The 230,686-nt window shown below is 41.7% G+C and carries 196 protein-coding genes, 1 pseudogene and 2 riboswitches (2 of these 199 only partly in view); of the genes and pseudogenes, 104 read left to right on the top strand and 93 right to left on the bottom strand.

The features are described from left to right. A protein-coding gene (gene gpmM / locus H5164_RS15355; protein WP_182757005.1) for a 2,3-bisphosphoglycerate-independent phosphoglycerate mutase crosses the window boundary here: on the bottom strand, positions 1 to 754 show its beginning. The gene continues 791 nt to the left of window position 1, outside the view; the window shows 754 of its 1,545 coding nt (coding positions 1-754); its start codon is at positions 752 to 754; its stop codon lies beyond the left edge, outside the window. A 247-nt stretch (positions 755 to 1,001) separates the two neighbouring features. Between gpmM and H5164_RS15350 the strand changes: the two genes are divergently transcribed. From H5164_RS15350 to H5164_RS15295, 12 genes are all read left to right on the top strand, one after another. Further along, positions 1,002 to 1,436, top strand: a complete 435-nt coding sequence (locus tag H5164_RS15350; protein WP_124016626.1) for a rhodanese-like domain-containing protein — start codon at positions 1,002 to 1,004, stop codon at positions 1,434 to 1,436. Positions 1,437 to 1,644: 208 nt separating this feature from the next. Then, positions 1,645 to 2,118 carry a protein-export chaperone SecB gene (gene secB, locus H5164_RS15345; protein WP_124016627.1) on the top strand — a complete coding sequence of 158 codons (474 nt, stop codon included), beginning with the start codon at positions 1,645 to 1,647 and terminating at the stop codon, positions 2,116 to 2,118. A gap of 3 nt (positions 2,119 to 2,121) precedes the next feature. Next, the gene (gene gpsA, locus H5164_RS15340; RefSeq protein WP_124016628.1) at positions 2,122 to 3,138 is read left to right on the top strand and encodes an NAD(P)H-dependent glycerol-3-phosphate dehydrogenase; all 1,017 of its coding nucleotides are present in this window, start codon (positions 2,122 to 2,124) and stop codon (positions 3,136 to 3,138) included. A gap of 126 nt (positions 3,139 to 3,264) precedes the next feature. Then, positions 3,265 to 4,446 (top strand): NAD(P)/FAD-dependent oxidoreductase, encoded by a 1,182-nt coding sequence (locus tag H5164_RS15335; RefSeq protein WP_182756986.1) that lies wholly within the window; start codon positions 3,265 to 3,267, stop codon positions 4,444 to 4,446. 232 nt (positions 4,447 to 4,678) lie between these two features. After that, complete coding sequence (locus tag H5164_RS15330) at positions 4,679 to 5,491, top strand: metalloregulator ArsR/SmtB family transcription factor (RefSeq protein ID WP_182756983.1); 813 nt, start codon at positions 4,679 to 4,681, stop codon at positions 5,489 to 5,491. Positions 5,492 to 5,550: 59 nt separating this feature from the next. Further along, complete coding sequence (gene arsB, locus H5164_RS15325; protein WP_182756981.1) at positions 5,551 to 6,570, top strand: ACR3 family arsenite efflux transporter; 1,020 nt, start codon at positions 5,551 to 5,553, stop codon at positions 6,568 to 6,570. Positions 6,571 to 6,644: 74 nt separating this feature from the next. After that, on the top strand, positions 6,645 to 7,139 hold the full coding sequence (locus H5164_RS15320; protein ID WP_182756979.1) for a tyrosine-protein phosphatase: 495 nt from the start codon (positions 6,645 to 6,647) through the stop codon (positions 7,137 to 7,139). 61 nt (positions 7,140 to 7,200) lie between these two features. Further along, the gene (locus H5164_RS15315) at positions 7,201 to 8,211 is read left to right on the top strand and encodes an ArsJ-associated glyceraldehyde-3-phosphate dehydrogenase (RefSeq protein WP_124016633.1); all 1,011 of its coding nucleotides are present in this window, start codon (positions 7,201 to 7,203) and stop codon (positions 8,209 to 8,211) included. Positions 8,212 to 8,217: 6 nt separating this feature from the next. Next, positions 8,218 to 9,435 carry an organoarsenical effux MFS transporter ArsJ gene (gene arsJ, locus H5164_RS15310; RefSeq protein WP_124016634.1) on the top strand — a complete coding sequence of 406 codons (1,218 nt, stop codon included), beginning with the start codon at positions 8,218 to 8,220 and terminating at the stop codon, positions 9,433 to 9,435. Positions 9,436 to 9,765: 330 nt separating this feature from the next. Further along, positions 9,766 to 9,942: a DUF1328 family protein gene (locus tag H5164_RS15305; RefSeq protein WP_124016635.1), complete on the top strand. Its 177-nt coding sequence runs from the start codon at positions 9,766 to 9,768 to the stop codon at positions 9,940 to 9,942. Between the two features lie 80 nt (positions 9,943 to 10,022). Beyond that, positions 10,023 to 10,217, top strand: coding sequence for a hypothetical protein (locus tag H5164_RS15300; protein WP_124016636.1), 195 nt, complete (start codon positions 10,023 to 10,025; stop codon positions 10,215 to 10,217). 213 nt (positions 10,218 to 10,430) lie between these two features. After that, a complete protein-coding gene (locus tag H5164_RS15295; protein ID WP_124016637.1) occupies positions 10,431 to 12,083 on the top strand; it encodes a diacylglycerol kinase family protein in 1,653 nt (550 codons plus the stop codon). Positions 12,084 to 12,098: 15 nt separating this feature from the next. Here the strand turns inward: H5164_RS15295 and H5164_RS15290 are convergent, their stop codons facing one another. Next, complete coding sequence (locus H5164_RS15290; RefSeq protein ID WP_124016638.1) at positions 12,099 to 13,463, bottom strand: sigma-54-dependent Fis family transcriptional regulator; 1,365 nt, start codon at positions 13,461 to 13,463, stop codon at positions 12,099 to 12,101. 266 nt (positions 13,464 to 13,729) lie between these two features. Here H5164_RS15290 and H5164_RS15285 point away from each other — a divergent pair, with 266 nt between their 5' ends. The 5 genes from H5164_RS15285 to H5164_RS15265 all read left to right on the top strand — a co-directional run bounded on the left by H5164_RS15285 (position 13,730) and on the right by H5164_RS15265 (position 17,597). After that, the gene (locus H5164_RS15285; RefSeq protein WP_124016639.1) at positions 13,730 to 14,206 is read left to right on the top strand and encodes a hypothetical protein; all 477 of its coding nucleotides are present in this window, start codon (positions 13,730 to 13,732) and stop codon (positions 14,204 to 14,206) included. Positions 14,207 to 14,480: 274 nt separating this feature from the next. Next, positions 14,481 to 15,032 (top strand): BON domain-containing protein, encoded by a 552-nt coding sequence (locus tag H5164_RS15280; RefSeq protein ID WP_182698188.1) that lies wholly within the window; start codon positions 14,481 to 14,483, stop codon positions 15,030 to 15,032. Between the two features lie 143 nt (positions 15,033 to 15,175). Continuing rightward, on the top strand, positions 15,176 to 15,760 hold the full coding sequence (locus H5164_RS15275) for a TetR/AcrR family transcriptional regulator (protein ID WP_124016641.1): 585 nt from the start codon (positions 15,176 to 15,178) through the stop codon (positions 15,758 to 15,760). Between the two features lie 91 nt (positions 15,761 to 15,851). Beyond that, a complete protein-coding gene (locus H5164_RS15270; RefSeq protein ID WP_124016642.1) occupies positions 15,852 to 16,412 on the top strand; it encodes a C40 family peptidase in 561 nt (186 codons plus the stop codon). Positions 16,413 to 16,565: 153 nt separating this feature from the next. Next, positions 16,566 to 17,597: a LacI family DNA-binding transcriptional regulator gene (locus H5164_RS15265; RefSeq protein ID WP_124016643.1), complete on the top strand. Its 1,032-nt coding sequence runs from the start codon at positions 16,566 to 16,568 to the stop codon at positions 17,595 to 17,597. A gap of 101 nt (positions 17,598 to 17,698) precedes the next feature. Here the strand turns inward: H5164_RS15265 and gtfA are convergent, their stop codons facing one another. After that, positions 17,699 to 19,180 carry a sucrose phosphorylase gene (gene gtfA / locus H5164_RS15260; RefSeq protein ID WP_182756977.1) on the bottom strand — a complete coding sequence of 494 codons (1,482 nt, stop codon included), beginning with the start codon at positions 19,178 to 19,180 and terminating at the stop codon, positions 17,699 to 17,701. Between the two features lie 187 nt (positions 19,181 to 19,367). Between gtfA and H5164_RS15255 the strand changes: the two genes are divergently transcribed. The 3 genes from H5164_RS15255 (at position 19,368) to H5164_RS15245 (ending at position 24,315) form a co-directional block, all read left to right on the top strand. Further along, positions 19,368 to 20,588, top strand: a complete 1,221-nt coding sequence (locus tag H5164_RS15255; RefSeq protein WP_182723139.1) for a sugar MFS transporter — start codon at positions 19,368 to 19,370, stop codon at positions 20,586 to 20,588. Positions 20,589 to 20,857: 269 nt separating this feature from the next. Further along, positions 20,858 to 23,254: a TonB-dependent receptor domain-containing protein gene (locus H5164_RS15250; protein ID WP_124016646.1), complete on the top strand. Its 2,397-nt coding sequence runs from the start codon at positions 20,858 to 20,860 to the stop codon at positions 23,252 to 23,254. 104 nt (positions 23,255 to 23,358) lie between these two features. After that, entirely contained in the window at positions 23,359 to 24,315 is a 957-nt protein-coding gene (locus tag H5164_RS15245) for a carbohydrate kinase (protein WP_182756975.1), read from the top strand. Between the two features lie 93 nt (positions 24,316 to 24,408). On the opposite strand, the gene H5164_RS15240 is transcribed toward H5164_RS15245, so the two are convergent. Further along, positions 24,409 to 27,573 (bottom strand): efflux RND transporter permease subunit, encoded by a 3,165-nt coding sequence (locus H5164_RS15240; protein ID WP_404948433.1) that lies wholly within the window; start codon positions 27,571 to 27,573, stop codon positions 24,409 to 24,411. A gap of 9 nt (positions 27,574 to 27,582) precedes the next feature. Next, positions 27,583 to 28,815, bottom strand: a complete 1,233-nt coding sequence (locus H5164_RS15235) for an efflux RND transporter periplasmic adaptor subunit (RefSeq protein ID WP_124016649.1) — start codon at positions 28,813 to 28,815, stop codon at positions 27,583 to 27,585. Between the two features lie 408 nt (positions 28,816 to 29,223). Between H5164_RS15235 and H5164_RS15230 the strand changes: the two genes are divergently transcribed. From H5164_RS15230 to H5164_RS15220, 3 genes are all read left to right on the top strand, one after another. After that, positions 29,224 to 29,847, top strand: a complete 624-nt coding sequence (locus H5164_RS15230; RefSeq protein ID WP_124016650.1) for a TetR/AcrR family transcriptional regulator — start codon at positions 29,224 to 29,226, stop codon at positions 29,845 to 29,847. Between the two features lie 533 nt (positions 29,848 to 30,380). Continuing rightward, positions 30,381 to 30,914 carry a molybdopterin adenylyltransferase gene (gene mog, locus H5164_RS15225; protein ID WP_182698193.1) on the top strand — a complete coding sequence of 178 codons (534 nt, stop codon included), beginning with the start codon at positions 30,381 to 30,383 and terminating at the stop codon, positions 30,912 to 30,914. A 219-nt stretch (positions 30,915 to 31,133) separates the two neighbouring features. Continuing rightward, complete coding sequence (locus H5164_RS15220) at positions 31,134 to 32,696, top strand: diguanylate cyclase (protein WP_182756970.1); 1,563 nt, start codon at positions 31,134 to 31,136, stop codon at positions 32,694 to 32,696. A gap of 52 nt (positions 32,697 to 32,748) precedes the next feature. Here H5164_RS15220 and H5164_RS15215 read toward each other — a convergent pair whose 3' ends face one another. The 4 genes from H5164_RS15215 to H5164_RS15200 all read right to left on the bottom strand — a co-directional run bounded on the left by H5164_RS15215 (position 32,749) and on the right by H5164_RS15200 (position 36,582). Beyond that, positions 32,749 to 32,973, bottom strand: a complete 225-nt coding sequence (locus H5164_RS15215) for a hypothetical protein (protein WP_124016654.1) — start codon at positions 32,971 to 32,973, stop codon at positions 32,749 to 32,751. A 140-nt stretch (positions 32,974 to 33,113) separates the two neighbouring features. Continuing rightward, positions 33,114 to 34,247, bottom strand: a complete 1,134-nt coding sequence (locus tag H5164_RS15210; protein WP_124016655.1) for an ABC transporter permease — start codon at positions 34,245 to 34,247, stop codon at positions 33,114 to 33,116. Continuing rightward, a complete protein-coding gene (locus H5164_RS15205) occupies positions 34,247 to 34,981 on the bottom strand; it encodes an ATP-binding cassette domain-containing protein (protein WP_124016656.1) in 735 nt (244 codons plus the stop codon). The genes H5164_RS15210 and H5164_RS15205 overlap by 1 nt, the downstream gene beginning before the upstream one ends. 2 nt (positions 34,982 to 34,983) lie before the next feature. Further along, entirely contained in the window at positions 34,984 to 36,582 is a 1,599-nt protein-coding gene (locus tag H5164_RS15200) for an alpha/beta hydrolase (RefSeq protein ID WP_124016657.1), read from the bottom strand. A 94-nt stretch (positions 36,583 to 36,676) separates the two neighbouring features. Here H5164_RS15200 and H5164_RS15195 point away from each other — a divergent pair, with 94 nt between their 5' ends. From H5164_RS15195 to H5164_RS15165, 7 genes are all read left to right on the top strand, one after another. Continuing rightward, positions 36,677 to 37,054: a GntR family transcriptional regulator gene (locus tag H5164_RS15195; RefSeq protein WP_124016658.1), complete on the top strand. Its 378-nt coding sequence runs from the start codon at positions 36,677 to 36,679 to the stop codon at positions 37,052 to 37,054. A 54-nt stretch (positions 37,055 to 37,108) separates the two neighbouring features. Beyond that, the gene (locus H5164_RS15190) at positions 37,109 to 37,978 is read left to right on the top strand and encodes an ABC transporter ATP-binding protein (protein WP_182756968.1); all 870 of its coding nucleotides are present in this window, start codon (positions 37,109 to 37,111) and stop codon (positions 37,976 to 37,978) included. Continuing rightward, positions 37,975 to 39,267, top strand: a complete 1,293-nt coding sequence (locus H5164_RS15185) for an ABC transporter permease (protein WP_182756966.1) — start codon at positions 37,975 to 37,977, stop codon at positions 39,265 to 39,267. The genes H5164_RS15190 and H5164_RS15185 overlap by 4 nt, the downstream gene beginning before the upstream one ends. A 129-nt stretch (positions 39,268 to 39,396) precedes the next feature. Then, a complete protein-coding gene (locus H5164_RS15180) occupies positions 39,397 to 41,190 on the top strand; it encodes a long-chain fatty acid--CoA ligase (protein ID WP_182756965.1) in 1,794 nt (597 codons plus the stop codon). A 125-nt stretch (positions 41,191 to 41,315) separates the two neighbouring features. Further along, positions 41,316 to 42,266: a hypothetical protein gene (locus H5164_RS15175; RefSeq protein ID WP_124016662.1), complete on the top strand. Its 951-nt coding sequence runs from the start codon at positions 41,316 to 41,318 to the stop codon at positions 42,264 to 42,266. Further along, positions 42,263 to 42,781 (top strand): hypothetical protein, encoded by a 519-nt coding sequence (locus H5164_RS15170; protein ID WP_182756963.1) that lies wholly within the window; start codon positions 42,263 to 42,265, stop codon positions 42,779 to 42,781. Before H5164_RS15175 ends, H5164_RS15170 begins: the two co-directional genes overlap by 4 nt. Before the next feature lie 190 nt (positions 42,782 to 42,971). After that, a complete protein-coding gene (locus tag H5164_RS15165) occupies positions 42,972 to 43,358 on the top strand; it encodes an acyl-CoA thioesterase (RefSeq protein WP_371698145.1) in 387 nt (128 codons plus the stop codon). Between the two features lie 40 nt (positions 43,359 to 43,398). On the opposite strand, the gene H5164_RS15160 is transcribed toward H5164_RS15165, so the two are convergent. Together H5164_RS15160 and H5164_RS15155 are read right to left on the bottom strand one after the other, a co-directional pair. Beyond that, entirely contained in the window at positions 43,399 to 43,656 is a 258-nt protein-coding gene (locus H5164_RS15160) for a GNAT family N-acetyltransferase (RefSeq protein WP_182756961.1), read from the bottom strand. 79 nt (positions 43,657 to 43,735) lie between these two features. After that, positions 43,736 to 44,158, bottom strand: a complete 423-nt coding sequence (locus H5164_RS15155; protein ID WP_124016666.1) for a thioesterase family protein — start codon at positions 44,156 to 44,158, stop codon at positions 43,736 to 43,738. 137 nt (positions 44,159 to 44,295) lie between these two features. On the opposite strand from H5164_RS15155, the gene H5164_RS15150 reads away from it, so the two are divergent. Then, positions 44,296 to 45,327 (top strand): hypothetical protein, encoded by a 1,032-nt coding sequence (locus tag H5164_RS15150; protein WP_182756959.1) that lies wholly within the window; start codon positions 44,296 to 44,298, stop codon positions 45,325 to 45,327. A 59-nt stretch (positions 45,328 to 45,386) separates the two neighbouring features. Here H5164_RS15150 and mtnC read toward each other — a convergent pair whose 3' ends face one another. After that, positions 45,387 to 46,067 (bottom strand): acireductone synthase, encoded by a 681-nt coding sequence (gene mtnC, locus H5164_RS15145; RefSeq protein ID WP_182756957.1) that lies wholly within the window; start codon positions 46,065 to 46,067, stop codon positions 45,387 to 45,389. Between the two features lie 185 nt (positions 46,068 to 46,252). Between mtnC and H5164_RS15140 the strand changes: the two genes are divergently transcribed. Further along, the gene (locus tag H5164_RS15140; protein ID WP_259396830.1) at positions 46,253 to 47,473 is read left to right on the top strand and encodes an alpha/beta hydrolase-fold protein; all 1,221 of its coding nucleotides are present in this window, start codon (positions 46,253 to 46,255) and stop codon (positions 47,471 to 47,473) included. A gap of 74 nt (positions 47,474 to 47,547) precedes the next feature. Here the strand turns inward: H5164_RS15140 and H5164_RS15135 are convergent, their stop codons facing one another. Next, the gene (locus H5164_RS15135; RefSeq protein WP_182756955.1) at positions 47,548 to 49,413 is read right to left on the bottom strand and encodes a DUF885 family protein; all 1,866 of its coding nucleotides are present in this window, start codon (positions 49,411 to 49,413) and stop codon (positions 47,548 to 47,550) included. Positions 49,414 to 49,593: 180 nt separating this feature from the next. Between H5164_RS15135 and H5164_RS15130 the strand changes: the two genes are divergently transcribed. Both H5164_RS15130 and H5164_RS15125 read left to right on the top strand, forming a co-directional pair. Further along, the gene (locus H5164_RS15130; protein ID WP_124016670.1) at positions 49,594 to 49,833 is read left to right on the top strand and encodes a YdcH family protein; all 240 of its coding nucleotides are present in this window, start codon (positions 49,594 to 49,596) and stop codon (positions 49,831 to 49,833) included. Positions 49,834 to 50,160: 327 nt separating this feature from the next. After that, complete coding sequence (locus tag H5164_RS15125; protein ID WP_182756953.1) at positions 50,161 to 50,406, top strand: hypothetical protein; 246 nt, start codon at positions 50,161 to 50,163, stop codon at positions 50,404 to 50,406. A gap of 295 nt (positions 50,407 to 50,701) precedes the next feature. Here the strand turns inward: H5164_RS15125 and H5164_RS15120 are convergent, their stop codons facing one another. Beyond that, positions 50,702 to 52,363: an amidohydrolase gene (locus H5164_RS15120; protein WP_182756951.1), complete on the bottom strand. Its 1,662-nt coding sequence runs from the start codon at positions 52,361 to 52,363 to the stop codon at positions 50,702 to 50,704. A 218-nt stretch (positions 52,364 to 52,581) separates the two neighbouring features. Next, positions 52,582 to 53,814: an imidazolonepropionase gene (gene hutI / locus H5164_RS15115; RefSeq protein ID WP_182756949.1), complete on the bottom strand. Its 1,233-nt coding sequence runs from the start codon at positions 53,812 to 53,814 to the stop codon at positions 52,582 to 52,584. 134 nt (positions 53,815 to 53,948) lie between these two features. Here hutI and hutC point away from each other — a divergent pair, with 134 nt between their 5' ends. From hutC to H5164_RS15095, 4 genes are all read left to right on the top strand, one after another. Next, on the top strand, positions 53,949 to 54,656 hold the full coding sequence (hutC, locus tag H5164_RS15110; protein WP_182756947.1) for a histidine utilization repressor: 708 nt from the start codon (positions 53,949 to 53,951) through the stop codon (positions 54,654 to 54,656). 94 nt (positions 54,657 to 54,750) lie between these two features. After that, positions 54,751 to 56,421, top strand: coding sequence for a urocanate hydratase (gene hutU / locus H5164_RS15105; RefSeq protein WP_182756945.1), 1,671 nt, complete (start codon positions 54,751 to 54,753; stop codon positions 56,419 to 56,421). A gap of 3 nt (positions 56,422 to 56,424) precedes the next feature. After that, the gene (gene hutH, locus H5164_RS15100) at positions 56,425 to 57,963 is read left to right on the top strand and encodes a histidine ammonia-lyase (protein ID WP_182742492.1); all 1,539 of its coding nucleotides are present in this window, start codon (positions 56,425 to 56,427) and stop codon (positions 57,961 to 57,963) included. A 353-nt stretch (positions 57,964 to 58,316) separates the two neighbouring features. Continuing rightward, on the top strand, positions 58,317 to 59,561 hold the full coding sequence (locus H5164_RS15095) for a mechanosensitive ion channel domain-containing protein (protein WP_220487642.1): 1,245 nt from the start codon (positions 58,317 to 58,319) through the stop codon (positions 59,559 to 59,561). A gap of 247 nt (positions 59,562 to 59,808) precedes the next feature. Here H5164_RS15095 and H5164_RS15090 read toward each other — a convergent pair whose 3' ends face one another. The 5 genes from H5164_RS15090 to H5164_RS15070 all read right to left on the bottom strand — a co-directional run bounded on the left by H5164_RS15090 (position 59,809) and on the right by H5164_RS15070 (position 63,993). Beyond that, complete coding sequence (locus H5164_RS15090) at positions 59,809 to 60,363, bottom strand: 1-acyl-sn-glycerol-3-phosphate acyltransferase (RefSeq protein ID WP_124016677.1); 555 nt, start codon at positions 60,361 to 60,363, stop codon at positions 59,809 to 59,811. Between the two features lie 339 nt (positions 60,364 to 60,702). Next, positions 60,703 to 61,170: a DUF2489 domain-containing protein gene (locus H5164_RS15085; protein WP_124016678.1), complete on the bottom strand. Its 468-nt coding sequence runs from the start codon at positions 61,168 to 61,170 to the stop codon at positions 60,703 to 60,705. Between the two features lie 95 nt (positions 61,171 to 61,265). Next, complete coding sequence (yihI, locus tag H5164_RS15080; protein ID WP_124016679.1) at positions 61,266 to 61,814, bottom strand: Der GTPase-activating protein YihI; 549 nt, start codon at positions 61,812 to 61,814, stop codon at positions 61,266 to 61,268. Between the two features lie 55 nt (positions 61,815 to 61,869). Then, complete coding sequence (locus tag H5164_RS15075) at positions 61,870 to 62,532, bottom strand: methyltransferase domain-containing protein (RefSeq protein WP_124016680.1); 663 nt, start codon at positions 62,530 to 62,532, stop codon at positions 61,870 to 61,872. A gap of 837 nt (positions 62,533 to 63,369) precedes the next feature. After that, positions 63,370 to 63,993: a cytochrome c gene (locus H5164_RS15070; RefSeq protein WP_182698217.1), complete on the bottom strand. Its 624-nt coding sequence runs from the start codon at positions 63,991 to 63,993 to the stop codon at positions 63,370 to 63,372. 263 nt (positions 63,994 to 64,256) lie between these two features. On the opposite strand from H5164_RS15070, the gene yihA reads away from it, so the two are divergent. After that, entirely contained in the window at positions 64,257 to 64,919 is a 663-nt protein-coding gene (yihA, locus tag H5164_RS15065; RefSeq protein ID WP_124016682.1) for a ribosome biogenesis GTP-binding protein YihA/YsxC, read from the top strand. 684 nt (positions 64,920 to 65,603) lie between these two features. Here the strand turns inward: yihA and polA are convergent. Continuing rightward, positions 65,604 to 68,363, bottom strand: coding sequence for a DNA polymerase I (polA, locus tag H5164_RS15060; RefSeq protein ID WP_182756943.1), 2,760 nt, complete (start codon positions 68,361 to 68,363; stop codon positions 65,604 to 65,606). Between the two features lie 530 nt (positions 68,364 to 68,893). Here polA and elbB point away from each other — a divergent pair. Continuing rightward, positions 68,894 to 69,547: an isoprenoid biosynthesis glyoxalase ElbB gene (gene elbB, locus H5164_RS15055; RefSeq protein ID WP_182723160.1), complete on the top strand. Its 654-nt coding sequence runs from the start codon at positions 68,894 to 68,896 to the stop codon at positions 69,545 to 69,547. A gap of 87 nt (positions 69,548 to 69,634) precedes the next feature. Here elbB and glpG read toward each other — a convergent pair whose 3' ends face one another. The 5 genes from glpG to H5164_RS15030 form a co-directional block, all read right to left on the bottom strand. Continuing rightward, entirely contained in the window at positions 69,635 to 70,486 is an 852-nt protein-coding gene (gene glpG / locus H5164_RS15050) for a rhomboid family intramembrane serine protease GlpG (protein WP_182756941.1), read from the bottom strand. Continuing rightward, the gene (glpE, locus tag H5164_RS15045) at positions 70,483 to 70,791 is read right to left on the bottom strand and encodes a thiosulfate sulfurtransferase GlpE (protein WP_124016686.1); all 309 of its coding nucleotides are present in this window, start codon (positions 70,789 to 70,791) and stop codon (positions 70,483 to 70,485) included. The genes glpG and glpE overlap by 4 nt, the downstream gene beginning before the upstream one ends. Before the next feature lie 111 nt (positions 70,792 to 70,902). Beyond that, on the bottom strand, positions 70,903 to 71,928 hold the full coding sequence (tdh, locus tag H5164_RS15040) for an L-threonine 3-dehydrogenase (RefSeq protein ID WP_182756939.1): 1,026 nt from the start codon (positions 71,926 to 71,928) through the stop codon (positions 70,903 to 70,905). Between the two features lie 24 nt (positions 71,929 to 71,952). Next, a complete protein-coding gene (locus H5164_RS15035) occupies positions 71,953 to 73,146 on the bottom strand; it encodes a glycine C-acetyltransferase (RefSeq protein ID WP_182756936.1) in 1,194 nt (397 codons plus the stop codon). A 334-nt stretch (positions 73,147 to 73,480) separates the two neighbouring features. Next, a complete protein-coding gene (locus tag H5164_RS15030; protein ID WP_124016689.1) occupies positions 73,481 to 74,137 on the bottom strand; it encodes a TetR/AcrR family transcriptional regulator in 657 nt (218 codons plus the stop codon). Between the two features lie 117 nt (positions 74,138 to 74,254). Here H5164_RS15030 and waaA point away from each other — a divergent pair, with 117 nt between their 5' ends. Next, positions 74,255 to 75,517, top strand: coding sequence for a lipid IV(A) 3-deoxy-D-manno-octulosonic acid transferase (waaA, locus tag H5164_RS15025; protein WP_182756934.1), 1,263 nt, complete (start codon positions 74,255 to 74,257; stop codon positions 75,515 to 75,517). A 44-nt stretch (positions 75,518 to 75,561) separates the two neighbouring features. On the opposite strand, the gene H5164_RS15020 is transcribed toward waaA, so the two are convergent. Further along, positions 75,562 to 76,290 carry a 3-deoxy-D-manno-octulosonic acid kinase gene (locus H5164_RS15020; protein WP_182756932.1) on the bottom strand — a complete coding sequence of 243 codons (729 nt, stop codon included), beginning with the start codon at positions 76,288 to 76,290 and terminating at the stop codon, positions 75,562 to 75,564. Between the two features lie 110 nt (positions 76,291 to 76,400). On the opposite strand from H5164_RS15020, the gene H5164_RS15015 reads away from it, so the two are divergent. Together H5164_RS15015 and H5164_RS15010 are read left to right on the top strand one after the other, a co-directional pair. Further along, positions 76,401 to 77,462, top strand: coding sequence for a glycosyltransferase family 9 protein (locus tag H5164_RS15015; protein WP_182756930.1), 1,062 nt, complete (start codon positions 76,401 to 76,403; stop codon positions 77,460 to 77,462). Positions 77,463 to 77,515: 53 nt separating this feature from the next. Then, positions 77,516 to 78,511, top strand: a complete 996-nt coding sequence (locus H5164_RS15010) for a glycosyltransferase family 4 protein (protein WP_124016693.1) — start codon at positions 77,516 to 77,518, stop codon at positions 78,509 to 78,511. 66 nt (positions 78,512 to 78,577) lie between these two features. On the opposite strand, the gene H5164_RS20165 is transcribed toward H5164_RS15010, so the two are convergent. From H5164_RS20165 to H5164_RS14985, 5 genes are all read right to left on the bottom strand, one after another. Beyond that, a complete protein-coding gene (locus H5164_RS20165) occupies positions 78,578 to 79,717 on the bottom strand; it encodes a glycosyltransferase family 9 protein (protein ID WP_182756928.1) in 1,140 nt (379 codons plus the stop codon). A 1-nt stretch (position 79,718) separates the two neighbouring features. Next, positions 79,719 to 80,501: a glycosyltransferase family 25 protein gene (locus tag H5164_RS15000; RefSeq protein WP_182698226.1), complete on the bottom strand. Its 783-nt coding sequence runs from the start codon at positions 80,499 to 80,501 to the stop codon at positions 79,719 to 79,721. Between the two features lie 92 nt (positions 80,502 to 80,593). Next, complete coding sequence (locus H5164_RS14995; RefSeq protein ID WP_124016696.1) at positions 80,594 to 81,439, bottom strand: glycosyltransferase; 846 nt, start codon at positions 81,437 to 81,439, stop codon at positions 80,594 to 80,596. A 46-nt stretch (positions 81,440 to 81,485) separates the two neighbouring features. Next, positions 81,486 to 82,439, bottom strand: a complete 954-nt coding sequence (rfaD, locus tag H5164_RS14990) for an ADP-glyceromanno-heptose 6-epimerase (RefSeq protein WP_182756925.1) — start codon at positions 82,437 to 82,439, stop codon at positions 81,486 to 81,488. Positions 82,440 to 82,491: 52 nt separating this feature from the next. Next, positions 82,492 to 83,493 (bottom strand): glycosyltransferase family 9 protein, encoded by a 1,002-nt coding sequence (locus H5164_RS14985; RefSeq protein ID WP_182756923.1) that lies wholly within the window; start codon positions 83,491 to 83,493, stop codon positions 82,492 to 82,494. Between the two features lie 506 nt (positions 83,494 to 83,999). Between H5164_RS14985 and H5164_RS14980 the strand changes: the two genes are divergently transcribed. The 3 genes from H5164_RS14980 (at position 84,000) to H5164_RS14970 (ending at position 86,870) form a co-directional block, all read left to right on the top strand. Continuing rightward, the gene (locus H5164_RS14980) at positions 84,000 to 84,755 is read left to right on the top strand and encodes a glycosyltransferase family 25 protein (RefSeq protein WP_182756921.1); all 756 of its coding nucleotides are present in this window, start codon (positions 84,000 to 84,002) and stop codon (positions 84,753 to 84,755) included. Between the two features lie 104 nt (positions 84,756 to 84,859). Further along, on the top strand, positions 84,860 to 85,366 hold the full coding sequence (gene coaD, locus H5164_RS14975) for a pantetheine-phosphate adenylyltransferase (protein WP_124016700.1): 507 nt from the start codon (positions 84,860 to 84,862) through the stop codon (positions 85,364 to 85,366). 4 nt (positions 85,367 to 85,370) lie between these two features. Further along, complete coding sequence (locus H5164_RS14970; protein ID WP_182756919.1) at positions 85,371 to 86,870, top strand: capsule assembly Wzi family protein; 1,500 nt, start codon at positions 85,371 to 85,373, stop codon at positions 86,868 to 86,870. Between the two features lie 96 nt (positions 86,871 to 86,966). On the opposite strand, the gene mutM is transcribed toward H5164_RS14970, so the two are convergent. The 7 genes from mutM to H5164_RS14935 all read right to left on the bottom strand — a co-directional run bounded on the left by mutM (position 86,967) and on the right by H5164_RS14935 (position 93,154). After that, positions 86,967 to 87,782, bottom strand: coding sequence for a bifunctional DNA-formamidopyrimidine glycosylase/DNA-(apurinic or apyrimidinic site) lyase (gene mutM, locus H5164_RS14965; protein WP_182756917.1), 816 nt, complete (start codon positions 87,780 to 87,782; stop codon positions 86,967 to 86,969). An 8-nt stretch (positions 87,783 to 87,790) separates the two neighbouring features. Next, on the bottom strand, positions 87,791 to 88,249 hold the full coding sequence (locus tag H5164_RS14960) for a hypothetical protein (RefSeq protein ID WP_182741151.1): 459 nt from the start codon (positions 88,247 to 88,249) through the stop codon (positions 87,791 to 87,793). Positions 88,250 to 88,525: 276 nt separating this feature from the next. Then, positions 88,526 to 90,343: a bifunctional molybdopterin-guanine dinucleotide biosynthesis adaptor protein MobB/molybdopterin molybdotransferase MoeA gene (locus H5164_RS14955; protein WP_182756915.1), complete on the bottom strand. Its 1,818-nt coding sequence runs from the start codon at positions 90,341 to 90,343 to the stop codon at positions 88,526 to 88,528. 17 nt (positions 90,344 to 90,360) lie between these two features. Further along, entirely contained in the window at positions 90,361 to 90,951 is a 591-nt protein-coding gene (gene mobA / locus H5164_RS14950; RefSeq protein WP_182756913.1) for a molybdenum cofactor guanylyltransferase MobA, read from the bottom strand. Continuing rightward, positions 90,935 to 91,627: an energy-coupling factor ABC transporter ATP-binding protein gene (locus H5164_RS14945; RefSeq protein ID WP_404948432.1), complete on the bottom strand. Its 693-nt coding sequence runs from the start codon at positions 91,625 to 91,627 to the stop codon at positions 90,935 to 90,937. Before H5164_RS14945 ends, mobA begins: the two co-directional genes overlap by 17 nt. 58 nt (positions 91,628 to 91,685) lie before the next feature. Continuing rightward, complete coding sequence (locus tag H5164_RS14940) at positions 91,686 to 92,393, bottom strand: ABC transporter permease (protein WP_124016707.1); 708 nt, start codon at positions 92,391 to 92,393, stop codon at positions 91,686 to 91,688. Further along, a complete protein-coding gene (locus tag H5164_RS14935; RefSeq protein WP_371697349.1) occupies positions 92,390 to 93,154 on the bottom strand; it encodes a substrate-binding domain-containing protein in 765 nt (254 codons plus the stop codon). The genes H5164_RS14940 and H5164_RS14935 overlap by 4 nt, the downstream gene beginning before the upstream one ends. A gap of 644 nt (positions 93,155 to 93,798) precedes the next feature. On the opposite strand from H5164_RS14935, the gene H5164_RS14930 reads away from it, so the two are divergent. Both H5164_RS14930 and H5164_RS14925 read left to right on the top strand, forming a co-directional pair. After that, positions 93,799 to 95,187, top strand: coding sequence for a sigma-54 dependent transcriptional regulator (locus H5164_RS14930; protein WP_124016709.1), 1,389 nt, complete (start codon positions 93,799 to 93,801; stop codon positions 95,185 to 95,187). A gap of 56 nt (positions 95,188 to 95,243) precedes the next feature. Continuing rightward, positions 95,244 to 97,334, top strand: coding sequence for a HAMP domain-containing sensor histidine kinase (locus H5164_RS14925; RefSeq protein ID WP_182757003.1), 2,091 nt, complete (start codon positions 95,244 to 95,246; stop codon positions 97,332 to 97,334). A gap of 541 nt (positions 97,335 to 97,875) precedes the next feature. On the opposite strand, the gene H5164_RS14920 is transcribed toward H5164_RS14925, so the two are convergent. Continuing rightward, on the bottom strand, positions 97,876 to 98,556 hold the full coding sequence (locus H5164_RS14920; RefSeq protein WP_124016710.1) for a 7-cyano-7-deazaguanine/7-aminomethyl-7-deazaguanine transporter: 681 nt from the start codon (positions 98,554 to 98,556) through the stop codon (positions 97,876 to 97,878). 304 nt (positions 98,557 to 98,860) lie between these two features. Next, positions 98,861 to 100,219: an isochorismate synthase MenF gene (locus H5164_RS14915; RefSeq protein ID WP_371697336.1), complete on the bottom strand. Its 1,359-nt coding sequence runs from the start codon at positions 100,217 to 100,219 to the stop codon at positions 98,861 to 98,863. Positions 100,220 to 100,573: 354 nt separating this feature from the next. Here H5164_RS14915 and H5164_RS14910 point away from each other — a divergent pair, with 354 nt between their 5' ends. Then, on the top strand, positions 100,574 to 101,767 hold the full coding sequence (locus H5164_RS14910; protein WP_182756909.1) for an HD-GYP domain-containing protein: 1,194 nt from the start codon (positions 100,574 to 100,576) through the stop codon (positions 101,765 to 101,767). A gap of 34 nt (positions 101,768 to 101,801) precedes the next feature. On the opposite strand, the gene H5164_RS14905 is transcribed toward H5164_RS14910, so the two are convergent. From H5164_RS14905 to H5164_RS14890, 4 genes are read right to left on the bottom strand one after another with little or no spacing between them, the layout of a single operon-like run. Continuing rightward, entirely contained in the window at positions 101,802 to 102,233 is a 432-nt protein-coding gene (locus H5164_RS14905; protein WP_124016713.1) for a group 1 truncated hemoglobin, read from the bottom strand. Further along, entirely contained in the window at positions 102,233 to 103,075 is an 843-nt protein-coding gene (locus tag H5164_RS14900) for a DUF3034 family protein (RefSeq protein ID WP_124016714.1), read from the bottom strand. The genes H5164_RS14905 and H5164_RS14900 overlap by 1 nt, the downstream gene beginning before the upstream one ends. Before the next feature lie 18 nt (positions 103,076 to 103,093). Further along, positions 103,094 to 105,403, bottom strand: coding sequence for a bifunctional diguanylate cyclase/phosphodiesterase (locus tag H5164_RS14895; RefSeq protein ID WP_182756907.1), 2,310 nt, complete (start codon positions 105,401 to 105,403; stop codon positions 103,094 to 103,096). After that, positions 105,393 to 106,088, bottom strand: coding sequence for a methylamine utilization protein (locus H5164_RS14890; protein ID WP_259396827.1), 696 nt, complete (start codon positions 106,086 to 106,088; stop codon positions 105,393 to 105,395). Before H5164_RS14890 ends, H5164_RS14895 begins: the two co-directional genes overlap by 11 nt. A 160-nt stretch (positions 106,089 to 106,248) precedes the next feature. Here H5164_RS14890 and H5164_RS14885 point away from each other — a divergent pair, with 160 nt between their 5' ends. The 3 genes from H5164_RS14885 (at position 106,249) to ccoG (ending at position 110,182) form a co-directional block, all read left to right on the top strand. Further along, positions 106,249 to 106,899 carry a paraquat-inducible protein A gene (locus H5164_RS14885; RefSeq protein WP_182756903.1) on the top strand — a complete coding sequence of 217 codons (651 nt, stop codon included), beginning with the start codon at positions 106,249 to 106,251 and terminating at the stop codon, positions 106,897 to 106,899. A 204-nt stretch (positions 106,900 to 107,103) separates the two neighbouring features. Further along, on the top strand, positions 107,104 to 108,546 hold the full coding sequence (locus H5164_RS14880; protein WP_182756901.1) for a sigma-54-dependent Fis family transcriptional regulator: 1,443 nt from the start codon (positions 107,104 to 107,106) through the stop codon (positions 108,544 to 108,546). A gap of 172 nt (positions 108,547 to 108,718) precedes the next feature. Then, positions 108,719 to 110,182 (top strand): cytochrome c oxidase accessory protein CcoG, encoded by a 1,464-nt coding sequence (gene ccoG / locus H5164_RS14875; protein WP_182756899.1) that lies wholly within the window; start codon positions 108,719 to 108,721, stop codon positions 110,180 to 110,182. A gap of 156 nt (positions 110,183 to 110,338) precedes the next feature. On the opposite strand, the gene H5164_RS14870 is transcribed toward ccoG, so the two are convergent. Further along, complete coding sequence (locus tag H5164_RS14870; protein WP_259395664.1) at positions 110,339 to 110,851, bottom strand: malate synthase; 513 nt, start codon at positions 110,849 to 110,851, stop codon at positions 110,339 to 110,341. Positions 110,852 to 111,003: 152 nt separating this feature from the next. Between H5164_RS14870 and H5164_RS14865 the strand changes: the two genes are divergently transcribed. Further along, on the top strand, positions 111,004 to 112,539 hold the full coding sequence (locus tag H5164_RS14865; protein ID WP_124016721.1) for a DUF3612 domain-containing protein: 1,536 nt from the start codon (positions 111,004 to 111,006) through the stop codon (positions 112,537 to 112,539). A gap of 63 nt (positions 112,540 to 112,602) precedes the next feature. Here the strand turns inward: H5164_RS14865 and H5164_RS14860 are convergent, their stop codons facing one another. From H5164_RS14860 to H5164_RS14845, 4 genes are read right to left on the bottom strand one after another with little or no spacing between them, the layout of a single operon-like run. Beyond that, entirely contained in the window at positions 112,603 to 113,943 is a 1,341-nt protein-coding gene (locus tag H5164_RS14860; protein ID WP_182756897.1) for a HAMP domain-containing sensor histidine kinase, read from the bottom strand. Continuing rightward, positions 113,907 to 114,584 carry a response regulator transcription factor gene (locus tag H5164_RS14855; protein WP_124016723.1) on the bottom strand — a complete coding sequence of 226 codons (678 nt, stop codon included), beginning with the start codon at positions 114,582 to 114,584 and terminating at the stop codon, positions 113,907 to 113,909. The genes H5164_RS14860 and H5164_RS14855 overlap by 37 nt, the downstream gene beginning before the upstream one ends. A gap of 43 nt (positions 114,585 to 114,627) precedes the next feature. Continuing rightward, positions 114,628 to 115,386, bottom strand: a complete 759-nt coding sequence (locus tag H5164_RS14850; protein ID WP_124016724.1) for a hypothetical protein — start codon at positions 115,384 to 115,386, stop codon at positions 114,628 to 114,630. A 25-nt stretch (positions 115,387 to 115,411) separates the two neighbouring features. Continuing rightward, on the bottom strand, positions 115,412 to 116,215 hold the full coding sequence (locus H5164_RS14845) for a hypothetical protein (RefSeq protein ID WP_259396826.1): 804 nt from the start codon (positions 116,213 to 116,215) through the stop codon (positions 115,412 to 115,414). Positions 116,216 to 116,505: 290 nt separating this feature from the next. Between H5164_RS14845 and H5164_RS14840 the strand changes: the two genes are divergently transcribed. The 3 genes from H5164_RS14840 (at position 116,506) to H5164_RS14830 (ending at position 120,053) form a co-directional block, all read left to right on the top strand. Then, the gene (locus tag H5164_RS14840; RefSeq protein WP_182756895.1) at positions 116,506 to 118,026 is read left to right on the top strand and encodes a flavocytochrome c; all 1,521 of its coding nucleotides are present in this window, start codon (positions 116,506 to 116,508) and stop codon (positions 118,024 to 118,026) included. Between the two features lie 28 nt (positions 118,027 to 118,054). After that, positions 118,055 to 118,408, top strand: a complete 354-nt coding sequence (locus H5164_RS14835; RefSeq protein WP_124016726.1) for a cytochrome c3 family protein — start codon at positions 118,055 to 118,057, stop codon at positions 118,406 to 118,408. A 343-nt stretch (positions 118,409 to 118,751) separates the two neighbouring features. Next, the gene (locus H5164_RS14830; protein WP_182756893.1) at positions 118,752 to 120,053 is read left to right on the top strand and encodes an anaerobic C4-dicarboxylate transporter; all 1,302 of its coding nucleotides are present in this window, start codon (positions 118,752 to 118,754) and stop codon (positions 120,051 to 120,053) included. 33 nt (positions 120,054 to 120,086) lie between these two features. Here H5164_RS14830 and H5164_RS14825 read toward each other — a convergent pair whose 3' ends face one another. Continuing rightward, positions 120,087 to 120,953 carry a LysR family transcriptional regulator gene (locus H5164_RS14825; RefSeq protein ID WP_124016730.1) on the bottom strand — a complete coding sequence of 289 codons (867 nt, stop codon included), beginning with the start codon at positions 120,951 to 120,953 and terminating at the stop codon, positions 120,087 to 120,089. A 121-nt stretch (positions 120,954 to 121,074) separates the two neighbouring features. On the opposite strand from H5164_RS14825, the gene H5164_RS14820 reads away from it, so the two are divergent. The 6 genes from H5164_RS14820 (at position 121,075) to H5164_RS14795 (ending at position 127,178) form a co-directional block, all read left to right on the top strand. Next, on the top strand, positions 121,075 to 121,707 hold the full coding sequence (locus tag H5164_RS14820; RefSeq protein WP_182698257.1) for a TetR/AcrR family transcriptional regulator: 633 nt from the start codon (positions 121,075 to 121,077) through the stop codon (positions 121,705 to 121,707). Positions 121,708 to 122,131: 424 nt separating this feature from the next. Then, a riboswitch (cyclic di-GMP riboswitch) is annotated at positions 122,132 to 122,230 on the top strand. Between the two features lie 130 nt (positions 122,231 to 122,360). After that, positions 122,361 to 123,806, top strand: coding sequence for an N-acetylglucosamine-binding protein GbpA (gene gbpA, locus H5164_RS14815; RefSeq protein WP_182756891.1), 1,446 nt, complete (start codon positions 122,361 to 122,363; stop codon positions 123,804 to 123,806). 438 nt (positions 123,807 to 124,244) lie between these two features. After that, entirely contained in the window at positions 124,245 to 124,781 is a 537-nt protein-coding gene (locus H5164_RS14810; protein WP_109401571.1) for a toll/interleukin-1 receptor domain-containing protein, read from the top strand. Positions 124,782 to 124,871: 90 nt separating this feature from the next. Further along, on the top strand, positions 124,872 to 125,360 hold the full coding sequence (locus H5164_RS14805; RefSeq protein ID WP_109401572.1) for a TIR domain-containing protein: 489 nt from the start codon (positions 124,872 to 124,874) through the stop codon (positions 125,358 to 125,360). 1 nt (position 125,361) lies between these two features. After that, positions 125,362 to 126,525, top strand: a complete 1,164-nt coding sequence (locus H5164_RS14800; RefSeq protein ID WP_220492716.1) for a toll/interleukin-1 receptor domain-containing protein — start codon at positions 125,362 to 125,364, stop codon at positions 126,523 to 126,525. A 2-nt stretch (positions 126,526 to 126,527) separates the two neighbouring features. Next, positions 126,528 to 127,178: a hypothetical protein gene (locus tag H5164_RS14795; protein ID WP_109401574.1), complete on the top strand. Its 651-nt coding sequence runs from the start codon at positions 126,528 to 126,530 to the stop codon at positions 127,176 to 127,178. A 106-nt stretch (positions 127,179 to 127,284) separates the two neighbouring features. Here the strand turns inward: H5164_RS14795 and H5164_RS14790 are convergent, their stop codons facing one another. The 13 genes from H5164_RS14790 to H5164_RS14730 all read right to left on the bottom strand — a co-directional run bounded on the left by H5164_RS14790 (position 127,285) and on the right by H5164_RS14730 (position 142,740). Beyond that, positions 127,285 to 128,460, bottom strand: coding sequence for a TIR domain-containing protein (locus H5164_RS14790; RefSeq protein WP_259396825.1), 1,176 nt, complete (start codon positions 128,458 to 128,460; stop codon positions 127,285 to 127,287). A gap of 188 nt (positions 128,461 to 128,648) precedes the next feature. Next, the gene (locus H5164_RS14785) at positions 128,649 to 128,909 is read right to left on the bottom strand and encodes a hypothetical protein (RefSeq protein WP_182756889.1); all 261 of its coding nucleotides are present in this window, start codon (positions 128,907 to 128,909) and stop codon (positions 128,649 to 128,651) included. Between the two features lie 114 nt (positions 128,910 to 129,023). After that, positions 129,024 to 129,464, bottom strand: coding sequence for a hypothetical protein (locus H5164_RS14780; protein ID WP_182756887.1), 441 nt, complete (start codon positions 129,462 to 129,464; stop codon positions 129,024 to 129,026). Continuing rightward, on the bottom strand, positions 129,461 to 131,584 hold the full coding sequence (locus H5164_RS14775; RefSeq protein ID WP_182756886.1) for a hypothetical protein: 2,124 nt from the start codon (positions 131,582 to 131,584) through the stop codon (positions 129,461 to 129,463). The genes H5164_RS14780 and H5164_RS14775 overlap by 4 nt, the downstream gene beginning before the upstream one ends. A gap of 7 nt (positions 131,585 to 131,591) precedes the next feature. After that, positions 131,592 to 133,334, bottom strand: coding sequence for a hypothetical protein (locus H5164_RS14770; RefSeq protein ID WP_182756884.1), 1,743 nt, complete (start codon positions 133,332 to 133,334; stop codon positions 131,592 to 131,594). Further along, positions 133,297 to 134,664 (bottom strand): tyrosine recombinase XerC, encoded by a 1,368-nt coding sequence (gene xerC, locus H5164_RS14765; RefSeq protein WP_182756882.1) that lies wholly within the window; start codon positions 134,662 to 134,664, stop codon positions 133,297 to 133,299. The genes H5164_RS14770 and xerC overlap by 38 nt, the downstream gene beginning before the upstream one ends. Positions 134,665 to 135,101: 437 nt before the next feature. Beyond that, complete coding sequence (qatD, locus tag H5164_RS14760) at positions 135,102 to 135,839, bottom strand: Qat anti-phage system TatD family nuclease QatD (protein WP_182756880.1); 738 nt, start codon at positions 135,837 to 135,839, stop codon at positions 135,102 to 135,104. Further along, on the bottom strand, positions 135,836 to 137,170 hold the full coding sequence (gene qatC, locus H5164_RS14755) for a Qat anti-phage system QueC-like protein QatC (RefSeq protein ID WP_175233959.1): 1,335 nt from the start codon (positions 137,168 to 137,170) through the stop codon (positions 135,836 to 135,838). The genes qatD and qatC overlap by 4 nt, the downstream gene beginning before the upstream one ends. Next, positions 137,163 to 138,050, bottom strand: coding sequence for a hypothetical protein (locus tag H5164_RS14750; protein ID WP_072068796.1), 888 nt, complete (start codon positions 138,048 to 138,050; stop codon positions 137,163 to 137,165). Before H5164_RS14750 ends, qatC begins: the two co-directional genes overlap by 8 nt. Further along, complete coding sequence (locus H5164_RS14745; protein WP_072068797.1) at positions 138,050 to 139,810, bottom strand: P-loop NTPase fold protein; 1,761 nt, start codon at positions 139,808 to 139,810, stop codon at positions 138,050 to 138,052. Before H5164_RS14745 ends, H5164_RS14750 begins: the two co-directional genes overlap by 1 nt. Positions 139,811 to 140,039: 229 nt before the next feature. Beyond that, complete coding sequence (gene gorA, locus H5164_RS14740; protein ID WP_182756878.1) at positions 140,040 to 141,398, bottom strand: glutathione-disulfide reductase; 1,359 nt, start codon at positions 141,396 to 141,398, stop codon at positions 140,040 to 140,042. 88 nt (positions 141,399 to 141,486) lie between these two features. Next, entirely contained in the window at positions 141,487 to 142,008 is a 522-nt protein-coding gene (locus H5164_RS14735; RefSeq protein WP_182756877.1) for a hypothetical protein, read from the bottom strand. A gap of 72 nt (positions 142,009 to 142,080) precedes the next feature. Next, entirely contained in the window at positions 142,081 to 142,740 is a 660-nt protein-coding gene (locus H5164_RS14730; protein WP_259396823.1) for a hypothetical protein, read from the bottom strand. 470 nt (positions 142,741 to 143,210) lie between these two features. Between H5164_RS14730 and prlC the strand changes: the two genes are divergently transcribed. Next, entirely contained in the window at positions 143,211 to 145,250 is a 2,040-nt protein-coding gene (gene prlC / locus H5164_RS14725) for an oligopeptidase A (RefSeq protein ID WP_182741130.1), read from the top strand. Positions 145,251 to 145,466: 216 nt separating this feature from the next. Continuing rightward, positions 145,467 to 146,129 carry a PilZ domain-containing protein gene (locus H5164_RS14720; RefSeq protein WP_259396822.1) on the top strand — a complete coding sequence of 221 codons (663 nt, stop codon included), beginning with the start codon at positions 145,467 to 145,469 and terminating at the stop codon, positions 146,127 to 146,129. Between the two features lie 101 nt (positions 146,130 to 146,230). Here H5164_RS14720 and H5164_RS14715 read toward each other — a convergent pair whose 3' ends face one another. The 6 genes from H5164_RS14715 to ribB all read right to left on the bottom strand — a co-directional run bounded on the left by H5164_RS14715 (position 146,231) and on the right by ribB (position 149,210). Next, complete coding sequence (locus tag H5164_RS14715; RefSeq protein ID WP_182756873.1) at positions 146,231 to 146,611, bottom strand: carboxymuconolactone decarboxylase family protein; 381 nt, start codon at positions 146,609 to 146,611, stop codon at positions 146,231 to 146,233. 58 nt (positions 146,612 to 146,669) lie between these two features. Further along, positions 146,670 to 147,029, bottom strand: coding sequence for a MerR family transcriptional regulator (locus H5164_RS14710; RefSeq protein ID WP_259396821.1), 360 nt, complete (start codon positions 147,027 to 147,029; stop codon positions 146,670 to 146,672). 37 nt (positions 147,030 to 147,066) lie between these two features. Further along, the gene (locus H5164_RS14705) at positions 147,067 to 147,453 is read right to left on the bottom strand and encodes a VOC family protein (protein WP_182698264.1); all 387 of its coding nucleotides are present in this window, start codon (positions 147,451 to 147,453) and stop codon (positions 147,067 to 147,069) included. Between the two features lie 102 nt (positions 147,454 to 147,555). Next, a complete protein-coding gene (locus H5164_RS14700; RefSeq protein ID WP_124016738.1) occupies positions 147,556 to 147,942 on the bottom strand; it encodes a DUF3703 domain-containing protein in 387 nt (128 codons plus the stop codon). Further along, positions 147,935 to 148,207 (bottom strand): hypothetical protein, encoded by a 273-nt coding sequence (locus H5164_RS14695; RefSeq protein WP_182756871.1) that lies wholly within the window; start codon positions 148,205 to 148,207, stop codon positions 147,935 to 147,937. The genes H5164_RS14700 and H5164_RS14695 overlap by 8 nt, the downstream gene beginning before the upstream one ends. Positions 148,208 to 148,553: 346 nt before the next feature. Beyond that, positions 148,554 to 149,210: a 3,4-dihydroxy-2-butanone-4-phosphate synthase gene (gene ribB, locus H5164_RS14690; protein ID WP_182756869.1), complete on the bottom strand. Its 657-nt coding sequence runs from the start codon at positions 149,208 to 149,210 to the stop codon at positions 148,554 to 148,556. Positions 149,211 to 149,303: 93 nt separating this feature from the next. Continuing rightward, positions 149,304 to 149,474: riboswitch (FMN riboswitch) on the bottom strand. Between the two features lie 270 nt (positions 149,475 to 149,744). Here ribB and H5164_RS14685 point away from each other — a divergent pair. Beyond that, the gene (locus H5164_RS14685; protein WP_182756867.1) at positions 149,745 to 150,275 is read left to right on the top strand and encodes a thioesterase family protein; all 531 of its coding nucleotides are present in this window, start codon (positions 149,745 to 149,747) and stop codon (positions 150,273 to 150,275) included. A 100-nt stretch (positions 150,276 to 150,375) separates the two neighbouring features. Further along, positions 150,376 to 151,065 carry a DNA-3-methyladenine glycosylase I gene (locus tag H5164_RS14680; RefSeq protein ID WP_124016740.1) on the top strand — a complete coding sequence of 230 codons (690 nt, stop codon included), beginning with the start codon at positions 150,376 to 150,378 and terminating at the stop codon, positions 151,063 to 151,065. Between the two features lie 24 nt (positions 151,066 to 151,089). Here the strand turns inward: H5164_RS14680 and H5164_RS14675 are convergent, their stop codons facing one another. Beyond that, positions 151,090 to 151,707 carry a TetR/AcrR family transcriptional regulator C-terminal domain-containing protein gene (locus tag H5164_RS14675; RefSeq protein WP_124016741.1) on the bottom strand — a complete coding sequence of 206 codons (618 nt, stop codon included), beginning with the start codon at positions 151,705 to 151,707 and terminating at the stop codon, positions 151,090 to 151,092. 972 nt (positions 151,708 to 152,679) lie between these two features. Here H5164_RS14675 and H5164_RS14670 point away from each other — a divergent pair. The 5 genes and pseudogenes from H5164_RS14670 to H5164_RS14650 all read left to right on the top strand — a co-directional run bounded on the left by H5164_RS14670 (position 152,680) and on the right by H5164_RS14650 (position 160,387). Beyond that, on the top strand, positions 152,680 to 153,828 hold the full coding sequence (locus tag H5164_RS14670; RefSeq protein ID WP_124016742.1) for an efflux RND transporter periplasmic adaptor subunit: 1,149 nt from the start codon (positions 152,680 to 152,682) through the stop codon (positions 153,826 to 153,828). Between the two features lie 9 nt (positions 153,829 to 153,837). Continuing rightward, entirely contained in the window at positions 153,838 to 156,993 is a 3,156-nt protein-coding gene (locus H5164_RS14665) for an efflux RND transporter permease subunit (RefSeq protein ID WP_182741125.1), read from the top strand. A 419-nt stretch (positions 156,994 to 157,412) separates the two neighbouring features. Beyond that, a complete protein-coding gene (locus tag H5164_RS14660; protein WP_124016744.1) occupies positions 157,413 to 157,952 on the top strand; it encodes a hypothetical protein in 540 nt (179 codons plus the stop codon). A 361-nt stretch (positions 157,953 to 158,313) separates the two neighbouring features. Then, positions 158,314 to 158,937 (top strand): annotated as a pseudogene (locus H5164_RS14655) (lytic transglycosylase domain-containing protein); the annotation flags it as partial. Positions 158,938 to 159,028: 91 nt separating this feature from the next. After that, a complete protein-coding gene (locus H5164_RS14650; protein WP_404948431.1) occupies positions 159,029 to 160,387 on the top strand; it encodes a M28 family peptidase in 1,359 nt (452 codons plus the stop codon). Positions 160,388 to 160,648: 261 nt separating this feature from the next. Here H5164_RS14650 and H5164_RS14645 read toward each other — a convergent pair whose 3' ends face one another. Next, a complete protein-coding gene (locus tag H5164_RS14645) occupies positions 160,649 to 161,494 on the bottom strand; it encodes a 23S rRNA (adenine(2030)-N(6))-methyltransferase RlmJ (protein WP_124016746.1) in 846 nt (281 codons plus the stop codon). A 130-nt stretch (positions 161,495 to 161,624) separates the two neighbouring features. On the opposite strand from H5164_RS14645, the gene H5164_RS14640 reads away from it, so the two are divergent. From H5164_RS14640 to H5164_RS14625, 4 genes are all read left to right on the top strand, one after another. Further along, complete coding sequence (locus H5164_RS14640; RefSeq protein ID WP_182698301.1) at positions 161,625 to 162,407, top strand: class I SAM-dependent methyltransferase; 783 nt, start codon at positions 161,625 to 161,627, stop codon at positions 162,405 to 162,407. Positions 162,408 to 162,739: 332 nt separating this feature from the next. Next, on the top strand, positions 162,740 to 163,273 hold the full coding sequence (locus H5164_RS14635) for a TnsA endonuclease N-terminal domain-containing protein (RefSeq protein ID WP_259396819.1): 534 nt from the start codon (positions 162,740 to 162,742) through the stop codon (positions 163,271 to 163,273). Further along, positions 163,270 to 165,123 carry a Mu transposase C-terminal domain-containing protein gene (locus H5164_RS14630; protein WP_182756862.1) on the top strand — a complete coding sequence of 618 codons (1,854 nt, stop codon included), beginning with the start codon at positions 163,270 to 163,272 and terminating at the stop codon, positions 165,121 to 165,123. Before H5164_RS14635 ends, H5164_RS14630 begins: the two co-directional genes overlap by 4 nt. Next, entirely contained in the window at positions 165,120 to 166,157 is a 1,038-nt protein-coding gene (locus tag H5164_RS14625; RefSeq protein ID WP_182756859.1) for a TniB family NTP-binding protein, read from the top strand. Before H5164_RS14630 ends, H5164_RS14625 begins: the two co-directional genes overlap by 4 nt. 11 nt (positions 166,158 to 166,168) lie before the next feature. On the opposite strand, the gene H5164_RS14620 is transcribed toward H5164_RS14625, so the two are convergent. Next, positions 166,169 to 166,705, bottom strand: coding sequence for a hypothetical protein (locus tag H5164_RS14620; RefSeq protein ID WP_182756857.1), 537 nt, complete (start codon positions 166,703 to 166,705; stop codon positions 166,169 to 166,171). 221 nt (positions 166,706 to 166,926) lie between these two features. Between H5164_RS14620 and H5164_RS14615 the strand changes: the two genes are divergently transcribed. Continuing rightward, positions 166,927 to 167,250 carry a helix-turn-helix domain-containing protein gene (locus H5164_RS14615; RefSeq protein ID WP_182756855.1) on the top strand — a complete coding sequence of 108 codons (324 nt, stop codon included), beginning with the start codon at positions 166,927 to 166,929 and terminating at the stop codon, positions 167,248 to 167,250. Here H5164_RS14615 and H5164_RS14610 read toward each other — a convergent pair. The 5 genes from H5164_RS14610 to H5164_RS14590 form a co-directional block, all read right to left on the bottom strand. Next, positions 167,247 to 168,227, bottom strand: coding sequence for a restriction endonuclease (locus H5164_RS14610; RefSeq protein ID WP_182756852.1), 981 nt, complete (start codon positions 168,225 to 168,227; stop codon positions 167,247 to 167,249). The genes H5164_RS14615 and H5164_RS14610 overlap by 4 nt on opposite strands. Before the next feature lie 64 nt (positions 168,228 to 168,291). Continuing rightward, complete coding sequence (locus H5164_RS19955; RefSeq protein ID WP_220492714.1) at positions 168,292 to 169,839, bottom strand: hypothetical protein; 1,548 nt, start codon at positions 169,837 to 169,839, stop codon at positions 168,292 to 168,294. Next, entirely contained in the window at positions 169,840 to 172,401 is a 2,562-nt protein-coding gene (hsdR, locus tag H5164_RS14600; protein WP_182756850.1) for an EcoAI/FtnUII family type I restriction enzme subunit R, read from the bottom strand. A gap of 47 nt (positions 172,402 to 172,448) precedes the next feature. Beyond that, on the bottom strand, positions 172,449 to 173,690 hold the full coding sequence (locus H5164_RS14595; protein WP_182756849.1) for a restriction endonuclease subunit S: 1,242 nt from the start codon (positions 173,688 to 173,690) through the stop codon (positions 172,449 to 172,451). Then, positions 173,687 to 175,153, bottom strand: a complete 1,467-nt coding sequence (locus tag H5164_RS14590; RefSeq protein WP_182756847.1) for an N-6 DNA methylase — start codon at positions 175,151 to 175,153, stop codon at positions 173,687 to 173,689. Before H5164_RS14590 ends, H5164_RS14595 begins: the two co-directional genes overlap by 4 nt. Positions 175,154 to 175,548: 395 nt before the next feature. On the opposite strand from H5164_RS14590, the gene H5164_RS14585 reads away from it, so the two are divergent. From H5164_RS14585 to cas6f, 4 genes are all read left to right on the top strand, one after another. Continuing rightward, positions 175,549 to 176,775 (top strand): TniQ family protein, encoded by a 1,227-nt coding sequence (locus H5164_RS14585; protein ID WP_182756844.1) that lies wholly within the window; start codon positions 175,549 to 175,551, stop codon positions 176,773 to 176,775. Between the two features lie 158 nt (positions 176,776 to 176,933). Continuing rightward, positions 176,934 to 178,871 (top strand): type I-F CRISPR-associated protein Csy2, encoded by a 1,938-nt coding sequence (locus H5164_RS14580; RefSeq protein WP_310736189.1) that lies wholly within the window; start codon positions 176,934 to 176,936, stop codon positions 178,869 to 178,871. 10 nt (positions 178,872 to 178,881) lie between these two features. After that, entirely contained in the window at positions 178,882 to 179,904 is a 1,023-nt protein-coding gene (locus H5164_RS14575; RefSeq protein ID WP_182756996.1) for a type I-F CRISPR-associated protein Cas7f/Csy3, read from the top strand. A 13-nt stretch (positions 179,905 to 179,917) separates the two neighbouring features. Then, positions 179,918 to 180,529, top strand: coding sequence for a type I-F CRISPR-associated endoribonuclease Cas6/Csy4 (gene cas6f, locus H5164_RS14570; protein WP_182756841.1), 612 nt, complete (start codon positions 179,918 to 179,920; stop codon positions 180,527 to 180,529). Positions 180,530 to 180,872: 343 nt separating this feature from the next. Here cas6f and H5164_RS20085 read toward each other — a convergent pair whose 3' ends face one another. Both H5164_RS20085 and H5164_RS14565 read right to left on the bottom strand, forming a co-directional pair. After that, positions 180,873 to 181,001 (bottom strand): hypothetical protein, encoded by a 129-nt coding sequence (locus tag H5164_RS20085; RefSeq protein ID WP_259396818.1) that lies wholly within the window; start codon positions 180,999 to 181,001, stop codon positions 180,873 to 180,875. 95 nt (positions 181,002 to 181,096) lie between these two features. Further along, entirely contained in the window at positions 181,097 to 182,008 is a 912-nt protein-coding gene (locus tag H5164_RS14565) for a WYL domain-containing protein (RefSeq protein WP_182756839.1), read from the bottom strand. A 361-nt stretch (positions 182,009 to 182,369) separates the two neighbouring features. Between H5164_RS14565 and H5164_RS14560 the strand changes: the two genes are divergently transcribed. The 9 genes from H5164_RS14560 (at position 182,370) to H5164_RS14520 (ending at position 190,576) form a co-directional block, all read left to right on the top strand. Further along, complete coding sequence (locus H5164_RS14560) at positions 182,370 to 183,509, top strand: multiubiquitin domain-containing protein (RefSeq protein ID WP_182756837.1); 1,140 nt, start codon at positions 182,370 to 182,372, stop codon at positions 183,507 to 183,509. An 8-nt stretch (positions 183,510 to 183,517) separates the two neighbouring features. Beyond that, positions 183,518 to 184,924: a ThiF family adenylyltransferase gene (locus tag H5164_RS14555; RefSeq protein WP_182756835.1), complete on the top strand. Its 1,407-nt coding sequence runs from the start codon at positions 183,518 to 183,520 to the stop codon at positions 184,922 to 184,924. Then, positions 184,921 to 185,256, top strand: a complete 336-nt coding sequence (locus H5164_RS14550) for a DUF6527 family protein (protein ID WP_182756833.1) — start codon at positions 184,921 to 184,923, stop codon at positions 185,254 to 185,256. Before H5164_RS14555 ends, H5164_RS14550 begins: the two co-directional genes overlap by 4 nt. 201 nt (positions 185,257 to 185,457) lie before the next feature. Beyond that, positions 185,458 to 185,829 carry a hypothetical protein gene (locus tag H5164_RS14545; RefSeq protein ID WP_182756831.1) on the top strand — a complete coding sequence of 124 codons (372 nt, stop codon included), beginning with the start codon at positions 185,458 to 185,460 and terminating at the stop codon, positions 185,827 to 185,829. Positions 185,830 to 185,897: 68 nt separating this feature from the next. Further along, positions 185,898 to 186,815, top strand: a complete 918-nt coding sequence (locus H5164_RS14540; protein ID WP_182756829.1) for a zinc dependent phospholipase C family protein — start codon at positions 185,898 to 185,900, stop codon at positions 186,813 to 186,815. Positions 186,816 to 186,818: 3 nt separating this feature from the next. After that, positions 186,819 to 187,217, top strand: coding sequence for a hypothetical protein (locus H5164_RS14535; RefSeq protein ID WP_182756827.1), 399 nt, complete (start codon positions 186,819 to 186,821; stop codon positions 187,215 to 187,217). A gap of 83 nt (positions 187,218 to 187,300) precedes the next feature. Then, on the top strand, positions 187,301 to 187,867 hold the full coding sequence (locus H5164_RS14530; protein ID WP_182756825.1) for a hypothetical protein: 567 nt from the start codon (positions 187,301 to 187,303) through the stop codon (positions 187,865 to 187,867). Positions 187,868 to 188,702: 835 nt separating this feature from the next. Next, the gene (locus H5164_RS14525) at positions 188,703 to 189,764 is read left to right on the top strand and encodes a hypothetical protein (RefSeq protein WP_182756823.1); all 1,062 of its coding nucleotides are present in this window, start codon (positions 188,703 to 188,705) and stop codon (positions 189,762 to 189,764) included. Between the two features lie 14 nt (positions 189,765 to 189,778). After that, a complete protein-coding gene (locus H5164_RS14520) occupies positions 189,779 to 190,576 on the top strand; it encodes a hypothetical protein (RefSeq protein WP_182756821.1) in 798 nt (265 codons plus the stop codon). 529 nt (positions 190,577 to 191,105) lie between these two features. Here H5164_RS14520 and H5164_RS14515 read toward each other — a convergent pair. The 5 genes from H5164_RS14515 to cynR form a co-directional block, all read right to left on the bottom strand. Beyond that, entirely contained in the window at positions 191,106 to 192,977 is a 1,872-nt protein-coding gene (locus tag H5164_RS14515) for a methyl-accepting chemotaxis protein (protein WP_182756819.1), read from the bottom strand. Positions 192,978 to 193,406: 429 nt separating this feature from the next. Beyond that, positions 193,407 to 194,378 (bottom strand): GGDEF domain-containing protein, encoded by a 972-nt coding sequence (locus H5164_RS14510; RefSeq protein WP_182756817.1) that lies wholly within the window; start codon positions 194,376 to 194,378, stop codon positions 193,407 to 193,409. A gap of 634 nt (positions 194,379 to 195,012) precedes the next feature. Then, on the bottom strand, positions 195,013 to 196,902 hold the full coding sequence (locus tag H5164_RS14505) for a S8 family peptidase (protein ID WP_182756815.1): 1,890 nt from the start codon (positions 196,900 to 196,902) through the stop codon (positions 195,013 to 195,015). Positions 196,903 to 197,535: 633 nt separating this feature from the next. Next, positions 197,536 to 198,828 (bottom strand): aerolysin family beta-barrel pore-forming toxin, encoded by a 1,293-nt coding sequence (locus H5164_RS14500; RefSeq protein ID WP_182756813.1) that lies wholly within the window; start codon positions 198,826 to 198,828, stop codon positions 197,536 to 197,538. A 687-nt stretch (positions 198,829 to 199,515) separates the two neighbouring features. Beyond that, entirely contained in the window at positions 199,516 to 200,427 is a 912-nt protein-coding gene (cynR, locus tag H5164_RS14495) for a transcriptional regulator CynR (RefSeq protein ID WP_182756811.1), read from the bottom strand. 107 nt (positions 200,428 to 200,534) lie between these two features. On the opposite strand from cynR, the gene H5164_RS14490 reads away from it, so the two are divergent. The 4 genes from H5164_RS14490 (at position 200,535) to H5164_RS14475 (ending at position 203,177) form a co-directional block, all read left to right on the top strand. Next, entirely contained in the window at positions 200,535 to 201,197 is a 663-nt protein-coding gene (locus H5164_RS14490; protein WP_273698276.1) for a carbonic anhydrase, read from the top strand. Between the two features lie 24 nt (positions 201,198 to 201,221). Further along, on the top strand, positions 201,222 to 201,692 hold the full coding sequence (cynS, locus tag H5164_RS14485; RefSeq protein WP_182698273.1) for a cyanase: 471 nt from the start codon (positions 201,222 to 201,224) through the stop codon (positions 201,690 to 201,692). 72 nt (positions 201,693 to 201,764) lie between these two features. Further along, the gene (locus tag H5164_RS14480; RefSeq protein WP_182698274.1) at positions 201,765 to 202,973 is read left to right on the top strand and encodes a CynX/NimT family MFS transporter; all 1,209 of its coding nucleotides are present in this window, start codon (positions 201,765 to 201,767) and stop codon (positions 202,971 to 202,973) included. A 36-nt stretch (positions 202,974 to 203,009) separates the two neighbouring features. Continuing rightward, complete coding sequence (locus H5164_RS14475) at positions 203,010 to 203,177, top strand: hypothetical protein (RefSeq protein WP_182756809.1); 168 nt, start codon at positions 203,010 to 203,012, stop codon at positions 203,175 to 203,177. A gap of 56 nt (positions 203,178 to 203,233) precedes the next feature. Here H5164_RS14475 and H5164_RS14470 read toward each other — a convergent pair whose 3' ends face one another. Next, entirely contained in the window at positions 203,234 to 204,433 is a 1,200-nt protein-coding gene (locus H5164_RS14470; RefSeq protein WP_273058066.1) for an MFS transporter, read from the bottom strand. A gap of 117 nt (positions 204,434 to 204,550) precedes the next feature. Between H5164_RS14470 and H5164_RS14465 the strand changes: the two genes are divergently transcribed. Beyond that, a complete protein-coding gene (locus H5164_RS14465; protein ID WP_182698277.1) occupies positions 204,551 to 205,339 on the top strand; it encodes a helix-turn-helix domain-containing protein in 789 nt (262 codons plus the stop codon). 190 nt (positions 205,340 to 205,529) lie between these two features. Here H5164_RS14465 and H5164_RS14460 read toward each other — a convergent pair whose 3' ends face one another. Further along, positions 205,530 to 207,662, bottom strand: coding sequence for a TonB-dependent siderophore receptor (locus H5164_RS14460; protein WP_182756805.1), 2,133 nt, complete (start codon positions 207,660 to 207,662; stop codon positions 205,530 to 205,532). Between the two features lie 16 nt (positions 207,663 to 207,678). Then, the gene (locus tag H5164_RS14455; protein WP_182756995.1) at positions 207,679 to 208,449 is read right to left on the bottom strand and encodes an HpcH/HpaI aldolase/citrate lyase family protein; all 771 of its coding nucleotides are present in this window, start codon (positions 208,447 to 208,449) and stop codon (positions 207,679 to 207,681) included. A gap of 321 nt (positions 208,450 to 208,770) precedes the next feature. On the opposite strand from H5164_RS14455, the gene H5164_RS14450 reads away from it, so the two are divergent. From H5164_RS14450 to H5164_RS14430, 5 genes are read left to right on the top strand one after another with little or no spacing between them, the layout of a single operon-like run. Continuing rightward, positions 208,771 to 209,958, top strand: a complete 1,188-nt coding sequence (locus tag H5164_RS14450) for an acetyl-CoA carboxylase biotin carboxylase subunit family protein (protein ID WP_182756803.1) — start codon at positions 208,771 to 208,773, stop codon at positions 209,956 to 209,958. Beyond that, positions 209,958 to 211,787, top strand: coding sequence for an IucA/IucC family protein (locus H5164_RS14445; protein ID WP_182756801.1), 1,830 nt, complete (start codon positions 209,958 to 209,960; stop codon positions 211,785 to 211,787). The genes H5164_RS14450 and H5164_RS14445 overlap by 1 nt, the downstream gene beginning before the upstream one ends. Continuing rightward, complete coding sequence (locus H5164_RS14440; RefSeq protein WP_182756799.1) at positions 211,784 to 212,953, top strand: MFS transporter; 1,170 nt, start codon at positions 211,784 to 211,786, stop codon at positions 212,951 to 212,953. Before H5164_RS14445 ends, H5164_RS14440 begins: the two co-directional genes overlap by 4 nt. After that, positions 212,931 to 214,868, top strand: coding sequence for an IucA/IucC family siderophore biosynthesis protein (locus H5164_RS14435; protein ID WP_182756797.1), 1,938 nt, complete (start codon positions 212,931 to 212,933; stop codon positions 214,866 to 214,868). The genes H5164_RS14440 and H5164_RS14435 overlap by 23 nt, the downstream gene beginning before the upstream one ends. Continuing rightward, positions 214,861 to 216,111: a type III PLP-dependent enzyme gene (locus H5164_RS14430; RefSeq protein WP_207891321.1), complete on the top strand. Its 1,251-nt coding sequence runs from the start codon at positions 214,861 to 214,863 to the stop codon at positions 216,109 to 216,111. The genes H5164_RS14435 and H5164_RS14430 overlap by 8 nt, the downstream gene beginning before the upstream one ends. A 95-nt stretch (positions 216,112 to 216,206) precedes the next feature. Here H5164_RS14430 and H5164_RS14425 read toward each other — a convergent pair whose 3' ends face one another. From H5164_RS14425 to H5164_RS14410, 4 genes are all read right to left on the bottom strand, one after another. After that, positions 216,207 to 217,184 carry a lipase chaperone family protein gene (locus tag H5164_RS14425; RefSeq protein ID WP_182756795.1) on the bottom strand — a complete coding sequence of 326 codons (978 nt, stop codon included), beginning with the start codon at positions 217,182 to 217,184 and terminating at the stop codon, positions 216,207 to 216,209. Between the two features lie 5 nt (positions 217,185 to 217,189). Next, positions 217,190 to 218,161, bottom strand: a complete 972-nt coding sequence (locus H5164_RS14420) for a triacylglycerol lipase (RefSeq protein WP_182698284.1) — start codon at positions 218,159 to 218,161, stop codon at positions 217,190 to 217,192. 493 nt (positions 218,162 to 218,654) lie between these two features. After that, positions 218,655 to 220,289, bottom strand: coding sequence for an endonuclease (locus H5164_RS14415; protein ID WP_124016763.1), 1,635 nt, complete (start codon positions 220,287 to 220,289; stop codon positions 218,655 to 218,657). A gap of 330 nt (positions 220,290 to 220,619) precedes the next feature. After that, on the bottom strand, positions 220,620 to 221,384 hold the full coding sequence (locus H5164_RS14410; protein ID WP_182723205.1) for an ABC transporter substrate-binding protein: 765 nt from the start codon (positions 221,382 to 221,384) through the stop codon (positions 220,620 to 220,622). Positions 221,385 to 221,757: 373 nt separating this feature from the next. On the opposite strand from H5164_RS14410, the gene H5164_RS14405 reads away from it, so the two are divergent. The 3 genes from H5164_RS14405 (at position 221,758) to H5164_RS14395 (ending at position 227,326) form a co-directional block, all read left to right on the top strand. Continuing rightward, a complete protein-coding gene (locus H5164_RS14405) occupies positions 221,758 to 223,437 on the top strand; it encodes a glucan biosynthesis protein G (protein WP_182756793.1) in 1,680 nt (559 codons plus the stop codon). A gap of 11 nt (positions 223,438 to 223,448) precedes the next feature. Beyond that, the gene (mdoH, locus tag H5164_RS14400; RefSeq protein WP_404948430.1) at positions 223,449 to 225,632 is read left to right on the top strand and encodes a glucans biosynthesis glucosyltransferase MdoH; all 2,184 of its coding nucleotides are present in this window, start codon (positions 223,449 to 223,451) and stop codon (positions 225,630 to 225,632) included. 263 nt (positions 225,633 to 225,895) lie between these two features. Further along, a complete protein-coding gene (locus tag H5164_RS14395; RefSeq protein ID WP_182756792.1) occupies positions 225,896 to 227,326 on the top strand; it encodes an MFS transporter in 1,431 nt (476 codons plus the stop codon). Between the two features lie 85 nt (positions 227,327 to 227,411). Here the strand turns inward: H5164_RS14395 and H5164_RS14390 are convergent, their stop codons facing one another. Beyond that, on the bottom strand, positions 227,412 to 228,164 hold the full coding sequence (locus H5164_RS14390; protein ID WP_182756790.1) for a sulfotransferase family protein: 753 nt from the start codon (positions 228,162 to 228,164) through the stop codon (positions 227,412 to 227,414). A 233-nt stretch (positions 228,165 to 228,397) separates the two neighbouring features. Between H5164_RS14390 and H5164_RS14385 the strand changes: the two genes are divergently transcribed. Both H5164_RS14385 and H5164_RS14380 read left to right on the top strand, forming a co-directional pair. Further along, the gene (locus H5164_RS14385) at positions 228,398 to 229,504 is read left to right on the top strand and encodes a Fic family protein (protein ID WP_182756788.1); all 1,107 of its coding nucleotides are present in this window, start codon (positions 228,398 to 228,400) and stop codon (positions 229,502 to 229,504) included. Positions 229,505 to 229,619: 115 nt separating this feature from the next. Further along, on the top strand, positions 229,620 to 230,686 hold the 5' end (the start) of the coding sequence (locus tag H5164_RS14380; RefSeq protein WP_182756786.1) for a DUF3427 domain-containing protein. It continues 2,089 nt past the right edge of the window; only the first 1,067 of its 3,156 coding nucleotides appear in the window; it begins with the start codon at positions 229,620 to 229,622; the stop codon falls past the right edge of the window.

Below are 230,686 nucleotides of genomic sequence, written 5' to 3'. Positions count from 1 at the left end.
TAAGTTCAGCAGCCTCGCCTTGAGCATCAACAATCACAGATGCAGCAACAAACTCATCATTTTCGTCACGAGCATAGGCCGCTTCAAGTGCTTCAGGCGCAGAAGCATAGGTAAACTTGCCTTTACCTTCAGTGATTAACTCGTAGGCTTGCGATACTCGATCCCAACGGTTGTCGCGATCCATCGCAAAGTAGCGACCAATAAGCGATGCGGTACGGCCATGACCTAATTCAGAAAATAGTTCATCAAAATGAACTAAGCTATTTTTAGCACTACGAGGCGGTGTATCTCGGCCATCTAAAAAGGCATGCAAGTACACTTTAGTCGCGCCGCGTTCAATAGCCATGCGACACATTGCTTCAATGTGTTCTTCATGGCTGTGTACACCACCGGCAGACAACAGCCCCATAATGTGCACCGCACCATTTGCGGCAATGGCTTGGTCTACTGCATTGCTAAGTGCAGGATTTTGTTCAAACTCATGGTCGGCAATCGCTTTGCTGATGCGAGTGAGTTCTTGATACACGATGCGGCCTGAGCCGATATTGATATGGCCAACTTCAGAGTTACCCATTTGACCATCAGGCAAGCCGACGTCGATACCAGAACCCGAAATAAGACTGTGAGCATATTGTGCATTGAGCTTATCTAAAACAGGAGTCTTAGCATGAAAAACCGCGTTATCTTGCGTGTTTTCACTATAACCCCAGCCATCAAGGATAAGTAATGCGAGTGGACGTTTCTTTGTCATTATGCAAATACCTTTAAGTTGGAAATAGAAGAGTTAGAAAATTTCAATTGTATGAATATTACTACTTATCGATAGTGTGCAAAAGGCATATAGGTTTGAAGATATAACCAAAGCTGCTGATAACGAGGGGCGAGTCACGAATAACTCAGCGTAAAGCGTTTATTTTCGGTGTTTCTTTAATGAAAACTGCCGAGCAAAACGATATACTCGGGCCATCTCATCTTAGTCATCGTCAGAGAAATCAGTAATTATGCAAGAATATATGGAATTTTTTAAAGCGAACCCAATGTTAAGTTTAGCGTGGGTCGGCTTGTTTGTAGCGCTTGTTGTTAGTGTCATTAAATCTGGTACATCAAAAGTGAAGCACGTTAGCCATCAAGAGCTAACACTCATGGTAAATAAGCAAGATGCTAAAGTTGTTGATGTGCGTGGAAAAGAAGAATTTAAAAAAGGTCATATTGTTGATGCGCTTAATGTGACCTTGTCTGAAATAAAAAATAATCAAGTCACTAGCCTTGAAAAGTTCAAAACCAGCCCCATTATATTAGTATGTAACTCAGGTATGACATCGTCACAAGCCGCTCAACTTCTTACTAAACAAGGATTTGAGAATGTGTTTAACCTTAAGGGTGGCATGGGTGAATGGCAGGGTGCTAATTTACCCGTAGTTAAAAGCAAGCGTTAATATGGTTGCTTAATTGTATTCAGTGTTAATGCATTTGGGTATGAGTTAACACTGTTTATTATCAAGATCTTGCTCGATATGATTTATCGAGCTGGATCAACTTTACGGGATAGCACTAATGTTAGATTAATTCTTTATACATTAAGTGTGACAGCCCAACACAATTAGCTTCACAGAAAAGCTAAATAACATTGATAGGTAGGAAATTATGGCTGAAGTAGCAAACAACGAAGCACAAGCACCACAGTTCAACATTCAGCGTATTTATACAAAGGATTTGTCTTTTGAAACGCCAAATAGCCCTGCTGTTTTCCAGAAAGAATGGAACCCAGAAGTAAAATTGGATTTAGATACTCGTAGCAACAAGCTGTCAGATGACACATTTGAAGTTATCTTATCGTTAACTGTTACTGCTAAAAATGGCGAAGATACTGCCTTTTTATGTGAAGTTCAGCAAGCGGGTATTTTCTCAATCGTTGGCTTAACTGAACAACAACTTGCCCATTCTTTAGGCGCATATTGCCCTAACGTATTATTCCCGTACGCACGTGAATTAGTCGGTAACTTAGTTGGTCGTGGTACTTTCCCACAACTGAATCTTGCTCCAGTTAACTTTGATGCACTATTTGCTCAGTACGTTCAACAGCGTCAAGCTGCTGCAACTGAAGCAGCAACTGCATAATTTATGAATAATGCTGCCGAAATTACGGTATTAGGGGCGGGGTCTTATGGCACCGCCCTTGCTATTTCTTTAGCCAGTAACGGTCATAAGACATTGCTTTGGGGTCACGATCCTAAGAGCATGCAAGTGTTAGCTGACAGTCGCTGTAACGAGCGTTTTCTTCCTGGTATTCAGTTCCCCGATTCTTTAGCAATCGAACCGGATTTAGGCAAAGCACTCGCGGCAAGCAAAAATATCTTAGTGGTTGTGCCCAGCCATGTGTTTGGTGATGTACTCAAACAAGCAAAGCCATTACTGCGAAAAGATGCACGGATTGTATGGGCAACCAAAGGCTTAGAGCCTGAAACTGGTCGTTTATTGCAAGATGTTGCTCGTGAGCAATTAGGTGAACAATATCCATTAGCGGTATTGTCAGGGCCTACCTTTGCTAAAGAGTTAGCCGCAGGCTTACCGACAGCCATTTCTGTAGCGGGTACTTGCCCCGAGTTTACTCATGATTTGGTCGAACTACTTCATAGCCCTAAACGTCTGCGCGTATACGCGAATGATGATTTTACAGGTATACAATTAGGTGGTGCGGTTAAAAACGTCATTGCTATTGGTGCTGGCATGTCAGATGGTATTGGCTTTGGTGCTAATGCTCGTACAGCATTAATTACCCGCGGTTTAGTCGAACTTAGCCGTTTAGGTGTTGCGCTCGGCGCAGATGCCTCAACCTTTATCGGCATGGCGGGTTTAGGTGATTTGGTATTAACTTGTACCGATAATCAATCGCGTAACCGTCGTTTTGGCTTAGCTTTAGGTCAGGGCAAAGATGTGATCACCGCGCAAGAAGAAATTGGACAAGTGGTTGAAGGCTATCGCAATACCAAAGAAGTGTTTACCTTGGCTAAACGCCTTGGGGTAGAAATGCCGATTACCGAGCAAATCTATCAGGTGCTTTATCAAGGTAAAGCGCCAATTGAAGCTGCTAAAGAGTTACTTAGCCGTGAAAAAACGTCTGAAACACTCAAAAAATAGTGTCACACAGAAGCTAAGTTAATCGTGAGTAGTAACAAAAAAGGATGCTAAAATAGCATCCTTTTTTGCATTTGATGTTTATCAGTTAACTATTAAACAACCAATTGAAACAGTGTGGAGTAAAACGTGAAACATCATGACGTAATCATTATCGGTGCGGGTGCGGCAGGACTAATGTGTGCTGCGACAGCGGGCTATAGAGGTCGTGATGTGTTGGTGTTAGATAACGCCAAACAAGCTGGTAAAAAAATTCTTATCAGTGGTGGCGGGCGTTGCAATTTCACTAACCAAAAAGTGGAGCCGCACCAGTTCATCTGTGACAATCCGCACTTTGTTAAATCGGCATTAGCGCGCTATCGATCAAGTGACTTTATTGATTTGGTTGAACGTCATGGCATTGAATACCATGAACGTGATCATGGTCAATTATTTTGTAATGACTCCGCTAAAGACATAGTCACCATGTTAATGACAGAGTGCGAATGGGCTGGGGTCAAGGTTCAGCTACGTACTGAGATTTTATCGGTCAACAAAACTGATACCGGCTTTACCTTAAGCACCTCTAATGGCGACTTTAGCTGCGGATCACTGGTTATTGCCACTGGTGGCTTATCCATGCCCAAATTAGGTGCTACGCCTTATGGTTACAAGCTTGCTGAGCAATTTGGTTTAAAGGTTCTGCCGACCAGTGCTGGTTTGGTTCCTTTTACTTGGCATGCCGAACAAAAAGTCCGCTTTGAGCCGTTATCGGGTATTGCTGTACCAACCACAATTACCGCGCAAGATGGCACCCAGTTTAGCGAAGCCTTATTATTTACTCATCGCGGCTTATCAGGCCCCGCGGTACTGCAAATTTCAAACTACTGGCAGCCAGGTGAAGCCATTTCTATCAATTTATTACCGGGTGAAAACGCCTTAGACAAAATTGAATTTGCACTGAAACATCATCCGAAACAAAGCTTGCGTAATACCCTGAGCCAATGGTTACCTAAACGCTTGGTCGATGCGCGGTTTGAAGAGTCGCTATTAGATAAAGCGCTAAATCAACTGGGGCACGGCGAGCGTGAAAAGTTAGCAAACGAATTAAATAACTGGTCAATTATCATGAATGGCACAGAAGGTTACCGCACTGCAGAAGTGACTTTAGGTGGTGTTGATTCTAATGAGCTGTCATCTAAAACCATGCAAGCTAACAAAGTACCAGGATTGTATTTTATTGGTGAAGTAATGGATGTAAGTGGTTGGTTAGGCGGGTTTAATTTTCAATGGGCCTGGTCATCCGGTGTCGCGGCAGGGTTGGCGGTTTAGATGTGTGTAGAGACAATAAAGTTTGCCCGTAGTGGTTTTTGACACAATGTTTTTTCTGGGTGGAATATATCTGCATATGTTTTAAATAATTGTTAACGATAACAATAGCCGCATTTTTTGCTAAACCGATTCATTGAACTGGATCGGTTTTTTTATAACTCAAGCTTGTATATGTAAATAATCATATATACACTCAGGTGTATATTTTGTATTGCGTGTTAGTGAGTCAACAATGAAAAATAAAACGGTGTTGTTTCTCTGTACTGGCAATTCGGCGCGCTCGCAAATGGCTGAAGCCTTACTAAGAAGTAGAGCTGCGGATCTATTTGATGTATTTAGTGCTGGCACGCAGCCTGAAGATATTGACCAAAGGGCCATTGACGCTATAGCTCGCTTTGGCGCTGACACTCGGGGTTTAGTGTCTAAAAAGCTACAAACCTTTGCGGGTAAAACATTTGATTACGTGATTACCCTTTGTGACAAAGCCAATAACGAATGTCGTAGTTATCCTGGCGCGGGTAAGCAACTGGCGTGGGACTTTCCTGATCCTAAAAATCGCGCAGGTGAACAAGCATTTTTGACCACCTTAAATGACATCAACAACCGCCTGACGATGTTTTTGTCAGTGGAGCAACCAACTACAGAGCCAATGTCGCTAGAGACTCAGTCTGCATTGAATGCCGCTGAATTCTCCAGTATTGATCCCCTCGCGTTTTATAAATGCCTTACCGATGACATTCGCTTAAAAAGCTTAATGTTGACCCATTACCACGGTGAATTGTGTGTGTGTGAGCTAATGGCAGCGCTGAATGAAGATAGCCAACCTAAGGTGTCGCGTAATTTAGCCTTGTTAAAAAAGGCTGCGATTATTAGCGACAGAAAAAATGGTCAATGGGTGTTTTATCGCATTAATCCTAACTTACCTCTATGGGCCAAATCAGTAATAGCACAAACCACCGAAAACAACCTTGGGTTGATTATGTCGTCATTACAACGATTAGACATTATGCAAAATAGGCCTAATAAGGTGAGCTTTTGTCGCTAGTCTGATGTTGTCATTTTAAGAATACGTTGTGGTATACCTCGTTGTTTGGAGTCATTTGTATGGGAACGTTCGAACGGTTTTTATCGGTATGGGTTGGCTTAAGCATGTTGGCCGGAGTGTTGTTAGGTTTATGGCAGCCCGAGGTCTTTCAGGCTATCGCTAATCTTGAAATCGCCCACGTTAACTTGGTTGTTGCGGTGTTTATTTGGGTGATGATTTATCCAATGATGGTGCAAATTGATTTTTCGGCAATGAAAGATGTAGGTAAAAACCCTAAGGGATTATTACTCACCATTGTCATTAATTGGTTAATTAAACCCTTTACCATGGCAGCATTGGGCTGGTTGTTTTTTAAGGTGCTGTTTGCCGATTTGGTCGACCCTGCATCTGCGCAAGAGTATATCGCAGGGATGATTTTATTAGGCGTTGCACCTTGTACCGCAATGGTGTTCGTGTGGTCGCAATTAACTAAAGGTGATGCGAACTACACATTAGTGCAAGTGTCAGTTAATGACGTAATTATGGTTTTTGCCTTTGCGCCAATTACTGCATTATTACTGGGTGTAAGCGATATTCAGGTGCCATGGGAAACCTTGCTTATATCGGTATTACTGTATGTGTTGTTGCCATTATTGGCTGGTGTAACAACGCGTTACTTGCTTAATCGTCGCCATGGCTTAGCCGCTGTTAACTCATTTTTAGCCAATTTAAAACCATGGTCGATTATCGGTTTACTGGCCACAGTGGTGTTGCTGTTCGGTTTTCAAGCTGAAGTGATTGTGTCAGATCCGCAAACCATTGGCTTAATTGCCATACCACTAGTTATTCAAACGTACGGTATTTTTATTATTGGGTACATAGCAGCTAAATGGCTGAAATTAGCCCATAACATTGCCGCCCCAGCTTGTTTAATTGGTACATCTAACTTTTTCGAGCTAGCTGTCGCTGTGGCGATATCGTTGTTTGGGCTGCACTCAGGAGCCGCGTTGGCTACGGTTGTAGGGGTATTAGTTGAAGTGCCGGTGATGTTATCGCTGGTGGCCATTATCAATCGGACTCAACATTGGTTTAACCATTAATTAAGTCAGTTTGTGAATTCGGCTTTGTGAATCAATTTATGAACATATTTTGAAGTTACTTTTTGGAGTTAACCATGCAAGCTCATCCTTATGATGTTTTAGCGTTAGATAATGGCGCCAAGCTGATTTTTACCCCGTGTCCTGGTACCAAAGATGAAGCATTAGCTGCGTCAGTTGCCACATTAAAGGCGGCGGGTGCAAAAATGCTAATCACTTTGATGTTTGATGACGAAATAGTGCGTAATAAAGCGGAGGATTTACCCGCAGAATGTGCCTCACAAGCCATTACTTGGGTGCAATTGCCCATTGCTGATGATGCTGCGCCAGGGCAAGAGTTTGAAACTCAGTGGTTAGCCCATAAACTCCAGATTATTGAATTGCTGAATAACCGAAGCGCTATCGCAGTGCATTGTAAAGGCGGTTCGGGCCGCACGGGATTAGTCATTGGTCTGATATTAGTAAGCTTAGGCTGGCCTAAAGATAAAGTGATTAATGCAGTGCAAACTCTGCGACCCAAGGCGCTGACTCATCCGGTTCAGCGTGAATATTTTGATGCATTTAATGGTTAGCATGTAGTGACTAACCTTTAACATTACCACTTAAAAATGAGCGCAAGCTTAGGACACCATTATGACAATAAAAATAGGCATTAACGGTTTTGGCCGTATGGGACGTTTATCAATGCGTGCGGCGTATGATTGGGACGATGTTGAAATTGTGCACATTAATGATCCCGCTGGCGATGCTGCTACCCTGGCGCACTTAATGACCTTTGATTCAGTTCATGGTCGTTGGCATCATGAAGCGACACATGATGGTGATGCCATAGTGATTAAGGGTAAAGCTATTCCTTGCAGTCGTAATGTGGCCACCCAAGACACTGATTGGTCAAAATGCGATGTAGTGATTGAAGCCTCCGGCAAGATAAAAACCAAAGCCTTGCTACAAGCTTACTTAGATCAAGGGGTTAAAAGAGTTGTAGTAACCGCGCCAGTAAAAGAAGACGGCGTGCTCAATATTGTGATGGGCGTAAATGAGCATTTATACGATAAAGCGATTCATCCAATCGTAACGGCAGCTTCTTGTACCACCAATTGTTTAGCGCCTGTGGTAAAAGTGATCCACGAAAAAATAGGCATTAAACATGGCTCGATGACCACTATTCATGACATAACTAACACCCAAACGATTTTAGATGCACCGCATCAAGATTTACGCCGCGCCCGTGCGTGTGGCATCAGTTTAATTCCAACCACCACCGGCTCTGCTACTGCTATTACCCATATTTTTCCTGAATTGAAAGGCAAGTTAAATGGCCATGCGATTCGGGTGCCGCTAGCCAATGCATCGCTTACCGATTGTGTGTTTGAAGTGGCCCGTGGCACAACGGCAGAAGAAGTAAACCAGCTTTTGAAGCAAGCTGCTGATAGCGAACTTAAGGGGATTATGGGTTATGAAGAGCGCCCATTAGTGTCGGTCGATTATAAAACCGATCCACGCTCAAGTATTATCGATGCCTTATCGACTATGGTGGTTAATGATACCCAAGTTAAGCTGTATGTGTGGTACGACAATGAGTGGGGTTACGCTAATCGCACCGCTGAGCTTGCGCGCAAAGTAGGTTTGGCGGACAAGGAATAAGCTAACATGGGGCTGTTAACTTTCAGTACATTGCCATCTCACATTAAGCAATATCTAATAATCACTGGTAATTATTGGGCATTTACCTTAACCGATGGTGCACTGCGTATGCTGGTGGTGCTGTATTTTCATCAGCTAGGTTACAGCCCGTTCAATATCGCGATGTTGTTTTTGTTTTATGAGATTTTTGGCGTAGTCACTAATCTTGTAGGTGGTTGGCTAGGGGCAAGGCTTGGCTTAAATAACACCATGAATATTGGTCTCTGCCTACAAATAGTTGCGCTAGCTATGTTGGCCGTACCAGCGGACATGTTGACCATAATGTATGTCATGGTTGCGCAAGCCTTGTCGGGTATTGCTAAAGACCTCAATAAAATGAGCGCCAAGAGTGCGATTAAAATGTTGGTGCCTAGTGATGCGCAGAGCAAGTTGTATCAATGGGTGGCCATTCTTACTGGCTCTAAAAATGCGTTAAAAGGACTGGGGTTCTTTTTAGGTGGCATTTTGCTCACGCTATTTGAATTTCGCGGTGCAGTGCTGTTGATGGCAGCCTTATTAGCTTGTGTGTGGGTGATGAGTCTATTGAGCTTAAAAGCGGATTTAGGCAAAGCGAAAAACAAACCTAAATTTATCGATATTTTTTCCAAAAGTCCGGCGATTAATTTGTTGTCGGCAGCGCGAATGTTTTTGTTTGGTGCTCGAGATGTATGGTTTGTGGTGGCGTTACCAGTGTTTCTAGCGGTGACATTTGAATGGGATCATTGGTGGGTGGGCGGTTTTATGGCGAGTTGGGTGATTGGCTACGGCATCGTCCAGTCATTTGCGCCTTATGTTACTGGTAAAAAACACGGCAAAGTACCAACAGGACGCGCAGCCTTTGTATGGGCTGGCTACTTATTACTTATTCCTGCTGCTATTGCTCTTGCGTTGCACTTTAACTTTTATATCCACGTGACATTAATTGCCGGATTAATGCTATTTGGCGCTGTGTTTGCCATTAACTCGTCACTGCACAGTTATCTGATTGTTAGTTATGCAGGGCATGATGGCGTGTCACTTGATGTGGGATTTTATTACATGGCCAACGCCATGGGACGTCTTATCGGCACCGTTCTTTCGGGGTTGGTGTATCAAATATACGGTTTAGAAGCTTGTTTGTGGATATCGAGTGGCTTTATAGCGCTAGCAACATTAATATCATTTAAGCTGCCGTATACGTTGTAATGCTTGGTGTTATTCTGGCGGCGCTTATGTTGACTCCTTTTCATTGCTCCTTTCGATACTGGTTCGCTAGTATCTGAAACTCTTACCGGAAACATCGGTAAAAAGTGCCTACAAGTCTGTGGCTCTTCCATCGCTCATTTTTCGATATTAAATTAAATCCTTTATAATCATGGCTTTAATTTTTTATTTACTGTTGGCACGATGTTGGCATTAGTAAAAACATAGTCGTTGTGTAAATGGTTAATTCTCAGATGGTTAGGTATGAGGTCGATATCAAAAGGATTAGCACATCACGCACCATACTGTAAATCGTACACCAAGGAGGTTTTTATGTTGGGCTGGACATTAATGTTTTTAGTTATAGCCGTTATAGCAGGACTATTGGGTTTTACTGGTATTGCTGGAGCCGCAGCAGGGATCGCCAAAATTATTTTCTTTATCTTTATTGTATTACTGGTGATTTCATTATTATCCAGTGCGATTAGAGGTAAAGGTCCCCGAGCATAGTAGGTAACCTGAGCTCTGAAGCCGAGTTAAGGTTAGCGACAAAACGTTATTCGATTACAACCATCATCTAGGAGATGAATATGAAATTATTAAAATTACTGACAATGGCAAGTTTAATGGTGTTTTTAACGGCTGGTTTATCAGCATGTTCAGACAATAAAGCTGAGAATGCTGGTGAGAAAGTGGATGAAATGATCCAAGATGCTGGTAATGCTGTTGAAGATGCATGTGAAGATGTAAAAGAAGGCATGAAGTCAGAAGATCCAGACTGTTAAATACAGTGCAATCTGATTAACTATTTAATCCGTTCAGAGCCGTTAGGTTATTAACGTAAAGTACATTGATGTCAAAGGTCACGACTTGTTTAGACTCATATAAGTCAATGTAAAATCTTAAGAGCGTGGCGCGAAGTGATTAGATAGTTATAGTGATAAGTATTGTCTTAAGCAGCACTCATGTGCTGCTTTTTTTAAAAAAGGAGGACCACAATGCTCACCCGTATCCATATTAAATATTATTATACCCTTGGTACGTTATTGGCTGCGTGCTTATGTGTGGCGCTTCCTTATGTGTTACTTAAGCTTGTTTTTGCGTGGCTTGCATTATCTTTAGGCTTGGTGAGTTCGGCGTATTGGTTTAATAGTGCAGGTATTTTCCGTAAACGCCAAGATGGCAGTATTCCTTGGTATATAGGTTGGAGCTTTATTCCGTTTTTATTGGGTTGCCAGCTATATAACGCCTGGGCGAGAAAAAATGACAAAGTTCCTGCAATACAAAAAATTGATAAGCAGCTGTATTTAGCCTGCCGGTTGTTTTCTGGCGATATTGACCGACTAAAGCATGAGAAAATTGATGCTATTTTAGATGTTACTGCAGAATTTGACGCATTAGAGTGGACTCTGGTTGATGAAAATATTGCCTATTTAAATATTCCGGTATTGGATCACAGCGTACCTAGCGTCGCACAGTTAAATCAAGCGATTAATTGGTTACATAACCAAGTCAGTAATGGCAAAAATGTCGTAGTACATTGTGCATTAGGTCGAGGGCGTTCGGTGTTAGTGCTAGCCGCTTACTTAGTGTGCCGTGAGCAAAATCGTAATGTTAATGATGTGCTGAAATCTATCAGTAGTATTCGTCAAACCGCGCGGTTAAATAAATGGCAGTTAGCAGCCGTCGAAAAAATGCATCGCCTGAATCAAATTCATATCCATAAACGCGCTTGGTTGATAGTGAACCCAGTGTCAGGTGGCGGTAAGTGGCATGATGAAGCCGATCATATAACTCAAACCTTGAGCGATTATTTTCAGCTTGAAGTCTTATATACCACTAAAGACAAGTCTGCGGTGCAACTAACCGAACATGCCAAAAAACAGGGTGCTGATATTATTGTTGCTTGTGGTGGAGATGGCACAGTTAACGAGGTGGCATCGGTGATTGTCGACAGTGATATTTATCTAGGTATTATTCCTATGGGCACCACTAATGCACTTAGTCACACCTTGTTTGGTATCACCAGTAAGTTAGTACCGGTATCGCAAGCGCTTGATATTTTGATTCAAGGTTATTCTCAGCGCATAGATACTGCCATGTGTAATGAGCAATTGATGTTGTTGCTAGCGGGCTTGGGCTTTGAGCGGAAAATGATACAGAAAGCCGATCGCGACCGAAAAAATGAGCTCGGACAGTTGGCTTACCTTAATGGTTTGTGGGAGGCGATAGATGAAAATCAGCCTTTGTCGATGAAATTACAGCTTGATAGTGGTGACATTCAAATGATTAACACCACGAGTTTAGTGATTGCCAATGCGGCGCCATTCACCAGTGTATTAGCCCAAGGAAATGGTGAACCCAATATTACCGATGGTTTGTTAGACATTACTTGGATTGAGTCCAGTGAGACATCACCACAACAATTATTGAGTATGACCGAGCTATTATTTGCCGGATTAACAGGCGAGCGTGAAGATGATCAGCAGAGTGGAATTCATCATGAGCAAGCTAAGACGATTCAGTTGAGCACGGACTCGTTGTGCAAATATGTTATTGATGGTGAGTTATTTGAGTCTGAAGATTTATGCATCAAGGTTAAACCTAAGTCATTAAATGTGTTGCTGCCTCAAGCGAGCAAACACATTTAATCACTTAGCACGCTGTTAAGGTTCGTCAGGACTCGTTTGGTCTTGGTATTTACTTAACTTGTTATAAAGGGTTTTAACGCTGATACCTAATTGTTTTGCAGTTTCATTTTTATTGCCCATCGATTCATCAAGGGCCTGATAAATTGCAGCTTTTTCTAGTTCGTCGAGGCGCATGCCCACAGGTATTTGTACGCCGTCAGTTAACGGCTCTGTTGAAGGTTCTAGCGATGACACCATGATATGGCTCGGTAAAATTTCGTTTTCTGCCAGAATATATGCACGTTCAATAGCGTGTTTCAATTCGCGGACATTACCAGGCCATTTTTGTTGTTGGATCAGGTTAAGAGCATCATCTGAAAACATTTTTGTGAGTTTTTCAGCTGTGTTTCGATATGCCAAAAAGTGCTGTGCGAGTCCACTTATGTCGTTGTTACGGTTGCGTAATGGTGGCACTTGGATGGGAAAATGCGCTAAACGAAAATATAAGTCTTCGCGAAAATGACCCGCATCAATAGCGTCGGCTAGATCGCGGTTAGTGGCGGCAATAATACGAACATTGGCTTTTTTAAGATGTTGTGAGCCTACCGAGCGATATTCATTATTTTCGAGTACGCGTAGTAATTTTACTTGGTGTTCTAACGGCATTTCGGTTACTTCATCAAGAAATAAGGTGCCGCCTTCTGCCTGCTCAAATACACCACGGTGATCTCGATGGGCACCAGTAAAAGCGCCTTTTACATGGCCAAACAGTTCGCTGTCGACCAGTTCAGGGCTTAATGCACCACAGTTAATTGCGATAAAGGGTTCGTCGACTCTATGACTAGCCAAATGAATAGTATTGGCAACGAGCTCTTTACCTGCACCGCTTTCACCAACGATGAGCACGTTGCTCTCGGTGACAGCGACTTTACGAATAGTGCGATATAACTTGTGCATCGCACGCGATGAACCAACCAATAAACCATATTGGTCTAGTTCACTCGAAAAAGGCTGTTTTTGCTTAGTCGATTGCGATTTGAAGTCTCGGGCAAAGTCTTCTAGCGTGTCGTTAATCACATCAGCATCGTAAGGCTGGCGAAAATGATAACCAGCCGTTTTTGACATTAAATGATCTAAGTTGGGGTTTGGCTTACCTTCGGTTAAGAAGATGAGCTCAATATCAGACATTATCGAACTGTCAGTTAGCTCAGCGTATTCTTGTTGGCTTAATTGTGACAGTTCAATGATAGCAACGTCTATTGAGTTACTCTTCAGTTGGTCTAACCAGGACTGGTCAACTGAGCTGGCAATCTTATTAAAGTGCTGGCTACTTGGTAAAGCAAGTAGACGAGCTTCACCTTCTTGACGGTGTAAATGGTAAAAAAGTGTTGGACGTGGCATGCCGATTCACTCCCTGTGGTATGTAGTCCAATGTTTGTCTCGGGTGTCGTGTGACAACTAAAGACAATCATTCAGTGTTGTTAGGCCATTAACGTGTAACAAAATATTATAATAACACTAATAATCAGATGGTTAATTAAATTTTGTCCATGTGCAGACGTGCTTATGTTTAGGCTTTGCTTACATAATATGTGCTGGATCTCTATAGGTTATACAACCTATAGAGCAAAGTACTAGTTAAATTATCGAATACAGGAGGATTTGCGTTGAAATCATATACTCGAGACGAACAAGTTGAGTCCGATGTGTGGCTTTTGCATGAAGCGATTGATTTATGCCAAGAGGGCGAGCAATTTTATGCCCAAGCAATACTAGGGGCCGACGATTACAACATTAAGCGGGTTTTTATCCATATGGCTGACATTAGAAAATGCATGCTAACGCGTTTAACACCATTATTTACGTTGATGCGATCCAGCCAAGCAAGACCTATGGACAGTAAAACCTTTCACCAACAATCTTCATATAAACACTATGCTAAGGCCGAACACCTGATACAGGATAAACCATTACCGCAGGTGATTGCAGTATTGGTTGAAACTGAGCAACAAGTATTAACTCAATTAAAGTACGCCGCTAAAAAAACTAAAAATAAGCGTGTCGCAGGGCAACTTGCCGAAGGCATTGCTTGGCTACAGATGAGTTTTGATACCATGAAACACCTTTCCGTTGCAGGTAATTAGTCTGCGGGTAATAAAAACGCCTGATAATGTTGATTCTCAGGCGTTTTTTGTTGATGTTCGCTTCGTCACCTTTTAAGTCTAGTCGAGGTTAAGCCACTCTTGATTGCCATGAGGAAAAATTTACCTAGTATCGGTAAAAAAGTCCGATAACATTACTATTAAAAGTCATCATAGCAATGAAGAAATTTAATTAGTTGTTATTTTACATGTGGTTATAATTATTGGCATGATTCGCGCATTATAATCCTTGATATTAACAACGGAGGAAATCTTTATGAAAAAGACCACATTATCTGTAGTAATGAGCATCATGTTAGGTTCAATGGCATTCGGTGCAAGTGCAGCACAAGATTGGCAAGATGATGCAAAAGATGCGTGGATCGATGGTAAAGCTGAAACCACACTTTTGTTAAATACTAATTTGAATTCATTCGATATTAATACTGACGTACATGATGGCAATGTGACCCTAACAGGTAAAGTTAACAGTAGTGTTGATAAGGCACTTGCCGGAGAATTAGTGAAAAGCTTAGATGGCGTTAAAGACGTCAATAATGAATTGTCGGTAATGAAGCCTGATAGCGATAAAGACACTAATGATCTCGCTAAAACCCTCACCGATTCAAAAGTCGCTACCGTAGTCAAAACGCGACTATTATTCTCAGCCGACGTATCTGGTACCGATATTGACGTTGAGGTAAAAAATAGCGTGGTAACATTAAAAGGTTCGGTATCGAGTGATGCTGAACGTGATTTAGCTTTAATGATTGCCAAAAATACTGATGACGTAAAAGATGTTGTTAATAAGTTACGTGTCACTCAGTAATCTATTGATAATCTTTAAACCAGCCTTTGGGCTGGTTTTTTTATGCCTAAAATAGGCAATAAGTCACTATATTTTGATTATTAGCAACTAAAGTTAGCCGACTGGTCTATTCTTGTTTATCCTGTCATTGAAATGGAGGCTCAATGAACAAAAGTGCAGCAAGTAGACAATCAATATGCGCCGTAGGCGAAAAGCTTTTTGCGTTACACGGTTATAGTGGCGTGGGCATTAAATTAATTCTCGACGAGGTCGGTATTCCTAAAGGGTCTTTTTACCATTACTTTGCCAGTAAAGAGGCGTTTGCGGCAGCCGTTGCCGAACATTATTTTCAATTACGTATTCAACCTATTGCTATCGATTCAAGCGTAAATTTTAAAACTAATTTATCAACAATGCTTAATGGGTATCATCAACTCATTGATGAGCTGTTTAGTGGCAGTGAGCCTCGTGGCTGTTTAATGGGTAACTTAATGGTTGAAGTCAGTAGCAAAGCGCCTTTATTGCATCAAACCTTAAACCACCTTTATGATCAATGGTTGGGCTTATTGAGTGCGCTTATCGAGCAGGGGCAGCAGCAAGGCCATATCCGTACAGACTTGCCAGCATTAACACTAGCGAGTGTTTTTTGGGCGAACTGGCAAGGAACTATGCTACGCTGCCAAATTAAAGTCGATAAAATGACTGCTAAGCGAGCTTTAGTGCAGTGTATGCAGATGATGACTCGATAGATTCAAGTGCTGCAGCAGTGATTTTGAGCGTGTATTGTGGAAAAAATATTGCTACATAGAGCGGTTTTTTCGGTGTTTGGAGTAGGGTTAATTGGCTAAAAGATTATTACTTAGTTGTTTGGTTTTACTGCTGTCGGCATGTGCGTCTAGTCCGCAAGTGGTTATCGCACCTAAGCCTGTGGTAGTTCCACCCATGCTTAAGCAAGCAGCGCCCAAGTGGAGCGAGTCAAGCCTGTTAAGTTTTCATAATCAATGGAAAGGTACGCCATATCGTTTAGGTGGCCTGAGCCGAAATGGCGTAGATTGTTCAGGGTTTGTGTATTTGGCCTACCTGAACATTGTCGGCGACAAACTACCTCGTACAGTGAATTCACAGGGGACTTTGGGTAAAGACGTGCCGCGCAGCCAGTTACAAACCGGCGATTTAGTTTTTTTTAAAACCACTAGGACGGTTCATCATGTCGGTATTTACATGGGCAATGATCGTTTTTTACATGCCTCGACTAAAAAAGGGGTAAAAATTTCGAGTTTGAATAATATCTATTGGAAGCCTCGTTTCTGGTTTGCAAAACGCATAGACAATCCAACGTTTGAACAAAACATGTCGATAGCCAGTTTGGTCGAACATGTTCAACAGCAAGACCATTTATAATTTAGCAGCAGTTTAACAGCTGGTGCCGTTTATTTGCTTCAACCCTAGGCCTGCATTTGAAGTATTGCTTGGGTTGTTTTCACCGCTTAGCATCGATATATTCATGTTATAAATAGCTGTTTAGGCTAAAACCACGACGTAAACGGACCCGTTATGCCAGACTCCAAGCATTGGACCTTAAAAAGTATTGCCAAAGAATTAGGTGTGTCGAATGCGACGGTATCTAATGCGTTTAATCGTCCAGATCAGTTGTCGGAAAAACGCCGCACAGACATTCTCGCTGCCTGCAACGAGCTAGGATATTTTGGACCTAATAAAGCCGCGCAATCTTTAAGGCGTGGTAAATTTGATACGGTCGCATTGGTGTTGTCGGACAGTATTGAATACATGGTATCAGATCCTGTGGCCAGTAAATTTATGAAAGGTGTTGCGGCCGTTTTCGAGCAACATAAAATTAATTTACTGTTGTTTTCTGGTAGCTCTGACAATGTGAATGGCGTCAATGATTTTGTCGATGGCTTTATTTGTTATGGTCGCCCCCGTAACCGTTTATTGGCAGAGCAATTGAAAAAAATCCGTAAAAAAGTGGTAACGGTCGACTTTAATATTCACCGTAGTGCTTCGGTGAGTATCGATAATAAAGCCGGTGCCTATGAAGTGGCTAAGTTGGCAATTCAATCTGAGCAAGATCAGGTCGCAATTCTTGGATTACGCTTGCTTGATACCCATTTAACCTGCCGCGTGTATGATATTCATTCTATGGAAATTGACACGTCTGTAGCGCATCAGCGTTTGCAAGGTTATTTGGATGCCATTGGTGATACTGGGGTTAAGCTTGGTGATGACCGCATATGGAATATCCCTGAAAGTAATGCCGACTTTGCAACCATAGCTGCCAAAGAGGCGCTTAATTGTGTACCGCGTCCGAATGTATTTTTGTGCATGAGTGATTTAATTGCTTTGAGTTTAATGCGCGAGGCAATCCAACAAGGTTTACGTATCCCACAAGATGTTCGAGTGGTGGGTTTTGATGGTATTGACGAAGGTACTCGGGCGATCCCGCCGCTGACGACTGTGTTCCAGTATTCAGAACAAAAAGGCCGTAAAGCCGCTGAAATGTTTATTGCTGATGCCCATCATGCTGAAGTGTTAGGTTATGAATTGTCACGTGGTGGCAGTTGTTGATGTAATATTGATGACCGGACGATCTCGATACAAATATGTTGATACAAATAAGGCGCCTAATAGGCGCCTTATTTACGTTTGAGCTTAAATTACCCGTCAGATTATCTGCTATGTTTGGCCAATAAATCGGCCAGCACAATGTGGGTCGATTGTTGGGCTGCAACTATGTTGATATGGGTTTCTTTAGTGGCAAAGTTCACGCTTAACTTGGCTGAACTGTCGCCATGCACCCAAGAAAGTGTTAACTGATTAGCTTGGTTTGTCATGGTGAACTCACCATTAAAGGCATCGACATTATTGCGAAGAGTGATCAGCTCACATAGCGTTTTAACAACTGGTTTTTGCATCGCGGTTTGAATGTCGCTTACCTGTAGATAAGGGCGGTTAATGTCACGACCTACCTGAGTTTGATTCAGCAATTCCATGGCATTAGGCACAGCCAATAAACCTGTGTAATACACCTGCGGAATACCTGGAGCAAAAAATTGTACGCTTCGAGCGATTAAATAATCAATGTCATTTTGGCCAAGCGCATCGTAGTAGGTGCAATTAACTTGATATAGATCGACATTGCTGGCTGCCGCGCCCGTTGCTTGTAAGCTTTCACCTTTGCTATTGCTGTGGATGCGGTTAACTAGGTTATCAATTTCTGCAGCGGTTAATAAACCTGCTTTATTGCCGACAGGGCCTGCGTCGATAATACCAATACCGTCATGCGTGTCTAATACTGTGACACAGTTGCGTGGTGCAATTGATAGCCAATGGCTTAATGCACTGACATCTTGGCTAAATAGGCTGTGAAGGATCAATGGCGGTAGCGCAAAGTCGTACACCATGTCTACCCGCTTAGCGATATCGAGTTGGGTCATGTAGTGCGAGTGAATTTCGGCAAGGGTGGTCATGCCTAGGCTGTTGGCTTTTTTGGCTAACTCATCGACAAATTCAAATGACTCTTCAATCATAAAGCAGCTAGTACCCGGCTTTTTAATCGCATAGCCAGCAGCGTCAAGACGAATAAGAGCGACTTTGCTTTCATGAAAACGCGTTAGCACCTTGTTTAAATGCGCCTGACCTGCAGCGGTATGCACATTAATATCAATTTGGTTTGAGGTAAAAGTCGTCCAAAACTCGGCTTCTGTCCCGTCGGCAAGTTTATAGGTAGTGAAGCAACTCCCTGGGCGTGGACGATAAATTTTAGCTTGGTTTTCTGCGCTCAACCCGTCAGGAAATACGCTCTCTTTAGTTAAAAATAAATCCCAGTAAACAGAACTTTTACCGTTGGCAAGTACGTCTTGAAACTCGGTAGACTCCGCTGACATGTGGTTAACGATTAAGTCGGCCATGATGTCGTATTGCTGGCCAATCTGCTTTACGTCATTCCAATCACCAAGACGTTCATCTACTTTTGCATGGTCTATAGGGTCAAAGCCAGCATCGCTGCCGTCAATTGGATAGTAAAAAGGTAACAGATGTACGCCACCAAAGAGATTATGAAGTTCTGTGTCGAGAACCTGTTTGAGTCCTTTTAAGTCTGAGTGCGCTATACGATCTACGTAAGTGATCAGCTGAACATTATTTTTCATTTTGGTGACTCTTAAAGTAAGTATTTAAAAAAACTTAATCGATTAAGTTGTATATTTAACCAATATGAAACATTATTCAAGGGCTTTGTTTAAATATTGAATTCGTTTTCTGTGGGAGAAGACGAATGTGTCGCCATAAATAGACAGTGTGACCACAAAGAAAACATATAACAATAAGGTGAGAAGTATGGTTAACCATATGAAAGAGCTAGATAATTGCGGTAACTCTAGGATAAGAATACTAACGTATTTAATGTTTTTTATGTTTGCCATGACCTCTGATGCAGTGGGAGTGATTATTCCTGAGTTGATTAACACATTTGACTTATCGATGTCACAAGCGAGCGCATTTCATTACATGCCAATGCTTTTTATTGCATTAAGTGGGCTGTTTTTAGGCTTTCTGGCAGATAAGTTAGGCCGGAAAGTAACGATTTTAATTGGCTTACTGTTGTTTGCGCTGGCCAGTTTTATGTTCGCTTTAGGTGAGTCATTTTATTATTTTCTATGTTTGTTGGCACTAGTGGGTATTGCTATTGGGGTATTCAAAACTGGCGCGCTAGGGTTAATTGGTGATATTTCAACTAACTCAAAACAACATTCAAGTACTATGAATACCGTTGAAGGCTTTTTTGGTGTGGGTGCTATGGTTGGTCCGGCGATTGTCAGTTATTTATTGATAACAGGCGTGTCGTGGAAGTATCTGTATTTTGGTGCTGGGGCGTTTTGTTTAATATTATGTTGGTTAGCTTATAAGGCTGAATACCCGCAACTTAAGCGCTCATCTACTCAAAATATTAATCTCGCCAGTACGTTTAGCATGATGAAAAACCCTTATGCATTAGGCTACTCTTTAGCGATTGGGCTTTATGTTGCTACTGAAGTGGCTATTTATGTTTGGATGCCGACGTTATTACTCAACTATGAAGGCGAGTTGGCATTAATCGCAACGTATGCGTTAACTATCTTTTTCACATTGCGGGCATTGGGACGTTTTCTGGGGGGGTGGATCCTCAATCAATTCAGTTGGCAACAGGTGATGTTTTGGTTCAGTCTGGCAATTAGCTTATGTTATTTAGGCGCTATGGTGTATGGCATTTCGGCTGCGGTTATTTTATTGCCTTTATCAGGTTTGTTTATGTCTATGATGTATCCGACATTAAATTCTAAAGGGATCAGCTGTTTCCCGGTTGATCAACATGGTTCGGTTGCTGGGGTCATTTTATTCTTTACTGCACTTTCTGCTGCATTAGGTCCCTTGTTAATGGGACTAGTAGGCGACATATTTGGTCATGTTAAATACGGGTTTTATTTAGCCACCGGCTTTGCATTTATGTTGTGCGTTTTGGCAGCATACAATCTGTTTCGTGACCCCTCAGGGCATTTGTTAACCGCTGACGCTAAATAATCAACAACTACTATTATAAATATTTAATTTATTAAACATCTACTTAGGCGATTTTTTAATCCAGTTAACGATAATTGAACATAAATTGTACTTGCAATTTACTATTTAGTTGCTAACTTGTAACTTAATCGATTAAGTAAAAGGTTTAAGTTTAGCGCCTTGATTAGCTATTGAGATAGTTTGGGGCTTAGTTCGATTGATGAATATATTACTGATGTTGTTATGGGGAGATAAGACAACATCAATACACTCTATGTGGGGACATAAAAATGATAAAAAGCACATCTAAAAAATTTGTATTGAGTACGCTAGCTGTGATGGTCAGTTCAAGCTTGTGGGCTGCTGACACTGACACGGTGGAAACTAAAAAAGACGCCATTGGTCTTGAGCGCATTGTGGTAACGGGTGTTGCACGTGGTACACGTGTAATGGACTCGAGCGTGTCAGTGAGCAGTGTGTCACCAGAAGATTTAGCAATTAGCTCACCTCGTTCATCAGCCGAAGCGTTCCGTATTATTCCGGGCATGAAGGTTGAATCGACTGGTGGTGAAGGTAACGCCAACATTGCGGTACGTGGTTTACCGGTTGCCTCTGGTGGAGCTAAATTCTTGCAAATTCAAGAAGATGGTTTACCTATTTTACAGTTTGGTGATATTGCATTTGGTAATGCGGATATTTTCTTACGTATTGATTCTACAACACAAACTATTGAATCAATCCGTGGTGGTTCAGCCTCAACAGCTGCCAGTAACGCACCAGGCGGTATTATTAACGTCATTAGTAAAACGGGCACCAGTGATGCTGGCAGTATTTCGTCTACTGTGGGTCTTGATTACGATACTTTGCGTACTGATTTTGAATATGGCGCAAGCATTAATGACTCAATGCGTTTTCATATTGGTGGCTTCGTGCGTACCGGTGATGGTCCGCGTGATCCTGGTTACACCGCGAACAAGGGTGGCCAAATTAAAGCTAACTTAACCAAAGAATTTGATTCTGGTTATGTACGTTTGTATGTAAAGCACTTAAATGATAAGAGCATTGGTTATTTGCCGATGCCAATGTATTCAGATGGCAGTTCAATACCTGGATTTGATGCCCAATCTGATACGGTTCATTCGGCTAACATGTTATCAACCCTGCGCTTAGATGCTGACGGCAATATCAGCCGTGGTGATATGCGTGATGGTATGAATCCGATTGTGAATTCAGTTGGACTAGAAGCTTCATTTGATTTAGGCGATGACTGGTTAGTTGAAAACCGTTTCCGCATCTCGGATGTTAGCGGTAATTTTATGTCGTTAATGCCTGCCGAAGTGGCTAACAGCTCGAGTATTGCTGACAGTATTGGTGGCAGCGGATCATCACTGATTTATGCTAATGGTGCCAAAGCGGGTCAAGCATTTGATAGTGATTTAGCTATGCGCGTACACAGTTTTGATGTGACCATGAATGACTTTGGTTCTATCGTCAATGACATGAAATTAACCAAGACGTTTGATGATTCTAATGTCACTTTTGGTTTTTATACGGCCACGCAAAATATCAATATGACTTGGATGTGGAACTCTTATTTGATGGAAGTGCAAGGCGATAATGCCGCGCTTTTAGATGTGGTCGGTGCCGATGGCACTGAGTACTCAGATAATGGTTTATACGCTTATGGCGTGCCTTACTGGGGCAATTGCTGTCAACGTAACTATGATTCAGACTACACTATTAAAGCACCGTATATTGCTGCGTCATCTAAGTTCGGCGATTTATCATTAGACGGTAGCGTGCGCTATGACTCTGGCGATGCCAGTGGTTACTATGCGGGTAATGTGCAATCACAAGTGGATATGAACCGTGATGGGGTGATTTCTCAGCCTGAGCTAAGTGTGTCGTCAATTGATAATGCTAACCCACAACTAGTGAATTATGACTGGGGTTACCTGTCATATTCATTAGGTGCTAACTATCAAGTATCTGAAGATTTAGCCGCATTTGGTCGTATCAGTCATGGTGGTCGTGCCAATGCTGACCGTTTGTTGTTTGGTAAAGTGAATGCTGATGGTTCAGTTTCTGACGAAGACTCTGTGGATGAAGTAGACCAGTACGAAGTGGGTGTGAAGTATCGTTACGATAGCGTGTCGCTATTTGCCACGGCGTTTTACTCTGAAACAGAAGAGCAAAACTTTGAAGCCACTAGCCAAATATTCTTTGACCGTAAATATGAAGCCAAAGGGATTGAGTTAGAAGGTGCTTATTATGTTGGTGATTTCGACTTTCGCGGTAACGTAACCTGGACCGATGCTGAAATTGTTAAAGATGCCCTTAATCCAAGTGTAATTGGCAACACACCTCGTCGCCAAGCTGATTTTATTTACTCGCTAATGGGCCGTTATAACTTTGATAAAGGCTCTGTTGGGGTCAATTTGATTGGTACCACTGAGTCTTATGCTCAAGATAATAATGACCTAAGTTTTGATGGTTATACTCAAGTCAATGCGTTTGCATCTTACCAGTTAACCAATGCGTTATCAGTCGCGCTTAACGTCAATAACTTGTTTGATACTGTGGGTATTACCGAAGCTGAAGAAGGTTCGGTACCCGATAACAATATCATTCGTGCCAGAACCATTAACGGTCGTACAACCAGCGCAACGGTTAAGTACGAGTTTTAATCTTTTATTGTCATAACCTTAGTTGTAATAGTATTAGTTGTATTAGTTTTTAGAAATCCCTGTTAACAAGCCCATGCAAATGGGCTTTTTTTTGGACGTTTTATATGAGTACATTATTGAGTTTTGGTGAAGTATTAATTGATTTACTTCCGGTGGGCCATTCTGGTTTGGTTCACGAGCCTATCCCTGGCGGCGCGCCTGCCAATGTCGCTGTGGGTTACGCTAAATTAGGTGGTAAGAGTCTTTTTGCTGGTGGCATTAGTGCTGACGATCATGGCCAGTTGTTAACAAATACACTGGTAGAACAAGGTGTTGATGTTAGTTGTTTAGCATTAATACCAGATGCTGCTACTGCCACAGTGTTAGTTAGTTTGGATGCGCAGGGGGAGCGGTCGTTTAGCTTTAATCGGCAGAACACTGCTGACATGCTATACCGTGAAGCTGATTTTGATGCTATCGACTGGTCAAAAATTGATATTTTTCATCTTTGTTCTAATACCTTTACTGAAAAGGCTATTTTCAATGCCAGTCTTTATGGTGCTAAAAAAGCGCATAAGGAACAAGCATTAGTCAGTTTTGATGTTAATTTACGCTTGTCATTATGGCAAGACACTCGGTTGTTATCAGCCCGTGTGGAGCAATGCTTTCGTTATACTCACGTGCTTAAAATGAGTAAAGAGGAAGCATTGTATTTGGCTCAGGAGCGTGGGGCATCATTTGACGAATATTTAGCATTCTGTATTGGACAAGGGGTGAGGTTAATTTTGGTCACCAATGGCCCAGAGTCCATTTTATGTCACAGCGCTGAATTTTCCTTTGAGTTGCCGGTGCCTAAAATTGTCGCCACAGATACTACAGCCGCCGGAGATAGTTTTGTTGCGGGGTTCTTATATGAACTTGGCAGTGATGAAGGATATTTAGCGCCAGAGCTTTTAGTGCAAAAATTGCTTAATCGAGTGAAGGTTCAAACTGCTGCTGAGTTTGCGATTAAGTGTGGTGCGATAACGTGTGGGAAAAAAGGCGCATTTCCTGCGTTGCCCGTTTGGTCACAAGTGCAATAATGGATCAAGTGGGTGTAGAGTAGCGTTATTAGTCATAAAAAGAGGTCACCCTAAGGTGACCTCTTTTTGGTTATCATTGAATCAATAACGTGGTTAATCTTGGGTTATGCTTGATTCAGCTAATTCGGTTTTATTTTTGCCACGTTTTGCGAGGGCATAATAAAACAGTGGCGTTAAAATAAGACCAAAAATAGTTACCCCAATCATGCCAGAGAATACCGCAACACCCATTGCTTGACGCATTTCTGAACCTGGTCCGCTAGAAAGCACCATAGGTACCACACCCATAATGAAGGCTATCGAGGTCATTAAAATAGGTCGTAATCGTAAGCGGCCGGCTTCAAGTATGGCCTCTAATGGTTCCATGCCATCATCTTGTAACTCTTTGGCAAACTCAACAATGAGAATGGCATTTTTGGTTGCTAGCCCCACCAGGACAATTAACCCAATCTGGGTAAAGATATTGTTATCTCCACCGTAGATAAGAACCCCTGTTAATGCCGACAATAGCGTCATTGGAATAATCAGAATAATGGCTATAGGTAAGCTTAGGCTTTCATATTGCGCCGCTAAAACCATAAACACTAACAAGATAATTAATGGATAAATATACGCGCCCGCATTACCTGCCAGGATCTGTTGGTAGGTGAGTTCAGTCCACTCGTACGTCATGCCATTAGGTAAGGTTTCAGCTAAAATCTTTTCAATGGCAGCTTGCGCCTCACCGCTACTAAAGCCAGGTGCAGCACCACCATTGAGTTCGGCTGTGGTAAACCCGTTGTAATGCATCACTCGGTCTGGACCAGATGAATTGGTGACATTAATAAATGAACCAATCGGCACCATTTCACCTTGGTTGTTACGTACTTTTAGTTGGGCGATTTGTTCAGGCGTTTGTCTAAACTGCTCATCTGCTTGTACGTTAACTTGATAAGTGCGACCAAATTGGTTGAAGTCGTTGGCGTAAACCGAACCCATGTATCCCTGCAGGGTGGAGAACAATTCGTCTAACGACACCGATTGCTGTTTGGCTTTGGTGCGATCAATATTCACTTCAAGTTGTGGCACATTGACTTGATAACTCGAGAATACTCCTGCTAACTCAGGCGTTGCCCATGCTTTTTGCATCACTTGCATGGTCACTTTATACAACTCTTCGTAACCGTAATTAGCACGATCTTGAATTTGTAATCTAAAGCCACCAATGGTGCCTAAGCCTTGCACTGGCGGTGGCGGGAAAATCGCAATAAATGCGCCGTTAATCGCGGCGAATTTTTGATTTAACGCCGCAGCAATAGCACCTGCCGATAATGATGGATCTGTGCGATCGGCAAAGTCATCCAGCGGGGTAAACAAAATGGCGCTGTTAGTGCTATTGGTAAAGCCATTAATGCTTAAACCTGGAAAGGCGACAGCATGGGCAACACCTGGTTGATCTAGTGCAATACGCGACATTTCTTTCACGATAGCTTCGGTGCGATCTAATGATGCTGCGTCAGGTAACTGAGCAAAGGCGATAAGATATTGTTTATCTTGCCCAGGTACATAACCTGTTGGAGTGCTTGAGAATTGTAAGCCAGTTAAGCCGACTAAACCGATATACAAAATACCAATGACAGCCCCAAAACGAATGATTTTCTTCACTAACCAGCCGTAACCGTCAGACATACGCGCAAACATGCGGTTAAACGGTTTAAATAACCAGCCGCCTAGCAGTTTATCCATACCACGGGTCAGCAGATCTTTTTTCTCGTGATGACCTTTAAGCAATAATGCCGATAAAGCAGGGCTAAGGGTTAACGAGTTAATTGCCGAAATAAAAGTGGATATGGTAATGGTTAGCGCGAACTGCTTATAAAACTGCCCAGTTAAGCCTGACATAAACGCAGTAGGAATGAATACTGCTGCCAATACCAATGTGGTGGCAATAATTGGACCGGTAACTTCTTTCATTGCCTTTTGGGTGGCAGCAACGGGTGATAATCCGTCAGAGATATTTCGCTCAACGTTTTCAACTACCACAATTGCATCATCGACCACGATACCAATCGCCAGCACTAAGCCAAACAGTGATAAGGCATTCAATGAGAAGCCCATTAGGTGCATAAAGGCGAATGTACCCACAAGTGATACCGGAACCGCCACTAATGGAATAATGGATGCGCGCCAGGTTTGTAAAAACAGTACTACGACTAATACAACCAGCAATAATGCTTCGACCAGTGTCTGTACTACAGCTTTAATTGAGCCACGCACGAACACGGTTGGATCGTAGACGATGTCGTAGGCTAAGCCTTCTGGGAATGACTTAGACAGTTCTGCCATTTTAGAACGAACATCATCAGATATTTGAATTGCGTTAGAGCCTGATGCTTGGAACACTGGTAATGCAGCCGCGTCTTTATTATCTAGCATTGAGCGCAGGGCATAAGTCGATGCACCTAATTCCACCCGGGCAACATCTTTTAAACGAGTGATCTGACCTTGATCGCCCACTTTAACAATAATGTCCTCGAACTCTTCAACATTGGATAAACGACCTTTGACGTTAATCAGTAATTGGAAATCACTGTCGCCACTTGGTTGTGCACCTAAACTGCCAGCGGCTGCTTGTTGGTTTTGCTCACGAATAGCAGCAACAATATTACTCGGTGACAAGCTTAAGGCGGCCACTTTATTAGGGTCTAGCCACACGCGCATGCTGTAATCGCCGGCGCCAAACACGCGCACAGCTCCTACACCGGTAATACGGGCTAATTCATCTTTGACTTTCAATACCGCATAGTTAGACAGGTATAACATGTCATAACGGTCATCGGGTGAGGTTAAATGCACCACCATGGTTAAGCTTGGTGATGATTTTTCAGTGACTATGCCTAAGCGTTGTACTTCTTCTGGTAGCCGTGGTTTTGCTCGCTCAACACGACTTTGTACTTGAGTTTGAGCTAAATCAACATCAGTACCAATTGCAAAGGTGATGGTTAGCGTCATGCGGCCATCAGACGTGGCTTGAGAAGACATGTACAACATGTTTTCGACGCCGTTAATCTCTTGCTCTAGCGGGGATGCAACTGTTTCAGCAATGATTTTAGGGTTCGCACCTGGGTAGTTTGCCGTAACAACCACGGTAGGTGGTACCACTTCTGGGTATTCGGTAATGGGTAATTGCCATACTGCTAGTGCGCCTGAAATAAAGAACAGCAGCGACAAAACAGCGGCAAAAATTGGTCTTTTAATAAAGAATTGAGACAACATTATGTAGTTTCCTTAACCCTGACTTGCGTCATCAGCAACACGTGCTGTTAATGGCTGGTTATCGAGGAGGCGTTGTGCTTGATGTAATGCTTCTAATTTTTCGCTATCAGCCATGTCGGTTAGGTTTGGCTCAATAGTGACATTAGGGCGCACTTTCTGCAGACTGTTTACCACTATGGTGTCGTTAGGTGATAAGCCAGCAGTAATAATACGTAAGCCATGAAGTTTTTCACCTAGACTAACACTTCGATATTCAAGGGTGTTTTTGTCATTTACCAGCAGAACAAACTTGTTATTTAAGTCGGTAAAAATGGCTTTGTCGTCAATTAAAATACTGTCGTATGACTCACTACCTGCAATGCTGATACGGGCAAATAAGCCGGGTAATAATTGATTTTCTTGGTTGGCAAAGTTAGCTCGAACCCGAATAGTACCAGTTTGTTGATCAACGGTATTATCGACAAAGTCGATCACACCTTGATGATTAAAGCTGGTTTCATTTGCCAGAGCCATAACCACAGCGTTGTTACCTAAACGTGGATTTTGACGTTTGTTCTCAAACGATAACGCGGCATATTTTAAATACGTTTGCTCATCGATATCGAAATAAGCATACATATGCGATGTAGAGACTAAACTGGTGAGGTGCGTTTGACCCGCAGTGACATAGTTGCCTGCCGTTTCATTAGCATATGACACTCGACCAGTAATAGGTGCGGTAACCTGGGTATATTCAACGTTAAGTTGGGCGCTAGTTAATGCAGCTTTAACTGACGCAACCGCTGCTGCAGTTTGATGCATGTTAGAGCGGCGAGTATCAATCAGCTCTTCTGAAACCGCTTTTTGATGAAACAGTTTATTGGCTCGCTCATAATCATTTTCAGCAAGTTGATTAGCTGATATTGCACTGGTTAATTCTGCTTTAAGACGCTCATATTCAGCAGTAAAAACCCTCGAGTCGATGGTAAATAACACATCACCTTTTTGAACCAGTGCGCCTTCTTTAAAGTTAATCGATTCAATATAGCCTGATACTCTAGGGACTAAGGTCACTTTTTCAGGAGCTTGTAAGCGTCCGGTAAATTGATCCCACTCGGTAATGCGCTCATAAAGCACGTTAGCTACGTCTACTTTAGGCGCTGCAGGTGTATTCGCCTGTTGTGCAGGTTGTTCTCCACACGCCACTAATAGCAATGCCGTTAGGCTAACTAGTAAAGTGATTTTAATTGATTTTAACGTCTTCATGGTGCGGTCCTTTAATCAATAGCATTTACGTTTTTTCAGCAGGCTGTAAGGTGCGTTATATTGGTATACGAGTTTATTTTATACCGATAGGTATAAAATGTTCTGTACCGAACGGTAATATATAGATTAAAATAACCCTGTCAATGACTTTTGTACCGATAGGTATTAAATTATTTTGACAAGAGGTTCAATAAGCGGGAAAATAAAGTAACATCACTATTTGTAAGGTGATTTGTTGCGATGAAATAGCGTTAATCAATACTTGTTAAATTGTTATAGTTGCGACTAATCTGCATAATATTAACCCTGATGTGGCTTAATATTATGCTAAAGTATGCGGGTTGTTTGTCATAAAAGTTAGTTAAGCTTTTGATAAATAAAGCTCCGTTAATATAAGAGGTACTATTTATGACAATAACCAAAGCAGCTTGTGTTGGTCGCCCTCGTGGGTTCGATATCGACTTGGCATTAGAGCAAGCGCTTAATATTTTCTGGCGTCATGGATATGAAGGAACTTCTTTAAACGAGCTGACCGAGGCGATGGGGATCAAGAAGCCTAGCTTGTATGCCGCATTTGGTAATAAAGAGCAGCTATTTTTAAAAGCTATCGATTTATATGAAAACCGTCCAGATTCATTATTTAATACAGCTTTTAAACATCAACACATTGCTGATGTGGTTCGCGGTCTATTGCTTGGTGCTGCAGCCAAATTTACTGACTGTAGCCATCCTCAAGGTTGCGCATTAATTAACAGCACCCTGTCCTGTAGTGAAGCGAGCGAATCAATTAAGCAAGCCGTTTTAGAGCGCAAAGCACGGCATAAGCTCCAATTAGTCGCTCGATTTGAGCAAGCTAAGCAGCAAGGTGAGTTAAATGCAGATTGTCAGCCTGCAGTGTTAGCTCAATTGATTACGACCTTGTTTCAGGGGATGTCGATTCAGGCATCTGAAGGGGCAAGCATTGAAGAGTTACTGCAAATTGCCAACATGGCCGTAGATGGCATTTTGATTTTGTACATTAATCCTAAGTAACCTAGTCACTCATTCTCAAAATTAACCCGTAAATCAATTGATACTGTACTTTTTGGCAGTATCAATCTTGTTTAAACATCCACTATTCTCTAGACATCTTCTCTATTTGTTGCTTGTTATTAAGCTCCAACAGTCGCTATGGTAATACTATAAAATATTGCTTTAACCACAACAGATAAGTTTACCGAATAAGCTGATCTATAGCTCCCAGTGTTATCGTATCTTTTTGTAATATAGATGGTTATCCAATCCGAGCAATCAAAAGGTCTGGTTAGCATTTACATCGACTGTGGGCTCATCGCAACTGACTCAATAGGAAGAATCCCTACTATTAATTATATGCATAACTCTTGTGGGTGTCGGCAGTTAAACCCAGTACACAGATAATCATCCTATCAATAGCCCCTAAGGTTATGCCATTGTGTTAAGAGGGCTCTGTTTATCAACTTGAGATTTTGTGAACCCACATTTATTTGGTAGATTACTCTCCTATAAATGCATTACTGATTTAACCTCATAAGGGAAAAATAACCATGAGCAAAGCTAAAATCGGCATCGTGACTGTGAGTGATCGTGCCAGCGCTGGCGTGTACGAAGATTTGTCTGGTAAAGCCATTATTGAAGTATTGAATGCTTATTTAACGTCTGAATGGGAACCTGTTTACAAGGTGATACCTGATGAGCGTGACGTTATTGAAGCGACATTGATTGATTTAGCCGATAATCAAGATTGCTGTTTAATTGTCACCACTGGTGGCACGGGCCCAGCAAAACGCGACGTAACGCCAGAGGCCACCGAAGCTGTGTGCGACAGAATGATGCCTGGTTTTGGTGAGCTAATGCGCACCGAATCATTAAAGTTTGTGCCAACAGCTATTTTGTCTCGTCAAACTGCGGGTCTTCGTGCCAACTCGTTAATTGTTAATTTACCTGGTAAACCTAAGTCAATCCGCGAATGTTTGGATGCTGTATTTCCCGCAATACCTTATTGTATCGACTTAATGGACGGACCGTTTTTAGTCTGTGACGAAGCCGTGATAAAACCGTTTAGACCGAAAGCTAAGTAGTATTAATAAGCTGGCTCTGTATTAGTTTGCTGTTGTTGCAGGCCAATACAGAGCTAATGACCATTGCGATTATTCATTAATATTTGCTTGATAACCGGGTTCATTTTCTGTGATAGATCAATAAAAGTCTGCAAGCTTTGATTGATCACTTTGTTAAAAGTACTTTGAGTCATATTTAGTACTACACTAGCAATATATCTTCAGTAGGGCTGGTTCATTATGACATTAAAACGTTTTTCGCTTTTATTGTTGTCTTCACTATTACTTGCAATAACCATGTTATTGGTGAGTATTTACTATTTTTTCTACCTTCCTGGAATAAAAACTGAAATTTTAGATCAACAACAACAAGAATATAATTTGTTGTATTCTGCATTATCGTTATCAAAAAACAGCTTAACGACCTTATGTTACGATTACGCCGTGTGGGATGAGTTAGTTGAATATATTGGTAACCCGACTGATGATTTTGTTCAACGCAGTATGCCTGACAATGCATTTAAAGCTGCAAATATTGATGCTGTTTTTGTCAGTGACATTAATAATGAGTTGGTTTGGGATTATCAGGATTACTCATTAACATCATCCAGATTGTCACTCGTTGATTTAATTCATCAGCAAAATATACCATCTTTTGCTATTTTGCCGACAACAGCAGAAATTGCATCACAAACAGTGTCTAGCCGCAGTGGTTATATCGTTTTTGGCGGGGCGCTAATTTACTTTAGTAATACCACTATTTTACCATCGACTGGTCACGGTGAAATCGTTGGTAGTTTAACTATGGTTCGTTTAGTGGATAAAGCGTTAATTAAAGATATCAGTCAGTTTTCTTTAGTGAATTTTTCAATTGCTGATGTACAAACATCAACCAAAAGCATGCAAGAGTTTTTTAGTTTAAAACCGATTGAAAACATTGCGCCATCACACAGTTGGCTAATTCGTAATACATTTGATAACCAAGCAATACAGATGACTTTACACCATAAAAAAGTGTCGTTACCCCAATTGAATTGGGTCTCGGCCATAACGATATTGTTGTCAATAGTGTTGATTGTTTCTCTCTCGTTAATAGCATTATCAAGACTGCTTATTAAGCCGCTTATTCGTTTTAACAAAAGCATTAATGACTCATCAGATAATAATTTTATGAGCAAAATGGCTTCCAATCATTTTATCGATGAAATCGAAAATGTGTCTTACTCATTTAATCAATTACTGCTTAAGTTTAACGCTCAACAAAATTACTTAGAGACCTTAGCGGTTCAAGATTCACTCACAGGCATTACTAACCGGAGAGGACTAGAATCATTTTCAAAGCGAATTATTTCACGTTGGCATCTGGAAAATATTGGTTTCAGTGTGATGATGATTGATGTCGATAATTTTAAGTATTTTAATGATCAACAAGGTCATCTTAATGGCGATGATGCATTAGTTGCCGTCGCGACCTGTCTGGTAAAGGTCATGGCTCCATATGATGCGCTTGCTTCTCGATATGGTGGTGAGGAGTTTTGTATAATTTTGGCCGATAATCATTATCAAAATATATTGAAAGTCGCAGAAGAAATTCGTGAGTCTATCGAGCAATTGCAGATCCCCAATAAAATAGATGGCCGAAATTGGGTCACCGTTAGTATTGGTGTTGTTGTGGTTAATGATAAATTAGCCGGCGTACAAAAATACAACTTTAGCGATGTACTACAACATGCAGATGAGCAACTTTATTTGGCCAAACAAACGGGGCGTAATACCGTCATCGTGGCGAGGTTTAGCAACTAAATATGCCGAATACCGATGAGTTAACTCGATATTTGGCACTTTAGCGCAAGCACTATAACTTTTTAAATTGCTGCTTAAGCTCAAAATCGCTGTCAGTTACCAGTTTTTCTAACACTTGTATCCGTTCGATTAATGCTTGGTTTTGGGCTTTTATATCGGCGACACCATCGGCGTCAGCTTTTTGTTTATGCTTTAAATAATGTTTAAACATTTCGGATGCCGTGGTGCCGACAATAACAATAAATACTAACGCTATGATCGCAATATCGTTGTCCATAATATGCTCCTTGTTAATGCTCTTTGCTATATTAATTCGTGTAAATCATTTTTAAATCAAAAAGTTGTAAATCTACCAGCCTTACTCTAAACCCTTAAGGCTGGCGTCACACCGTTATCAATAAACGCTGATAACAGTAGTTATAAGCCAAAGACCACTTTTTCACTCTTAAGGGACTTCTCTAAGCCTGCAGCTAATCCAATGGCTATTACTAATGTGGCCACAGACGACACGATTAATTGCATCATTGGAATTTCACGGCCCTTAATAAAGTCCATTAAGGCTTGTTGCTGGCCCGACACAGGTAGCCACTGCAATACGTCTGGAGCTATGTTGTAACTAGCGGCCATAGAAAGTGCCAAGGGGACAAATAACACCATGGTTAAGTATGATTGTGCCTCTTTGAAGGTTTTAGCCATAAACGACACATACAGTTGCAAGGTTGCAGCCATTAACGCGACGGGAATACCAACTAAGAACATTAAGCCCATAAAATCTTGAGTGATATTGACGGTAAAGCCAATTTCTTGCCACGGAACAAAAGGGTAAGCCACTTTAGATACCAGTAAAATCAAGATTAACCCCAGTAAAGCAAAACAGGTTACGGCAATAATTTTACCTATCACTAACTGGCGGGTACTCATGGGATGGCTAAGCAATAACGCTAACGAATTACGTTCGCGCTCACCAGCACTGGTGTCGATAGCGAGGTTCATACCAGAGATAAACACTGAATACATCATGGTGAAAATGGCGATACCCAAAATCATTCCACCTTTAGAGTCCGGTGTGGCTTGATCTTCAATATTTATTTTGAGTGGTTGGGTAATGCGTGGATTAATTCCACGGGCAATTAAACGTATGCTGCCCATTTCTGCACTATATGTTTGCAGCTGACGTTCAAGTCGACGAATCGACTTTTGTAGCTTCTCATCTGAATTATCAGCAATCAATAATACTTCTGCCGGTTTGGCTTTAGCCATGTTAGCGGCATATTCATCGCTAATGGTTAAGATGATTTTTTTAGCTTGTTCATCTTCACCATGGTTTATGCCGTTATTACTTAAGTAGCGCACTAAATCTGGCGCCTTGTCGGCATTGTGGATGTTGATGTTTAAATCTTCAGGGCTAGATAACTGGCCAATTAACACCATAAACATGGCGCACATGATCAACGGTGTACCGATGGCATAGTAAAGACCAGCCATTACCGATCGTTTGTCGCGTGCGGCGTCGACGAGTTCTTTACGCACCATTGCGAGTATCATTTTCATTATGCTGCAATCCCTTCGTCTGTTCCGATAAGTTCGATAAATGCATCTTCAAGCGAGTCTTTACCTGTTTGCTGACACAGTTCATCTGGGCTACCAATGGCAACAACTTTGCCGTTAGCCATTACGATGACGCGATCACACAAGGCGGCGACTTCTTGCATTACATGGCTTGAAAACAGCACGCAATGACCTTCAGCTTTGAGTTGCAATAAAATATCGCGCAGTAAGCGAGTGCTCATGACATCGAGTCCGCGAGTGGGCTCATCTAAAATGATGTTACTTGGCTTGTGTACTATGGCTTGTGCTAAGGCCGTTTTCATTCGTTGGCCTTGGGAAAAACCTTTGCAACGACGGTCGCTAATGTCTTCAAGCTTCAGTTGTGCAATCACATCGGCGGTGGCTTGCTTGGCTTGTTTACGTGACATGCCACTGAGCTCGGCAAAGAAGCTAATGTATTCACGCGGCGTAAGGCGCTCATACAAACCAAAAGGGTCGGGGAATAAACCTAGCTGCTTTTTAGCGCCAATAGGATCGATAGCGACATCAATATCATTGACGGTCGCGGTTCCTGAGTCAGGCTTAAGTAAGCCAAATAAGGTGCGTAAACAGGTGGTTTTACCGGCACCATTTGGGCCAAGTAATCCAGTGATTTGACCATTTTCAGCGCTAAAACTTAAATCATCTAACGCCTGCACATCGCCAATCTTTTTGGTTAAGTTTGCAACAGTAATCATGATTATTCCTTATCTGCAGCAGTATTCGCTGGCGCTGTTGTTTCTATGTCTGTGGGCGTTTTGACAACTGGCAATGCTTCTACAGTATTCGCGTTGAGGTAAAAACTGCGACGAACATCTTTTTGCAAACATTCGCCATTGATGTCTTTTACCGAGCCTTGTTCAACTAACTGGGCGACTAGGTCATTGCCACAGCTTTGTCCTGCTACACCATGGGTAGCATAAGGCGCAATAAAATGTTTTGAGTGGGTGAGTTTCTCTTGCGCTAGCGCGCCCCAGTTAGGTGGCGTAGCCGGGTCTAGCTCGCCAGATAATAGTAGGGTCGGTATGTCACTGTGGATTGGTTCGCTGAAATTCTCACTCTCAGATGGCATTGGCCAAGCTTGGCAAGTTTTTTCTAGCCCCTCTAGCATGTTGCCACTGATGTAGGAGTCTTTAGCATCTTTGCGCATTTGTGAAGTAATGCGATGAATGTCTTCGCCGCAAACCACAGAGGCATGCATACCGATAGCAATACCTGTACTGTCAGCGGTTAAGGTGTAAATACCTAATATGGGTTGATAATTACCCTGTGCAGCTTGGTGAATCGCATGGGGGATCAGTGCGCGTATGTTTGGCATGTACATCGCCATGCGGATTGCGCCGCTAAACTTACCGCGTGTGAGTAAAAAGTCACTGAGTTCGTCGGTAAGCGGATCACGTACTTGCTGACTAATGGGGGCTTTCGCGAGTAGCATATCGACTTTATTGAACTCGTCAGCTAATTCAGGAAATTGCTGTTGGCAAGCTGGAGTACTTTTACAGTCGCGCCATAATACATTTAAGCCACGTTCTATTGAGCTACCAATGGCGACAACACTTTGTTGCATGGGCACCACGCCATCTAATGTCACTGTCAATAGTGCTTCTGGATAGTGGCGCATATAAAGCTGTGCCATCCGTGTACCATAAGAAATGCCGTATAAATGCAGTTTTTGATAACCTAAAAATTTGCGTACCGCTTCAAAGTCTTTTAATGCTGAGTTGCTACCGTATTGTGTGATGTCGGCATCAATGTGGGCGAGGCATTTTTCGGTCATGGCAATCACATCGATATCGTCATCATTCATGCTGAGTAATTCAGTGGTGTCATCGTCACAAGATAGAATATTCGATTGGCCCGTGCCGCGTTGATCGATGAGTAAAATGTCGCGTTGCTGACGAACCTTTGACAACATTCGATTAAAACCAGCTGCATTTTCAATCGCTGATTGGCCAGGACCACCTGCGATGGCCAGTAAGGCTTCACCAGGATGAGTGTTTTTAATCGCGGGTAAAATAGCAAAATGAATGTCGATTCTCTTGCCATCAGTGAGCTTAGGATTTTCTAACACGCTGATTTTACCGCATTGAAGCTGCTCGTCTAAACCGTCTAAGTAACAAGCACTGGTTTTAGCAGCCGCTGCGAGATTAACCTCTGGTGTGTCGGCATAGCTATAATTGGCGAGTAAAATACTTATAGCAGCAATAAACCAGCGGCTCGTAAGCGTTAGCGAATGGCATAAACCAGGGCGGTTAATTCGCTCTGCTAAGGCTGTGTTGACAAACTTCCTGTTGATCATCGGAACGTTTCCTTTTTGCATTTCATGACGATTATGATACCTTAGCATCTAGTGTATGAGTGTATCAATGTATTAATACAGTTCCTAAAGGCTAATGTTAGAATTATTAAATGTCAACCCCAGCAGTGGTGAACCCATTTATCGACAGTTACACGATCAAATCGTGCGCTTAATTGTTGGCGGACAATTGCACCCTGAAGATGTGCTGCCTTCGGTACGTCAACTTGCTGAGCATTTAGCTGTAAACCCAATGACAGTGTCGCGGGCTATGCAGCAACTTGTCGACCAAGGTTGGGTTGAACGTCGTCGTGGCCAGCCATCACGTGTGGCAGCAAGAACGTCAGCCAATAGTGCTTCTGGTAGTAGTTTACTGGCACCGCAATTATCTGAGTTAGTTGAGCAAGCGCGCCAGTTAGGAGTCGATTATGACCAATTACAGCGTTTGCTGGCGCAATATTGGGATAAAGAATAGCAGCAACACAGTTCATTCATTTTATCGTTAAGGATATTATCTAGGAAGTCGACAATGGAATCCGAACAACAACCCATTTTACGTTTTAATCATGTGAGCAAAACTTTTGCCGCCAAAGATAAATCGGCAGCAGGACATACAGTATTATCCGATCTATCGATAACACTTTATCCTGGGATGGTGGTCGGATTATTAGGCCAAAATGGTGCCGGTAAGTCGACACTAATGCGCTGTGCGTTAGGTATTATTGATATTGATCAAGGGGATATTTTAACCTTAGGCGAAACGCCTGCCGCGTTATCTATTCAGGCAAAAGAACGTATTGGTTATGTACCACAGCAGCCTTTTGGTTATGAAGGTTTTACCATTGATAAAGCATTAGAATTGCATCGAAGCTTCTACCCAAGCTGGGATATGACACTTGAACAAGATTGGTTAGAGCGGTTCGATTTAGATGTCACCCAAGCGGTGCAAAAACTCTCGGTTGGGCAGCGTCAATCATTGGCCTTGATCATGGCCATGGCATATCGCCCAAGTTTGTTATTACTCGATGAGCCCGTCGCCAGCCTTGACCCTATCGCCAGACGCAAGTTTATGAGCGACTTATTTGATCTCGCGCTTGATTCGGGTTCTGCTGTATTATTTTCATCGCATATCACCTCTGACTTAGAACGCGTTGCCAGTCATGTTGCCCTGATTAAAAAAGGTCAACTAGTGCTGTTTAAAGAGATTGATGCCCTGCGAGAAGAGGTTAAATTACTCAGCATAAATGACGGTGCCACTTTACCATCAAGCTACAAAATTTTGAGTCAAAGCGGGCTAAATATGCTGGTGGACACGCAAGGCGATTCGACCGTCATCACGGGAGTGCAGAGTGCCAAGGCCGTTAATTTAGAACAGTTATTTATGGAGCTGCATCGATGAGTTTGCAGCAGTTTAACAGTGGCAATAGCTTATGGCGTAAACCTTATCGTGGCATGCTGCGTTTATGGTTATATGACTTAGGCAGTGTCAGTTTTATTGCCACTGCAGGATTAGGCTTAGTGTTAGGACTGTTGTGCTTTATCAGCGGTAAAACTGAAGTTGTTAGCCTGGTTTTTTCAATGGCTACTGTGTCTACAGCAGCAGCAATCGCGTGGCAGCTAAATCGGTTATCAGCAACCGAGTTGACCGGTCTAATACCTGGTTATCAACAGCATCTACTCATACAAGCAGCGAGCATCGCGGCGGGCATGTTATTGATACAGCTATTAATCTGTATTAGTTTTTCTGCTTATGATGTCATCCCCAAATTACTCCTCGCCATTGTGGTCGGTTTACTGTTTGTGTGGGCTTGTTTATGGCGCAGTAACAGTTTTCATTTATCATTTTTGTTATTCATAGCGGTACCCTTATTAGATCGATTAGTACTCACCATACCGACGTGGATAATGCTGATTATGGTTGCGATACTGTCTTATTATGTTATTGACTTGTGTCGGCGCTTACGCTGGAACAGAGAATCGCGTGTGGTGTACCTCAACGCCGTGCAAATGGGCTGGATGTGGTTGCCAAGCATAAAAGGTTTTACTTGGATTACCCGCTTTGAACGTTTTTTCCACCCGATGAATTTTTTCATTGGTCCTGTGCTGGCGGTAATGATGTTGTGCTTGCCAATTATCGCTCTTGGATTGATGTTGTTATCGTGGTTGTTTGAGATTAATTTGCCAACATTATTTTTATTGGCACAATTTTCGGTGCTCAGTTGCTCCATCGTTCATTGGAGCCGAATTCAACGTTGGCGCGCGGCAGAAACCTTGTTTTTACTACCTTGTTATAGTGGCCTGAACGGATTGCGTGATGCATTTTATCGAAGCCAATATCGTTTTATTGTGGTGTTGGTGATGATGGTCAGTGCGCTAGGGCTAGTAAAATGGCTTATTGATCCACAAATAACTCTGCCGTTTGTGGCTCATTTAGGATTAAGTACCTTTTGGGGCAGTGCCATTATGCTCGGTGCTGGCTCGGCTTGTCGTAACAGCTATCAAGCGACTGCGGCAATGCTGATTGTATTGATACACTCCATTCTGGTGTCACTGAGCTTTGCCGCCTTAAGGGACGGCGACAGCTTGACGATGTGGCTGCTTATTGATATTCCGCTAGTGGTCATCGGTATACTTGCACTAGTGTGGGGTAAGAGTCAGTTATGGAAAAATGGCATTAGTGCAGCTTAACAGCAGGTCTAATTTTAGTCCGAACGTGACGTTAAGCTCAAAAATAGAGCAAAAGCTCTTATGGTTTGTGGCCGCTTAATGTAGAATGCGAAAAGCGGAACACCTGTAAGCTAAAAAGGCCACAGCCATATGTCATTAGATCAATACCACGTAGTCCAACTTCTGCAGCAACAAGGTCAGTCACTAGGTCATAATATCGCCCTTGAAGGCTTTGATATGCCGGCCCCTTGGCACACTGTCTCTTGGAGTGCATTCAATACAATCACCGACTCAGTCGCACAGTTGTTAATTGAATTTGGCTTACAAGTACAAGACAAGGTGGTTATTTTAGCCCAAAACTGCCCACAGTGGACTTGTGCTGATATTGGCGCCCTAAAAGCGCGCAATGTGGTCGTGCCTGTGTATCCCACCAGTACTATCGATCAAGCGGTGTTTATTGTTAATGATGCTCAAGCTAAATTAATTTTTGCCGGTAACCAACAGCAATACGACATGGCATGTACCATTGCTGCTCAAGCAGACTGCGTAGAGCATATTGTGGTGTTTGATGCGAATGTGACCCTGAATGCCGATAATCATGTGCACTTCGATCAGGTATTAGCGGCGCAATTTAATCCGCTGATTAACGCAGAACTCAATACCAGGCTTTCCAATAGCAACCTAGATGACTTATTCACGCTGATTTATACCTCTGGCACCACAGGTAATCCTAAAGGTGTGATGTTGGACTACCGTAATTTTGCCTCAATGATCAATCAACATGACAGTAAGTTACCTTTTACAGCGGGTGATGTGTCGTTGGCATTTTTACCGCTGAGCCATGTATTTGAACGCGGTTGGAGCATGTATGTATTGTGTCGCGGCGGCCACAATGTCTATCTAAACGACACGAATCGAATTAAAGAAGCCCTCGTTGCGGTAAAACCTCATACCTTGTGTGTTGTGCCGCGATTTTTAGAAAAAATATACAGCGCAGTACACGATAAAGTCGGCCAAGCCTCTAAACCAAGGCAAGCTCTGTTTGCCTGGGCGATGAGAGTAGGCAAACGTCAATTTGACGTTAGCCAAGGCCGTGCTGCAGGAAGTTTGTGGTTAAGTGCACAGTGGCAGCTGGCTAACAAGCTGGTTTACAGTAAGCTACAGCAAGTATTGGGTGGCAGGTTAAAGTTTATGCCTGTTGGCGGTGCAGCTCTCGATGTTAATGTGGGCAGCTTTTTTCACAGCATTGATGTGCCGGTATTGTGTGGTTATGGTATGACAGAGACCAGCGCCACAGTAACTTGTAACACCTTAGATAATCGCGTATCGGGATCGAACGGCAAGCCACTCGATGCCATGCAAATTAAGCTAGGCAAAGACGACGAAATTTTGGTACGTGGCGACACCGTGATGCGTGGTTATTACAATCGACCACAAGATACAGCTGAAGCCTTTGAAGATGGTTGGTTAAAAACCGGTGATGCAGGGCGTATTGATGAGCAAGGTAACTTATATATTACCGATCGCATTAAAGAATTAATGAAAACCTCGAACGGTAAATACATAGCACCGCAGCGAGTTGAAGGTAAGGTGGCTTGTTGTCCGTTTATCGAACAAGTCGCCATTGTTGCCGATGCGCGAAATTATGTTTCTGCCCTCATTGTGCCAGCATTTGAAGCATTAAATACTTGGGCTAAAGCCCAAGGTATTCATGTTGAAAACCCAATTGAGTTATTACGTCACTCACAAGTGGTGGCTCATTTCGAGCAGCGATTAATTGAGTTGCAGCATGAGCTAGCTGGGTTTGAAAAAATCAAAAAATTCACTTTATTACATGAAGCATTTTCAATGGAGTCTGGACTCATTACGCCAACATTAAAGCTGCGTCGTAAAATGATTTACAGCAAATATCATAGTGAAATTAATGCCATGTACGGGCAGTAATTAATTATCAATAATAATCCTAAAGGACGCACTAGCGTCCTTTTTTGTAATACTTAGTGATAATTGCCAGTATTTTCAGTAGAGGTACAATGCCATTCTTAAAATGAGGCAACATAGAGGGAACTATGGAAATTATCACGGTAAATGGAAAGCCTGTTTTTAGGTCTAGCACTCAGTCTTTTTATGGCAATCAATTTAGCCAGAAAGTGTTAGCTAATATCGATACAAAAACGCTGTTCAAAAAAATTGACGCTATACCAGGGCTTGCGGGCGCAGGAATCGTTTATATTGATAGCAAGTACAACATTATTGAATTAAGAAAATTCGAACCTGTTTGCCAACTAAATCCGATTAAAATCGTTCTAAGGGAGCCGCCTCAATTAATGAGTCAGGCTGAGTTTGCCTCCCATTTAAAAGGTAGCCAAGGTAATATCCGTGAATCTAAATTAGTTGGTGAATTGGGAAATGCTGCTTGGAGTTGTGGGACTGCAATGGTTGGTTGGTTTGTAATTGCAACTAGTACCGTATCGATTCCCTTAACTGGTGGATTAAGCACTGCAATTACTTACCTTGCTTCAGCGGCTACAATTGCTGGTACCTTACAATGTATTAATGGTGTTGTTAGGGGCACAAATGAATTTATTGCACCTGAAAGAAATGATTATTTAGATAATCAAGAATGGTATGAAAACGCAACAATGGCAGTAGATTTAGTGTCGTTAGCGGGTGCTTCTGCTTCTGCTTTTGTAACAATCAAAACAATTAAGATTATGCAGGCAAATAGTGGAAGATCGACTTTAGATATGCTTAAGAGTTTGTCAAGACCAGAGCAAAGAAGGTTGAATAACGAAATAATTAGAGCCAATATACCAGGAGTATCCAACAAAATTTTGAAAAGTATAAGAAAAAGACCCGGATATAAATCCTATTCAACAAAACACATAACAGCATCTTTCCGGCTTCAGATAGTCGATGCTGTAGGTGCTTCTATGAGCTTTACTGGTAGTGTTTCATCCGGAACATTAAGATCTTTAGCAGTAGCCGTAGGTATTTATGAGGAGTTTCCTCCAGAATGAGTAATGATATTACAAAGGATGAATCTGTTGGTCTTTTCTCTTATGCCAAAGGAATGATCATTTTTCTCATGGCGTCTTTATTAATGACAGTTTCAATTGCTTTGATTCTATCATTTTCTATTCACGAGTATTTTTCACTAAGTCCTGAAATAATGCTCGTTATATTATGTTTTGCAACAATATACTTTTTTGTTGTCAATTTTCGAGTTGTGAGAGGTTCATTCCGAGCTGTGAAGATATTAAAATATACATTATATATTTTAATTTTTTTCTTTTTACCTTCCATGTTTATGCGCAGTTTTGAGATTACTTCCATTGCTGTAAACTTTATGTGTTTAACTTTTCCAATACTATCAATATGGATTATACAAAGTAGTATATATCTCGCTTTTGTTAAAAAGCAGCATGATGCAGTCCAAAATTGGAAGAATATACAGGCCGAGGCTGATATTGTCGTTGCACAACAGCGAAAATCTGCAGAGGTTATCGACGCCAGTAAGGATTCTATAAACTAAAATAATATAGTGGTCTGTCCCCCGGTACTTTCCTTGCATTCCCCATAATTCCTTCGCAATACAGACTTTTTTAATGACCTCGAGTGAGATGTGTCGTTAGAATGGGCTAATGACATTTGTTCAACGAACAAAACGTCAATGGACTCAAAATAATAATAAAGGATTCTTTGTGACAGACACTCAATTTAGCATGACCCTCAAACCGCGCTTTTGTGAAACCGACGCATTAGGACACATTAACAACACGGTTATTCCTGTGTGGTTTGAAGCGGCTCGTGAGCCCATTTTTGAAATCGTAAATCCAGGCCAAGATTTAACTAAGTGGAACATGATCATTGCTGGTTTTACCGTCGCCTTTACCGCACCAACATATTATGGCGCAGAAGTTGTGGTTAAAACGCATATTAGCCGTTTAGGCAATAGCAGCTTCGATATATTACAAAGCTGTTGGCAGCAAGGTAAAAAAACTGCTGAAGCGACCACTACTATGGTGCATTATAATTACCAAACTGAAAAAAGTGAGCCACTCGCTGAGTGTGTCCGTCAGCAATTGGCAGCGTTAACGGGTCCGGTTTAAGGCGTTAATGATCCATAATAGCTTTAGGTAACATAAGGGCTTAACGTATAAATTTGACCACATAGCTGCAGCTGGTATTGATGTTAAAATTTTCCGTTTTAGCCCACGCCAGCCCAGTACGAACTAATTTTTCGGCAATAGCTTGGCCGCGTAAAGCGGGTGGGACAAAGGTGCGTTGGAAATCGATACTTTGACCATCTAAGTGGTATTCGAGCACGGCTTCAGCCCCTTGAGTGACGACTACAAAACGATGTCGATCGACTTGATGTTGCACTGTTACAGCTTCTTGGTTGCTCATGGCTTATTCTCTATTGTTATTGATTGCTGCATTGTTTAAACAAAATTAATCTTTTTATTCATGCGGTTATAAAAGATCGTTATTCATGCAGCTTCAATGCGGCAAGTAATTCTGGAGTTAATTTGGCTTTTTGGTTTGTTTTGAAGTTAAACATCACCACTTTTGCCCAGCCGATAGTCGTAACAGCTTGCTGTGCTTTACTGAACACGGTGTAATGCATCACAAAGCGGTCTTGAGTGATGTCACTTATTTTTACGCCAACAATGATAGCGTCAGGAAAGGTCAGTGGGCGCTTAAAGCGGGCATTGGTTTCGCTTAATACTGGGCCTACTCCAGTGGTTTTTATATCGCCTAGTAGGTTAATTTGATTAAAGAAATCGAGACGCGCGGTTTCAAAGTACTTAAAATATACTGAGTTATTAACGTGTTGTAGAGCATCCATTTCACCCCATGCTACTTGAATGTCTGTGCTGATAGAATGTTGAGCTAAAAAGTCATTCATGGCGGTTCTCTGTTGTGGATTAATAAATTAAACGCTTGTTTAAATTTCAACTGTTAATCTAACAGTCCGGACGATGAACAACAAGGGACAGTGGCTATTACAGTAAGTATATCCAGTGAACTTATAAGGATTTCACCTTGCGAAAAGAGACTTATCTAACAACATCGAGTTTATGGATATCGTCATGTTGGGCAGTGTTTACTGCACGATTTGCTAAGCTGCAAACTCAACTTAGTGCGCCGCAAAAGCTCTACCTCGTCGCGATAGTGTTGTTGTTTTGTACTGACTCCGTTGTGTGGGTGGCGATTATCAGCGTCATGGCGATGTCGATTGAGTTCTGGCATTTATTTGAACGCATGTGGCACAGTTTGGCTGGTAAAGCGGTGTTGTTATTGTTCTACGCCATCGTAGCTAATTTTGCCTTGGCAAGCTCAAGTTCAGTGGTTAACGATGTGGTTGGTGTGGCTGCTAGTAGTTTTAATTATACTCATAACTTTGCCATATTATTGTATATCCCAGCATGGAGTGTGGTGATGAGCTGTATAGTATTGTTAGTACTGCAGCTTATTTTCCCGCTGATGTTTGCCGTGTCTTTTTTACTCCGTCCTTTTGGTGTAACCAATTTTCGCTTGATTAGTCATCAACATTTTCATCGTACTACTTTTTGGGTGCGGGTGATTTTAGCTGCTGTTGTGCTGTATCACCTTGCCATGCTGATGGATCTGGGTGGGCAGATTGAGAAAGCCTTAGATGATCCACAAGTTGTGCAATTAGTTGAAGCCAAAACAGAAGATGAAATAATCGCAGATGATGGCACCCCTTTAGTTGTAAAACAACAAGGTGAGCAGCAAGAGGTTGCAGAGCCTCCGTTGATTAAAAGTGCTGATGAATTGGTGCATGATCAAGAACGTGACGTGATCGATGAGATTGCGAAGCGGCCATATAACCATTTACGCAGCCAGTATTTTACCAGTGTGCGCAAAGCCATTGCCTTGTTTGCTTTTCAGTTAGAGGCTAATGCTAAATCGCGCTGCCATAAGCTGCCACTGTCGCATGTAGTTGAACTTAATGATTATGAAATACTTGAGATAACGCCAGATATCAATGCTGTGTATGGTTATCATTTTGAAGTTAAAAAATGCATCTCACCGGCATTTCCTAGCAGCTAATAAGTAGCACATATAAAAAAACGACCCAAGAGGCGTTTTTTATATGTGCTGCTAAAGTCTTAATCGAAGGTTAGCTCACTAAAGCTAGTTACTTTTTTACACTTAGCTTGACGTTGATCGGCAAAACGGATCATTTGGCAAGTCGTCATCCCCGCAGCTTCTGCAGCAACAAGTTCTTCTGCTACGTCTGACACAAATAAGATCTGCTTTGGCTTCAAGCTGATGGTATTGCAAATATTGCAGTAGGCTTGTTTGTCTAACTTATTGCCTGTTCGGGTATCAAAGTGACCATTGAACGAACTGGTTAAATCGCCTGCTTCGGTGTGGCTGAATAACAGTTTTTGTGCTTCGACAGAGCCAGAAGAGAAGCTGTAAATACGAATGCCCTTCTCTTTAATGCGCTCAATGCTCTCGATAAAGTCTGGATAAATATGGCCAGTAAACTCAACGCGGTTATAACCCTGTTTCCAGATTAATCCCTGCAGGGTTTTCAGTGGCGTAAGTTTGCGATCTTCGTCGATCCATTGCTGTAAAATCTCGATGACTCGTTCAAGTGACGCATCGGGTTCTAAGGCGATATCTTTAACATCGCTAATACAATAATCAACGACTACGTTATGTTGGTTTTGCTCAAGAAAATCAGCCATAGCCTTTCTTGAGTAAGGAAATAACACATCCTGAATAAAGTTAAGATCGGTAGTGGTACCGGCGGTATCAACGATAATAGCTCTAATGCTCATAAGACTTGTTACTCCAAAACAATAATTAACTTAATGATGATCCTATGCTTTATTGGGGATTAAGGCTAGTGCTATTCATCACTTTGCCCCTGTATTCGCTGATTTTGAGTGCAAGGTGTGAGCTAAGTTTAGATAACGCTAAATTGCCTTGAGTGATGCGGTCTGGTAGCTTCAGGGATAACTTTATGCTCGAGTTTTACAAGGAAGGCACCATGCTTGCAACAGGGACAAAACGTTATTTCAAATGGCCACTCATTTGGATTAACCGTATAACGAGATACACTCTATTACTGAGTTTTTTCTCCATAGGCGCGGTGTCTGCCACTGAGGTATGGCCGCAACTTAACACTGAAACCCTGAGTGTCAGTTCCACTCTATTTAGTGACCCAGCTGACTTTGTGGTGACCTTGCCAAACGGTTATACCAAGCAAACCGATAAGCGTTATGTGGTGTTATTTGACTTACACCCACGTAGCCATTTGTATTTGTCGGGAATGCACGATTGGATGAGCCATAATGGCGGATGGCCGTGGTTAGAGACTATCATTGTCACCGCGCCTGATGGTCATCAAGGGCTAGGTAAGTTGAAAAAGCAGGCCATTGAACAACGAGGCGACCAAGCTTTACTGGATTTTTTTGAGCAAGACTTATTGCCAGCGATAGATAAACGTTATCGTACCAATGGCTTTCGTATTTTTAATGGTTTTACTGGCAATGCGGGTTTAGTGCTATATAGCCTCATCAATCGTCCTAGTCTGTTTAATGCGTATATTGCTGCCAGTCCGGTACTTTCTAAAGAGTTTGCCTACGTGTTAAACGATGCGCCTAAAAAGCTGCAAAGCATAAAAAACCAGGCACGATTTTTATTCGTGAGCACTAGCGACAGCGATTTTGAGCAAAGGCAGCTCGACTCGTTTGCGACGCTTGAAAATATTATTCAGACCCATGCCAATAGCAAATTGAATTATCAAATAAAGCGCTTTGATGGCAGCTATTATATGACTCAACCTATTTTGGCGACGGCATTGGGTATTGAGATGATATTTAATGATGTGCATACCGTATTAGCGGCAGACTCTGAGGTGTCACAACAAGGAACTAAGGCCATTCTAGCCTATTACAAGCACCTTTCAGATGACGTTTATGGCTTTGATGTACCTGCGATTGATTCACTGCTAGCGTTGGCTGATAGTTTACCTCCAGAGCAAGCCATTAGTGTATATCAAGATACGATTAACGCTTACCCAAAAGCTGACTCCGCTTATCATTCGTTAGCCAGTGTTTATGCAGCAGCAGGTGACATTGACCAAGCAATCGCTTTTGAAAAACAAGCGCTCGCCAATACTGATCATCCGTTTTATCAAAGTAAATACACTCAGCAATTAGCTGAATATCAAGCGCAGTAAAATTAACTCTGGTGAGTTTATTACAGTAAAATACGGGGCGAGATTTCGCCCCGTATTTTTGATTGCGTTATTGTTTACGCAGCAGTTTCAAGCCACTGATTGATTTTCTGCTCCATTAAATCCAACGGTAATGCACCATTTTCTAAAAGACGATCATGAAACACTTTAATATCGAACTTATCACCTAAAACTTGTTTGGCTTTTTCGCGAAGTTCGATAATTTTTAGCTCACCTAGTTTATAACCCAGTGCTTGCCCCGGCCATACTGTGTAACGTTCAATCTCAGCTGTCGCTTCAGATTGATGAATACCTTCAGTCGCTACCGCGTAATCAATGGCTTTTTCACGGCTCCAACCTTTGGCGTGCATGCCCGTATCAACCACTAAACGTACTGCACGATGTAGTTCAGATTGTAAGCGACCAATATTATCAATTGGGTCATTAGCATAAATACCCATTTCGGCAGCTAGGCGTTCAGCGTACAAGGCCCAGCCTTCACCAGCCGCATTGGAGTAAAATACGGTACTCAACAGGGGCAATTCATCAGACAAGCCAATAATGGTTTGTAAATGATGACCTGGATTGGTTTCGTGGTAGGTCAAGGTTTGTAATGAATATGATGGCAGTGATGCTGTATCATACAAGCTGATCCAGAACGTGCCTTTGCGTGAACCATCTTGCGATGGGGCATCATAAAATGCACCGCTAGTTGAAGCCGCACGACTATCTGGTACCGCTTCAATGGCCACATCTTGGTCAGGTAAACGGCCAAACCAGTCTGGTAATTTGGCATCAACTAAGGCTAAGTCGGCATCAATATCGGCCATTAGTTGTTGCTTACCTTCTGGCGTATTTGGGTAAAGATATTGTGGGTCGTTGAGCAATACTTGCATGCGCTCACCTACAGTACCGTCAACATAACCCACCTCTTTAAGTAGTCCGTCCATTTCGAGAGTAATCCGTGCCACTTCGGCCAAACCGAGTTGATGAATGTCATCGGCGGTTTTAGTTGAGTTACCTAAATGTTGGATAAGTGTCTGATATAGCTTAGCCCCTTGAGGCAAACGACCAATGCCAGCTTCATGGGTTGCTTTTGGACGCACGGCTTCTAACGCATTGATTAGTTGGCGAGTTGCGGCATAGTATTTAGTTTCAACCAGTTCAGCGGCAGAGCTCATTAACGCATCACTACCCGCAACCTTTGCAGTATTAAGTTTAGCGCCAAAACTGGTGACTAAAGGATGCATGTTAGCCGGGCTGCTGATTTGTGCCTGTAACCCTCGTAAGGTGTTATCAATAACAAAATCGGGTGGAATGACGCCTATATCGGCATCATGGTTAAGCTTATCGACAAGCGTTCCCATTGCTGCAGGGTACATGCTTAAACGGTTTAAATAGGCGTTCGCTTCATCGGTATTGGTTACGGCAAATTTGTCTTCCATATAACCCGGAAATTCAATTTGTAAACCCGATAGGTGGTTGACGGAGTAGGGTAAAAACCACACACCATATTCGCCTAATACCGTGCCATAATTCACTGTTTGAGCCGGCAGCAATGCGCCTTTTACTTCCGATTTTATCGCGCTCAAGCTTATTTTCTCTGAATCGCTAAGGCTTGAGGCATCAATACTGTTCAGTTGACTCAGTATTGCCTTAAGGCCTTTTCGACGGTGAGTTTCACCAGATGGGCTGTAGTCGGTGAGTTTAGACATCACTTTGGCGTTGATACTGGCATCGCTCACGCCATAGTAAGTGGCAATTTCTGGTCTAAGTAGAAAGTAATCTCTCGTGATCGACTCTACTTGTTGTTTAAGGCTTAGCTTGGTCGCTGAGTTACCTGTTTGGTCGCTGGCTGTTTTTGAGTTGTTATTAGATGTGCTGGGATCAGAACAAGCGGTGGCAAGCAGACTTATAATAATGGCAGGGATAATTTTTTTCATTGATTACTCATTACGTTAATAGTGGCATTCAAGTACGAATATGAACATATCCTAACAGTTATGAGGCTTAAGCTGTTGCAGTTTTATGTGCGACCTATTGAAAAATAACGCTGTCAGTTTGACGATGAGGTATAAATATGGTCTAACATTATTGAACATTGACATGAAATGGAGAAGGATATGTTAGGTGAAAGCCATGCGTTATTAGTTGATTTTCCTGAGTATCAAGACAAGATTTTGATGTTAACCGCCACTGATACTGAGTTTGCAGAAGATGCAAAGCAGTATCATAATTTAGATACTGAAATTCGTAAGCTGGAGTTACGCAACTCTCCAACAAGTGATGACTTTATGCATCAAGCAAAACTTGACCGAACCGTGCTCAAAGACAAGCTTTACCAGCAGTTTACGCAAGCTTAATTCGTTTATTCGGCATTTTTGGCTATGTCACCATTTAGGTTGTGATGACATGGTCAATTCTTGCTGCCATACCAGACAATTAAATTTGGCATAACATTGCTGGTTATTGTTCGATTCTTATCATGTTAGGTTGCCATTCTGTACCGTTGTAGCGGCGTTAAAACGCCATAGGAGTCGATTGAACTCACTTATAGAGACATTGATAGCATTGAGTTGTATAGCTTAAAACCTGAGGTTCTTTCTTCTTGGGAAGAGCTTGGACGACTATTATTGGCTGATGAATTTTTAGAAACTCCAAGTACAGGTGCGCCTTAAGATAAGTCACATGTGTCGAGTCGTATTCTAGATGAAGTATTGCCTATTTTTACTCAACAAGATTATCAAATTCGAATGCTGGTAGAAGGCTTGGCTCAGTTAATCTATAAAGCAACGATTAAAGGGCCAAATGACCTAGCTGTATCTTATTTTGTACCTTATTCGACTTGGAAGTTGAGTGGTCAAACTTGGCAAATGTTATTTCATCAAGGTACTTCATGTGAACCTTTTGACGTTTTCAGTAACAATGTGCAGTAGCTAAGTTGAGTTAGCTACTGTTTTAGAACCTTTCAAATATGATCTTACCTTCGGACAACCATGAGGTTAAATCGAAGTAACTAGAATCGCAGGTGCAGATGAGTCAGCGAGTATCCAAAACAGGGATGTTTTGGCTAAGCCCACACGGATGTGCTTGCGGCGTCTCGCTTAATCATCTGCACTGAGCCTGCGGCTGGCAATTAGTCACAGTGAAGTGACGATTCAAGTTAAGCCAAGCCAGTACCAAGTCGTTTAGGCGCAGTAACTTACTACGCTAAACGGCGTCCCAAATCATTTACTCTTGTACAAATACCTGATGGCCGTTGACCCAGGTGGCGATGACGTTGTTTTGCCAAATCTGTTGTGGGTCAATTTTAAAATAATCATCTTCGACTAAGATAAAGTCAGCTTTTTTACCGGGTTCTAATGAACCTAATAATTGTTCTTGGTGGCCCGCGTAGGCGGCGTCGATGGTGAAGCTTTTGAGTGCTTCGATGCGTGATAGTTTTTCGCTAGAGAGCCAGCCGTCGAGTGGCTGGTTAACATGATCTTGGCGGGTAACTGATGCATGTAATCCAAAAAATGGGTTAGGTGACTCGATGGGAAAGTCTGAACCGTTGGCGATAACGGCATTGGCGTTTAACAGTTTTCGCCATGCATAAGCGCCGGCTAGACGGGCTTTACCTAAACGATTTTCGGCCATGTTTTTATCGCTGGTGGCGTGGGTTGCTTGAATTGAGGCGATAACCCCAAGTTGGGCAAAGCGCGGTATATCGGCTAAATCGAGAATTTGTGCGTGTTCAATGCGGTGGCGTAATGCTTTAGAGTCTGTAGCTGCAATCGCGGTTTGGTATTTATCGAGTACGACTTGATTGGCATTATCGCCAATGGCGTGGGTGTTGACCTGAAATCCCGCTTTCATCGACTGTAAAATTAGTTTGCCTAATTGCTCGTCTGAGTAAAGCATTAAGCCTTTATGGCCAGGTTGATCTGAGTATTCTTTGATTAACGCAGCGCCGCGACTGCCCAGTGCACCATCGGCTGAGATTTTAACGCTGTCGACTTTAAACATATCGTCAGCCGTGGTGATGAATCCTTGTTTTAATATGGTGTCAAAGCGTGGGTCTTCTACCGACAGCATGCCATTGACTCGAATGCTCATGGCTTTTTTATCGGCTAATTGCTGATAGGCTTTGATGTTAGCAATGCTAATGCCAGCATCGTGAACGCTGGTGAGTCCGTAAGAGGCAAGGCTGTTCATCGCTAGCGTTAAAGTGGATTCAAGTTGCTGCTGGTTAAGGTCTGGAATGATGTTAAACACTAAGTTCATTGCATTGTCGATAAGTACGCCAGTTGGATTACCTTGCTCATCTTTAACAATTTCCCCGCCTTCTGGCGCGACTGTGTTAGCGGAAATACCGGCTAGGGCTAGGGCTTTGCTATTCACCCAAATAGCATGGCCATCTACCCGACCAAATGACACTGGGTTAGCGCTAAAGGCTTTATCTAGGCTTTCTTTGCTGGGAAACTGCTTACTGTCCCATAATTCTTGGTTCCAACCGCGACCCATCAACCAGCCATCGGTGGGATTTTTTTTACTGAATGCTTGAGCTCGCGCAACAGCATCTTGCTCGCTACTGGTATTGGTCAAATCAGCGGTGAGCAGACTCAAGCCGTAATTCAGTACATGACCATGGGCGTCGATTAATCCAGGCAGTAGCGTTTTACCTTGTCCATCAATTAAGGTGATATCAGTCGCCGTGGGTAAGGTTTGATTTTGGTTAAATAACTGATCAATTTTATCATCGGTAAATTGAATCGCATTAAAGGTTTGCAGTTTGCCGTCAACGAGAGTGTAGCCATTAACGTGATGCACCAGTGTGGTTTGCGCCATGCTGTTAGCGCTAAAACCTGCAAAACCCAATGCTATCGATAGCGCTAAATACCCTTTTTTCATCTTGTTATCCCTTGTCATACGACCATTTAATCAGTACCCATTAAATGTTAATTAATCGTTAATGGCAAGAGGCGTAATGGGATGTCGATTAGCGTTTTATGTGTTTAACTCCTTTGTCTAAGGATTTGTAAATTAGCTTAACGGCCAATTCTGATTAGACGTTAAGCTGTTGTCATGGCGGATGACTAAATCACAGTAACTGACTGGTTACTGCACGATTAATGCGGTAGGGCAATTATCTGACCTTTTTTGACCACGGTTTTGCACGGATTAACCCCGTATGCGTAAGCCAATTGTGCTGGTGTGGTGATATCCCACAAGCAGAAGTCAGCTTGTTTGCCGACTGCGATACTGCCAAGGTGATTGTCGATGCCTAAGGATTTTGCTGCATTAATGGTCACACCTTGTAAGGCTTCTTCTGGGGTTAATCTAAATAGCGTACAGGCCATATTGAGCATTAATAAGGTTGAGCAAATAGGCGATGACCCCGGATTAAAATCGCTGGCAATCACCATAGGTACCTTGTATTGGCGCAATAATTCAATTGGCGGTAATTGGGTTTCGCGTAAAAAGTAAAATGCCCCTGGTAACAAGGTTGCGCAGGTACCGCTTTCACTAATGGCTTTAACGCCAGCTTCGTCTAAAAACTCAATATGATCGACTGATTTAGCCCCAAGCTTGGCGGCTAAGGCGCTACCGCCCATGTTGGTTAATTGCTCGGCATGCAGTTTTATCTGTAATCCTGCTTGTTTAGCTGCGGTTAATACTCGCTCCGTTTGCTCAAGACTAAAGGCGATATTTTCACAAAAGACATCCACAGCATCAGCAAGGTTTTCAGCGATTACCGCGGGGAGCATGTCATTGATGACGAGGTCGATGTACGCATCGGCATTATCTTTATATTCTGGCGGGATAGCATGGGCGCCTAAAAAGGTGGTGCAGACGTCAATATGATGATGCTCGCCGAGTTCACGCGCTACGCGAAGTAATTTAAGTTCGGTTTCGGTGTTCAAGCCATAGCCTGATTTAATTTCAACTGTGGTGACGCCTTCTCTGGCTAGGGCGTTTAAGCGTTGTCGGCCCAGTTCAAAGAGTTCGGCTTCATCGGCATCACGACACGCATTAACCGTTGAGATAATACCGCCACCTGCGCGAGCGATTTCGGCGTAAGTCGCACCTTGTAAACGCTGTTCAAATTCGTGGGCACGATTACCGGCAAAGACTAAGTGGGTGTGTGCATCAATGAGCCCCGGCGTGATCCAGCCGCCTTTGCCTCTGTAAACAGGTGTTGCCAGTACATCAAACTCAGGTAGTTCACTGCGCGGGCCAACCCAAGCAATTTTACCGTCTTTTACTGCAATGGCCGCTTGATGTATTACGCCGTAAGCCCCTTGGATATTGGTATCCATGGTGGCCACGTTTACATCAATCCACACTTGATCCCACGACATAACATCCCCTCAAAATCGGTTTATAACTGTTTGCTAAACAATACTTGTTTTAGCTTGTATATACAAGGTAGGATGAGTGATGTGTTTTTAAACAGCAATGGCATTATTGTCTAAAAAACCTGAGAGCTGCTGATATGGTCCAAGCAAAGTTTGCCCAAATAAAACAATTCATTTTGAGCCGTATTGAAACGGGCGAATGGCAAGAAAACGATCGAGTGCCGTCTGAAAATCAGTTAACTGAATTGTTTGCCTGTAGCCGCATGACAGCAAGGCGGGCGTTAACTGAGCTGGTGGACTCGGGCGTGTTAGAGCGCACTCAAGGGGTAGGCACGTTTGTGGCAGGATTAAAGTCGCAATCGTCACTGTTGGCTATTCGTAATATTGCTGACGAGATAAAAGATCGCGGCCATGGCTATAGCGTTCAACAGCTGGAACTAAAACAAATCGATGCCTCAACAGCGGTGGCGAATGCGTTAGGACTTGAAGTCGGCAACCCAGTATTTTATTCAGTATTAGTGCATTGCGAGCAAGGCTTACCACTGCAAGTTGAAGAGCGGTATGTGAATCCACTACTTGTACCTAATTACCTACAACAAGATTTTAACTTACATACACCCCATGAATATTTATCGGCGGTGGCGCCACTGACAGAGGCTAAACATACCGTTGAAGCCATTATGGCTAATGAGCTGTTGCAGCAACGTTTAGCTATTACGGCGAGTGAACCCTGTTTACAAATTTTACGTCGTACTTGGTCACGCCAAGGTGTGGTCAGTTTTGCTCGCTTAGTTCACCCGGGCAGCAAGTTTAAACTGGGTGGTCATTTAACGTTTGCGCGTTAAATAGTGATATCGAAAATGAAAACCTTAAGACATTAATCATAAACAACAAGACCAATAAAAAACCAAACCGAATTAATCGGTTGAAGAGGATAATATGGACAAACGACATGATCCAAGCCGTCGCATTATTGCCCCGCACGGTACTCAATTACAGTGTAAAAGCTGGTTAACTGAAGCGGCAATGCGGATGTTAATGAATAACCTCCACCCAGATGTAGCCGAGCGCCCAGAAGACCTAGTGGTTTATGGCGGTATTGGCCGTGCTGCGCGTGACTGGCAAAGTTACGACAAGATTATTGAGGTGCTAAAACGCCTTGAAGACGATGAAACCTTATTAGTGCAGTCTGGTAAACCTGTTGGGGTGTTTACCACTCATGCCAATGCGCCCCGCGTGATTATTGCTAATTCAAACCTAGTACCACATTGGGCTAACTGGGAGCACTTTAATGAACTGGATAAAAAAGGTTTGGCTATGTATGGCCAAATGACCGCTGGTTCGTGGATTTATATTGGTTCCCAAGGCATTGTTCAAGGCACCTACGAAACCTTTGTCGCCATGGCAAAACAGCACTTTAATGGCTCGTCAGCAGGCAAGTGGATTTTAACTGGCGGTTTAGGCGGCATGGGCGGCGCGCAACCATTGGCTGGTACTATGGCGGGTTATTCAGTATTAACCTGTGAAGTCGATGAAAGCCGTATCGATTTTCGCATGCGCACCGGTTACGTAGACAAAAAAGCCACTTCATTAGATCAAGCATTAGCGATGATTTATGAAGCAAACCAAAGCGGCAAGCCTGTTTCGGTAGGTTTATTAGCGAATGCCGCCGATGTGTTTACTGAGTTAGTGACTCGCGGCATTGTGCCTGATGTGGTCACTGACCAAACCTCAGCCCACGATCCATTAAACGGCTATTTACCTCAAGGCTGGACCTTAGAGCACGCAGCGCAAATGCGTAAAACTGATGAAGCGGCAGTGGTTAAAGCGGCTAAGCAGTCAATGGCCGTTCAAGTTAAAGCTATGTTGGCATTACAAGCTGCCGGTGCGGCAACCACGGATTACGGTAATAATATTCGTCAAATGGCCTTTGAAGAAGGTGTGACGAATGCGTTCGACTTCCCAGGGTTTGTGCCTGCGTATGTGCGGCCATTATTTTGTGAAGGCATTGGACCATTCCGTTGGGTCGCCTTGTCTGGCGATCCGCAAGATATCTATAAGACAGATGCCAAAGTCAAAGAGCTGATCCCTGATAATCCGCAGTTACACAATTGGCTCGACATGGCGCGTGAGCGTATTGCATTTCAAGGTCTGCCGGCACGTATCTGTTGGGTTGGCTTAAAAGATCGCGCTCGTTTAGCGTTAGCCTTTAATGAAATGGTCAAAAATGGTGAGTTATCCGCACCGATTGTCATTGGTCGTGATCACTTAGATTCTGGCTCAGTTGCCAGTCCAAACCGTGAAACTGAAGCCATGCTCGACGGTTCTGATGCGGTATCGGATTGGCCATTAATGAATGCTTTACTCAATACGGCCAGTGGTGCGACTTGGGTATCATTACATCATGGCGGCGGCGTAGGCATGGGTTTTAGTCAGCACTCAGGGGTGGTGATTGTTGCCGATGGTACCGATGAGGCTGCGGTGAGATTAGGCCGAGTATTATGGAACGACCCCGCTACTGGGGTAATGCGTCATGCAGATGCTGGCTATGACATTGCAAAAAACTGCGCCAAAGAGCAAGGCTTAGACCTGCCAATGTTAGGAGCATAACCCATGTCGACTTATTCATTTGAACTTATTCCAGGTACGCTAACCCTGGCACAAACCCGTGCGATCAGCCGCAATGATGTCAAGCTGACTCTTGCTACTGCAGCGATTGAAGACATTAAGCAAAGTGCTGAAATTGTTCAGCAGGTGCTCCGCGAAGGCCGAACTGTTTACGGCATCAATACAGGCTTTGGTTTATTAGCCAATACTAAAATTGCCCCTGAAGACCTGCAATTACTGCAACGCTCTATTGTGCTATCTCATGCCGCAGGTATTGGCAAATACATGCAAGATGCCACTGTGCGCCTAATGATGGTATTGAAAATTAACTCATTAAGTCGCGGCTTTTCGGGCATTCGTTTAGAAGTGATCGAGTTTTTAATCCAGCTAATCAATGCCGGTGTGTATCCATGTGTGCCTGAAAAGGGCTCGGTTGGTGCATCAGGTGATTTAGCGCCACTCGCACACATGTGTTTGCCGTTATTAGGCGAAGGCGAAATGAGTTATCAAGGCCAGATCATTAGCGCTAAAGAAGGCTTAGACATCGCCGGATTACACCCCATAGAATTAGCCGCTAAAGAAGGTTTAGCGCTTCTCAATGGTACTCAAGCATCGACAGCGCTAGCGCTTGAAGGGTTATTTAATGCCGAAGACTTGTTTGCTGCCAGTTCAGTGATTGGTGCTATGAGTGTTGAAGCGGCTATGGGCAGTCGTAGCCCATTTGATATACGCATTCATGCTGCGCGTGGTCAAAAAGGCCAAATTGATTCGGCCGCTATTTTCCGTCATCTGTTAAGCAATGAGTCAGAAATTAGCTTAAGCCATACCAATTGCGAAAAAGTACAAGATCCCTATTCACTGCGTTGTCAGCCGCAAGTGTTAGGTGCCTGTTTAACCCAAATACGTCAAGCTGCAGAAGTGCTTGGGGCTGAAGCTAACGGTGTTACCGACAATCCACTGGTGTTCCAAGACACTGGCGATATTATTTCGGGCGGTAATTTTCATGCGGAACCTGTAGCAATGGCGGCAGATAATCTTGCAATTGCGATTGCTGAAATGGGTTCAATTTCCGAGCGTAGAATGGCTTTACTCATTGATTCTAGCTTATCTAAGTTGCCGCCATTTTTAGTGGATAACGGCGGGGTGAATTCTGGTTTTATGATTGCTCAGGTGACTGCGGCAGCGTTAGCGTCTGAGAACAAAACCTATGCTCACCCAGCCTCAGTAGACAGCTTACCCACATCGGCTAACCAAGAAGATCATGTGTCGATGGCCACCTTTGCTGCACGGCGCTTACGCTACATGAGCGAAAATACCCGTGGTGTATTAGCCATTGAATTGTTAGCTGCTGCACAAGGACTCGACTTTAGAACGCCTTTGCAACCAAGTACAGCAGTGGCAATGGCCAAAGCCGAACTGCGTGACATCGTCACGTTTTATGATAAAGACCGGTATTTTTCACCTGATATCGAGAACTCGGTCGATTTGTTATCGAGTGCAAGCTTTAACAGGCTGCTGCCACAGGGTATGTTACCGAGCTTTTAGTGATGCCACTGATCATTAGCATAAGATATTGATCAATAATCCGATAAAGGGCCGTAAGGTCCTTTTTTATTGCCTTTCTTGTTCAAGGCTAAGCTAATTTTTGTTTAATCTTTCATAGGTATACTGGCACTATTTATCACTGCTAACATAGCAGTGACTTACATTTATATTGAGCGTGTTACTGATCTTGTCGAGGTTTCGTTAACGTTCTGCATCAACACAATGCATAATGTCATATTGATAAGCCTGTGAATGCTTTATCATTTTTTACGCGATTTAATTTAAGTCTCTTTATTGAGTAAAGAAAACGTCTTGCTAAGGATTTTTTTGTGAATATAGATGTACGAGTTGAAATGGCGGCCTGGTTAACCCGCTTAGGTATTAATAGCCAACCATCGGATGGTGTTGCCACATCAATATTAGTTCTTGCTTGTTTGCTAGTGGCAGGTATCAGTTACTACATTACCCACAGATTTGTGGTTCATGGTGTGAATGCCGTGATCCGTCGCTCCTCGGTGACTTGGGACGATATTTTTATGCGCTTTTTTGTATTTGAGCGCCTCGCTATTCTGGTACCGATTTTAATCCTCGATTTATTAATGCCTATTTTAGTGACTGAGCACCCGTTAATCAGTGCCATTATCGACCGTTCTCTTAGCGCTTTGTTGGTGTTCTTTATTATTCGCGCAATATATAGCGGCCTAAATGCCATCGATGAAATTGCTGATGTTAATCATGTGAATCGCCGTTTACCGGTAAAAAGCTTTGTTCAGCTAACCAAATTATTCCTGTTCTTTATTGGGTTAATTGTCGCATTTGCCATTTTAGCCGACCAGTCGCCTATTTATTTTTTTAGTGGCTTAGGTGTGGCAACTGGTTTGGTAATGCTAGTGTTTCGCGACACTATTTTGGGTTTTGTTGCCGGAATTCAGTTAGCGGCTAATCGCATGGTGAGTAAAGGCGATTGGATCCAAATGGATAAGTATGCTGCAGACGGCGCAGTTGAAGACGTCACATTAACCACAGTCAAAGTCCGCAACTGGGACAATACCATTACCATGATCCCAGCCTATGCATTAGTGTCTGATGCATTTAAAAACTGGCGCGGCATGTCTGAGTCTGGTGGTCGACGGATTAAGCGTTCAATCAACATCGATGTAAATAGTATTCAATTTTTAACTGATGAAGAACGTCTACGCCTAGGTAAGGTGAATTATTTAAAAGAATACTTACCACAAATATTTACTGAAATCAGTGTCGCTAATGCTAACGTAAGTGATATTGAAATGAAGGTGAACGGTCGTCATCTAACCAATATCGGAACATTCAGAGCATACTTACAAGAATATTTGCGCCGTCATGAAAAAATACATAAAGACATGACATTGATGGTTAGGCAGCTTGCGCCAACGACTGAAGGCTTACCCATCGAGTTGTATATTTTTACCAATGACATTCGATGGACCTATTACGAAGCCATTCAGGCCGATATTTTTGACCACATTTTTGCCGTGTTACCCGAGTTTGGTTTACGTGCGTTTCAAAATCCGACAGGAACCGATATTCGCAGCATAAAGCAACACACCGAACAAGATTGATAAGTGGTCAGATAATGGATCTCTGAGTCGTTAAATCACCGATACGACTCTTTATATCAGGGCTGTGCCCGTGCAAGCCAGTTGGTTAAATAATCTCAATAGGCAAGTTCGGGCAATAAGTCACCACAGCCATAGTGTGTCGACAGGTCTGAGCATAGTGATAGGCAGGGTTAAGTGACTCAGCGTATAAACAAGGACTGTGAGTTAAAGGTTATTTCTTCATTGGCTAAGCAGTAGCATATCGCCGCTATTTTTGTTGATAGTCAGGAATTACTTTTGGGTGCACACCCTTGATTGAACGATAGAAGTCCATTAACTGGTTTATTTCCGCTTCAATCTCTCCGCTCGGCTTTAAGGGCTTGGCAATCACAATGGCCTTTCGGCCAAAATCTAATCCTATTGGCACAATATCAACATTGGCTTTGGCTGCTATATGATAAAAACCACTTTTCCAACGTGTTACAGGGCTGCGGGTACCTTCTGGTGCTAAGGCTAGTTTATAAAGCGGATCTTGTTGGAATAACAGTACGACGCCATCAACTAAATTATTGTATTTGCTTCTATTGACTGGACTGCCGCCCATGGCGCGAAACATCCACCCCCAAGGTGGAATAAACAGCTGATGCTTGCCCAAAAAGTGGATTTTAGTGCCTAACGCACTGCGAGCGATAATACCGATAATGAAATCCCAGTTACTCGTATGTGGGCCAACAATGATGACGCACGGCCTGGTTTTATCCAGTTGGCCATCTATTTTCCAACCAAGTATTGTGAGTAATCCAGAGCAAAGTGAGCTGAACATGGCGTCATTCCAATCATTGAGCTTTATTAAGCTTTTTGTTTTATGGTATTGACTCATCAAAGCCTGTGCCGAGAATCGGAGTCAAACATGTTTTCTAGCTATTGCGACGTGTCAGTGTATCTGATCTCATATCAGCATAGTCGATCATCATGGTCATTTGATGCTTGAATCTGACTTAAAATAATCGCTGGCATGAGACTATGTTAGGCATGGGCTGAAATGCTCATCAGGAAAATTTGTGCCTCAAGAGTGTGCTTATTCGCCCTAGTGAAATATCGCTTAGCAGAGCACATCGGCATGCTAAGCGTGTAGCATCAACTTATTCTTAAGCGGGATGTGTTAGTGAGTGCTTGGTTTGCTAAATTCTGCAATGCGTTTTGCCTCGTCTAGGATGGCTTGTTCTAATTCTGCTTCTGACTTCATCCGTTCCAAATCTAATTTCATCCGCTGTTGCTTTGGTAAAGCAGTGCGAGCTTCCATAATAGGGTGGTTTCTAATCAGCTCATAATGGCTAAACAGCTTAGGGAAGTCGGCGACAACTTGTTCCGACATGGATAAGGCATCAAATAATTTGCCAATGCGCATAACGCCTTCAGACAACTCACAGCGATCTTCTAACATTGCTGCAGCAATATAGCGGATATCGGTCAGTATCTGCTGTCTGCGCTCTTCGGCTTTAGCCTTACGCTCTGACTGTGCGAGTTGATTAGCTTGGGTGCGACGCTTAAGCGTTATCAGTAAGTATGTTGCGTAAGTTGCAAGGGCAATAATGATGAGTAATGCAATAACGATGGCGGTTGTAGACACAATTTATCCTTTTCTGAATACAAAACTGGCGCCATATGCGCCAGTTTTCTGATATCAAACCAAGAAATAGCTTGGTATTACTTTCATCGAGCAGACTAGTCTTTCTGCTGATAATCTTTAAGCAGATCCGCACCTGATTCAAAACGATTCAATAGGTCATCGTCGCTCAGTTGCTTTTTAGGGCTTTCCATTGGCGTATCATCACCATCAGTAAGACCTAAACTTAACATCAGTTGCTCAATTCTGTCTAATTGAGCGTCCAACCACTTTTGATCTGCGTCAGATAAATCACGACCTTCTTCAAGTTGGTCGAGTAACTGATTTAATCTTGGATCGTCTTCGAGTTTCAATAACTTTTGCTCGTCAGTTAGCTTAGGCTGTTTAGGCTTAACCACTAAAGGCTTGGTAATTGATGTTGGTAATATTAATGCGACCGGCTTTTTACTGCCATGGCGTGCATCTTTATTTTTAACCGTTGCATTATCCGCAGCTTGTTTAAGCAACGTTTCATTATGACGGCTGCCTGATTTACGGCCGGTTTCTGACTTTTTACCATCGACCGCATTGCGATCGACTTTTTTTACTCTTGGGGCAAACTTAGCGCCGTTTTCGCCGCCTTTGCGAGTTTTTTTACTGCGAGCCATGATGTTCTCGTTAGGTTTTCTAAACACGTCCTTGCAGATCAATTTCTACAAGACACTAAATAAGGATGCGCTTTATATCAGATTTTGATGATTTTTGCATCAAAACCAGATCTTTCAATGCAAATAATAGCTCAAAATCACTATTCAATGCTAAATATTCAAATGTAGAGTGCTGATAAAAGCTTACATGAGTTGGATTGTTTTTGTAATGCCATTTGGCAAAATGGTCTTTATCAGTCAGTAAGGGAGTGCTTATTGCTAACCAGCCACCCGGTTTAATCAATTGATTGAGTAAGAGCCATTCTCGGTGAGGATGACGAAAGTGTTCAAAGACTCGATAACAGCACACAAAATCATAACGCTGTTGCAGCACTGACTGATCAGCAGCAAAAAAAGGATCGTACTCATTAACAATATGGCCGGCATCAGCGATAGATTGTCTACTGTGCTCGTCAAGTAAGCGGCCAAAATTGAGGCCTGTTAATGTACCGGTTTGTTGCTGAGATATTTGATCTAACAGTGGCAGAATAAATTGCGATAATGGCTTCTGTTTCGATGACTTTTGCGATCGACCATAGCGCTGCTTCTCAAGATCGGGCATCAGATGAGATTTTGGGTTAGCAAAGACTAAACCACATTGTTCGCAGCTGTAGAACGCTCTTTTTTTGTCTTGAACAAAAAATTCAGCAATATGATTACAAAGCGGACATACATTCATCAAATACAGCAGCACCTAAGTATTGACTGGATAAACGATTATATAGCGAATGCGGTTAATTAAAAGTAAGTATTTGAAATCAAGTCGATATTAATGCTTTTTAGGCATAAAAAAAGGTGGCAGTATAAACTGCCACCTCGTAAAACAGTGCTTAACGCACTTTATTCTGATTCCAAGTATCCGTACTTGCTATGTGACTGTCCCGGTCAGATCTTTATTTATTCTGCTTTCCATGCCGTTTTTAGTTGTTATTGGTCATCAATGACGCTTTTTTATATTCTGTTGCCGTCCTGACTACAGCTTCCGTAGATGGTCTTCAATGACGCATCATTATCCTAATTGTCTTCAATGACATTAGTTAACCATCCTTGTTGCTTTGTACCTTCGAGCGATAAAGCTTCCAGTGTGCATCCTCAGCTATAAGCTTTGTCAGCTATTATTTGAATCTTCAAATAATACTCTGGGTTATCAGTCACTCTGTTGTGTAAGGCAGTGCTAAACAGCATATCGACCAATCGGTCTGTTCCTTACAAATTTTACGACCAGTATTTCAAGATGAAATATCGACTCATGTAGTTATTATTAGTGAGTGGTCTTAAATTATTATTATTATAAATTAGCTTTATTCTTATATCTTAAATGTATCAGTCCGAAACCTGCTTGATGTTATTAGATTTATATTACAAACAGCTGGGTTTACCTCGGTACGGGGTGTATTTAACGCTAAAACAACGAACACTGTCAAGTAAAAATCAGTGAAGTTGACGTAAACGTAAACTTTAGGCGGTAAAAAATGGGCTCAAAAGCCCATTCTTTATTAGTGAATATTCAGTGGTATTAATGCTTAATACTTGAAATATATTTAGATAATGCTTCGATATCAGCATCAGATAATTTTTTCGCTACATCTTGCATCATGCCATTTAAATCGTTGTGACGAAGTCCATCACGGAATTGTGTTAGCTGAATTTTGATATAGTTAGCATGTTGACCGCCAACCATAGGGAAACCTGCAGCAGAGGCGCCTTTACCTTCCGGTCCATGACAAGCAACACATGCGGTAATTCCACGAGCGGTATCACCGCCTTTATATAGTTTTTCACCAGCAGCAGGTACATCGGCAACATTTGAGGCCGCTTGTACTTGGCTAGAGAAGTATGCTGAAAGGTCTGCAATGTCTTCATCACTGAGTCCCATAGCAAAGCCGATCATAATTGGGTTCATACGACCCTCTGCACCGCCGGTTTTCGCAGCTAAACGAAATTCAGTCAATTGTTTTTCAAGGTATGCAGGATGTTGACCTGCTAATTTAGGATACATATCAATCATACTATTGCCGTCAGCACCGTGACAGGCAGAACATACGATTGCTTTAGTTTTGCCTACTTCAGCATTACCTTCAGCCATAACTGATGATGACATAGCGGCTACTACAGACAGCGCAAGAGCTAACTTTTTCATGGCGTTCCAACTTCTAGTTAATTTATTGTCCTGAGCTTACTAGGAAGACCCGCAAGCGTGGTAAAATGTTTTTCCAAGCGCTTTGATGTAGTTTACGATGCTCGTTAAGAGTGAGATCATTTTTGACTACATCACACATATCAGCTTTGCTTGGGTATATAATGTGATCTGCCTAATATTTTACACGAAAATGTGCAAAAGTAAGCAATTGTTAAAAATTTATGGTAACGCGTTTACTAGAAGTAATTTAATTGGAGTTAAGAGTGACAGAATCTCGTATCGATTTCCGTAGGGCTAAGTTTTTAATCAGTGCGCCTGATATTGCGCATTTAGATCAGTATCTTCCTGGGGATATCGGGGTTGAGATTGCGTTTGCTGGACGCTCTAATGCCGGTAAATCCAGTGCGTTAAACGCACTTACTGAACAAAAAAGTTTAGCTCGAACCAGTAAAACCCCTGGTCGTACCCAACTGATTAACGTGTTTCAGTTAGATGATGATCGTCGTTTAGTCGATTTACCGGGTTATGGTTTTGCCCAAGTTCCTTTAGCGTTAAAAAATAAATGGCAAGAGGCGCTTGGCGAGTATCTGCAAAAACGAGCTTGTTTAAGTGGCGTGGTGGTGTTGATGGATATTCGTCATCCATTGAAAGATCTTGATATGCAAATGATTGAGTGGGCCGTGATCAGTAATATTCCGGTGTTAGCATTGTTAACCAAATCGGATAAATTGACCCAAAGTGTCAAAATGAAAACAGTTAATGATGTCCGTGCTGCCTTAAAAGATTTTGGTGATAAAGTACAAGTGGAGACGCTGTCATCGCTAAAAGGCACGGGTAAACCTAAAGTGCTCAGTATTCTAAATGATTGGTGTCATCCCCAATGGTTAGCGGAACAGAAGGCCGAGCAAGCTTCAGAGTCTGAGTAACGATAGCATGATGTAATTGATTACCAACAGCACGAAAAGCCGACAACCAAGTCGGTTTTTTTATGTGTTTGATATGAGAATAGTGATTTTCAAGCAAAAAAAAACCGATAACCAAACGGTCATCGGTACAAAAAAATTAGCTCTTTTGGGGAGAAGCTAAATTCAACAAGACTCAAGTGCCATCAACTCAATTTGATGACTCTCAATAACCATACAATAACCTTTTTTTAACCAACATTAAAGTATTTACTCTAAATATTTTCGCGGTGAAAAAAAATCAAAAAAAAGCCCCAGCAACCTGAGTTGCTGGGGCGCCGAATTTGGCTAGTCACTACTGCTAGTGAAATAAAGGTTTGAAAGATTGAACATCTTAACCTCTGTACCCTACAGCGAATATAATACCGTATCCGCCTTAAAATGAAAAACTGTTTTTCATATAAAGATACAATAACTGTGAGTTTGGCAACAAATTAATGCAGCTTTGTTAACTGTGTCGACGAAAATGTTGTGTTTATTAGGTTGATTTGGGGTGTAGGTTATGCGCTCAAGGTCAACAGATGTTGAAAAGCGTAGCCGTTGAAACGTTTGGCCAATAAAAATGCCGTATTCCAATGAATACGGCATTTTATGCTTTAGCAACTTAGGTTATTTATCTTATGCAATGCAAACCTATCAAACTACGACTTAGTGGGCTTCATCCCAATTGTCGCCAATACCTGCCTCTGCTAACAAGGTCACATCTAATGATGCTGCTTGTGCCATTAAATCGCACACTTTGGTTTTGAGTGTTTCTGCTTGAGCTTCATCCACTTCAAACACTAATTCATCGTGTACTTGCATGATCAGGGTAATTTCACCTTGAGTATCTTGGTTAATCCACTGGTGGATAGCAATCATGGCTTTTTTGATTATGTCTGCTGCAGTCCCTTGCATGGGAGCATTAATCGCTGCTCGCTCTGCGGCTTGGCGGCGCATGGCATTGCGATCGTTGATTTCAGGTAAATATAAACGACGGCCAAATAAGGTCGAAACATAACCCAATTCAGCAGCAATGGCGCGGGTTTCTTCCATATACTTAAGCACACCAGGATAGCGAGCAAAATACGTGTCTATGTAGGTTTGTGCTTCGTTGCGTGGAATATCTAATTGCTTAGCTAAACCAAATGCAGACATGCCATAAATTAAACCAAAGTTAACCGCTTTGGCGCGGCGACGTTGCTCGGTCGTGACTTCTTCAAAGTGCACCCCAAATACTTCGGCTGCAGTGGCTTTATGAATATCTTTACCTTCAGCAAAAGCGGTCAGTAAGCCTTCATCTTGAGATAAATGAGCCATGATACGCAGTTCGATTTGTGAATAATCGGCCGCTAAAATTTTTCGACCCGCAGGAGCGATAAAGGCTTGGCGAATACGGCGGCCTTCTTCGGTACGGATAGGAATATTTTGTAAGTTTGGCTCACTTGATGACAAGCGGCCTGTTGCGGCATTCGCTTGATGATAGCTAGTGTGAACCCTGCCTGTTATGGCATTAACCATTAGCGGCAGTTTATCGGTATAAGTGCTTTTTAGTTTTGCTAGGCTGCGATGCTCGAGAATAACTTTAGGTAAAGGATAATCAAGTGCTAGCTCGACTAATACGTCTTCAGCAGTTGATGGTGCACCCTTAGGAGTCTTTTTCTTTATTGGGTAACCTAGTTTTTCAAAAAATAGTGTCTGTAGTTGCTTTGGTGAGGCTAAGTTAAACTTCTCTTCGGCTATTTCGTAGGCTTTGTTTTCTAAATCATCCAGTTTTTTGGCTAACTCACCACTTTGTTGGCTCAGTAACATTGAGTCGATAAGGACACCTTGGCGTTCAACGTCTGACAGTACTTGAATTAACGGTAGCTCTAACTCATCAAACACACTGGCCAGTTTGGGTTCTTTTTCCAGTCTTGGCCATAAGTGTTGATGTAAACGCAGGGTAATATCGGCATCTTCAGCGGCATATGGTCCAGCAATATCTAAATCAACTTGATTAAAAGTCAGTTGCTTTGCGCCTTTGCCTGCGACTTCTTCAAAACTGATATTTTTATGGCCAAGATATTTAAGCGCTAATCCGTCCATGTCATGACGTGATGCTATTGAGTTAAATACATAGGATTCGAGCATGGTGTCAAAGCGGACACCTTTTAGGGAAATACCAACATTGGCTAAAATACTCATGTCATATTTGAGATTTTGGCCTACTTTCTGCGGTGTATCGCTTTCAAGAATAGGACGCAGTTTTTCAAGTGCGCTGGTTTTATCAATTTGTTGCGGTGCATCAAGGTAATCATGTGCTAATGGTAAATAAGCTGCTTTACCTGCTTCAGTGGCAAATGATAAACCCACAAGTTCAGCTTCCATGTAATTGAGGCTAGTTGTTTCAGTATCAATTGCAATCAGTTCAGCGCTATTGAGCTGTTCGATCCATTTGTCGAGTGCTTCCATCGTCAGAATCGTTTCATATTCTGCTTCAATGGTCGGTGATACCGTGATGTCTTCATCGCTATCTTTGTCGCTAACTGTGCCGCGAGGTTGCTTGTTATCTAATACTTCTGCTAACCAACGCTTGAACTCCATTTCACCAAAGCATTTAATCAGTTCATCTCGATCTTGTGGCTTAACTGTGAGTTCATGCCAGTCTTGTTCAAGTTTGACATCAGTTTTGATGGTGGCCAACTCGTAAGACAGTCTTAGCATATCGGCATTGTCGATAATTTTAGTCGGCATGGTTTTTGAGCCTCTAAAGCCCACTTCAATGACGCTTTGTGGATCCGCTAAAATTTTCTCTACACTTCCCACGCCAAGCAGCATCGCCAGCGCGGTTTTCTCGCCGACGCCAGGTAAACCTGGAATGTTATCTGACTTGTCGCCCATGAGTGCTAAAAAGTCGATGATTCTATCTGGATGGACACCGTATTTAGCCTTGACCTCTTCCGGTCCCATAATGGTGTCTGTCATAGTATTGATTAACGTGACATGCTCATTGACGAGTTGCGCCATGTCTTTATCGCCGGTACTGATTAAGGTTGCTCGGCCTTCTTTACTCGCTTGCAGGGCGATGGTACCGATAACATCGTCGGCTTCGACACCAGAAATGCTGATCAGTGGTAAGCCCATCGCATGGATGATTTTGTGCAATGGTTCGATTTGAGTACGCAGATCATCAGGCATAGGTGGACGCTGGGCTTTATATTCGCCGTACATATCGTTGCGGAAGGTTTTGCCTTTGGCATCGAAAACCACCGCAATATGACTCGGACTATAGCGACTTAATAAACTGCGAAGCATATTAACGACGCCATAAACCGCACCAGTCGCTTCACCTTTTGAATTGGTTAAATGAGGCGGCGAATAATAAGCGCGATAAAGATAAGATGAGCCATCAACTAGGATGAGCGGGTTATTGGGAATCGTTGGCATAATTAATATTCGTGTTCATTATTTTGCGAGACTAATAGGATGACATTATACCCACAGCACCTCAAGATGCTTGTGAGATTGTCAGTTATTTATCCAAAATGACGCTAAATAATCTTGACGTATGACAAGTCGTGCATTTAGTGGGACTTTATCGGTGCAAATATCTCAGGAAGTAGAAAATCAGCCACGAAAAAAGCTCCCAGCCTGTGGATAAGTCTGTGAGTGGAATAGTCAACCTTGTTGGATAGATTTTCTTACGGCTTGAAATTAAATCGGTAACTAGTTGATTTTTTTAATTTATTTTTATTTTTGTGAGCTAAATATTAATTTTAATAAATATTACTATTTTGTGGACTTTTTTATTGATGTCAGTTAAGTCACTCGCAAATTTAGTGATGTTTTGTGACTAAAAAAAGCGCATCTACTAAATTCGACGCTCTAAGTTAGCACGATTTTTAATCAGATCAACCGTTTTGTTAGTTTTTTGTTGTATTTTTTGTATTGTCACTTAAAAGATGAAGGAGAGTGTCATGAAAAAGGTTGCTGTTTTACTGAGTGGCTGTGGGGTATTTGATGGAACTGAAATTCACGAAGCGGTATTAACGCTTCTGGCGATAACCCAAGCTGGGGCGACATATCAATGTTTTGCGCCAGATATTACTCAAATGCACGTAGTGAATCATTTAACCGGTGAGGTCAATAACGACGAAAGCCGTAATGTTTTGGTTGAGTCGGCGCGAATTGCCCGTGGTGAAGTGCTTAATGCTAATGCCTTAGAGGTCAGTCAATTTGATGCTTTGGTGATCCCTGGTGGCTTTGGTGCGGCTAAAAATTTATCAAACTTTGCCACCACGGGCAGTCATTGCCATATTCAGCCTATTGTAGAGAACTTTATTCGTGAATTCGCTTTAGCTCATAAACCGGTGGGTTTTGTGTGTGTTTCACCTGTGATGATCCCCAATATTTATGGCAAAGGAGCTGTCGGTACTATTGGAACTGATTCTGATACCGCGCATGCATTTAATGAAATGGGTGGTAAGCATAAAGATGCACAAGTGGAAGATATTGTGGTTGATGAGGCCAATAAAATCGTCAGTACGCCAGCCTATATGTTAGCAACCTCGATTTTAGAGGCGCACATAGGTATTGAGAAACTGGTTACAAAAGTGCTTGAAATGGCTTAACGATTAGGCGTGACATATATCTTACATGTGAGCGGATGAATAAAAAAGCCACCTTTGGTGGCATTTTTTATTCATCCTGCAAGAGTGTTAGTTCGTTTTCGCGGCTGGTGATTTTTTGCTATCAAATAATGCTTGAGCCAAACCAACACAAAGCCCTGCAATATGGGCACCATTTGCAATAGGCATTCCCAGCACATCCGTAAAGCCAAGAACGAGCCAAACCATCATAAACCCCATATAAGATTGCGGTAAATTAATACCACAAGTGGGTTTACGGATCCCCATTAACCAAGTGTAACCCACCACAGCATAAACGACGCCAGACAGCCCGCCAAAATTAGGCCCTGTCATGTAAAACTGCACAATATTGGGTAACGTACCCGCGACGATTAATAAAAATAATAATGGTCGAGTACCTAAATTGGTCTCAATTTTACCGCCTAAATACCACCACCAAAGTAAATTAAAGATAATATGCATAGCAGAAAAGTGCATTAGGCTAGGGGTGAAGACTCGCCATATTTGGCTTAAATCACTATCAGCTACGGCGCCGAAAAAAGATAATTTAGTAAAGGTATCATTAGCAAAACCAAGGTTCATAGCAGCAAAAACGGCCACACATGCAAAAAAACATACTAATGTGAGTGGGCCTGCACCTGTCATAAACTGTTGAATTAGGCCTTTAGCTCCCGGGCCGTAGTCAAATTTAGTATCGGTAGCGCCGTTATCCCAAGATGCCTGCAAATACTTGCTGTCGTGAGGGTTTTTAGCAAACTCAAGTAACTCGGCGCGGGCTTGAACTTCATCAGCAGGATTGGTGATCGCTAGGCCAACACCCTCAGCATGAGAAACAGCATGGCATTGAATATTTAACCCTTTAAGGTAGTCAATAAATGCTTGTGCTGCACGTGCATTAGGAAGTTGGCCAATTTCTATCATGAGTGAGCTAAGCTCCAAGCGCTGAAGCCGCCATCTAGGCTGTAAACATCATCAAAACCTTGCTCATTTAAGTAGTTGGCCGCACTTTGGCTACTCATGCCGTGATAGCACACTACGACCAAAGGTTTGTCCATATCAGCATCGGCAATAAAGGTTGCTAGATTTTCATTGGTTAGATTGGTTGAACCTTCAATGTGAGCAGCGGTAAAACTAGCAGCATCACGAATATCAACAACTTGTATGTCGTTAGATTCGGAGGACATATGGATAAGCTCATTAATCGACAGATGTTTAAAACCAGACATGTTATTACCTATAAAAATGTACGCATAGCGTTTGACTAGTATCAGTCTGCAACAAGGGGTTGTATAAATACAACCCCTTGCTAGTGTGGATATGCTAGATGTTAATAAAAATTAATCCCAGCTCAGGATAACCTTGCCAGACTGACCTGAGCGCATTGCATCAAAGCCTTTCTGGAAATCATCAATATTAAAGTGATGAGTAATGATCGGAGATAAATCTAAGCCAGATTGGATTAAACTGGCCATTTTATACCAAGTTTCGAACATTTCACGGCCATAAATACCTTTGATGATCAAACCTTTAAAAATGATTTTGCTCCAATCAATAGCCATTTCGCCACCAGGAATACCTAGCATGGCAATTTTACCACCATGGTTCATCGTGTCTAACATGGCATGGAATGCCGATGGCACACCTGACATTTCTAAACCGACGTCAAAACCTTCTGTCATGCCAAGCTCTTTCATCACATCTTTAAGACTTTCTGTGGCGACATTCACTGCGCGGGTTGCACCCATTTTACGAGCAAGATCAAGTCGGTATTCGTTTACATCAGTGATCACGACATGACGTGCTCCGACATGTTTACACACAGCAGCAGCCATAATACCAATAGGACCAGCGCCGGTAATTAATACGTCCTCACCGACTAAATCAAATGATAATGCGGTATGTACAGCGTTACCGAAAGGATCGAATATAGCCGCTAAATCATCTGGAATATCAGCCGGGATCTTGAAAGCGTTAAATGCAGGTAGCACTAAGTATTCGGCAAATGCACCGTCACGGTTCACACCCACACCTGAAGTGTTACGGCATAAGTGAGTACGGCCTGCACGACAGTTACGGCAATGGCCACAAGTAATATGACCTTCACCCGATACGCGATCGCCAATATTGAAACCGCGAACTTCCTGACCCATACTGACAACTTCACCGACATATTCATGGCCAGCAATCATAGGTACAGGAATGGTTTTTTGTGACCATTCATCCCAGTTGTAGATATGGACGTCAGTGCCACAAATAGCCGTTTTACGAATTTTAATCAGTAGGTCGTTGTGACCCATTTCTGGTTTTGGTGCATCGACCATCCAGATGCCTTCTTCAGGCTTTAACTTACTTAATGCTTTCATGTTAATGACCTATGTTGTCTGGAATTAGATAATGCCCATTTCTTTACCAATACGGGTAAAGGCACCAATTGCATGATCAAGTTGCTCGCGGGTGTGTGCCGCAGACATTTGGGTGCGAATACGCGCTTGGCCTTTAGGCACTACAGGAAACGAGAATCCAACCACGTAAATGTGTTCTTGCAACAAACGGTTTGAAAAGTCACCTGCCAATTTCGCATCGCCAATCATAACCGGAATAATGGCATGGTCTGCACCACCTAAGGTAAAACCTGCTGCTGACATTTGCTCACGGAAATAACGACTGTTTTCCCATACGGCTTCACGCAAGTCTTGACCGGTTTTTAGCATTTCAAGCACACAAATTGATGCACTAACAATAGAAGGCGCTAATGAGTTTGAAAACAGGTAAGGGCGCGAGCGTTGACGTAACCATTCAACCACTTCTTTCTTCGCTGCAGTAAAACCACCCGATGCACCACCTAAGGCTTTACCTAATGTACCGGTAATAATGTCGACACGATCCATAACATTACAGTATTCATGGGTTCCACGGCCATTTTGACCGATAAAGCCTACGGCATGAGAGTCATCGACCATCACCAATGCGCTATACTTATCGGCTAGATCACACACACCTTGAAGGTTAGCGATTACGCCATCCATTGAGAATACACCGTCAGTGGCGATCAAAATGTTGCGTGCACCAGCAGCTTGGGCGGCAATAAGCTGAGTTTCTAAGTCGGCCATATCGTTGTTGGCGTAACGAAAACGCTTAGCCTTACACAAACGCACGCCATCAATGATTGAAGCATGGTTAAGCGCATCAGATATAATCGCATCTTCTGCATCTAATAGGGTTTCAAATAAACCCGCGTTAGCATCGAAGCAAGATGAATATAAAATAGCGTCTTCCATGCCTAAAAATTCACTTAGGCTAGCTTCTAATTGCTTATGAATATCTTGAGTACCGCAAATGAATCGTACCGAAGCCATACCAAAACCATGACTGTCTAAACCTGCTTTTGCTGCTGCAATAAGATCGGGATGATTGGCTAGACCTAAATAGTTATTGGCGCAGAAGTTAATCACTTCTTCACTATTAACTTGGATGGCAGTTTGTTGAGCAGAAGCAATGACGCGTTCATTCTTGTATAAACCATCGGCTTTTACATCGATAATTTGCTGATTAATTCGGTCGTAAAAAGAGGTAGATGCCACCTGTGTTCTCCTAAATATGGTTATTATGCTTATCCAAATCACGCAGTAAACACCGCGATAAATGACAGGGTGTTCTGGAGTTGTTGGCATTCTAACCTTTATTTTTGCCGCTCTACAGCGTTTTTTTTAGTCGTCAGACCAACATGAGTTAGTTTAGGGCTACTGATATATTCACATTAAAAAAACTAATCATTAACATGATTGATTACGATGTTGGGGAAGTGGATGCATCCGTCCAACATCATCCGCAAGTAACCGACTCAATTGTAGTCGGTTACTTGCGGATTGGAAGGTATGTTATGGATATGAGATAAGCGAGAATGTCAGTATTTGGTTACGCAGCGTTATGGCGCTCTTGGCTGGCTATATCTAAATAATGTTGTTCTAAACGGCAAAATGTTGCACTTGACGTAGGCGTAGAATAAGCCTGAAAAATCATCAAAACTCGCAATAGTCCATCATACAGAGTGGCTTTAGTGATAGTTGATGTGCTGGATTGGGTTAATTGATAGCTGATCCAGAAGCTGACCATCATTTTAATGGTATCGGCAAGCGCAGTGACTTTATTATCATCGACATCGAGGAAACCGTCTTTTTTGAGTTTGCGAAGCACATCGCTTGAACGATTAAGCACTTGTTGTTGAGCATGTAAATAGCGTTTTTTAAGTGCTTCATCACGGCTTAAAATATCAGCTAGGTTGGCATACATAAACCTGAACTGCCATAAGGTGTAGAACATGGCATCAAAGTAACCCATTAATAACTCAATCGTAATAGGCACATCATCATAAGGCTTAAAGCCTGACTCTAAATGACTTTCATATAAACTAAAAATCGAATTGATAATGTCTTCTTTATTGCGGAAGTGATAATACAAATTACCCGGACTAATACTTAAGTGAGCGGCAATATGGTTAGTCGTAATGCTACGCTCACCATGTTCATTAAATAACTCTAAGCTGGCAAAAATAATTTTATCGCGGGTTTTCATTTGATTTCCATATTCATTATTAGCTTATTATCGGTCAAATAATTGCTTAAGCCGACTTAGTATGAGTATGTTAACATTGTGCTCATCTGACAAGCAAAAATCGATGACTCTTCTTCCATGAACCGTATTTTTTATTCTTTATTTCTGTATTTATTGTTTCCGCTGGTGGTGCTCTATCTTGCATTTCGGGCAATAAAAAGTGTCGATTACCGTCGTCGTTGGTCTGAACGTTTTGGCTTGGCGAAACTAGAGCAAACTGATGTATTGATCCACAGCGTGTCTATGGGGGAAACCCTGGCGGCGATTCCCTTGATTAAGCAGCTTATGGCTGCGCACCCAGATTATTTATTTACCGTCACCACTACTAGCCCAACAGGGTCTGCTGAGGTGGTAAAAGCATTTGGCGATAAGGTACAGCATTGTTATCTACCATTTGATTTTTCTTATGCTATTAAAAAATTTCTCCGCCAATTACAGCCCAAAGTATGCATTATCATGGAGACCGAGTTATGGCCTAACTTAGTCCACTTTGCCGCGCGGCAACAAGTGACTGTGATTTTAGCCAATGCACGTTTGTCGCAGAAATCAGCCGATAAATACGCTAAAAAGCGTCGTTTAGCAGTACCTATGTTAAATAAACTCAAGTTGATTACTGTTCAAACTCAGGCTGAAGCAGAGCGGTTTATTCATCTGGGAGTGGAAGCTGAACGCCTACAGGTGTGTGGCAGTTTGAAGTTTGATCTCACGATTGATCCCATTAAAAAACAGCAAGCCAATACGCTTCGAGATCAATGGCATCGTGTTAACTCACCCATTTGGGTAGCAGGAAGTGTTCATCCTGGCGAGTTTGAGGCAATGTTAAGTGCCCATAAGCAGCTACTGAGTTATTTTCCAGATGCATTATTGATCATGGCACCCCGACATCCTGAGCAATTCAACTTAGCCGCGATTACGATTACTCAGTCTGGATTGACCTTAGCTAGACGCAGTATGCATGATGAAGTGAATGGGCAAACTCAAGTGTTACTTGGTGACACTATGGGGGAACTGGTTATGCTATATGGTACAGCTGATCAGGCATTTGTTGGCGGGACACTGATTAATAATGGTGGTCATAACCCGCTTGAACCTGCTGCCATGGGGCTACCTGTGTATGTTGGTCCCAATCATTGGGATTTTGCTGAAATTACGCAATTACTCGCAGATGCCGGAGCATTAAGCTGCATTACTTCTGCAGAACAATTAGCCCAAGAGTTACAACATAAGTTCACAGATAACCCCCTATATCAATCGGCGTCTTTTGCCGCTCTTGCAGTGGTTGAGCAAAATCGTGGTGCGTTATTAAAGCAGTTTACATTGATCAATCAACTTATCGTTTAATCTTGAACGGTTAATCGTATGACAAGGCCAGACGATGACTTGGTTTAGATAGGATTAACGCTTTGATAACCGCTAAGTAATTGCTGCCAGTGCTGTTGATTAAATTGCAGCGTAGCGAGTTTGGCGAGTTCTTTTTTAAAAGAACGTAGTAACCGCTGCAGATTGGCTTGTTGCCAGCTGGCTTGTGGTTGACGTAATTCACCTCTATCAAAATCAATTAGATAGAATTTCCCTTGAGCCAGTAGGATATTTTTAGCATTTAGATCTGCGTGATACACCCCACGCAGATGAAATTTGGCAATGGTCTCACCGAGTAAATACCATTGTGCTTCTGTCATTGGCTTATGGCGTAAATGCGCCACTAAATCGTTTGATCCCGCGACATGTTCAATGATGATGTCGGCCCGATACCATAAACCAAAGCGCTCAACATTCGCTGCTATTGGACGTGGAACAGCAAAGCCTTCTTGATATAAGGTTTCCAGTATGGCTAATTCAGCCACAGCGCGAGTATGTTGTAGGCCAGTATAAAGATAGGCATCACGGCTCAACTTTTCCATCATCCCACCACGCCAGTAATGACGTAACACCCATGTTTGCGGCGAATCCGAGTTATCGGTTTTGACAAACCAGGTGGTATAACGCCCCTTAGATTGACCGACAATGGCATTTCTTTGTTGCCAAGCCTCTACGGCAAAGTCGTGAGGTTCCAGTTGTTGGGCTGTAGTTTCACACCAGGCAATATGGCCAAGTTGAGTGGTTTTTATTTGCATCTAATTATCAATAGCATTGGCGAGATTGTGGATCGAAATAACATTATACCTTAAGATCACTTACTTTCCTCCACCGTCTTACTTCTTCATTTAAGCATATTGGATAATCAATGAAAGCTGACTTTAGTGCGATACGTTCATTATGTTTACTGCGTTTATCTGCTATTGGTGATGTTTGCCACGCTGTAGCTATGGTACAGGCTATTCAAAAACAGTATCCCGATCTGAGTATCACTTGGGTTATTGGCAAGATCGAATATCAGTTACTTAAACACTTACCTGGCATTGAGTTTGTTATTTTCGATAAGTCTAAGGGCTGGCGTAGTTATGTTCAGTTACGTCGTGATTTACATGGTCAGCGTTTTGATGTGTTGCTGCACATGCAAGTTGCCTTGCGCGCAACCATAGCATCGTTAATGATTAAGGCCCGAGTGCGGGTCGGATTTGATAAAGCAAGAGCCAAAGAAGGTCAATGGTTGGTTACCAATCATGCCGTTGAGCCCTTGGCCACGCCGCATGTATTAGATGGTTTTATGGGCTTTGCTAATGCCATTGGCGTAGAAGACTTAACCCCAAGCTGGAATATTCCGGTACCGCAAGCCGATACTGATTTTGCTAAACGGCTCGTGGGTGATGATAAGGTGTTGGTGATTTGTGCTGCTGCCAGTAAAGCAGAGCGTAATTGGCTGCCAGAGCGTTACGCTGCCGTAGCCGATTACGCCATTGATCAAGGTTACCGAGTGATACTGTGTGGCGGCCCAAGCGCGCTAGAACAAACCTTAGCAGATGTGATTCAATCTCATAGTCAGCAGCCCTTTGATAATCAAGTGGGCAAGACATCGCTTACGCAACTGCTTGCGGTGTTAAAGCAAGCGACAATAGTGCTTGCACCAGATACCGGGCCATTACATATGGCGGTGACTCAAGGTACTCCGGTTATTGGTTTATATGCTCATTCTAATCCCGGGCGAACGGGTCCCTATTTTTCTCGCCAATACACTGTGAGTGTATACCCGCAAGTAATAGCAAAACAATTTGATGCACCAGTGAAGTGGGGCACGCGCGCTAAAGGCGAGCATTTAATGGCAATAATAGAGGTTGATGAGGTTATTGCCTCCTTCAAACAGTTTTGCGCAGAGCAATACACAGTTTCAGCTGCTGGTTTACGCTGATAGAAGATCAGCGATTATTCTGTTCGGTGACATATTCAATATGGAAAGGTTAAATGAAAATCTTACATGTACTACTTTGCCGAGGACCGTTTCCGGCGTTTAAGTTTGGCGGTACTGAGCGCGTGGTATGGTCATTGGCTACCGCTCAAAAACAGCAAGGTCACGAAGTTAAGTTTTTGATGCGCCCACATGATATTAGGCCTGAAGGAACCTTGTTGTACGATAAGAGAAAATCATTTAATCAACAGATTACTGATTGGCCTGATGTGGTGCATTTTCATTGCGCCTTTACTGGCGAATTAGATAAGCCGTTTGTGTGTACTGAACACGCCAATGCAGATAAAGCGAAACAATATGATCGCAACACTATTTTTATCTCCCAGCGCCATGCTAATAATCATCACAGTGATTGCTATGTTTACAATGGCCTAGATTGGTCTGAGTATGGCCAACCTAGCTTTGAATCTAACAGTAACTATGTTCACTTTTTGGGTAAAGCGACGGTTCGTCATAAAAACATGACTGGCGCCGCTAAGATTGCTAAAAAAGCGGGTCATAAATTAGCGGTATTGGGCGGTAAACGATTTGAGTTTGGTAAAAAAGGCTACTTTAACCTTGATATGAATATCGACTTTAAAGGCATGGTGGGTGGCGATGATAAATTTACGATTATTAAGCAATCACAAGCGTTATTATTTCCAGTGAGATGGCATGAACCCTTTGGCTTGGCGATAACCGAAAGCCTGTTTTTAGGTACGCCAGTTATTGGAACACCCTTTGGGTCTTTACCTGAGATTATCACCCAACCTGAAATGGGACTTCTAACGACAGATTACAATGAGATGGTGGATGCACTGAAGCACCTAGATCGTTTTGATCGTAAAGTGTGTCACCAAGTGGCAAGGGATGTGTTTAATGCCGATGTGATGGCGCAGCAATATCAAGCCATGTACGACAAGGTGCTTAACGGTGAATATTTAAATCAGGCTGCACCTTATGCTACCCAGAGTTTATTAGATTTACTGCCTGTTACCGAATTGATGTCATAACTCGCATCATTCACGGTTAACCGTTTCAATAAAAAAGGCCTATTCGGCCTTTTTTATTGACTCCAATTATAGCCGTTCAGCTAGCTTGGGCGTGCCACTATAATGTTGCTTTAGCTGTTGGGTGAATGCATCAACAATTTGCTGCGGTGTAATTGATTTCGCTTGGCCGCTACCGGTTAAAATAATACTGTCGCCCTGAGGTTGCCATAGGGTTAAATCATTCGACATTATGGTCACTTGTGGTTTATCCATGCATACAGCTAAGTGTGCCGTAGCGGTTTCAGTGCTAATGACGATATCGCTTTGTGCAATTAAGGCGGGCAATTGAAAGAAGTTTTGCTTGGCGGTAAATGTGGTAATCGCTAAATGGTTTAGCTCGCTATCTTCAGCAACTTGAGTGGTCACTTCATTCAATTTATCTGGCGGACAGTTGAAAATATACACCAGATTTTGATATTGAAGTTCGAGAGTTAAAATCACTTGTTTAAGTTGAGCAAAAGGATAATCACGTTTATCGGCGGTGGATAAATGGTTTACAAACACCACCAGTTTATTGGTGTCATTTGCGGTTAACTTGTTAATCAGTGTACAAGCTTGTTGTTGATAAATGGCATCAACATGAAACACTAACTGCTTTTGACCATCGACTAAATCGCCACAAGTAAGACCTAAAGCCCGCTCGAAACATTGGCCATATAAATCGGTAATATGTTGACTGCTCTTAACCATGTCATCGTAGCTGAAGTAGGCATTTATATTATTAAAATACAGCCATTTTGCTATCGGGTTACTCAATGGTTTACTTTTAGAGGCGACGACAAAGGCTGAAGTTGATATTTTTCGAGCAATTTTTGCGAACTGCTCACTGCGATTCTTACCAATAAATACAATTAAATCATAATTGAGCGATTGTGCTTGGCTGATATAGCCTTGTCTTTGGACGAGATCGCCAACAATGGGGTAAGTGTTATCGATAATACCCAATGAGTCTATCCATTCATTGAGGACTTTATTGCGGCCTGTTGCCCACGATTGTGGACGACTACGACAATCATCAAACCACACATCAATAACCAAATGTGGATACTTAGCTTTTAGGGCTTTTAACCAGACACTCTGGTAAACAAAATCACCAATGGCTAAGTGGGTCATATACAAAATACGCTGGGCATTTTGTAATTGTGTATGGCTAATTAATGAAGACACATTAATCCTTTTTTAACGCTTGAGTGAATTGACGAAATTGTTTTTCCAGCTGAGGTGTTGCGATAAATCGCATCAATGCCCGGCTCCAATTTAACATTAACTTTGTCACACGTCGTTGAGGTGCTCTTTCTAAGTTACCGTCAGGATTAATATCTGACGGACCTTCTATGTCGACAGAAATACAGTAAGGCAGCAAGCCAAAAGGCGTTATTCCTAGGCTCCACCAAGATTTTAAATGCCCATCAACTGGTTGAACAATATAAGGCATATGTTTAATCAGTGACTCTGCACCACGACGACTAATGGCTTGGGCCATTGCCCCAAGTGGAAATTTTTTATAGGTCACAAATTCAAATTCACCATAGTGCATCGACGACTGAATATTTTTACGACTTTTTCGTGTCAATGGATATAGCTTAATAAAGTCCCAATCCATGGTGGGCAGATTGAGGATCATGTTGATTGTATCGGCAAAGTTAGCCTCAAGGTGAATATCATCTTCAAATACAAAGGCTAAGTCTAAATCGTCGTCGATAATTTTTTGCCACGCTCGTTTGTGGCTTAAACTACAGCCGATTTCACCAGCACTGAGATCGCGATAATAATGTTGTCTGGCTATACGTGCGGGGGATACGGCTTCGATTTCTTCGCTTGATAGCAATTTACCTTCAACAGCGTCAATGCGTTCAAACGGAATGTTAACCGCCGCAAGTTGCGCTGCAATTTGTGCCAGCCGCTCTTGCGAACGAGCCAAATTAATAACAAACACTTTGTACTTTAACATGAATAATTAAGCCTTTTTCACGGAATACTTTGTTGCTAAACGGGTTAAATCTCAATGCCTATTACGCTAAGAATAGGGTCAATAACCCTTTATTAAATAGTGATAAAACGCTTTGCTATCGCATTGATAATCGGTTTGGGTAATTTATAGCGTTGTTGGGCTTTATTGATAAACAGATCCCAACCACTTTGTTTAATTTCATCTAATGTGTTGTCATCGATGTGACCTTTGAATAGCTCGCAAAAGTCATTTACAAATCTTACTTCTCGCTTGAGCGATGAATTACTGTAGCCTCGGCCAGCGTAGTGAATAAAACTGGCATCGCGATAATGCTCTGGCCCCATAAAGTCCATGCGATTAAATTTAGGCGAAATATTCTGATGCTTTAGACCGTCTCGGTGCAATAAGTAGTTTACATATGTTTGTTCGTAATACTTGATATGGTTACATAGCTGTTGCAGATCGTCGAGTTTAGCAATATCAAACAATCGGTTTTGCTTCGAAATAAGCATACAACCTAAGTTGTAATACACTGGGCGATTGTTGACCACAGGCCAGTTATCGACAGGCCCCATAATTGAGGTTATTTTATCAATTACACTTTGGCGCTCTAAGTGCTCGCCTTCATTAAACAAATAAACCGTGTTCAGGTCATCGTAAACCTCAAAGATATTCTCTGCATCGGGTTGAATAATAATGTCAGCATCGACATACAATACGCGATCATATTGTTTCAGAATTTCTTTAATATACAGTTTTTCAGTCCATGCAGGGCTGGCAGTATGTTGAGGATCTGTAATCGTGATTGGATAATGAAATTCTTTAGATACAATGAGATCCGCGCCAACTTTTTGTGCATATTGCTCAAAGCTGAGCAGTGCCGCTCGGTACATCGGATTTTCATCACCAATCGCAAGCGTGAAGATAGCTTTTTTCATTATTGTATCCAAGTAAAGTAAGAGTTAGCTTAACGGTTGCTCGTCATTATTGACCAATAAAGTGCTGGCTCTTAAGCCAATTTAAATACTCTGGTACCGCTTGTTCGACCGTTTTAAATTCGGTGTGATAACCGGCGGCTCTTAGTTGGGTTAAATCAGCCTGAGTGTAACTCTGATAGGCACCTTTAAGCTTATCAGGGAAAGGAATGTACTCAATGTGTCCTTTACCATGATACGCAATCACAGCATTAGCAACATCATTGAAGCTTTGTGCTTGGCCAGTACCACAGTTATAAATGCCCGATACTGATGGATTCTGCCAGAGCCATAAATTAACCTTAACGACATCCTCGACAAACACAAAGTCACGAAGTTGCTGGCCATTGTCATAACCATCCACACCTTCAAATAAACGACATACACCATTATGATTAATTTGGTTATTAAAGTGGAAAGCCACACTGGCCATACCGCCTTTATGTTGCTCACGCGGACCATAGACATTGAAATAACGTAAACCAGCTACCTGGCTGGTAAGTTTTTGTTGTCTTACATACTGGTCGAATAAAAATTTGGAGTAAGCGTAGACATTCAGCGGCTTCTCGAGTTCACGTTGCTCAATAAACTTTTCGCTGCCGCCATATACCGAGGCCGAAGAAGCATAGATAAATTGACAGTTATTGGCTTGGCTATAATGTAATAAAGTTTTTGAATACTCGTAGTTGTTAGCCATCATAAACTTGCCATCCCACTCTGTGGTCGATGAGCAAGCACCTTGATGGAAGATTACTTCGAGTGCGTTATCAAAATCACCTGCTTGAATTTGCTTGATGAAGTCATCTTTATCGAGATAGTCGGCGATTTCACAATCGGCTAAATTAAACATTTGGGTACCGTCGGTTAAATCGTCAACGGCAATAATGTCATTTCGTCCCATGGCATTAAGTTGTTTAACTAAATTACTACCAATAAACCCTGCTGCGCCTGTAACCACTATCATAATAATATTTCCAATATTTGTGCTCTAGATGAGCAGGCTGAACCTATTGCGATTAAGATAACTTATTCAAAAAATCTGCAATTTCTTGGGACACTTGATCAAAGTCAATTAGCGACATATTACGGCCAGTTTTCTTACCAATTGGCGGCGTATAAGTGAGTCGCTTACTCGGCTCGGTTAACGTTTGCCATCTAATATGTGGTGCTGATCGTCTACCGGCATAAAAACCGACAGTCGGTACATTATGTAAGCCGGCAATGTGCAATGGGCCTGTTGAACCGGCAATAAACATGTCTGCGGCAACTAGCGACTCGGCAAAATCACGTAAACTGCTTAATGGTTTCGCTAACGAAACGCGTATAGGTTGATCTGCAAGTAACGCTTGAATATTTTGGGCTAAAACCAATTCATCGCCATTATAGGTTAAAACAAAATGACAAGCTGTTTGGGTAAGGCGGTTGATTTGGCTGATCATTTTTGCCAGATCGACTTCTGCAACACTGCCCGAAGAACCACCGGTACCTGGATGAATAAAAATCAGCTTTTCATCACCTTGTTGGCCATAATATTGCTGCCATTTAGGTTTATATTCACTCATATCCCAATACTGCTTCGGTAAACTTGGGATAGGATAACCATGATGGTGTAAAAAATGTTCTATCAACATACAGCTGCCACGCCAACAACCTTCACCTTTTTTGTAATCTGTGTTTGCTCGATGTTTATACAGATACTGATACCAATTATGTTTCGGCACTAGCTTGTATGGAATATCAATGTTTTTTAAGAGCTTATACATTCTCATTTCAGAATGTGCCACGATGACAGCATCGTAATTTTGCTTGGCAATATGTTCTGCGATAGCCTTGTCATCACCAGAATCAGCAATAGCATTATCAATATAGGGACATGCTTCGGCAAAAGGTGTAATTACTTTGGCAACAAATACGTCAATTGTCGCATCTGGAATGGCTTGTTTGAGTAGATAGAATGCAGGCCATGTCAGTACAAAATCGCCAATTTTATCGTGTTTGATGACTAAGATTTTTTTCATATTAGTGTCTGAAAGATAAAAATATTAACTTAATTCCATCAGATGATGGGGCTCATTATAGTGTAACTTTTAACGATTCTATTAACCATCATGATGATTGAGGTATAACGCTTTTGCCAAGTATATCAACTCAAGACCGTTTGTTCATCGTTTTGCATTAGGAATTGTATTGAGGGTGAGTAAATATCGGTTGTTATTGTTAACTCATCTGGTGACAATGAAGAAGTTTTTTGACAACAAACTAAAGCGATAATATTAGTGATATACTCCCAAACCTCTCACTCTCAAAATAGTGAAATGTATGTGAGAGACAGGACGCAAATAACCACTAATTTAATAACGGTTATTTCAAGCTTATTCAACGGATTACATCAAATGTCACTGGCAAAAGTAACCTAACTGAAGCATCGACCATTTTATTCAGCAGATATCATCACGACTGAGTATTATTGGGTTAATCGTCAGTAGTTGAACATGATTAAAATAGGTGTTTGGGTTATTAGTATATGAAATTTAAAGTTTTTCTAATAAATTTAGATAGCAGTACAGAACGATTTACCTTCATGGATGATCAACTCAAACAGTTAGGTATCGAATATCAACGTATTTCTGCCGTATATGGTAAGGATTTACACGCTACCGACATTAGCAAAGTATATGATCCGCAAACAAACCTCCAAAAGTACGATAAAAAACTGAATTTAGGTGAAATTGGTTGTTACCTCAGTCATGTGCAATGTTGGCAAATGATTATTGATCAGCAATTAGATTATGCCTTAATTCTCGAAGATGATTCTGTCTTAGATCCCGCATTGATGACAGTGATACAGCATATCGATAATTTATCTACAGATTGGGATTACATCAAACTGTGTCATGGGCGTAAGCAGAAAGGCATTGTACAATCGATAGCGCTTGATGAGCGTTTTAGTTTATCGACGTGTTTGAAGCTGCCGTCTTCGACTCGCGGGCAGTGCGTGTCATTGGCTGGTGCTGAAAAATTATTAGCAACGGCCTATCCTATTGCACGTCCTGTGGATATTGATATTCAGTATTGGTATGAAAAACAATTACGCTGTTTTGTTGTTAGACCTTTCCCGGTGATCGCGACCGATTTAGACAGTGATATTAGCCGACAAGGGCGACGCAATAACGCCAAGCGTCATCATTTATTGCGTATTTGGCAAAAAGTGAAATATGAGCTGGAATTATTAAAATATAAACAACAATTGCCGCCATTGCCCAGAATACAAAAAGAGTAATTTAGCCATGTTACCTTGCTAATATGTAAACTTAATAGTGATTCATTCTGACCAAAAAAATAGATAAACTAGCGACTATAAAGATGATATAAAGGCTAAATATTATGCATAGAAGAGCAATTTACCCGGGTACCTTTGACCCAGTGACCAACGGTCATGCCGATTTAATCGAACGTGCTGCACGCCTATTTAAACACGTGATTATTGGTATCGCCTCAAATCCTTCTAAGCAACCTCGTTTCAGCCTCGAAGAGCGTGTCGCTCAAGTTAATTTGGTGACTGCACATTTAGACAATGTTGAAGTTGTCGGCTTTACAGGCTTGTTGGTTGATTTTGCCAAAGAACAGCATGCGAGCGTGTTGGTGCGTGGATTGCGTGCGGTATCCGATTTTGAATATGAGTTCCAATTGGCGAATATGAATCGCCGTTTAAGCCCCGATCTTGAAAGTGTTTTTTTGACACCAGCGGAAGAGAATTCATTTATTTCATCTACGCTAGTGAAAGAAGTTGCCTTGCACGGAGGGGATGTGAGCCAGTTTGTCCATCCACAGATTGCGTTACAATTAAAGCAGAAAGTTGCTCAAATTAAAGCTGAGAATAAGGGTAAGTAATTGCATGATAAAAGGATTTAGTTTAGCTAGTGTTGCCGCCGCATTGGGGTTGAGCGCTATGATGGTTTACACCAGTGCTCAAGCTGCGCCCTGGGTTGATACTTCAGATATCTATTTACGCGCAGATATCCAAGCTTTAGCCGATGCAGGTGTGATTAGCGCGCCGATTAATACGTTTCCATTGATGTGGGCGGGTATTGGAGCTGATCTTGCCAAAGTTGAGCCTTCGATATTAACCCCTGACTTAGTGGATGCTTTCGCACGGGTTAACTTTTACTACCAGAATGCTGTGGGTAATCGTGGTAACACCAGTATCAAAGTGGCTGCTGCATCTGATGAGGCGCGCTTTCAACATTTTGGCTCTGATTACCGTGAACAGGGCCAATTACAAGGCTCACACGAATACACAGGTGAGCGTTTCGCTTATAAGATTTCCACCTCTGCAAATTATAACCCTGCGGACGACGAAGAAATCCGTTTAGATGATTCTTATATTGCTGTGGTGTTAGGCAATTGGATTGTCACTGCTGGCAGTGTTGGCCAGTGGTGGGGACCAGGATTTGATTCCTCGCTGCATAAATCGAACAATGCCAGACCCATGCCATCGTTGATGGTCAGCCGTAATAATTCACAAGCATTCGACACGCCTTGGCTGTCATGGATGGGCGATTGGAGTTTAACTGGTGGTATAAGTGTTACAGAGAAAGATCGTTATGCTCCGCATACCCTATTGTGGAACCTCCGTGGTGCCATTAAGCCATTTAAACAGTTAGAAATAGGCTTGTCTTGGACTACGCAGTTTTGTGGTGAAGGCCAAGAGTGTAGTTTTAATACAGCGGTTAAATCCATTACTGGTCAGCGCGATTGTCGAGCAGATAATGTCGATGAATTTGGTTGTTCAAACTATGGTAACCAGATGGCGGGTTTTGATCTCCGTTATGCAGATACCTGGTTTAATGTGCCTGTTGGTTTGTATCTAGAACGCACTTGTGAAGATTCTAAAGGTGATCCATGGCAAATCGTTGACTGTGGCAAAATGGTCGGTGCTGACACGCGTTTCAATTTTGCCAAACAACAGTACAAATTGTTTATCGAATATACCGATACTATGGTGTATTGCGGTGAAGATAAAAACCAGTTTAACTGTTTTTACGAGCATTCAACTTACCAAAGTGGCTCACGTTATTATGGTCGTGCTTTTGGCAGTACCTATGACAGCGATGCCAATGTTTATGCTCTCGGGTTAATAGGTCAGTTCGACAATAGCCATGGTTTTACCTCAATTATTCGTTACGCTCAATTGAATAAAGATGGTGCTAATCGTGGCGGTGAATGGGCGCCGCAACCATTAAAAGAAGATATTATGATGCTCGAGTTGTCATATCGCTTGCCGGCGTTTAACGGTATGTTGACCTTAGGCGGCAGTGTGGCAAATTCCAAATTTGAAGTGCAAGCCAATGATAGTCAAGGGACTATTTTTTCAACTTACGAATATAAGTTTTAAGCGTTATGGTTGATTAACCGAGTTGAGGTTGATGATATAAGGGAGCCGAATGGCTCCCTTTTTTATTGGTTAATGCTAGGCGCAGTGGCTAGACATTTACCGTTGCTGACATAAACCACAAAATACTGTAGTACGCTGACCGAGTTTTATCTCGCTTAATAAGTTGCCACAGCTAGTACATGTTTCGCCGCCGCGGCCATAAACATGTAACTTTTGCGCAAAATATCCTGGCTTACCATCTGCATTAGTGAAATCTTTCAATGTTGTTCCACCTTGCTCAATAGCATGAGCCAAAATCTGTTTAACTTCCGCCACAAGAATGGTTAACCTTTCTAGGTCAATACTCCCAGCGGCAGCTTGTGGATGGATCCCTGCTGCAAATAGTGCTTCATTAGCATAAATATTACCTGCTCCCACTACGATATGATTATCCATTAGGCATAACTTAATGGCTTTTTTCTTGCCAGCCAGTGCAGCTTGCATTTGTAATGGTGTGAAATGCGGGCTTAATGGTTCTGGACCAAGCTTTGATAGCAATGGATGAGCCTCTTCTGGTAATTCGTACCATAGCCAGGCGCCAAAGCGTCGCGGGTCGTTAAATCGCAACATACGACCATTATCGAGGATTAAATCAATATGGTCGTGCTTTTCTACCGGGGTGTTACGCGGCAAAATACGTAAACTACCGGACATACCTAAATGCACTATGGTGATGCCCGCATCAGTGTCGATTAATAGATATTTGGCGCGGCGACGAACATTATTAATCCGTTGACCGACAATATTTTGGGCCACGTCAGGCACTGGCCAGCGTAATGATCCATTACGGACAATTAGCTCACTGACAGTTTGGTCTATGAGATAAGGACTGATCCCAAGGCGGGTTACTTCAACTTCCGGTAATTCAGGCATAAAAACTCTTATTTTGATTGAGAAGGAACGGCAAGAATAGGCTGTAAATCGGCGCGTAAACTGGGTGGTACTTGATACCAATTTTGGTTAGACGATTGTAATAGACCTTCATTTGGAAAATAACGCCATTGTTGTGCTGTGTGAACATGATTAATCGCGATCGTCAGCGTCTGCTCTGCAAGACTATGCTCTGGTTCGGTTTTTAATGGTGACACACTAATGTTTTGCCATGATTGGGCCCATTGCTGACAATTGAGTACTTGCTGGTGGCATTGCCATTGACCATCTTGTTGACTTAGCCATATATCATCGAGGTGTAATTGTTTTAAAGGCATTTGCGAGTCAAATAAAGCCACAGCATCAGCGGGAACGCTAGCCGTTTTATCATTGATGAAAGACAGTACGGCAATCATAAATACACTGGCTCCAATAATAATATAGTTCCAACTTTTACGAGAAAGCGCCATAGTCATTACCTTTAATCGGATGATGTTATTTATCTTAAAGCAGCATTGTGCCCTGTTGATTTTTGAGTGTATCACCCAGGAGATAAAAAACGAATCGGCTCAGGAGTCATCCGTAAGTTAATCTTTGTTGTAGTATTGATACGGTTGCGGATAGGGTTTTAGGTTAACGATGAGCAATGAATTATCTGCTTTACTGCATTCCCCGATAGTCATTACACTAATATCATGACGTCATGATATTAGTGTAATGACTATCGGGGACGTGTTTAGTTTCAGTTACAATAAATCGGCAAATGGCTGAATAAATACAGATCCACCAGTGGGTATGGTGTCATGGTCATCGCCAATGACGATAAGGCAATTGGCATTGACCATCGAACTGAGCATGCCTGAACCTTGCGCCCCCGTTGTACTGACATGAATTTTGCCATCAGGCCCAAGAGTATAAATACCGCGTAAAAACTCTGTGCGACCTGTTTTGCTTCGCAGTGGTTGGCTGGCAATGGCGGGAATAAATTGCGGTAGCCAGTTTGCTTCGCCTGCCATTTTACGAATAGCCGGCTGCACAAATTGTAGAAAAGCCACCATTACAGCCACTGGGTTACCCGGTAAGCCAAAAAAGAGACTTTGATTAATATTACCCACCGCAAGCGGTCTTCCTGGGCGCATATTAATCCGCCAAAAATGGGTATTGCCCACATTCGCGAGAGCCATTTTAATGTAATCGGCATTACCTACGGATACGCCGCCAGAACTGATCACAATATCTGCTTTGGTTCCGGCATCAATGAGGGTATTGGTCAGTGTCTGCTCGTTGTCATCTATGATACCGAGATCGATGACCTGACAGCCAAGCTTTTTCGCCATAGATAAAATCGTGTAGCGATTAGCGTCATAAATGCAGTTAGCTTTTAGTTGATCGCCGGGCTGACTTACTTCATCACCGGTAGAAAATACCGCCACAATCGGGCGTTTAAATACCGGTAATCTATGGAAACCGAGTGAGGCCATTAATCCCAGTTCTGCAGCGCCTAATCTTGTACCAGCAGCTAAAGCGACTTGACCTTGAGCTATATCCTCACCAGCAAGGCGAACATGTTGGCCTTTGATAATCTTGTCTGTTTCAAGCAGTATTAATTTTTGATTTTGCTCATTTGCCAGTTCGATTGCCTGAATCGTATCGGCGCCTTGTGGCACGGTAGCTCCAGTCATAATGCGCACTGCTTCACCGTCTTGTAAAATATTAGGATAGTGATGTCCTGCTAACACTTCAGCGACAACTTTGAGGGGGGCGTTAGCTATGCTATTGAAGGCAAATGCGTAACCGTCCATTGCGGAGTTCGTTTGCTGCGGCACATTGATTTCAGAAATAATATCTTGTGCTAACACATGGTTATCGATATCAATCAGGTCAACGACTTCGGGGTGATTCGTTGGTGTAATTTGTGCCAACACTGCAGCTACACCTTGCGATACACTAATACCGTTTTTATTGTTTGCGGTGTCGTCTATTTTCGCCGCTTTACTGGCATCAACCGGTAAATTGATGACTGTAGCTTGCCAGTTTTGTTGGTAGTGCTGAACAAAATCAGCAATTTGTGCCACATTGTTTAAATCTAAACGAGTTAAAGATGCAGGGACAGTCGTCTCATCACAGCAGGCGATAGCGACAATATTGTCATCATGGATATGGATCAATGGCTTATTATGTGCTGCACGATGTAGTTCAATTTTAGGTAATGCTAACTTTTTAAAGCCCTCTACCAAAACAATATCCACTTTATCGACTTCAATTTGACGCAATAAGTGTTGTAACTGGGGATCATCATCGAGCGGATCTTCGGTCATTAACGCCCAACGCATATTCGACGCCACTAAGACTTGTTTTGCTCCTGCTTTACGCATTTCGAAACTGTCTTTACCTGGAATATCGACATCAAAATTATGGTGAGCATGTTTTATGACTGCCAAACGTAAACCACGCTGATTCAATAACGGAATAAGTTGTTTCAGTAAGGTGGTTTTTCCCGTGCCGCTGTATGCACAAAAACCTAAAACGGGGATTGGCAATGGATTGGTAAATAATGTTGTCATGAAGTACCTCTACTGAATTACTTAGCGATTTTTTCTTCTACTTTATTTTTTTGTTCTAGCGTGTTGATATTAATGAATGCATTGGGTTGATCGGCAAAACTTTCTACTGCCACTTTATGCTGGCTGTACCATAAGAAAATTTTGCGATCGCCTCCATCTAAGAAAGCTTGCATCGATGTCGCCAGATGTGGTTTTAGCAATAACACTACGGGTTGTTCATACTCACCATCACTTGCAATAGCAAGGTCGGCTTGCTGTTGCTCTAAAGCCGCTAATAACCTTACGACTAAGTCATCAGGTAACATTGGGCAATCACAAGGCACGACCAGAAGATAATCTGCTTCAGTTTGCTTTAATGCGGTGACCATTCCAGCAAGCGGCCCTAGATAACCACTATCTTGGTCGCTAAAGACTTTGTAACCCCATTGTTCATACTGCTCTTGACTACGGTTAGCATTAATCATAATGCCATCGACTTGGCTTTTTAGCTTATCAATTGTATGGCAAATCATGGCTTGGCCATTAAGACTCACTAGGCCTTTGTCATTGCCACCCATGCGCCTAGCCATGCCGCCAGCTAAAATTACTGCGTCAATTTGTGGTGCCATAATGTAATTCCGTTGTATTAGCCTGATGCACTTCTTCTACTGTAGGAACATGCATGCTGGTATGAATGGTATGTTGTTTGATGTGCCAATATTGATGACATAACGCCGTCAGGCCACAGGTTTGATGGCTACTGATTAATAGTCCTGTGCCATCTTGTTTTAATTGATTAATCATCGCAAGCACTAAACTCTGCGAGTGTTTATCCATATTCGAAATCGGTTCATCGAGCATTAATAGTTTTGGTTGAGCGATCCAGGCTCTTGCGATGGCAAGGCGTTGTCGCTCTCCGCCAGATAAATCGCTGGCATGGTGGTTAAGCAAGTCAGTTAATTGAGACATATGAATCGCTTGGCTAATGCGTTTTTTTCGTTGTTCTGACGATAACGACCGTTGAGCTAAGGCATAAGTTAAGTTGTATTTGACAGACCCCTCAAACAGGTAAGGATGCTGATGCAAATAGACTGCTTTACCTAAAAGCGACTGAGTTCGCCACCAAGGTGTGGGCACAAAGCCATGACTCTCAATTTGGCCCTTAGTAGGGGATTGTAATCCAGCAAGTAGCTTCATCAAGGTTGATTTACCTGAGCCATTATCACCTTGCAGATAAATGACATCACCCTGACTAAAGCTAAGTCTATCAGCACAAAATAATATCTTTTGATTAAATTTAATCATGACATCTTTAGCTTCAATACTGACTGGGTATTTAACAGCGTTATTCGCTAACGACATTTTAATGGCTCCTTGGGACGGCTTTGCCTCGCAATGAACCCAAGATGAAATTTAACACTAAGGCTAATATGAGTAACACCAGTCCTAAGGCAATTGCTTGGGCAAAATCGCCTTTGCTCGTTTCGAGGGCGATAGCCGTAGGGATATTACGAGTGACATTCATAATATTGCCACCGACCATCATAGAGCAACCCACTTCAGTTAAAATTCGACTGAACCCAGCGATAATAGCGAGTAAGAGTGGCACCCGTAATTCACGGCATAAAGTCCACACTGCGCGTAACCAGGATGCTCCTAAGGTTCGTGATGTTTCCCAAGCTCGACGATCGACACTCGAAAATGCTGCTTGTGATAATGCTATCAATACCGGGGCGCAAATTAGCATTTGACCCAGAATCATGCCTTTTTGAGTAAATAGCCACTTTAAATCACCTAAAGCGCCATTACGGGTCAGCAATAAATAGACTAATAAACCGATTACAACGGTAGGAATGGATTGTAAAGTTTGCACTAAGTTAGTGACAATCCAACGACCTCTAAAGTGGCTAAAAGCAAGGATAAAACCTAAAATAATAGAGGGAATAATCGTGATCAATAGTGCAGCAAAAGACACTGAAAAAGAAATATTAATAATGGCCCAAACATGAGGGTCAAAAGAGAGCAGCAAGCTAAATGCTTGCTGCAATAGTACTAACCAGCCATCACTCATTTTTTATAGGTTGCCTTAAACAATTGCTCTCCTTGCACTTTATAATTGTTAATCATCGTTTGTGTTGCAGGACTAATAAACCAATCGCTCAATGCTCTGGCACCCTTATGATTTAAATCTGGGTATTTTGCTGGGTTAATTAACATGATCTGATAAGGGTTAGCTAATTTATCGCCACCTTCAAAGCTAATATTGAGATCGAGTTTAGCTTTATAAGCAATATACGTTCCACGATCGGTTAATGTATAAGCTTGTAATTCATCCGCCATTAATAACGTTTTACCCATGCCTTGGCCTACAGAGGTATAACCTGCAAAGTCTGGTGTAATGCCGGCATCTTTCCAAATGATTAATTCTTTCATGTGGGTACCAGAGTTATCGCCGCGAGAAACAAATTTACTGTTACTTTGGGCAATTTTACTGAAGGCTTCAGTGACTAATTTGCTAGACTTTACTGCCGCAGGATCATTTTTAGGTCCTAATACCACGAAATCATTTTCCATAATGCCGCGCGGTTCAATACCATCGCCATCGGCGATAAATTTCGCTTCAGCATCTGGGGCATGAGTCATCACAACGTCAACATCTCCTTGGCTGGCAAGTTTTAATGCTTTACCTGTACCCGTTGCAATAACTTGAACTGTATAACCTGATTCAGCTTCAAACTTAGGTAACAGTGCCCCCAGTAGGCCTGAGTTTTCAGTACTGGTTGTGGTTGCTAACTTAATCACTTCATTTGCCAGTGCAGTAGGGCTAAACATCGCTCCACTAAGTACCGATGCTGCTATCAGAATACTAATGCTTGCTTTGAGTTTTAACATTGCCGCTCCTTGATATATTAATCGTTATGATATTCATATTTTTGGTCTGTTGATCTTTGATGATCAAAATTTTTAAACGTAAACCGTGTCGCACCTTGTATCAAAATCGCAGAGCAAGTTATGACGCCTAGCCTGCTAAGCGAATAATTTGCAAAAAAGACTTCCACTTGCAAAGGCGTCACGCGCTTAAGTGGAACCCTTCGGGCAGCACTTGTAGCCACTTTCTATTACTTGACCGCTTGTTCATGTAGAATGATCACATGCTATAAGCTTCGCCTCGAAGAAATGGCTATAAACTGCGTAAAAATTCATCTCGAAAGATCAACAAGCCCTAACTAAAAAATTAAATGCATTAAGAAATAACTAATTCCCAACGTAATAAGCAAGTTAAATGCCAAAGTACTTTAATGCAAATACTGTTCACGCATAAAATCGAAACTGTGAACTTGCTCCCAAGCTATGGTTATTTATATTAGACAAATTGTCCCATGATCACCTTTCTATGGTTCATAGTGACCAAGTGATTTGAATTCAGTGATACAGTATTACAAAGCTTGCCAAAGCGTCCATATAAGAGTCCATTTATGAGTCCAAATGAACATGCCAGCCCAGTAGCAAAGACCACAATGTCAGTACTCATTGTTGATGATGAACCCGGTATGCGCAGTTTTTTGATGAAAGCCTTGGCTAAAAAGTTTGCCTTGGTTGAAACCGCTTCTTCAATTGCCCAAGCTGAAGAGTTACGCAGTCATGGTCATTTCGATTTATTGATTGTGGATATTCGCTTGCCTGATAGATCGGGTATTGAATGGCATGAAGCGCTTAATGATCCCGAGCACCAATCCGATATTATTTTTATGACTGGTTACGCCGATATGGATGTGGCAATCAAAGCATTACGTGCGGGTGCGTGTGACTTTATTATGAAACCGTTTCATTTAGAGCAGATGATCACTGCCGTTGATCGTTGTATCGAAAAACGTTTGCTTAAGCGTGAGAATTTTATGCTAAAGCGTGAATTATCGCACGGTCAATCATCGACTATTATCGGTAACAGTGAAGCTATTCGCGATGTTAAAGAAGTGATTGAACGCATCGCCCCGACGAATGCTGTGGTGTTAATTGAAGGCGAGTCTGGAACGGGTAAAGAGCTGGTGGCCAGACAGCTACATCTGCTTAGCGGTCGAAGTGGTGCATTTGTGCCGGTGAACTGTGGTGCAATAGCCCCAGATCTGTTGGCCAGTGAGTTGTTTGGCCATACTGCGGGCGCATTTACAGGGGCCAAAGGTAATCGTGAAGGCTTATTTAGTTATGCCTCGGGTGGCACAATATTCTTGGATGAAATTGGCGAAATGCCAATGAATATGCAAACGGCATTATTAAGAGTGCTTGAACAGCGTGCGATTCGTCCAGTTGGAAGCGAAAAAGAAGTGGATATTAATGTGCGCGTTATCGCGGCAACTAATCGTTTATTAATCGATGAGGTTGAGGCGGGACGTTTTAGGCGCGATCTATTTTACCGTTTGAATGTATTAAATATTGTTATTCCATCTTTGCGATCTCGCCCCGATGATGTTGCTGAACTTACCCATTATTTTACCTTACAATTGTCACAAGAATTGGGTATTAAAGACGTTATTTGGAGCCACGAAGATCTGCAAGTGCTGCAGCAACATGATTGGCCTGGCAACATTCGCGAGCTACGTAATATGATTGAACGGTGTATTTTATTAGGCAAACCCCCTGCTGAATATTGGAAAAAGCCTGCGTCAGTTATGGTCAACGATGCCATGGGTTACCCGCTTAACTGGCCATTGAAAGAAGTTGAAAAACAACATGTCACAAAGGTTGTTGATAATCATAACGGCAATAAATCTGCTGCTGCCCGCGATTTAGGTGTGTCGCGAAAAACATTAGATCGAAAATTTAAAGATTGGTTGAATCACGCCGAAGAAGGTCACGAGGACACATAAACGTGGCGAATTCGAAGGGTTTTTTTACACGAGTTTTCGGTATTAGTTGGCAGCAAATGCAAGCCAAAGTACGTTATCGGATCTTGTTTCTGACATCTCTGCCTATTGTATTAACCCTAGTTAGCTTAGTTTTTATAACCATATATTGGAATGTAATATACACGGGCAAACAATTGTTTATGAAGGTAAAGGCTGATTTAGTTGTCGCTAATAGTACCTTGATGCAAGTGCAGGAACGCCAACAAGACAGTTTAGAGTCGATCAGTAAATCATGGGATTTTCAACATGCATTTAGGTTACTACAACACAGTCAGCAGCAAGCTGATCCCAAGGTTATTAGTGCGCTAAATATACTATTAGAACAGCAGCAAAAAGCATCAGGATTAGACTTTCTAAGGTTAATTCGTGTCGCAGATGCTGCCGCGGATCCCGACTTACGTTTGATGTTGCACCAAACTCAACAGAAGGCTTTTTCTGGTTTGATGGTGCTGTCAGCTAAACGTCTCGAAAGAATTAATTCAAGTCTAGCAACCCAAGCTAACATTAGCTTAATTCCCACATTACATGCCAAACAGCCTCTACAAAATATTGAAACACGTGGTTTATTAAGCCGAACCTTATTACCGATAGCCGACCAGTCGGGTAATGTATTTTGGTATTTAGATGGTGGTATGTTGTTTAACCGCAATACTGCCATCGTCGATAATATTCGTGACTTAGTTTACGGCAAAGGCACATTACCAGAACGCTCAATCGGTACCGTGACCCTTTTTCTGGATAATATTCGGATTAGTACTAATGTGCCGATGGAGCAATTTCCCAAAGACCCGAATAAACCTAATAGAGCATTAGGTACGCTGGTGTCTAATGAAGTGTATCAACAAGTACTGGTTGAAGGGCAAACATGGATAAATCGTGCTTTTGTTCTCAATGATTGGTACATCTCTGGTTATTTACCTTTACAGGATGTGCGCGGTAAACGGATTGGGATGGTTTATGTGGGCTTTTCTGAGTCTCCTTTTCTGCATAATTATTTACTCAATATTATCGAGCTCGGTACCATTTTAGTGTTTGTGTTATTGATTTCAGGTCTTCTAGTGTACCGGGGAGCAAACAGCTTATTACAGCCAATTGAGTATATTCACCAAGTGGTTACTGCGGTGCAATCTGGGCGCAATATCAGGATCGGTAAATTAGACATCAATGGTGATAATGAACTGGCACATTTAGCCGAACAATTTGACAATATGTTGGATCAATTACAGCGACGTAATGCCCAAATTCAATCTGCTGCAGAGCAACTTGAAATTAAAGTTGAGCAGCGTACTCGTAGCTTGCAAGATAAAACGGAGGAGCTCGAGCGTAATGTGGCGTTATTGCATGCGACCAGACAACAGTTGGTCACCAATGAAAAACTTACCGCATTAGGAGAGCTCATCGCAGGTATCGCCCATGAAATTAATAATCCTACCGCGGTAATTTTGGGCAATATGGAACTGTTAAAATATGAACTTGGTGATAATGCTGCCGTAGTCGAAGAAGAAATCGAGTTAGTGCTCCAGCAAGTGGGCCGGATCACTACAATTATACGAAGCCTACTGCAATACAGCCGTCCAGGTGAGTTCAATGCCCCCATAACATCGCAACCAGTGACGCAAATTGTTGAAGAGATGCTGTTATTAGCCCGCCATTCCATTGAACAACAAGAGGTCACACTGATCAAAGATTTCACTGCCACAGGTGATGTTGAAGTCAATCGTCCCCAGCTGTTACAAGTTCTGATTAACTTAATGGTTAATGCCGCTCATGCGATTGAAAACAAAGGCCGAATTTGGCTACGAACATATGACTGGCTAGAAGATGGCAAAACGATTGGCGTTAAAATTGAAGTTGAAGACGAGGGAGTGGGGATTAATAAAGAAGATTTGAGTCGTATTTTTGACCCATTTTATACCACACGTAAAGATGGTACCGGTTTAGGTCTCTCGTTGAGCTATGGGATAATTAAACGGCTTGGTGGTACGATTGAAGTGAATTCGACAGTAGGTAAGGGCACCATATTTACCATTGGTCTTTACCACAAGGCAAAAGATGATCAACAACTTGGGCCTTATGAAGGCTTACATTTTGGTGAAAAAGCACAATAAGAAAACAGCTAAAAAAAAAGCCGGATGATGAATCCGGCCACAAAGAGTGTATGAGCAATGTCGTGCTTGCGAACTCTGAAAAGTGATTAAAGGTGATGAAGTCTTTAATCACTAAACCGAGTTTTGGAACGCAAGTTAATAATAATCATTCTCATTAGTGTTTGCAAGCATTTAAGGTAATATATCGAATCTTTACATTTAATTAAGCACATAAAATAATAAGCTATTGTTTTTATTAAAAATGTTTATGCTTTATTACTTGTGTGTAAATGTATTTTGTAAAATAAAACAGTTTGGCGCTTATTCTGGTATTAGAGGTTGGTGTTAGTCTGATTGTTATTGTTCACGCTTAGATGAACGTTACTGGAACGCGAGGCGCATCTTGCGATTAATGTGCTGATGATAATCTGTGGAATATTGTTTAGAACAACAATACTGTCATCGTATTTGATAAAAACTGCGCATATTAAATAAGTAAAGCATCGGCGGCACTGTAATTGAGCTGACGATGCTTTTGCTTATTCACCTATCCTAACAACGATTACTTTGATGCATGAATAATAATGTCGTCATCAGTCGTGATGTCATTTAATAAAATTTTATCTTGTAGTACCTTCAATAACACCCCATAAGCCGGTAAAAACAATCCTAAGCTCACGATCAATTTAAAGGCGTAATCAACGCTAGCAATTTCTGGCCAATGTGTGGCCATAAATACATCACTGGAAGCATAAAACGCGATACTGAAAAACACTAAGGTATCGACTAAGTTACCTACTAATGTTGATGCTGCGGGGGCAACCCACCAAGCTTTGGCCTGACGTAATTTAGCAAATACAGTGATGTCCATTAGCTGGCCAATCAAGTACGCCACAAAGCTGGCAAAGGCGATGCGAAACACAAAGCTGTTCCACTCGATTAATGCACCAAACGCTTGTAATTGACCTTGGTGAAACAATACCCCGACTAAATACGACACCACAAGTGACGGTATCATGGCTTTAAGAATAATGCCTCTAGCAGCTTGTTGGCCAAAAATTCTTACGGTTAGGTCGGTGGCGAGATAGACAAATGGAAAGCTAAATGCACCCCAAGTGGTGTGGTAGCTAAACAGCTGAAATGGTAGCTGAACAAGATAGTTGCTTGCGCAAATAATTAAGATATGGAAACTGACTAATAGCATCAGTGCTCGGCGATATTTCGCCTGGGTTAACGTCAACATATTGTGGCCTTTTTAATTGGGTTAGCGCGGGGTGAGGGAACCCGCTATTAATTAGTTAACAGTATTTACTGGTGTTAACGGGACTATATAGCCTGAGTTAAGCCGATAAGTTAATACCTGTTATAGAGAATATTATCATTATAGTTTATTGGTCGTGTTTGCTGATAAATACACCACTTGATTAACCTTTTTAAGCGAATTCATGGCGGTCAGCAATCATGGGGGCGGGATAATAGCATGGGTTTTGTACAAGCGAAAGGCCTAGTCATGGCGAGCAAGCATCGTTGGAGTCAGCTTAGAAATATTAAAAATCGATTAATATAGACAATACTGTCGCTAATTTGTTTTCCAGCTCTTGCCACTCAGCTTCAGGATTTGACCCCGCAACAATACCTGCTCCGGCAAACAAGTTGATTCTTCTGGGTTCAATTAAAGCGCTGCGGATCGCAACAGAAAACTCTGATTCATGGTGATTTAAATAACCACAAGCTCCAGCATACCAACCTCTAGCGTAACCTTCTCGCTGGCGAATAAAGTTTAATGCCGCCTCGCGAGGTAAACCTCCTACGGCAGGAGTAGGATGCAGCGCCCGTAATAATTCAAAATCACTAATGCCTGGTTTTAACTGTGCTCGAATAGCGCGATGTAAATGTTGAATATGATCAAGCTTAAATATTTTAGGCTGCTCGTCGGCGCCCACATATTGACTTAATGGTGTGAGTACATTGACAATATGCTCCCTGACTAACTGATTCTCATGGCTATTTTTAATATCATCTAATAGCGCTTGAGCCAGTAATGCATCCTCATCAGGATTAAGTCCTCGCACTGTTGTTCCGGCTAATGCTTCGGTAAACAGTTCCTGTTGGCGGCGTAAATATAACCGTTCGGGTGAACAAGATATAAATGCGCGTTCAGGGCTAAATTGAAAGCCAAATTGAAAGCTATTTGGATTACGCCCTTGCCAACAGGCTAAAACAGTCCAAGGGTCAATATGGTCATTTACATCAATTTGGCTGTGGCGTGATAAGACGACTTTGGGGGTCGATTTGATAAAATTAGCTTGGGTGACCTGTTCAACTAATTCCTTCCAACGGGCAAAATTAGGTAAATCACTTCGACCCATTAACATGAGTTTATTCGGTGGTGACAAGGGAGCAGGTTTTTGCACCATCGCGATAGTATCAAGTGCAGCTTGGATTTCGTCTTCAGCGTTTCCATTCTCAAAATTAAGGTTTACTAATATCCTAACCTTATGACCGCTTCGGCGTAATTCTATTCTAGGTAATATAAAGTGTGCACGGCCAAATTCAGGCCAACATTCTACCGTGCGATCGAACGCTAAACCGCCGTAATAGCGAATGTCTTGGTGATTGGTTTTGTTACGCTGTTGCTGATAGATTTGCGCTAAGGCATTGTCGTCGACTTGGTCGGCAAAATAAAATGCCTTACATGAACCTATAGCGGCGACATCTTCATTTCTATCACGGCCATGCCAATAAATTTTAGGGTATACGGTTTGGGCACTTAACCAAGAGATTAATGGTAATGCTGGAGCATCGACTGACAGTTGCACTATAGGGTCACAGATCGGTATGCTGCGAAGTTGTTCGAGCTTAGAGATCAACTCGCTAAATTGTGGTGAAAAAAAGTGACCTTTCAATCTGTGCCTCTCGTACATCAACATAAGCGTTAACGTTAATAAACAGATGAAAAAGTGTCAATTAGCAAGATTAAAGTGTGTGATCTGAATTGCTAATATAGCCATGAGATTTTGGTAATGCGTCTGTTAGGTAACCATGTTAAAGAATTCAGCTATTGGCTAGTGTTATTGGATCGTTATAGAATGAAAAAGCAATATCGAACATCTCGTTGAGCCAATGTTAAAGTGCCATCGATATTTGTGTGATGATCTGAAGTAAAAATTAGCTGAATTGAGTAAAGTAGTTCAAAATATAACTAGAAATTGCAAGTCAGATTTCGTTTTTTAGTTTTGTCTCCCGGAGTAATTTGTACAATGAATGATTCTGCCGAATCAAGCAATGTCATCAAAGTCCCTATCGATAAACTTGCTTTAGGCATGTTTGTTACAGCGATAGATCATCAGAACGGTAAAGTAGCCATCCGTAATCCCGGACAAATTAAATACCGTGATGCAATTGTCAAACTTAAAGCCAACAATATTGCATTGGTGTGGGTTGATATTGAACGCTCTTCAGACACCTGTGGATTAAAAAAAGCAGAAAGATCAAGCTCTGCTAGCAGCCTATTAATGCGTAAAGCGACGGTCACTCGAGATGGTCAGCGAGGGCAAGCTAAAAAGTTACTTGCTGAAGCCAAGGGGCTTATCAAAAAAGTAATGTCTGAAACCTTCGAAGGTAAAGCTATCGAAGTGGGTCAATTTGAAGATGTTGCTGATAAAATGATTGAGTCGGTTATGGATGATGCCGACGCATTTAAGTGTATCTCAGCACTGCGTAGCAAAGATGCTTACTTACTTGAACACTCTATCAATGTTGCCTTTTTGCTCGTCACCTTTGGCAAGCACCTTAAGCTTGACCGCGAATTGCTTAAGCAAATGGCGGTTGGGGGGATTTTACATGATATCGGCAAAATTAAAGTTGATAACGAAATATTACACAAACCAGGTAAGCTGACCCCAGAAGAATTTGAACACATGAAATTGCATCAATTTTATGCAATTGAAATCATGAATGAAACAACAGGGCTGTCACAAGTGAGTAAAGATGTGTGCTTAATGCATCATGAAAAGCTTGATGGCCGCGGTTATCCTAATGGCCTCAAAGATGAGCAACTTCCTCAGCATGGGCGAATGAGTTGTATTGTAGATATTTTCGATGCGTTAACTGCTGCTCGTTGTTACAAAGAAGCCATGAGCCCCGCGGCAGCATTTAAAATATTGATCAGCTTGACACCATTTCATCTTGATCAAAAACTGGTATATGAGTTCATCCGCTGCGTGGGTATTTACCCTGTCGGTTCATTAGTACAGCTATCGGACCTGCGTGTAGGAATTGTATGGGATGCTAAAGGTCGCGATGCCTTGCATCCTATCGTTAAGTGCTTTTATTCAATCAAGCATAAGCACTATACCGAAGTGACTATGGTGGATTTACTTAAATCTGAGTTAAATATTGAGCGAGGCGTATCGCCAAGTATGCTCGATGTCGATCCTAGCCCTTTTTACTAAATGCCAGTAAAGCCCTGTGAGTGAATAGCAATCACTAATGGCCAATAATCTGTTGGTACATGGGTGCTAACTTAGCTAGAAGCGCATTACGTGTTGCGATAGGAATATGCTGTTGTTTAAGGGCTTCAATCAAATGGCCCACTAAGGCATCAAAGTCGGCTTGGCTAATGTGCAGTCCGATATGGGCATCATACATAGATGCTCCTTGATAAAGACACTCACCGCCAGTGACAACACATAAATGCTCAATCAGCCGTTGACGAAAAACACTGATGTCGGTTTGTTCAAAGTGATGCAAGAGGCGTTTGTCTTGGGACAAATTAACCAGGAAATCGTCGGTGATCATACTGATGCCTTTGTTCCCCCCCAGCTGCTGGTAAAGGCTTGTTGGTTGGCTTGCGCAGCCAGTAGACAGTAATAACAGTGCGCCCAATACCAGTAGATGATGTTTAAAAGCATTCAGCATTACAGTGTTCCCTCTACGGATAAATACCACCCTTGTTGCTGCTTAAATCCGGCAATACTGCCTAAATCGACATATGCGCCGACAACCGAAAGGTGTTTATTAACAAACCAGGCGACAAAAATATCTTGCCAATCTTGCTCTTGCGCAAAACTCAACTCATCTGGTTTTTGTTTGTACTCATAACCCAGAGCAATATTATCAGTTAATAACACCGCAATAGAAGCTTCGGCTTGTAAGGTGTAATCGTTGTTGGTTGCAGTGCCAAATCCGAGTAAACCTGTTTGGTTTGCTTTGGTGGCTCTCAGGGTTAGGTTGGTCACAAGGTTACGGCCTGCAATGGCTTCAAAATAGACCTTGCTAGCGGCCAAATACACATCTAACCCCCAATCATCTCTTGCTCCCACCGCTTGTGGTAAGGCAAAGTCATCAACACGTTTGTACTGTAATCCTAAGCTGATTTGCGGCATTGCGGTATAGAGCACTTCACCAGCCAGTTTGTATTTTATACCTACAATATCTTGGCCTAGTTTGCCGCCCAGAGTGTCTAAATCAAAAGTTTGTTTGGCAATACTCAGTTCAAAGCGATTATCAATGCTTAACGATGCTCCCATAGAATGCAGGGTAAAGTCGTCAACATAAACGGCGGAGTTCATCGCGGTTAAAGACCATTGATCAGAGCTTGCATAACCATTAATTACCGCCCAAGGTACTATGCCACCTCCGGCACTACCTTCAATAGTGGTTGCGCCGCCAGTGGCGATAATTTTGCTCGTATCAGCTTGGGCCTGCGTCACGATTAGGCTTAATAGCCCGGATAATATAATGCATATGATTTGATACATTAGCGCACCGTATCTTCATTAGAATGGGACATTAGATTGATTGAATTGTTGAAACCATACAATAAAATCATCCGCTTTTAATGGCTTAGAATACACATAGCCTTGAATTATATCACAATTAAGCTTGCGCAAAATATCGATTCCTTCTGCGGATTCTACGCCTTCAGCCACTACGGATAAGTTAAGTCCCTTAATTAACCTAATGCTAGTATCGACGATCATTAAATCAGTGGCATCGGTATGAATATCTTTAATAAAACTGCGATCAATCTTCACTTCATTGACCGGTAATAATTTCAAATAGGCTAATGAAGAGTGTCCTGTGCCAAAGTCGTCGATGGCAATCGATATACCGATATTGCGAAATTGCTGTAAAACCGCAATCACCGTTTGCGCATCTTTCATCACCGCACCTTCAGTGACCTCTATCGATAAGGCGGTAATGGGTAAATTATTGCTAATGAGTAATTGTTCAATGTCCAGTGGTAGCTGAGGATTGGTTAAGTCGTGGGCGGATAAATTAATCGCGACCGTAAGTGAAATACCTTGTTGCTGCCATTTTGCTAGCTGTTTTATGGTGGTATTGAGCACCCACTCGCTAATAATCGAGATATTACCTGAGTTTTCAGCTAAGCGAATAAATTCGTCCGGTGGAATAAACCCTAATTCAGGGTGCAGCCAACGGATCAGGGTTTCTGCTCCATGGCAATGATTCGTCTGAATATCAACTTTGGGCTGAAACACTAAATGCAGTTGCCCTTGACTTAGGGCTATCGGTAAATCGCGGATAATCATTAATTCACGCAGATAGCGCTCATCTTCGCCTTGTTGATAAGTGGCAATACTTAATGATTCCATGCGCGCTTGGTTTAAGGCAATTTCAGCATGGCGAATCAAGGTATCGATATCATTACTGTCATAGCCTCGGGATAAATCTACCATCCCTACGCGAACGTTGACTGTGATTTTTGAGCCTTGAATGGCAAAGGGTTGAGTTAATAAGCGTAAATAATTATCAAGCTGTTGATCATCAATACCAGGTTGGAATAATAATAAAAACGAGTCGCCATCTAAGCGCGATATTAACTGTGCTGTTGGAGATAAGCTTTCTAAGCGACTCGCAAACAATACCAACAGATCATCGGCATTGGCAAAGCCAATAATGTTATTCAAATGACGAAAGTTTTTGATGTCTATCATCACTAAGTTGCCATGCATTTTGCTTAGTAGCTGACTAAGGAGCTGTTTAGCTGCTACGCGGTTATACAAGCCTGTGAGGTTATCGTGCTGTGACTGGTACACTAAGTCATTTTTGCGTGACTCAATATTTTCACGCATTATCGATAGGGTGTTGGCTAATACTTGTAACTCTGCGGGAGCACCTTTAATTGGCGGAGGATTTTCGCCTTGGCCCACTTTGCGGGCAAAATTAACCAATCCATAAATAGGTTTGGTTAAGCCGCCAGCAAACCAGGCAGCAATCATAAAGGCCAGTAAACAGGTTATCGCGAATACAAGTAACATGTTATTACGTAAAGCATCGTAATTTTGCTGCCACTTAATATTCGATTGGTGTAATACCGCTAATTGATTATCGCTATTGTTGTCTAATGCAATGGTGGTAGATAAATAGCCCAGTGGTACGTCGTCGCTGACCACATCGATAGTTTGGTCTAATCGATCCATCTGCGCTAGAACATCTTGTTGCTGAGCGGTTGGCAGGGTGGAGACTATTTCAACTCTGTCAGCTGACTGGTTAATGAAACTAATATCGATCCCGGTAATGGTTTTTGCTTGGTCGGCGACGTTTTTATCCATCGCAAAGCCCATACCAACCCAAGCGATTAATGTAGGTGCTTTAACTGGCTGCAAAACAAATTGGTAGCTACTGTGATCATAATTAAAAATTTCGAACGTGGTTGAGCGATTTTTTGTTAATGCAAATAACTCATCAATATTCGCTTTAGTCAGACCTTGTAAACTTGATGACAGCAGGGTTCCCTGTGGAGAGAGTAAAATAGCGGCATCGGCATTAATCCGACGGCCGTGGTTCGCTAAAACGGATGATATTGTATCTTGCTCGCCGGTCGCGACCGCGCGCTTAAAGCCAAAGTCAGCACTTAATAATGACAAACTTTGGTTAAGCTGCTTGTTGCGATTTGACAACATTTCGACAAAAACGTTAGAGCCAATTTTAAGATTTTGAGTTTGTTGTTGGCGGAAATCTCGTTGAGTTGCGCTTAACACAAACAAGGCAGTAGTTAACTGCATTAAAGTTAATATGAGTAAAAATGCAATGATCAATCTGCTGCGAAAACTATTTGGCATGTTGTCCCATCATATGGCTGGCATGATCAGAAGCACCAAATCCGCTAGGTGGCGATGATGGTTTATTTTGGTGTTCTATATCGACACTAAGCGCTAATTGATTAGCGCCATCATTAAGGATAATCGAAGATGATGCTGGTGCAACAATTTGCCAAGGATGCCAAATCTTAACTTGATATTCTCCTGGCGGTACATCCGTTAATTGTATTTTCCCCGACGCATCACTTACCGAGAAATAAGGACTTTTAGCAACGTAAATAAAGGCTTGCATATAGTCATGAATATTACAGCCGATAGCGACTAGACCCGCTTTATCAAAGTTAATCGGATCTGCGGTCGTGCCTACGTATAATTTTAGCTCAAATTGTTTGGCTTCAGAAAAGGAATAAACATGGTGTCGAGTACGATCTAAATTAGGAAAATCAACATTTGCCCCTTGTGGCACAGCTAATACAAAAGGGTAAAATACGCGATCTTGTTGACGCATTTCGTAATGGGCTGTAGCAGGCAGTGTTATTTCTGTTGTCGAAGTGGCTTCAAGTGGCGCAGTCGAGATAAGTTCTACCACGCTATCACTGAGCATATTACCTTGAGCATCGGTAACATCAACCGTTAAGGTTGCCGCAGTCACTGATGCTGAAATAATATAAGTTAACCAGAGTAAGCATGTCGTAAACCGGAACATTGGCATGTATTCGCCTCATTATTAGACAGTAGAGCGGGTTGCAACATAATGGCTAATCATATGAACAATATGACATCATAACCTAGCATACTCAAAATACATCATTATCACAGTAAAATACGACCATTTGTTTTGCTACAAATTATTAACCGAGGTGTTCATGAAAGTGTATTTATCGATTAGTTTAGTATTGATATCGTTAATATTACTCATTCCCGGTGTAACAGAGCCCATGTTAACGATGACAGGAACGATTGAAAAGTCACAGTTGCTTGATACGGGTAAAGACATGTTAACCCAAAAACTCACCGAAGATTCTCGTGCTAATACCCGTGGAATACTCGATGTTGCGGCCAGTCTGTTTGGCCTAGATACACTTGAGGGAGAGGTGGAGGTGTTTCGCAATAGTCGCAGTATCATTGATACCATAGTGGCGCTGTACCAGTCTCATAATCTAATCGTCGCCATGTTAGTGGGGTTATTTAGTATTGTGATCCCCGCAGTGAAGTTAATCACTATGCTGATATTACTGCTGCCAGTGCCCCAGCGAATCAAACAACAGCTTAACAGTATGATTGGCGCTATCGGCAAATGGTCTATGGCCGATGTTTTTGTGGTTGCTATTATCGTGACCTACATGGCAGGTAATGCGTCAGCCGGTATGGGCGATATGCTTAAGACTCAATCTCAGTTTGAAATCGGTTTCTATTATTTTCTAGGCTACTGTATTTTTTCAATCGCCAGCCAGATGATGATCGACATGACACAAACGCGAAAGTCACAGAGTACCTTTGTTAATATTGACGGCTGATGCTGCTAGGCTTTTGAGCTGACGACAATAATATTTTTTTTTAAAATAAAAAGAGCTTAAATCAGTTTCTTATTATCTTGATGAGTCGTGAATAACACGAAAATAAGTCATTATTGTTTTGGATATTCAAAGTCGTGATATTTCGCGACTTATGTTTTTCAATGGTTATAATGAGCATATGCATTGGTAACCTTAAGATTGACTATGACTGACTCTACAACCACTGACTATATTGGCTCTGATCATTTTCTACCCGAAAATACTCTATTGCTTAATGCCATGACAGAGGGCGTATATGGTTTTGATTTAGCCGGTAATGCAGTGTTTATCAACCCCGCGGCAGAACAAATGACCGGCTGGAAAAGTGCCGAATTAATTGGCAGAAATATTCATGACTGTCATCATCATAGTCATGCAGATGGCAGTCATTATCCTCAGCATGATTGCCCCATTTATCGCACCTTACATGATGCTATCCCTCGGCAAGTGACCGACGATGTATTTTGGCGTAAAGATGGCAGCAGCTTTCCAGTGTATTACAGTTCCACCCCAGTATATGATCAGCAACAACTCGTCGGTGTTATCGCGATATTTCGTGATGTAAGCATGCAAAAACATACCGAGCAATCATTGAGACAAGCATTGGCACAAGTGCAGGCTTTGTCAGAACGGTTAGCATCAGAAAATCAATACTTACTCACTGAGCTTCAAGGTCAGCAAGGCGCCTCAGGAATATCGGGTAACAGCCAACCTATCAATCAACTCATTCAACAGATCCACTTAGTCGCAAATACCGACAGTACGGTATTAATTTGTGGTGAAAACGGCACCGGCAAAGAGTTAGTTGCGCGTAACTTACATAGGCTAAGTCATCGTAAAGACCAGCCTATGGTAAGTGTTAACTGCGCTGCATTTTCGACGGCCTTGCTAGAAAGTGAGCTGTTTGGGCATGAAAAAGGTGCATTTACTGGCGCCACAGCGCGTCGCAAAGGCCGATTTGAATTGGCCAATAATGGCACCTTATTTTTAGATGAAATTGCCGAGCTAAGTTTATCGGCACAATCTAAATTGTTGCGAGTGATTCAAGAGCAAAGCTTCGAGCGTGTTGGCAGTAGTGAAACCATTAAGGTTAATATTCGCTTAGTTGCTGCCACCCATCACGATTTAGCCGCAAGAGTAGAACAGGGCTTGTTTCGCATGGACTTGTATTACCGCCTGAACGTATTTCCAATTACCGTGCCTCCTTTACGAGAGCGCCGTGAAGATATTCCACAATTGGTCAGTGATTTAGTCACATCACTGAGTAAAAAGCTTGGAAAAAAAATCACTAAAGTGAGTGCTAAAGGGCTGAAGAACTTACAGCAATATGCTTGGCCAGGTAACGTGCGAGAGTTACAAAACCTGATTGAGCGAGAAATGATTTTATCGCAAAGTGGCCATTTACTGTTTAATACTTTGCCCGCAGTGGTTGCCCCTCCGTTGGCAGCCAGCACGTTAACCATGGCACAAGCCGAAGCCGCGCATATTATTACAGTATTAAATGCTAGCCATTGGCGTATTTCTGGCCCGTTTGGTGCAGCTGCAATGCTAGATATGCCGGCGAGTACCTTGCGATCTCGGATGAAAAAGTTAGCCATTACGCGCTAATTTTTATTACTCACTTTATTAAGTCGCGATATATCGCGTAAAAGATGATATATCGTGATTTTTATTTATGGGGTTTTTGTTTTAGTTGTTTAAAATCATGCTGTTAAGGTGATTCTTGAGTTGGCTTAGTCTTTGCTATAACAGGGCAATATTGTGTTATAGGAATATCTTCATGCCTAAATTATCATCTCAAACACCGGCAGCGATTATGCCAGTCGATAACGCTGCCGTTTCACAACGGATCCCAGTGGTGCAAATTGCTACGCCGTCGACAAAAATTCATGTTCGAGAACAGAAGGGCGTTTTTCAACGACTGCGTCAGCACAGTAATACTTTACTGATTGCGATTTTTTTCCTGATCCCATTTATCAATTACCAAGGCCGGCAAGCCATTCTGTTTGATGTAACCGAACAGCAATTCTTTTTCTTCAATATCACCTTGTGGCCACAAGACTTTACCGTATTAGCATGGTTTTTTATGGCTGCTGCTTTTGGGCTGTTTTTTGTTACTGTTTACTGGGGGCGGGTGTGGTGTGGTTTTTTGTGTCCACAAACTGCGTGGACCTTTATTTACATGTGGGTTGAAGCCAAAGTAGAGGGTAATCATCATCATCGGGCGGCGTTAGATAAAGCCCCATGGTCGTTGAGTAAAGTACGTAAACGAGTGACTAAGCATGCGGTGTGGATGGTGTTTGCCTTGCTGACCGGCTGCGGATTTATTGGTTACTTTATGCCTGCTCGCGAGTTGTATGTTGATATTTTTAGCGCAAACAGTGGCTTTTGGACTGGCACATGGGTGTGGTTTTTTGCCATATGCACTTATTTAAATGCCGGCTGGATGCGTGAAATGATGTGTTTGCATTGCTGTCCTTACTCGCGTTTTCAAGCGGTGATGTTTGACGCCAATACTAAAACGGTTAGCTATGATGCTGCTAGAGGTGAGTCTCGTGGGCCACGTAAACGTTCACAAAAAACGGAGCTAGGTGACTGTGTAGACTGTAATTTGTGTGTTGATGTTTGCCCAACTGGGATTGATATTCGTAACGGCTTACAATACGAATGCATTAACTGTGGTGCCTGTGTTGATGCATGTAATCAGACCATGGAAAAATTTGGTTATGCCGCTAATTTAATCAGCTTTACCAGCGAGAATGCCTTAACAGGACAAGCAAAAGCCAGTTTGTGGTCACTAAAATCTCTCGGTTATGCCAGTGCACTATTGATTATGATTATTCTGATCATTAGCGATTTAAGCCACTTAAGCCATATACAGCTTAATGTGATCCGCGATCGCCAAACCTTGTATCGTCAAGTGGGCGTCGACCAGGTTGAAAACAGCTATCAGCTCAAAATTCGCAATAAAACGCAACAAATGGCTTTTTATCAAATCAGTATCCACAGTGACGATGCTCAAGAGCAAGTATTGCAAATCGTTACCGACAGCTTGATTGCGATAAAACCTGCAGAACAACTGGATTATCCGTTGACCGTCAGTGGCCGCTTAAGTAACCGAGCGAGTGATAGTCCGCAACAAACAGTGCAATTTAGGGTCACCCAAATTCAAAGCTTGGAAAATCCAACGCCAACGGAACCAGCGAACCAGACCTCGCAAACATCACGGTTCTTTTGGCCATAATCTCGTAATCTCTGTATCTCAGTATGACGACATAAAGACGTGCTGACCTTACTCGATGCAACACAGCAACATGGTTAAGTAACAAAAAGGCTTGTCGCATTATTAATGGGGCAAGCCTTTTTTGCTAAATGGTCGCAGTGTTATCGCGCTAACGTATTAACGCTGATGCAGTGCGTAGTCGCTGCCGTCTTTAGCGGTAAACACTTTACAGTTGCCTTCAGTTGGCTGACAGCCTGTGTGGATTAAGCTAATCCATTGTTTGTATGGCGTCGGCAAATTCTTAATTGGAATCGCAACCTGAATGTCTTCAATATTAGCTTGGTCTGTGGTGCCCATTTGTCCTTGGCGGTCGAAGCTAATCTCAACATGGGTATCATTATTCTTTAACACCACTGAAGTCGGTTCACTTTTATGACCCGTCAATGCCACAAATTGACATGGATTTTGTAAACCACACTGAGAACCATCTTTCAAAAATGCTAATAAGTGGGTGTAGTAAACAACATAGCTGCTGACATCTTGGTGTGAGCCTTCGGCTAATGGAAATTGTGCATCCAAAAAGTCTTTTGCATTTGTGCTGCGATCCTGTGGATTGGTCGTTGCCACAAATTGCTCACCAATGAAGCGGTTAAGGTTTTGGGTGGCTGTTGCGCTTGCTTGAGTAGACATATTCATCGCCTTATTCCTCTTCGTGTTGTTGTCGGTCAGAAACCTTTGTCATTATTGTTTATCATTAAGCTCTGTTAGCAGCTTGATTTTTAGTCTATGCTATTTTTACAAACAATTTCACAATAAAAATTTTACAGTGTGAATTATACAAAATGAGAAATGAAAAAAGCCTAATGCGAAAGACCCATTTTTTGGGCACAAAGATAAGAAACTTGCGTAAACGCAACAACTTAACCATGGAGGACTTGTCAGCTCGTTGTGTACGTGTTGATTCAGGTAATTCGCCATCTGTGTCATATTTGTCGATGATCGAACGCGGAAAGCGTGTTCCGAGTGCAGATATGTTGGCGGTAATTGCGGTCGTTTTTCAAAAAGAAGTGGAATGGTTTCTTGATGATGTGCCAGAAGATGAAGCCATTACGCCGGAAAAAGGCAACAAAGGTGGCATTAGTGGTATGCCGCTGGAGCCGAGTTTTTTGTTTTCTAATGACATTCTGCAAATTGCTATTCCTGAAATGTTGTCGCAAACCGGCACCAGTGGCCGCCAGTTTGCTCATTTACTCATCCGCGCGCACCAAGAGCATCATCAAAATCATTTTCCTGATTTAGAGCGCGCCGCCGAAGAGGTCGGCTTAAAACGCATGCCGCTTGCCACTGAAGATATTATCGATATCGCCAAAGGCATGGGCTTAAAAATTAAATGGATCGACCGGGTTCCACAAGAAGTGATCAACGAAATGGGTGTCAGTGCTAAGCAGTTAGTGACTTCATTTTTTGAGCCGCCGGGGACTATTTACATTAGTAATATGTTGAAAAACAGACCCAGTAGATTGCGCTATGATTTGGCCGTGCACATAGGTCATTGTGTATTACACAATAAAGATGGCTTAAAGAGTGTGATGATGTCGGGTCGCCGTGATGACTTTGATGATGCTCTTGTCCCTCAATCCAATACATTGAATGCACAAGATATTTTACATGCATGGCGCGATTTTGAATCAAGCTTCTTTGCCGGTGCTTTGTTGTGTCCAAAAGTGCCGTATCGACAGTTACTGGATCGTCATGGCTATGAGATTAGTGTGCATAAGCAATTGCAGGTGTCAGCTTCAGTGGCTATGCGCCGCATGACAGTGGTATCACCTTATCCCCATTGGCATTATTTTGATGCCTATGCACCGGGTAAGTTAAAAGCTGTGTATCGCGGTAATGGTATTCCTTTGCCTTGGGGCAACATGCGCCTAGTGGAAGATCCTTGTCAGCATTGGGCTGTATTTAGGATGCTTAACGAGCAAGTCGAGGGTACCTCTGCGCAAATATCGATTTTAAATGTTGGTAATGAACCACGTATTTATTGCTGTGAATCGATTAAAGTAGATGACTCGGCGGGCAATGCACATGTGTTATGTGCTGGAATAGATTTAAATCCGGCGATTGAAGCGCAAGGCAAAGACGCTCAGTCGATTGCTCATGATTTGAAACAGGCTTGTGCTACGGGCGGCGGCTCTATCGTTATTCCTAAACATATCCAAAAAGATCTCACTAGTGTGGCAAAAATTCTGAACATTAATTGGATTGAACGTGGGATTAAAAAAGATGCCCAGTTAATTTGTTCGCGTGGTGCGGTATGTCCGCGTCAGCCAAGTTGTTATGCCGCAGGGCGTAATTTATGTGAAGAAAACCAAGGTTAAGTCGTCCTTTATGTATGCCGCATCAACATAAGTTGATGCGGCTTCAAGCAACATCTGATGTACCTAAAGGGGAAACTTTACCGTCACGCAAAGCCCGCAGTTGTTTACAGGATCTGCTGGGGTTAAGCTAATTTTTGCATCCATCTGCTGCACAATACTCGCCACAATCGCTAAGCCTAAACCTGAGCCATATTCATTACTGCCTAATATGCGATAAAAAGGTTCAAACACTTTTTGAACTTCAGTATTTGCGATACCTGGGCCTGTATCCTTGATGGTCATCTCTATGCCTTGCTCGGTTTCAATAATACTCAAATCAACTCTACCGCCACTAGGTGTATAGCGGATAGCATTGTCGATCAGGTTGTGAATTAAGGTTTTTAAACGGACAGGGTTGGCGTTGAGCTGGGCGTCGCTATCTTGGCTAAAGCCCAAATCAATCTCTTTCGCTTCCACAAGTGGGTATAGCTCTTCAATCACCTCAGTGAATACTGTTTTTAGTGAGGTTCGTTGATGTTGTTGGATGCTGTTGTCTTGTTGACGCGCCATCGATAATAGTTGTTCTAGCAGATGGATACTGCGACTGATCCCAGCCTGTAATGCATTTAGTTTCTGACGCGCATCGTCGGTTAACTCTGTTTGCTGAAGACGTTGAGCCTGTAACGACAGCGCCGTGATAGGCGATCGGAGTTCATGGGCGGCATCGGCAATAAAGCGCTTTTGGCTAGTAATAACCTGGCTGTTTTTACTGAGTAAGCGATTAATCGCCTCAACAAAGGGCACAATTTCACTCGGCAATTGAGTAGTGGGAATTAACTGTAAATCGTGCTCAGTTTGACGGTCTACATCGTGGGCTAAAATGCTAATTGGACTCAGAATTTTACCTAGAATATAGCCGAGTAATAATAATAAAATCGGAATTAATACTAACAATGGCATTAGGGTATGCAGCGCGGTTTCAAAGGCGATGTTGTCACGAATGGCGGTCTCTTGGGCGACGGCTATTCGCTGCGAGGATGATAAGGTGCGCACAAATACTCGCCATGACTGTGTGGCTAAATTAACCGTGTGAAATCCATCAGTTAAATTGCTCGGCAAGGCTAGGATATTTTTCGCTATAGGATTGCTTGCTGGATTGTCACCCAATAACTGCACCGAAACTTGAAACTCCAACTGATCTTGGCTCAACGGGGTTAGTGTGCTGTCGTTTGGGGTCAGCGAGTAACGGTCAAATAGCACAGCCATTTGTTGCAATACATCATCTTGTAGCTCATGGGCTTCTTCAAAAGCACTGCTAAAAGTAAAGCTGGCAGCAATGATCGCAACAGACAAAATTGCAGCTGAAATCCAATAAGATAAGCGCGTTTTTAACGAGTTACGGGGGCATTTTTTGACACCATCCATCCTACACCTCTGACATTTTTAATGGTTTCTGTACCCAGTTTTTTACGCAAACAATGGATTAAAAACTCTACCGCATTGCTTTCTACTTCTTCACCCCAGGCATAAATACGTTCTTCTAAATCACTTTTTGAATGAATTGAACCGGGTCGGATAAGCAATGTTTGCAGTAAGGCGAACTCACGGTTAGACAGTAAGATATTATCTTGAGTGAGGGTTTTGGCTTCATGTGTGGCAGGGTTTAGCCACACAATATTATTGGTTAATTCAGGCGTATGCTGGTTGGCATTGCGCCTTGCTACTGCACGAATGCGAGCCTGTAGTTCGCTCATATCAAAGGGCTTAATGACATAATCATCGGCACCTAAATCGAGCCCTTTGACTCTGTCTTCTAAGCTGTCTCTGGCGGTAATAATGATCACCGCCAGAGCGGGGTGCTGAGCTCGAATATATTGCATCACTTGCAAGCCATCCAGCTTAGGTAAGCCAAGGTCGAGCAACACCACATCATATTGCTGGCAACGTAAACTGTGCAGCGCCGCTTCGCCATCGCATATCCAATCAACCGCATAGGCGACATCTTTTAAGGCACTTTGCATGGCATCACCAATCATTTTATCGTCTTCTACTAATAAAATACGCATAGCACCTCAATTGAGCACAATGACACAAAGTGGAAAGTCTTCATTAATGATTCTTTGTTGCAGCTTGCTGCTTAAATAGCATTAAACACAACACCATACCAAAGAGTAGTGCCGCCGATGCAGTAAAGCGACTAAATTCTAATCCACCATGGCTAATGGGTTTATCTAAAAAGTCACCGACTACAGCACCTAAAGGTCTGGTTAAAATAAAGCTAAGCCAAAACAACAGTGTGCGAGATATTGGGCTCCAAAGATAGGCGGCTAATAATACTAATAGCATACTACCAAAGATAAGTGCGCTGGCATCGTAACCTAAACCCGCGCTATCCACAGTCCAGTCGCCTAAAGCTGTACCTAGGGTTTGTGACAGTAAAATCGTGACCCAATAAAAGCATTCGGTTTTGGTATTGTTTATCGATTGATTAGACAGGCTACCGGCACTGACGTACCAAATTGAAAATGACATGCACAACAGGCTCACCAGTAACAATGTGCCCCCGGTATAGCCTATGCCTAATGAGCGGTCGGCAAAGTCTGCCATGGTAGTGCCTGCAGTAGTTGTGGCGATAATGGTGGCCCAATAAATACTCGAAGAATAATGTTTACTGCGAATTTGTATTGCTACCGCTATCGCGAATAAACCGATAAAAATAACTGAGCTCACTAAATAGCCGAGGTTAAGCGACATCGATAAAGCATCACCTGCCGTTTCGCCTAAGGTGGTCGCCAGTATTTTAACCAGCCAAAATATTAAGGTGACTTGTGGCACTTTAGCCCGCGCCTGCTGTTGTAGTGTTTCCATATCGATACTCACTTATGTTGATACATTATTGGCTTTTTTGCTGCTTGGCGCGCACTGAAAGGTAAGCTACAAGTGCAACAATAATTGCTAAAAAAACAATACTGGTGCTGGTGGTGCCAAACCCAAAGCCACCTTTACGAACCGGTTGTGACAATAAATCACCGATAGAGGCACCCAGTGGGCGGGTTAAGATATATGCCACCCAAAAGCACAATACTGCATTGGCTTTGAAGCGATAAAAAGCCACGCTAATGACGGTGATTAAACTACCAAATATCAAAGCCGAAAGGCCGTAGCCAACATTCATGTCTTCAGATACCCAATCACCGACCGCAGTGCCTAAAGCAAAGGTAATGAGAATGGCCAGCCAATAAAATAATTCACGTTTAAGAGTGACAATGGAATGAATCGATAAAGTGCGTTCTTTGCTAAACCAGTATGCAAATGTTGCCGCTAATAATAGGCTAAACACCGCAGTCGATACTGGCAAAGGCACATCAAGTTTGTCTGTGAGAATGTCGGTGACTAAGGTGCCAAAAATACTGATAAGTACCACTACACCCCAATAAGCATATGGGCGATAGCGAGTTTGCTTAAGCTGCACCAATAAGGCGACAAGTAATAATATCCCCATGATGATGCTGGTATTAATCATGCCTACATGAAGATGGAAGCTAAGATAATCTGCTGCGGTTTCTCCCACCGTGGTCGACATCATTTTTATTACCCAAAAGATCAGCGTGATTTCGGGCACTTTATTAAGCCAAGTATTTGGTGATAGGTCATTCGGCGTTGTGTGAATAGATGATGCTTTGGTTAAAGGTTTCATAAGGACTCCTGATCCAACAGTGAAACTGATTTAGCACTATCTTGCCGCGCAATACTTAGGCCAAACATAGGGCGGTGATATCAGCCATAAATATGTTAGCCAGATGAGTTCAACGTTTGGACTGCATTCCAATATCTCTGCTTGGTAACAGATCCCGCTAAAATTTCTACTCATAATTGATAAGTCGATATTTGTTGTTATTTTCACCAAACATTAACAATAGTTCCCGTTTTGGAATTGATTCCATCGATATGATGAAGCGTCAATAATATAAAAAGGGGTGATAACCTATGAGCAATATCGATCTATTAGGGCGCCGTAAGTTTATTGCAGGTCTAGGCATTGCTGCTGGTGCAGCGATGGTAGCACCAGCAATGGCAGTGTCTGAAAAGGCAGAAGGGGTTAAATGGGACAAAGAAGTTGAAATCGTCATTATTGGTTCTGGTTTTGCGGGGTTAGCTGCCGCAATCGAAGCCACCAAACATGGTGCAAAAGACGTCCATATATTTGAAAAAATGTCCTATTTTGGCGGTAACTCGGCAATTAACGGCGGGCTTTTCGCCGCACCAGGCACGCCGATGCAAAAGAAAGAAGGCGTTGAAGACTCAGTAGACAAAATGGTTCATGACCAATTATTGTCTGGCCGTGGCATTGCCGATGAAGGGTTATTACGCCATGTCGCATCTCATGCGGTTGAAGCGTTACAAATGACCTTAGATGCAGGGTCTGAATACCATCCTTACTTACAACAACTGGGCGGTCACTCGGTTGCACGTACTTACCAAACGACGGTAAGTTGCGGAGCCGGTATTACTCAGCCATTGTACAAAGAGTGCAAACGTATTGGTGTAAACACCCACAATCGTTCAAAATTTGAAGGATTCCTCGTCGGTAATAAAGGCGAAGTTGTTGGTGTTAAAATGCGTCAAAACTATCACTTTGGCGAAGACCAGCCTGGTAAGGTTCTCAATATTCGCGCCAAACGTGGTGTGATTATGGCTACTGGTGGCTTTGCGCAAAACGTTGATTTACGGATGGCGCAAGATCCAACCTTAACTGCAGATGTGGGTTGTACCAACGCACCAGGTGCAACAGGCGAGGGCATGTTCGAAATGTTCCGTTTAGGGGCTATTCCTGTGCATTTAGCTCACATTCAATCTGGTCCTTGGGCTTCACCTGATGAAGGTGGCTTTGGTTATGTGTCTAACTATTCAATTTTCAATTTACCTCACTCAATTGCCGTTAGCCGGACAACCGGTAAGCGTTTCATGAATGAAATTGCCGATCGCAAAACACGTGCTGATGCTGAATTAAGTAACCGTGATGAAAAAGGCAATCCTGTACCACCACTGTTGATTTCAAGCTTTAAAGATTCTAAAGCGCATCCAAATACCGAAAAAGTGATTAAGTACAATGTCGGCTGGAAGTTTGATTCAGTTGAAGAGTTGGCAACACACTTTGGTGTGCCTTTAGCGGGCTTAACAGCACAAATCGCTGAATACAATGGCTATGTAAAAACGGGTGAAGATAAGCAATTTGGTAAAGATATGACCTTGGCGAAAAATAAAATGATCGAAGCGCCATTTACTGTGGTTCGCTTGTGGCCAAAAGTGCATTACTGCCAAGGCGGTGTAAAAGTAAACACCAAAGCCGAAGTAACAGATAGTTTTACTGGTAAGTCTATTACTGGCCTTTATGCCGCTGGTGAAGTGTGTGGTGGTATTCATGGTGTTAGTCGTCTAGGGAGTTGTTCTATTCCAGAATGTATGGTGATGGGTATGACTGCAGCTAGAAGTCTCATGAAAGTTTAATTAGACCAGTGAACAAGAGGAATCATTAATGAAAAACTTTAATATTATACTTGGGCTGGTACTACTTGGATTAACCAGTTTATCAGTACAGTCAGCAGAGATCCGTGACTATCATAAAGAGGTTATCGGTAAAGACTGTAAAACCTGTCATGACAATGGCATCAAGCAGTTCCCATCTGATCAATCCTGTTTGCAGTGTCATGATGTTGATGACTTAGCAAAGAAAACCGCCCGAAGTGAAGAGGACAAGTGGCAGAACCCACACAATAACCTTCACTATGGCAAAGATGTACCTTGCCAAGAGTGTCATGGCGAACATACACCTAAAAAACCATTATGCAGTAACTGTCATACGTTTAAGTTTGATAAGCATAAAGGCTAAACTAATTTAAATTTAGATGAGTTCAGTAAGCCACATATTAAGTATTTAATGTGGCTTTATATTTTAATCGCTAGACAGCCTCGTTTCACTTTTATCCCCTCTTAAATGCCAATCATAGATTGGTTTTTTTCTATTTTTACCCACATTAACATCTAAGCGCAATCACACTTTTTTCAGTTAACTGACTAATAAACCTGCAGACAAAACACCTCTTTTGGATTGCTATGCAGTTAATTGATCCAGGTCTACATTCGGCCAAGCTCAACAGAGTAATATCGCGATCTTTAAAGTAGCAATCGCTGCTATTTCATTGACGTATTTTGGTTTGAATAGAGTTAACACTATGATGATAATAGAAATAATAATTGTGCTTGGGTCTATTTACCTTGGTGCAAGAATGGGCAGTATAGGGATAGGTTTTGCTGGCGGCGTTGGGGTATTAATTCTTACCGTCGGTTTAGGATTAACACCTGGTGCGATCCCTATCGACGTGATGCTGATTATTATGTCAGTGATCACCGCGATTGCTGCGATGCAAGAGGCAGGAGGGATGAAGTATTTGGTGTCAATAGCGGAAAAACTACTGCGTAAACACCCTAAGCACATCACATTTTTAGCGCCAATGGTAACGTATTTTATGACCTTATTTGCCGGAACGGGCCACACTGCATTCTCGACATTACCAGTTATAGCCGAAGTCGCCAAAGAGCAGGGCATACGACCATCACGGCCTCTATCTATCGCAGTTGTCGCCTCGCAAGTTGCCATCACGGCCTCTCCTATTTCTGCCGCAGTGGTGTTTTTCTCGGGTATTTTAGAACCGTTCGGGGTGGATTATTTAGTGCTATTAGCCGTATGCATCCCCTCAACCTTTATTGCTTGTTTAATTGGTGCTGCTGTTGCCTCGATGCTCGGTAAACCGTTAGCGCAAGACCCCATTTATCAACAGCGTTTAGCCAGCGGACTCGTCAATATTCGGGGTGAAACCCAAGTCACTTTGCAACCTGGCGCTAGAAGGTCGGTGGCTATTTTTCTAGTCGCGATAGTGGCGGTAATGTCTTACGCCACAGCCATTTCTGACAAAGTGGGCTTAATTGTGAACCCAGTGCTGTCGCGCGATGTGGCGATTATGTTGTTTATGCTCTCTGCCGCAGCGGCGATCACTTGGTTTTGCCGTTTAGATGCCAGCAAGATTTCTAATGCATCAACGTTTAAGTCGGGCATGTCAGCGTGTATTTGTGTGTTGGGCGTAGCTTGGTTGGGTGACACCTTTGTGTCTAATCATATTGACGAGATAAAAGCGGTTGCGGGAACCTTGCTTCAAAGTCAGCCATGGTTATTATCGGTGGCATTATTTTTTGCTTCTATGTTGCTCTATTCTCAAGGTGCGACCACTAAAGCGTTAATGCCAGCAGCATTGGCAATTGGGGTGAGTCCATTAACGGCAGTTGCTTCGTTTGCGGCGGTGAGTGCGTTATTTGTATTACCAACTTATCCGACGTTATTGGCGGCGGTAGAAATGGATGACACTGGCTCCACTCGCATTGGCAACGCGGTGTTTAACCACCCATTTTTAATCCCAGGCGTAGTGACCATAGTATCGAGTGTGTTATTGGCCTTTTTGTTTGGCAGCTTGATTCTGTAACCTCACAGTATGTGGCTTGGTATAGTAGTGATGTTAGTTGATTTGATAGCCTTTATGCTCAACATTGGCTTTTATTAAATTAATTAATTGCAAGGTCGCATAGGTTTGAGTATCTGGGTTGAGGTAAAGCGATTCGTTAAACATCGGCAGTGGCGGTAAGCCATGTTCAAGTGGATCTAAAATTTGCATTTTATCGTTTATTCTAAATTCGGCTACCGGTGCAATCACAAGATCATTTTCGACCGCCATCGATAACGCTTGTGGGGATGGTGTTGACAGTAATACCCTTATCGGACGCATAGACAATTGATGATTGGCGAATACTTGTGCTCGAATAGGGCAGTTTTCTGGGTATAAGCCCACGGGGATGGTTTTGTTTTTATGGGCGTTACCGTTAGCTGCTGCGGCCCAATGAAAGCGGCGCGTAAATAACAGTTCGCCGTTGACGGGGGCTTGCCAGTGAGTTGCGACTATCACGTCAAACTCGCCTTGATGGAGTCGTTTATATAAATTGCCACTTACATCGGTATCGATAACTAATTCTATATTGGTAAATTCACGAATAAACTCTAATAAGCAGCTGCTTAGGTAGCATTTGATAAAATCGGTTGGCACACCAAGGCGGATCACTTCGCGATTTTGACAATCTTTTAACTCATCAAGTGCCTGTAAGTTAAGTTGCATCATTTTATAGGCATAGCTCAGCAAGGTTTCACCTGACTCGGTCAAGGTGACGCCTTTGTTGTCCCTAATCAGCAAAGTTTGACCGACACTTTCTTCAAGCTTTTTAACTTGTAGGCTCAACGTTGATTGGGTTCGGCAAATTTTATCAGCCGCTTTTGACAAGTTGCCACATTCAGCAACAGCGATAAAACTTTCAAGTAAGTCAATTTTTAACATGGGCTATTGAGTAAGTTCATAGTGGTATAAGTATTACTCAATTTAGGCTATCCACAAAGCTTGCTATAGTGTAACTGTGAGGTGTTAATGGTTATTTAATTAAAATATCTTGGAGTAAGGAATGGGTAGCTGGGAGGATCGTGGGAACTACTTGATTGAAGTGTCGCAACGTTGTTTAAAAGGCCATAAAACCTTTGATTTGTGCCGATCGCATCTAGTTCAAGCCAGCCAGATATCCAAGGGCACTATTTATAATCACTTTACCTCAGAGGCCGATTTAATTGTGGCCGTAGCCAGTGCAGATTACCGTCATTGGTTAATTCAAGCCGAACAAGATACACAGCAATATAGTGATCCCTATTTACGGTTTATTTTTCATCATTGCCAACGTTTGTACCGTATTTTATCTGAACAATCATTTGTTATTGCTAGAGTGATCCCCAACGAGTCAATACTAATACAAGCCAGCGATTATTATCGCGCCCGTTTTGAGCGAGTACTTAAACAATATCAACAATGGAATGCACAAACCCTGACAGAGATTGGTGAGGTTGGTGGCTTTAATCGTGGTGAGTTGCTTTGTGACTATTTACGCGGTGCTATGATCAACAGTGACGATGCACAAAAGCATCCCGACGATGCTGAAATGTACTACCAGTTTAGTTTTGCCATGACCCAGCTTATGGGCCATTCACACAAACGCATGCCCACGATTAATACATTCTTGCAGTGGCTAGCCGGTAAACCCGCATAAATGATTTATCCTCGCTCTTGAACTCTAAATGCCATGCACGGCATGGATCCCTTAACTTCAGTTAACGGCTTGCTCTGGAACGCATTTGGCCAGCTTGGGATAATTATGAATCGCAGTCAATTAAGCGTTTTCTAAACTAAAATCGATGATGGCCCACCTACCTATCTACTCACACAATCGTGTTTTAGTACATCAGTAAAATATGGCGATGCTATGTTTACAACAGCATGAACCTGAGCTCCTAAATGCTAGAGAGTAGCAGATAAAAATCATGTCGCCTTGAGCCCACGCCAACACTGAATGTGCTTTTTAAGTGATTGTATTTTATTGTTTTTATATTTTTTGACACGGTTGATATTTGTTGTTAGGTTAGTCGTGTTAGTTGATACCTTGTTATAAATAGCGTTATCTCCAAGCTAACACTCATAGTATTTGGCAAACTAATTGAAAAGTTAGGACGCAAAGCTTCCGGTCTAAGGTGGTAAATTAATTTTTACGAAACTAAGATAGCGGAGTTGCCGCAGAGCTCAGGTTCTGCGTGAAACGAACAGCCGTTTTTTTAACGCTGTTGTTTGCCAAAATACCACTTTGATATTGATATCGAGGCCTATCACTTATTTTTAAGTAATAGGTAACCAATGGAGTGCATATAAGTGGCAAATCTTCCTGTTTTACCTCATGTTTCTAAGTTAAGCCTACTCGCAGCCTCACTCATGGCTGCAAATTCTTTCGTCAGTCTGTCTGTTGAAGCGCATGGTTATGTGCTATCGCCAGAGTCACGCTCATACGCTTGTAAAACTGGCAATAATGCAAGCTGTGGCGCCGTTCAGTGGGAGCCACAAAGTGTTGAAGGGCCTTCGGGATTCCCTGAATCAGGCCCTGAAGATGGTAAGTTAGCGAGCGCTGCAAATGGTGCCTTTTCTCCTCTAGATGTTCAGAGTCCGGTCCGTTGGTCTAAAACGGATATCAACGCCGGATGGCAGCAATTTACTTGGCAGTTTACCGCTAACCATGTCACCCGTAACTGGCGCTATTATATTACTCGCCAGGGTTGGGACCAAAACCAAGCCTTAAGCCGCGCGAGTTTCGATTTAGCGCCTTTTTGTGTGGTCGATGGTGGCATGGTTCAGCCACCTAAATTAGTTACTCATGACTGTTACGTGCCAGAGGGACTAAGTGGTTACCATGTTGTTTTAGCCGTATGGCAAGTCGGTGACACCAGCAATAGTTTCTATAATGCTATTGATGTCAATTTGAGTTCAGGCCCGGGAATCCCTAACGAGTGGCAAGATGTGGGTGACATTAATCCGTCACTGGATCTCAAGGCTGGTGACAAAGTGATGACCAGGGTATTTGATGCTAATGGCGAGCAGCTCTCTAAGCAAACCACGATTACAATTACCGATGCGACTCAAGGTGATAAACAGAATTGGCCTTTCCTTCTTGCCAGCACTATTAATGCGCAGCAATCACAACTCAATGCAGGACAAAAGAATGCCGCTGGCAGTATCATGCCGGTTTACGGTAAAAATGATATTTTTACCCTAACTGATTCAGGTATTGAGCGTGTCGAAGTCGAGTTTGATTTAGCTCCTGCCCCAGGGAATCAACTCGATGTGACCTCGCTTGCTGATGCAATTCAAATCAACGATGGTGCGGCTCAAGTGAGTTTTGATGTGACAACCAATTCCGCTATGCAAGTGTCAGCTTATTTATTTAATCATGATGGCGTTGCATCTGGATTTGTGAGTCAAGCGGTTAATAATACCAATGCGAGTTTAGTGCTGGAGGTTGTAGCACCTAAAGTTGGCCATTATCACTTACAAGTTAAAGGTGAACCTCAGCAAGGGGATGTCATCCAGCAGAACTTTGATGTGTTTTTAAAGGATGAGCTACCAGTACCAGAAGCCGACTTCGTGTTTCCAGCTGAAGTGACGCGTTATGTTACCGGCACTAAGGTTTTGCAACCTAAGACAGGTAAGGTTTATCAATGTAAACCTTTCCCATATGGCGGCTACTGTATGCAGTGGTCAGCTTCTGCTACCAGTTATGAGCCGGGCGTAGGAGCTTCTTGGGCGGTAGCATGGACTGAATTGTAAAATCGGAACATCATATTAAGAGATTCAAATAGGTTTAAAGCTCTTTTTTAGGTTTAAATAAAGATAAAAAAACCGTGAATATCGATTAAGGAATTCACGGTTTTTTATTGATTATCAGATAACTTATCTCATGGTACTGGCTTACTCCCACAAGTCGATTCTGAAATAAATCTTGAAAGCCTTGTGGGGTAAGATTTAGTAGCCTTTTCCAAGGAAATGGGGATTTTTCACTCCTTTTCCTAAAAATGTAGATCCTATAATACATTTTTCCAGAATCTCACGTGAGCAAATGCTTCTCATTTAAAGTGATGGATGCACCTTTCATCGCGTTCTTAGGGTCTTCTATTTGACCAGCATATAACCATACTGCATTATGTGCAGTTGGTTATGTCAGCTGTTAATATTTTCTTATTAAACAGTTCCCGTTAGAGGATAACAGTGGCTCTATTAAAAGAATCAGACTTAAGGTCTTACCTAAGCAAAAGTAGTCTTGCTTGTGAAAGTGCTTCTAATCGGAGCCTTGATCATGAAAAATTTGATGTCTTCTTATCCCATAGCTATCGAGATAAAGACTTGGTTTTTGCTGTTAAAAAATACTTGGAAGACCATGATTTATCTGTATATGTGGACTGGATTGATGAACAAGAGTTAGACCGTTCCTCGGTGGATGTTGAGACAGCTGAAACATTGCGAAAGCGTATGTCCCAGTGCCAGTCTTTACTTTTTTTAACATCATCGAACTCTACTATCAGCAAGTGGATGCCTTGGGAGTGCGGGTATTTCGATGGAATTAATGGGAGAATTGCTATATTTCCCATTGCAAAATCCGATGAAAGTTCTTTTGCTGGTCAAGAGTACTTAGGACTTTATCCATATATAGACGTAGTTGGTACTACTATTTGGGTTAATAGCGTTAAATCTGGATATTGTTCAATGAAAGACTGGTTAAATGGTAAATCACCTGATAGCTATTAGTGCGTAAATAAAGGTCTCACATTCCCATTTTAGTTAAAGTGGAATGACAGAATAGCACTTTTAACGTGATGATTGTTTTGGGAGTAATATATGGCTAGAAAAGTATTCTTTAGTTTTCATTACGAGCGTGATGTTAGGCGTGTTGTCCAGGTTCGGAACTCTTGGGTTGTCCGACCTGGAGGTGAGGCTCAACCTTTCTATGATAAAGCTGAGTTTGAAGAAGCAAAGAGGCGTTCAGGTGGCATAGAACAGTGGATTGAGGAGCAACTCAAGGGGACATCTGTTACAGTAGTTCTATTTGGCGCTGAGACTTATGATAGAAAGTGGGTACGTCATGAAATCAAACGTAGCTATGAACTAAAGAAAGGTATATTGGCAATAGACATTCATAGTGTTAAAGACCCACAAAAAGGCACTGATACCAAGGGTAAAAACCCTCTAGATTATTGGTACATCGAAAATAATGGTAATAAAACATATTTTTCAGAGATGTATGAAACCTATGATTGGGTAAATGATGATGGATATAAAAATATCGCTACTTGGATAGAGAAAGCAGCTAAAGCAGCAGGTCGATAATATGATGGGGATTTATGAGTTTGCTGTTTTAGGTAGTGTTACTCCTAAGCAAAGACAAAGTTTAATAAATTCAATTCAGCAGATGGCCTCTGAGTTTGAACTTGACATCGATAATCAAATCATAATCTATGATGCAGAGACTGTAAAACAAAGAAATAGATCTTCAGCTTTTGCTGCTGTTTATTTTGGAGGGCTACCTCAGGTTGATATAGACGCTGCAAACTCAATATTCACTGAAAGTGTTCCAATAATTCCTGTGGTTAATAGTTTGGAGCAGTTTTCAATATGTATTCCTGAATTTTTACAGCCCACAAATGGATTTTGTCTAAATGGACAAGATACAGAAATAAAAGAGCTTGCAACATTAATGATGGAGTGTGTAGGCTTACTGCGCCGTCAAAGGCGAATTTTTGTGAGTTATCGCAGGACTGAATCACGTGATGCTGCATTGCAGATACACGATCTTCTTATGAGAAAAGGATTTGATGTATTCCTTGATACGCATGATATACGTCCTGGAGAGCCTTTTCAGGACGTTCTTTGGCACAAGCTTTGTGACTCCGATGTGTTAATCATGCTAGATACACCTACTTATTTCGAAAGTAGATGGACTCGTGAAGAAATCGGTCGTGCCCGAGCTAAGGAGATTCATGTATTGCGCGTAGTTTGGCCTAACCATGAGCCAAATAAAATGGCAGATTTGTCAGAAACTATCTACTTAGACAATGAAGACTTAGAAAACTATAGTGGGCCGCTAACTATTGAAAAAATAGAAGAAATTTCTCTTAAGGTAGAAAGTGTTAGAAGTCGTAGTATAGCGGCTAGATATATGTCTATTACAGGCCGTCTTCGGGCTGATGTTGAACGTATTGGTGCTCGCTTCGAGGGTGTTGGTGCTCATAGAGCAATTGCCATTCGTTTAATTGATGATAGAAAACTCTGGTTATATCCTGTCGTAGGGATTCCAACCGCTGAGACTTTAAATGATATTGCAATTAAGGCTCGGTCAAATCCAGATAAAGGATTCCCAGTTCTTGTATATGACGATATAGGAATTAGAAAAGCTTGGTCTGATCATTTGCAATGGTTAGATGAGAATATCAAGTCTGTGCGAGGGTTGAAAATTACTCAGGCAGCTTGGTCGCTGGCTGGTTGGGAGTTTTGAAAATGGACGATTTTATTTTTTTATCTGCTAGTGTACCAGATCCTAAACGAGCTCCTGAGTTTGCAAATTCGTCTAATTCTGTAGCGATTACTTCAGCTGTTAGAGCATTAATTCATGTTACCTTGGGACGTAGAGTTTTGGTATGGGGAGGTCATCCAGCAATAACTCCAATGATAAAAATTGTAGCGGAGGAAATGGGTTTTGACTACGAGAGATGGGTAAAACTATATCAGTCCTTATATTTTAAAGATCAGTTCCCTCAAGATAATAAAAATTTTAAAAATGTAGTATATACAAAAAACATAGAAAACAATCTTGAGAAAAGCTTGCTTCACATGAGAGAGCGAATGTTCGCAGATAATAATTTCAAAGCTGCTGTTTTTATTGGTGGAATGGGTGGGGTTATTGATGAGTTTAACCTGTTTCAGAAACTTCAGCCAAATAAAGATATTGTGCCAGTTATCTCGACAGGCGGTGCTACATTAAAAGTTGCAGAGCTTATGAATGAACCACTAGATAGTGACCTTTATAATGATTTAGATTATGTCAGACTCTTCCATAATAGTTTAGGCATCTCAACAAAAGAAGAAAGATTTGCTAGTCCTGAGATTCAACCAGTCGAGATGGAAGATCGCTACTGGAAACCTGACTAAGGCTTATCGTTCTAATTTAAGAGAACAATTTGTAGTGCTGATGATTTTTAGATGCACTACAAATAAAGTTTAAGGTATAAGTTGACACATTATTTTGCGCGTATGATTAACTTTCATTTATCCAGTCTACCAACTTGTGCTGTTTACTTTTGTTAAATACAAGAATATTACCATCTATAATTCGTACTGCTGGATAGGTGTTGATTAATTCATTTGATTTACCATGTTCATTGTCTAAGTTTAGAACTGCGATTTTTTTTCCTAGTTTAGAAAAGTAATTAATTTCCCAAGTTACCCAACTAGATAAATCTGACTCCTTTGTCCGAATTAGAATCAGGTTTTGTGATTGTCTCATTCTAAGTTCTAGTATTGTTGGTGTATAATGACTAAATTTACTCCTATTTAAATCTTGCCTATCGCTTTTCCAGTCAACGAAAGCGACAAGCCCTAATGAATTTAACTTAAAAACAAATTCATCAACCATGTCTGCATTTGAAACTGCATGAGATATGAATACATCGAAATATTTTGCATGTTCTATGTAATCATTCTCATATAGCTCCTTCACAATATCTTCAGGAGTCCTTCCTATATCTTCCTTATAGTCGCAACCGAAATGCTTTACCAAGGTGTTGTATTTTTCTTGCGCCCCTTTTCCTTTTGGTGGAAGATATACAACTTCATCAAATCGTTGAAGTATCCTTAAGCAATAATTTCGTATAAACCAATCCTTTTCGCCACTCATCACCTGTCTAAAGAAAAAGATAGTACTTTCATTTTTGTACTTGCTGCATTCGATAACTATTAAAAGTCTACGCAATTTATTTTTTTCGTGCCAATATTTTTCAATAAGCAGACTAATATAGTTAGGAGTGACGAATTGTGTTGATATGTTGTTGTTTCTGTAATTTATTTTCTTTCTATTGCTATCTAATTGGGCTTCTACCAGAGCTTCTTTTTTCGCCATCTGAGCTTGGGAAAAATCAAAATCTCGCTCACAAATATCATTTAACTTGGGTTTAGCTAAACTATACAATAGCTCTGATGGGTTTGGAAAAAAAAGAGGCTTTCCTCTTCTCCGTCGTTTGTTTTTTTCTTGATAAAATCTAAAGTGTTTCTCCATGCTAATAATGTCATCAGGATATATTTCAGAGAACAACTTGATAAAATCGTTCTTTTTAATTCCCGGTGGCGTGAATGACAAAACAGTTCTTACCTTTTTTCTAAATTTTTTACGATACAACTCGAGATATTTGTTTGTTTTTCTTTGAACGCTTCCCATAATTGATATCCTTCTTCGGTAAAACTTAATTCCTATTATTTTTTACAGCCTTATGGTCACCGCTAAACTGGATATTAATACAATTCAGATGAGTTGTAATTATTCATGCTGGAGCCTTTGATTTCAGCTTGTTAATGTCATTCATAACATGATTGAATCTACTTGAAAAACTCACACATATAATATAATCACAATTTAACACCATGACTTAAGCCGTCTTGTAGTTCAATATGAAGGCGGATTTTTCCTCCGCCTGATTCAACAATTTGTTTCAACTGCTGTAGGCTATCGATAGTACAGCTATCAATTTGGTAACTTGCATCAGCACCGATACGCTTGAGTAGCTCCATCAGACGAAGCTGAATCAACTGCTTCGACGCTATCTCTTCGGCTGCGTAAACGACCTCTTGAGGCTGCTCTGCAATGATGTCTTCAAGTTTTCTACCCATCTTCTCTGCCTTTGAGGTTAAGCAGGAAAACTTTCACATGTGAAAGTTTTCCTGGCTCTGTTTGTTTGGCTAGTTTAGCCAGCAAAGGGCAGTAAAACTAGCTCAGGTATACAATCACTTGATTCTCACAATCTGGCTCTGTTTGAGCTCAACTATCTGAAGTTCAAGATCTTCAATACGTGAAAGTGCACTCCTTAGAGCATGACTTAGTTGATGATGTTCTGCGGCCATTGAAGTTAATCTTTGGGTCAATACAGCAACTTTTTCACGATACTGAATTTTTATCTTTCTTTCTTGGTTGCGCTTTTCTCTCAAAATCTCGACGTCGGCTTGAACTCCGGTGTCAGGCGTAAGGCACTTTAGTTTTTGTACTTCAGATTGAACTCTGAGCTTGAAATCTGGATAGTAATAACAACTGCCATTTCCCAATCCAGCTTCTTCCTCTACAGCACGAACCGATAATTTACGGTGATCGGGTATTCGTTTGGTTTTTCGTTCGATGATTCGCTGCAAAGCGGCTTCAAGTTTGAGAAGTGTATTTTCCGATTTCTTCATAAGTCGATAACCTGCAAGGGGTGCTGATATTTTTCAAATTTCAGTCCAAAATCATTCAACACTTTCTCGGCAGCTCGAATCTGTGTAATACAGTGAGCATACTCTGCATGGCTGACATCGGATTGCTGCTTCAGATAGTTACTCAATGCTTGATGTTTCTTTTGCCACCACGACGCTTTTCTATCATCCACGATGCTACCGCCGCCACGGCAATCAACGCAGAATGCGGCATTTATTACTCCATCCATGTCACATTCATAGCCATTTTTACAATAGCTATGTAGGGTGCCATGTAAAGTTAATCGTTTTTCTTTAACCAATCGATACAAGCTATCCCAGTTGCTATAGATCACAGGTTTGTCGTCACGCATGGCGACAATAGCCTTACCAAAGCTTCCCGTTAGCTTTTCATCACCATTGAACCATTTATCAAAGTGCGCCGTTGTTTGTTCAAGTTTTACTTCGTTGAGCAAGTTAATTAGCTCACTGTCTACCTTTATATCCTGTAGGCGGGATTCGATTGCGCCATTCCCATACCATTCGCTCATGCGAACATGGATATGTTTGAATTGCTGCTTAATGGATATAGGGTGGCCCAGTCCATTGCGGACGGCAAAACAGGCAAAAGTGCGTCGAAATTGGTGGGTGAGAAAAGGCCAAGGTTCTCCTAACTTAACTTTGCCCTCTATTGCTCCCCCATTTCTTGGATTAAGCTGACGACATTCAGACAATGCTTTTTCATCAACGATTGCACCAATACTTTTCGCGAAGTTTTTCAGCCGATCATTCCATTTGGCACGAGATATGAGAATTGGTAAGTTTTTCCTTTGCGCTTGGCTAAGCCACAAGTTACTTGATGTTTCCATTAGCTTATCTACTTGTCCAGGATCGTTACTATGCGCTGCAAGTTTTACCAGTTGTTCACGGGCACATGCGCTCAATGAAATTGCGAGCGATATGGCTTTTTCTACTATAGGGCTGGTGAGCCACTCTTCTTTTTTTCTACCAGCTGCAAGCTTATGTGTTGCCGCTGATACAGAGTGAAATAATTGTCCGTTGATAGTGTAAGTGCGAAAACTATCCTCATGGAGTTCAAACAGTTCGCTGACCCTCATTCCGCTGAATGCGCCGCAACATATAAAACAAGCGGCTTGAAGATTCGCTCTCCATGTAAATAACCAATTTCCGTCAACATTATGGTTGGGTAGTAAGCCTGTTCCCCTAAGATGTTGCGTGATTATCTCAGATTGAGAACGAGGAGTTGCTTTGTTGATTTCCTCAACGTATTTTTTGCTATTAAGCCTGCCTTCCACATCATAAAGCCACTTCCATCTACCGATGGCTAGCTTATAGTCTACAGCTGCACGGCCAATATCATAGTTTGATTGTAAATCACGTTCGAGTTGGGCGAGTTTTTCTCTATGTGGCCATGCTTTTTCCACGTAGCTGACAGCTTGCCCGTACAGTACGTTAACCAATGCTTGTGGTATAGCAAGTGATTGCTTATGTTCTAATTTTTCTTGATCTGCAAGCTTTTTTGCCAACTGTCTATAGTTGATGTTCGGTAATATTAACTGAAAAGGTAGCCACGGATTCAGCCTTTCAACTGATTGAATAGCTGTGAAAGCGAGTTCAAGAGTGCGTTTGCTTAATGACTCATTTTGCAAATCTATTTCAAATTTTTGCCAGACATCATGGTTGTTTAATTCACTAAAACTATTGGCTCCGTTATTTTTTAAGCTGACTAACGCTCTTTTTAAACCAATATTAAACCTAGATGTCAAAGTGGATAGTTTGCATTTTTGTCCAAAACAATGCCCTTGTTCGTATAGCCAGCCATAGGCTATAAGTTTTGCTTCAAGAAGCAAGTTAGGCGAGTCAACTAAATAAGAGAAATCAAATTCTCTTTGGTTTTTATCACTGCCTTTATCCGAGGCATATGGGCTACAATCCCAGCGATTTTGGCCGAAGTGTGCTCTTAATATTTGATGTTGATCTATGCATACAGGTACTTGGTTCAATTTGTCCCAGTTACGCTCTCTGACTAATCGTTCCACATCTTCGGTGTAAAGGTTGAGTGAACTAGGTGCTTCAATTGGCAAATGTAATAGTGGTTTCATTTCGTCCTCAGCTCATACTCATACTATCTACATCTATCCACAAAGGATGACGACCTTCATCTGCTAATTTTCTTCTAGCCTGCTGTACAATTTGGGGACTTAATTGTTTTAAGCGGAGGTCAATCTTTGCTAATGCTTCGCCAAAATTTTTCTGATAATGAGCATTATCTATATGCAGGCATGCCGATTCTTCAATGCATTCGCGAAAACTAAGAGCACACCATAAATCAGTTACCGATTCGACAAGCACTTGATGTCCGCAGCTCCAACATTTGATCAAATCGGCACATGCTAGATTTTCACTTTCAGTTATGAGCCCATGTGCTCGTGCTCTTGATGTAAACTTCTCAGCCATTACTCCCATCGGCTCTTTGCAATAACTGCCGTGAGCGCTACGAGTGGGAGGAGATGCTCGTCGGATGTATGCTTCATAGGCAAGTACTTCCACTTTTTGTGCTTCTCTAACCTTTTGTTTCGCTGACTCCACACTTTGTCTGTCACGCACGATCTGTTCTAAAGTTTGGCTTGTATCTCGGTTCATCAGATCGTTTTCATACTTGTTTCCACTTGAGTATGCATGAGCAACCGTCTGAGGAGTGTTATCCAGAAGAATTGCAGCTTCCAGTGTACCTTTTAGTGCCAAAGTTAAATGACTGCCTGTGGCGCGGAAGCGTCTTGGTACAGGCCATAGTATTTCTCCTTGTTCATCGGTCATCGGAAAGTACCTAGCTAACCATTTAGCTTTGAAGTCATTGAGCAGGCATCCACTCATCATCTGAACTTTTCTTTTTCGGTAGCTATAAGCCGGTAACAGCAAACCATCAGGTTTAGGATCGACCAGTTTTGAGACGGTCATTAACTGGTCAAAAAATTGGGTTGCATACTTAGGAATTTCTAGCTTGTTATGATCCCCTAGCTCTACAGTAATAGTTTTAAATGCCCTTCGTTTAAATGCAGGCATTTGATACCAATTACTTGATATGGCATTGGTTTTAGTTTGTGGACGTCTTAAGCTGTACAAAATGGTGCTATTGCTCCATGTGTAATAACTTAAGAGGAATGTGGCAGCATAAAAAATTTTTGATGCGCCACCGGCTACTGGGTAATCTTTTCCCTTCCAGGAGAATACCATTGTCTGAGCGTTGGAACTTGCTTGAATATGAAGCTCAGGATCGATAATAAATTGCTGATACAACTGCTTAAAAATACTTCTTAGCAAAGGAAGCAACTGCTTCAAATCTGCATCACTATATCCGCGAGTCGGCTCTGTTTGGGAGCATCTAGAACGTCGTAGTTTTAAAGGCTCGATATTTTTAACTGATAGATATTGCCACTGATATAAGGAAGATAAGTCAGAGCGCAGTCTGCTTTCAGTACTATCCTTTATTTCTCCTCGTCGCTGACGGATGGAGTTATATTCTAACTCTTTGACATATGCCATTTCCGATAGCGGCGAAAGTGGTGGCGTTTGTGAATCACAAAATGCAAAGTGCCTTCTCGCGGCTAGAAATATGTTGCCTTTAGTCGCTGGTGATGCATCTTCTCTGCCTGTAATGGCGATGAACATTCTCTGTGCTATATCATCACGGTCTAATAGCTGAACATTTCCCTGCTTTATTTCATGTGTTTTAGGAACCCCACGATACCTGAATCGATTAAAGTCTAAGAGAGTATGTGCGTTTGCCCCGTTTCGTATGGGAATACAAAGATGTTCAACCCAAGGTGCTATTAATTTCAACGTCTTGCTCATTAGCTTCCTCTAACGCTTGGTGCATAATGCTGTCTAGTACAGACATCTTCTCTTTTAACGCTTCTTTTCTTTTGAGGTACTGCAAGTACTTCCATGTTGTGGATTCATTCTTATGTCCCATCCACCCCATCAGTAAGCTCAGTGCATTCGCAGGCTCAATACCTGCTTCAAGTAGGCTATGTAGTCGGTAGGTTGCATAACTACATCTAAGATCATGAAACTTATGCTCAAATTGTATTCCTGACTTAATTATTGAGCGGCGAACTTCTCCAAAGCGCGAGCCTATTGTGTTTGGGTCGTATGGATTACCTTGTTGGCTAATAAATAATGGTTCGTATCGCTGGGCTGTGGTCAGGGCGTCGAGTTTTTCCTTTGAGAGATGAACAGAGTGGGATTTTTTTATGTCATTGATGCCTTTGTGTAACTCAATTCTGCTAAGAAGTTTGTCAAGTCGGCACATTCGTCGCTCACTAATGGCATAAGTTTTCAAATCTGATAAAAGACGACTTGTTATCTCAATAGTTCGAGTTTTATTGTATTTTGTAGGTACACCATTACCTGGTCCTATTGTTAACTCGAAATGAGTTATAGAACCTGAGCGTTGAACCGATTGCTCTAGTGCGGCCAAAGTCAACCCTGACGCTTCTTGGATACGAAAGCCGCATTGAGCTGCGAGCAAACAGATCAGCCTAAATTCGCAAGGCGCATTACGTAAATGCAAAGCTAAATGAGTGAGCGCAATTTGAGTTAAGGGCTTTAACCCCCGAATATTATTGCTGGTTGCATCCCTTGGCGTTCTGATGCGCAAATCTGTAGTTTGGACCAGAAATTTAGGCATCATATGAGCCAGCATGTCGCTTCTCTGTATTCTTACAAATTCGATTTCGAAGGGTTTGTGTTTCTCGCTGATGTGGTAATAACGTTCATGTGCTGCCCATAAGTAAAATTGGACGACATGAGTCATATACGTGTTGGCAGTTGAGTATGCGAGTTCACCAGATTTAACACTCTTGAGAAGTTTGTCATTTCTATATCGATATGTCGGCTTTAAACCTTTTGCTAAGGGGAAAACGTCCCAGGTTAACTTTTCTGATTCTAGGAAATTCCAATAATGCAAAAGCGCTCTTGCGTAGGAACTTAGATTTTCAAGCCGTTTGTTCGCTTTAAGATGAATGAACCAGTGGTTTACTGGTGCGACATATCCCCAGTTTTGGTCATAAATAGTAGGCAATGACCCTAGATTTCGGCCATTCAGAAACTCTATAGGGTCTGTTTCGGTGATGATTTCACCACCTATATGTACATCGTCTGATTTGATCAAGTAAGCCACAGGATGAATTTTGTAATAATCGTTGGTTCATCCAGTATCTGCTACTGCTATCAAGATCCTAAGGCCTGTAATGTACCAATTTGGGCAGTTTGAGCGCTTGCTGTGTGATTAGAGAACGCTGTTAGAACTTTCACATGTGAAAGTTTTTGGGATACTTGTAAGGTTCTGTCCTAGGCCTAATGGAGTAGCCCCTGTAGTGTTCAAGTAAAATTGGATTAAGCGGAGGGAGAGGTACAGTGCATCATGCGGGTTATCTTGACGATCCAATGAACACGTTTAGGGACATCCTCTAGTTAGATTTGTAATCTATAACTCGTCAGTTCTGGGTTTAAATTTGTATGGGGTCCTAGCTGCATGAACACCATTAATTTTCACTTAAAGCAGATACGCTATGCCAGTATTTAACACGCGGACTAGTAGTCATAAGTTTTACAATTCTATGTTATGCCACCATTCAACAATAACACCAGATTTCGTTTAAGTTGAACAACAGCATCCTCGGTGCTAACTTTCCACAACAAAGACAACTCATGAATAGCAAGTCTGGCTTGTGAGGGTAACAGTGCGGAATTATCCACTTTTGCAAATGGACCATCAGTTTCGAGTAATACACGATCTGGCGGTAACCACGACGCAACTTTCATTCCCCGATTTGAATTCAACATTGCCGGGCCGACAGAGAAAAAACAGCCGTGTTCGGTTGCTTCCTGTACTTGCTTTTTGGTTCCTAAAAACCAATGAAGTATTGGGGTTCCTGATAGAGGGTGTTTTTTCAAACAATCGATGACTTGTTCTGTAGCGTTTAGGCTATGAATAGATAGAATTTTGTCATTGAACTGAGAGCACTTTTCAAGAATATGGTTGAATACGTGGAGTTGATCCTCGATGTAGGGTAGGTAACCCTTTGAACCATCCAGACCAATCTCTCCTATGTATCTAGTTTCACCTATTAACTCATCGAAGATTGCTAGCTCATGCTTTCTCAAGTGGGCAAGCTGTGGGTGCAACCCTAAAGCAGTCTTACAACGGGCAATACCTTCAGTAAGTTTAACTGTGCCTCTCCAAGCGGATGGCACAGTTGTAACAGACAGCACATAGTAATTGCATTCTCTCAAGTCATTAAGTACCTTGCGGTGATCTGGGTACAAATCGACATGGCAATGCAGATCCATCATGCTAGTTTGACCGATTTCAAAAATGCTTCAATTTCTGCCAAACCTCTTTTCACTGTAGACTCCAGTTCTTCGCGTGTCTCTTTATTCTGTGGTAAGGGGCCAGACTGGCGTAACCAAGCCATGTAGTCAGGGCTCTTCTTTAATCGAATTATTGCAGTCTGTACTGCATGAACGTCGTCTCTTTTCTCTGATTCGTTCAATATACTTGTAAGTCGTGGAACCGCATAGTCAGCATCTTTTGTAAAGCCAGCATGAAATATGGAAGCTCGCCTGACTAGACATGGAAGGCAATAACCACATTGTATATGTTCTCTATGCCAGTGGCTGCAAGATACACTTAATGGTATCGCTTTTTTAACAGCGTCTTGATCAACGCACTCAGCTAGCATTTCGCCTTTGGTTTTAAACTGGTACGGGTTTATTAAGTGAATATTAAATCCAACATCGTTAAGCAATAATTCTAACTGAGATAGAAAATTTGGGTGAGTTGTTCGAGTGCTATGGCTTCCAATGCGCCTGCGAGTTAACGGCGGATTAATCGATATATATCCATTTTCAGGCACAATAATCTGAGAGATAGTATCATCGTTATTTGCTTTCCTAAGTGCCGTAATCCCTAATACAGCCATTGCTAAAAAATTAAAGCTTCTCCCCCTCATGCTGGTATCGTTAGCATGCTTAGCCTGACCTGATAATTGAGGGGCTATTGAATATGAAAACTCCCCAAATGGCTTTTTTAGCAGTTTTTTTATATCTTGCTGTTTCGCTCCATCAGCTCGATATGCGTGGCTTACAAGCATCGGACGGATTTCAGAGTGACCATTGAGAATATCAATCGCTCCAACTGCGCTATCTAACCCTCCAGAAAAAAGACAGACCGTATTCAATCCTTTTAATGAGTCCGCCGAAATCTTGGACTGCTTGCTATTTATTGGCTTAGGTATTCCTAACTCCGACTTGATAAAAGATAATTTCCATTGATCGCCAGTTAAAAAACCTAACAGTGATTCAAGTCTTTTTGCTACTGCTTCCCACTTATCTGGAGCCAATACCGGTATGTGGAGATTTAAGATTCGTGACCAAGAATTTGGCGCATTCTCTCTTGGCTCAAATGTCTCTGCCGAAGTAACTGCTGTTGCGATAGTTACCAAATCAAGTGCATCGGGATTAATCTCAACCCCAAGCTTTCTAATCTTGGTGAGCAACTCTTTCGATGCGTGACTGCATTTATACTTATTTAGTGGATGGCTATCAAAAATTTGCACCGGGTGGCATTTGCCTGAGTACTCAGGAAGCTTATCGGGGTCGTGATGGAAGTAAAAATCAGTCATTGAATTTCTCCCAATGGTCTACAGTTTTTGATATTGCCTCGATTTGAATTTTCTTGATGTTGTTCTTGGTGATATTACTTGGATTACCGTTTGTCGCTTTGTCCATTTCTTGTTGTGCTATCACTTTAATCAGCTCCCTTAACTCGCTTTCCATTTTGTGATGCTTAGTTGCTACCTCTGCTTTGAACCATGCTTCTCCCATTCCTGTGACTACATCTTGAAAAATTAAGTCAGTTAAATAACAGGAGATTGCTTCTTGGATTACCTCGTCAGTGAAACTTGCAGGATCGAAGTCTTGAGTGTCAGGAAGTGCTTCTTCTAAAGCGTAATTTAGAGCAATGCGCACCGAGTCAGAATCTGAGTTATCTGGTGCTAAATGAGAGGCAATGCGATCAATCGCTTGATCAGTAGTTAGACCTCGAAGGTCCTTAAGAGATAAGGACTGGTCACCAACAGTAACGCTGTCCCCTCGCATCATTCCTACGAGTCCAGCGCCTGCGGTTATACCACTGGCAAGTCTTCGACTTGTCCCTTTCCCGCCACCGGAAGAGTTTTTAGAGTAATGTTTTAGGGAGCGCCTAAGATCTGAACTTGTGCCACCTGTACCAGCATATTTACCGAATGCCTGTCTCGCACTTTTGTATCTGCTCGCAGGTGGTTGTGCTTGAGACGATGGACCAATTTCTTGCTGCACCGCATTGTTATCAACTTCTTGGCTATTGTCAGCACCATCTTTATCTTGGCCGCCACCATCACCGACGTTCACGTCTCCATCTGTATCAGTAGCTGGACTAATTGTTAATCCATTTCCACCTTCTGCCCATGGTGGTACGAGGGGATTTTTATCTTTAGGTCCCCTGGATGAGGCTGATGTTCCCATTATTTAGCTCCTTCTAATTCTTCTATTATTGGTTTCATCCAACGCTCTTGCGGTAGGTGCTTCATAAAATCCAAGAAAGTGGCTTTGCACCGAATATCTTTTTCAGCGAGCAATCGCGCCCCAAAAATACCGTCAGGACGTTTGCTCCAATCTGCAATTGGCCTCAGCTTTTCTAGCACCGCATCCATTGCAGGCATGTAGTCTTCTGGCGGAGTTTCTTCTATTGCTAAAGTACTTGCTTGGCTGATTCGTTGGGCCTGCTTCAATAATGCCACTACGAGTTTTTGAGCTGCTCCCGACATAACAGTTCCAAAAGCTCCCATAGGAACATTTTCTTTACTCAGGTACAGAGCTGGGGTCAGATCAATATCAGAGAATTTAGGCGGCAGTTTTGCCCATTTAGCCAGAAACTTTTTCTCTGACTGCCACTCTTCAGGCAGTTTTATGTCCTCGATGTTGGCTTCGGCAGCTTCAAGTTCAGCTAAAACCTTTGGTTTGCCGTTTTCGCTATCAATCATTTGGTAAAGCTTGTTACTGGCTCTTGTTCCAAGGCAGCGTTCAAAGATAACTAGTTTGGTTATCGTTTTCTCATCTAATTGCATGCCGCGCCGGAGCGCCGTCTTTCTTCTGATTCTCACTTGATTAAGAAGGCGCTTAACTATTCGCGGGTTACCATTTATGTTGGTTGATTCAGCTAATAGAGGTGCGAGTTGTTCTGCAACGACAAACTTATTCCTTAACTCAGGATCCCCCAGAATATTTTTCCCATCAAGCAAATCATCTATGGTTATTGCTTCCTCTTTCCAAGACATTTTCAGATTTTTTTCAAGGGCATCTCGTAGAGTCTCTAATTCATCGCCTTTGACACCGTGATCAAGTGCAACCAGCATTAACAAATAGGCCCTAATTTCTAAAGTACCAGGGCGTGGGACATGTATAGGTATTTGAATCAGTTTGTCTAAATAGTCAGTTTGATGCCGTTGAGATGAACCCTTGTGGTATTCACTGACTGCGAGACGAATCATGTCTTCATCGGCTGCTATTACAAATGCTGTATTGGGCAGAAACAAGAAAAGGCGAATGGCTTCTAGCGTTGAAATCGCGTTGTAAGGCGAGCAACGGTCTAAATTATCAACGTAGACAATTAATGGCTTATCAAACTCGGCAAGAAGATCTGAGTATGCTTGTCTGAACTCTTTGATTTCTTTGGGTGGAGAAAAATCCTTTTTCTTGCTAAGGAGGTCTTTGTTTTTGTCAGCAATCTCTTTAGCACCTTCGACCCCATCCTTAACATCATCGAAATCATATTCGCCGTCTTCTCCTCCACTGAACATTCCGAACAGCTTTTGGAACCCACCAAACGTTGGGACACCTGCTGCGAGACTGCCTGCATCCATCAGAAGTCCCATAAGTCTGATTTTGTTTACACGCCCAGCAAAATCTTTGGCCTTTTCGCTCAAGCTTTGATCTGCCTTGGCTTGTTTGACGAGTGTTTCCGCGATTGTCTCTAATAATGCAGCTTTGGCATCGTCGTAACCTTGGAACATCCAAGCATCGAAACTTACTTGGATATAATCGTCCTTGTCGCTTACAAGTGCAGACTTTGTTAGTTCTAAAACGGTGGACTTTCCAGCTCCCCAATCTCCAAACACACCAACACTTATTGGCATAAGATTTTTTTCAGTAATTAGATCTTTGATGGATTCGGCAGTTTCATTGAAATTCAGAAAATCAATATTTGATTCTTTATCAGACCACATCTTTATATCCCTATTTAGCGTCCCTTAGCGACTCTCAATCGTCATTATTTATATAGTCACTTTGTGGCATAACTAAAGTTTGGTCAATGAAGTTAGCCACACATTTTGCAAGGAGTTTTGAACTAGCAAGCTTGGGGGGAAGTATCGATGAGCCAGTAAAGGCCAGAGAACGATGCTCTGGCCTCTCAGCTTTTCTACAGTACGAAAGTGTGTAGGTGGGTTTTCGACATTAACCCCTCATAGTAACAAATTCTTCAGCACCCGTTGGGTGTATTGCTACTACTGAGTCAAAATCTGCTTTAGTCGCGCCCATTTTCATGGCCACGCCAAAGCCTTGTAGTATTTCGTCCATACCAAAGCCGATACCGTGAATACCAACGACGACTTCATTATCACCTGCACACACTAGCTTCATTTTACAGGCTTGGCGATGTGCGGTTACTGCAGAGTACATTGAAGTAAATGTTGAGGTATAAACCTTAATATTGTCTTGGCCATATTTTTCAGCCGCTTCAGGCTCTGTTAAGCCCATAGTACCTATGGGTGGATGGCTAAAGACTACAGTAGGAATTAAGCTGTAATCCATTTTTGCATCGGGCATGTTACCAAATAAACGCTCTGACAATAAACGACCCGCTTTAACGGCAACAGGGGTTAATTCAACACCACCTGCCATAATGTCGCCAACACAATAAATCCCTTTTGCGGTAGTATTTTGTTGTTCATCAGTAATGACGTAGCCTTTTGCATCTAACTGCACGTCGGTATTTTCTAGACCGATATTACCCGTTGATGGTGAGCGGCCAATGGCCCAAATTAAGCAATCAACTGTTAAGCTTTCGCCATTTTCTAATTCTAAGGTGACACTGCCATCGACATTCTTACTGACCGACTTAGGTACACTATGGGTGTGCAGCGTTGGACCATCAGCGGCCATAGCATCGACTAATGCATCCGCTAGAATAGGATCGAAGTTGCGAAGTGGAGCATGCTTACGCACCAATAAGTGAGTCTCGCTACCTAGGGCATGTAATACCCCGGCAACTTCAACCGCAATATAACCCGCACCTACCACAGCAACGCGTTTAGGTTGCTCGCGTAAAGCGAAGAAACCGTCTGAGTCGATACCGTATTCGGCGCCTGGAATATCAGGAATCGTCGGTGCACCACCAGTAGCAACCATAATATGGTCGGCTGTGTAATGCTCACCATTGACTTCAATGGTGTTGTTATTGACGAAGCGGCCATAGCCGTCTAATAAGGTCACGTTATTGTTGGCAAAACCACGGCCATAGGCATCATGAATGCGCCTAATATATGCTTCACGGCTATCAACTAGAGTGTTCCAATCGAATTTGTTGACGGTAACGTCAAAACCATAGTCTTTGGCGTAAAGGTTAAGTGCTTCGGCAATATGAGCGCCATACCACATGACTTTTTTGGGGACACAACCAAGGTTTACGCAAGTGCCGCCAACCTGATTTGCTTCAATAATTAATACTTTTGCACCACGCATTGCTGCACGGTTTGCAGAGGCAATACCACCACTGCCTGCGCCAAGCGCGATATAGTCAAAATGTTGAGCCATGATGATCTCCACTACGGTTAATGCGTCCATTGTAGGGGGGATTGTGTTTGCAATCTAGTCGTTAGCTCAATGCTTTATGCTAAATGAGTCAGCGTTTATGTTGGCACTCCCCTCGGTCAACGTCATTGGGACCGGTAGTTGCGCACTTAAGACAGGTCCATTCACTTTTTCTAATATCAATTTCATCTTGATAATGACTAAATTGACTGTTTTGATTTTGTCTTTGTTGTTTGGTTAAGTGCTTTATACGGTTATTTAGCCAACGACAGCTAGGATCGTCCACAACATTGATGCCAGCTTGGCGTGAGGTGGTATTAGTTTGTTGGTTGGCTTTAATAAGCTTTTGTAGGCTAGGTTTGAGGTAGATTTCATCGGCGCGATATTCTAATGCTGAGCGGGTGTCGCTGGGTAAGCTAATCGTATTACCTTGGCTATCACTGGCAGATTGCAGTGGTAAGTTTTTGGCATTGTCATTAGTGAGTGATACGGCTTTATTCGTCGATGCTTGAGTTAACTCACTGAGTTCTCCAGCACACAATATTGGAGCACTTAATAAGGTTATCCATTGTACGGCACATAAAGTGGCGAATTGCACTTGGCGGGTAAACATATGCGTTCCTTGCATAGCTTAATCTTGGTCATTAAGTGTAGTCGCAGATGATTAAATTGCGAGCCTAATGCTTCAAAACGTCCAGCCTATGTGCACACCTGTATAGGTTGTATCTAGACTGCCTTGATGATTTTCGGTACGGGCTTGCAGCTTGATGTCCTCTAGAGCAATAGTGCGGCTAAGTTGTGCTGAGACCGTTAGGTTAGCTGTTAATTGGTACAGTGCTTCTAAACCAAATTGCACATGGTTAGCGCCATTGTGTTGTTCGCTGCTGTACTGAAAATCAACGCCATGTACTAAATAGGGGGTTAATGTGAGCCGCTCGTTAATATCCCATGGACTGTGTAAACTGAGCTCCACAAAGTAGCCCGCCGCTTCAGTGGCAAACGTGTAGTTAATGGTTGGTACCAGCCAGCGAATACCGTTATAGGTTAATGAACTGAAAAATTCATTGTCAGATGTGCATTCAGCGCCATAACACTCTAGGCGCTGATAACCCAGGGAGAGATTAACTTCATCATGAAGTTGGAGGGTGTATTCTATACCTGCATTCCATTCAATATAGTGAACTTGAGTTGCGCGTCCAGCAATGGCGAAAGCGACTAAGTTATTTTGTGCAACACTGGCGACACCCCAAACAATCCCACCGTTGGCTAAGTTATTGCGTCCTTGGCTAATATAATGATCATTCCAGGCAACATCGAACGCCATTATTGGCTGGTCGTCTGCCATGGTAAGCGCGGATGTTAAGGGAAACGTTATTACAATAAAGAGAGCAACCCAAAAATAGCAGACACAATGCTTCTGACTTGGCAGGTAACAATCAAAGGGCATATTTATCTTGCTCATAGTTACAATGTTGCTAGAGAGATGTTGATGCCGCGTATGTTAGCCTTTTTAAAAATTAATTAAATGATAATAAGTCTTATTTGAGACTTCTGTTCAATATTAGATATTTTGCTCAAGTAGCAAATTAAAGTGGGAGCTTGGTCATTCTATTCTCTTGATAAATCGGTTAAGCAGAAAGCATATGCTGTAATGGATCTGCGAGAGTACCCTCGAAAATGGGCAATGGAAATATCATCGGGTGTATTAGAAATGCTGGTTATATTTGTTAGGATAAATTGCTCCAATGCTTGAAAATGGCATTATTTAACCCAATATAAGCTAAATACTCACGCGAAATATTTCGAGGAATCTTTATGAGCAATCCATTGCTAAGTGGCGCAGAATTACCAGAATTTTCAAAAATCAAACCTGAACACATTCAGCCTGCTGTTGAGCAAGCGATTGCCAAATGTCGTGAAACCATTGATGAGCTATTAGCTAAAAATAGCTCATACACTTGGGATAATCTAATTGCACCCCTTGAAGAAATCGATGATCAATTAAGTAAAGCATGGTCACCTGTGTCACACATGAACTCAGTGATCAGTAGTGATGAATTACGCGATGCACACGATGCTTGCTTGCCGCTTTTGTCTGATTACGGCACTTATGTTGGTCAACATCAGGGCTTGTACGAAGCGTACAAATCTATCCATCAATCTGCTGAATTTACTGCGTTAACCCAAGCGCAAAAAATGGTCATAGAGCAAAGCTTACTCGATTTTGAATTGTCTGGTATCGGCTTAGACGATAACCAAAAAGCACGTTATGGTGAGATTGTTAAACGTTTATCTGAGTTAACTAGTCACTTTTCTAATCAACTGTTAGATGCTACCGAAGCGTGGACCAAGTTGATTACTGACCAAGCCGATTTAGCCGGTTTACCGGAATCAGCGATTTCAGCTGCGAAAGCAATGGCGGATGCCAAAGAGCTAAAAGGTTGGTTATTCACACTTGATTTCCCGTCTTATTTACCTGTGATGACCTACAGCGAAAATCGTGAGTTACGTGAAGAATGTTACCGTGCATTTGTGACTCGTGCGTCTGATCAAGGCCCTAATGCTGGTGAGTTTGATAACACCAACAATATGAATGAAATCGTCGCACTGCGTCACGAGTTAGCTAATTTACTCGGCTTTGCTAGCTACGCTGATAAATCATTAGCCACTAAAATGGCAGAAAATCCAGCGCAAGTACTGGGCTTTTTAAATGAATTAGGCGAGCGTTCTAAAGATCAAGCTGCCACTGAATTAGCCGAGCTACGTGCGTTTGCTAAAGAGCATTATGACGTGAGCGAAATGGCATCATGGGACTTAAGTTTTTACGCTGAAAAACTGCAACAGCATAAATACCAAGTGTCACAAGAAATATTACGCCCGTACTTCCCTGAAGATAAAGTCTTGTCAGGTTTATTTTATACTGTAAACCGTTTATTCGGTTTAACTATTAGTGAGCAGAAAGGTGTCGACACTTGGCATAAAGACGTGCGTTTCTTTGATATTTTTGATGATCAAAAACACCACCGCGGTAGCTTCTACTTAGATTTATATGCTCGCAGCGGTAAGCGTGGCGGCGCATGGATGGATGATTGTCGCGGTCGCCGTATGACCTCTACGGGTTTGCAAAAACCGGTAGCGTATTTAACTTGTAACTTTAATGGCCCAGTGGATGGCAAACCGGCATTATTTACCCATGATGAAGTAACCACTTTGTTCCATGAGTTTGGCCACGGCATTCACCATATGCTCACCAAGGTAGATGTTGGTGGCGTGTCTGGTATCAATGGTGTGCCTTGGGATGCAGTAGAGTTACCAAGCCAGTTTATGGAGAACTGGTGCTGGCAAGAAGAGGCGTTAGCGGAAATTTCTGGTCATTATGAAACTGGTGAACCATTACCAAAAGCCTTGCTGGATAAAATGCTAGCAGCTAAAAACTTCCAGTCTGGCATGATGATGGTGCGCCAACTTGAGTTTTCATTATTTGACTTTAGAATGCATCACGAATTTGACCCAGCAAAAGGTGTCGATATTCAAGGCATTTTAGACCAAGTACGCAGCCAGATTGCGGTATTAACCCCACCGAGCTTTAATCGTTTTCAGCATGGTTTTGCTCATATTTTTGCTGGTGGTTATGCGGCAGGTTACTATAGTTATAAATGGGCCGAAGTACTCTCCGCTGATGCTTTTTCGCGTTTTGAAGCCGAAGGTATTTTTAATGCTGACACTGGTAGAAGCTTTTTAAACAACATTCTTGAGATGGGCGGCAGTGAAGAGCCGATGGCGTTATTTAAACGCTTTATGGGCCGCGAACCAAACACTGATGCGTTACTGCGTCACAGTGGTATTGCGGTGTAATTGGATGGATTCAAACATAAGAGGTACTTAACTCGTGCCTCTTATTAACTGACTAATTAATCTTTATTGAGTAACGAATATTCAATAAAGATTTAATTAATTTAATTTGGCGACATCTTTTTAGTTTTAAACTGTGTATAACTATTGTTTTGGTTTTATTCACAGCATACATTTACGGTTGTAAATTTATCATCAAACTCCCATGGATCCAGAACATTGACAACCACACCCAACGCTATATTTTTCGAGTTAACTCCCGGAAAAATTGTTGATTTACAGATCGACCATCCCGTTAAATTGCGTCTTAAAGCAATGTTGGTCGGGTACGATCTAGGTCAATATATTATCCTCAAGCATCCAGCTCCTCAGAATATGAGTAACTACAGTGATGTGCTTGTGGAAGGTAATGTTGTGGTGGTTCGTTATTTATTGGAGGGCCAGCAAGGCGAGTGTTATGCATTTCGATCGACCATTAGAAATATCACTAAAATCCCTGAAAAATTTATCTTCTTAAGTTATCCCGCTAAAATAGAAAACCGTCAGCTTCGCACTCATCAACGTTTTGTGACTCATATACCTGCATCTATTGTCACAAGAGACGATGATGATGTAAAAAAACTATCCCAATTAAAAGGCATTATTTCGGATATTTCTGCCAAAGGCTGTGGTTTTGTATTCAAAACTGATAACTCGAAAGTTAAAGTTAATCCGAAAGATATTTTCATCATTATGCGTTCACCCAACGATACTGAAATAACCATTCCCGCGAAGGTGTGCAATAGTCGCTTTGAGAACGGAAAAGTTAACGTAGGTATTCAATTTGCAGAGGATGATGAACAAGTTAGGGCCATATTGAACCAGCTTTCTATTGAGTTATAAGCTAGAGTCTTGGGCATAATCATTTCGTTAACGTCAGTGTTGGAGCATAAGCGGCTCTTAAGCTGGTCTTTGTTATGGACTCATAATTAATCGCAACTTGTTTATTCTGGTTTTCGCTCTTGAAGCACTTCTTTAAAGGCGAACATAGCGTTTAATGCCGCAGGAAAACCAGCATATACTGACATTTGTAATAATACTTCTTTTACTTCCTCTTCGCTGCAACCGACATTTAAAGCCGCACTCAGATGAACCTTGAGCTGAGGTTTACAATTACCTAATGCGGTCAGTGCGGCAACAGTGGCTATTTCTCGCGCCTTTACATCCAAACCGGGTCGGGTATATATATCGCCAAACGGATATTCAATGGTAAATCGGGCTAAGTCAGGGCAGATATCTTGCAGGCTTTCGATAACATTATGACCTGCTTCGCCGTCAATTTTTGACAACTGTTCCATGCCTAAAGTGAATCTTGAATTTGGCATTGATGTACTCCTATCGATAAGTAGAAGTCACACCTTACAAGTTAAAGTTAACTCTAAGTCAACTGACTTTATTGGCTTTATACAAACTAATTTTGTTTTCTAGCGCCAGTAAATGTTGTTGCTGGCGTTCAATGTGAGCTTGCAACTGGTCTTTGTGATGCTCAAGTAGTTGTTGGCGATCTAACACTGTACTTTGCCCTAATGCTCGCAATTGGGCGTATTCTTGAATTTTTACTAAAGGCATGCCAGTGTCTTTCAGGCGTTTGATAAACGTAATCCAGGCTAAATCTTTAGCTGTGTAGACTCGATGGCCACTGCTGTTTCGCTGAATCTTGTTGAGTAAACCGACTTTTTCATAATATCGCAGCGTATAAGAAGATAATCCGGCTAACGTCGAAAATGCTTTCATGTTCATCATTTATTTTTTACCCTGCAAATGGCAACATTCAGCATAATTATTGACCTAAAGGCGGTTGCCATAATTCGACTTTATTACCTTCAGGATCGATCACCCACGCAAACTTGCCAAATTCAGACTCATCTATCTTATCGAGGACGTTACAGCCTTCAGTTTTTAGGGCTGCGACGACAGCTTTGAGGTCTTCAACTCGGTAATTGATCATAAATGGGGCTTGGCTTGGGGAAAATTGGTCGCTTTTCTCTGAACTCACCGCCCAGATAGTCGTTCCACCTACGGGCTTGTTATTTGAGTCGCTCCAAGAGAAAGCCGTGCCGCCCCATTCCTGAACATCAATGCCGAGATGACGCTTGTACCAAGCTTGTAATGCAGGTGCATCTTTTGCTTTAAAAAATATGCCGCCGATACCTGTGACTCGTTTCATGTGAACCTCCCATGTACCATGTTTAGAGATGTCTTTGCGTTACCTGGTAATGTATTTAACATTCCATTATTGGCTTACAGTATGATGTAGCAAAGGCGTCTATTAATCTTTTTCGCTCGTTGAGTTATGTTGTTTTTTTACTTTCGCTATGATCTCGGCATGCTCTGGTTTAATGGGCATGACTTTTACGAGACTAACATTGCTACCGCCAGTGTTCCCCGTTGGTACGCCTTTTATTGCAGTGAATAAAACCGCCCCAATGATACGAATCATTTGACCTATGGCTTCATTCATATCACGCTGTTTTATTGCCCAACGCAGCATTAAATAATGCACTTTTACATGCCAATAGGTTGATTCCTGCCCAAGCACGTGAGCATTCTCAAGATAAACAAATGAATCTGCAACATTACCTAAACGGTCGGATTGGTCTGCTTTAGATAACTGCTCTTGCACGTAAGGAGTGATATTTTTGGTATAACTATTCAATGTTACCTCTCCAATTTATTATCCTCAGTTGAATTTTCGTCGTTATTTTTTGAACTTCAGAGTACAACCAGTTAAAAAGTTGAGCAAAAAAATAATAAAGCGCTGTCATTAGGGCGGCATAAATACCGATATCAACGATACGCGGTAAGTCAGATAACCCGGTAAAATTATCTTCCAACGAATATGTCACAAAACTGACTACACTAATTGAGCAGATTAGCGTTAAGTACAGCGAGAGTGTGCTAGTGGTATTCCATTTACTCATGAGCGTCCTTTATTTCATGTTGGCTAACTCTCAAGGATAGCCGTGAGCAATATCTGTTGAGGTTATTTATCCTGCTTTTTTCAGTCTGCAATGTAAAGTATTGCATAACTTAAACATACTCGTTGAGTTCAAATGAGAGTTATGCGGTGGTAGTCCTTGGGGTGAGGAGGAGAGGTTATGTATGGCAAATAACAAGTCATACAAGGATTAACTCATAAGGCCTTATTTTCTATAATCTTCATGATTTCAAGCATAAAAAAAGAGGTGCTTAGCACCTCTTAATCTTGTTATTTCATCTTCATTCACTGCAGATAAGTCTGCTTATGAATGACGTATTAGTAACATATTATGCCAGTTTTAAATCGTACTGGTTGCGGTACATCACCATGTCTTCGATGGTGAGTACAGGCATGTTGTGCTTAAGGCCAAAGGCGATAATTTCTGGTGTTTTGGCCATGCTGCCATCTTCGTTGGCCAGTTCGCATAATACGCCAGCTGGCATTAAGCCTGCCATTTGCATTAAGTCGACGGTGCCTTCGGTATGACCACGACGAGACATTACTCCGCCAGCGCGAGCACGTAATGGGAATACGTGTCCAGGATGAGCCAAGTCTGATGCTTTGGCATCGCGGTTTGCCGCAGTTTTAATGGTGGTAACACGATCTTGAGCGGAAACGCCAGTGGTCACTCCATGCTTTGCTTCAATGGAGATGGTAAACGCAGTTTGGTTGGCGCTGTTGTTATTGATAACCATTGGCGGCAATTGTAACTTGTTGGCGTGGTCGTCGGTTAAGCATAAACACACAATGCCGCTGCATTCGCGGATCATTAATGCCATTTGGGCTGTGGTTAAGTGCTCGACAGAATAAATAATGTCGCCTTCATTTTCGCGGTCTTCATCATCGAGTAGTAATACGCCTCGGCCTTCTCTAAGCGCTGCTAATGCATTTTCTACACGGGTGATTGGTTCGCCAAATTCGGCAAGTAGTGATAGCTGATTCATGGTTGTACTCCTAAAATGACCAGAATCAGGGCTTGTAAAGAGGGATCTAAATCCAAAACAAATTGCATCAATAGCCTAGGCTAATTGATGTATCTCTATTCTCTCTCATCCGGACTATAACCGTCGGCTCTGGACTGTTAGACATTACTCATGAGTAAATACCTAAGTCACCAGATCTGCTGACCTCGACGAATCGAGCGCTCGCGGGCTCACTTTTTCAAGTATACCGCCGGTGGGGAATTGCGCCCCGCCCTGAGAATTAAAAACAATATGTGTGTGTTAAACATCTAAGCTCAGACTGCTGGCTCAGCAAAACACGCAACTATGTTAATCAGTTAAGATTAAGATGAAAAGGGGTATCGGTCTCATTAATGTAATAAAGCATTACTAATGCTTATTTTACAGCGCAGCAATACCTAGGTTCAGTTATCTTAATCACTGGATGCAAATATCTATTGTTTACTGAGTTGAACGAGCTTGCTCACTGGTATGACCTTTGTTAGCCTGATGCGTTTATATCAGGAGTCACAGTTAATGAATTTGTATTTTCGTTTTATTTGGTTGTTTATATGGCGGATAAGGCATTGTAAACGCATCGGTTTTTTAGGTAATAGCCGGATTGATTATCGTGTGTTGCCTTTAGATTGTGACATCAATTTACACCTGACTAATTCCCGCTATCCAGCCTTTATGGATCTAGCCCGCACTTATTTGATAGCCGAAATGGGCTTGATGAAGGCATTTTTAAAAAACAGATGGTTACCCATTGTGAATGCTGCTGAGTTTACTTATATCCGCGATATTAAGCCATTTGAAAAATTTACCATAAACACCAAAATTGTCGGCTGGGATGAAAAGTATTTTTATATTGAGCATCGGATGCACACCGTGCGCGGCTTACATTGTATTGCTCATGTACGCGGTGTATTTATGTGTCGGGGTAAACAAGTGCCGATAGAAACCTTAATTGCGGCGGCCGGTTTCACTGGCGATGTGCCAGAGATGCCAGCGGAAGTGGTTAAGTGGAAACAGTTTTTACAGCTTAAAAAACAACGTAATATTTAATTATCACTATGTGAATAACATTCTAAAGTAAACTGGATGGTACAAGATTACGTACCAGTGATGAGTGTTTATATAATTGATATTGTAGTGAGGGTGAAGCGTGGCAAGGTTAGAAAAATTCAGCGATATTTGGGCTCGAGCCTGTGAGCGTAAAGGCGGACCTGCGGTAGTGAAGTCGATGTTACCGGATACTCTCGATATTGACGAAATCAGCCAATATACTGATGCTCAATTGCTGTCTGTGATGAGCAAGCGGGTGTTTCAAAGTGGATTTGTGTGGCGAGTGGTTGATAACAAATGGCCTGCCTATGAGAAAGCTTTTTTTGGTTTTGAGCCGATGAAGGTACTGATGCTTTCACCCGATCAAATTCAACAGCGTGCAACCGACCCTGAGCTTATTCGTCATCAAAAGAAAACACAGGCGATTGTTGATAATGCCTATATGATCCAACACATTAACCAAGAGCATGGAAGTTTTGCGGAGTTTATTGCTCATTGGCCAAGCGATGATATTACCGGTTTATGGCAAGTGCTTAAAAAGCGCGGCACTCGTTTAGGCGGTAATACTGGGCCCTATTTTTTACGGGCAATTGGTAAAGATACCTTTTTATTAAGCCAAGATGTTCAAGCCTATTTAACTGGCCATAACGTGGTTGATGCTGGCTTTACATCGCAAACTGCTTTACGCCAAACCCAAGCGGCTTTTAATCATTGGCAACAAGAGTCGGGCATGAGCTTGGCGCAAATTAGCCGGACGATTTCATTGGGCGTGGGCGATAATCGCGTTTAATTTTTCATGCTTTAAACGATGCGGTTAAACCTTATAACGACATAAAAACATGGCAGTAATATTGGCGGCAATCTGTTGTTTTTGTTCGTCGTTCAGTGGCTCTTCAACTTGAAAGATTAATGGCCAAAAACATTGGCCTTTTATCAAACTCTGCAATTCTGCTTGCGCTTGCTCGACATCTGTCACGCTTAATCGCTCATCTTGCGTGGCCGCTTTAATCCAACGTAAAATGGCATTCTCTTCTTTGATCACTTTTTGTAATTCTTGCTGCATTTCAGTGGTATAGAACAAATGACCAATTAACATACGCGACACTTCAATGTGTTCTTTTGATTGTAAGTAGTCCATATCGTCACGTACTAACTGCTGTAATTGTGCTTCTAAAGGTTGATGCGCGTCATACGCTACAGTGGGTTGAGATAATGCTTGCTCCCACAAATCAGTCATTAAAGTCATGACTAACGCTTCTTTAGTCGCAAAGTGATTATAGACTGTTCGTTTAGACACCCCAGCCACTTCGGCTAACTTATCCATACTGGTAGCCGTAACCCCTAATGATTTAAAGGTTGTTCTGGCGGCCTCTATAATCGCAGCACGTTTTAATTGGCTACGTGTTTGTTTTTCTGAGTTCATTGGTTTCATCTAAGCGATCTTATTGTAATATTTTACACTGAGCAGTTTACTTTTCAACAATGGATTATTAAACTACACTGTGTAGTTTACTTTTTGAAGCAATAGTTAAAAATAGTTGCAGATTTAAGGGTGATAAACACTATCATTATGTTCCTCAAACTTTTAATCAGACTGCTTTGAGCTATTGGTGGTGGCAGAGGATCATCTTAGTCAGCCACAAAGGGCATTGAAATTAAATCGCCTGATGGCATGTAAGGCTAATAGCACAAGATATTGTTTAACAGTGGCTATTTTAATGGCTTTTACAAATTGATGACTCTTTTTGGCTGTTTGACTCAGCATGTTTGCTATGGGCGCCTATAATAAATTACCACGCGATATCCAGATGTTGTCATTGCCATGCTCACAGACTCATATTGATGTTAATGCTAAGGTGATAAAGTCAGTAAAATAGCCAGTTTAATTTACCATTACATGATTGGTTTGAGTCTTTTGGGCGTATCAGTCAATTAACTAAATATAATATGAGCTTGCTGACTTTTAATGATGCTCAAATGGTTGGCTAATTCTCAAGCTGGCGAGTAATGCTGGCTATAGTATGCTTGCAGTATAAAAGATTGATGGTTTAAATAAGCTTGTCATCAACAACCACTAGGTTAGTGTATTACTGGTGAACATTGGTGCGGTTGTTAACCCACAAATTGATCCTGCTGAGATGTTAATAAATAGTGTTAAGAATGAAATAATTGATCGAGCTTGTTTTATTACTCACTCGAATAGCACAATTTTTTAACTTTTTAAGTATATATAACGTAAGCTTATTATTTATTTACAATTTATTCGCATCAGCTAAGTTGTTTGAATTTTATACCTATGCGATAAAGTACACAGAAAATTTTAAAGTTTAATATTAGCTATTTTCAAATCGGCTACTCAAGATCGAGTGGCGCACATTGAAAATAAATTGGAGTAGGAGCACTCATGCACAAAGCATTGAAAGTCGCCGCAGTTATTTCTGCTGCATTATGGATTACCGCTTGTGGTAAAGGGGATGAAAATGCCCAGTCACAACAACCGCGACCACCTACACCTGTTGGCGTGATGACCGTTGAAGCGATTTCGCAAGCGATTCAAGTTGAGCTACCTGGCCGCAGTCGTGCGTATTTAGAAGCCGAAGTACGACCGCAAGTCACAGGTATTATCACTAAACGTGCCTTTACTGAAGGGACTGAAGTTAAGCAAGGTCAATCACTGTATCAAATTGACGCCGCAACCTATAAAGCAGCACTGGTAAGTGCGCAAGCCGATCTTGCGAGTGCCAATGCTGGTTTAGCTTCCGCTAAAGCCAAAGCAGCGCGTTATGACAAGTTAGTTAAAACCAATGCGATCAGTAAGCAAGATTTTGACGAGACTGAAGCTGCATATAAAGAAGCACAAGCTGCGGTTGTGGTTGCTAAAGCCGCGATTAATACTGCGACAATTAACACTGAATATACTGAAGTTAAAGCACCGATTTCTGGTCGTATTGGCAAATCATCAGTGACTGCCGGCGCCTTGGTGACGGCAAACCAAAGCAATACGTTAGCGACAATTCAACAGCTTGATCCCATTAATATCGACATAGTGCAGTCAAGTGCGCAGCTGTTACGTTTAAAAGCTAACTTACGTTCTGGGCAGTTACTGGAAAGTGAAAATGCTAAAGTAACCTTAATCCTTGAAGATGGTAGCACCTACGAACAACAAGGCATTCTTCAATTTGCTGAAGTTAACGTTGATGAAACGACTGGCTCAGTAACCCTTCGCGCTGAGTTTCCTAACCCAGACGGAATACTGTTACCGGGTATGTATGTTCGTGCATTGCTCAATGCTGGCCAAGATCCACAAGCGATTTTAGTGCCACAACGTGCCATTACACGTAACTCTAAAGGTGAAGCTGTCGCAATGATAGTTAATCAAGACAGTAATGTTGAAATGCGCGTGGTAAAAACAGCTGAAGTGATTGGTAATCAATGGCGCATCGTTGATGGTTTGTCTGTTGGCGATAAATTAATTGTCGAAGGATTACAAAAAATTCGTCCTGGTGCACCTGTTTCAGCTCAGGCGTTAACGGCTGACCAACCACAAAAATAGGGAATCATTATGGCTCGCTTTTTTATTGATCGCCCTATTTTTGCTTGGGTGATTGCATTATTAATTATGCTCGCGGGTGTGTTAGCCATTAAAGGCTTGCCCATTGCACAGTATCCGAGTATTGCACCGCCAACAGTGGTGATCAGTGCTTTCTATCCAGGTGCTTCGGCTAAAACCATGGAAGACACGGTTACTCAGGTGATTGAGCAGCGCATGACCGGGCTGGATCACTTACGTTATATCTCATCGACCAGTGACAGTTTTGGTAATGCGAAGATTACCCTGACGTTTAATGCTGAGGCCGATCCTGATATTGCTCAAGTACAAGTTCAGAATAAGCTGCAAGCGGCTACTCCGTTATTACCCACTGAAGTTCAGCAACAAGGTGTACAAGTTAACAAGTCCAGCTCGGGCTTTTTAATGGTGCTTGGCTTTGTGTCTGCTGATGGTTCAATGGGGAAAAGCGATATTGCCGATTATGTTGCTGCCAACGTACAAGACCCAATGAGCCGTGTACCTGGTGTGGGTGAACTGACACTTTTTGGTGCGCAGTACGCAATGCGTATTTGGTTAGACCCGCTTAAGTTAACCCAATACAAACTAACCAGTATTGATGTCATTGCTGCAATACGTGAGCAAAATGCTCAGATATCAGCGGGTCAATTAGGTGGTGCGCCTTCGGTTGCGGGTCAAGAGCTTAACGCGACGGTATCAGCACAAAGCCGCTTACAAACACCAGAGCAGTTTAAGAAAATTATTGTTAAATCTGATTCGTCGGGCGCCAACGTTTTTCTAGCCGATGTTGCCAGAGTGGAATTAGGCGCAGAAAGCTACGCGGTAGACTCATATTATAATGGTAAACCCGCATCTGGTTTAGCGTTTAAATTAGCCACCGGTGCGAATGCGTTAGACACTGCAGAGGGTATTAAAGCCAAAGTTAATGAGATGAAAGAGTTTTTCCCTCAAGGGCTTGAGGTGGTTTATCCCTATGATACAACGCCGTTCGTTGAGCAATCAATCGAAGGTGTGGTGCATACATTGATAGAAGCCATAGTGTTGGTGTTCTTGATCATGTACCTGTTTTTACAAAATTTTAGAGCAACACTTATTCCAACAATCGCTGTACCTGTGGTGTTATTAGGAACATTTGCTGTGTTATCTGCAGCCGGTTTTACCATTAATACCTTAACCATGTTTGCTATGGTATTGGCGATTGGTTTACTAGTAGATGATGCGATTGTTGTGGTTGAAAACGTTGAACGCGTAATGTCTGAAGAAGGCTTAAGTCCGCTTGAGGCAACCCGAAAATCAATGGATCAAATTACCAGTGCCTTAGTCGGTATCGGTTTGACCTTGTCGGCGGTGTTCGTTCCAATGGCATTTATGTCTGGCTCTACCGGGGTCATTTATCGTCAGTTCTCTATTACTATTGTTTCAGCGATGGCTTTATCGGTGTTTGTCGCCATCGTGTTAACGCCGGCATTATGTGCCACCATGTTAAAACCGATCGAAAAAGGTCATTCCTACGCAGATACTGGTTTCTTTGGCTGGTTTAACCGTAAGTTTGATGCAATGACATCGCGTTATGAATCAAGTGTCGGCAGTATTCTTAAGCGTTCTTTTAGAGTTATGCTGATTTATGTTGGTTTAGTTATTGCTGTGGGTTGGATTTTCTTACGTATGCCAACGGCATTCTTACCCGATGAAGACCAAGGTATCTTGTTTACACAAGCGATTTTGCCAACTAACTCCACCCAAGAAAGCACGGTTAAGGTATTAAAAGACGTTTCTAATTATTATCTTACTGAAGAAAAAGACATTGTGAGATCAGTCTTTACTGTTTCAGGTTTCAGTTTTGCTGGTTCTGGGCAAAATATGGGACTTGCGTTTGTGGGTTTAAAAGATTGGTCTGAACGTGAAGCACCGGGTGAAGATGTTAAATCATTGGCAGGACGAGCCATGGGTCACTTTGCGCAAATTAAAGAGGCGTTAGTGTTTGCCTTTGTGCCGCCATCAGTGATTGAGCTTGGTACTGCAAATGGTTTTGATGTCTACCTGAAAGACCTAAATGGTCAAGGACACGCCAAGTTAATTGAAGCGCGTAATCAATTATTAGGCATGGCTTCACAAAACTCGAATCTTGTTGGGGTTCGTCCAAATGGTCAGGAAGATGCGCCGATATACAAAATTAATATTGATCACGCTAAATTGCGTGCTTTAGATATTGATATTAATAGCGTCAACAGCGTGCTGGGTACCGCATGGGGCGGGTCATATGTGAATGACTTTATTGACCGTGGCCGAGTTAAAAAGGTTTATGTTCAGGGGGACGCTAAATATCGTATGCAACCCGGTGATTTAGACTCTTGGTATGTACGTAACAATAATGGTGAAATGGTACCGTTTTCGGCATTTGCATCGGGTACTTGGGAATTTGGCTCACCACAATTACAGCGCTTTAACGGTGTCCCCGCAGTCAATATTCAAGGCTCAACAGCACCGGGTTATAGTACTGGTGACGCGATGGATGCATTAGAGGAGATGGCCAAGCAGCTTCCTCCAGGGTACGGCTTAGAGTGGAATGGTTTGTCGTACGAAGAACGTTTGTCGGGTAATCAAGCACCTAGTTTGTATGCTTTATCTATCCTAATTGTGTTCTTAGTATTGGCTGCTCTGTATGAAAGCTGGTCAGTGCCTTTATCGGTGATTTTAGTGGTACCACTAGGGATTATTGGGGCGCTATTGGCAATGAATGGTCGCGGTTTACCTAACGACGTATTCTTCCAAGTCGGTCTGTTAACCACGGTGGGCCTGGCGACTAAAAACGCCATTCTAATTGTCGAGTTTGCCAAGGAATATTACGAAAAAGGATCTGGGCTAATTGAGGCAACATTACATGCGGTACGTGTGCGTTTACGCCCAATTCTAATGACTTCATTAGCATTTGGTTTAGGTGTTGTGCCATTAGCGATTAGTTCTGGAGTTGGCTCTGGTAGTCAAAATGCCATCGGTACTGCGGTATTGGGCGGTATGATGACCTCCACCTTCTTAGGTATCTTCTTTGTGCCGTTATTCTTTGTGGTGGTTGAGCGCATTTTCAGTAAGCGTGAAAAACCAACGGAAGAGGAAGATGAACAAGTCGATAACGATAGAAAAAATATTTAATTTTTTACATTATTGATTGTAAAAAGCCCAGTTTAACTGGGCTTTTTTATGACTATTGTTTTTGAAAAGATACAGAGAGTGAAAGCTGACTCAAAAGGTATTAAGTCGGCATTATTAAACGGTATTTGGGTTTGTATTCAATAGAAAACTGAAAATATGTTTAAAAAACACTCTGGTTAAAATTATATTAGGTATCTGATAAAGTTAGCTATTTAATTTTAATCGGTGCAGTTTTAGGTCACATATGTACAGATTTGTTGTGTTATAGTCGAAATGTCAATTAAAACAGCTTATTAACATCTATTCGTGCTTTACTGATACTTTAATGGTTATTTTTTAGCTAAGCTATCATCGATAAAGATGAACTTTTGATTAAATTATGATTATGATAGTGAATAACAATAATAAAGGATGTCACCATGCAGGCGCTATTTATTAGCCTCACTTTAGCCGCTATTCTGGCTTATCTTTGGTATGCCAGTTTACTTAAAAAGCGCACTTCAGCCATTGAAGCGCTGAAAGTGATCGACGCAAAAATTGATAAAAGATTAATGTTGTTCACTGAACTGTGTCAGGAAAAAAAGTCGTATCAACACCCCCTAACTGATGATCAACAAGCTCAATTGTTGCAACTTAAACAAATGCAGCCCCAACATGATTGGGAACAACCCATAGAAGAATCAAACGTAGCGGGCGGCTCCTTGTCGGTATCTATTGCTGCGTGGCAACAGATTGATCAAGGTTTAGAGGCGTTATTATCAACGGTAAATAAAGACAAACTGTGTGCTGACCAGCTTGCCGAGTATTTACAGTTAGAACTCGATTTTGTCCATGCAGAGGATTTTTACCGCAAAGCCGTCGACGAGTTAAACAGCGGTGTTAAAATTTTTCCTGGATCTGCTGTGGCTAAATTTGCGCGTATCGCGCCGATGCCAATATTCGATCAAGTGCAGGACTAACCCAATGATATGGGGTAATCGACAGACGCTATTGGGTATCATGGGATTGTTGGCTTGCGCTGGTTTACACATGCAGGTGCAAGCCAAACAAGTGATTTATCCCGCCGTAGAAGAAGTTGACAAGCCACAACTCAAAGCTAAGTACTTGCCTGAACAAGCCGCAGTTAAAAAACAGTTATCGTTACAACCTACACAACCTGCACCCGTTGCAGAAAACACCGCTCCGGCATCAGAAATGGATAAGATGACGAGTCGAAGCAAGGTTGATTCAATCAAAGATCCATTGTCATTAACAGCAGGCTATGTCGATGAAAAACCGCAGCCGCGCACTTTAACGAATGACTACCCGTTAAAGCCGTCGGCCAGTGTACCGAGTAAGCAGCGCATTAAGGCGAGTTATTCCGACAATGGTATCGTGAGTGATTTAGGCGTTGAAAAACGTAAAATTTACCAATATAAGCAAACCAATGGCGTGATGGTATTTAGCGATGTACAACCGCAGGGTGATGACTACCAAGTGCTGTTGTATGAATGTTTTGCATGTCGTGTCGACTCGGTTATCGATTGGTATAAAATTCCATTATTTACTTCACCTTTTGCTGCCGATGTTGCTTTAGCAGCGCGCCAATATCAGCTGGATCCTGCACTTATTCGGGCCGTTATTCATGCTGAGTCGGCTTTCAAAATGGGTGCACTATCAAAAGCGGGTGCCAAAGGCTTGATGCAGTTAATGCCTGCGACCGCTAGCGATATGGGCGTTGATGATCCTTTTAATGCTCAGCAAAATATTCGCGGTGGCAGTCGTTATCTTGCACAGTTACTCAGCCAATTCAACGGCGACATTGATCTTGCGTGTGCAGCATACAATGCTGGCCCGACTACTGTGATGCAATACCGCGGCATACCGCCCTATCCTGAAACACAAGCTTATGTAAAGCGTGTAAAAATATTATTAAAACGCTATCAAAAGGCATTAGCCAGTTAATTTAAGGTAATTATTAATGAATCATTTACTTGATAAACTTCACTCCAAGCGTATCCCGTTCCGTCTCACTCAGGGCTATGGCCTTGCTAGTATGGCCGGATTACTGATATTGGGCGCTGTAGCTGTCCCCGCCGTTGCTGCCGATAAATCATCAGCTGCGCCATCGCAAGAAGATGTGCGTTTATACGACATCGCGACTGCACCACAAGCCCAGCGGATTGAGCAAGATATTCGCACTTTAGTCGGTTTCGGAACCCGCCATACCTTGTCTGATACTCAATCTGATACCCAGGGTATTGGTGCAGCAAGACGTTGGATTGAAGCTGAATTTAATCGTATATCTAAAGAGTGTGGCGGCTGTTTAGAAGTGGTGACTGTGGCTGATACCGTTCAAGGTAAACGAATTGCGAACCCAACCGAAGTGGTTAATGTTATTGCTATTCAACGTGGTCAAACAGATCCTAAGCGCGTAGTGATGATGAGCGGTGATATTGATTCACGTGTCAGTGATGTATTAGATGCCAGCTCAATTTCTCCTGGCGCTAATGACAATGCGTCGGGGGTTGCGGGAGCGCTAGAAGCTGCTCGCGTATTATCAAAATATCAATTTAACGGTACTATCGTTTATGCTGCGTTGTCGGGCGAAGAGCAAGGCCTGTATGGCGGTAATATTTTAGCTGACTATGCAAAAGCGCAAAATTGGCAGGTTCAAGCAGTATTAAATAATGACATGATTGGCAATATATCAGGCATTAATGGCGTGGTGAATAACAGTAGTGTGCGGGTGTTTTCTGAAGGTGTACGTATTGCCGAAACCGCAGATGAAGCCAAAGAACGCTATTTTAGTGGCGGCGAAAATGATTCTGCTTCACGTAATTTAGCCCGTAAAATTAAATCGTTAGCAGACCAGTACATGACTAATTTAGAGGTGATGCTAGTGTATCGCCTCGACCGTTTTGGTCGTGGTGGACATCATTTACCGTTTAATCAGGCTGGCTTGCCTGCCGTACGGATTATGGAAACCAACGAGAACTATAATCGTCAGCATCAAGATATTCGCGTTGAAGATGGCATTGCGTATGGTGATGTGATTAAAGGTGTCGATTTTGACTTTACAGCCAAATTGACTGCACTTAATGCACTGAGCTTAGCGTCTCAAGCGTGGGCACCAGCACCGCCAACCAAGGTTACCATTGCAGGGCAAGTATCACCGAGTACCACCTTAAGTTGGGCAAAAAGTGATGATAAAACTGTTGTTGGATATCGCGTCTATTGGCGTTTAACCACAGTGCCACAATGGACTCACAGTCGCTATGTCGGCAAGGTTAATCAGTTCACGTTGGATAATATGGTTATCGATAATTACTTATATGGCGTGGCCAGCGTTGCCGCGAATGGCAATGTCAGCCCAGTGGTGTTTCCGGGTGCAGCAGGTGCATTCTTTAAATAACGCTCAGTAACAGCTTTGAAGATAACCAACAAAAATGCCCAAACCGTTGCTGCGGTTTGGGCATTTTCTATTATCTACTATCAGTAATCATTCTTCACATTGCACTGCAACATAAAGCCTGCAGAGGCTAAATTATTCACCGACTTCCCACTTCACAGTCGTATGGCCATCGGCATGACCTAGATTTAATAACGGCGTTAAATAATTTTAGCTACTAAATCATTTACACGCTACAGCAACATAAACCCTGCAGAGGGTAAATTATTCACCGACTTCCCACTTCACAGTCGTATGGCCATCGGCATGACCTAATAATGGGGTTAAATAATCTAATGCTTCTTTAGCTAACACATCTAATTGCCAAGGTGGGTTAATGACCCATAAGCCAGCAGCTGTCATGCCAAACTCGTCACTGTCAGCGCTAACGGCTTGCTCAATACGCAACTGTTTTTTAATTCCGCTGTTTTTTAGCAAGGTTAACATAGCTTCTGTTTGCTCACGTTTTACCACTGGATACCATAAAACAAATGTTCCAGTTGCAAAACGTTTATGAGCTTTAATAATGGTTTCAGCCACATCCTGATAGTCAGTTTTCATTTCATAGCTGGGATCAATTAATATTACTCCACGGCGCTCTAATGGAGGAACCGCGGCAATTAATCCTTTTAAACCATCGCCTCGAATGACTTTTACTTGCTTGTCGTCAATGAAATAATTTTCCAGTAACTCGTGGTCAGTAACATGCAGTTCGTGCAATACCATACGATCTTGTGGACGCAGTTCGACATCGACAATCGCAGGTGAACCAGGGTAAACCGTTAATTCACCATCAAATTCAGCGTTAAAGTGCTTTACTGTCTCAACGTAATCAGCCAATGCCGTAGGTAAATTTGCGTGGTCCCATAATTTAGCCACGCCGTCTAAATACTCGCCCGTTTTCTGAGCAAACTCATCGGTCAATGAGTAGGCGCCGGCACCTGCATGAGTATCGATATACACATAAGGTTTATCTTTTTTCTGCATCGCTTTTAATACTTGAATAAGCATTGAGTGCTTAAGCACATCGGCATAATTGCCTGCATGATAACCGTGGCGATAACTGAGCATGGGCATTTCCATTTACTAAATGAGACAGCAAAAACTGTGTAATAACGACATTATAAGTTTTCTAGCGCGCGAGGTATAGGTGTTCACTGGTGATGGCTTTTGGCATAATGGCGTAGTTTCTTATATTGGCATGGTAATCATCTTGTTGCAGACACCTATCTTCTTTAATCAGCAGTATCCTTCATTAGTCGATATTGCCCAGCGCTGGCAGCTTGTGTGGGACCAGCATGCTGCTTTTGAATTGCGCTTTGAGCAAAACTGCCTAAGTTTGCATAAACGAGATGAGCCTAAACTAGACGGCATAAGTGTTGATTTTGTTTCTGGTGCGGTTGCTCATCGGCGCAAGTTTGGTGGCGGGCGAGGTCAATCTATCGCCAAAGCGGTTGGATTAAAACAAGGCTTAACGCCAACGGTTGTGGATGGAACTGCCGGCTTAGGCCGTGATGCATTTGTATTGGCCAGCCTAGGTTGTAAAGTCATTATGGTTGAACGAAACCCTGTAGTTGCCGCGCTACTCGAAGACGGTTTACGCCGCGCGTATGATGATGCTGAAATTGGCCAATGGATGCATGAGCGTATGAGCTTGTTCCATGGTTCTAGCCTGAATGCATTAGCCGATGCGGTGAAAACGAGCACTAACGTCAGCGAGATTGATGTGGTTTACCTTGATCCCATGTACCCACACCGTGAAAAGTCAGCGCTGGTAAAAAAAGAAATGCGAGTATTCCAAACCTTAGTTGGGGCTGATCTTGATGCCGATGGATTACTGGCACCTGCTATCGCATTAGCCACCAAACGTGTTGTTGTAAAACGCCCTGATTACGCTGAGGATTTAGACGGTGTAAAGCCGCATTCTGTGATTGAAACTAAAAAAAATCGCTTCGATTTATACATCAAATCCGCGATGAAATAGCATCAAGTCGAACATCGAATATTAGTGTTTTAGGTTGTCGCTGAACCCATACATTGACATAATGCACCCATAGTTTGACAAATTTAACCCATTCAATGACATAAAATGGTTTTTGTAATTATATTACAAAAACCATTTTCTTTAATATCAGTATCTTGAGCGATTAATAACCCATACATTGACAAATTTTTGCATATTAGTACACTAAACGTACTTTATTCGTGCGAATTTAACTCATGTATATAAGAAGCTTACGCAAACCATCACCGAACAAAAACGTATTTAAATTCGCTAGCGCAAAAGTTAGTGAAACGATAATGTGTGAGAGTTCATTGGAGTTTGATGCGTGCTTTCATCATGAATATAATGATTGTATAGATGTGTTTGGTAGCCAGCCTGAAGGGTTTTATTACGATTTTGAGGGCAAAAGATTGCCCTATACACCTGATGCGATAGTTCACTTTATCGATGGGACTGTAAAGTTCCATGAATACAAACCTTATAGCAAAACATTCGATCCAATCTTTAGATCTAAATTTGTAGCCAAGAAAGCGGCCGCTCAGACCTTGGGAGCAGATCTTATCTTGGTAACAGAACGTCAAATCCGCGTAAATCCTATTCTAAACAACCTTAAAATATTGCACCGCTATTCAGGTATCTATGGCTTAAATACTATTCAAATTGAATTGCTTAAGCTTATAAAACGAACAGGAAAAATAAGTGTAAATGATGTCGCAATAAAACAATCATTATCATTAGGTGAGGCTAGGTCATATCTTTATTCTCTGATACATAAAGGATTAATCAAGACCAACTTAAACCAGGATGATCTTACTTGTAACCCTTCGGTATGGTGCATTGAATGATGGACTTCGAGGATGAATTCAGTGAGTCTGAATTAGTTAAGAAGCCCGATACACCTATTCAATATGTGAAATTAGACGATGTAGGGTTAGTGAGGCGAGATTTAGATACCTTCCCTGAATTTTTAAGAGACAAAGCACTCGATAAATACCAGCTCATTGCTTTAATCGAAGAAACAATCACTGGTGGATGGACTCAAAAAAATTTAGACCCAATTCTTGATACACTTTTTACTACAAACATGGACAAGCGACCTAACTGGCGAACGTTAGTCCGTTGGCGTAAAAGCTACATTGACAGTAACGGCGATCTTGCATCATTAGTCGCTAAACGCCATAAAATGGGCAACAGAACAAGTCGAGTTCAGGGTGATGAAGCATTTTTTGAGCAAGCACTGACTCGTTTTTTAGATGCAAAAAGACCTAAAGTATCTACAGCATATCAATACTATAAAGACGCGATAACCATTGAGAATGAAAACATTGTTGATGGACAAATTCCTATCATTTCTTACAAAAGCTTTAATCAAAGAATAAAGTCACTACCTCCTTATCCTGTTGCAGTGGCGCGGCATGGTAAATTTAAAGCAGATCAATGGTTTGCTTATTGCTCATCACATATACCCCCAACGCGAATATTAGAGCGTGTAGAAATTGATCACACACCACTTGATCTAATCCTGCTTGATGATGAGTTATCTATCCCACTAGGCAGGCCTTATTTAACCTTAATCATCGATGTTTTTAGTGGTTGTGTTTTGGGGTTCCACTTAAGTTATCGCTCGCCCTCATATGTTTCAGCAGCCAAAGCAATCGTGCATGCAATAAAACCAAAATCATTTGAAGGTCTTAATATCGAACTTCAAAATGAGTGGCCTTGCTTTGGTAAATTTGAAAACCTCGTTGTGGATAATGGAGCTGAGTTTTGGTCAAAAAGTTTAGAGCATGCCTGTAAAGAAGCCGGTATAAACATTCAATATAATCCCGTTCGCAAACCTTGGTTGAAGCCATTTGTAGAGCGTTTCTTCGGGATGATAAACGAATGCTTTTTAACTGAGTTACCTGGTAAGACTTTCTCGAATATCCTTGCAAAAGAGGACTATAAACCTGAAAAAGACGCCATTATGCGCTTTTCTACCTTTGTTGAAGAATTCCATCGTTGGATTGTGGATATATATCATCAAGATTCAAACTCACGCGAAACGCGTATCCCCATCAAACAGTGGCAACATGGCTTTGATATTTACCCGCCATTAAAAATGAGCACAGAGGACGAACAGCGATTCACTGTTTTAATGGGTATTTCAGATGAGCGTACTTTAACCAGAAATGGCTTTAAATTTGCAGATCTAATGTATGACTCAACGGCATTGGCTGATTATCGTAAACGCTACCCACAAACTAAAGACACAATAAAAAAACTGATTAAAATCGACCCTGATGATCTATCAAGTATCCATGTATATCTTGAGGAATTAGGCGGTTATCTTAAAGTCCCCTGTACTGACAATAGTGGTTATACCAATGGCTTGAGCCTCCATGAGCATAAGGTGATTAAGCAAATTAATCGTGAGGTGATTCGGGAAGGCAAAGATAATTTGGGGCTAGCTAAAGCCCGTATGGCAATTCATGCGCGAGTTAAACAAGAGCAAGAAGCATTTATTGCATCCAAAACAAAAGCTAAAATTTCAGCAGTAAAAAAACAGGCTCAGTTAGCCGATATCAGCAATACAGGTCAAGGGACGATTAATTTAAATACAGAGGAGCTAAACTTATTTTTACCTAATAAATCAGAAACTAAACAAATCAATGTTTTTGATAATTGGGATGATGATTTAGAGGCTTTTGAATGAAGACCTTGAGTTCTGCTCAGATTGAGCAATTACAAATATTTAGTGACTGCATTGTGCTTCATCCACAAGTTAAAACCATTTTTAACGATTTTGATGAGTTAAGATTAAATCGTCATTTTCAATCTGATCAACAATGCATGCTATTAACGGGTGATACCGGTGTAGGCAAAAGCCATCTGATAAATCACTACAAAAAACGTGTCTTCGCTAGCCAGAATTACAGTCGTCAATCCATTCCTGTATTAGTGAGCCGTATATCCAGTGGAAAAGGGTTAGATGCAACTTTAACTCAAATATTAATGGATCTTGAGTTGTTTGGTAGTCACCAAAGAAAAAAGCGTGGTTATGAGACTGACTTGACCAAAAAGCTTGTCGTTAGTTTGGTTAGGGCAGAGGTTGAGCTGCTTATCATCAATGAGTTTCAAGAGTTGATAGAGTTTAAAACCGTTCAAGAACGACAATTAATTGCAAATGCATTGAAGTATATAAGCGAAGAAGCCAAGGTGCCTATTGTGTTAGTGGGTATGCCATGGGCAGTGCAAATTGCAGAAGAGCCGCAATGGTCATCTCGGTTAATACGCCGAAGAAAGCTTGAATATTTTAGCCTTCAAAAAGACAGTAAGTATTTTCGTCAATATCTTATGGGATTGGCGAAATACATGCCATTTAACGAACCGCCAAAACTTGAAGCTACACATACCACAGTCGCATTATTTGCTGCATGTAGGGGTGAAAATAGAGCGTTAAAACACCTATTAACAGAGTCATTAAAAATAGCCTTAATGGATAATGCTATAACTCTGGATAATCAATATTTAGTAGCAGCATTCAATAAATTGTGCTTATTTGATGACGTCGGTAATGAGCAAATACAGTTAAAAGATAATCCATTCACTCTGCCGATAGAGCAAATCAAAATATCTGAAATAACACGATATTCCACTTACAATCAAAACGCATTAGCGAGTAACGAGATGCTATCTGCAAGGCTATTTTCAGTCCCTGTTGCCTTAACTAAGTTACTGAGTAAATAAGCCATTCAGAACTAATGCTGCCCATCATTCTTTAAGGCGCTTAAACAAGCCTCTACTGCTTTAATCTTTCCTATAAACATATAACTTTGATTTCGAGCTTCGACAATTCGTGGGTAAATTTTTTGCTCCATATTGGGTAGTTTATTGAGCAGTTTTTTTAGCTCTTCAGCTTCACTGGTTGAGCTAATGAGATCGAATTGGTATTGATGAAGAGTAGTATTGAGCAGATTGGAATGACTTGACACCTTACTAGTCCTTGGGCGGCCTATTGATTTAATATTATTATTTGTTGCTTGTAGGCGCGTTTTATCGAAAAAGCAGGTTTTATGATAAGTCGCTATTTTATCTTGATTATTTCTATGTAAAAAATTCTGCTTACACAGTTTACGTAATGTTCTATGAATCAACTGTCCCGCATCTCTATTACTGACTTGCGGACAAAAAATTAGATATCTTTTTTTTAAGTCATTAACCGTTGTTTGTTCAAAATTCTCATCGATTAAAACGTTAAATAATACTTCATTAATACAGATCATTGATTTAGACACAATACTTACCAATTGTTAGTTATTTCAATAGTTAACATAATTTCTCATGACTTAAATTGTCATAAAATCTTATCTTTCATCTTCAGGGAAATAGCAAGTTATAGCCAATGTATTGGTTATAACTTGACAACAAGACCTAAAAGACTAAGGATTACTTAGTATACCTTAAGGGGAAAAACTAAGACAATCTAAGTTATCTAGGAATCAACAATAATGAACTCGTGTCAGAAAAACAGATCAACCCGCTGCCGCATAGGCTCAAGCAAGCTCGAACAGCTAAAGGCATTAGCCAGAAGCAACTTGGCATTCAATTAGGAATGGAACCAGGTACGGCAAGTGCACGCATGAATCATTACGAAAAAGGCAAGCATACTCCTGACTACACCACCTTAAAGGCCATGGCTGATGAGCTAGGTGTACCTGTGGCTTACTTTTTTTGTGAGTCAGAAAGCACAGCAGAATTGCTGTGCTTACTTGAGAATATGAGTGAAGAGGAAAAGATAGATTTAGTTAAAAAAGTTAAAATGGATAAACCTATAAGTTAAACTAAATCGGTTGATACCTCATTTTTCATTCTGTCCCAAAAGTCAGCATCTAGTTCTTTGATTTCTATAACCCTTTCTGTTTGCATGCCAAGGCTGTAGTCATAAATATATTTTGCAAGTTGCACCCCATCAATTAAAACAAGGTTTGTACTGCCATTGAGGCTTGTTGCGTATTCAGAAGCTCCCTTAGTAAAGCGTGAAGTCGTAATGAAAACACCTTTGTTGGATTGCGCAACTGCTAAAGCCCCTACAAAGTTTTGTATATTTTCACGGCTAATACTATTTTCTCTAGCATATCGCTTGGCTTGAATATGAATGCGGCCAAACCCCAACACATCTTCTTTAACGACACCATCGATGCCACCGTCATTACTTGATTGAGTGACAAATCCTGAATTCGATACTTGATCCCCATAACCCATCTTTCCTAATAATTTGACAACTAAATGCTCAAATTCAGTGGGTGTTTTACTTAGGATAGTGTCTAAAATCAATTCGTATCTAGATTCTAGTATTTCACTAAATGCAATATCTAATGCCTCTGAAGGCGTTGAGTCTATTAGCTTTTGACTTTCTGTTTCTCTATAGGCATTTGAGTTGTCGAGGCGCTCGTTCGATACATGTTCATTCTGTCTTTTATCTTTATTAAGCAAACGTTTCCTAGCATCAACTTCTTTAACTAGTGGATATATTTTGTCTTTACGATCAAGATAAGTTTGACCTAGTTTGGTTATTTGATAAAAGCCTCTTTTGGGGCGTTCAACTAATTTTGCTCTACCAAGTGCACTTAATGCCCAAGTGACCCTATCCAAGAAAATAGCACCATTTCCCGAATCATACTCGGCTTCAACTTCCTCTTGTGAAAGCCCCATAATATGTGCAAGTGGTGCTTCAAGTGAACGCCAATTCATTGCTTCATTCTTAGCAAGTAACTCAAGGGCTACGGGCATAATTTCATTAAATTTTGGAATGGTCATTTTGATAACTCTTGCAAGAATGATTATTGGTCAGCCAGACTAACGGCTACTGCAATATTTTTAATTAATATTTTCCCATTTCAACTTCAAATGTTGATGTATGAGATTTCAATACATGGTCAGTATTTCTATATAGTTGGTGCAATATAGCTATTACATCATGATCAACGGCTGAATACTCTGCAGGTCTAATACAATTATCAATAATCAACGTTGAATACACTTGAAAATCTTTGTGATCTAGGTTTCTCATTCTTCTGAGGACTATATCGAGAAAGTAGTCTTTTTGATGGTTATCCATTTTGTCTGATTTAATGATCTTTCTAAGCATGCTTCCAAGAGTTTTCGCTGCCCAGTACTCAGGATAATGTTGAGGGTTCTTAAAAGGCTTAGGCTGATTAATTACATGTTCCACAGCGCCAACCCATCTGTCACATGCTGAAAATAGGTTATAAATGAGGTAGTCATATCTAGATGGAAACTCTCTATCCATATCGACTTCTGAGCTACGATCAAGACTGTTTAGAATTCCGCCTATAAAGGAGTCACAGTACATCAACCACATGTGGTCTTTATACCTTTGGGAAATAGCCTGAGAAATCATCACTTCAAAGAAGCAAGTGCCAATAAAAATTGGGCTCTCCCAACGACTTTCACCTTCAGAAAATCTGTCATTAGGTTGATTATAAAAGTCATCTTTCCCTTTATGAGCTTTTATATATTCCAATACATAATCACCAATCGGTTTATACATACTTAACTTGTGAGCAATTGAGATGTCTTTCAAGTAAAAATTCAACAACGCGTTACTTTCATCTAAGTAATATTCTCCAGTATAGGAGCAATTTTGATTATCTCGTAACTCACGATATAAGGGGCTAGAAGACTTAGAAATAAGAGCTTCAAATAAAATTTTAGTATATTCATCATGATCTCGAAATCTTAATTCTGATGCTTTAGCTGCAACAATTGGATATCCTTCTGTTAAGAAAATCACAAAAGATTTTGATTTTAGAATACGAGACAGCGACACTTCCACAACGTCCTGTGTCTTACAATTAGCCGGAAAAAGTTTGGTAAGTTGTAGCCGAAAATAGTCTGCAAAGGGGTGATAGACATTTTTCTTAGATATAAATGTCGGAGAAAAAATGGCTCTTGGCGGGTGAAGAGCATTATGTGCCTGTACATACCAGACTTCAGTATCGATTATCTCAAAGATTTGATTGTGATACTTTTCTAAAAGGAAACCTAGCTCAGTAAATTTTTTCTCACGTAGTAATCTTTCGGATGAACAGGCCCACAACTCAAAATTGCTAGTAGGGATCTTATTTCCTAAGACTTTGTAGATAAATAACAAAATCAATATAGTTAAGCAAGAAAATGACATGGTTTCTTCGTCAAAACCCCAATACCACCCAATGGGCTCGATTACCTTAAAACTAAGGATCACAGGAGAATAAATTACTATCAAAATAGCCCCTATTAAGCCTATAACCATTAGATAGTCAAATTTAGAGACTCGAAGTTTAAAATCTAACCTTTTTATATCAGATAATAAGCTGTAACCAGCAACCAGAAGTGCTAATACTGTTAGAAAACCGTTAGCGCCCACTTAGTAATCCCCATACAAATGCTTCTGAAATCCAATAAAGGTATCTCGAATAATTAAAGGTGTGCCTAGCTCGGCTATGGCGTCATTGATGTTGTTGTATTTCAGGTCCAACAAGCTGCGCATCTTTTTGGGTGAAAGCTCATCTTCACCATCTTCGATGTATTTACTCAAGATGAAGTTGATAAACTCTTGTTGTTTATAATCCCCAAACGACTGCACGATAGCGGGTCTAGCGTTGTTGGCTCGCTCCTGTCTTGTGTGAACCTCACTGGCAAACGCGACATACTTCAGTACATCGTATACATCGCTTTGCTTAGCATCGATGAGGTCTTTCATCCCTTCAAGCTTTTCGTGGTCGTAACCGGCTTCTGAGAGGTTTAACAATAGTTGTTCACGGGTATCTGGATTGCTCCATATTGCGCGTAAATGATCTTCATCTTTGAAGAACTGCGGCATATCGCCAAATAGGCTTTCAACTAGTTCTTTACCGGTAACAGGTTTACCACCATGCCAGTACATAACGGATGAAATATGTAATATTTGCCGCGCTTTGCCGTCAGACAGTTTAATCACTATTTTTTCAGTGCTGCCGCAAGTACATGGTTGGTTACCGCATTCACCACAAGGCTCTGGTTGGCAGATGCAAGGGCTTAAGCCGCATTTGGTACATGGTGGTTGCTCGCAAGTGCAGGGCTCGTTCCCGCACTCAGCACATGGCTCGTCAGGGCAGTTGCAAGGTGTAAAGCCACAAATTGAACAGGGTTCAGGTTGGCAAACACAAGGGCTTTCATGGCATGTTTCACAAGGTGGCGTTGGTTCCGGTTCGCCGTCCCATTCAGGATCGGCAAAATTATGATGGGCTTTTACAAAGTCGTAAATGGTAAAAAAGTCCTTACCATCATATAGCCGAGTGCCACGACCAATAATCTGCTTAAACTCAATCATGTTATTACAAGGGCGCATTAACACAATATTACGCACATTACGGGCATCAACACCGGTAGACAGCTTGCGCGATGTGGTTAAAATCGTCGGAATGGTCTTCTCGTTATCCTTGAATATTTCTAAATCTTTCTCGCCGTCTTTACCGTCATTAGCCGTGATGCGAACACAATAATTTGTATTGGTCGTCCAGCCTTTTTGCCTAGCGTATTGATTAATTTCATCGCGTACTTTTCCCGCATGTTCTTGTGTGGCGCAAAACACAATGGTCTTTTCTTTTGGATTAAATTTATCCATCCAGTAATGCACACGTTTTTGCTCGCGCACGGGGATGGTAATAATACGGTTAAAGTCGCCTTCTCTATAAAGCTTACCAGGCTCTGGATCACCTTGTATAACAACACCATCACCAGGGGTATAAACATACTCATCCATGGTGCCGACAATGGGGTAAACCTTAAACGGAGTTAAAAAGCCATCATTAATGCCTTGTTTGAGGGTGTAGCTGTAAACCGCATCGCCAAAGTAAGCGTAAGTGTTGGTGTTGTCGGTACGCTTAGGCGTGGCCGTTAATCCGAGTTGAACAGCAAGTGAGAAATGCTTAAGAATGTCGCGCCATGAGCTTTCATCATTCGCACCACCGCGGTGACACTCATCAATGATAACTAGGTCAAAAAAGTCAGCTGGGTAGTGCTTGTAATAAGCATCGTCGTCTTGGGTTATTTCACCGTCTTCTTTTTCTTCAATATCTTTGTTTGGTCCACTCATAAATGTGTGGAAGATGGTAAAAAAGATAGAGGCATTTTTAGGCACACCGCCACGCTTACGAATATCTGCAGGTGTCATGCGCACCAGCGCATCGTCACCAAAAGCGCCAAAATCGTTAAAGGCTTGGTTGGCCAACACATTGCGGTCGGCTAAAAACAATATTCGTGGACGTTTCTTTGCTGCACTTGGGTGCTTTTGCGCTGGTAAGCTCCAGCGACTTTGAAATAGCTTCCATGCAATTTGAAAGGCAATACAGGTTTTACCTGTGCCTGTTGCTAAGGTTAATAATACCTTAGGTTTGCCTTTGGCTATGGCTTCTAAGGCATTGTTGATGGCGTTTTCTTGATAATAACGAGGCTGCCAATCACCTTTACACTCAAAAGGAATTTGCGCAAAACGTTCGCGCCAAATAGGTGTGTAGTTTGGTTCGGTTGCGTTAGCATCGGTACTAAATGCAGGATCAAAGGCTAGCGCCCATAGCTCATCAGGGCTTAAAAAGCGCTCTACTAGTTCCTCTACACCACTGGCCATATCGATTTGATATATCTCACGGCCATTGGTGGCATAAGCAATACGGCACTGTAATCGTTGGGCATAGTCTTTTGCTTGGCGCACGCCTTCGGTATAGCTTAACTGTTCTTTTTTCGCTTCAACGGCGGCTAGTTTACGGCCACGGTATTCCAACACATAGTCGCTGCTGAGACTTGCTGCACGTTTGCCACCACCAATAATGCGCCCTTGAGTAATGGTTACCTCACGGCGAATGAAGCTCGCATCAATTTCACCCCAGCCAGCCTTAACGAGCTTGGGGTCAATCAAGTTGGCTCTGGTATCGGCTTCATTCATCGGCATAGCTATACATCCTTATTGGCTAATTTCCATTATTAACAACTTACTAGTTAAGCAATACTCTTACTTAATTCGCCAGCAAAGGCTTTTTGCAGAATTGATTTTTTTAGTTCATCTAGATAGAGCAATTTTTGACTATAGAAACCTTCTAACTCCAGCGACTTTTCTTTAAGGCAAAATAATTTCTGTGCAATAATTCTTTGCTCGTTTATATCGTTTGGTAACGAGACTGTTATCACCTGCATTTTTTTGGGTGAAGTATGTCTAACTTTGGCTCCACTAGCCGTTTCTTGTACTTTAGATCTAAAGTGCTTGGTATTAAAAAGGTGAAATAAGAACTCCATACTAACTTTACCTTCAAACTCTGATGTTAGCTCAACAAGCCCTAAACGTTGATTGTGTAAGAAAATATCATCATCAGGTACCAAGGCTGGAGATCCGAGTAAACCAACTGCTTGTTCGGTCATTGCAACTAAAAGCGAGTTTTTAGTTAGCAAAAAATCTTTCGGGAATGGACCATCGTAATATTTTTGTTTATTACCACGATCTTTATACCCCCCCTCTTCAAAAAAATTACCAGGTGTCAGTAGCACCAAGTCTGAGTTCTCGGTGAAATATTCACTTTTAAAAGCAAAGCCATGTTTAAAATTACAGATACTTCCAAGTGGGTATTCTATCCATCCATCTCCACGCTGACTAAATATCTGCTGTAAATAGCTTTCAAATAGTTCTCGGGCATTTTTAAGGTTTTGTTCTGTCTTAGCACGAGCTTGTTCAATATCAGCAAAGGCTTGGTCGAGAATGGTGACGATGCGCTTTTGTTCAGGAATTAAAGGTGTTGGAACTTCAATTAAGCCAAGATTTTTTCGGCTTATACGTTTTCTTGTAGCACCAGAAGTTAGTGATTCAACCATACCCAGGTAGTAGCTTGACTGGGAAAAATAGTTAAAAAATTCTGGAAGCATGTATTTCTTATTAAATCTTACAATTGAACAATCAACTGCAGTGATCATCCTTTCGCTAGTCTTAGGGACAATACATGAACGTCCTACAGGGTCTGGTAGGCGAGAAATTAAACAGTCGCCTTCGAAAATTTCAAAACATTTCAGTTCTACAAATTTATTTTCTGAAATAAATCGTGCATTATCACGTCTATTTTTAAATTTCCCTACACCAATGTTACCTGTTTGAATTAAACGTACACCTTGTGACGATTGATCTTTGCTTTCAATCCAATTTCCATCAGTAAAAACTTCACATAAAGATTCGAGTTTTTGAATTGACCAACTCATAATAACTCCCGAATATTAGCCAGAATAGCTACGCTTTCTTTATCCAGTGCAATGATTTCTTCAATAATCGCTTGGGGTGAGCGCAGTGTGACTTCTTCTTCGACATTTGGGTTTTTAACTGACAGATCCCAGGCTGTTGGATCGAGCTTGGATACATCCAATGACCAAGACTTATCCGAGTTTTTAAATGCAGCTTGGAGCTCAACAAACTCTTTCAGGTCGTTGTCATTAAGCGGGTTAGTTTTGCCAAGACTACGCCCTGGTTCGAGTTGGTAGAACCAAGTGCTTTGAGTCGGCTCGCCTTTGGTAAAAAACAACACGACGGTTTTAACCCCTGCACCTAAAAAAGTTTTAGCTGGGCAGTCTAGTACCGTATGTAAGTTGCAGTTTTCTAACAGCTCTTTACGCAGGGCGATGGCGGCATTGTCTGTGTTACTTAAAAAGGTATTTTTGATAACAATAGCGGCGCGACCACCTGGCTTTAGGGTTTTAATAAAGTGCTGCAAAAACAGGAAGGCAGTTTCACCGGTTTTAATCGGGAAGTTTTGCTGCACCTCTGGGCGCTCTTTGCCGCCAAAAGGTGGATTAGCTAAGATAATATCGTGCTGGTTGCTTGGTTGTATGTCTGCCAAGTTTTCGCCCAAGGTATTGGTGTGCAATACGTTGGGTGCTTCAATGCCATGCAAAATCATGTTCATGATGGCGATAACATAGGCCAAGGATTTTTTCTCTTTGGCGTAGAAGGTGCTTTCTTGCAGTATTTTTAAATCACTGGTTGAAAGTTGCTTCTTCTCGCGGCCGCCTTGGCGCAAATAATCAAATGCTTCACATAAAAAGCCTGCCGAACCCGCAGCACCATCGTAAATGGTTTCACCTATTTGTGGCTTTACAACGTCAATCATGGCGCGAATAAGTGGCCTTGGGGTGTAGTATTCGCCGCCATTTCGACCAGCATTACCCATATTTTTAATTTTGGTTTCGTACAGGTGTGACAGCTCATGAGTGGCATCTTGTGAACGGAAACTTAGTTGGTCGACTTTTTCTAATGCATCACGTAATGAGTAACCACTTTGAATTTTATTTTTAATTTCGCCAAAAATTTCACCAATTTTATATTCAATGGTGTTAGGGCTTTCTGCACGTTGCTTAAAGCCTTTTAGATAAGGGAATAGCTCACCGTCGACGTAATCCATTAGGTCATCACCGGTTAGGGTATTGTTGTGGTCAAAGTTGCCGTCAGCGTCTTTTGGCGCAGCCCATTTACTCCAGCGATGGTCTTCATCGATGATGTATTGATACTCCTGACCCATTAGCTGTGCTTCAAGTGATTTTGCATACTCTAAGTCATCAAGGTATTTAAGAAACAACATCCATGATGATTGCTCGGTGTAATCTAGCTCGCTAGAACAACCTGCGTCTTTATGAAAAATGTCATCGATGTTTTTAAATGTTTGTTCAAACATATGTAATTTATACCTATTGCAATATGGTACTAGCAGCAAGATTTGACTTTGATGTTAGTGAAATATGGTTTGCCCTGGCGCTTTATAAAAGAGATTAAAATGTGTAAATAAAGCGATGATTTAGGGTGTTTAGTGCTTAAAAAAGGCACATAACAATAATGGAATTCATCTTACCAACTAATTTGCAGTAAGTGATGGTTTTTGGTCAAGTTTTTCAAATAATTTATTGTCACTATTTCATAGTACTTAAGTATGTTTTGAATCGTTTATTGCACACCAATTGTATTTTTGATGATTGCTATACTTCCAATGCTATCGATGTAACATAATTGTTTCTTGTAATTTTAGATAAAGGCTTATAAGTTAAGCTAAGACTTCCTTAGTTTTGGTGTGGTATGGCTTTTCTATTTTCACCTAAATCTCGTGCGTTTATTGATGAGTCGCTTGAAAGTTATTTACTGCGGGTAGTGGCAGAGAACTTTTTTGATTCATATGAGCAACTCAGCCTAGCTATCCGTGAAGAGCTGCATGAGCTTGATTTTGAAGCCCATGGTGCTTTTCCTATCGATTTAAAACGCCTTAATGTTTACCACGCCAAACATAACAGCCATTTTAGAATGCGAGCATTAGGTTTGCTTGAGTCTTTGCTTGGCTTGCCGCAATTCGAAATTCAGAAATTGGCTTTGTTAAAGTCAGACCGTACGGTTATTGGCTTATCTGCTGTACACAAAAATGGCGTTGATATTCCACTGAGTTTTATTCGTTATCACTCCACTATGGGAACTGATGCGATACCTGTTTGCCCCCATTGCTTATCTGATGAACCTTATATTCGGCAGATATGGCATTTAACCCCCATAGAGGCATGTGCAAAGCATAAATGTCAGCTGTTGCATCAGTGTCCTGAATGCTCAATTCCCATTAACTACATAGAAAATAAGTCGATTAGCCACTGTGTTTGTGGTTTTGAATTCGCAAAAGGGTGTGTAAAGCCTGCCAGTAATGATGAAGTAGAATTAGCGACTAAATTGATGAGCGATAAGGAGGATGAAAACTCATTATTTAAGTCAGTATCAATATCTCAACGTTTTGCTAGCTTGGCTTGGTTTCAGCGGCGGTATCTTAAAAATGAAGATTTCCCGTTTAATGCCGCAGTAACCTACTTTAAAGCTTGGCCTCAAAATGTATTCGATGAATTAAATCTTATGACTTTGAATGCTGATAATAAGTTGATTGATTTGTTTAACCGCACTTCCTTTCGGTTTATTTATGGTGAGTTAATTATGGGCCTGCCGCATATCTACCGCGATGAAAAAGAAACTCACTTTATTCGGCAAACAGTGTTGGAATTTTTAAGTCGTTTAGTTGCTGCGCATCCTAAATCGAAAAAGCCTAATGTTGCCGATATGCTGGTGAGTATTAGTGAAGCGGCTGTGATTTTGGGAACAACCCATGAACAAATTTATCGTTTGTATCAGGACGGAGTATTAAGCAGCTCGTTTAGACATAAAATGAAGTATCGAATTGATCCTCAAGCGGTTATTTTTTATTTAAGACAGGTTGTTGAATATAAAAATAGCTTTGGTTCATCAGACCAAAGGATGTATGTATCAGCATGGTAATTAAGCATTTAAGTGAGCTGTTACAAATTAAAGAGCTTGATGAGCGGACAGAAGCGATAAGGCGTAGTTTTAGCTCATTTACTGACAGTGTCGATGTGACAGGATGTGAAAAAGAAGCGCTGATCATTCTAGTAAACTTAACCTTCCCTAAAAAAACAGTGAAAGACGTATTAGATAAAAAGCATGCCAAAGCAACGCTGAAAGATGAATACCACCTCAATGAATGCATTAAGCAGGTTGAGTGGTTTCATACACACAACTTAAAATATCCTGATATCCGTGTGAGTAAGCAGCGGTTAATTGCTAAGCCTATAACGCCTCAACGACAAGTGCTAAGTAGTGCAGACTGTAGCCCTAGCTTAGGTTGGGCTAACAATAGCGCTAAAATAAATTTCGCTAAATTATTAGTGTGTCATTTTTATTGGCAAGGCCGATTAGTTTGTCTTGCCAATATCTTTTGTGATGCGATATCTAAAGAATGGTTGTTGGCATTTAAAGCATTGGGTATCTCAGCTAAGTCGCTGAATGTGATTAGTGCCCAAGTTCAACTAAGACTACCGCAGAGTGAGCTACCTTCTTATGTTGATAAACACTCAACTCAAGTATTGATGCCTTATCGTGATGGATATGCCGCAATCACTCCAGTTGCTAGCCATGCTGTGCAAGCTGAACTGCATCAAGCGGCTTCTCGGCGCGATGGGCAATTTATGAATTTAAATCTTACTCGTCCAGCAGCCGTTAGCGAATTAGTTGCCGGTGTCGGAGGGACAGTGAGAGTGTTGAATTACCCGCCACATATCTCTAGTAATCAATTCAGTCTACATGAATCTATGATTGCAAAATTAGAGCGAGATGAGAGTTTATTTGATCGTTATTCACTGATTAAAACAGATTTTATAAAGGCGCTTGATCGCCTACTGAATATCAATTTTGAACTTGCTATGAAGCAGCGTCGGTTGCTGAAACTAGCCAGTTTGAAGCAAATCAGAAAATCACTAGCTTTATGGCTTTCTGTCATTATTGAAGGCAGGCAAGTTATTAAAGAGGGGAGTTTTAGTATAAAAAATGCCACCAGTAATGGGCAAAAAATTGAATGGCAGCTATTAAATACCTCTTGTGAGGATTGGATTGAGTTGCTTGTACCATTGTTTAATCATCTAAATATAACGCTATCCCACAGCCATAAAACTAAACAATACGCTTATCACCCTCATTTAATGCAGCCTTTAAAAACGCAATTACTTTGGGTTTTGAAGCAGCTATCTAGTTCAAAGAAAGAACCAACTATTACTGAAGAAGATATACCTCATCGTTATTTGTACCTTAAAGGGATCACGGTTTTTGATGCACAGTTGTTATCTAATCCATACTGCTTTGGTGTGCCTTCGTTAACCGCTGTTTGGGGGATGATGCATAATTACCAACGAAAGCTTAATGCAATGTTAGGAACGAATATTCGATTCACTTCTTTTGCTTGGTTCATTCGTCAGTTTGATTATGTAAAAGGGACTAAATTGCCTGAGTTTTCGATGCAAGGTGCAAAGGGTAAGGAGTTTCGTCGACCAGGCCTAACAGATAGTCGCAATGGTGATTTAACTTTTGATTTAGTGATTCATTTAGATGGGTTTGAGCATGAGTTGCAGGAAATAGAGCAGAATTCATCTGCACTTGAGGCTTGTTTTCCTTCTCGCTTTGCTGGAGGGACAATGCATGGGCCTTCATTAGAGGCTAGTCTTGATTGGTGCAAATTGTATCGTAATGATGATTTACTTTACTCACAGTTAAGCCGTTTACCTGCTAATGGGAAATGGATTATGCCCACTCATTACTCCATACTGAATGTGAATGAATTGATGTTTTTGTTGAACGAAAATTCAGCACTCTGTCCGATTATGGCAGGTTATTTATTACTAGAAACACCTGAAAAAAAGGCCGGTGCAATAGCCTCTTTGCATAGTTATAGTGAACCTGCGATTGGACTTGTGTCCTGTGATTCTGCTATTGATATAAGGCTACGGGGCAAGTTTAATTTTTATAAACGTGCTTTTTGGATGCTTGATGTTAAAGATCATTATATGTTGATGAAAAGAATCTGAGGACACTTTGATGGAGTTGAGTAATTTTTTTAAATACGAGCGCTCGTTACATCCAGGTAAGGCTGTTTTTTATTACAAAACAACAGAGTGTGACTTTGTACCTTTAGAGGCTGAAGTTACACGTATTCGAGGCCAAAAAGCAGGCTTTGCTGAAGGTTTTACTAATGATTTTTTACCCAGAAATTTAGCTCCACAAGATCTCGCTCATTGTAATCCATTAGCGATAGAAGAATGTTATGTCCCACCAAATGTAGAGCATCTTTACTGTCGATTTTCACTAAGAGCTCAAGCTAATTCAATAAGCCCCGCTGCATGTAATAGTCCTGAAGCTATAGCGCTTTTAACATCGATTACTGAACAATTTAACCGTAGGGGAGGCTATAAAGAGCTAGCAATACGTTACTGTAAAAACTTACTTCTTGGTACTTGGCTGTGGCGTAATCAAAACTCGGGGAACACCACTATTTTGGTTAAAACCAGTTTAGGTAACTCTTATGAAATCGCTAATACAAGAGGTTTAGCTTGGGAAAGTCAGTGGCCAAAAGAAGATTTACTTACATTAAATCAACTAAGTGATGAGTTGTGTGTAGCCTTAACTGATCCAAGCGTTTATTGGCATGCGGATATAACGGCAAAAATAAGTACTACTTTTTGCCAAGAAATTTATCCCAGTCAAGTTTTTAATCTTAAGGAAAATAAGGTCGATGTGACTAAAGTGTTTTCTAAGGTTAAATGCGTTGATGGTCGACAGGCAGTTAGTTTTAATTCGGTAAAAATTGGTGCTGCATTGCAGTTAATCGATGACTGGTGGGGAGATGATTCAAAACGCTTAAGGGTGCATGAGTATGGTGCAGATAAAGAGTTGAATATTGCTCGACGCGGCCCTGACTCTACACTCAATTTTTATTCCATCATTGTTAATGCCGAGAAATATTTAACTGAGTTAAATGAAAATAATGAAGTAAATCCTGATGTTTATTATTTAATAGCCGTTTTGATTAAAGGCGGCATGTTTCAGAAAAAAGCTAACTAGATACGGTGATGCAATGAAACGTTATTATTTTATGATTCGGTTTTTACCTAAAGAGGCCAATCTCGAGTTGCTTACAGGCCGTTGTATTTCTGTTCTACACGGTTACGTAAGTAAGCATGACATAACAGGTTTAGGCGTGAGTTTTCCGGCTTGGTCTGATACGTCAATTGGAAATGCTGTTGCGTTTGTTCACAGTGATACAGCAATATTAAATGAGCTGAAAAAACAGTCCTACTTTCAAGACATGCAAGAATGTATTTTTTTTGAGATTAGTCAGGTTGAAATAGTTCCAAATGACTGCCGTGAAATCAGATTTAAACGCAACCAAGCGATCGCTAAGTTGTTCGTTGGTGAGGCAAGGCGACGATTAAAACGTTTGGAAAAACGGGCAATAGCGAGAGGCGAGATTTTTGAACCTAGTAAAAATACTGAGCCAAGAGATCTTGATGTTTTTCATCGAATTGCAATGACTAGTCAAAGGACCAAGCAAGATTATATTCTACATATTCAGAAGGTTGTGGTCGAGAAACGGTATGAGCCATTATTTAATAGTTATGGTTTTGCCACTAATAAGTTACTTAGTGGGACCGTACCTGAATTATCATTCTTAACAAACAAAGTTTAACCTTTTATTTTAAATTATTGTTACTATATGATTTTTATATATTTATCATATTTGGCTTTTTAGTGATTGATCTTATACCATTTTATTTGGTAAGTTTATTGTGACCTGCCGAATAGGCAGCTGAAAATTATTTCCGTGTTAGATGGTTGTCGGTGTTTGAGTGACCTGCCGAATAGGCAGCTGAAAATAAAAACAATCGTTTCGATTTTTAAGTTAAATCGGTATCTGCCGAATAGGCAGCAAAGCCTCCTCTTGTGTTACTGAGAGGAGGCTTTTTTATTTATGGAGCGGAAGACATATAAAATAGCATTGCACGGTTATGAGTTAGTCATTTAGTTGTATCTCAGTCACCCTTGCTGTGTTTGTGTGGTTTTAAATCTGGGTGTTCTTTCTTTTTTTCTTCTGTAACTCTTTGCCTTTTATCAGATGTGCCATCTTCATTTTTTCTTTTAGGTCCGGGTTTGATTGGCATAATTAATTCCTTTTAATGTATTAGTGTACAAAATTTATTCAATATATTAATTGTCAAAAACTTTACCGAGCATAGGGGCCGTCTCGTATTTTAACCTAAGAAAGAGATTCTTTTAGCTTCTCAATCATCTCATGATTTGTTAGCTTAAATTTATAAAAACGCTTCAAACCTTCCTTGTTATCGAGTTCTATTTGTTTTTGATTACGATCATCGATATACCATTTCTTTTTCGTTATCCATATAAAAGCTTCTCGCTCTGAAGTAAATAACTCGTCTTGCTCTTGAGGGATACCAAAGTCTCTTCTGATCTGAGCCTTATTCTCTTCGCTTAAAGACTCATGTAGTTTAAGAATTAGGGGCAGTCTAAGATTCCAAGATTTATCATGACCTAACCCTTCATGGCCTAGCCTTTTCTTTTCTTTACTTTGAAACTCTTCTACTACATTCATAGATCTAGCGAAATGAAAGTTTTTAAACTTATCCGATTTGGTTTCGGTTCTGTCGTATGCTCTAAACATCCATTGTGAGCCATCATACAAAATAGCAAGTGGCATCAAAGTTCTTGTTTCATGGTTGCTGCTATGTTCAGAAAAGTAGTTACAACTTATGGCATATTCTCCAGCAATAGCACGAGTTATCATTGCAACTTCAGATATATTTAGTCGGTTTGGTATTACGCCAACTTTTTCGAATGGAAGCACTGTGTTGTTTGTAAGCTTGTTCTTATTAAAGCCATTAGCTAGCATTCCCAGCGCGGTTTCACCATCAATGGATATCAAAGGAGAGAAACTCTCTCTTATTATAGTATTAACTTTTTGAGCTTTGTTCTCTGGCTTTGCTACACCATATTCAGTTAACACTCGTGACGCAGCTGCCTCTGCTATCCCGAAAGTTTCACCTAAGTCTAGACGACTAATGTGACCTGTAAATCTTAGTTTAAAATCAACATAAGCAAGCCGTTCATTTATCGAGCTGTTTATTGTGTTGCTATTTTTATCTGTATTCATGTGCAACTCCTTTTCACTATTCTATAAAAATAGCATAAAAGACTATAATTCACCATGATACGGTCCTATTAAAGTTGTTGAAAAGATTTAATCGATCTTTTTGATGGATCGATTCGATCCATTGGGTTGACTTGAACTATTCATTAGGTTAAGATAGTTGTATATTGCGATGTAACCATTTATAAGGAATAAATATGAAAAAATAGATAAAAAAAAAGCAAACCATATATGGCTTGCCTTAATTTTGGGATCAGTAAAAACTTACTAAACCGGTGTAGGAACCACAGTATCTTTTGAAACCCCCTCCAAGTCAAGCTTTAACCCAAAGTTCAAAATCCAATTCCCTATGGAGGGAAAAGTAATGCCAAAATTTATCGTGTCAGTAAAAATAAATAATGAGTTAGTCAAATTAAAGTCTGGATTATATAAGGGTTCTGATTTGATAGCTTTAACCACATTAGATGGTGAGGAACGGCTTTATCTAGACTTGAAGGGAGATGTTGATATCCCTGTACTTGACAGTGACTTGATTGAAATTCAGGGTGATGAGGTCTTTTCTGTAGGCAACTCAAATATACCTGATTGCCCTAACCTAGTTAATAGTCATTCAATTAACATTAATGGTTCTGACATCATCGAAACTTCGAACTCGAAGCTTTGTGGTTCTGCGTTAAAGCAGCTTTTACATGATGATATTTCAAATAAAGTGATTTATTTGGAGCTTAAAGGTGTTCCTGATTACTTACTCCGTGATGATGATCGCTTGATAATCAGTAAACCCAGCAAGTTCCTTCTTGTTAATCAGTCAAATTCTGATGCTGATATTCCTGACTTAGAAGATTGTGCTTGTGGTCACAATCAGCCTGATAAGCACCAAAAGTATAAAATTAAAATCGATAAAACCAAGTATAAGGTGGAGTATCCAAGACTAACTGGACGTGAAATTCTTGGCTTAGCTGGTTATGACGAATCACGATATTTATATCAAAAATTTGTTGGTGGTGAGAGACGGCAGATTGAACTTGATGAAAAAGTTGATTTCACTGAGCCTGGAATTGAACGGTTTCATACTATGAGATGTGAACATCAAGAAGGACTTCAGCAATCTAGGAAACACTTCACTCTACCTGAGGAAGATGTTGAGTTCTTGAATTCACTCAACCTTGATTGGGAATGTGTCGCTGAAAATGGTATCAAAAGAGTAGTTATCCATAGCTTCCCACTACCAGAGGGATACAATTTGAGTCGTGTAGATGTCAACATACAGATTCCAAATAGCTATCCAACTGCGCAAATAGACATGGCCTATTTTTATCCTGCTATATCTAGATCCGATAATAAACTTATAGGTGCTTTATCAGAGGATACTTTCGATGCAAGAATTTGGCAGCGTTGGTCTAGGCATAGAACAGCTTCAAATCCTTGGCAACCAGGTATAGATAACGTTGCGACTCATGTTGCATACATTCAAAGCTGGTTTACTCAAGAACTCTTGAAGTAGGGGGTGTTATGTCTATAAAATTTAAGATCACCGACTCTGCTATGGTCGAACTAAATGATCACCTATTTCCTGGCGATGGAAAAGAAGCAGTAGCTTTTGTTCTTTGTGGTCACGTTATTGATGACAATGAAACGATATTGTTAGCCCATAAAGTAATTCCTCTGAGCTATGCTTCCTGTTCGGTTCGGAAGTATGATTATGTGCGGTGGCTCACTCAAGAGCTTGTTCCGATCCTTAATCAAGCTGAAAAAGAGAACTTAGCTGTTGTTAAAGTTCATTCTCATCCTAAAGGATACTCCCAGTTTTCTCGTGTAGATAATGAATCGGATAAAGAGCTATACCCAAGTATTTACAGTTGGTCTAAAAATACTTTGCCTAGTTTGTCCGCTATTTTGCTACCTAATAATGAATTGATAGTTAGGCATGTTTCTGAGTCAGGAATGTTTACGCCAGTTTCGGTCACTATTATTGGTGATGAAGTTCGCCACACTCCGGCTGAGTTTTCGTTATGCCGTGAAGTTTTAGGGTTTGAAGAAAGGAATCTGCAAGTGTTTGGTTCTAAAACTCGTGACACTTTAAGTCGGATGAAAATTGCTGTCATAGGGTGCTCAGGCACAGGTGCACCAGTTATTGAACAGCTAAATCGGTTAGGCGTCGGTGAATTAAAACTATTCGATCCTGATGTTGTAGAGCATAAAAATTTGAACAGGATAACTAACACAAAAATTGCTGATGCTGACGCTAAGAAGCTCAAAGTCTCATCCATAAAGGATACCTTGGATGAAATAGGGTTAAGTACAATAATATCGGCATTTCCTGAAAGTATCTTTGACGCCGAAATAGTCAAAGAAATAGCTGTTTGTGATTTCATATTTGGATGTGTAGATTCTGCTGAGGCCCGGTGTCTATTGAATAGGATTTCAACCTATTATTTGGTGCCTTATATTGATATTGGCATCTCTTTAGATGCTGATGGCAAAGGTGGGGTCAACAATATCAGTGGGAAAGTGGCTTACTTTCAGCCAGGGAAATCTGATCACATCACCAGACGATCAGTCCTCCTTTCCACGCTGGAAGCTGAAGCACTAAAAAGAAGCTCGCTTAAGACATATCAAGACAGGTTAAACGAAGGCTATATTAAGGGGGTTATTGAAAATAGCCCTGCAATTATTCCTGTTAATACTTACGCTTCATCGTTAGCTGTAATGGAGTTTCTAGCGAGAGTCCATGATTACAGAAATGAACCAAATAGCGGCTTTGCTGAGCAAGTTTTTTGCTTTGTAAATAATTTCTATGAAACTAAAAGTGAAATCAATTTCACTGCACCTTTTGGAATACATAAGTGTCTGGGGAGAGGGGATAAAGCTCTGCTATTAGATATGCCTGAATTTTTTGAAGAAGAGAGGGTCGCATGATCTTTACATTTATAAAGAAGGCTAGGGCATATTTCAAAAGGCTATTCGCTAAAGGTTACAAAGTTGAGTTTGTAGATGAAGAACCTGGTTTTGTGGATGATAAAATCATCTACATCATTGGTGAAGCAGATTTTTATGCAATTGCTGTTATGTTGTGCCCATGTGGCTGCAAAAGCCAAATTCACTTAAATCTGCTTCCAGGGAATAAGCCTACATGGTCGATTACGTCTCTGGATGGAGTACCAACCATTAAACCATCGGTTTGGAGAAAAGTTGGTTGTAAAAGCCACTTTTTTGTTCGTTCTGGACAAATTGTTTGGGCTAACGGTTAAGAAATACTCATAGTCAATTTCTCAAGAAAAAGGTTGTCATGAAAGTGACAACTTTTAACGAGTGAAACTGATAGTTCGATTTCTTGTTAAGCGTATTTAATTTGTGAAAGTTTATTATTGATAACAAGTCTATAAACACCAAACAGTCTAATGACATATATTAATTTAGGCGCGTTTAGTTACTAAAAAGGCGTTAGAACTATGGGTAGAAGATATCGAAGAAAAAATAATAGCACTCCGGTGGCTATCGTTGCAGATGTTGTACATATTGCATCGCGACTTCCATGGTGGGGAGCCTTGTTAACTGGTATTTTTTCATATTTTATTATCGCGATGGTGTTAGGTGGTTACCTTGAAAGCCATATAGCTTCACAAGCCGGTAGTAAATTTCATGTTATTACAGAAGTTAGACTTGGTCGTTTAGTTCATGTATGCCATTGGGTGGGTGTATCGTGCTTTATTGCAGGCTTATTTTTTACTGTCCGTAATTATGCTTTATCTCATCAGGCTCGTTTAAAAGAGCAAGGTATTGTAACTATCATCTCAAAGTTAATAGGTCGTAATGTTGATTGATAGTAAATTGTAGTGGCTTAGCTATTTTAGATTTGTGTAAATTTAATAAATTTTGAAAAGGAGTTCTTATGCCTGGAGCATTTGCCCATATTACGGCAGTAAATCTTGCATCATCAAACAATGACCTATCTAAATTGGATATGCCACAAAAGGCAAAATTGATACTTTCTAGAGAGAAAAGTTTTATGGAGTTAGGGTGTGTAAGCCCTGATTATCCTTATTTGAAAATCGGCGACAGTGAGCAGAATGAATGGGCTGATAAAATGCACTATGAAAGTGTAGATCTATTTATTAAAAAGCTTATTAACCTAACGAAGAAGTTATCAAATAAGGAACAGGAAAGGGCATTTGCATGGCTTTCTGGTTACGTAGCTCATGTTATTTGTGACATAACAGTTCATCCTGTGGTGCAATTAAGAGTTGGGCCTTATGAGCAAAATCAGAAAGAGCATCGGATATGTGAGATGAATCAGGACACCTATATCTGGGGGCGTCTTAACCTTGGTGACATTGGTTTAGCTGACCGTGTCAGATTGAATATTGGTTCTTGTATTGATTTAAATGATTCATCTAAGTTGGATGGTGTCATTCATGGTTTATGGTATGAGGCTTTAGAAGCAGTGTATCCAAATAAGTTTAGTTCTTCTCCTCCAGACATTCATTCGTGGCATAAAGGATTCCAGCTAGTTGTGGACAATGTTGATGAAGGGCATAGACTTTTTCCGTTTGCTCGTCATGTAGCGGCTTCAATTGGAATTCTTTATCCATCAATTGATGATCTTGATATGTCTTATATTCAAAACTTGAAGACTCCAAATGGGAGTATGGATTACGATGACATCTTTGATTTGGCGATAAAGAATGTTCAAAAATATTGGTGCTATTTGGCAAAAGCAGTTTTTGAAGATGGTGACGATAATATGTTTTTAAGTTGGAACTTAGATACAGGCCTTTCAGAAAATAAAACCCTTACCGCTTGGAGTTAACTGATGAAATTTATCGTATTTTTTGCATTGATGTTTTTATCCTTAAGCTGTTCTTGCACTGATAAATATGATGATGAGTCAATGTATGATTTAGCATCAAAGTTCAAGGATTTATCCCAAGCAGTCGATGGGCACCTTAAGTTCAGTGGTGAGCCAGTCGAAGATGGTGCTCAGTTATTGTCTGAAATATCAGAACGATATCCACACTTAATAGCTCCTTTTAAAGATTTTACGATAATGACAAAAATACAAAGTGGTAATGTAATTCTGCTACTTTGTGATGAAAATATCGCCCTTATTGAGGATGCTGGTTGCAATGGTAAATTGGACGTAAACCATTGGATAGATGCTAAAGCTGATAGTTGTGAATTTACTATTGATAGTGCTCTGCTCTGCCAATGATTTTGTCGTTGCTTAAATATTTGGTTATCGCATTAGATGAGCTTGATACCGTCTTGTAATTAAATCTATCCTAGAGAACTTCAATGATTATAAATCTAATTGAAAAGATAAAGTTTAATCGAAAGTATGGCAAAAGCCCTAATTATGATGAGCTATTCATTAATGAATGGCTAAAAGAACCTGAAGCATATTTCTTTGGATATTATGGAGCAAAACTCGAATGGACAACTGGGTACGGGATAGCACCATTAGAAGGCCTTCCTGATACTCATGGCTACAGCAGCTTTCCTGACATAAGATGTCAATATAAAGAATATAAATACTCACTCAAAATTGGAAATGTTGAAGGTATTTCAATGCATTCAGGCGGAACTGTGCGTATCAGGCATTTTGCTCTAAATGCAGATTTGACCAAAAATAAACTCGGTGAAAAATTTCTCAACTCTATCATCGAGTTCTTTAAATCTAAAAATGCAGTCATTATAGAGTTTCATGAAAGCCACAGTTCAAAAATTGCGCATTATAGGAAGTTTTTCAAGAGGCTAGGTATTCCAGAAGTTAAAGACAGGATCTGGCAGGTAGAGCTTTATAGTGGCAACAATATTCCTAAAAATGTTTTGTCTTTTCATGAAAAATTAAAGATAAAGTAGGGATATCGGAAGTCATGCAATCAACAAACTTGTGGTGGCTAATTGCTATCACCGGTTGAGACTTAATTGTATCCATAATTTAAACTCACTTTTGCTTTAAGGTGATCTACTAAAGAACAGAACCGTTATTGTAATAAAAGCTCATACTACGTGGACATTTATCGGAGAGCTTTCGATTTGTCAGACTATGATTATATTTTATGTCAAAGTATGGGTTGGGAATTTTGTTAAAGTATTGCTGTATAGGTATAATTATCTTTGTTCGAAAGTGTTGTAGGTTTTGTTTTACGGAGTGCCCAACATTGCAGCTCTTCAATAATAGGTTGAGTTGAACGATTACACTACACTCTTAGCAACACTGTACGATGGTGATAGTGCTCTCTAACTGGTGCAGCAGACGCTTTATCTGAAGTTGCTGCCTATCTCGCGTGTCACACAAGTGTTATTCAGATTGCGTCAATAAGGGATATGATAAAGAGTAAGATTTACACAGATTGTTACGCATAGCAGTGTTTATCATAAAAAAATTGTAGCATTAATAATAGTAAACACTACCATGCGTAATTTTTTAAGTTGTTAAAAATCATTGCCTTAGTGTTTTTTGTTTGTATTTTTTTTTAAAAGTAACGCATATACGTTACCTACTAATAATTAAAATAGTTACGCATCAATAAACTTTCTAAGTTATAAAACCTAAGATAAGCAAGTAAAGCTATAACTGCACAACCTTTAATATGTTGTTTCTTATCTAAAAATGTGTAGATGTCAAAAAAATAAAAACATAGTAACGCATATGCGTTACTATGTTTTAACTGTATCTGCCAAGGGTTGTGAAATGAAAGATTTAGAATTTAGTTGTGCCCTCTACTTAAAAGAATACTTCCAAGTAGGCCTCTTCGACCTATCTAAAGAGACTCCACCAGTTCCTATGCAGTTTAAAAACAAGCTAAAAGTAATACTTGGAAAATTGGGAGGGCTAAATTTCTATGTCGTATACACATATGACAACATCATCTTTGCTCAAGACAATCATTATATGTTTGACAAACTGTTAAGCAGACTTAACGAATACCCAATACTGTTTGTTATAGATGAATTAAAACGCTCAACAATTCTCCAACTAATTGAAAGAAAAATTGCACACATAGTTCCTTTTGAACGCTCTTACATACCAGAGTTAATGCTTCACCAAGACAAACCACCAAGAGAGAACATCAAACTATTTCCATCTGAGAGGTTGGGGATTTTACCTACGAACATAGTAGCTCGATTTATTGATGGTGCTATACCGCGAACATTTACTACTTCAGACATTCAGGTTGATGTCTCAAAAGCATCTATATCTAGAAGCATCAAGGAACTACAAAATGTAGGGATCATTGAAGCAAAAAAAATTGGTCGCGCTTATCAGATGAAGTTTTTACACAGCAGGCAAAAAATCTGGGAAGCAAGAGAATATATTTTGGCTAGTCTAGCCTCTGAAGTATATCAAGTGCCAAAAAGCTCCATTGAAGTGCCTACAGTACTCGCTGGGGAGTCAGCTTTATCGAGATATACATTGCTGAGTCCTCCGAGTATCCCTTGCTACGCTGTTGTAATGAATAATGACGACCGTAAAAACTTTGCCATAACTTCAAACACAATCAACAATATTTCCAAGTACTTAATAAAAGAGCGAAGAACTGGCTGGAAAGAGTTGCTGGAAGAAATAGAGCTACAAGTATTCCCTTACGCGCCAATGACGATGATGGTTCGAAATTGTGAAGTGATCTCACCTTTAATGCTTTCTCTAAGTGGCTATAAAAACAAAGAACCAAGAATTAAAACCAGCTTTGAAGAGCTAGACGACATGATCTTCGATAAGTTAGTTCGTTTAGATCAACAAGATTTTAAATAAGGAGTTTTAAAACAATGGATGCAAAACTTGAACACTTTAGTAAGGCTTTAATTGCACATCAAGACAAGTACATTCTTATTGGTGGTAACGCCTGTAGGCTGGTGTTTGAAAGCAAAGGTCAAGAGTTTCGTGAAACACAGGATCTAGACATTGTTCTTGTTATTGAAAACCTCACAGAAGACTTTGCCAAAGATCTATGGGCTTACTTAGATGCAGGTAAATACCAAGGTAAAAAGTTCCATCAAAGCAGTACATCTGGAAATGTATATCGATTCGTAATCCCTAAAGATGCCGAAACGCAGGACTCTTATCCTGAACAAATCGAACTATTCTCTAGAAAGCCTGATGATGTTGATCTGTTCGAAAAAGAGTATCGCACGCCAATCGAAACGGCTGAAGGAATCTCAAACTTCTCTGCGATTCTGGTTGATGATGACTACTATTCCTATTTGAGAGCGTCTGTCATTTCTATCGATACAGTCAACACTATCGATCATATGTGCCTCATTGTACTAAAAGCGAAAGCTTGGATTGGAAACAAAGAGTTATTTGCTCAAGATAAAATCAAAGAAGGTCATGTTCATAAACACCCTTTCGATATCTGTCGTCTACTCGCTCTATATGACGATGAAGAAGATGGTACACAACAAGTAGTCAGAAGTATCTACGTTGACTTGATGGCTGTCGTAGAAATGTTCAAATCTTCAGATGAGCAAAATTTACTTGAAAAAAACCGTGGAGAACAAGAATTACCAATCACTTATTCTGATGCTGCAGATATGTTATCTCAGGTCTTCCTAGTGAAAGAATAAACCTTCCGCTCAATAGCGACTGAAGATAGCCGCTATTGAACGTCCCATTACAGTAATTCTTCACTGTAGCAATACCTATCCTGAGTTGTATCATCAAAACTGTTATTAGGTTAAGTGAATTTGCCATACCGAAGGTAATTTACACTGATTGCTAACGTTCAGCTTTTAGCAAATCGTTTCTGTCCAAAAATGAGTTTGCAAGAGATATACTTTCAGTTGTAATAAAATGACAATTCATAATGATAGTCACTAAGCGTTGTTTCGATTTGTCAGACTATGGGTTTATTTTATGTCAAAGTATGGGTTAATCATTCAGCTAAGTGATTGTTATTTTATATGCGGTTATGTCAGTGTTTAGGTTCAGCGACATAGGTTATTACTATTGGCTTTAGATTACGAATCTTGATTTTGTTGAGTCTTTGAGGAAAGCTAACTGGCTTTTACCTCAAAAGACTCATCCAAATGTCGTTGGAACTCGGCAGGATATTCTTGCTTAGCAATATGCCTGCACTAGACCAATAAAACATGGTTACAAAATAAAGGTGGCGACTTTGTTACTCAAATCTGTCGCACGGTCTTTGAGCATTGTCGCTTGGTCTAAATGAGTCATCGCCGATGAAGTGATCTCATCAGTGACATCTTTTATCGCAACAGTATTTTTAGTTATTTCGTTCGTCACCTGTGTTTGCTCTTCTGCTGCTATGGCTATTTGACCCGCCATATCAGAAATCATATTGACCGCTTCAGTGATTTCTTCCAGAGCGTTTGCCGCAGCGTTAACATCATCAACACTGTTATTGGCTAATGTTTTACTACTGTCCATCAAGCAAACAGCTTGTTTGGTTGTGCTTTGTAAGGTTTCGATAGTGGTATAAATCTCTGCCGTTGAGTCTTGAGTCCGACGAGATAATACTCGCACTTCATCAGCCACTACGGCAAAACCACGACCTTGTTCACCCGCACGAGCAGCCTCAATGGCTGCATTTAATGCCAATAAGTTAGTTTGCTCAGCAATCCCTTGAATTGTTGTCAAAATGCTAGAGATGGCTTGTGCATGTAGGCTTAATTTACCAATGACGGTAGTGGTTTCATCTATTTCTGATGCCAACGAATTAATGGTCGTGCGAGTTTTATCAACTAAACCTTTACCTTGAATACTGCTTTGGGTTGACTGTTGCGCCGCCGCAGCAGTACTTTCAGCATTGGCTGCAATTTCATGGGTTGCGCATGACATTTCCGTCACTGCAGTCGCAACCATTGCGACTTCTTGCTGTTGGCGTTGTAGCTCATCAACACTTGTTTGATTTGTACGTAAACTCTGCTCTGCATCTAAATGCAGTTCGTGCGCCAGATGACGAATATGGCTGATCAGCTGATGTTGACTACTCACAAAGCGGTTAAAGTTATCGGCTAGCACCCCGACTTCATCCTGACTGTCGACAGTGATGCGTTGGGTTAAATCACCATTGCCGTCAGCGATGCGGGATAATGCTTGTGATACACGGCTTAATGGTGCAAGTAACAGGCTTAATAACCATGAAATTGATAACACACTGATAATCAGTACTAATACAGCCAATCCTAGTTGGGTAAACATTAAACTGGCAAGTGGTGCTTCTAGGGTTTGTTGGTCGAGTACAAAAACCAGTTGCCAATCAGTATTCGGTATCTCCTCGCTCCAGAGTAATTTATCTCTGCCTTCAGTATCAAAATAGACAGGTACTAATTTGCCTGTTTGACGACTTGATTGGATCAATTGACTGCTTAACTTATTATCAATAGACGTAATTTTGCCCATCAATTTATTTGCGTCTTTATAAGCAATCACAGTGCCGTCTTTATGCATCATGATGGCATAACCGTTGGCTGGCAGGGACATGCTGTTGACGCTATCGACTAAGCTAGCAATTGAAACATCGCCAGCAACTACGCCATTACTGGTCGGTTTAGCGATAGTGACGACCAATACATTAAAGGCGACATCTACGTAAGGTTTGGTAATAATTGTTTTACGTGCTTGTTGTGATTGATGGTACCAAGGACGCGATCTAGGATCATAGCCGGTACGATCAATACTCGGGTCTGAATCAATCATTATGCCATTATTGTTACCGAAATAGGTTAGCTGAAAATCGCCGGAGATTTTTGCTTGTTGCAAAGCATTAAGCGTATCACCTTCGACCTTAGTGGCAACTGAGCTGATGATCCGTTTACGATCAGACAACCATCCTTCAATTAGTTTTGCCTGTTGTTTACCCGATTCGCTTACCTGATTAACACTACTTTGCAGTAACGAGCTTTTTTGGGTTGAATAGCTGTGCCACGATAATAGTCCAATGACAACCGCAAGGGCGAGGACAACCGATAGTAATATCTTTTGCTTTAGTGAATATGACTTCATATGGGATGTTAATACTGTTTATTTAAATTGAGATACGAAAATAAATACAGCTTTGTGGTTGCTGAATTTAGAATATGAATTGAGATAAGGGAGAGTCATCTCAATCTTGCTTTTATTTTCGCACACATAATAAAGCAACAAAATTAAAATCAATGTATAACAATATTAATGTCGCTTTTGTCATGTTTATAAAATATTCACTGATTCTGAATGTTAATTTTTAATTTAAAATTCTATTAATGTAAATATAAAAAAGACATATAAATCCAACTTGTATTTTTTTTGTTTAAAGTATTCACATCTAGTGTATTTATACTAAAAAGGCTTTAAATCTGTTTATCAGGATAAATTGATATTTATCCATTACTGTAGCTTGCGGTCATAAGCATACTATTACAGATTGCTATTAATCGCTAAGTCTAGCAAAAGCTACTTATTGCTGAACACAGCACAGTCACGACCTTGTCCCTTTGCGAGATAAAGTGCCTCGTCTGCGCGTTGAAGCCAAGTATCAGCTGTTGTACCCGGTACCCATGGGGCAACGCCAAATGACACGGTTATTTCTTTACCATCTGGTGTTTTCAATTCTTGCTTAATCGCCGTTTTAAGATTATCAATAAACACATGTTGATCACTCATATTGGGAATTAATAATACAAACTCTTCGCCCCCGAACCGATAAAGTCGATCGTATTTACCAATATGTGAGGTGGTGATAGTTACAAAATCTTTTAGTACTTGGTCTCCAACAGCATGGCCGAACTTGTCATTGACTGTTTTAAAGTAATCTAAATCTAGAATAGCCAATAATTGCTCAATACCATTATTTTCTGCATTAGATAAAGCCGCTTTTATATCTGAGCTCATGGCGCGGCGATTAAATGCGCCAGTGAGTTCATCAATAGTGTTGAGCTTTTTTAGTAAGAGAAACTGCTTCACGCCATGACTGGCATGAATAAATGCACTCATTGATAACATCAAGATTGTTATAACAAAGGAGTTTAATGAAATTGTATTAAAAATATCAGACAGGGCCACCATAGCAACGCCAGCGACGAAATTAATACATAAGGCCTCAAGCGGTCTGACTAGAATAAAAGTACTTGCGAAGACAGGATAAACCCACAAAAAACTGTCGATTCCATTCGCTATCACTATGGCTACAACACCGGTATTAATAAATACCGCTGCTATTGCGCTTACTATGCGGATTTTTTTAGAGAAATATGCATAAGCGACCAATGCGACTATGCCTAGTATGAGCGTTATATCAATACTAGCAGCAATAAAGTTACCATCGAGGTAACGTATTACTACAAATGGAAAAACACCCATTATAGCCACAGTACCCAGTAGCAAAAATAATGACAGTTGATATTTTTGCTGTAGTTGATTGATCATAATGCTCTCGCAGTAAAATGAATGATTATTCTTATCAGGCTACATATTACCAAGTGGAAATCTTTTTTACTTGAAAATATGTCAGCAGCAATCTGTTTACATAAAAATGCTATCCAATTGAGATTCAATGCTGATGCCTAGATACATGTCTGTTTCTGTCACTTTACTGTTCGGTGAGGTTAGCAACGTCATTGGGAATGATATAACCAAGCTAGGCCACACTCAGCTGTTAACGATAATTTAAGGCGATAATAAATGAGCAGGGGTATTCAAATTATTCTGCTTTAGTGATTTAGAAAACTGATTATTAAGCCTATATTTGAGCGGTTGCCCGCTAACTATTATCGACATTGTCTATCAGAATGCTTGTTCTATATTGTCGGTATAAATACCACCTGAATGTCATCTGGGCGATATTTGGCCACAATTAAATTACAGCTATGAATAATAGTTAAAATGGATGATTATCGTTTATTCAAGCCGACATTTTGAGCATAATCGTGCAGAGTGAAATCGGATAAAGACTTTTATAGTGACGAATAAACGTGCGCTAAAGCGGCAAATGTTTAGTGAAAAAATACCGTCTACTTCAATCTGAAATAGCCGGTATTTTTTACTTCTCGTTTAAGGTTATTTACTCATAGTTTGCTACTAGGTTTACCCCCGAATAGTTAGTGTAACCTCTTAGCATCACATGATAAGTCGTTTCAACCGTTGGGGTGAAAGAACAGCTTTCATTGTTACCATTTTTGTAGGGACGACAATCAAAACTGCCTGTGGTCGGTTGTGTGCCGGCTTTGACGTATATATCGGCATCACCGCTACCACCACTCATGGTCACATTGAGAGTGTTATTAGCTGGTACGACGACCTTATAAAAGGTTTGTGAACTGCTTGCACCGCTTAATCCTGTTCTTGGAACACCATTAGCAAGACAATCACTGTCTGTACAACTACTTCCGCCACCTAGATTGTAGTCCGCAGTAAGGTTAGCATTAGCGAAGGCTGAGTAACCTTGGATCATAACGTACCATTTACCAGCAGCAGGATTAGTGAAGTCGCAGCTTTCATTATTACCATTTTGAAATGGACGACATTGATAGCTGTTAATGGTCGGTTTAACCCCTTGGCTGACATACATATCGGCATCACCAGAACCACCTGCTAAGGTAACCGCAAGGCTGGTTGCATTGGTTGGCACATCAATGAAATAGTAACTTGTTGAGCCCTGACCCCCGCTTATTGCAATAGCTTGACCATCAAGAAGTTCAGTATCAGAAGGCGGCGGAGGACAGTTATCGCCACAACCACCATCGCTATCCAGTGAGAACAGCAGTGAATTTGGCGATCCAGTTTTTGCATCAGATACCTTACCGCTACTTGCTCTTGTCGCCAGCAAGTTAGTCACTTGTGTTGGAGTCATACTGGGGGTTTCATTAAGATATAGCGCAGCAACCCCCGCAACATGTGGCGCGGCCATTGAAGTACCACTAATGGTGTTAGTTGCACTGTTTGAAGTGTACCAAGCCGAGGTGATGCTTGAGCCTGGGGCATAAATATCAAGACAAGTACCATAGTTTGAAAAGCTTGAGCGTGAATCAGAGCTGGTTGTTGATCCCACAGTAATCGCATCGGCGGCACGAGCTGGAGAGTAATTACAAGCATTGCTATTGTCATTACCTGCAGCAACCACAAAACTAATCCCTGCAGCAACCGCAGCATTAACGGCATCATCTGTTGCTTGTGATGCACCACCACCTAGGCTCATGTTGGCTACAGAAGGACCAGAGGCATTATTTTTGACCCAATTAATGCCTGCAATCACTCCAGAGTTACTGCCTGAACCACTACAACTGAGTACCCGTACCCCAACAATATTGACATTTTTTGCTACCCCATAGCTGGCACCACCGATTGTGCCCGCAACATGAGTACCATGGCCATTACAGTCTGTGGTATCTGAGTCGTTATCGATAAAGTCATATCCACTGGTGGCTCGTCCACCAAATTCATTATGGCTATTGAGTACCCCTGTATCGATAATATAGGCGGTGACCCCCGTACCATCATAATCGTAATGGTAGTTGTTATCGAAAGGCAGATCTCGCTGATCTATTCTGTCTAAGCCCCACGTTGGACTGCCTTGATCGCTACTGGCAGACATAATAGGGGAGATCGACATCATTTGATCTTGTTCTATGTATTTAATTTTAGGGTCATCTTGAAGTTCAGCGATCTGCTTGGCATTGGCTTTAATCAATACGCCATTTAGTGCGTTACCGAAGTTTTTCACCACGCTAATATTGTAATCATTAGCGAGAATGTTGGCTTGTTGAGTGGAAAAATTAGCCAACGCGGATGTATCTTGTAGATTTAAAATACTCGGGGTATTAAAGACCACTATATAGGTATCTTTAATGGCTTTGTTACTGTTCACAGGAAGTAATTGTGCTGCTTGGGATTGCATTGGAAGTGTGCTCAGGGCTGCCAATACTGCGAGGGCTATTTTATGTTTGTGTTCCATACGATTCTCCATTTTTTTTATAGTCTCCATAAACGACGAGACCTCTAAAAAGTAGGATATGCAGCCATATTTTTATTAAAAATGGTTTGATTAGGAAATGACAAATGATTATCAATTGTAACTATTTAGTTACATCTCGAGCTTAAAATACCTTATTAGGATAAACGCTGTAAAAAAAGTCTTAGTACAAAAGTAGGTGGCAACGAAATACTCAAAAAATATCAATAATGACAATGAATTGCTTATTATGGTTTAGTATTCTGATGTTAAATTTTTTCAGTTAGCTTGAAATTTGTCAGCCTTTAGGTTGAGTAAGTTTTTATGCCGTCATACATAAGTTGTAAATGTATCGTTTTGTGAAATCTTTTACACTTAATAACATAACGTCGCCTGCTTACTCTCAAATTTGTCATCCTAAAGTTGTGGACTTAGTGATACTCAGTCGGTAACTTTCAGCCCGAATCATTTTTATCTAGGCTTAACTTATCACTTTGATTTTATATTAAGCGGATCGTATAAAAGTTTACTGACTTTATTGAATGACTAACTTATGCAGTAATAACTGCTAAAGAAAAGCTACTCGAATGAGTAGCTTTTTTGTAACGCATTGACTAGGTAAAAGTATAAGGTGCTTTAATTATTTAACATGACTTGGTTTGATTTCGAAATATTCAGATTTCTGATTAAACCGTCGTAGTCATCATTTTGGATGTCACCGACAGTCATCTGAATATTGCTATTAAGTCCTGATCTTTGTAAATTTTCGGGACGGTTAGCGATATCTTCAGCTGTTAGTGGATATGCTTCACTAGCATCAATATTAAATTGACTCGAATCGATAGCGGTAAACTTACCACTAATAGGCGCACCATGTTGTCTACTAATATTAGCCAATATCCATTCGAAATTGTTTTTACTGTTTGCGGAGTTAACTGCAGTAGGCCAATCCCATACACCGTAACCGTTAATATCCTGATGAAGATATTGATCAACTAAGGCTTCTGGCCCATTAAGATTATTCGCATTCGCTCCACCAAAAGTATAAGGGAAGTTAGGTCTATTTGTCGGATGATCAATATGCGCATTACCACCCCATTTTAAGAAGTTCTCATATTTTATATCGTACATCATAAATAAACTGGAGGTATAAGGAACATCCGCCTTTTGTTTAAATAGGGTGATTGATATATAGCGTTTACTACGAGGCGGCATCATTGCTCGATATTGTGCTTGGCTAGAAATCGTTGTACTTTTGCCGTCGGTTTCACTCCAGCCTTGGCTGGCAGAAAATTCGGCGCTGATTTCAGAACTCGCTCCGCCAATTCCAGGAATACCCACTTCGTATTTATTGGTGACACCAATTTTTTCGGAGAAGGAGAAATTATCGGTTTTGGACCAGCTAGTGGTGTAGTCATAATTTAGGGTGGCTACACCGGTATCTTCGGTGTCTCCCCAGTTGTAAATCACCACGGGAGCAGTATAAATCGCTTCGCGATCATAAACTTGAGGAGAACCTAACCGTAAGTCTTGAGGGTTAGTTACAAAATGTATATTTTGTAAATTAACCTTCAAACGCTCACTTGAGCGGTAGCCGCCAGCATGTGGATCATTGCTATTATAGCGTGCTTTGAGACTATACTCGTTGCCCGATTCTCTTCTTACTTCTATATCCTGACCAACATACTGTGATGCGGTACCACCAGCCCAAGCATACCCAAGGTGATGACCTAGGGAGAATAGTGAGCTGATAAACGATGGGTTAGAAATAACATCATTTTTAAGTGAATCAAGGTCAGGGGCGGCGTGCTCTACCATAGACAGTTTTGGAATAGTATTAGGGATAGCAGCTTCCACAAAGTAAGAGGTTGCTCCTAGAGCAGTTAAACAGGATAAGGTTAATATTTTTATATTTGATTTTGTTCTCATGATTATTCCTTTATTTTAATTAAAAGTGTCCTTCATTGAGCGCGCAAATAGATATTATATGTACTCAGGAAACATATAATTAATCATTACTACTATGCGCATTTAAAAGCTAACACTTTTATATTTTTTAAACAAAATAAAAATATATTAAATCTAAAGTTGTTTTGTTATTGTTAAATATGTTAATTAGTGTGGTTTATAAATTGATTCCGCTTTATTTTAATAGTGTATTTACTTTATTTTTAATGATTTATTAACGCTGTAATTAGTATGTTTACTTTAAAGTAAATTTTATTCTATATTAAATAATACGGCGTGCTTAATATCTTAGGTAATATAATCGATTTAACTCATTAAACAATATGATGTGTTATATGAATTTAATAGCATGGCATACTTAATATGTTAATTGTCATGGTTTACTTATCTATTTTAAGAGAAGGCTATAGTAGTAGCATAAGTAGGGTAATATATTGATAGGTTTTCTAATATTATCTAAATAAGTCTTTTATTATTTATCTTCGTTTAGTGACGAAAGTTTATAAGAGTATATATTGCCGTTGAAAATCGCAGCGACGATAGCTAATAGGTCACTGCGAATTATAATAATCCAATACCTTACCTTAAAATACCTACCACATTAATAAACAGCTTGATCCACACAGCCATAATCACTGAACTAGCGACCTAATGTTGTTCGCTGTCGCTTTCAACACAGTTATCTGGCTGACAATGCTGATGTGCTAAGGTTATAAACGCCTTCGCCGCCGCGGTTTGGTAGGCTCCTTTTCGCTGGAGCAATACTGCTGTACGTTGCAGTAAAGAGGGGGTTAGGGTGATAGCGACGAGTTCATCTCGCTCGCCAGTAATGTTTGACGGCAGCAAAGTGGCAAGCTGAGTATTGCGCACAATCTCAATAACTGCACTGAGTGAGTTAGCCTCCATCAACACCTTTGGTTGTACTTGATGCTGACGGCAATAACGTTCAATTTGTTCACGGGTAGCAAATTCATTACTTAATAATACCATTGACTGCTGGTTTAATATTTGCAGATTAACGACTGACTCTTGCGCAAGAGGGTGATCTTTTCTCACGACTAATGCCAAGGTTTCTACCAGAAGAGTCTGCGATTCAATATCCGCAGAATGCACATTTTCAAATGCGATACCGACATCAAATTCGTCGTCCAGCAATCGCTGTTCCATTTGCTCCTGTGACATTTCCTTCACGCTCAGTGTCACCTTGGGGTAACGCTCATGAAATACTTTTATCAAAGGACCGATAAGGTAGGTCGTAAAAGTTGGTGTAATAGCAATACGCAGTTCTCCACTACTGAGGTTTTTCACATCATTAATCGCTCGCTTGCCTTCTTGTAGATCCTGGAGGGCGTTACGCGCATAGCGGGCATACATTTCTCCAGCATCTGTTAGACGTACGCTGCGTCCTGAACGATCAAATAGCTGGCAACCTAATTGTTCTTCTAATTGTTTGATCTGCTGAGATAACGCCGGTTGTGAAACATACAGTGAAGTTGCAGCCCGAGTGAAGCTGCGATATTCCGCCACCGCGAGAAAATAGTTGATGTGTCGTAATAGCATATGCGATCCGATGTATAAGTATTGCTTATCGATATCATAATAAACCAGTATTTTACCTTATTCTAGTGTGGGCGTAGCATTCACTGTATTGCAAGGCAGAGGTCACTATGATGAAAAATATTATTGAAGGTTTTTTAAAGTTTAAAACTGACGTATTCCCCGAACGTGCAGAGATGTTCAAGAGTTTGGCTACCAGCCAACATCCACGCACATTATTCATTTCTTGCTCGGACAGTCGCTTAGTGCCTGAGTTGGTGACCCAGCATGAACCGGGTGGCCTGTTTGTTATTCGTAACGCCGGTAATATTGTACCGTCTTATGGGCCTGAACCCGGCGGTGTTTCGGCATCGGTGGAGTACGCCGTAACCGCATTGCAAGTCACCGACGTTGTTATCTGTGGACATTCTGATTGTGGAGCGATGACCGCGATTGCCACCTGCAAGTGTATGGATCACATGCCTGCGGTGGGCAGTTGGCTGCGCTATGCCGACTCTGCTCGTATCGTCAATGAAGCCCGCCAGCACACAAGTGAACGCGCACGGATTGAAGCTATGGTGCGAGAAAATGTCATCGCTCAGCTTGATAATATTAGAACGCATCCCTCGGTGCGCCTCGCGTTAGGAGAAGGCCGTCTGGCTTTGCACGGCTGGGTCTACGATATCGAGTCAGGCAGTATTGATGCCTTGGACTACCACACCAATACTTTCGTTTCCCTTGCGGACTATCCTGATGTCCGCGCAACCCACACACAGCTAAAGGTTGCTGTGTAAATAACACACAATAGAGGTATTATTATGATCCAATCACAAATTAGCCATACTGCTCGCCAAGCATTAACCGATCTCATTATTGCAGCCAAAGCAGAGAAGAATCTTTCGTTTGAACAAATCGCCCAGGGTACAGGCTTAAGTGATGTATTCGTTACAGCGGCTTTGCTAGGTCAGCAGCCTTTACCCGCCGACGCCGCTAAGCAAGTTGGCGAAACGCTTGGTCTTGATGCTAGTGCGATTACGTTGCTGCAAGCTATCCCATTACGCGGCAGTGTTGAAAATAGTATCCCTACAGATCCGACGATTTATCGTTTCTACGAGATGATGCAAGTATACGGTACGACCTTAAAATCCTTAGTGCACGAACAGTTCGGTGATGGGATAATCAGCGCAATCAATTTTAAAATGGATATCAAGAAGGTTGAAGATCCTGAAGGTGGCTCGCGCGCAGTGATTACCCTTGATGGTAAATTCTTACCCTACAAGCCTTTTTAAAACCAAATCATTTCACCATAGTCGGCACTTAGTGCCGATTATTTTTTTCACCAATAGGATTATCCATTACTCATGAGTGAAGATCATACTACCGCAGCACGCCAGTCGGTATTATCCATGTTGTGGCCGATGCTCATTATTGCTGGGATGGCAATCAATTTACGGCCGACACTTACCGCCATAGGCCCTTTGCTGGACGACATTACTGCCACTACCGGTTTAGGCTTACAAGCCGCATCCTTACTTACAGTGTTACCTATGTTATGTATGGGGATATTTGCCTTATTGCTACCTTGGTTAGGCAGATTGTTTAGCGAGAGTGTTTGGATAACAGCAGGCCTTGTTGCAATTGCTTTGGCGAGTTTTTGGCGTTTATGGCTCAACGATAGTGGCGCGCTGATTGCCAGTGCATTGCTGGCGGGTACAGGCATCGCAATTGTGCAGGCGATACTCCCTGGTTTAGTTAAACGCTGGTATCCACAACGTGTGCCACTAGCAATGGGAGGATATTCTGCCTCACTTATGGCTGGTGGAGGTATAGCCGCAGTCATTAGCCCGCTAGTGGCGAACCATCAAGGTCATTGGCAATCTGGGCTTGGTATTTGGCTAATACCGGCCTTGATAGCACTGTTATTGTGGTGGACAAGGCCCAGAGAAAATCTACATATTAGCGACAATAGCGTTAAGATTAATTTTTTTACTAATCGCCGTGCATGGTTACTGGCTTGCTACTTTGGGCTGGCTAACGGCGGTTACGCCTGCATGATTGCATGGTTACCAAGTTATGCTCAGGAATTAGGTTGGAGCGCTCAAGATAGCGGTGAACTCATTGGGATTATGACGATATTTCAAGTAGTTGGTGCTCTGGCAGCTCCGGCATTATCTGCTGGTCGTCTTGATAGACGTCCTTGGTTATTTTTTGCGGTCGGTATTCAGCTAGTTGGATTTTGCGGATTAATGTTAGCGCCTGAGTTAATGTTAACCTCATGGGTTGCAATGATCGGCTACGGCCTTGGCGGCTGTTTTGCGCTGACTCTGACCGTAACGCTTGACCACTTATCTTCACCTAAACTGGCCGGAGCATTAACCGCTTTTGTCCAAGGTGTTGGTTTTATCGTGACAGCGGTTATCCCTTACATTGCAGGAGCTCTTCGCCAATGGAGCGGCAGTTTTCAAACTTCCTGGCTTATGGTGATAGTGACCCTTACATTTATGTTTTTGGTTACCATAACGTTTTCGCCTAGCAGATATGCTAAGGCAATGAATTTAACCGCCGCTTAAAGACTTATGGTTAGAGTTACATACTACAGGGAGGCTTTGAGCGCGACAATTAAAGCTACTGAGCTTGGGCTGAGCGATGCTCAATATGTTTTGGAAACACGATTTATTGCCAACCAAGATCAAGCTGAGGGTGATAAATGGATAAAACAAAGTGCTGAATTAGGCAATAAAAAAGCGCTTAAATATCTCAACCGCAGTCTGTAATATTTGCTAATAACATAACGGCTATAACGATGTTGTAATAGCCGCTTGGTGGTTTTTTATCCGCTAACTGACTTGCTTAAGGTGGTGTTTCTGCCACCACCTAAACCGCATAAAGCACACAATACGCCTGCAATCGCACATAACCATAATGGAACATCCCAACTGCCTGTTGCAGTGTGTAGCGCGCCTGCGACCATAGGTCCAACGGCTGCCAGTAAATAGCCGACACTTTGTGACATACCAGAAAGTGATGCGGCTTGGTGCGGGTTATCGGTGCGCAAACTAATAAACGATAAGCCTAAAATAAAACAAGCCCCAGAGCAAAAGCCCAGCATTAGTGTCCACACAAAAGCAAAGTGAGGCATATACAGCAGACCAAGGGCACTGAGCGCACTGAGTAGCGCCAGAATAAAGCTCAGCGCACTTTGATCTTTTAACTTAGCCAGTAACGGAATTAATACTAAGCCTGGCAGTGCTGTCGCAATTTGAAAAGCGCCATGATACGCCCCGGCTTCAACGGCTGAGTGGCCAGTATCAGTCAGTATGCTTGGCAACCAAGTAATAATGATGTAATTCAGAAATGAGTTTAGGCCTAATAACAAACTAATTTGCCAGGCTAAAAGATAACGCCAAACACTTTTTGAGGCAGCCGATTGATGTGCACAATAGCTTGGTTTAGTGTGTTTACCCAGCTGAGCTGTCCAGACGATTAAGCTGGCAATTGTGATGATGGCTGCCGAGCCCAGAGCAAATTGCCAGCCTAAACCATTGAGTTGGCTAAGGGGAAATACCAAGGTTGAAAACCCACCAGAGGTGACTCCCATAGTCAGCACGTAGGCTGAGGTCATCAGTGCTACTTTCGTGGCAAAATCACGTTTAATCAGACTGGGTAATAACACGTTGGCAATCGCGATTCCGACACCAATAATAGCGGTACCGATAAAGAGCATGGTTGAGGAGTCGATAAACCGAGCGGCAATACCTAAGAAGATCAAGATTAACGCGGTAAATAATGCGTGTTCTAAACCTTGTTTTCTAGCAAACACTGCCGCCATCGGTGAAATAACGGCAAAGGCAATTAACGGTAATGTCGTTAAAAAGCCTGCTTGCGATCCGGTCAGGCCAAAGTGACTAATAATTTGCTCCAGTACTGGGGCAATCCCAGTAAAAGGCGCGCGTAAATTTGCTGCAATAAGCAAAATGCCCAGCACCAGTAATATGCCTGAGAAGCGCGATTTCGGTTTGTTATGTAAGATAGCTGAAGTCATACCGTTTTTTTGTTTTTAACGTCAATAATGGTCGCTAGTATAAAGATTTGCCGGACGTTATAATTTAGAAATAGTGACATTTAATGATTGAAAACTGACAAAACGATGTTTGATGCAATTGGCTGGGATGAAATCAAGAATTTTGAAGATATGCCGCAAGCTATTATCGCCAAAATTGAGCATACCTGTGCCAGCCACGAAATTCCGTTACACACTCACCCTAAAGGGCAGTTGATTTTAGCTTTGCATGGTTATGTCACCTGTGAGGTGTCTGCAAAAATGTGGATGGTGCCAACCCATAGTGCCATTTGGATCCCGGCAAATAAAGTCCACAGTAACCGCGCATCAGACAATGCCCAGTTATGTCACTTATTTATTGACAATACGATGTTCAAAATGCCGCTCAATACTTGTACTTTGGCGATTACGCCCTTAGTAAAAGAGCTGATGTGTGAGCTTGCAGGGCGTGATCAGCATTATGATTTATCCAGTAACACGGCACGATTAGCGCAGGTTTTATTGGATCAACTGATTGAGATGCCTATTCAGCATTTAGATGTTGCCTTGTCTAAACATGTTGTTATTCAGGCGATGAGTCAACAATTGATAAGCCAACCTAGCGACAGAAAAACACTACCACAATGGGCCGAACAATTTGCATTAACCGAGCGCACATTAGCGCGGCTGATCAAAAAAGAAACCGGTATGACATTTGGAAAGTGGCGCACCCAAATTCATATTATTACCTCACTGCAAGCGCTGTCAGATAAGCACAGTGTGCAGCATGTTTCTGAGTTATTAGGCTATGAGTCGGTCAGTGCTTTTATTACCATGTTTAAAAAAGTCATGAAAAAATCGCCGATGAAATACATGAGCGAATTAAAGGCTTACTAGCCTCAATCTAGGCTTATCAAACAAGCAACGCGGCTGCAATTTATTGGTGATGTTTTAGCATAAAATGGTATTTGAATAACGGATAAAAAAGCCCCAACATTTGTGTTGAGGCTGTGTTTTATATAGCCGTTTGGTATGCGATGAATTTGCTCGTTGAGCTGACAATACTCATCTTAGCAACCTTGCTTGATTAGAAGGTATAACCAACATCTAAGCTAAGTGAGCGACCTGCCGCGGCAACTCGTCCAGCGGGAGAAACATCTAAGCCTCTAAAGTAATACTGGTTATCAAATAGATTGTTAACCGATAAACCGACTTTTAAGCCGTGATTATCTTGTTTGAAAAACTCAGTGCCAATATTAAAGTTAACCACGGTATAAGCAGGCACTTCGCCTGCTGTGCCTGAAACATTCTCTTCTACTGTGTTAGCCAGATCAGAAAATGACTTGCTGTAGTAGAACGCCATCAAGCCTAAATCTATCTCGTTGATGCTATACATGGCACTGGCAGACAGTTGATGTTTAGACACATATGCTAATTCGTTCCCCGCAAATTCGCCGTCAAGTTGTTCGGTATCTAAATAATTATAGCTGCCACTTAATATCAAATCTGGAAGAGCCATTGGTGAATATGTGCCTTCTAGTTCAATACCTTGGTTACGCGTTTGGCCAATATTAACAAACATTCTGATATCGTTGTCGTATTCAATTTTATTTTCAAAATCGATACGGTATGCCGCAATACTTAGGTTACTTCTTGGTGTGGGGGTAAAGCGCACACCGGCTTCATAGTTCCAAGATAGCTCTGACTCCAGAGTTTGATCTTTAGGCCATAACTGTGAAATTTGTGGTGTTCTAAGTGAACGTTGCGCATTGGTATAAGCAAACCAATTTGAACTGAATTCATAACCTAAGGTGATCCCAGGTAGCCATTCGGTAACATGGTTATCTTGGCTATAGTCTTGACCAAGATTGCTAAAGGTCATATGAACATCTTCATATCTCAGGCCAGGGGTAATCGATAATGTATCATCAAAAAAGCCCAGTTTGTTGCTGACATAGTAAGCCATGGCATTGGTATCCATCTGCCAGTCACGTGGTCGAGTTGCGACTTGTGACGATTTGTCTATGTGGTTAAGTTGATAACTAATGTCTTCATTAACGTAACGTACACCAGCAATAATATGCTGACTGATATCGCCATCAATAAGAAGACTTGTCGTGGGTTCGATACCAAACACGGTAAAGTCTCGTGGGGAGTTACGCAAATGAGTAGCTTCTTGTGTGGTATCACTCCAGCTTGTTCCTATATTGCCGTCTGTGTCTTGGCTGGCATCATAAAAGTCCCACTGGAAATTACGTGAGCTTTTATTACCAAATACGCTGAGATCAACTTCACCATAGTCGATGATGCTCGAATCATCGAGAACATGATTGTATTTTAATGCGACTCGTTTAGTGTCTGCGTTAAATTCATCATTAGGACGCAAAGATTGCTCTCGATCGGCTTCATAGGCTGGTGTGTTCAGTGCACCTGGTAGTTCAGAAAATGCATCGTAGTATTGTAATGTCGCATCTAAGCTATTTTGCTCATCGATATTCCATACGGTTTTTAACATCAGGTTTTTAATATCGGTTTCTGAGTGTTCACGAAACGATTCACCCTTGGTTATGTTGCCATCAAAACGCATCGAAAAGTCATCATTAACGGCGCCACCGGTACTAATGTTGGTATCAAATAGGTTACGGCTGTCACCAAAGAAGGTCATCCGTTCATTGACGCTGGTTTCCCAGTCAGTTGGGATCGACTTTGAAATAAGATTAATGACTCCACCGACGTTGTTCGGACCATATTGGATTGATGCGCCACCGCGAGCAACATCGATTCTATCGATCATAAATAAGGTTGCCGGGAATAATGACTGTCCAGTGTGGCCATATGGCGCCAGTGTCATTGGAATGCCATCCAGTAATACTTGAGCGTAGCCGCTGCGGCTGCTGTCTAAGCCACGTACAGAGATATTAGGCAGAATACCGGTTCCGGTTTCATCCTTAATTTTGATCCCCGGGACTTGTTGTAATGCGGTATCGATTGATCGTGCCGCCGTTCGTGATATTTGATCCGCTGTAATGATAGAGCGGTTACCGGTATAGGTTTTTAAATCTGCTACTTCAGAATTGCCTAGCAGGCTGCCTGTTACCACAATCACTTCAGGCTTGGTTTTAGGCTGACTTTTGTCAGCAAACGCTGAAGAACTGGCAAGACTGGCAGTGATTGCGACAGCAATGGTGGTCAAAGTAAATCTGGTTTTTTCAGTTAACATGCATATTCCCTATGTATCATTTAGTCTGTTTTAATGTGTCAAGTTGGTGCTTAAACGTTTTGAAAATCATGCCGCGGTCTTCACCGATTAAAAATGCTTTTGTGCCTTTTTCATGCCAGCTCGCTTGTTGTTCTGGAGTGCGAGGAATGGCGCAAAAGGTGGCATTTTGGGCTTGGCAAAGGTGGGCCATTTTATGGATTTGGGCTTGAACATCGGCGTGGGTAACTTGTGTGCCATAACCTAGAGATAAGCTGAGATCTAATGCGCCTTCGATAATCATATCGACTTGCGCTAGCTTGACGATGTCAGGTAATGCCGCCATGCCATTGATGCATTCAATCATCAGACACACCACCACTTCTCGATTCGCTAAATCGATATAGTCTTGGAGGGCAAGGGTGCCAAAACCGGTATTACGTCCTCCCGAAATACCTCGAGTACCCAAGGGGGGATATTTAGCGGCTGCAATCGCATTGTTTGCCATTGCCAGGCTAGATACTCTCGACACTACAATTCCAGCCGCTCCAGCATCTAAAACTCTACCTATGGTTGCGGCGTTGTCGTCTGGCACTCTGACTAGCAGTGGCAGCCCTGAGCAATTTGCTGCACGAATGCAGTGTGCCAAAGTGTCATCTGAGATAAGTACATGCTCAGTATCTAGAACGGCAAAATCAAATCCGGCATAAGCAAACATTTCACATATGACTGGAGAGGGAACTGAATTTAAGATCCCAAAAACCGTTTCTTGGTTGCTTAGTTTTGATTTGAGCGAGTGGAAGAACAGCATAATGGTCAAAATATTTTTTGTTAATGATTTCGATAATTATTCTCATTTGCGTTTGCCGGGTCAAGTAGTTTATGACGACTTGCTTACGATGCCGTTACAAAATTTTCTGCTTTAGTAATATTTTTCCTTATTTTCCAATTAGTTTAAGCCAAGTAGTCATTTTTTATTAATGTCATTTTCGAATGTAAATTTTATTTAAATAGTAATGATTATCATTTACATTGTTTCGGTGCAGCGAGAATCCTCATCCTAGTTACCGTGATTGAGGACCATATTGCCGTTAAATAGCGTTAGTATTTTTTGAGTATAGGAATGTAAGTTATGCAACCTAAATTAGTTTTGATTACACATGTGGAAAATCGAGCTGTGGTGGAAGGTTTTGTACCAGCAGCACTCAATTTAGGCTACGAAATATGGTTACTGACCGATCATGGTTTAGCACATAAACAATATTTTGTCGGCCAAATACAGTCTCCAGATCATATTATCGAATGTGATGTATTCAACCCTCTTGCCATTATCGATTGCTTACATACTTTAGGTGTTTCACCCGATATCGTTTTTTCTAATAGTGATCACTTGCAAACATCAACTGCGATGGTGGCTGATTATTTTGCTTGCGCAGCGAAAAATTGGCATGTGTGTTACCAAGCTAAAAATAAAGCGGCGATGCGCGCTAAGTTATTGGCGCTTGGTTTACCCAGTACATGGGCTTTTAGTTGGTCTGTAGGGCATGACTTACCTAGTAATATGCCATTTCCTTTAGTCGCGAAACCTCGTGAAGGTGTTGCGAGTATGGGAGTGGCTTTATGCCAAAATACTGAAGAATTAATGGCGTATGCGGCCAACATCGGTTGTTCAGAGAGTGTGATTTTGCTTGAGTCTTATTTGCAAGGGCCACTATTTACATTAGAAACCCTAGGCGATGGCCAGACCTTACATGCCATAGGTGGGTTTGATGTGTCTTTATCGCCCCCACCTTATTTTATTGAAACTCAAGCCTGTTGGAATGGGGCAATTTGCACGCAATATCGTCAACAAGCATTGGCTCAGATTAGCGCTTTTGGGATTAATTTTGGGGTGTGCCACAGTGAATTTATATTGACAGACAGCGGACCGGTTTTAGTTGAAATGAATTACCGTAGTATCGGCGATGGTCGCGAGTTTCTTCTTAATGATGTGCTTAATTTTAATTGGTTTGAAACGATTTTATTAGTCCACGCAGGTAAGGAGTTAGCTGAATTAGATACCGACACCAGTGATGCCTTAATCCGCTATTTCCCGGCTAACGAAGAGGGCAGTCTTAGTGCGTGTCCCTTGCCATTAGCGGTGGATCATTTAACCCATCATGCACACTATTTGCCTATTAAGTCGATAGGCGATGAAATTCGACTCAGTCATTCCAATAAAGATTACCTTGGCGTACTTACGGTTTGGGGGCGGGATTTTTTGAGTCTTCAGGCCACGGCTGATGTGTTATCGCAGGATTTAACCTGGGAGTTTAACTAATGACCACGGATAAACAGTATATCGGCCAACGTATTATCGATGCCTGCCTCAGAGAAAATGTCTGTGAACTGATGTCTAAAGGCGAGATTGTTGCGGCAATACCGCCAGCATTGAACCGACACTGGCCCGACGCTAAGCCTGCCGCTTGGCTTAAGATCAGTCATTTTTCGCAGCGAGTTATCTATGTGCCAGTGATTGCCAGTCAATATATGCAGACATGGCGAGCCGTCTCTGATACTTGGCTAAGCCACAAGCTGGCCAACAAAAATGATACACCATTGTACCAACAAGGTTATCGAGCTTGGCTTACGGAATTGGCCGCAGATTTACCGCCAGAATCTAACGCCCTGTTCCTCGACTATATTGCAGAAGCGGACTGTGCTGTATCCCATAGGGCGCTTTGTCGACAAGCATTTAACGCTCGGAAAGAGGCATTAAGTGTCCCATTGAGTACCATCAAAGATTGGCATAAAAGTATGCTGTTCAGCGATCAGGTCGCATCGTATTTAGACCATCCTTATTATCCAACCGCACGAGCCAAAGTCGGTTTTGACTCTCAAGCGATGACATTATTTGCACCAGAGTTTGCTGCCCAATTTGAGCTTTATTGGTTAGCGATTTCTAAAGAGTTAGTGACGTTAACCTCGTTAGTGCCAGAGTGTTGGCCAAGTATGACTGAGGTTGGACTCGATGAGTCGCTCACAGACACACATTGTTTATTTCCGTTACATCCGTTAACGGCTCTCAGTTTGAATGTCTTGCCAGAGGGAGTGCTTCTTGCTCCTCATTCGGCGCTTACGGTGCAGGCCAGTTTATCCGTCCGAACATTAGCTGTGGTCAATACTCCAGGCGTGCATATTAAGGTGCCATTATTGATGGCGACCTTAGGGGCTAAAAATATTCGCTCCATAAAACCGAGTACTTTATATGACGGACATTGGTTTGAACGCACGCTGACAGCATTGGCGCAACGCGATGATGTATTAGGTGAGAGCATTGAGCATGTGGATGAACAACATGGTGGTCACTTAGGCGACCATAAATTGTTTGCTTATATTGTGCGTCGTTATCCACCAACCATGCAAGATAAGCAGTTAGTTCCAGTTGCTGCACTTGCCAGTGTCATGCCTGACGGACGCCTATATTTAGCGCATTTAGCGGATCGATATTACCAAGGCCATTGGGATGTTTGGTTTAGCCAATATTTACAGCTTATGCTCAAGGTGCATTTACGTTTGTGGTTAAAGTATGGCATCGCATTAGAGTCAAACCAGCAAAATGCTATTTTGGCCTATCATCAAGATTCACGCTTATCCTTAGTGATGAAAGACAACGACTCAGCCAGATTGCTGCTGAGTCGTTATCAAGCGAGTTTGTCAAAAGCCGAAGCGCTTGAACATGGTGCAGCACAACTTATTGATCGCAGGATCATAGTCAATGATGATCAAGCCTTAGCACAAATGTTTACCACGATTACCTTGCAGCTTGATATCGCCGCCATTATTGAAGCGATTGCCGAAGCGGGAATGGCACCAGCATGGCAGCTTTATCGTCAATTGCGTGATTGCTTAATCGACCAATTAGCGTCGCTCCAGGCACAGGGAATAGAGACTGACTATGCTCGGAATTATTTGATAAATCAGCCCATGCTGCCAGTTAAATACCTGCTTTGCTCTGGCAGCTTGCTGAGTAAAGCGCAATCAGGCGCGACCGATGTCAATAAATTTTATGGCCAAAGTGCGCCAAACTTTTTACGTGCCTCGCGAGAACAATCTCAGCTTGAACAGCACGATGAAGACGTTTTTGTATTGGGTGAGGCCGTGGTATGAGAGTGATTTCAGTTGTACTGTTTTGTCACTTTCTCACGGCATTTACCGCTCTGGGCATGCCACTTTTTCTCCCTCGGATGCTTGCGAGTTTAGGGGGAGATGAATCCGGTTATCTGGTGGGGCTAATGTTTATTGTGCCGACGATCTGCACCGCATTATCGGCACCTTGGTGGGGCAAGTTTGCCGATAGGTATGGCAAGAAGACTTCATTGTTGCGGGCTCAAATCGGTTTAGTGTTGGGGTTCTTGTTATCCGGTTTTGCTGATTCCGTATCTATGTTTGCTATCGGCTTAGTTGTACAAGGGATCAGTGGCGGTACGCTTGCAGCATCGAATGCTTATTTGAGTCGCTTTTATCAAGGTAAGGCTTTAGCTAATAACCTTAATCTGACTCAAAGTTCTGCACGATTAGCTTTAGTGAGTGCACCAATAATCTTAGGTCTATTTACTCATATTGATGATCCATTAATGATTTATCGTGTGCTGGCATTACTGCCTTTGCTGGCATTGTTTATTTGCATCGGCTTACCAAAAGATGACGTGGCCGTCAGTCAGGCTGTTGCGGCTAGATCAATCATTGCCCCACCGACAAGCGCTCAGAGTCAGACCTTTTATAAGGTACTTTGGTTACAGTTTTTCTTCTGTTTTGCCATGGTTGTGACCTTCCCCTACTTTCTGCCCTACAGTGAACAGCTGGGCATTGAGGGGGATGCATTAAGTGGTTTTTACTATAGCCTGCCACACCTTATCTATTTGTTATTGGCCTTTAATATTAAATCCATAACCTTGTCTGCTAAGTCGCAAACTCAACTTGGACTCGTCTTGTTTGCGGGAGCGTGTTTAGGGCAATTTTTATTGCATAACAGCACTGGCTTATGGGCTCTGCGGGTTTTGTTTGGATTAGGTATGGTGCTTATTTTCAATGGTCTGCATCTCATTGTCAGCCGCAGTATTGAGCAAGGTAGCGCCGGACTTTCCTTTGGTCGTTTCGATGCTTGGGGCAAATGGGCCGGTGTGATTGCAGGAATTGGTGCGAGCAGCGTGACTCAAGTAGCCGGGTTGCAGTTTCCTTTTTTACTCGCAGCATTGAGCTGTGGTTGTGCACTAGTAGGGCTTAAGTTTTTTTACAAGGAGGTAGAGCAACATGTTTATGCAATCCAAGAGTGATATTAAGCCAGTGCCGGCTAAATATAGCCTGCAGATTTACCGCGAACAGGCCGAATTTAATGCAATAAGCTGTTTGCTTAATTGCTACTTACGCGAGTTTGCCATTGTACGTCAAGAGGTTGATTTTGATGATACTCATCCAAATTGCCCACTTTCCTTGTCGCAGTGTTTAACGCGCGACCAGCAAAAAGTTCGTCTCAAGCTTCCTGAGTCGAACGCCACATTGCTGTTCGTTGCCGACAGAGTGAGCTTGCTTGGTCGAATTCGTTTTACCCCTCAGCTCTATTTAAAAAAGTTAGGCTGTGTTTGGCAACTCAGTAGTGCTGAACAGATAACACAACTGCTGTTAGCGCACCTGGCCAAGATCACCAGTACTGAGTTTAATCATGAGTTATTAGCCCAAATAGGCAACAGTATTGCGGTAACCCAAGCATTTTTGCAGCGGTTATCGCAACAGGCTCCCACTGATAATCAGCTGTTAAGCTATGCTGGCGCGGGGCTTATTGCCTCTGAGCAAAGCTTGCTTTGGGGGCATGCTATGCATCCGACCCCAAAAAGTCGTCATGGTGTGGCGTTCGATGACATGTTGGCTTGTTCGCCAGAGATTAAGGCTAATTTTTGCTTATATTGGTTTAAAGTCGATCCCAGTTTGGTTAAGCAGTTGTGCTGCACCGAAGTAAAACCGATGGACTGGATTAACAAAATAAAGCCACAGAAAGCTTGCTTATACCCTTGTCACCCCTGGGAAGTTAACACCATCTTTGAGCAGCCGTTAGTGCGCAAAGCCATCGCCGCAGGCTTAATTGAACCCTTAGGACAAATCGGCACAGAGGTGTATCCAACCTCATCGGTAAGAACCACTTATTTACCCGACATCAATCAGTTTATGAAGTTTTCTATTCATGTCCGCTTAACCAATTGCGTGCGTAAAAATGCTTGGTATGAACTTGAAAGTGCAGTGATCTTAAGCAAAATCTTGATGACAGTGGCCGCAGAGGCCCGTATGCATTGCCCGCATTTTACTTTGATGGCAGAGCCGGGGGCCAGCACATTAGATTTAAGCGGATTGGCGGATGAAGACAAGGATATGCACAGCAATCGGGCCCAAAGTCTTATGGTGTCGGAGTGTTTCGGTATTCTCTACCGTGAGGGTATAGGAAATCACTTGCTTGAACGATATAAGCCATTGATGGCTGGTGCATTATTTGCTTGGGATCATCAAGGCAAGAGTGTGTGCGAAATGCGCCTTATGGCACTATCTAAGCACAGACATCAAACTTATCAGCAAACCGTTATTCAATGGTTTAGCGCCTATGTTGACGTGTTACTCCCCGGGATATTTTACTTTTTCTTTAAGCGAGGCGTGGCATTTGAACCTCATTTACAAAACACAGTCGTAGGGTTTGAAGAGGGAATACCAGCCTATATTTGGCTGCGAGATCTTGAAGGAACCAAACTCGTGCCTGAGTTTTGGCCGAGCGAGTCGCTTGAAGGATTATCACAAGAAGCCAAGGCTTCTGTTTACTACAGCCGAGACCAGGGCTGGAACCGAATAGCTTATTGCAGCTTGATTAATAATGTCAGCGAAGCAATATTTCATTTAGCTGCTGGCAGCCAGCAATTAGAAGCTAAATTGTGGCAGGTCGTCGCCAATGTGATACGTCAGTGGCAGCACATCGAAGGTGAGCAACCTGAGCTGGCAGGTTTATTACAAGGTGATCCGATTCCCTCAAAAAATAACTTGAGTACCCGTCTATTTATGCAGGCCGATCGGTTATCGGGTTATACCCGCTTGCCTAATCCAATGGCTCATCGTCGAGATGATAACGCAGAGGCAACGACATCCGAGCCAGTCGACATTGCAGCATCAGAGATAGCCACATCTCAACTACTGCCTGGAGTTTATTGTGGATAAAATCATTAATGCGATTTCGACTTTAACGTCACAACAAGATCCGCACGCTCCTTTGTGTGCTTATATTTACGATCTCGAACAACTTAAGTCCCATGCCAATGCGATGGTAAAAGCGTTACCGAGTAATTGTGAGCTTTACTATGCCGCTAAAGCTAACCCTGAAGCCGAAGTATTGGCTGCATTAGCACCGATAGTTCATGGTTTTGAAGCGGCTTCAGGTGGCGAGCTTAATTGGTTGCATCAATGTCAGCCACAGATGCCGTTGATTTTCGGTGGCCCGGGTAAATTAATATCAGAGCTCTCTCAGGCAATCGATCTAAAGGTTGATGCTATTCATGTTGAGAGTCTGACCGAGCTGCGACGTATCATTGCCCTTTGTCTGCAAAAACAATGTCACTGTCGCATCTTATTACGGATGAATATTGCATTAGAGGGCATTGCCGAAACTCGTCTAACTATGGGCGGTAAACCCACGCCATTTGGTATCGACGTGAGTGAACTCGATGCCGCCATGGATCTTTTACGTGACCAGCCCAAATTATCCGGCATACCTTTAGTCGAGCTGGTGGGCTTTCATTTTCATTTAATGTCACATCAGTTGGATGTTGAGCGCCATCTGGCTTTGATGGCATTGTATTTTTCAACCTTTAAAACATGGTGCCATCAATATGGTTTGCGTTTACCGTTACTGAATGTCGGTGGCGGTATAGGCATTAATTATGCCGATCCTCAGCAAGTATTCGACTGGTCGTCTTTTTGTGTTGGACTGGCTCATTTGATTGCCGAGTTGAACATGGAAGAGGTGAAGATTAGGTTTGAGTGTGGCCGATTTGTCAGCGCCGCAATGGGATACTATGTTATGCAAGTATTAGACATTAAACACAATCATGGTCAATGGTTTGCCATTGGTCATGGTGGTACTCATCACTTTAGAACTCCAGCAGCCCAAGATCATAACCATCCTTTTTTTGTACTTAACCAAGATGGATTGTCGGCGCATAAGAGACAGCGTGTTGACACTGAATTGGCTTTGGATGCATCGATAACGCCGGTGCTGAGCAATCAGCTGGTGACGCTTGTTGGGCAACTGTGTACTCCTAAAGATGTGCTGGCAAAACAGCAGTATGTTAAATCATTAGCCGTGGGTGATTACCTAGTATTTACTCATGCTGGTGCGTATGCATGGAATATCTCACATCAACACTTTTTGATGCATGCCGCACCTAGACGGTTATTTATGTAAACAAGATACCCGTTCAGGCTATGTTATTTTCGGTTACGGTAACTAGCTTAAACGGGTCAATGGCACATCGATGAGTTAATCGATTGGATAGTAGATTAAGGCTTGATTAACTCAGGATGATTAACAAACACGGTTAAGCGTTTTTGTTCATTCGGGGTAAATTGCTGTTGTTGATATTGTGCTAAAGCCTGTTGCTGTTCAGTGTCTGGCAAATGGGCTATTTGTTGTTGATAATTCTGATACAAGGTCACTTTATTTTGCCAATCTAGATTAGTTTTTTGAGTTGCTTGTACTCGTTCAAGCACTTCTTGGCTCATGTCTGCGTTTATCCCTGTAATTAGGTCGCTGTGTGGTGATGTGCCCTCTAAATAAGCGCTGATATCATTGGCCATCAGTGTTGGTGTAATGGCTCGGCGTTCTTCTTCATCCAGTTGGCTGATTTGATGCGCGAGTAACTCCGCTTTTTGTTCTCTGGTCAAACTGCTATCTTGTCGAATTTTCAGCCGCTCAAATGCTTGTTGATCATATTTGTTGTCCTTGGCAAAAAATGCATCTATTTCGAGTGCCGAAAAATAGCTTTGCTGCAATAGATGGGCCTGCTCGATAAAATCAAATGTCATGGTTAAATCAATATCGCCGTCTATTGCAGGACTGGCATCTTTTAAAGAAGCTATCGCGATTTTATAGTCACGGTAACGCTGAAACAATGCGGCAAGTTTAGCGTGCGCAGCGTCACTAAGGCCAAGTTTACTGGCTAATGTAGACAGTAGGTTTTCCAGTGTGGTTGCTTTATCTTGATGCTGCAAAATAATGTCGTCAAAATCCCAGCGTAGTGCTTGAGATAACCGCAGTGGCTGACCTAATGTGTCTTTGCCAATAGGCGCAGTTATCACTGTAGTCTCTGGTGTAAATAATGTTGAATTAGACTCAAAGGTAGGTAATTTATCAGAGGCCAATAGCTCTGCTTGGTGTTTATGCATCAATGATGCGGTCAATAGCACGATAAAAAGGGCGAGCAAAAGTATGCCCACCCATAATCGTGGATTTTGAGCGAGTGAAAATCCACTTTTCATCTTGTTTATAAACCTAATTGCTGTAAACGATTAAGATGTTGGCGATATAAGGTTTCTGGATTAGTTTCAAACCAACTAACTAGCCCCAAGGTTTGGTTTACTTCATCTAAGTGGTTCATTTTATAATTGTCTTTAATCACTTTACCTAGATGAGAACTACAGCCAGAGACAAGGCCGTCGTTAGGTTCACCAAAAACTAAGCTGGTTAAGCTCAGTGGGTAATCCGATGGATCAACAACATGCGTTAATGGGCTGGTACCTGACCAAGAAAAATAATATACACCATTGTTTGCTCGTTGTTGGCCCTGACCACAATATTGGCTCGGAATACCTTCAGGATAAGCTTGGTTAAATGCAATAGAGCCCCGGGTGGTGAGTGATGTCATCGCTGCGATGCTATCAGTCGGTAGGCCGTTATTGCCTGATATGCCAGAAATAATACCGGCTAACAAATTAATACCTTGTTGCGCCAGATATTCTGTATTGGAGTTTGCGGGAATGATCCCACGTGCTAAGTCGGCCACACGGCTACCCCAGTTAACACCCCCAATAGACGTTACCGAAGCCACCATTTCTGGACTGACACTGGCGACATAGCGAATTGTGGGACCGCCATGGCTATGGCCAATCAAGTTAACTTTTTTTGCCCCAGTTTGTGCTAGTACGGCTTGAACAAAAGTACGTAACTGCTCCCCTCTGACTTCGCTTGAGTTGGCAGGTGACACGCTAGCAACAAAAACTTGAGCGCCTTGCTGACGTAAGGTTTGCGGTATTCTGTAAAAATAATCTACCCCCCAAATATCATCAAAACCAAATAAACCGTGAACGAGCACCACAGGGTATTTTGTTCCTTGAGCATAGGCTTGCTGTGGTGCAAGTGACAATAGCGTAATACCGGCTAAAAATAATGCGCTAAGTGTTGCGGATTTAACCTGAGATACCTTTATTAATATTTTTAACACACTGGTTTTCATCATTTATCCTCCCCAAAGGTGCAATGATGTATTGCATAAAATGTTTAAGTCTTGTTGGATCCCGATTCTATGTAATGCTTGATCGAGTAAATTAGTATTAACGTATGTTTAACAACTAAACAAGGGTTAACATTTGTACAGCCTGGCAAGAGAGCCCAGGTTTTTTGCTGTTTAAAACAAGGCTATGGGTTGGTTCCTATGTGTCATCTTCATTATTGATGTTTTTAATACGACAGTATGCTGGGGTTACTTTTTTTGATAATTCGAAATAAAAATCTAATGAGTATGCAGGCATTTTTGAGGCGGCAATATTCGATGGGATTAACAAAACCCAGTCTTATGTTGTGAAGTAATAAGGGCTATTTTTGCGACACCTCGCACTTTATCGCTGATAAATGAATGAATTGGCTAAGCTATCGCTCTGCTGTATCGGGCCTCATAATAAAAACGCAGCCTATATGGCTGCGCTTAATCATTTACCTATAATGGCTAATACCTACTGGCACGATGCGCCATATAGCTCACTTGCCCAGCCGCTATTATCAATAAAAGGATTACGATTTTTCTGCCATTCAAAGATACGGTTATTTCGGCGGCGTTCCCAGTCACTGACGGGATCTTGCAGGTGCCAACTTAACAAGGTACACAGATCGCCCAATAACGCAGCGCCAGTATTGGTTGTGCCATTTGCGATGCTTAAATCAGGCGTGCCGCTGTTATCGTTGCCTTCATAACGCACATCCATATAAAAGATCATTCGCGCCACATCGCCTTTCACTTCATCCATTGGCTCGAAGCTATCAGCATCGGTATGGTTGCCTGGTGCTTCTGATATTTCGCTGCCACCCACATCAAAATCTTTGTTACCACGGCTGCTGTTAACAGAGACATCGGCTGGTCGAAGATGATGTAAATCTGTATAGGCATACTGACTGCTGTCAGGAAATCCATGACTTTTAGCCCAAACATGTTCACGATTCCATGCATCTTGTGAGTTACTCATACCCGCACGATTGGTTTTGGGTTCTGAACGGCCGGTATACAATAAAATGACATTGTTACTATTGGCTGGGTCTTCGTCGGCATAACCCAATCCATCCCATACTTGACTATAACTAAAGCGCGTATGGCCTTTAATTATCTGATTCAGACTCGCTTTAAGTGCTGCACCAGATTGGCCAATGGCAGCAGCATAGTAGGTGTTGAACGCATAACTGCCGTTATCTCCAGCGGATCCGTCTCCCTCACCAGTGCCTGTGCCACCACCCGTATCCGTGTTAACGGTATAATTAAGTACAAGGCTGACACCACTGAAGGCAGCATAAGATTGAAGGTTAATGTAGTAACGTCCTGCAACAGGGTTACTAATAGGGCACTGCTCATTATTACCTGACATATAAGGCGCGCAATCATATTCACTTGATGTCGGTTCACTACCTTGGCGCACATAAAGATCGGCATCTCCACTGCCGCCGCTCATGGTCACCGTCACTTGAGTGGCATTAGCAGGAAGGTCGGCAAGGTATTTTAGTGTTTGGCCTGTACTGGCAGTTAAATTAGTTTTAGCTTGACCATTACCGAGTTGATTATCGCTAACGCCGCCAGTACCACCACAATTAGTAGTCAGTGAACCTGTGCTTGGTGTCCCTGGGGTATTACTTGCGTTCCAATCGGCTGCTGATTTAGTGTTGAGTACCGTGGTGCGATATAAGGATACATCTTGAACATTTAAAGACCAGCCAGAAATGCCGCCTTCCCAAGCCACGACATCTATTTCTTGGGCACCTTTATTTAAGCGCACAAAATCGCCAGAGTTACCTAATGCTAAGGGCATCCCAGACAAATCGGGTAATAGATTAAATAAGTTATTAAAACCGGCAGAGTTTGCTGCTACGGTGAAGTACTCTCCAGAGGCTAAACTGCCTTGCAAGTTATAGCTGCTGCCGTTATCGCTAATTTGATATTGGCTCAGGTCGATAACATCACATCCAGCATTAAACAGCTCAACATACTCTTCAGTGCTGTCATTATTCGGTGTGTCATACAGAACTTCACTAATGAGCAAGTTAGCATTTACATTGAATGCTAATCCCGTCAAAAGTGCAGCGATAGATAGTTTTGATATTGTCATTACTCATGTGCTCTTATGTTTATAGTTTTATTCAGCGCTTAAATGAACTGACCCCCAAAGACTTAATTCACCTTGATGAATTAAATCACACTTATAAAGTATGATAATAAACGGTTGTTACAGTTTAAATTCTTTTAAATACAATATTGTAACAATTGGGGTGGGTCAATGAACGGATCCCATTGTATGGAAAACAGTCTTACTTAAGCCTAATGGCTGCAATGTGAAATTGTGGATTACACGGGCGCTGTACTTGATAACGATGGGGAGATGCATGCGTATTCGGATGGATCATTGAGTGCAGGTTTACAGTTATCTATTACAGTAATATCACTTGTTTTGTCGCATTTCTTGTAGCGAAGCGTCCAAAACAGCTTGAGGATTAAACTTAGATAGACCGTTATTAAGAATCTCTAACCACTTTTTTCCTTGCTGATTATTCTCGAATGCAACATGCAAGCTCTTAGATTCTAATATTTTTTCATTAATTTGCAGCAGATCCGCAATTTCTGCAATTTGAGGGTCTGACTTTAGAAAATCGTACACATTAACGTCAATTATAATCGCGTTAATACGACCCGCCGCGAGTTTCAAGATGTTTTGTTTATCATTTCTTGCGGTTTCAATTTTTTGACTGCCATCTAATATCATCGCATCAATTTCAACCGTATTGAGATAGCCAGTGATGACACCTAAGGTGTAATTATTTAAGTCACTCACATTATGCCAAGCTATGGGATCTGTTTTTCGTTCAAGTAATCCTAACGAACTATGTCCTAAAGAGTCAGACAGCAAAAATTCATCTGTGGCCGTATCATATTCAGGAAAGTATCCCGCGGCATAGCCCATCTTCACCATTCTTATAGCCCGATTCCAAGGTAAAACCGTGATCCTAAGTTTATGACCTTCATTGTTTAATGCATGTTCTACTATCTGGCTCGTAATGCCTTTATTGATTAAACGAGATCCCGTGAATGGCGGCCATTCAAGAGTTGAGAGTTCAAGGGTATCTGATATAGCGTTATACGACATGACTAACGTGAGTAATGTACTTAAGCATAATATGTTTCGCCTAGCTTTTAACACAGAGATCATGTTTTCCCTTTTATTTCTTATTTTTATTAATCAATACTTTAGAGTATTTTTTTTGGAGTATGCAACACAGTTAACACAAGCATTAGAGTAAAGTATAGACGTGGATGTTGACTGGAGTATGAAATATGGCGCAATTAACTATCACAATAATGCATATTTACATTTTATTGGCTAGCCTATATTTTTTTTTGGTATATCGTTAGATTTAAATGTTATTGACTTGGTGTAACTTTTTATACTAAAGCAAGTGCAAAATTAAGCCGTTCTGATATCTTTCGCGCCACAGAAGTAGGTGATTGTATGGCAGATATTTTGCTGCAATTACCGCTTTGCAAAATGCACTTTAACGCTTTTTATTTTGGGTTGCCTATCTATGGTTAGCTTATTGAGTTGTCGCACTTCGGTCTCTTCTCACACTGTAATAAAAGGGCTGACGCGTTTGTCGTTAGCCATTGCCGCAGGGCTTTGTTTTACCCTTGCTGCACAAGAATCAAACTCGTCTACTACTGTCCCTTTATCGCCTAGAGTGACCATACCGCTTCAAACTTACACAGATGAAACGGTGACCGTTAAACCACAAAATACCTTAGATACACAAACTAAAGTGCGTTTTGCGAAAACGGCTAATTTTGATGCCGATTCTGTGGTTAAAATCGCGCGCCGATTATCCCAAACTGCCTATGTGGATCTTAACGATCCACTGCCAGCTGGTTTAGCTAAAATTTCTTACGATGAATATCGAGATATTCGTTTTAAGCCAGAAGCGTCTATTTGGAAAGCCGAAGGCTTACCCTATCAAATGCAATTATTTCATCGGGGCTTTTATTTCCAAGATTTGATTGAAATTGCCTTAGTTGAAGGCAATCAAGCCACTCATTTAGCCTATAACTCAGAATTTTTTAGTGCAGGCGACGTGCTTAGCCAAAAATTACCCACCCAAGATATTGGCTATTCAGGTTTACGTATCCATTATCCGTTGAATAACCCGGCATATTTTGACGAGCTTATGGTATTTCAAGGCGCGAGTTATTTCCGTGCATTGGGTAAAGGTAGCGATTACGGCTTGTCTTCAAGAGGCTTAGCGTTAAATACAGCCGAGCCAGAAGGTGAAGAGTTTCCGATATTTCGCGCTTTTTGGGTTGAACGCCCAAACACCGACAGTAACTTAATCGTGGTACATGCCTTGCTGGACAGTCCTAGCGTGGCAGGGGCATATCGCTTTTCAGTTAGACCGGGCGATAACACCCATATCGATGTGGAAGCGACTTTATTTCCACGAGTGGATTTAGTTAAAGTCGGCTTAGCGCCTAGTACCAGTATGTTTTTACATTCTATGAATGGTCGTCAAAACACCGATGATTTCAGACCTGAAGTGCATGATTCTGATGCGCTATTAATCTTAAATGGTCGCGGTGAGCGTTTATGGCGTCCGCTAGCCAATCCAAAGCAATTGCAGGTGAGTGCTTTTATGGACAACTCGCCGCAAGGGTTTGGTTTAATTCAGCGAGAACGTAGTTTTGATGCCTATCAAGATCTCGAAGCCCATTATGAGCGTCGCCCAAGTTTATGGGTTGAGCCGGTCGGTAATTGGGGCGCGGGTGAGGTGGTGTTAACCGAAATTCCAACCGACTCTGAAATTCATGACAACATCGTCAGCTACTGGAAGCCTAAACAACCTATCGCAGCCGGTAGTGAGTTTCATTTTACCTATCGGTTAATTTGGGGTAACGAGCCTGAAGTTGACGACGGCACTGTAATTGTGGCGCGTACCGCCAGTGGCCGCGCTGAAATTGCGAAAGCCACACCGAGACGTTTGTTTGTTATCGACTATCAAGTAAAAGAAGGTAATAACGATGAAATCCCAGTGGCACAAGTGCAGAGTTCTGCAGGCGTAGTCACCAATGTGGTGGTGTCTCGTCAGCCTAAAACCAACGGCTACCGTTTAGCCTTTGAAATGGACCCACAAGATGCTGAATTGATTGAGCTTCGTGCTGAGCTGAAGTTTACTGGCCCACGAGATGTCGAAACCTGGCTTTATCGTTGGACTCTTTAAACATGAACATGATGCAAGCAGAGGCTGATATTAGCGCCGTCGACCCTATATTGGTCGGTGGTGCAGCCATGTCGCTAGAGCGACCAAGCCCAATGGAAGCGCAAAGTTTACGTGCGTTATCCGAAGGTATGCCACGTAAAAGTATTATTGCCAATGGCGTAAAGTCAGTCACTTTACGTCGCCTGTTAGTGGTTGGCAGCGCCTTTATCATGTCGATAATGGCTATTTACGAGATGGTGTCGGTATTTAATGTCGGCGGAGTAACGCCGCTGGAATACATTGTTTTGGTCTTGTTTGCGGTTAACTTTTGTTGGATTGCTTTGGCATTTAGCGGTGGCATAGCTGGCTTTATTATACTACTCAAAAAACCGTCTACAGAAATTGCAGAAAGTATAAAACTGCATACCCGCACCGCAATATTAATGCCGACTTATAACGAGTCACCCGATCGCGTTTTTGCCGCAGTTGAAGTGATGGCCATGGCCTTGGTTGCATCGGGCGAAAGCCATGCATTTGATTGGTTTATATTAAGCGACACTACTGACCCTGATATTGCGTTGGCAGAAGAACAGGCATTTTTAATCTTGCGCCATCAAGTCAGCAAAGATGCGCGGGTGTATTACCGCCGTCGGCGTAAAAATGATGCCCGTAAAGCCGGTAATGTGGCCGATTTTTGCAAACGCTGGGGCGCCAGATACGACCATCTTTTGGTGTTAGATGCTGACAGCTTAATGGAAACCCACACTATCGTCAGTTTGGCGAGACGTATGCAGGTAGACCCTGATGCTGGGCTTATCCAAACCATTCCGTATTTAATCAATGGCAATACCCTAATGGCGCGATTACAGCAATTTGCTGCGCGTATTTATGGCCCGGTTATTGGTACGGGTTTATCTTGGTGGACCCATAAAGAAGGCAACTTTTGGGGCCACAATGCCATCATTCGTACTCAGGCTTTTATGAGCGCCGCTGGGTTGCCCAATCTTGCAGGAAGACCGCCATTTGGTGGTCATATCATGAGCCACGACTTTGTTGAAGCGGCTTTGATTCGACGGGCTGGTTGGAGCGTGGTCATTGCCGCAGATCTTCCTGGCTCTTATGAAGAATGCCCACCGTCTATTGTCGATTTGGCCGTGCGCGATCGCCGTTGGTGTCAAGGTAATTTACAGCACTCGCGGGTGTTGTTTAGTAAAGGATTACATTGGGTGAGCCGTTTACATTTACTCACAGGGATCATGGCGTATTTGTCATCGCCTTTTTGGTTAATGTTGATTTTGTCAGGCTTAATGTTGGCATTACAAGCGCACTTTATTCGCCCCGAGTACTTTACGGATCAATTCTCCTTATTTCCCACTTGGCCGGTGATGGACTCAGACCGTGCACTGCGGTTGTTTTATATCACCATGGGCATATTGTTTGGTCCTAAAATTCTTGGGATCATATTGTTACTGAAAAATAGCTCCATGAGTAAGCAGCTCGGTGGCAGAGGTAAAGCCATGATTAGCGTCGTGGTTGAAGTGATATTGTCGGCACTGATTGCGCCGATAATGATGCTGATCCACTGCGGTGCGGTAATATCTATTTTAGCCGGACGCGACAGCGGTTGGGCACCACAACGACGTGATGATGGCAGTTTACCCTGGCTAACACTGATTTACCGCCACCGTTGGCACATGTTAATTGGGGCGCTATTAGGTTATGCCGCTGTGCTTGATTCGCTGACCTTGTTAGCTTGGATGAGCCCTGCGTTAATTGGTTTGTGGCTGGCGGTTCCGCTTTCGGCCATGACAGGCTCTGAAGGTTTTGGTTTATGGGTAAAGCGTTTAGCCATACTGGCAACACCTGAAGAAGTGTGTGCCCCCAAGCTAAGTCTAGATTCACAACTACGCCGTAGCGAATACGTTAGCGCTATTGCGCAGCCGTGGACCTTATCAAAACTGCTGCAAGACCCAGAGTTAATGGATCTTCATTTAGCCATTATCGATAAAAGGCCTCATCGTTTACCTGGTTCTACGGTTGAGTCGCTGGAAGCGATTACCCGGGTTAAGGTGCAAGAAGCGCAATGTCAGCACAACATTGCCAGTCTGTTTACCCGTCAAGAATTGGCGTATTTACTGGGCAATCCTTTATTACTTAAACAGTTACAAAAGTTACCAGAGCAGTATGTCACCGAAGGAATCGTGTCTTTCTGTTAGGTGAGTGTGTGATTTACGGTTGATGTGAAAAAAGCCCTGCCGGTTTATATCGACAGGGCTTTTGTGTTTCTGGGGGCTTATATCAACACAGTGCGCACTTAAGCTTACAATGACAATAGATGATTATGTGATCGTTATAGATTGTGAGCTGATTATTTATCAGTCATAATTTTAGTCACTAACGTTAACCCGTGACTTTCATCCGTGACGTTAATCCGTAATCATAATCAATCACTTATCAATGGTGTGCACTTATATAGCTTATGGCTTTTGATCCTTCATCAAGTCCACATAATCCATGCTCACGCAGTCGCGATAGATTGTCGTGGCTGAGGTGTACCTTGCGCCGCAGCCAGCAAGAGGCGGTGGCATCGTCAACCATGACAGCCACCAGTGACAACTTTTTTAATGCGTATGCGATTTTCTTAGGGGCAAGCCTAGGGCAAATGGGTTGGGTAACCGGTTTACCTCAGCTGTTTGGCGCGATAGCACAACTGTTATCAGTGTGGTTAGCGAGTCATTTTAGTCGCCGAAAATTCATTGTTGTGTGTGCAGTATTGCAAGCGGTAGTGGTGTTAGGCATGGGCGCGCTCGCGGCGTTTAGGCCTGAGAATGCGGTGTGGTTATTCATTGGCTTAGCTGTGTTCTATCAAGGGTTTATTAATCTGATTCAGCCACATTGGCGTGCTTGGATGGGCATGATAGTGCCACAGCGTCGTCGGGGCGCCTTTTTTGCTTCGCGCACCCGCTTAACCATGATGGCGTCACTAAGCATATTTTTTGTTGGCGGCGGCATCTTAACCTTAACCGACTCAGTGCAGATGGCATGGCTTGGTTTTAGTTTACTGTTTTCGATTGCGGCTATGGGGCGGTTTGTATCGGCGTGGTTATTGTTGCAAATGCACGACCCAGAACCTAGGGTGGCAAAAGCATCTGGGGTATTTACCCAAACCTTGTATAACTTTGGTCAAGCATGGAAAGATAAAACCTTTAGGCATTACAGTTTATTTGTTGCTGGTATGCAGTGCATGGTCGCGATATCAGCACCGTTTTTTGCGGTATATATGCTCGAAGGCTTGCACTTTACCTACTTCGAATTTGTGTTAAGCAGCGTAGCGTCTATTTTGACTCAGTTCATCACCTTGCGGTTTTGGGGGCGCTTTAGCGACCTATATGGCAATCGTCTGGTGATGATCATCACCAGCTGCTTAATTCCCAGTTTGCCTTTGCTGTGGTTATTCTCGGAAAATTATTTATACATTCTTGCCATTCAAGCTTTTTCGGGTTTTGCTTGGAGTGGCTTTACTTTAAGCACTGCTAATTACCTTTACGATATTCGACCCTTTCGCAGTGACTTTGCCATCTATGCCGCCTTACAAGCTGCATTAAGCGCCGGATTTGTGTTTGTGGGAGCCATGGTCGGCGGCTCCATTGCCTCATATTCGGAAGTGTTTTTAGTTTGGTCTGGTTTGGATACTTGGTTAAGCAGCCCAATATTTGTGGTGTTTATCGTATCAACTACCATGCGATCGCTGGTGGCATTGTGGTTTATTCCGCGCTCGGTCGAGCCCAAAATTCGCCCTAGACCTCAACTGCTGACACTGATTTTCCGTATCCGTGGTTTTAATGCCATATCGGGTGTGAGCTTAGATTGGCTAACCGTTGCCAAGAAAAAGCGCGATAAAGAGAAGTAATGACCAGGCGCAAACGGTTATAAAACAGTGGTTGATGCGCGAGTGGATCAGAGTGTATTGACGCGCTCACTTTTAATTGACAGCGTTACAGTCGGTAATCAAAAAACTTGCGCTTATCAGGCCCTGAAGCGTTAGCACTAATTTTATTTGGGTGTTTATACTCATCCCAACTGGCCACATTACGGCCCATATTTAACTGTGGAAAATTCAACGGTGGAGTGCTCAGTTGCGGAAAGTTCAACTGTGGAAATTCAGTGGTATTTGGCTTAGGTAAACCGATAAATTGCAATAGCGCAGTAAAGCTACCAGTCACACTAATATCAAGAGCAATAAAGTCATCTCGCCCTGCAAAATAACTCAACACTTGCTGCTGGTGGCGCAGATAGCAGGCTGTTAAATGGCTATCATCAAACACATCCTCAACCTGCCATATATCAAAGCAATGGTTAAAGCTACGTTTCATCACCGGATGAAAACGACCCTTGTCTTTGTCTAAATGCACTAGCATTCTGCCCAGTAACATTTGCATCGACGGCAACCACTTATCTAACGGCCTATCTAAATAAACAAACTTAGCGTTGGGAAATAACCTATCTAATTGCCGATAATCACTAAAACACGGCGCATCAGACACCGCATCGGCCAACATAAACGCCTGCTTAGTAAAGGCTTGGTGGGCAACCGCTAACCCTTGCTCAAGTAAGGCCACACTCACACTGGTTGTGCCGGTACGCGGCAAACCAATAATAAACACTTTACTAGCCAGCTCATTCGCCACTTTAGCTTTAGGTAAAGCGGCTTGTGGTGATGTCGATACTTCAGTCAGCTTAGATGTCATTAATTACAGTCGCATTGGGTTATATAAATTAAAGGTTATAGAGACAGTAAACGATTATACCGAAATGCCTGCCAAGGTGTTATCGAGCTTGCTAATGGGAGCCATGAGGCAATTAACCACTCTATTCGCCTCACCTTGTGAGGCGAATAAATTGCTATTTGCCTCATGTTGTAAGTAGAATAGTTGGGTATGTGCATCAATACAGTATTTTAGTCAGCTAAACAGGAGTTACTATGTGGATTTGGCAACAGCAAGAATGGCCAGAGTTTGTATGGGATAATGCTCGTATAAGTGCACTATTGAGGCAAATTCAATTTAACCAGGGTTTGCTGCTGGGTAAAATGGGTTCTGAATCCGCGAGTCAATGGACACTCGATACCATGCTGGCCAATATCGTTCATTCAAGTGCTATTGAAGGAGAAAAGCTTAACGCATTTTCTGTACGTTCCTCTTTGGCGAATAAGCTTGGCGTGAGTGAAGAAAAACCTTATCCCACCACGACGCAAACTGATGGTTTAGCAGATATCACCTTAGATGCGCTACAAAACTGGCAACATCCGCTGAGTTTAACGCGGATTCTAGGTTGGCATTCAATGTTATTTCCAGAAAACCAAACGGGGTTTAATCCTGTTGTTGGCGGTAAGTTACGTGGTAATGAACCTATGCAAGTAGTATCTGGCCGTTTAGACAAACCTACAGTGCATTTTGAAGCGCCTCCACGCAATACACTAGATCTTAACTTAACGCAGTTTTTTGAGTGGTTTAATCAATCGCGAAATCAACCTAATGTCGACCCGCTCGTGCGCGCAGCCATCACCCATTTGTGGTATGTCACCTTGCACCCGCTTGATGATGGTAACGGACGTATAACGCGTTTACTCACCGACTTAGCACTCGCGCAAGCTGAGCATCGCTCGATTCATTTTTACGCCATGTCAGTTAGTATTCTTGAGCGACGCAAAGCCTATTACGCAATATTAGAGTCTACCCAGCAAGGTGGCTTAGATATCACACCTTGGCTGCTGTGGTTTTTAGACACCTTAAATGACGCTATTCAACACACGCTCAATAGCATTGAGCAAACTACTGCTAAAACCCAATTTTGGCGTCGAGTGGACCAACGCTTACTCACTCCAGCGTTAACCACAGAACAAGTTAAGGTACTTAACCGGCTGCTTGATGGTGATTTTAGTGATGGGATCAGCAGTAGCCAATATCAAAAAGTGGCTAAAGTCAGCCGCGCAACCGCAACCCGTCATTTAGCGCAATTAGTCGAACAACAATGTTTGGTTAAAACCGGTGCGGGCGGTAGAAGCACAAGGTATGTGTTGGTGCGCTAATTTAATCGTTTTTCTGTAAGCATTTTATTGATAAATAATATTATTCTTAGTCGTAATATGCACTTATTGCTATGGTATATTCTTAGTGTTTTCACTTTCAAAAGGCCTATCCGACATGGAACAAGTTGGTATTTATGAAAAGCTTATTACTCAGCTGATAGATAAAAGCATTAATCGTGATGTGTTCTATTTAGGTGAACGGCCATTAGAGAGCGCTGAGGCTAGTGTTTGGCTGTCGAGGTTTTTGACCAAGATAATGGAGTGTGCCATTGGTGCAATCCCCAGCGGAGACAATCAACTTACCGAGCAAATCAGCTTGGCAAATAAGTTAGTGCTTTGGTTAAAAGATCATGTTCAAGATGATCAATTGATCACTGAAAACTTGCTCGATAGTAAAGGCCGTATATTGACGGCACTATTTGATAAAACAAATCCTATAGCTACAGACTTCCCAGTGTTTACTAAAGCTATCTACCCGCTAACAGGGTTAAGCCAAAGCGAACTTTTTTGTGGTAGCAATGCCGGAATTTCTTTAGATACCGAATTAAAGCGCGAGATCCGCTCAGCAGACAAAATTTATTGGTTAGTGTCTTTTATTAAGTGGGCTGGCATTCGCATTTTTAAAAATGAACTTGAAGAGTTCACTCGAAGCGGCAAAACGCTGCGGATCATTACGACATCTTATATGGGGGCGACCGATGCTAAAGCAGTCGAGTTTTTAGCTAGCCTTCCTAACACCGAAGTTAAGTTGAGTTACAACACCAAGCGAGAGCGCTTGAATGCGAAATCTTATTTATTTCTGCGTGATACAGGATTTCACACTGGATATATCGGTTCATCCAACTTGTCCCATTCTGCGCTGACTAGTGGTCTTGAGTGGAATTTAAAAATAACCACCCAAGAAATCCCACACATAATCGATAAATCCCTCAACACCTTTGAATCATATTGGCAATCAAGTGAATTTGAATCGTTTAATGGCGATATCGAAGCTAAAAACAAGCTTCATGAAGCATTACGTGAGGCTAAAGGTAGTTATACCGAAAGCAGCACCTTTCATTTTGATATCAAACCCTTTGCACATCAGCGAGAAATTCTTGAGCAGTTAAATGTTGAGCGTAGTATTCATCAACGGTATAAAAATCTGGTAGTTGCGGCAACCGGCACCGGTAAAACGCTTAT

Source organism: Shewanella sp. SG41-3, from assembly GCF_014164545.1.
Classification (GTDB): Bacteria; Pseudomonadota; Gammaproteobacteria; order Enterobacterales; family Shewanellaceae; genus Shewanella; species Shewanella vesiculosa.
Note: the sequence above shows the minus strand (reverse complement) of the source record. Positions and strands in the feature narration are given on the sequence as shown.

Coding starts and splice junctions, on each gene's coding strand:
- H5164_RS14935 (WP_371697349.1), bottom strand. CDS start 93,154: ATGTTTAGCCCTACTGCACTGGCAAATGAAGTGATTAAGTTAGCAACC.
- elbB (WP_182723160.1), top strand. CDS start 68,894: ATGAAAAAGGTTGCTGTTTTACTGAGTGGCTGTGGGGTATTTGATGGA.
- ccoG (WP_182756899.1), top strand. CDS start 108,719: ATGCCTAAATTATCATCTCAAACACCGGCAGCGATTATGCCAGTCGAT.
- H5164_RS14800 (WP_220492716.1), top strand. CDS start 125,362: ATGATGGGGATTTATGAGTTTGCTGTTTTAGGTAGTGTTACTCCTAAG.
- H5164_RS14695 (WP_182756871.1), bottom strand. CDS start 148,207: ATGAGTAAATGGAATACCACTAGCACACTCTCGCTGTACTTAACGCTA.
- gpsA (WP_124016628.1), top strand. CDS start 2,122: ATGAATAATGCTGCCGAAATTACGGTATTAGGGGCGGGGTCTTATGGC.
- H5164_RS15015 (WP_182756930.1), top strand. CDS start 76,401: ATGAAAGCTGACTTTAGTGCGATACGTTCATTATGTTTACTGCGTTTA.
- H5164_RS14460 (WP_182756805.1), bottom strand. CDS start 207,662: ATGTTAACTGAAAAAACCAGATTTACTTTGACCACCATTGCTGTCGCA.
- H5164_RS14545 (WP_182756831.1), top strand. CDS start 185,458: ATGGGTAGAAGATATCGAAGAAAAAATAATAGCACTCCGGTGGCTATC.
- H5164_RS14980 (WP_182756921.1), top strand. CDS start 84,000: ATGAAATTTAAAGTTTTTCTAATAAATTTAGATAGCAGTACAGAACGA.
- H5164_RS14905 (WP_124016713.1), bottom strand. CDS start 102,233: ATGCTGAATGCTTTTAAACATCATCTACTGGTATTGGGCGCACTGTTA.
- H5164_RS14530 (WP_182756825.1), top strand. CDS start 187,301: ATGATTATAAATCTAATTGAAAAGATAAAGTTTAATCGAAAGTATGGC.
- H5164_RS15220 (WP_182756970.1), top strand. CDS start 31,134: ATGACATTAAAACGTTTTTCGCTTTTATTGTTGTCTTCACTATTACTT.
- H5164_RS14525 (WP_182756823.1), top strand. CDS start 188,703: ATGAAAGATTTAGAATTTAGTTGTGCCCTCTACTTAAAAGAATACTTC.
- H5164_RS14440 (WP_182756799.1), top strand. CDS start 211,784: ATGAGAGTGATTTCAGTTGTACTGTTTTGTCACTTTCTCACGGCATTT.
- H5164_RS14825 (WP_124016730.1), bottom strand. CDS start 120,953: ATGTTAAAAATTGACTTACTTGAAAGTTTTATCGCTGTTGCTGAATGT.
- ribB (WP_182756869.1), bottom strand. CDS start 149,210: ATGAATCAGCTATCACTACTTGCCGAATTTGGCGAACCAATCACCCGT.
- H5164_RS14940 (WP_124016707.1), bottom strand. CDS start 92,393: ATGAGTGATGGCTGGTTAGTACTATTGCAGCAAGCATTTAGCTTGCTG.
- H5164_RS14900 (WP_124016714.1), bottom strand. CDS start 103,075: ATGTATCAAATCATATGCATTATATTATCCGGGCTATTAAGCCTAATC.
- H5164_RS15000 (WP_182698226.1), bottom strand. CDS start 80,501: ATGTTAAAGTACAAAGTGTTTGTTATTAATTTGGCTCGTTCGCAAGAG.
- H5164_RS15075 (WP_124016680.1), bottom strand. CDS start 62,532: ATGAATGTATGTCCGCTTTGTAATCATATTGCTGAATTTTTTGTTCAA.
- qatC (WP_175233959.1), bottom strand. CDS start 137,170: ATGACTGATTTTTACTTCCATCACGACCCCGATAAGCTTCCTGAGTAC.
- H5164_RS14955 (WP_182756915.1), bottom strand. CDS start 90,343: ATGACAACATTATTTACCAATCCATTGCCAATCCCCGTTTTAGGTTTT.
- H5164_RS14640 (WP_182698301.1), top strand. CDS start 161,625: ATGGTAATCATCTTGTTGCAGACACCTATCTTCTTTAATCAGCAGTAT.
- H5164_RS14450 (WP_182756803.1), top strand. CDS start 208,771: ATGCAACCTAAATTAGTTTTGATTACACATGTGGAAAATCGAGCTGTG.
- waaA (WP_182756934.1), top strand. CDS start 74,255: ATGAACCGTATTTTTTATTCTTTATTTCTGTATTTATTGTTTCCGCTG.
- H5164_RS14405 (WP_182756793.1), top strand. CDS start 221,758: ATGGTTAGCTTATTGAGTTGTCGCACTTCGGTCTCTTCTCACACTGTA.
- yihI (WP_124016679.1), bottom strand. CDS start 61,814: ATGGCTCGCAGTAAAAAAACTCGCAAAGGCGGCGAAAACGGCGCTAAG.
- H5164_RS14675 (WP_124016741.1), bottom strand. CDS start 151,707: ATGAAACCAATGAACTCAGAAAAACAAACACGTAGCCAATTAAAACGT.
- hutU (WP_182756945.1), top strand. CDS start 54,751: ATGGACAAACGACATGATCCAAGCCGTCGCATTATTGCCCCGCACGGT.
- H5164_RS14805 (WP_109401572.1), top strand. CDS start 124,872: ATGGCTAGAAAAGTATTCTTTAGTTTTCATTACGAGCGTGATGTTAGG.
- H5164_RS14705 (WP_182698264.1), bottom strand. CDS start 147,453: ATGAAACGAGTCACAGGTATCGGCGGCATATTTTTTAAAGCAAAAGAT.
- H5164_RS14870 (WP_259395664.1), bottom strand. CDS start 110,851: ATGTCTACTCAAGCAAGCGCAACAGCCACCCAAAACCTTAACCGCTTC.
- H5164_RS14730 (WP_259396823.1), bottom strand. CDS start 142,740: ATGGCAGACGACCAGCCAATAATGGCGTTCGATGTTGCCTGGAATGAT.
- H5164_RS14590 (WP_182756847.1), bottom strand. CDS start 175,153: ATGTTTGAACAAACATTTAAAAACATCGATGACATTTTTCATAAAGAC.
- hutC (WP_182756947.1), top strand. CDS start 53,949: ATGGTCCAAGCAAAGTTTGCCCAAATAAAACAATTCATTTTGAGCCGT.
- H5164_RS14535 (WP_182756827.1), top strand. CDS start 186,819: ATGAAATTTATCGTATTTTTTGCATTGATGTTTTTATCCTTAAGCTGT.
- H5164_RS15185 (WP_182756966.1), top strand. CDS start 37,975: ATGAGTTTGCAGCAGTTTAACAGTGGCAATAGCTTATGGCGTAAACCT.
- H5164_RS14500 (WP_182756813.1), bottom strand. CDS start 198,828: ATGAGAACAAAATCAAATATAAAAATATTAACCTTATCCTGTTTAACT.
- H5164_RS15305 (WP_124016635.1), top strand. CDS start 9,766: ATGTTGGGCTGGACATTAATGTTTTTAGTTATAGCCGTTATAGCAGGA.
- H5164_RS14850 (WP_124016724.1), bottom strand. CDS start 115,386: ATGGAAACACTACAACAGCAGGCGCGGGCTAAAGTGCCACAAGTCACC.
- H5164_RS14480 (WP_182698274.1), top strand. CDS start 201,765: ATGAGTGAAGATCATACTACCGCAGCACGCCAGTCGGTATTATCCATG.
- H5164_RS15180 (WP_182756965.1), top strand. CDS start 39,397: ATGTCATTAGATCAATACCACGTAGTCCAACTTCTGCAGCAACAAGGT.
- H5164_RS14575 (WP_182756996.1), top strand. CDS start 178,882: ATGGAGTTGAGTAATTTTTTTAAATACGAGCGCTCGTTACATCCAGGT.
- H5164_RS14945 (WP_404948432.1), bottom strand. CDS start 91,627: ATGATTAAATTTAATCAAAAGATATTATTTTGTGCTGATAGACTTAGC.
- gtfA (WP_182756977.1), bottom strand. CDS start 19,180: ATGAAAAATAATGTTCAGCTGATCACTTACGTAGATCGTATAGCGCAC.
- H5164_RS15280 (WP_182698188.1), top strand. CDS start 14,481: ATGAAAAAGACCACATTATCTGTAGTAATGAGCATCATGTTAGGTTCA.
- H5164_RS15295 (WP_124016637.1), top strand. CDS start 10,431: ATGCTCACCCGTATCCATATTAAATATTATTATACCCTTGGTACGTTA.
- mtnC (WP_182756957.1), bottom strand. CDS start 46,067: ATGAGCATTAGAGCTATTATCGTTGATACCGCCGGTACCACTACCGAT.
- H5164_RS15095 (WP_220487642.1), top strand. CDS start 58,317: ATGGCGGCCTGGTTAACCCGCTTAGGTATTAATAGCCAACCATCGGAT.
- H5164_RS15210 (WP_124016655.1), bottom strand. CDS start 34,247: ATGAAAATGATACTCGCAATGGTGCGTAAAGAACTCGTCGACGCCGCA.
- cynR (WP_182756811.1), bottom strand. CDS start 200,427: ATGCTATTACGACACATCAACTATTTTCTCGCGGTGGCGGAATATCGC.
- H5164_RS14960 (WP_182741151.1), bottom strand. CDS start 88,249: ATGGCGCTTTCTCGTAAAAGTTGGAACTATATTATTATTGGAGCCAGT.
- H5164_RS14520 (WP_182756821.1), top strand. CDS start 189,779: ATGGATGCAAAACTTGAACACTTTAGTAAGGCTTTAATTGCACATCAA.
- H5164_RS20085 (WP_259396818.1), bottom strand. CDS start 181,001: ATGCCAATCAAACCCGGACCTAAAAGAAAAAATGAAGATGGCACATCT.
- H5164_RS14925 (WP_182757003.1), top strand. CDS start 95,244: ATGCAAGCCAAAGTACGTTATCGGATCTTGTTTCTGACATCTCTGCCT.
- H5164_RS15120 (WP_182756951.1), bottom strand. CDS start 52,363: ATGAAAAAAGGGTATTTAGCGCTATCGATAGCATTGGGTTTTGCAGGT.
- H5164_RS14560 (WP_182756837.1), top strand. CDS start 182,370: ATGCCAAAATTTATCGTGTCAGTAAAAATAAATAATGAGTTAGTCAAA.
- H5164_RS14930 (WP_124016709.1), top strand. CDS start 93,799: ATGAGTCCAAATGAACATGCCAGCCCAGTAGCAAAGACCACAATGTCA.
- H5164_RS15255 (WP_182723139.1), top strand. CDS start 19,368: ATGGTTAACCATATGAAAGAGCTAGATAATTGCGGTAACTCTAGGATA.
- H5164_RS14630 (WP_182756862.1), top strand. CDS start 163,270: ATGATGGACTTCGAGGATGAATTCAGTGAGTCTGAATTAGTTAAGAAG.
- H5164_RS15275 (WP_124016641.1), top strand. CDS start 15,176: ATGAACAAAAGTGCAGCAAGTAGACAATCAATATGCGCCGTAGGCGAA.
- H5164_RS14880 (WP_182756901.1), top strand. CDS start 107,104: ATGACTGACTCTACAACCACTGACTATATTGGCTCTGATCATTTTCTA.
- hutI (WP_182756949.1), bottom strand. CDS start 53,814: ATGTCGTGGGATCAAGTGTGGATTGATGTAAACGTGGCCACCATGGAT.
- H5164_RS14650 (WP_404948431.1), top strand. CDS start 159,029: ATGGCCGGATTACTGATATTGGGCGCTGTAGCTGTCCCCGCCGTTGCT.
- H5164_RS15205 (WP_124016656.1), bottom strand. CDS start 34,981: ATGATTACTGTTGCAAACTTAACCAAAAAGATTGGCGATGTGCAGGCG.
- H5164_RS14625 (WP_182756859.1), top strand. CDS start 165,120: ATGAAGACCTTGAGTTCTGCTCAGATTGAGCAATTACAAATATTTAGT.
- mog (WP_182698193.1), top strand. CDS start 30,381: ATGAGCAAAGCTAAAATCGGCATCGTGACTGTGAGTGATCGTGCCAGC.
- H5164_RS15265 (WP_124016643.1), top strand. CDS start 16,566: ATGCCAGACTCCAAGCATTGGACCTTAAAAAGTATTGCCAAAGAATTA.
- H5164_RS15190 (WP_182756968.1), top strand. CDS start 37,109: ATGGAATCCGAACAACAACCCATTTTACGTTTTAATCATGTGAGCAAA.
- H5164_RS14685 (WP_182756867.1), top strand. CDS start 149,745: ATGAATTTGTATTTTCGTTTTATTTGGTTGTTTATATGGCGGATAAGG.
- H5164_RS14895 (WP_182756907.1), bottom strand. CDS start 105,403: ATGCCAAATAGTTTTCGCAGCAGATTGATCATTGCATTTTTACTCATA.
- H5164_RS14830 (WP_182756893.1), top strand. CDS start 118,752: ATGATGATAATAGAAATAATAATTGTGCTTGGGTCTATTTACCTTGGT.
- H5164_RS14385 (WP_182756788.1), top strand. CDS start 228,398: ATGTGGATTTGGCAACAGCAAGAATGGCCAGAGTTTGTATGGGATAAT.
- H5164_RS15020 (WP_182756932.1), bottom strand. CDS start 76,290: ATGCAAATAAAAACCACTCAACTTGGCCATATTGCCTGGTGTGAAACT.
- H5164_RS15320 (WP_182756979.1), top strand. CDS start 6,645: ATGCAAGCTCATCCTTATGATGTTTTAGCGTTAGATAATGGCGCCAAG.
- H5164_RS14585 (WP_182756844.1), top strand. CDS start 175,549: ATGGCTTTTCTATTTTCACCTAAATCTCGTGCGTTTATTGATGAGTCG.
- H5164_RS15350 (WP_124016626.1), top strand. CDS start 1,002: ATGCAAGAATATATGGAATTTTTTAAAGCGAACCCAATGTTAAGTTTA.
- H5164_RS14425 (WP_182756795.1), bottom strand. CDS start 217,184: ATGAAAAGTGGATTTTCACTCGCTCAAAATCCACGATTATGGGTGGGC.
- prlC (WP_182741130.1), top strand. CDS start 143,211: ATGAGCAATCCATTGCTAAGTGGCGCAGAATTACCAGAATTTTCAAAA.
- H5164_RS15215 (WP_124016654.1), bottom strand. CDS start 32,973: ATGGACAACGATATTGCGATCATAGCGTTAGTATTTATTGTTATTGTC.
- H5164_RS14435 (WP_182756797.1), top strand. CDS start 212,931: ATGTTTATGCAATCCAAGAGTGATATTAAGCCAGTGCCGGCTAAATAT.
- H5164_RS14995 (WP_124016696.1), bottom strand. CDS start 81,439: ATGAAAAAAGCTATCTTCACGCTTGCGATTGGTGATGAAAATCCGATG.
- H5164_RS14715 (WP_182756873.1), bottom strand. CDS start 146,611: ATGCCAAATTCAAGATTCACTTTAGGCATGGAACAGTTGTCAAAAATT.
- H5164_RS14780 (WP_182756887.1), bottom strand. CDS start 129,464: ATGAAGAAATCGGAAAATACACTTCTCAAACTTGAAGCCGCTTTGCAG.
- mobA (WP_182756913.1), bottom strand. CDS start 90,951: ATGGCACCACAAATTGACGCAGTAATTTTAGCTGGCGGCATGGCTAGG.
- H5164_RS14490 (WP_273698276.1), top strand. CDS start 200,535: ATGATGAAAAATATTATTGAAGGTTTTTTAAAGTTTAAAACTGACGTA.
- H5164_RS15300 (WP_124016636.1), top strand. CDS start 10,023: ATGAAATTATTAAAATTACTGACAATGGCAAGTTTAATGGTGTTTTTA.
- H5164_RS14510 (WP_182756817.1), bottom strand. CDS start 194,378: ATGATCAATCAACTACAGCAAAAATATCAACTGTCATTATTTTTGCTA.
- H5164_RS14660 (WP_124016744.1), top strand. CDS start 157,413: ATGCAGGCGCTATTTATTAGCCTCACTTTAGCCGCTATTCTGGCTTAT.
- H5164_RS14855 (WP_124016723.1), bottom strand. CDS start 114,584: ATGCGTATTTTATTAGTAGAAGACGATAAAATGATTGGTGATGCCATG.
- H5164_RS15170 (WP_182756963.1), top strand. CDS start 42,263: ATGAGTAATGATATTACAAAGGATGAATCTGTTGGTCTTTTCTCTTAT.
- H5164_RS14445 (WP_182756801.1), top strand. CDS start 209,958: ATGACCACGGATAAACAGTATATCGGCCAACGTATTATCGATGCCTGC.
- H5164_RS14845 (WP_259396826.1), bottom strand. CDS start 116,215: ATGAAACCTTTAACCAAAGCATCATCTATTCACACAACGCCGAATGAC.
- qatD (WP_182756880.1), bottom strand. CDS start 135,839: ATGATGGATCTGCATTGCCATGTCGATTTGTACCCAGATCACCGCAAG.
- H5164_RS14885 (WP_182756903.1), top strand. CDS start 106,249: ATGAAAGTGTATTTATCGATTAGTTTAGTATTGATATCGTTAATATTA.
- H5164_RS14665 (WP_182741125.1), top strand. CDS start 153,838: ATGGCTCGCTTTTTTATTGATCGCCCTATTTTTGCTTGGGTGATTGCA.
- H5164_RS14610 (WP_182756852.1), bottom strand. CDS start 168,227: ATGACCATTCCAAAATTTAATGAAATTATGCCCGTAGCCCTTGAGTTA.
- H5164_RS14455 (WP_182756995.1), bottom strand. CDS start 208,449: ATGCTGTTCTTCCACTCGCTCAAATCAAAACTAAGCAACCAAGAAACG.
- gorA (WP_182756878.1), bottom strand. CDS start 141,398: ATGGCTCAACATTTTGACTATATCGCGCTTGGCGCAGGCAGTGGTGGT.
- arsJ (WP_124016634.1), top strand. CDS start 8,218: ATGGGGCTGTTAACTTTCAGTACATTGCCATCTCACATTAAGCAATAT.
- H5164_RS14785 (WP_182756889.1), bottom strand. CDS start 128,909: ATGGGTAGAAAACTTGAAGACATCATTGCAGAGCAGCCTCAAGAGGTC.
- H5164_RS14840 (WP_182756895.1), top strand. CDS start 116,506: ATGAGCAATATCGATCTATTAGGGCGCCGTAAGTTTATTGCAGGTCTA.
- H5164_RS15230 (WP_124016650.1), top strand. CDS start 29,224: ATGACAATAACCAAAGCAGCTTGTGTTGGTCGCCCTCGTGGGTTCGAT.
- H5164_RS14410 (WP_182723205.1), bottom strand. CDS start 221,384: ATGATCTCTGTGTTAAAAGCTAGGCGAAACATATTATGCTTAAGTACA.
- H5164_RS14860 (WP_182756897.1), bottom strand. CDS start 113,943: ATGGATGGTGTCAAAAAATGCCCCCGTAACTCGTTAAAAACGCGCTTA.
- mdoH (WP_404948430.1), top strand. CDS start 223,449: ATGCAAGCAGAGGCTGATATTAGCGCCGTCGACCCTATATTGGTCGGT.
- H5164_RS14835 (WP_124016726.1), top strand. CDS start 118,055: ATGAAAAACTTTAATATTATACTTGGGCTGGTACTACTTGGATTAACC.
- H5164_RS14670 (WP_124016742.1), top strand. CDS start 152,680: ATGCACAAAGCATTGAAAGTCGCCGCAGTTATTTCTGCTGCATTATGG.
- H5164_RS15245 (WP_182756975.1), top strand. CDS start 23,359: ATGAGTACATTATTGAGTTTTGGTGAAGTATTAATTGATTTACTTCCG.
- H5164_RS14540 (WP_182756829.1), top strand. CDS start 185,898: ATGCCTGGAGCATTTGCCCATATTACGGCAGTAAATCTTGCATCATCA.
- H5164_RS14970 (WP_182756919.1), top strand. CDS start 85,371: ATGATAAAAGGATTTAGTTTAGCTAGTGTTGCCGCCGCATTGGGGTTG.
- H5164_RS14550 (WP_182756833.1), top strand. CDS start 184,921: ATGATCTTTACATTTATAAAGAAGGCTAGGGCATATTTCAAAAGGCTA.
- H5164_RS15290 (WP_124016638.1), bottom strand. CDS start 13,463: ATGCCACGTCCAACACTTTTTTACCATTTACACCGTCAAGAAGGTGAA.
- H5164_RS15130 (WP_124016670.1), top strand. CDS start 49,594: ATGTTAGGTGAAAGCCATGCGTTATTAGTTGATTTTCCTGAGTATCAA.
- H5164_RS14820 (WP_182698257.1), top strand. CDS start 121,075: ATGGGTAGCTGGGAGGATCGTGGGAACTACTTGATTGAAGTGTCGCAA.
- H5164_RS14595 (WP_182756849.1), bottom strand. CDS start 173,690: ATGAGTTGGTCAATTCAAAAACTCGAATCTTTATGTGAAGTTTTTACT.
- coaD (WP_124016700.1), top strand. CDS start 84,860: ATGCATAGAAGAGCAATTTACCCGGGTACCTTTGACCCAGTGACCAAC.
- H5164_RS15200 (WP_124016657.1), bottom strand. CDS start 36,582: ATGATCAACAGGAAGTTTGTCAACACAGCCTTAGCAGAGCGAATTAAC.
- H5164_RS14395 (WP_182756792.1), top strand. CDS start 225,896: ATGGCTTTTGATCCTTCATCAAGTCCACATAATCCATGCTCACGCAGT.
- H5164_RS15235 (WP_124016649.1), bottom strand. CDS start 28,815: ATGAAGACGTTAAAATCAATTAAAATCACTTTACTAGTTAGCCTAACG.
- H5164_RS14465 (WP_182698277.1), top strand. CDS start 204,551: ATGTTTGATGCAATTGGCTGGGATGAAATCAAGAATTTTGAAGATATG.
- H5164_RS15135 (WP_182756955.1), bottom strand. CDS start 49,413: ATGAAAAAAATTATCCCTGCCATTATTATAAGTCTGCTTGCCACCGCT.
- H5164_RS15250 (WP_124016646.1), top strand. CDS start 20,858: ATGATAAAAAGCACATCTAAAAAATTTGTATTGAGTACGCTAGCTGTG.
- H5164_RS14565 (WP_182756839.1), bottom strand. CDS start 182,008: ATGAATACAGATAAAAATAGCAACACAATAAACAGCTCGATAAATGAA.
- H5164_RS14745 (WP_072068797.1), bottom strand. CDS start 139,810: ATGTGGTCTGATAAAGAATCAAATATTGATTTTCTGAATTTCAATGAA.
- H5164_RS15140 (WP_259396830.1), top strand. CDS start 46,253: ATGCTCGAGTTTTACAAGGAAGGCACCATGCTTGCAACAGGGACAAAA.
- H5164_RS14505 (WP_182756815.1), bottom strand. CDS start 196,902: ATGGAACACAAACATAAAATAGCCCTCGCAGTATTGGCAGCCCTGAGC.
- H5164_RS14865 (WP_124016721.1), top strand. CDS start 111,004: ATGAGAAATGAAAAAAGCCTAATGCGAAAGACCCATTTTTTGGGCACA.
- H5164_RS15315 (WP_124016633.1), top strand. CDS start 7,201: ATGACAATAAAAATAGGCATTAACGGTTTTGGCCGTATGGGACGTTTA.
- H5164_RS15155 (WP_124016666.1), bottom strand. CDS start 44,158: ATGAATGACTTTTTAGCTCAACATTCTATCAGCACAGACATTCAAGTA.
- H5164_RS15165 (WP_371698145.1), top strand. CDS start 42,972: ATGACCCTCAAACCGCGCTTTTGTGAAACCGACGCATTAGGACACATT.
- H5164_RS14420 (WP_182698284.1), bottom strand. CDS start 218,161: ATGATGAAAACCAGTGTGTTAAAAATATTAATAAAGGTATCTCAGGTT.
- H5164_RS14775 (WP_182756886.1), bottom strand. CDS start 131,584: ATGAAACCACTATTACATTTGCCAATTGAAGCACCTAGTTCACTCAAC.
- glpG (WP_182756941.1), bottom strand. CDS start 70,486: ATGATAGAAATTGGCCAACTTCCTAATGCACGTGCAGCACAAGCATTT.
- H5164_RS14890 (WP_259396827.1), bottom strand. CDS start 106,088: ATGTTCCGGTTTACGACATGCTTACTCTGGTTAACTTATATTATTTCA.
- arsB (WP_182756981.1), top strand. CDS start 5,551: ATGGGAACGTTCGAACGGTTTTTATCGGTATGGGTTGGCTTAAGCATG.
- H5164_RS15330 (WP_182756983.1), top strand. CDS start 4,679: ATGAAAAATAAAACGGTGTTGTTTCTCTGTACTGGCAATTCGGCGCGC.
- H5164_RS14750 (WP_072068796.1), bottom strand. CDS start 138,050: ATGGGAACATCAGCCTCATCCAGGGGACCTAAAGATAAAAATCCCCTC.
- H5164_RS14555 (WP_182756835.1), top strand. CDS start 183,518: ATGTCTATAAAATTTAAGATCACCGACTCTGCTATGGTCGAACTAAAT.
- H5164_RS15030 (WP_124016689.1), bottom strand. CDS start 74,137: ATGAAAACCCGCGATAAAATTATTTTTGCCAGCTTAGAGTTATTTAAT.
- H5164_RS15010 (WP_124016693.1), top strand. CDS start 77,516: ATGAAAATCTTACATGTACTACTTTGCCGAGGACCGTTTCCGGCGTTT.
- rfaD (WP_182756925.1), bottom strand. CDS start 82,439: ATGATAGTGGTTACAGGCGCAGCAGGGTTTATTGGTAGTAATTTAGTT.
- hutH (WP_182742492.1), top strand. CDS start 56,425: ATGTCGACTTATTCATTTGAACTTATTCCAGGTACGCTAACCCTGGCA.
- polA (WP_182756943.1), bottom strand. CDS start 68,363: ATGCCAACGATTCCCAATAACCCGCTCATCCTAGTTGATGGCTCATCT.
- cas6f (WP_182756841.1), top strand. CDS start 179,918: ATGAAACGTTATTATTTTATGATTCGGTTTTTACCTAAAGAGGCCAAT.
- H5164_RS15090 (WP_124016677.1), bottom strand. CDS start 60,363: ATGTTCAGCTCACTTTGCTCTGGATTACTCACAATACTTGGTTGGAAA.
- mutM (WP_182756917.1), bottom strand. CDS start 87,782: ATGCCTGAATTACCGGAAGTTGAAGTAACCCGCCTTGGGATCAGTCCT.
- glpE (WP_124016686.1), bottom strand. CDS start 70,791: ATGTCTGGTTTTAAACATCTGTCGATTAATGAGCTTATCCATATGTCC.
- H5164_RS15175 (WP_124016662.1), top strand. CDS start 41,316: ATGGAAATTATCACGGTAAATGGAAAGCCTGTTTTTAGGTCTAGCACT.
- H5164_RS14790 (WP_259396825.1), bottom strand. CDS start 128,460: ATGGGAAGCGTTCAAAGAAAAACAAACAAATATCTCGAGTTGTATCGT.
- H5164_RS14415 (WP_124016763.1), bottom strand. CDS start 220,289: ATGACAATATCAAAACTATCTATCGCTGCACTTTTGACGGGATTAGCA.
- cynS (WP_182698273.1), top strand. CDS start 201,222: ATGATCCAATCACAAATTAGCCATACTGCTCGCCAAGCATTAACCGAT.
- secB (WP_124016627.1), top strand. CDS start 1,645: ATGGCTGAAGTAGCAAACAACGAAGCACAAGCACCACAGTTCAACATT.
- H5164_RS15070 (WP_182698217.1), bottom strand. CDS start 63,993: ATGAAAAAGTTAGCTCTTGCGCTGTCTGTAGTAGCCGCTATGTCATCA.
- H5164_RS14920 (WP_124016710.1), bottom strand. CDS start 98,556: ATGTTGACGTTAACCCAGGCGAAATATCGCCGAGCACTGATGCTATTA.
- H5164_RS14710 (WP_259396821.1), bottom strand. CDS start 147,029: ATGATGAACATGAAAGCATTTTCGACGTTAGCCGGATTATCTTCTTAT.
- H5164_RS15160 (WP_182756961.1), bottom strand. CDS start 43,656: ATGAGCAACCAAGAAGCTGTAACAGTGCAACATCAAGTCGATCGACAT.
- hsdR (WP_182756850.1), bottom strand. CDS start 172,401: ATGCCGATGAATGAAGCCGATACCAGAGCCAACTTGATTGACCCCAAG.
- H5164_RS14645 (WP_124016746.1), bottom strand. CDS start 161,494: ATGCTCAGTTATCGCCACGGTTATCATGCAGGCAATTATGCCGATGTG.
- H5164_RS14985 (WP_182756923.1), bottom strand. CDS start 83,493: ATGAAAAAAATCTTAGTCATCAAACACGATAAAATTGGCGATTTTGTA.
- H5164_RS14795 (WP_109401574.1), top strand. CDS start 126,528: ATGGACGATTTTATTTTTTTATCTGCTAGTGTACCAGATCCTAAACGA.
- H5164_RS14390 (WP_182756790.1), bottom strand. CDS start 228,164: ATGACATCTAAGCTGACTGAAGTATCGACATCACCACAAGCCGCTTTA.
- H5164_RS14910 (WP_182756909.1), top strand. CDS start 100,574: ATGAATGATTCTGCCGAATCAAGCAATGTCATCAAAGTCCCTATCGAT.
- H5164_RS14515 (WP_182756819.1), bottom strand. CDS start 192,977: ATGAAGTCATATTCACTAAAGCAAAAGATATTACTATCGGTTGTCCTC.
- H5164_RS14735 (WP_182756877.1), bottom strand. CDS start 142,008: ATGTTTACCCGCCAAGTGCAATTCGCCACTTTATGTGCCGTACAATGG.
- H5164_RS15195 (WP_124016658.1), top strand. CDS start 36,677: ATGTTAGAATTATTAAATGTCAACCCCAGCAGTGGTGAACCCATTTAT.
- tdh (WP_182756939.1), bottom strand. CDS start 71,928: ATGAAAGCATTAAGTAAGTTAAAGCCTGAAGAAGGCATCTGGATGGTC.
- H5164_RS14770 (WP_182756884.1), bottom strand. CDS start 133,334: ATGAGCAAGACGTTGAAATTAATAGCACCTTGGGTTGAACATCTTTGT.